General features: G+C 63.2%; 193 protein-coding genes and 1 pseudogene (2 of these 194 cut by a window edge). 107 read left to right on the forward strand and 87 right to left on the reverse strand.

Annotation, left to right across the window (positions count from 1 at the left end; all coding sequences use genetic code 11):
- The 3 genes from IRI77_RS14150 to IRI77_RS14160 all read left to right on the forward strand — a co-directional run.
- Positions 1–1,099, forward strand: the end of a protein-coding gene (locus IRI77_RS14150) for an InlB B-repeat-containing protein (RefSeq protein ID WP_194452691.1). It extends 1,586 nt beyond the left edge of the window; 1,099 of the gene's 2,685 nt are visible here — the last part of the coding sequence; its start codon lies off the left edge, out of view; the stop codon is at positions 1,097–1,099.
- Between the two features lie 18 nt (positions 1,100–1,117).
- Entirely contained in the window at positions 1,118–3,847 is a 2,730-nt protein-coding gene (locus IRI77_RS14155; protein ID WP_194452692.1) for a hypothetical protein, read from the forward strand.
- A gap of 76 nt (positions 3,848–3,923) precedes the next feature.
- The gene (locus tag IRI77_RS14160) at positions 3,924–5,828 is read left to right on the forward strand and encodes an FAD-dependent oxidoreductase (protein ID WP_194452693.1); all 1,905 of its coding nucleotides are present in this window, start codon (positions 3,924–3,926) and stop codon (positions 5,826–5,828) included.
- 3 nt (positions 5,829–5,831) lie between these two features.
- Here IRI77_RS14160 and IRI77_RS14165 read toward each other — a convergent pair whose 3' ends face one another.
- Positions 5,832–7,130 carry a hypothetical protein gene (locus tag IRI77_RS14165; protein ID WP_194452694.1) on the reverse strand — a complete coding sequence of 433 codons (1,299 nt, stop codon included), beginning with the start codon at positions 7,128–7,130 and terminating at the stop codon, positions 5,832–5,834.
- Positions 7,131–7,213: 83 nt separating this feature from the next.
- Here IRI77_RS14165 and IRI77_RS14170 point away from each other — a divergent pair, with 83 nt between their 5' ends.
- From IRI77_RS14170 to IRI77_RS14180, 3 genes are read left to right on the forward strand one after another with little or no spacing between them, the layout of a single operon-like run.
- A complete protein-coding gene (locus IRI77_RS14170; protein WP_194452695.1) occupies positions 7,214–10,678 on the forward strand; it encodes a carboxypeptidase-like regulatory domain-containing protein in 3,465 nt (1,154 codons plus the stop codon).
- Positions 10,679–10,700: 22 nt separating this feature from the next.
- Complete coding sequence (locus IRI77_RS14175) at positions 10,701–12,359, forward strand: FAD-dependent oxidoreductase (protein WP_194452696.1); 1,659 nt, start codon at positions 10,701–10,703, stop codon at positions 12,357–12,359.
- Between the two features lie 18 nt (positions 12,360–12,377).
- On the forward strand, positions 12,378–14,465 hold the full coding sequence (locus tag IRI77_RS14180) for an FAD-dependent oxidoreductase (protein ID WP_194452697.1): 2,088 nt from the start codon (positions 12,378–12,380) through the stop codon (positions 14,463–14,465).
- Between the two features lie 68 nt (positions 14,466–14,533).
- Here the strand turns inward: IRI77_RS14180 and IRI77_RS14185 are convergent, their stop codons facing one another.
- The 4 genes from IRI77_RS14185 to IRI77_RS14200 form a co-directional block, all read right to left on the reverse strand.
- Complete coding sequence (locus IRI77_RS14185; RefSeq protein ID WP_194452698.1) at positions 14,534–17,104, reverse strand: ABC transporter permease; 2,571 nt, start codon at positions 17,102–17,104, stop codon at positions 14,534–14,536.
- Between the two features lie 11 nt (positions 17,105–17,115).
- Entirely contained in the window at positions 17,116–17,442 is a 327-nt protein-coding gene (locus tag IRI77_RS14190) for a PadR family transcriptional regulator (RefSeq protein ID WP_194452699.1), read from the reverse strand.
- Positions 17,443–17,535: 93 nt separating this feature from the next.
- Positions 17,536–17,949: a Co2+/Mg2+ efflux protein ApaG gene (apaG, locus tag IRI77_RS14195; protein WP_194452700.1), complete on the reverse strand. Its 414-nt coding sequence runs from the start codon at positions 17,947–17,949 to the stop codon at positions 17,536–17,538.
- Positions 17,950–17,989: 40 nt separating this feature from the next.
- Positions 17,990–19,660: an ArnT family glycosyltransferase gene (locus IRI77_RS14200; RefSeq protein ID WP_194452701.1), complete on the reverse strand. Its 1,671-nt coding sequence runs from the start codon at positions 19,658–19,660 to the stop codon at positions 17,990–17,992.
- A gap of 341 nt (positions 19,661–20,001) precedes the next feature.
- Here IRI77_RS14200 and IRI77_RS14205 point away from each other — a divergent pair, with 341 nt between their 5' ends.
- Genes IRI77_RS14205 through IRI77_RS14230 form a run of 6 tightly spaced genes read left to right on the forward strand, consistent with a single transcriptional unit; the run spans position 20,002 to position 25,902 of the window.
- On the forward strand, positions 20,002–20,865 hold the full coding sequence (locus IRI77_RS14205) for a glycosyltransferase (RefSeq protein WP_194452702.1): 864 nt from the start codon (positions 20,002–20,004) through the stop codon (positions 20,863–20,865).
- A gap of 22 nt (positions 20,866–20,887) precedes the next feature.
- Positions 20,888–21,847 carry a glycosyltransferase gene (locus IRI77_RS14210; RefSeq protein ID WP_267239384.1) on the forward strand — a complete coding sequence of 320 codons (960 nt, stop codon included), beginning with the start codon at positions 20,888–20,890 and terminating at the stop codon, positions 21,845–21,847.
- Positions 21,844–23,040: a glycosyltransferase family 4 protein gene (locus tag IRI77_RS14215; protein ID WP_194452704.1), complete on the forward strand. Its 1,197-nt coding sequence runs from the start codon at positions 21,844–21,846 to the stop codon at positions 23,038–23,040. The genes IRI77_RS14210 and IRI77_RS14215 overlap by 4 nt, the downstream gene beginning before the upstream one ends.
- Complete coding sequence (locus IRI77_RS14220) at positions 23,040–24,251, forward strand: glycosyltransferase (RefSeq protein ID WP_194452705.1); 1,212 nt, start codon at positions 23,040–23,042, stop codon at positions 24,249–24,251. The genes IRI77_RS14215 and IRI77_RS14220 overlap by 1 nt, the downstream gene beginning before the upstream one ends.
- An 11-nt stretch (positions 24,252–24,262) precedes the next feature.
- Positions 24,263–25,201 (forward strand): FkbM family methyltransferase, encoded by a 939-nt coding sequence (locus tag IRI77_RS14225; protein ID WP_194452706.1) that lies wholly within the window; start codon positions 24,263–24,265, stop codon positions 25,199–25,201.
- Positions 25,198–25,902 (forward strand): glycosyltransferase family 2 protein, encoded by a 705-nt coding sequence (locus IRI77_RS14230; RefSeq protein WP_194452707.1) that lies wholly within the window; start codon positions 25,198–25,200, stop codon positions 25,900–25,902. The genes IRI77_RS14225 and IRI77_RS14230 overlap by 4 nt, the downstream gene beginning before the upstream one ends.
- Here IRI77_RS14230 and IRI77_RS14235 read toward each other — a convergent pair.
- The 13 genes from IRI77_RS14235 to IRI77_RS14295 all read right to left on the reverse strand — a co-directional run bounded on the left by IRI77_RS14235 (position 25,899) and on the right by IRI77_RS14295 (position 37,565).
- Positions 25,899–26,072 (reverse strand): hypothetical protein, encoded by a 174-nt coding sequence (locus tag IRI77_RS14235; RefSeq protein ID WP_194452708.1) that lies wholly within the window; start codon positions 26,070–26,072, stop codon positions 25,899–25,901. The two genes, IRI77_RS14230 and IRI77_RS14235, sit on opposite strands and share 4 nt — an antisense overlap.
- Positions 26,073–26,122: 50 nt before the next feature.
- Positions 26,123–26,662: an A24 family peptidase gene (locus IRI77_RS14240; protein WP_194452709.1), complete on the reverse strand. Its 540-nt coding sequence runs from the start codon at positions 26,660–26,662 to the stop codon at positions 26,123–26,125.
- Between the two features lie 66 nt (positions 26,663–26,728).
- Positions 26,729–26,974: a DUF6755 family protein gene (locus tag IRI77_RS14245; protein ID WP_194452710.1), complete on the reverse strand. Its 246-nt coding sequence runs from the start codon at positions 26,972–26,974 to the stop codon at positions 26,729–26,731.
- A gap of 4 nt (positions 26,975–26,978) precedes the next feature.
- A complete protein-coding gene (locus IRI77_RS14250) occupies positions 26,979–27,497 on the reverse strand; it encodes a QcrA and Rieske domain-containing protein (protein WP_194452711.1) in 519 nt (172 codons plus the stop codon).
- Positions 27,494–28,072, reverse strand: a complete 579-nt coding sequence (locus tag IRI77_RS14255) for a 4Fe-4S dicluster domain-containing protein (RefSeq protein ID WP_194452712.1) — start codon at positions 28,070–28,072, stop codon at positions 27,494–27,496. Before IRI77_RS14255 ends, IRI77_RS14250 begins: the two co-directional genes overlap by 4 nt.
- 3 nt (positions 28,073–28,075) lie before the next feature.
- On the reverse strand, positions 28,076–30,268 hold the full coding sequence (locus IRI77_RS14260; protein WP_194452713.1) for a molybdopterin oxidoreductase family protein: 2,193 nt from the start codon (positions 30,266–30,268) through the stop codon (positions 28,076–28,078).
- On the reverse strand, positions 30,243–32,495 hold the full coding sequence (locus tag IRI77_RS14265) for an MFS transporter (RefSeq protein WP_228486741.1): 2,253 nt from the start codon (positions 32,493–32,495) through the stop codon (positions 30,243–30,245). Before IRI77_RS14265 ends, IRI77_RS14260 begins: the two co-directional genes overlap by 26 nt.
- 128 nt (positions 32,496–32,623) lie before the next feature.
- Positions 32,624–33,334, reverse strand: a complete 711-nt coding sequence (gene ric / locus IRI77_RS14270; RefSeq protein ID WP_194452715.1) for an iron-sulfur cluster repair di-iron protein — start codon at positions 33,332–33,334, stop codon at positions 32,624–32,626.
- A gap of 136 nt (positions 33,335–33,470) precedes the next feature.
- Positions 33,471–33,881 (reverse strand): cupin domain-containing protein, encoded by a 411-nt coding sequence (locus IRI77_RS14275; RefSeq protein ID WP_194452716.1) that lies wholly within the window; start codon positions 33,879–33,881, stop codon positions 33,471–33,473.
- 6 nt (positions 33,882–33,887) lie between these two features.
- Complete coding sequence (locus IRI77_RS14280; protein ID WP_194452717.1) at positions 33,888–34,757, reverse strand: M28 family peptidase; 870 nt, start codon at positions 34,755–34,757, stop codon at positions 33,888–33,890.
- A gap of 59 nt (positions 34,758–34,816) precedes the next feature.
- Complete coding sequence (locus IRI77_RS14285) at positions 34,817–35,524, reverse strand: class I SAM-dependent methyltransferase (protein ID WP_194452718.1); 708 nt, start codon at positions 35,522–35,524, stop codon at positions 34,817–34,819.
- The gene (locus IRI77_RS14290) at positions 35,521–36,435 is read right to left on the reverse strand and encodes a class I SAM-dependent methyltransferase (protein WP_194452719.1); all 915 of its coding nucleotides are present in this window, start codon (positions 36,433–36,435) and stop codon (positions 35,521–35,523) included. Before IRI77_RS14290 ends, IRI77_RS14285 begins: the two co-directional genes overlap by 4 nt.
- 56 nt (positions 36,436–36,491) lie before the next feature.
- Positions 36,492–37,565: a glycosyltransferase family 2 protein gene (locus IRI77_RS14295; protein WP_194452720.1), complete on the reverse strand. Its 1,074-nt coding sequence runs from the start codon at positions 37,563–37,565 to the stop codon at positions 36,492–36,494.
- 34 nt (positions 37,566–37,599) lie between these two features.
- Between IRI77_RS14295 and IRI77_RS14300 the strand changes: the two genes are divergently transcribed.
- From IRI77_RS14300 to IRI77_RS14315, 4 genes are all read left to right on the forward strand, one after another.
- Positions 37,600–38,511: a helix-turn-helix domain-containing protein gene (locus IRI77_RS14300; protein WP_228486742.1), complete on the forward strand. Its 912-nt coding sequence runs from the start codon at positions 37,600–37,602 to the stop codon at positions 38,509–38,511.
- A 34-nt stretch (positions 38,512–38,545) separates the two neighbouring features.
- A complete protein-coding gene (locus IRI77_RS14305) occupies positions 38,546–39,838 on the forward strand; it encodes a hypothetical protein (protein WP_194452722.1) in 1,293 nt (430 codons plus the stop codon).
- A gap of 125 nt (positions 39,839–39,963) precedes the next feature.
- Positions 39,964–43,293, forward strand: a complete 3,330-nt coding sequence (locus IRI77_RS14310) for a TonB-dependent receptor (protein ID WP_228486743.1) — start codon at positions 39,964–39,966, stop codon at positions 43,291–43,293.
- Between the two features lie 2 nt (positions 43,294–43,295).
- Positions 43,296–44,666, forward strand: coding sequence for a sulfatase-like hydrolase/transferase (locus tag IRI77_RS14315; RefSeq protein ID WP_194452724.1), 1,371 nt, complete (start codon positions 43,296–43,298; stop codon positions 44,664–44,666).
- 13 nt (positions 44,667–44,679) lie between these two features.
- Here the strand turns inward: IRI77_RS14315 and pgsA are convergent, their stop codons facing one another.
- The 3 genes from pgsA to hfq form a co-directional block, all read right to left on the reverse strand.
- On the reverse strand, positions 44,680–45,336 hold the full coding sequence (gene pgsA, locus IRI77_RS14320) for a CDP-diacylglycerol--glycerol-3-phosphate 3-phosphatidyltransferase (RefSeq protein ID WP_194452725.1): 657 nt from the start codon (positions 45,334–45,336) through the stop codon (positions 44,680–44,682).
- Between the two features lie 255 nt (positions 45,337–45,591).
- Complete coding sequence (gene hflX, locus IRI77_RS14325; RefSeq protein WP_228486744.1) at positions 45,592–46,917, reverse strand: GTPase HflX; 1,326 nt, start codon at positions 46,915–46,917, stop codon at positions 45,592–45,594.
- 8 nt (positions 46,918–46,925) lie between these two features.
- Entirely contained in the window at positions 46,926–47,255 is a 330-nt protein-coding gene (gene hfq / locus IRI77_RS14330) for an RNA chaperone Hfq (protein WP_194452726.1), read from the reverse strand.
- A 304-nt stretch (positions 47,256–47,559) separates the two neighbouring features.
- Here hfq and IRI77_RS14335 point away from each other — a divergent pair, with 304 nt between their 5' ends.
- Genes IRI77_RS14335 through IRI77_RS14345 form a run of 3 tightly spaced genes read left to right on the forward strand, consistent with a single transcriptional unit; the run spans position 47,560 to position 50,682 of the window.
- Positions 47,560–48,456, forward strand: a complete 897-nt coding sequence (locus IRI77_RS14335; protein WP_228486745.1) for a cation diffusion facilitator family transporter — start codon at positions 47,560–47,562, stop codon at positions 48,454–48,456.
- On the forward strand, positions 48,443–50,146 hold the full coding sequence (polX, locus tag IRI77_RS14340) for a DNA polymerase/3'-5' exonuclease PolX (RefSeq protein ID WP_194452728.1): 1,704 nt from the start codon (positions 48,443–48,445) through the stop codon (positions 50,144–50,146). The genes IRI77_RS14335 and polX overlap by 14 nt, the downstream gene beginning before the upstream one ends.
- Before the next feature lie 11 nt (positions 50,147–50,157).
- A complete protein-coding gene (locus IRI77_RS14345) occupies positions 50,158–50,682 on the forward strand; it encodes an NUDIX hydrolase (protein WP_194452729.1) in 525 nt (174 codons plus the stop codon).
- Between the two features lie 53 nt (positions 50,683–50,735).
- Here IRI77_RS14345 and rdgB read toward each other — a convergent pair whose 3' ends face one another.
- The 3 genes from rdgB to IRI77_RS14360 all read right to left on the reverse strand — a co-directional run bounded on the left by rdgB (position 50,736) and on the right by IRI77_RS14360 (position 54,163).
- The gene (rdgB, locus tag IRI77_RS14350) at positions 50,736–51,323 is read right to left on the reverse strand and encodes an RdgB/HAM1 family non-canonical purine NTP pyrophosphatase (protein ID WP_194452730.1); all 588 of its coding nucleotides are present in this window, start codon (positions 51,321–51,323) and stop codon (positions 50,736–50,738) included.
- Entirely contained in the window at positions 51,320–52,039 is a 720-nt protein-coding gene (rph, locus tag IRI77_RS14355; protein ID WP_194452731.1) for a ribonuclease PH, read from the reverse strand. The genes rdgB and rph overlap by 4 nt, the downstream gene beginning before the upstream one ends.
- 192 nt (positions 52,040–52,231) lie before the next feature.
- Positions 52,232–54,163 (reverse strand): hypothetical protein, encoded by a 1,932-nt coding sequence (locus IRI77_RS14360; RefSeq protein ID WP_194452732.1) that lies wholly within the window; start codon positions 54,161–54,163, stop codon positions 52,232–52,234.
- Between IRI77_RS14360 and IRI77_RS14365 the strand changes: the two genes are divergently transcribed.
- The 12 genes from IRI77_RS14365 to IRI77_RS14420 all read left to right on the forward strand — a co-directional run bounded on the left by IRI77_RS14365 (position 54,162) and on the right by IRI77_RS14420 (position 67,665).
- Complete coding sequence (locus IRI77_RS14365; RefSeq protein WP_194452733.1) at positions 54,162–54,584, forward strand: hypothetical protein; 423 nt, start codon at positions 54,162–54,164, stop codon at positions 54,582–54,584. The two genes, IRI77_RS14360 and IRI77_RS14365, sit on opposite strands and share 2 nt — an antisense overlap.
- Complete coding sequence (locus tag IRI77_RS14370; protein WP_194452734.1) at positions 54,563–56,734, forward strand: transglutaminase TgpA family protein; 2,172 nt, start codon at positions 54,563–54,565, stop codon at positions 56,732–56,734. The genes IRI77_RS14365 and IRI77_RS14370 overlap by 22 nt, the downstream gene beginning before the upstream one ends.
- Positions 56,735–56,742: 8 nt before the next feature.
- Positions 56,743–57,699 carry a 3-keto-disaccharide hydrolase gene (locus tag IRI77_RS14375; protein WP_194452735.1) on the forward strand — a complete coding sequence of 319 codons (957 nt, stop codon included), beginning with the start codon at positions 56,743–56,745 and terminating at the stop codon, positions 57,697–57,699.
- A gap of 124 nt (positions 57,700–57,823) precedes the next feature.
- Positions 57,824–58,825 (forward strand): 4-hydroxy-3-methylbut-2-enyl diphosphate reductase, encoded by a 1,002-nt coding sequence (locus tag IRI77_RS14380; RefSeq protein WP_194452736.1) that lies wholly within the window; start codon positions 57,824–57,826, stop codon positions 58,823–58,825.
- Positions 58,822–60,765 carry a squalene--hopene cyclase gene (gene shc, locus IRI77_RS14385; protein WP_194452737.1) on the forward strand — a complete coding sequence of 648 codons (1,944 nt, stop codon included), beginning with the start codon at positions 58,822–58,824 and terminating at the stop codon, positions 60,763–60,765. Before IRI77_RS14380 ends, shc begins: the two co-directional genes overlap by 4 nt.
- Before the next feature lie 82 nt (positions 60,766–60,847).
- Complete coding sequence (gene hpnA, locus IRI77_RS14390) at positions 60,848–61,822, forward strand: hopanoid-associated sugar epimerase (protein ID WP_194452738.1); 975 nt, start codon at positions 60,848–60,850, stop codon at positions 61,820–61,822.
- Positions 61,809–62,525 carry a phosphorylase family protein gene (locus IRI77_RS14395; protein WP_194452739.1) on the forward strand — a complete coding sequence of 239 codons (717 nt, stop codon included), beginning with the start codon at positions 61,809–61,811 and terminating at the stop codon, positions 62,523–62,525. The genes hpnA and IRI77_RS14395 overlap by 14 nt, the downstream gene beginning before the upstream one ends.
- Entirely contained in the window at positions 62,506–63,606 is a 1,101-nt protein-coding gene (locus IRI77_RS14400; RefSeq protein WP_228486746.1) for an alcohol dehydrogenase catalytic domain-containing protein, read from the forward strand. The genes IRI77_RS14395 and IRI77_RS14400 overlap by 20 nt, the downstream gene beginning before the upstream one ends.
- Positions 63,607–64,647 carry a zinc-binding dehydrogenase gene (locus IRI77_RS14405; protein WP_194452740.1) on the forward strand — a complete coding sequence of 347 codons (1,041 nt, stop codon included), beginning with the start codon at positions 63,607–63,609 and terminating at the stop codon, positions 64,645–64,647.
- A 58-nt stretch (positions 64,648–64,705) separates the two neighbouring features.
- On the forward strand, positions 64,706–65,581 hold the full coding sequence (gene hpnC / locus IRI77_RS14410) for a squalene synthase HpnC (protein WP_194452741.1): 876 nt from the start codon (positions 64,706–64,708) through the stop codon (positions 65,579–65,581).
- Positions 65,578–66,423, forward strand: coding sequence for a phytoene/squalene synthase family protein (locus tag IRI77_RS14415; protein WP_194452742.1), 846 nt, complete (start codon positions 65,578–65,580; stop codon positions 66,421–66,423). The genes hpnC and IRI77_RS14415 overlap by 4 nt, the downstream gene beginning before the upstream one ends.
- Before the next feature lie 45 nt (positions 66,424–66,468).
- Positions 66,469–67,665 carry an MFS transporter gene (locus IRI77_RS14420; RefSeq protein WP_194452743.1) on the forward strand — a complete coding sequence of 399 codons (1,197 nt, stop codon included), beginning with the start codon at positions 66,469–66,471 and terminating at the stop codon, positions 67,663–67,665.
- Here IRI77_RS14420 and IRI77_RS14425 read toward each other — a convergent pair.
- The 5 genes from IRI77_RS14425 to IRI77_RS14445 all read right to left on the reverse strand — a co-directional run bounded on the left by IRI77_RS14425 (position 67,598) and on the right by IRI77_RS14445 (position 75,838).
- Positions 67,598–69,478 carry a hypothetical protein gene (locus IRI77_RS14425; protein ID WP_194452744.1) on the reverse strand — a complete coding sequence of 627 codons (1,881 nt, stop codon included), beginning with the start codon at positions 69,476–69,478 and terminating at the stop codon, positions 67,598–67,600. The genes IRI77_RS14420 and IRI77_RS14425 overlap by 68 nt on opposite strands.
- Positions 69,367–69,801, reverse strand: coding sequence for a hypothetical protein (locus IRI77_RS14430; RefSeq protein WP_194452745.1), 435 nt, complete (start codon positions 69,799–69,801; stop codon positions 69,367–69,369). Before IRI77_RS14430 ends, IRI77_RS14425 begins: the two co-directional genes overlap by 112 nt.
- Before the next feature lie 53 nt (positions 69,802–69,854).
- Positions 69,855–71,048 (reverse strand): Gfo/Idh/MocA family protein, encoded by a 1,194-nt coding sequence (locus IRI77_RS14435; protein WP_194452746.1) that lies wholly within the window; start codon positions 71,046–71,048, stop codon positions 69,855–69,857.
- A 66-nt stretch (positions 71,049–71,114) separates the two neighbouring features.
- Positions 71,115–74,408, reverse strand: coding sequence for a DUF5107 domain-containing protein (locus IRI77_RS14440; RefSeq protein WP_194452747.1), 3,294 nt, complete (start codon positions 74,406–74,408; stop codon positions 71,115–71,117).
- A 59-nt stretch (positions 74,409–74,467) separates the two neighbouring features.
- On the reverse strand, positions 74,468–75,838 hold the full coding sequence (locus IRI77_RS14445) for a sulfatase family protein (RefSeq protein ID WP_194452748.1): 1,371 nt from the start codon (positions 75,836–75,838) through the stop codon (positions 74,468–74,470).
- Between the two features lie 65 nt (positions 75,839–75,903).
- On the opposite strand from IRI77_RS14445, the gene IRI77_RS14450 reads away from it, so the two are divergent.
- Both IRI77_RS14450 and IRI77_RS14455 read left to right on the forward strand, forming a co-directional pair.
- On the forward strand, positions 75,904–77,151 hold the full coding sequence (locus IRI77_RS14450) for an aminotransferase class V-fold PLP-dependent enzyme (protein WP_194452749.1): 1,248 nt from the start codon (positions 75,904–75,906) through the stop codon (positions 77,149–77,151).
- A 72-nt stretch (positions 77,152–77,223) separates the two neighbouring features.
- The gene (locus IRI77_RS14455; protein WP_194452750.1) at positions 77,224–78,684 is read left to right on the forward strand and encodes a M28 family peptidase; all 1,461 of its coding nucleotides are present in this window, start codon (positions 77,224–77,226) and stop codon (positions 78,682–78,684) included.
- A gap of 3 nt (positions 78,685–78,687) precedes the next feature.
- Here the strand turns inward: IRI77_RS14455 and IRI77_RS14460 are convergent, their stop codons facing one another.
- The gene (locus IRI77_RS14460) at positions 78,688–80,775 is read right to left on the reverse strand and encodes a S9 family peptidase (protein WP_194452751.1); all 2,088 of its coding nucleotides are present in this window, start codon (positions 80,773–80,775) and stop codon (positions 78,688–78,690) included.
- 136 nt (positions 80,776–80,911) lie between these two features.
- Between IRI77_RS14460 and IRI77_RS14465 the strand changes: the two genes are divergently transcribed.
- The 4 genes from IRI77_RS14465 to IRI77_RS14480 all read left to right on the forward strand — a co-directional run bounded on the left by IRI77_RS14465 (position 80,912) and on the right by IRI77_RS14480 (position 85,283).
- Positions 80,912–83,062, forward strand: coding sequence for an anthranilate synthase component I (locus tag IRI77_RS14465; protein WP_194452752.1), 2,151 nt, complete (start codon positions 80,912–80,914; stop codon positions 83,060–83,062).
- A gap of 2 nt (positions 83,063–83,064) precedes the next feature.
- Positions 83,065–83,424 (forward strand): hypothetical protein, encoded by a 360-nt coding sequence (locus tag IRI77_RS14470; protein WP_194452753.1) that lies wholly within the window; start codon positions 83,065–83,067, stop codon positions 83,422–83,424.
- Positions 83,425–83,588: 164 nt separating this feature from the next.
- A complete protein-coding gene (gene hpnE / locus IRI77_RS14475; protein ID WP_194452754.1) occupies positions 83,589–84,899 on the forward strand; it encodes a hydroxysqualene dehydroxylase HpnE in 1,311 nt (436 codons plus the stop codon).
- Positions 84,900–84,908: 9 nt separating this feature from the next.
- Positions 84,909–85,283 (forward strand): carboxypeptidase-like regulatory domain-containing protein, encoded by a 375-nt coding sequence (locus IRI77_RS14480; RefSeq protein WP_194452755.1) that lies wholly within the window; start codon positions 84,909–84,911, stop codon positions 85,281–85,283.
- On the opposite strand, the gene IRI77_RS14485 is transcribed toward IRI77_RS14480, so the two are convergent.
- Genes IRI77_RS14485 through IRI77_RS14495 form a run of 3 tightly spaced genes read right to left on the reverse strand, consistent with a single transcriptional unit; the run spans position 85,280 to position 89,566 of the window.
- A complete protein-coding gene (locus IRI77_RS14485; protein ID WP_194452756.1) occupies positions 85,280–85,909 on the reverse strand; it encodes a cyclase family protein in 630 nt (209 codons plus the stop codon). The two genes, IRI77_RS14480 and IRI77_RS14485, sit on opposite strands and share 4 nt — an antisense overlap.
- 5 nt (positions 85,910–85,914) lie before the next feature.
- On the reverse strand, positions 85,915–86,679 hold the full coding sequence (locus IRI77_RS14490; protein WP_194452757.1) for a 3-keto-disaccharide hydrolase: 765 nt from the start codon (positions 86,677–86,679) through the stop codon (positions 85,915–85,917).
- Between the two features lie 7 nt (positions 86,680–86,686).
- Entirely contained in the window at positions 86,687–89,566 is a 2,880-nt protein-coding gene (locus IRI77_RS14495; protein WP_194452758.1) for a hypothetical protein, read from the reverse strand.
- A gap of 183 nt (positions 89,567–89,749) precedes the next feature.
- On the opposite strand from IRI77_RS14495, the gene IRI77_RS14500 reads away from it, so the two are divergent.
- Positions 89,750–91,120 (forward strand): hypothetical protein, encoded by a 1,371-nt coding sequence (locus IRI77_RS14500; RefSeq protein ID WP_194452759.1) that lies wholly within the window; start codon positions 89,750–89,752, stop codon positions 91,118–91,120.
- An 8-nt stretch (positions 91,121–91,128) separates the two neighbouring features.
- Here IRI77_RS14500 and IRI77_RS14505 read toward each other — a convergent pair whose 3' ends face one another.
- Positions 91,129–92,049: an alpha/beta hydrolase gene (locus IRI77_RS14505; protein ID WP_194452760.1), complete on the reverse strand. Its 921-nt coding sequence runs from the start codon at positions 92,047–92,049 to the stop codon at positions 91,129–91,131.
- A gap of 83 nt (positions 92,050–92,132) precedes the next feature.
- On the opposite strand from IRI77_RS14505, the gene IRI77_RS14510 reads away from it, so the two are divergent.
- From IRI77_RS14510 to IRI77_RS14540, 7 genes are all read left to right on the forward strand, one after another.
- Positions 92,133–92,816, forward strand: a complete 684-nt coding sequence (locus tag IRI77_RS14510; RefSeq protein WP_194452761.1) for a DNA alkylation repair protein — start codon at positions 92,133–92,135, stop codon at positions 92,814–92,816.
- Positions 92,817–92,820: 4 nt separating this feature from the next.
- The gene (locus IRI77_RS14515; protein ID WP_194452762.1) at positions 92,821–93,348 is read left to right on the forward strand and encodes a DinB family protein; all 528 of its coding nucleotides are present in this window, start codon (positions 92,821–92,823) and stop codon (positions 93,346–93,348) included.
- A gap of 38 nt (positions 93,349–93,386) precedes the next feature.
- Positions 93,387–93,812: a hypothetical protein gene (locus IRI77_RS14520; protein WP_194452763.1), complete on the forward strand. Its 426-nt coding sequence runs from the start codon at positions 93,387–93,389 to the stop codon at positions 93,810–93,812.
- Positions 93,813–93,971: 159 nt separating this feature from the next.
- On the forward strand, positions 93,972–94,352 hold the full coding sequence (locus IRI77_RS14525) for a YciI family protein (protein ID WP_194452764.1): 381 nt from the start codon (positions 93,972–93,974) through the stop codon (positions 94,350–94,352).
- Between the two features lie 22 nt (positions 94,353–94,374).
- Positions 94,375–94,794 (forward strand): DUF1801 domain-containing protein, encoded by a 420-nt coding sequence (locus tag IRI77_RS14530; RefSeq protein ID WP_194452765.1) that lies wholly within the window; start codon positions 94,375–94,377, stop codon positions 94,792–94,794.
- Between the two features lie 13 nt (positions 94,795–94,807).
- Positions 94,808–95,227 (forward strand): DoxX family protein, encoded by a 420-nt coding sequence (locus IRI77_RS14535; protein ID WP_194452766.1) that lies wholly within the window; start codon positions 94,808–94,810, stop codon positions 95,225–95,227.
- A gap of 50 nt (positions 95,228–95,277) precedes the next feature.
- Positions 95,278–96,681: a sulfatase family protein gene (locus IRI77_RS14540; RefSeq protein WP_194452767.1), complete on the forward strand. Its 1,404-nt coding sequence runs from the start codon at positions 95,278–95,280 to the stop codon at positions 96,679–96,681.
- An 86-nt stretch (positions 96,682–96,767) separates the two neighbouring features.
- Here the strand turns inward: IRI77_RS14540 and IRI77_RS14545 are convergent, their stop codons facing one another.
- The 8 genes from IRI77_RS14545 to IRI77_RS14580 all read right to left on the reverse strand — a co-directional run bounded on the left by IRI77_RS14545 (position 96,768) and on the right by IRI77_RS14580 (position 107,920).
- A complete protein-coding gene (locus tag IRI77_RS14545) occupies positions 96,768–97,664 on the reverse strand; it encodes a glycosyltransferase family 2 protein (RefSeq protein WP_194452768.1) in 897 nt (298 codons plus the stop codon).
- Positions 97,646–99,526 (reverse strand): Gfo/Idh/MocA family protein, encoded by a 1,881-nt coding sequence (locus IRI77_RS14550; protein WP_194452769.1) that lies wholly within the window; start codon positions 99,524–99,526, stop codon positions 97,646–97,648. Before IRI77_RS14550 ends, IRI77_RS14545 begins: the two co-directional genes overlap by 19 nt.
- A 120-nt stretch (positions 99,527–99,646) precedes the next feature.
- Positions 99,647–100,966 (reverse strand): Gfo/Idh/MocA family protein, encoded by a 1,320-nt coding sequence (locus IRI77_RS14555; protein WP_194452770.1) that lies wholly within the window; start codon positions 100,964–100,966, stop codon positions 99,647–99,649.
- A gap of 84 nt (positions 100,967–101,050) precedes the next feature.
- The gene (locus tag IRI77_RS14560) at positions 101,051–102,397 is read right to left on the reverse strand and encodes an FAD-binding protein (RefSeq protein WP_228486747.1); all 1,347 of its coding nucleotides are present in this window, start codon (positions 102,395–102,397) and stop codon (positions 101,051–101,053) included.
- Between the two features lie 89 nt (positions 102,398–102,486).
- Positions 102,487–103,131: a hypothetical protein gene (locus IRI77_RS14565; RefSeq protein ID WP_194452771.1), complete on the reverse strand. Its 645-nt coding sequence runs from the start codon at positions 103,129–103,131 to the stop codon at positions 102,487–102,489.
- Between the two features lie 100 nt (positions 103,132–103,231).
- The gene (locus IRI77_RS14570; protein WP_194452772.1) at positions 103,232–104,545 is read right to left on the reverse strand and encodes a DUF5621 domain-containing protein; all 1,314 of its coding nucleotides are present in this window, start codon (positions 104,543–104,545) and stop codon (positions 103,232–103,234) included.
- A 107-nt stretch (positions 104,546–104,652) separates the two neighbouring features.
- The gene (locus IRI77_RS14575; RefSeq protein WP_194452773.1) at positions 104,653–105,831 is read right to left on the reverse strand and encodes an ROK family transcriptional regulator; all 1,179 of its coding nucleotides are present in this window, start codon (positions 105,829–105,831) and stop codon (positions 104,653–104,655) included.
- Between the two features lie 316 nt (positions 105,832–106,147).
- Positions 106,148–107,920: an alpha-L-fucosidase gene (locus tag IRI77_RS14580; RefSeq protein WP_194452774.1), complete on the reverse strand. Its 1,773-nt coding sequence runs from the start codon at positions 107,918–107,920 to the stop codon at positions 106,148–106,150.
- Between the two features lie 101 nt (positions 107,921–108,021).
- Here IRI77_RS14580 and IRI77_RS14585 point away from each other — a divergent pair, with 101 nt between their 5' ends.
- The 7 genes from IRI77_RS14585 to rpoD all read left to right on the forward strand — a co-directional run bounded on the left by IRI77_RS14585 (position 108,022) and on the right by rpoD (position 116,991).
- Entirely contained in the window at positions 108,022–108,891 is an 870-nt protein-coding gene (locus IRI77_RS14585; RefSeq protein ID WP_194452775.1) for a hypothetical protein, read from the forward strand.
- A 137-nt stretch (positions 108,892–109,028) separates the two neighbouring features.
- Positions 109,029–110,489 (forward strand): glycosyltransferase family 39 protein, encoded by a 1,461-nt coding sequence (locus tag IRI77_RS14590; RefSeq protein ID WP_194452776.1) that lies wholly within the window; start codon positions 109,029–109,031, stop codon positions 110,487–110,489.
- A 63-nt stretch (positions 110,490–110,552) separates the two neighbouring features.
- Positions 110,553–111,623, forward strand: coding sequence for an NAD-dependent epimerase/dehydratase family protein (locus tag IRI77_RS14595; RefSeq protein WP_194452777.1), 1,071 nt, complete (start codon positions 110,553–110,555; stop codon positions 111,621–111,623).
- On the forward strand, positions 111,620–112,687 hold the full coding sequence (locus tag IRI77_RS14600) for an NAD-dependent epimerase/dehydratase family protein (protein ID WP_194452778.1): 1,068 nt from the start codon (positions 111,620–111,622) through the stop codon (positions 112,685–112,687). Before IRI77_RS14595 ends, IRI77_RS14600 begins: the two co-directional genes overlap by 4 nt.
- Positions 112,684–113,451 (forward strand): glycosyltransferase family 2 protein, encoded by a 768-nt coding sequence (locus IRI77_RS14605; protein WP_194452779.1) that lies wholly within the window; start codon positions 112,684–112,686, stop codon positions 113,449–113,451. The genes IRI77_RS14600 and IRI77_RS14605 overlap by 4 nt, the downstream gene beginning before the upstream one ends.
- 25 nt (positions 113,452–113,476) lie before the next feature.
- Positions 113,477–115,225: a DNA primase gene (gene dnaG / locus IRI77_RS14610; RefSeq protein WP_194452780.1), complete on the forward strand. Its 1,749-nt coding sequence runs from the start codon at positions 113,477–113,479 to the stop codon at positions 115,223–115,225.
- 80 nt (positions 115,226–115,305) lie between these two features.
- A complete protein-coding gene (gene rpoD, locus IRI77_RS14615; RefSeq protein WP_194452781.1) occupies positions 115,306–116,991 on the forward strand; it encodes an RNA polymerase sigma factor RpoD in 1,686 nt (561 codons plus the stop codon).
- Between the two features lie 3 nt (positions 116,992–116,994).
- Here the strand turns inward: rpoD and IRI77_RS14620 are convergent, their stop codons facing one another.
- A complete protein-coding gene (locus tag IRI77_RS14620) occupies positions 116,995–117,588 on the reverse strand; it encodes a nucleotidyl transferase family protein (protein ID WP_194452782.1) in 594 nt (197 codons plus the stop codon).
- 17 nt (positions 117,589–117,605) lie between these two features.
- Here IRI77_RS14620 and IRI77_RS14625 point away from each other — a divergent pair, with 17 nt between their 5' ends.
- Both IRI77_RS14625 and IRI77_RS14630 read left to right on the forward strand, forming a co-directional pair.
- Entirely contained in the window at positions 117,606–118,712 is a 1,107-nt protein-coding gene (locus IRI77_RS14625) for a mandelate racemase/muconate lactonizing enzyme family protein (RefSeq protein ID WP_194452783.1), read from the forward strand.
- Positions 118,713–119,136: 424 nt separating this feature from the next.
- The gene (locus IRI77_RS14630) at positions 119,137–119,595 is read left to right on the forward strand and encodes a hypothetical protein (RefSeq protein WP_194452784.1); all 459 of its coding nucleotides are present in this window, start codon (positions 119,137–119,139) and stop codon (positions 119,593–119,595) included.
- Here the strand turns inward: IRI77_RS14630 and IRI77_RS14635 are convergent.
- Positions 119,579–121,099 carry a tetratricopeptide repeat protein gene (locus IRI77_RS14635; protein WP_194452785.1) on the reverse strand — a complete coding sequence of 507 codons (1,521 nt, stop codon included), beginning with the start codon at positions 121,097–121,099 and terminating at the stop codon, positions 119,579–119,581. The genes IRI77_RS14630 and IRI77_RS14635 overlap by 17 nt on opposite strands.
- A gap of 26 nt (positions 121,100–121,125) precedes the next feature.
- On the opposite strand from IRI77_RS14635, the gene nth reads away from it, so the two are divergent.
- From nth to IRI77_RS14660, 5 genes are all read left to right on the forward strand, one after another.
- Positions 121,126–121,797, forward strand: coding sequence for an endonuclease III (gene nth / locus IRI77_RS14640; protein WP_194452786.1), 672 nt, complete (start codon positions 121,126–121,128; stop codon positions 121,795–121,797).
- Positions 121,798–122,328, forward strand: coding sequence for a hypothetical protein (locus tag IRI77_RS14645; RefSeq protein WP_194452787.1), 531 nt, complete (start codon positions 121,798–121,800; stop codon positions 122,326–122,328).
- A 10-nt stretch (positions 122,329–122,338) separates the two neighbouring features.
- Entirely contained in the window at positions 122,339–124,528 is a 2,190-nt protein-coding gene (locus IRI77_RS14650) for a hypothetical protein (protein WP_194452788.1), read from the forward strand.
- 6 nt (positions 124,529–124,534) lie between these two features.
- Positions 124,535–125,482: an N-acetylglucosamine kinase gene (locus tag IRI77_RS14655; RefSeq protein ID WP_194452789.1), complete on the forward strand. Its 948-nt coding sequence runs from the start codon at positions 124,535–124,537 to the stop codon at positions 125,480–125,482.
- Positions 125,483–125,567: 85 nt separating this feature from the next.
- Positions 125,568–126,854, forward strand: coding sequence for an aminotransferase class V-fold PLP-dependent enzyme (locus IRI77_RS14660; RefSeq protein WP_194452790.1), 1,287 nt, complete (start codon positions 125,568–125,570; stop codon positions 126,852–126,854).
- Between the two features lie 70 nt (positions 126,855–126,924).
- Here the strand turns inward: IRI77_RS14660 and IRI77_RS14665 are convergent, their stop codons facing one another.
- Positions 126,925–127,311, reverse strand: a complete 387-nt coding sequence (locus IRI77_RS14665; RefSeq protein WP_194452791.1) for a GxxExxY protein — start codon at positions 127,309–127,311, stop codon at positions 126,925–126,927.
- 529 nt (positions 127,312–127,840) lie between these two features.
- Here IRI77_RS14665 and IRI77_RS14670 point away from each other — a divergent pair.
- From IRI77_RS14670 to IRI77_RS14680, 3 genes are all read left to right on the forward strand, one after another.
- On the forward strand, positions 127,841–129,010 hold the full coding sequence (locus IRI77_RS14670; protein WP_194452792.1) for a phosphoglycerate kinase: 1,170 nt from the start codon (positions 127,841–127,843) through the stop codon (positions 129,008–129,010).
- Positions 129,011–129,076: 66 nt separating this feature from the next.
- Entirely contained in the window at positions 129,077–129,754 is a 678-nt protein-coding gene (locus IRI77_RS14675; protein ID WP_194452793.1) for a diacylglycerol/lipid kinase family protein, read from the forward strand.
- Between the two features lie 39 nt (positions 129,755–129,793).
- Entirely contained in the window at positions 129,794–130,213 is a 420-nt protein-coding gene (locus IRI77_RS14680) for an acyl-CoA thioesterase (RefSeq protein WP_194452794.1), read from the forward strand.
- Between the two features lie 1,042 nt (positions 130,214–131,255).
- Here the strand turns inward: IRI77_RS14680 and IRI77_RS14685 are convergent.
- Positions 131,256–132,437 (reverse strand): IS481 family transposase, encoded by a 1,182-nt coding sequence (locus IRI77_RS14685; protein WP_228486229.1) that lies wholly within the window; start codon positions 132,435–132,437, stop codon positions 131,256–131,258.
- A 112-nt stretch (positions 132,438–132,549) separates the two neighbouring features.
- Positions 132,550–133,395: a hypothetical protein gene (locus tag IRI77_RS14690; RefSeq protein WP_194452795.1), complete on the reverse strand. Its 846-nt coding sequence runs from the start codon at positions 133,393–133,395 to the stop codon at positions 132,550–132,552.
- Between the two features lie 329 nt (positions 133,396–133,724).
- On the opposite strand from IRI77_RS14690, the gene IRI77_RS14695 reads away from it, so the two are divergent.
- Positions 133,725–134,192 carry an energy transducer TonB gene (locus tag IRI77_RS14695; RefSeq protein WP_194452796.1) on the forward strand — a complete coding sequence of 156 codons (468 nt, stop codon included), beginning with the start codon at positions 133,725–133,727 and terminating at the stop codon, positions 134,190–134,192.
- Between the two features lie 193 nt (positions 134,193–134,385).
- Here the strand turns inward: IRI77_RS14695 and IRI77_RS14700 are convergent, their stop codons facing one another.
- On the reverse strand, positions 134,386–134,616 hold the full coding sequence (locus IRI77_RS14700) for a type II toxin-antitoxin system VapB family antitoxin (RefSeq protein WP_194452797.1): 231 nt from the start codon (positions 134,614–134,616) through the stop codon (positions 134,386–134,388).
- A gap of 253 nt (positions 134,617–134,869) precedes the next feature.
- The gene (locus IRI77_RS14705) at positions 134,870–135,724 is read right to left on the reverse strand and encodes a patatin-like phospholipase family protein (RefSeq protein WP_194453665.1); all 855 of its coding nucleotides are present in this window, start codon (positions 135,722–135,724) and stop codon (positions 134,870–134,872) included.
- A 210-nt stretch (positions 135,725–135,934) separates the two neighbouring features.
- Between IRI77_RS14705 and IRI77_RS14710 the strand changes: the two genes are divergently transcribed.
- Complete coding sequence (locus IRI77_RS14710) at positions 135,935–137,557, forward strand: HEAT repeat domain-containing protein (RefSeq protein ID WP_194452798.1); 1,623 nt, start codon at positions 135,935–135,937, stop codon at positions 137,555–137,557.
- A 308-nt stretch (positions 137,558–137,865) separates the two neighbouring features.
- Entirely contained in the window at positions 137,866–138,564 is a 699-nt protein-coding gene (locus IRI77_RS14715) for a hypothetical protein (RefSeq protein WP_194452799.1), read from the forward strand.
- A gap of 815 nt (positions 138,565–139,379) precedes the next feature.
- Here IRI77_RS14715 and IRI77_RS38640 read toward each other — a convergent pair.
- Positions 139,380–139,727, reverse strand: coding sequence for an Imm27 family immunity protein (locus IRI77_RS38640; protein ID WP_194452800.1), 348 nt, complete (start codon positions 139,725–139,727; stop codon positions 139,380–139,382).
- A 308-nt stretch (positions 139,728–140,035) separates the two neighbouring features.
- Between IRI77_RS38640 and ligD the strand changes: the two genes are divergently transcribed.
- Positions 140,036–142,564, forward strand: coding sequence for a DNA ligase D (ligD, locus tag IRI77_RS14725; RefSeq protein WP_194452801.1), 2,529 nt, complete (start codon positions 140,036–140,038; stop codon positions 142,562–142,564).
- Between the two features lie 147 nt (positions 142,565–142,711).
- Here the strand turns inward: ligD and ku are convergent, their stop codons facing one another.
- Entirely contained in the window at positions 142,712–143,548 is an 837-nt protein-coding gene (ku, locus tag IRI77_RS14730) for a non-homologous end joining protein Ku (protein ID WP_194452802.1), read from the reverse strand.
- A 506-nt stretch (positions 143,549–144,054) separates the two neighbouring features.
- On the opposite strand from ku, the gene IRI77_RS14735 reads away from it, so the two are divergent.
- The 4 genes from IRI77_RS14735 (at position 144,055) to IRI77_RS14745 (ending at position 146,998) form a co-directional block, all read left to right on the forward strand.
- On the forward strand, positions 144,055–145,428 hold the full coding sequence (locus IRI77_RS14735) for an AAA family ATPase (protein ID WP_194452803.1): 1,374 nt from the start codon (positions 144,055–144,057) through the stop codon (positions 145,426–145,428).
- Between the two features lie 120 nt (positions 145,429–145,548).
- Complete coding sequence (locus IRI77_RS38355) at positions 145,549–145,680, forward strand: hypothetical protein (RefSeq protein ID WP_267239385.1); 132 nt, start codon at positions 145,549–145,551, stop codon at positions 145,678–145,680.
- 206 nt (positions 145,681–145,886) lie between these two features.
- On the forward strand, positions 145,887–146,522 hold the full coding sequence (locus IRI77_RS14740) for a hypothetical protein (protein WP_194452804.1): 636 nt from the start codon (positions 145,887–145,889) through the stop codon (positions 146,520–146,522).
- Between the two features lie 5 nt (positions 146,523–146,527).
- On the forward strand, positions 146,528–146,998 hold the full coding sequence (locus IRI77_RS14745) for a hypothetical protein (protein ID WP_194452805.1): 471 nt from the start codon (positions 146,528–146,530) through the stop codon (positions 146,996–146,998).
- A gap of 3 nt (positions 146,999–147,001) precedes the next feature.
- On the opposite strand, the gene IRI77_RS14750 is transcribed toward IRI77_RS14745, so the two are convergent.
- From IRI77_RS14750 to IRI77_RS14765, 4 genes are all read right to left on the reverse strand, one after another.
- A complete protein-coding gene (locus IRI77_RS14750) occupies positions 147,002–148,012 on the reverse strand; it encodes an ATP-grasp domain-containing protein (RefSeq protein WP_194452806.1) in 1,011 nt (336 codons plus the stop codon).
- Entirely contained in the window at positions 148,013–148,285 is a 273-nt protein-coding gene (locus IRI77_RS14755) for a hypothetical protein (protein ID WP_194452807.1), read from the reverse strand. It lies immediately after the preceding gene.
- A 100-nt stretch (positions 148,286–148,385) separates the two neighbouring features.
- Entirely contained in the window at positions 148,386–148,817 is a 432-nt protein-coding gene (locus tag IRI77_RS14760) for a hypothetical protein (RefSeq protein ID WP_194452808.1), read from the reverse strand.
- A 207-nt stretch (positions 148,818–149,024) separates the two neighbouring features.
- Positions 149,025–149,609 (reverse strand): TetR/AcrR family transcriptional regulator, encoded by a 585-nt coding sequence (locus tag IRI77_RS14765; protein WP_194452809.1) that lies wholly within the window; start codon positions 149,607–149,609, stop codon positions 149,025–149,027.
- A 108-nt stretch (positions 149,610–149,717) separates the two neighbouring features.
- On the opposite strand from IRI77_RS14765, the gene IRI77_RS14770 reads away from it, so the two are divergent.
- The 5 genes from IRI77_RS14770 to IRI77_RS14790 all read left to right on the forward strand — a co-directional run bounded on the left by IRI77_RS14770 (position 149,718) and on the right by IRI77_RS14790 (position 153,070).
- Positions 149,718–150,623 carry an SDR family oxidoreductase gene (locus IRI77_RS14770; protein WP_194452810.1) on the forward strand — a complete coding sequence of 302 codons (906 nt, stop codon included), beginning with the start codon at positions 149,718–149,720 and terminating at the stop codon, positions 150,621–150,623.
- 17 nt (positions 150,624–150,640) lie between these two features.
- Positions 150,641–151,414 (forward strand): SDR family NAD(P)-dependent oxidoreductase, encoded by a 774-nt coding sequence (locus tag IRI77_RS14775; RefSeq protein WP_194452811.1) that lies wholly within the window; start codon positions 150,641–150,643, stop codon positions 151,412–151,414.
- A gap of 2 nt (positions 151,415–151,416) precedes the next feature.
- Positions 151,417–151,662, forward strand: a complete 246-nt coding sequence (locus IRI77_RS14780; RefSeq protein ID WP_194452812.1) for a hypothetical protein — start codon at positions 151,417–151,419, stop codon at positions 151,660–151,662.
- 266 nt (positions 151,663–151,928) lie between these two features.
- A complete protein-coding gene (locus IRI77_RS38645) occupies positions 151,929–152,399 on the forward strand; it encodes a LuxR C-terminal-related transcriptional regulator (RefSeq protein ID WP_194452813.1) in 471 nt (156 codons plus the stop codon).
- Between the two features lie 119 nt (positions 152,400–152,518).
- Positions 152,519–153,070 carry a DUF4199 domain-containing protein gene (locus IRI77_RS14790; RefSeq protein WP_194452814.1) on the forward strand — a complete coding sequence of 184 codons (552 nt, stop codon included), beginning with the start codon at positions 152,519–152,521 and terminating at the stop codon, positions 153,068–153,070.
- Between the two features lie 69 nt (positions 153,071–153,139).
- Here IRI77_RS14790 and IRI77_RS14795 read toward each other — a convergent pair whose 3' ends face one another.
- Positions 153,140–154,063 carry an AraC family transcriptional regulator gene (locus IRI77_RS14795; RefSeq protein ID WP_194452815.1) on the reverse strand — a complete coding sequence of 308 codons (924 nt, stop codon included), beginning with the start codon at positions 154,061–154,063 and terminating at the stop codon, positions 153,140–153,142.
- Positions 154,064–154,215: 152 nt separating this feature from the next.
- On the opposite strand from IRI77_RS14795, the gene IRI77_RS14800 reads away from it, so the two are divergent.
- From IRI77_RS14800 to IRI77_RS14815, 4 genes are all read left to right on the forward strand, one after another.
- Positions 154,216–154,971, forward strand: coding sequence for an SDR family oxidoreductase (locus IRI77_RS14800; protein WP_194452816.1), 756 nt, complete (start codon positions 154,216–154,218; stop codon positions 154,969–154,971).
- 41 nt (positions 154,972–155,012) lie between these two features.
- Positions 155,013–155,282 (forward strand): hypothetical protein, encoded by a 270-nt coding sequence (locus tag IRI77_RS14805; RefSeq protein WP_194452817.1) that lies wholly within the window; start codon positions 155,013–155,015, stop codon positions 155,280–155,282.
- Between the two features lie 193 nt (positions 155,283–155,475).
- The gene (locus tag IRI77_RS14810; RefSeq protein WP_194452818.1) at positions 155,476–161,454 is read left to right on the forward strand and encodes a DUF7948 domain-containing protein; all 5,979 of its coding nucleotides are present in this window, start codon (positions 155,476–155,478) and stop codon (positions 161,452–161,454) included.
- 36 nt (positions 161,455–161,490) lie between these two features.
- Positions 161,491–161,727 (forward strand): RHS repeat domain-containing protein, encoded by a 237-nt coding sequence (locus IRI77_RS14815; protein WP_194452819.1) that lies wholly within the window; start codon positions 161,491–161,493, stop codon positions 161,725–161,727.
- Positions 161,728–161,820: 93 nt separating this feature from the next.
- On the opposite strand, the gene IRI77_RS14820 is transcribed toward IRI77_RS14815, so the two are convergent.
- Both IRI77_RS14820 and IRI77_RS14825 read right to left on the reverse strand, forming a co-directional pair.
- Complete coding sequence (locus IRI77_RS14820) at positions 161,821–164,145, reverse strand: serine/threonine-protein kinase (protein WP_194452820.1); 2,325 nt, start codon at positions 164,143–164,145, stop codon at positions 161,821–161,823.
- Positions 164,146–164,149: 4 nt separating this feature from the next.
- Positions 164,150–164,746, reverse strand: coding sequence for an ECF-type sigma factor (locus IRI77_RS14825; protein ID WP_228486748.1), 597 nt, complete (start codon positions 164,744–164,746; stop codon positions 164,150–164,152).
- A 308-nt stretch (positions 164,747–165,054) separates the two neighbouring features.
- Here IRI77_RS14825 and IRI77_RS14830 point away from each other — a divergent pair, with 308 nt between their 5' ends.
- Both IRI77_RS14830 and IRI77_RS14835 read left to right on the forward strand, forming a co-directional pair.
- Positions 165,055–166,482: an alpha/beta hydrolase family protein gene (locus IRI77_RS14830; protein ID WP_194452822.1), complete on the forward strand. Its 1,428-nt coding sequence runs from the start codon at positions 165,055–165,057 to the stop codon at positions 166,480–166,482.
- A gap of 78 nt (positions 166,483–166,560) precedes the next feature.
- On the forward strand, positions 166,561–167,574 hold the full coding sequence (locus IRI77_RS14835) for a LacI family DNA-binding transcriptional regulator (RefSeq protein WP_194452823.1): 1,014 nt from the start codon (positions 166,561–166,563) through the stop codon (positions 167,572–167,574).
- 77 nt (positions 167,575–167,651) lie between these two features.
- Here the strand turns inward: IRI77_RS14835 and IRI77_RS14840 are convergent, their stop codons facing one another.
- Genes IRI77_RS14840 through IRI77_RS14855 form a run of 4 tightly spaced genes read right to left on the reverse strand, consistent with a single transcriptional unit; the run spans position 167,652 to position 173,804 of the window.
- A complete protein-coding gene (locus tag IRI77_RS14840; protein ID WP_194452824.1) occupies positions 167,652–168,464 on the reverse strand; it encodes a type I phosphomannose isomerase catalytic subunit in 813 nt (270 codons plus the stop codon).
- Positions 168,461–169,552, reverse strand: a complete 1,092-nt coding sequence (locus IRI77_RS14845; RefSeq protein ID WP_194452825.1) for a mannose-1-phosphate guanylyltransferase — start codon at positions 169,550–169,552, stop codon at positions 168,461–168,463. Before IRI77_RS14845 ends, IRI77_RS14840 begins: the two co-directional genes overlap by 4 nt.
- 28 nt (positions 169,553–169,580) lie before the next feature.
- Positions 169,581–172,760 (reverse strand): fucose pyrophosphorylase domain-containing protein, encoded by a 3,180-nt coding sequence (locus IRI77_RS14850; protein WP_194452826.1) that lies wholly within the window; start codon positions 172,758–172,760, stop codon positions 169,581–169,583.
- Positions 172,761–172,790: 30 nt separating this feature from the next.
- The gene (locus IRI77_RS14855) at positions 172,791–173,804 is read right to left on the reverse strand and encodes an NAD-dependent epimerase/dehydratase family protein (protein WP_194452827.1); all 1,014 of its coding nucleotides are present in this window, start codon (positions 173,802–173,804) and stop codon (positions 172,791–172,793) included.
- 306 nt (positions 173,805–174,110) lie between these two features.
- On the opposite strand from IRI77_RS14855, the gene IRI77_RS14860 reads away from it, so the two are divergent.
- From IRI77_RS14860 to IRI77_RS14870, 3 genes are read left to right on the forward strand one after another with little or no spacing between them, the layout of a single operon-like run.
- Positions 174,111–175,127 (forward strand): zinc-dependent alcohol dehydrogenase, encoded by a 1,017-nt coding sequence (locus IRI77_RS14860; RefSeq protein WP_194452828.1) that lies wholly within the window; start codon positions 174,111–174,113, stop codon positions 175,125–175,127.
- Between the two features lie 14 nt (positions 175,128–175,141).
- Positions 175,142–175,912 (forward strand): SDR family oxidoreductase, encoded by a 771-nt coding sequence (locus tag IRI77_RS14865; protein ID WP_323745360.1) that lies wholly within the window; start codon positions 175,142–175,144, stop codon positions 175,910–175,912.
- 6 nt (positions 175,913–175,918) lie between these two features.
- Entirely contained in the window at positions 175,919–177,430 is a 1,512-nt protein-coding gene (locus IRI77_RS14870; protein WP_228486749.1) for an alpha-L-fucosidase, read from the forward strand.
- 57 nt (positions 177,431–177,487) lie between these two features.
- On the opposite strand, the gene IRI77_RS14875 is transcribed toward IRI77_RS14870, so the two are convergent.
- A complete protein-coding gene (locus tag IRI77_RS14875; RefSeq protein ID WP_194452829.1) occupies positions 177,488–177,889 on the reverse strand; it encodes a nuclear transport factor 2 family protein in 402 nt (133 codons plus the stop codon).
- Between the two features lie 320 nt (positions 177,890–178,209).
- Between IRI77_RS14875 and IRI77_RS14880 the strand changes: the two genes are divergently transcribed.
- On the forward strand, positions 178,210–178,956 hold the full coding sequence (locus IRI77_RS14880) for a DNA alkylation repair protein (RefSeq protein ID WP_194452830.1): 747 nt from the start codon (positions 178,210–178,212) through the stop codon (positions 178,954–178,956).
- On the opposite strand, the gene IRI77_RS14885 is transcribed toward IRI77_RS14880, so the two are convergent.
- Positions 178,953–180,344: an amidase gene (locus tag IRI77_RS14885; RefSeq protein WP_194452831.1), complete on the reverse strand. Its 1,392-nt coding sequence runs from the start codon at positions 180,342–180,344 to the stop codon at positions 178,953–178,955. The two genes, IRI77_RS14880 and IRI77_RS14885, sit on opposite strands and share 4 nt — an antisense overlap.
- Positions 180,341–180,532, reverse strand: a complete 192-nt coding sequence (locus tag IRI77_RS14890; RefSeq protein ID WP_194452832.1) for a hypothetical protein — start codon at positions 180,530–180,532, stop codon at positions 180,341–180,343. The genes IRI77_RS14885 and IRI77_RS14890 overlap by 4 nt, the downstream gene beginning before the upstream one ends.
- A gap of 29 nt (positions 180,533–180,561) precedes the next feature.
- Between IRI77_RS14890 and IRI77_RS14895 the strand changes: the two genes are divergently transcribed.
- From IRI77_RS14895 to IRI77_RS14910, 4 genes are all read left to right on the forward strand, one after another.
- Positions 180,562–181,722, forward strand: a complete 1,161-nt coding sequence (locus tag IRI77_RS14895; protein ID WP_194452833.1) for an acyl-CoA dehydrogenase — start codon at positions 180,562–180,564, stop codon at positions 181,720–181,722.
- A 42-nt stretch (positions 181,723–181,764) separates the two neighbouring features.
- The gene (locus tag IRI77_RS14900) at positions 181,765–182,550 is read left to right on the forward strand and encodes a hypothetical protein (protein ID WP_194452834.1); all 786 of its coding nucleotides are present in this window, start codon (positions 181,765–181,767) and stop codon (positions 182,548–182,550) included.
- 196 nt (positions 182,551–182,746) lie between these two features.
- Positions 182,747–183,721, forward strand: coding sequence for a radical SAM protein (locus tag IRI77_RS14905; RefSeq protein WP_228486834.1), 975 nt, complete (start codon positions 182,747–182,749; stop codon positions 183,719–183,721).
- Positions 183,718–184,113: a thiol-disulfide oxidoreductase DCC family protein gene (locus tag IRI77_RS14910; protein ID WP_194452835.1), complete on the forward strand. Its 396-nt coding sequence runs from the start codon at positions 183,718–183,720 to the stop codon at positions 184,111–184,113. Before IRI77_RS14905 ends, IRI77_RS14910 begins: the two co-directional genes overlap by 4 nt.
- Here IRI77_RS14910 and IRI77_RS14915 read toward each other — a convergent pair.
- From IRI77_RS14915 to queG, 5 genes and pseudogenes are all read right to left on the reverse strand, one after another.
- The gene (locus tag IRI77_RS14915) at positions 184,110–185,066 is read right to left on the reverse strand and encodes a phosphoesterase (RefSeq protein WP_194452836.1); all 957 of its coding nucleotides are present in this window, start codon (positions 185,064–185,066) and stop codon (positions 184,110–184,112) included. The two genes, IRI77_RS14910 and IRI77_RS14915, sit on opposite strands and share 4 nt — an antisense overlap.
- Positions 185,067–185,176: 110 nt before the next feature.
- Positions 185,177–187,114 carry a fused MFS/spermidine synthase gene (locus IRI77_RS14920; RefSeq protein ID WP_194452837.1) on the reverse strand — a complete coding sequence of 646 codons (1,938 nt, stop codon included), beginning with the start codon at positions 187,112–187,114 and terminating at the stop codon, positions 185,177–185,179.
- Between the two features lie 70 nt (positions 187,115–187,184).
- Positions 187,185–187,514 (reverse strand): annotated as a pseudogene (gene mscL, locus IRI77_RS14925) (large conductance mechanosensitive channel protein MscL); the annotation flags it as partial.
- 30 nt (positions 187,515–187,544) lie between these two features.
- On the reverse strand, positions 187,545–188,738 hold the full coding sequence (locus IRI77_RS14930; protein ID WP_194452839.1) for a tetratricopeptide repeat protein: 1,194 nt from the start codon (positions 188,736–188,738) through the stop codon (positions 187,545–187,547).
- Positions 188,735–189,760, reverse strand: a complete 1,026-nt coding sequence (gene queG / locus IRI77_RS14935; protein WP_194452840.1) for a tRNA epoxyqueuosine(34) reductase QueG — start codon at positions 189,758–189,760, stop codon at positions 188,735–188,737. The genes IRI77_RS14930 and queG overlap by 4 nt, the downstream gene beginning before the upstream one ends.
- A 271-nt stretch (positions 189,761–190,031) precedes the next feature.
- Here queG and IRI77_RS14940 point away from each other — a divergent pair, with 271 nt between their 5' ends.
- Positions 190,032–192,125 (forward strand): radical SAM protein, encoded by a 2,094-nt coding sequence (locus tag IRI77_RS14940; protein WP_194452841.1) that lies wholly within the window; start codon positions 190,032–190,034, stop codon positions 192,123–192,125.
- Positions 192,126–192,183: 58 nt separating this feature from the next.
- On the opposite strand, the gene IRI77_RS14945 is transcribed toward IRI77_RS14940, so the two are convergent.
- From IRI77_RS14945 to IRI77_RS14975, 7 genes are all read right to left on the reverse strand, one after another.
- Positions 192,184–193,167, reverse strand: a complete 984-nt coding sequence (locus tag IRI77_RS14945; RefSeq protein WP_194452842.1) for a Gfo/Idh/MocA family protein — start codon at positions 193,165–193,167, stop codon at positions 192,184–192,186.
- Between the two features lie 8 nt (positions 193,168–193,175).
- Positions 193,176–193,721, reverse strand: coding sequence for a DinB family protein (locus tag IRI77_RS14950; RefSeq protein ID WP_194452843.1), 546 nt, complete (start codon positions 193,719–193,721; stop codon positions 193,176–193,178).
- 45 nt (positions 193,722–193,766) lie between these two features.
- Positions 193,767–196,466 carry an ABC transporter permease gene (locus IRI77_RS14955; RefSeq protein WP_194452844.1) on the reverse strand — a complete coding sequence of 900 codons (2,700 nt, stop codon included), beginning with the start codon at positions 196,464–196,466 and terminating at the stop codon, positions 193,767–193,769.
- A gap of 9 nt (positions 196,467–196,475) precedes the next feature.
- Positions 196,476–199,193, reverse strand: coding sequence for an ABC transporter permease (locus IRI77_RS14960; RefSeq protein ID WP_194452845.1), 2,718 nt, complete (start codon positions 199,191–199,193; stop codon positions 196,476–196,478).
- 30 nt (positions 199,194–199,223) lie between these two features.
- Positions 199,224–199,559 carry a PadR family transcriptional regulator gene (locus tag IRI77_RS14965; protein WP_194452846.1) on the reverse strand — a complete coding sequence of 112 codons (336 nt, stop codon included), beginning with the start codon at positions 199,557–199,559 and terminating at the stop codon, positions 199,224–199,226.
- A gap of 226 nt (positions 199,560–199,785) precedes the next feature.
- Positions 199,786–199,935 carry a lmo0937 family membrane protein gene (locus IRI77_RS14970; RefSeq protein WP_194452847.1) on the reverse strand — a complete coding sequence of 50 codons (150 nt, stop codon included), beginning with the start codon at positions 199,933–199,935 and terminating at the stop codon, positions 199,786–199,788.
- Positions 199,936–200,105: 170 nt separating this feature from the next.
- Positions 200,106–200,525 (reverse strand): hypothetical protein, encoded by a 420-nt coding sequence (locus IRI77_RS14975; RefSeq protein ID WP_194452848.1) that lies wholly within the window; start codon positions 200,523–200,525, stop codon positions 200,106–200,108.
- A gap of 515 nt (positions 200,526–201,040) precedes the next feature.
- Here IRI77_RS14975 and IRI77_RS14980 point away from each other — a divergent pair.
- Positions 201,041–201,565: a BON domain-containing protein gene (locus tag IRI77_RS14980; RefSeq protein WP_194452849.1), complete on the forward strand. Its 525-nt coding sequence runs from the start codon at positions 201,041–201,043 to the stop codon at positions 201,563–201,565.
- Between the two features lie 119 nt (positions 201,566–201,684).
- Complete coding sequence (locus IRI77_RS14985; protein WP_194452850.1) at positions 201,685–201,945, forward strand: GlsB/YeaQ/YmgE family stress response membrane protein; 261 nt, start codon at positions 201,685–201,687, stop codon at positions 201,943–201,945.
- 24 nt (positions 201,946–201,969) lie between these two features.
- On the opposite strand, the gene IRI77_RS14990 is transcribed toward IRI77_RS14985, so the two are convergent.
- The 7 genes from IRI77_RS14990 to IRI77_RS15020 all read right to left on the reverse strand — a co-directional run bounded on the left by IRI77_RS14990 (position 201,970) and on the right by IRI77_RS15020 (position 211,789).
- Entirely contained in the window at positions 201,970–203,184 is a 1,215-nt protein-coding gene (locus tag IRI77_RS14990) for an alkaline phosphatase family protein (RefSeq protein WP_194452851.1), read from the reverse strand.
- Positions 203,185–203,233: 49 nt separating this feature from the next.
- A complete protein-coding gene (locus tag IRI77_RS14995) occupies positions 203,234–204,346 on the reverse strand; it encodes a hypothetical protein (RefSeq protein ID WP_194452852.1) in 1,113 nt (370 codons plus the stop codon).
- A gap of 31 nt (positions 204,347–204,377) precedes the next feature.
- Positions 204,378–204,611, reverse strand: coding sequence for a hypothetical protein (locus IRI77_RS15000; protein ID WP_194452853.1), 234 nt, complete (start codon positions 204,609–204,611; stop codon positions 204,378–204,380).
- Between the two features lie 72 nt (positions 204,612–204,683).
- A complete protein-coding gene (locus IRI77_RS15005; RefSeq protein ID WP_194452854.1) occupies positions 204,684–207,704 on the reverse strand; it encodes a WD40 repeat domain-containing protein in 3,021 nt (1,006 codons plus the stop codon).
- Positions 207,698–208,888: an SIR2 family NAD-dependent protein deacylase gene (locus tag IRI77_RS15010; protein ID WP_194452855.1), complete on the reverse strand. Its 1,191-nt coding sequence runs from the start codon at positions 208,886–208,888 to the stop codon at positions 207,698–207,700. Before IRI77_RS15010 ends, IRI77_RS15005 begins: the two co-directional genes overlap by 7 nt.
- 180 nt (positions 208,889–209,068) lie before the next feature.
- The gene (locus IRI77_RS15015; RefSeq protein ID WP_194452856.1) at positions 209,069–210,760 is read right to left on the reverse strand and encodes an OmpA family protein; all 1,692 of its coding nucleotides are present in this window, start codon (positions 210,758–210,760) and stop codon (positions 209,069–209,071) included.
- Between the two features lie 321 nt (positions 210,761–211,081).
- Positions 211,082–211,789, reverse strand: a complete 708-nt coding sequence (locus tag IRI77_RS15020; RefSeq protein WP_194452857.1) for a hypothetical protein — start codon at positions 211,787–211,789, stop codon at positions 211,082–211,084.
- Between the two features lie 1,033 nt (positions 211,790–212,822).
- Between IRI77_RS15020 and IRI77_RS15030 the strand changes: the two genes are divergently transcribed.
- The 3 genes from IRI77_RS15030 to IRI77_RS15040 all read left to right on the forward strand — a co-directional run bounded on the left by IRI77_RS15030 (position 212,823) and on the right by IRI77_RS15040 (position 216,212).
- Positions 212,823–214,673 (forward strand): tetratricopeptide repeat protein, encoded by a 1,851-nt coding sequence (locus tag IRI77_RS15030; protein WP_194452859.1) that lies wholly within the window; start codon positions 212,823–212,825, stop codon positions 214,671–214,673.
- A 168-nt stretch (positions 214,674–214,841) separates the two neighbouring features.
- Positions 214,842–215,366, forward strand: coding sequence for a hypothetical protein (locus IRI77_RS15035; protein WP_194452860.1), 525 nt, complete (start codon positions 214,842–214,844; stop codon positions 215,364–215,366).
- Between the two features lie 12 nt (positions 215,367–215,378).
- Entirely contained in the window at positions 215,379–216,212 is an 834-nt protein-coding gene (locus tag IRI77_RS15040) for a PEP-CTERM sorting domain-containing protein (protein WP_194452861.1), read from the forward strand.
- A 41-nt stretch (positions 216,213–216,253) separates the two neighbouring features.
- On the opposite strand, the gene IRI77_RS15045 is transcribed toward IRI77_RS15040, so the two are convergent.
- Positions 216,254–216,712: a globin domain-containing protein gene (locus IRI77_RS15045; RefSeq protein WP_194452862.1), complete on the reverse strand. Its 459-nt coding sequence runs from the start codon at positions 216,710–216,712 to the stop codon at positions 216,254–216,256.
- A 644-nt stretch (positions 216,713–217,356) separates the two neighbouring features.
- Between IRI77_RS15045 and IRI77_RS15050 the strand changes: the two genes are divergently transcribed.
- Positions 217,357–220,047, forward strand: a complete 2,691-nt coding sequence (locus IRI77_RS15050) for an ABC transporter permease (RefSeq protein WP_194452863.1) — start codon at positions 217,357–217,359, stop codon at positions 220,045–220,047.
- 190 nt (positions 220,048–220,237) lie between these two features.
- Here IRI77_RS15050 and IRI77_RS15055 read toward each other — a convergent pair whose 3' ends face one another.
- Positions 220,238–220,948 (reverse strand): hypothetical protein, encoded by a 711-nt coding sequence (locus IRI77_RS15055; protein ID WP_194452864.1) that lies wholly within the window; start codon positions 220,946–220,948, stop codon positions 220,238–220,240.
- 171 nt (positions 220,949–221,119) lie between these two features.
- Positions 221,120–221,440: a hypothetical protein gene (locus IRI77_RS15060; RefSeq protein ID WP_194452865.1), complete on the reverse strand. Its 321-nt coding sequence runs from the start codon at positions 221,438–221,440 to the stop codon at positions 221,120–221,122.
- 73 nt (positions 221,441–221,513) lie between these two features.
- On the opposite strand from IRI77_RS15060, the gene IRI77_RS15065 reads away from it, so the two are divergent.
- The 11 genes from IRI77_RS15065 to IRI77_RS15115 form a co-directional block, all read left to right on the forward strand.
- Positions 221,514–222,941 carry a M23 family metallopeptidase gene (locus IRI77_RS15065; protein WP_194452866.1) on the forward strand — a complete coding sequence of 476 codons (1,428 nt, stop codon included), beginning with the start codon at positions 221,514–221,516 and terminating at the stop codon, positions 222,939–222,941.
- Positions 222,942–223,086: 145 nt separating this feature from the next.
- Positions 223,087–223,536, forward strand: a complete 450-nt coding sequence (locus IRI77_RS15070; protein ID WP_194452867.1) for a cytochrome c maturation protein CcmE — start codon at positions 223,087–223,089, stop codon at positions 223,534–223,536.
- A 27-nt stretch (positions 223,537–223,563) separates the two neighbouring features.
- Positions 223,564–225,579, forward strand: coding sequence for a heme lyase CcmF/NrfE family subunit (locus IRI77_RS15075; RefSeq protein WP_194452868.1), 2,016 nt, complete (start codon positions 223,564–223,566; stop codon positions 225,577–225,579).
- Positions 225,551–226,042, forward strand: coding sequence for a cytochrome c-type biogenesis protein (locus IRI77_RS15080; protein ID WP_194452869.1), 492 nt, complete (start codon positions 225,551–225,553; stop codon positions 226,040–226,042). The genes IRI77_RS15075 and IRI77_RS15080 overlap by 29 nt, the downstream gene beginning before the upstream one ends.
- A gap of 15 nt (positions 226,043–226,057) precedes the next feature.
- On the forward strand, positions 226,058–226,540 hold the full coding sequence (locus IRI77_RS15085) for a hypothetical protein (protein WP_194452870.1): 483 nt from the start codon (positions 226,058–226,060) through the stop codon (positions 226,538–226,540).
- Entirely contained in the window at positions 226,537–227,559 is a 1,023-nt protein-coding gene (locus IRI77_RS15090; protein ID WP_194452871.1) for a carboxypeptidase-like regulatory domain-containing protein, read from the forward strand. Before IRI77_RS15085 ends, IRI77_RS15090 begins: the two co-directional genes overlap by 4 nt.
- Complete coding sequence (gene ccmA / locus IRI77_RS15095; RefSeq protein ID WP_194452872.1) at positions 227,556–228,254, forward strand: heme ABC exporter ATP-binding protein CcmA; 699 nt, start codon at positions 227,556–227,558, stop codon at positions 228,252–228,254. The genes IRI77_RS15090 and ccmA overlap by 4 nt, the downstream gene beginning before the upstream one ends.
- Complete coding sequence (locus IRI77_RS15100) at positions 228,254–228,934, forward strand: heme exporter protein CcmB (protein WP_194452873.1); 681 nt, start codon at positions 228,254–228,256, stop codon at positions 228,932–228,934. The genes ccmA and IRI77_RS15100 overlap by 1 nt, the downstream gene beginning before the upstream one ends.
- 10 nt (positions 228,935–228,944) lie before the next feature.
- The gene (locus IRI77_RS15105; RefSeq protein ID WP_194452874.1) at positions 228,945–229,622 is read left to right on the forward strand and encodes a cytochrome c biogenesis protein; all 678 of its coding nucleotides are present in this window, start codon (positions 228,945–228,947) and stop codon (positions 229,620–229,622) included.
- A 14-nt stretch (positions 229,623–229,636) separates the two neighbouring features.
- Positions 229,637–229,801 carry a hypothetical protein gene (locus IRI77_RS15110; protein ID WP_194452875.1) on the forward strand — a complete coding sequence of 55 codons (165 nt, stop codon included), beginning with the start codon at positions 229,637–229,639 and terminating at the stop codon, positions 229,799–229,801.
- A gap of 4 nt (positions 229,802–229,805) precedes the next feature.
- Positions 229,806–230,686: the 5' portion of an enolase C-terminal domain-like protein gene (locus tag IRI77_RS15115; protein ID WP_194452876.1), read on the forward strand. It continues 454 nt past the right edge of the window; the window shows 881 of its 1,335 coding nt (coding positions 1–881); its start codon is at positions 229,806–229,808; its stop codon lies beyond the right edge, outside the window.

Genomic DNA, 230,686 nt, shown 5'->3' on the forward strand with positions numbered 1-230,686 from the left:
TGGCACGGTGACGTTGACTCCGCCTTCCACGGACCACTACTACGATCCGGCAACGAGCGTCCAGATCACGGCCAGCCTGAATCCGCTGTACAGCTTCGCGGGCTTCTCTGGGGACGTGAGCACGAGCTACTACGATCAGTCGGTGTATATGTCGGGGCCGAAGCGGGTGACAGCGACGTTTGTGAAGGCGGGAGATGTTTCTTCCACTGTGGGTGTATCGCCGGCCTCGGGCACCGGCTCTGTTGTGGAATTCTCGGCAACGTATGAAGGCTCGCAGGGCGCGGACAGCCTGAAGTGGGTGCAATTGCTGCTGGCCGCGGCGCCGGACGGGGGCGGGCAGCCGTTCTGCTTCGTCCACTATGACGTGCAAGGCAATGCGTTCTGGCTGTACTCCGATGTGTACGGATTCTTCCGCGGCCCGGTGTCACCGGGCAGTTCCTCGACGGAACTGCAGGGCTCCGCGTGCGCGTTTGACCGGGCCCTCCACCCCTATCCGATCGCAAACGGGCCGAGGTTGACCGTGCCGATGAAACTGTTCTTCAAGACAGCCGGACCGAAGAATGTGTATATGCGAGCGCTGGACATGGCGGGAGTGGACACGGGCTGGGTCCAGCGAGGCACCTGGATCCAAGAGGTCCTGCCTGCTCCGCTTCTGAACCTCAATGCAAGCACCGGAGGAGCGGCGACACCGTTCTTCCAACTGGGCATGACGGACCAGTTCAACTCGGAATGGAGATCCGCGCCGCTGGGGTGGGTGCAGTTTCTGATTGCGGCCGACTCCACGGGTGGAGGGCAACCCTTCTGCTTTGTTCACTACGACCGGGCCGGCGATGGGCTGTGGATGTACTCTTCCGACGTTGGGTTCTTCCTGGGGCCGGTGAAACCACGGACATCTTCGACTCTGCTGGACAGTTCCGCGTGCTCTCTGGATACGGTCCAATCGGGCCCGTCCGGTTCTTCCTGGATGGGTTTCCAACTCGATCTGCAGCTTTCACTGAAGCAGCCGATGCAGGGGCTGAAGAAGCTGTACATGCGATCGATGGATGGGCTGCAACTGGATTCGGGGTGGCAGTTTGTAGGGACGCACCAGGTGCCGTAGAGGGAAGGTTTTCCATATATGCGTGCTAACCAATTCTTCAGAATTGCAGGGTGGTTCGGGATTGCCCTGGTGGCGTTGGGGTTGCCGGCAGCGGCACAGACACAAGGCGTGAGTTGTTCGGTGGCGAGTTCCGACACTCCTTATCTGGCGACCAGCAATTATGCCGCGCTCGCGGGGGACGTTGTGATCACCTGCACGGGGGGGACTCCGATCGCAGCCGGGCGTCCCGTACCGAACGTGGTGGTCCAAGTTGCCCTGAATGCGAATTACACGGGGCGGACTGTGGGTGGGGTTACCGAATCGCTGCTGCTGATTGACGACCCGGCTCCGGCGAACCAGATAGCCTGCGCGACGGATGCGGCGCTGTGCGGGTGGACCGCCGGGAGTCCGGGACCGAATGTCTTTGCGAGCACATTGCAGTCGCCGACCACGCTGGCGTTCCAGAACGTGCCGTTGGATCCGCCGGGCCACGGCGGGTTGCGGCGATTCCGAATCACGAACATCCGCGTGGATGCGGCGCACTGGCCAGCACCGCGTCCGGTCTATGCGTTTGGGGTCATTATGGCGCAGGTCTCGATGACTGGAGTGACTATGGTCATCGATACGGCCAGAATCGGCAATGCCTTTACGGACATCCAAGCGTCGGTCATGGGGGCGAACGGAGAAACACCGGCCGATGCGGCGGCGGGCACTGTGCTGCCGAACTGCACGGCTACCGCGAACCAGAGGATTTCGACGCTGCGGTTTGCGCAGGTGAGCCCACGGCAATTCCGGCCGCGCAGCCAGGCGCCGCTCTCCAACGTCGACACGTCTCCGGTGCCTTTAGCACAGAACGTTCCCGGCACGGTCTTCTTTTCGGAGAGCGGTTTCTACAATCCGGGATTTCCGGTTGGGAACCAGTTGAACCGGGCGGGACTGGCCGATAGCGGGACGAGACTGCAGGCCGCTCTCTCGGGTATCCCTGCCGGGGCGACTGTTTATGTGGCTACCGTGCCTGTGACGTTCACGAATGGGGTTCCGGCGCAGAACGCCAATACGGAGATTCAGGCTCGGCTGATCTCCTCAGCCACGGGCGCATTCAACCCGGTGGCGGTGAGTACCGCGTTGGATGGGATTCCCGTGGCAGCGCTGAATATCGTGAATGGCAACGCGGTGGCGGTTTGGGAGATTCTAGCGAATCCGGCCAATGCGGCGGTGAATGCGGACTTCCCTGTTTGGATCTCGTATCCGGCGGGGACTCAACCCGGTGCGGTGGCGGTGCGGGCGCAGCCGGGTCCGTCCTCAGCGGTGAACACGGCCAGTGACACGGCGCCGATTCCCCGGTATGTGGACGATACGACGGCGAAGGGGCTGTTCGCGATCCGGCCGACCTGTGCAGCCGGACCGTACTTTGTCACGACCAACCTGGCGGGCCAGGGCTTCAGCGTCGACGGGGTGGAGTACAAGACCCCTCAGGGGTTCAACTGGACCCCGGGCACCAGCCATACGTTGAGTGCTATTCCCGCGGCCCAGAACCTGACTTCGTATCGCTATGCCGCCCGGAACTGGAGCGACGGGGGCGCGCCCACGCATACGATCGTGGTGCCTGGCGCGGGCACCACGTATACGGCGCATTTCCAGCAGCAGTTCAAGCTGGACCTGAGCGCCTCTCCCGCCGATTGGGGTGCGGTGCAGACGGTGCCGGTGGCGGCTGACGGGTACTTCGATTCCGGGTCGGATGTGCAGATCAAGGGGATCGCGAACACCGGATATGTCTTTGCTGATTTCCAGGGCGCGTTGAGCGGCAGCGTGAATCCGCAGACACTGCATGTGACGGGCGCAGGCAAAGTGGTGGCCGAGTTCGCGACGCTGGTGCCGTCGACGAGCGCATTGAGCGTGACGCCGGCTAGCGGATCTGACCTGCAAGGTCTGTTTCAGTCTGTGTATCGCGGTGCGCGCGGAGCACAGTCGCTGCTGTGGGTGGAGTTCCTGATAGCCGCGGCTCCGGATGGCGGCGGGCAGCCCTTCTGTTTCGTCCACTATGACGTGCGGGGGCAGGCATTCTGGCTTTACTCCGATGCGTATGGATTCTTCGTGGGCCCGGTGAAGGCCGGCGTAAACTCCAGCGATTTGACGGGGTCGGACTGCACGTTGAGCACGGCGCTGTCGAGCGTGGATGTCAGCGGAGACCGGCTGCAGTTCAATGCACAGGTGCTGTTTAAGGTGACCGGAGACAGAAGTCTATATCTGCGCGCGATGGACGACGGCAACTTCGATACGGGCTGGGTGCCGCGGGGCATTTTCAATCAGCATGCGTTGCCAGTGTCGTATCCAGGTTTGACCCAGCAGTCGGGGACCGGTTCGGTTGAGACATTCCGGATGACAGAGACGGATCCGGTAGGCTTTGGCGGGTTGAAGAAAGGCTGGGAGCAGTTGCTGGTGGCAGTGGATCAGACAGGGGGCGGGCAGCCGTTCTGCTTCGTCCACTATGACCGGGCCGCGAGCCAGTTCTGGATGTACTCCTCCGACGTGGGCTTCTTCCTGGGGCCGGTGGCTCCTGGCACGGCGTCGAACGCACTGGATAGTTCAGCGTGTACGGTGGATACGGCTGCCTCGCGGGTGACGGAGCGGCCCGATGGGGTGGACCTGGAGATCAAGGTGACGATGAAGCCGGCGATGAGCGGCTTGAAACTGCTGCACACGCGGATCCAGGATGTGACAGGCCGCCTGTCCTCCTGGGGCTTCCGGGGCACGCACCAGGTTCCGTAGGGTGACCTGAGAGGCGCTATCGGAGCGGGAGTGGTTCTCCTATCGAACGATTTGATAGGATACCCATTCCTTCCCCATGCCTCTTAAGATTACTCGCAGGGCAGTATTCCCTCTTGCCGCAGCCACGGCCTTGCTGCAGGCCCAATCGCGCCAGAGCGCGGATGTCGTGATTTATGGGGCTACGCCCGGAGGCATCGGCGCCGCCGTGGCAGCTGCCCGGTTGGGACGCTCCGTCATCCTGAGCGAGTATGCCGACCATATCGGCGGGATCGTCTCCAATGGATTGACCAACGCCGATATCGGCAAGCGGCAGGCGGTAGGCGGTCTGTTCTACGAGTTCACGCGCCGCGTGTTGGAGGCTTACACCGCCCAGGACAAGGCAAATCCGGCGCTGCAGAACGTGAAGCTGTGCAAGGACGGGTACTGGTATGAGGCCAGCCTGGCGGAGAAGATCTTCCACGAGATGATCGGTGCCGAGGGCGGGCGGATCCGGCTGCTGCTGAGCCATGAGCTGAAGCGGACGACCGTTCGTTCGAACCGGTTGACCTCGATCTTCCTGGAAGACCGGGCGAAGCCGGGCTCGCTGGTGGAGCTGACGGCGGGCGCCTTCATCGACGCGACGTATGAGGGTGACCTGGCGGCGATGGCCGGGGTTCCGTTCAAGACCGGACGGGAGAGCCGGGCGGAGTACAACGAGCCGCACGCCGGGCGGATCTACATGAAGTTCCACGACAGCACGCTGCTGCCGGGGTCGACGGGTGAGGCGGACGAGGCGACGCAGGCGTACTGTTTCCGGATGCATGTGACGAACGTGCCGGAGAAGCGGATCCCGATCGAGAAGCCGGCGAGCTACAACCGGGAGGAGTACGCGCTGACGCTGGAGGATATCCGGGCGGGCCGCATTACGAAGTTCCGCGAGGTGATCCAGGTCTACGCGATGCCGAACGGGCGGTTCGAGCTGAACAGCGACCATGTGCATCCGGACACTGGCATTCCGCGCGAGTCGCTGGATCTGGCGGAGGAGTGCTGGCCATGGCCGACGGCGACTCCGGCACAGCGGCAGAAGATCTACCAGCGGTATCTGGACCACAACACCGGCATGATCTGGCTGCTGCAGAACGATCCGGAGGTGCCGGAGGCGCTGCGAAAGGACGCGAGCCAGTACGGCTGGCACCGCGATGAGTGGGTGAACAACGGGAACAGGCCGCGTCAGGTGTATGTGCGGCAGGGGCGGCGGATTCTGGGCGAGTACGTGCTGACGGAGAACGACGGGACAGTGGATCCGGCGGTGAAGCGGACGAAGGTGCAGCCCACGTCGATCGCGGTGATCGAGTGGGCGTTCGACCCGCATGGGCACCACCGCTATGATCCGGCGCATCCGGGCGTGCGCGAGGGCTATTTCTTTGTGGACCACGAGCCATTCCAGGTGCCGTACGGGGTGGTGGTGCCGCGCAAGATTGATGGCCTGCTGGTGCCGGTGGCGTGCTCGTGCAGCCATGTGGCTTATAATGCGCTGCGGATGGAGCCGGTGTTCATCGTGCTGGGTGAGGCTTGCGGGGTGGCTGCGCACCTGTCGATTGAGCACAAGGTACCGCCGCGGCGGATTCCGACACGGCGGCTGCAGACGATTCTGGCGGAGCGGCGCGGGGTGCTGACGTTCTATGAAGACCTGCCGTTTACCGATCCGGACTTCCCTGCCCTGCAATGGCTGGGGGCGCGGGGGTTGAATCCGGGGTACCGGGCGGAGAAGGCGCAGAAGTTGAGCCGGGGCGAGGCAGCGGACCGGCTGACACGGATCCTGTCGTTTGAGGGAAAGAAGACGGCTGGACCGACGGAAGGGGCGGAACTGCCGTTGACGGCCGAAGTGCTGGCGGGTTGGTTGAAGGCGGCCGGTTATGCAGCGGGTAGTGAACCCAACGGGCCTCTGGATGTGGCCGGATTCGCGCGGATGGTGTACGGGGCGCTGCGGCCCAAGGTCTAGCGGCTAGTTCGCGGGCAGGTAGCGGTGGGTGACGTAGCTGGAGGTCCTGACGCGGTTGTTCTTGCCCTCGACTCGAATCAGCACCTGGAAGTAGGGGCCCTTTTTGCCGCGCGGGCCGTTGGGCGGGTCCTGGTCGATGCGGCGCTGAAGGTCAGTGAGGCGATCCGTGTCGATGGAGTAGTTGGCCGCGCCCTGAGTCGCCCAGGTTTCAATTCCGGATAAGTACAGGATGCGGGTGTTCGGCTGACGGCCGGGCCAGAGGCTGACGACGGCGTAGCTGGTGTTGACGCCGACGGTCCCGGTAGGCCGGTAGAACGGCAGTTCGCCGGGCAGGGGGTTCAGGACAGCGAAGCCGCTGCCGGGGCCATCGTTGCCGGGATCGAACGGGAACACGTTGGGCCGTTGCAACTGCTGTAGAAGGGTCTGGAAGCGCGCGGAGGAGACGACGACCAGGTTCTTGTTTTCGATATCCGAAAGTCCCAGATAGTTCGAGTTGGCGACGGTGGTCTGGACGCCTCTGTCTTGCAGCCAATTCGCCACGTGGTGGGTCCCGATGGCGTCGCCAATGCCGGTGTAGACGTCTTCCTGGGGGCGGAACGTGTAGCCCAGAACGTCGCCGAGGTGTTTGACGCGGCGGGTATCCTCGAAGATCGTATTCACCGCGGTGTCGCGCACGAAGAAGCCGCTGCCGCCGGCGAAGAAGAGGGGTACGCCGAAACTGACGACGGTCTCAGCCTTGGAGTCGATGACTGCGCCCCACAGGGCAGCGGAGGCGGGTTTGCGCGGCCAGCGGTCGCGGTTGAGCCAGAGGGCGACGAGGGTCACGAGTAACGCGCCCAGCGCCATGCCCGTGAGCAGGGCCGGCCAGTAACGTCCCCCTCCAAGCTGTTGAACTGGCAGGTCTTCCGCTTGCGGTAACACGGCCGGCTCGACACCCAGAGCAGCGTTTTTCGCCGGGACAAACCGCGCCGTATAGCCGCCGCGGGGTAACTCGATGCGGAGGACAGAATCGCGGCCCTCGTGCTCGTAGTAGTCGGCCAGGCGCTTACGGAGGAGACTGGCCTGGACACGGACGATGGCGTCGTTGCGGGGGTCGTAATCGGGCGGGCGATTGAATACCTGGAGGCCCAGAATGTACTCTTTGAGCCCATCTTCGCGCCCGGCAAGGGTTTCGTGGACGGCGTGAGACAGCAGGGCGCACAACTGCTTGGACTCACGCAGAAACCGGCTCTGGAGGATCCGGTCGAGTTCCGCGAGGGCTACCGAGTGCCATGCAGGGGCTTCGGAAGTGCCTGACGTCATTGGCCCATAACCGTTAATTGACCTGAAATTAGCCTAAGTGGAACAGCCCGTCCACGTAGACTTGGCCCCGAGGAGCTGAATCTATGTTTCGATCAACCCACCTGGTTCTGGCTACCATCTTACTATCCACGTCGCTATCCGCCCAGACAGCCCTGGGCACCATCACGGGTACGATCTCGGATCCGCAAGGATCGGGCGTACCCAATGTCACGGTCACAGCGACAGCTTTAGCTACGAACCTTAAGTACTCGGGCACCAGTTCGTCCGATGGCACTTATTCCATTTCCCAACTGCCCGTGGGACGTTTTGAGCTGACAGCCACGGCCCCCGGCTTCAAGACGTTCAACCAGACCAACATCACGATTGAAGTCTCGCAGCGTCTGCGTGTGGACATCGGCCTCGAGGTTGGCGCGCTGACGGAGAGCGTCAACATTACCGCGGAGATCCCCAGAGTCCAGACGGAGGATTCCAGCCTGGGCGCTACCGTGGAGCGCAAGCGGATTGAAGAGCTGCCGTTGAACGGCCGCCATGTATTCAACCTGGTCAAGATTGTGGCCGGCGTGCAGCCGCGCACGGCCTCGACCGACGGGTTCGCCGAGGTCAACAACCAGACGTTCTCGCAGATCCGCATTAACGGCGGCCCGGCGTATGGCAACCAATTCTTATTGGATGGCAGCGTCAACTCGGCGCCGGTGCATAACGAGATTGCGGTTGTCCCCATGTCGGACTCGGTGGAAGAGTTCCGCGTGGAGACGAATGCTTTGAAGGCGGAGTACGGCCAGACCTCGGGCGGCGTGATCAACGTCGTGACGAAGATGGGCGGCAACGAGTTTCACGGCTCGGCTTACGAGTTCCTGCGCAATGACGCATTCGACGCGCGCAACGCGTTCTCGACGCAGCCGGATCCGCGCACGGGGCGGATCAAGCAGGTGCTGCGCTACAACCAGTACGGCGGCACGGTAGGCGGCCCGGTTCGGATTCCGAAGCTGTACGACGGGCGCAATCGCACGTTCTTCTTCGCAGGGTATGAGCAGTGGAGATGGCGCTCGACCGGTGCTCCCCGGCTCGGCACGGTGGCCAAGCCCGAATGGCGCGATGGCGACTTCTCGAACCTGCGCAACGGGTCCGGCGCGCTGATTGCGCTGTTCGATCCCGCCACGACGCGCGCGAATCCGAATGGCTCCGGCTATGTCCGCGATCCGCTGCCGGGCAACATTGTGCCGGCGAACCGCATCGATCCGTTGTCCAAGCGCGTGCTGGCCTACATGCCGGCGGCGAACGCGACGGCGACCGATCCTTACACCGCCGCCAACAACTACATTGCACTGATCCCATCGAGCTCGGATCAGGGTGTCACGACCGGCCGCGTCGACCATCGGCTGTCCGACAAGGACATGCTGTTCTTCCGCTACTCGGGTACGCGCAACACGCTGCGCAACCGCGGCTATGGCCTGGAAGAGGCCGATTCCGTGGCCCGCGACGACCAGCGCGACAACCACAACGCGATCTTCAGCTATACGCGCGTCGTGTCTCCTTCGATCGTGAACGACTTCCGCCTCGCCGGTTCGCGCCAGTGGCTGCCGTTCAAGCATCCCAGCTTTGACCAGGGCTGGCCCGCCAAGCTGGGCTACCCCTCGCAGATTCCGCAGGATCAGTTCCCGCCGGTGCAGATCTCGGGCCTGATGACCATTGGGCAGCCGAGCTTCTCGGCCGGCCTGCGTGCCCAGCAATACGTGCAGATTGTCGACAGCGTCACGATCGTACACGGCAAGCACAACTTCAAGACAGGCTTCGATCTGCGCTGGTCGCGGCTGAGCTTCATCAACCGCTCGAACCCCTCGGGCCGCTTCGACTTCAGCGCTTCGCTGACGGGCAATCCGCTGGTTCCGGCCAACACCGGGTTCGGCATGGCTTCCTATCTGTTGGGCGAAGTCGGCGGCGGCCAGATCGGCTTCCGTCCCTTCTTCCAGTACCGTTCGCTGCCGCTGGGCGTCTATTTCCAGGACGACTGGAAGATCACCCGCCGGCTGACGCTGAACCTGGGCCTGCGCTACGACATCAGCGGCGGGCCGACGGAATTGCACGACCGGCATTCCAGCTTTGATCCGTTCGTGATGAACCCCGAGACCAAGATGCCGGGCATCATGACTTACAGCGGCATCAACGGTGTTCCGTCCAGCTATGTGGACCTGGACAAGAACAACTTCGGTCCGCGCATCGGTTTTGCATGGGATCCGAAGGGTGATGGCAAGACCGCCATTCGCGGCGGCTATGGCATCATTTACACGATCTCCGAGATCGGCCATACGCAGGGCGATAACTCCAACGCGCTGGGCTTCTCAGTGGATACGCCGTTCACCAGTTCGGGCAGCGTCCCGGTGAAGGCATTCCAGTTCAGCCAGGGTCCGTCGACGATCCTCCAGCCGGCCGGCGCGCAGGGCGGCCCTTCTGCCTTCCGCGGCTTCAACGGCCAGTATCAGGACCGGCACGGGCTGACGCCGTATGTGCAGTCGTTCAATTTCACCGTGCAGCGTTCGCTGTGGGCGGGCTGGACGGCCAGCGCCGTCTATGCCGGCAGCCGCGGCGTGAAGCTGTTCGGCGGCAACTACAACCTGAACCAGCTGGATCCGAAGTACTTTGCGATGGGTCTCGACCTGCAGACGACGGTGCAGAACCCGTTCTTCGGGCAGATCACTTCGGGCGCGCTGTCCGGCGCCACGGTGCAGAAGCAGGTTCTGCTGCGGGCGTTCCCGGACTACCAGTCGGTGACAACATTCGCCGCGAACAACGCCAGCTCCACCTATCACTCGCTGCAGGTGCTGGTCGAGAAGCGCTTCTCTTCCGGTATTTCGGCGTTGGCCAGCTACACAAAGAGCAAGTTGATGTCGGATACGATCAGCATCGGCGGCGGCGGCAACGGCACGTCCGCGGCCGACTTCCGTATCGGCGCCTACAACCGCCGGCTGGACCGCGCCATCGACCAGGATGACGTTTCGCAGCGCCTCGTCACCAGCGGCGTCGTGGAACTGCCTTTCGGCCGCGGCAAGAAGTTCGGCACCGGCATGAACCGTGTGGTGGATGCAGCCCTGGGCGGCTGGCAGCTCAACGGCATCGCCACCATCCAGACCGGCAATCCGCTGGTCGTGCGCGGGAGCAACAACTTCACGGGCATCAACTATCCGGACCTGGTGGCGGATCCCTCGCTGCCCGGCGGTACGCAGTCGGCCAACAAGTGGTTCAATACCGACGCGTTCCGCAACCCGGCCAACTTCGTGATCGGCAATGCGCCCCGCACACTGCCCAGCACCCGCACGCCGGGCCTGCTGGACGTGAGCTTCTCGGTCTTCAAGACCTACCAGTTCATGGAGCGCTACCGTCTGGAGACCCGCTGGGAGATGTTCAACGCCCTGAATGCCGTGAACCTGAACGGCCCGGATACGAACTTCTCACCCAACGCCGCGGGCGTGAACACCAATGCCAACTTCGGCCGCATCTTCAGTTCGCTGGAAGCGCGCCGCATGCAGCTTGGCATGCGCCTGACGTTCTAATAACCTGAGCGAGGATCCATCCATGAGAATGTTCCTTGTTCTCCTGCTGGCAGCGGCTTCGGCCGCTGCCCAGCAGCAATACGACCTTGTCGTTTATGGCGGCACCGCCGCCGGATTTGCCACCGCCGTCTCCGGCGCCCGCCAGGGCCTGAAGACTGCGCTGCTGGAACCCAGAAACCATATCGGCGGCATGATCAGCGGAGGCCTGTCGGGCACCGACGTCGGCCGCCGCGAAGTGATCGGCGGACTGTCGCTCGAGTTCTACTACCGCGCGGGCCAGCGCTACCAGATGGACCGGCACCTGCAGGAACTGTCCTGGATGCCGGAGCCGGGCGTGGCCGAGTCCCTGATGCGAGAGATGCTCAAGGAAGCGGGCGTCACGCTGCTGGAGCACCACCGGCTGCGAGAGAAAGACGGCGTGAAGCGCGAAGGCTCCCGTGTCACTGAGATCGTGACGGAGAACGGCGCCCGGTTCCGGGCCAAGGTCTTCGCCGATGCCACCTATGAGGGCGACCTGATGGCGCAGTCGAAGGTCACCTACACCTACGGCCGCGAAGGCATCAGTCAATATGGCGAGTCGCTGGCCGGCGTACGCGCGGTGACCGAGAGCCACCAGTTCGCGGTCGACATTCCGGCGCGCGACGAGCAGGGCAAGCTGCTGCCCGAAGTCTCGGCCGAACCTCGTGGAGAGCCGGGCACGGCCGACAAGCGGATCCAGGCTTACAACTTCCGCGTGATCGCCACGAACGTGCCGGAGAACCGGCTGCCCTGGCCCAAGCCCGACGGCTATGATCCAAAGCGCTATGAGTTGCTGGCGCGCTACCTGACGGCGATGACGAAGTACATGGGCCGGCCGGTGAATTTCAACGAAGTCGGCTTGTTCCGCATCATCCCCAACGGCAAGCTGGACCTCAACAATCGGGGCGGCTTCTCCACCGACTACATCGGCAAGAACTACGGCTACCCCGAGGGCACTTACGCCGAGCGCGCGAAGATCTGGAAGGAGCACGAGGATTACCAGAAGGGCTTCTATTACTTCCTGGCGAACGATCCGCGCGTCCCGAAGGAGCTGCAGGACGAGGTCCGCAGCTATGGATTGCCGAAGGATGAGTTCCAGGACACCGGCCATTGGCCGAACCAGCTCTACGTGCGCGAAGCGCGCCGCATGGTGGGCGAGTTCGTGTCCACGCAGAAGGATCTGCAGACCGAGCGGACCAAGCCCGATGCCATCGGCATGGGCAGCTATAACTCCGACTCGCACAACCTGCAGCGGTTCGTGAACGCCAAGGGCTTTGTGGAGAACGAGGGCGACGTGCAGGTGCCCGTGCAGCCCTACCAGATCCCTTACAGGGTGCTGGTGCCCAAGAAGAGTGAAGTGACGAACCTGCTGGTCCCGGTGTGCTTCTCGGCCAGCCATATTGCGTACTCCAGCATGCGCATGGAGCCGCAGTACATGATCCTGGGCCATGCGGCGGGCATTGCCGCGGCGCTGGCCATCCGCGGCGGATCCACGCTGCAGGACATCAATGTGCCCGAGTTGCAGAAGAAGTTGAAGGACGAAGGCGCGGTATTCGAAGCGGGCATCGAGTTCCAGAATCAAGGCCTGGCCACGATCAGGAAACGCTATGCCCCGGCTCCCAGAAAAGGGCCCGTGCCGTGGGACCGCCGGGCGGCGAAGTAGTACCTCAAGGAAGAACCTATGAAGAAAACACTACTCCGCCGAGGGTTCGCGGCTTTGCTGGCTCCGTTGCTGGCACTCACTGCTATTTCCTGCAGCGGCACGGGTCCGGAAACCGACATCCTCATCTACGGCGCAACATCCGGCGGGCTGGCCGCGGCCATCCAGGCGCGGCGCATGGGCAAGACGGTGGTCGTTCTCGATCCCGGCACTCATATCGGCGGGCTAACCACAGGCGGCCTGAGTTGGACCGACATCGGCAACAAGATCGTCGTGGGCGGCATTGCCCGCGAGTTCTACCAACGCATCAAGAAGAAGTACGAGGATCCGAAGGTGTGGACGTCGGAGACGAGGGACGAGTACTTCGAGCGCCGCAAGGGCCCGAACGCCAAGAACGAAGATGCGATGTGGACGTTCGAACCCAAGGTGGCCCGCGCGCTGTACTCAGAGATGCTGGCCGAGGCGGGCGTCAAGGTGATCCAGAAAGCGCGGCTCGATCTCAGCCCCGGCAAGGGAGTGGTGAAGGAGAACGGGCGCATCAAGGCGATCGTGCTGGAAGGTGGTACGCGTTATGAAGCCAAGATGTTCATCGATGCGACCTATGAAGGCGACCTGATGGGCATGGCCGGCGTGTCGTACGCGATCGGCCGCGAGAACAACTCCGACTACAAGGAGACCTGGAACGGTTCGCAGCCCAATCACTTCCACTACCACCAGTTCCCGGAAGGCGCGAACGTGGATCCGTATGTCGTCAAGGGCAAGCCGGAAAGCGGCCTGCTGCCGATTATCGATCCTACCGGTCCGGGCGAAGAGGGCAAGGGAGACAAGCGGATCCAGGCCTACTGCTACCGCATGTGCCTGACGAACGATCCAAAGAACCGGCTGCCCATCGAGAAGCCGGCGGGCTACGACGAAAAGGATCACGAACTGCTGCTACGGTTTGCCGAGACGGGCAAGTATCACGAGCCGTCCAGCAAGTACGACCCGATCCCCAACATGAAGACCGACACCAACAACCACGGTGCGGTCTCCACCGACTACATGGGCGCGGACTGGAGCTACCCCGAGGCCGGCTACGCCGAGCGCGAGAAGATCAACAAGCGGCACGAGGTCTATCAGAAGGGTTATATGTGGACCCTGCAGAACAGCCCGCGCGTGCCGGCGAAGCTGCGTGAGTACTACAAGCAGTGGGGCCTGCCGAAGGACGAGTTCACCGAGAACGGCGGCTGGCCGACGCAGCTCTACATTCGAGAAGCGCGGCGCATGATCGGTGCGCTGGTAATGACGGAGCACCACGTGATGGCCCGCGAGATCGTGGAAGACTCCGTCGGCATGGGCGCCTACGGCATGGATTCGCACAACGTCCAGCGCTACGTCACCAAGGCCGGTTTCGTGCGGAATGAAGGCAACGTTCAGGTGGGCGGCTTCCCTCCTTACCCGGTGGGCTACCGTGCCATCACCCCGAAGAAGGACCAGGCCTCGAACCTGCTGGTGCCCGTGGCCCTGTCGGCGACCCACATCGCCTACGGTTCCATCCGCATGGAGCCGGTCTTCATGGTGCTGGGCCAATCGGCCGCCACGGCCGCCGCACTGGCCATCGACGCCAACCAGGCGGTGCAAGACGTTCCTTATCCGAAACTGCGAGAGCGGTTGCTGGCGGATAAGCAGGTGCTGGAAGCTCCGGCAGCGCTCAGCAAGGGCGACATCGATCCCCGGCAGCTCGAAGGCACGGTGATCGACAGCCAGTTCGCTGAACTGACTCCGGCCTGGAAAGGCAGCCGTGCACACAAACCCACGCTGGGCCCTTCCTACTTCGACGACATGGATGCGCGCGACGGCAAGGCGCGGGCGCAGTTCACGGTGAAGATGGAGAAGGCCGGGCGCTACCGGGTGAAGCTGCTGTATCCGCCCTTCGCCAAGCAGGCGACGAATGTGCCGGTGCAGATCTCCGGCGGCGGCAAGACCTACCAGGCCACGGTGAACCAGCGGCAACCCGCCGACTGGCTGGGGACCTACGACCTGCCGGCCGAGTTCACCGTGACGGTGACCAACCAGGGCACCAACGGAGCCGTGGCGGTGGACGGACTGCAGATTGCTCCGGCCCAGTAAGCGGTTCGCATCTGAACGAAATGCCCCGGGGATTGCGCCCCGGGGCTTTTTTTGTGCGAGGGCGCCGCTCAGTCGCAACGCAGGGCGGTCGTCGGATTCACGCGCAGAGCCCGTCGCGCGGGGATCAAGGCGGCCAGCACCACCGTAGCGATGAACAACGCGGTGGCGGCGACGTAAGCGACGGGGTCCAGCGGGCTGATCCCGAACAACTGCCGCCGCAGCAGGTCAGACAAGGCCGCCGCGCCCCCCACGCCGACGATGAGCCCCGCCGCCACCGGTCGCGAGAACTGCATCAGCACCAGTGACAGGATGTGGCCCGGCCGCGCGCCCAGCGCCATGCGGATCCCGATCTCCTTCATCTTGCGCGAGACGGCATACGCCACCAGGCCGACAATGCCGAGACAGGCCAGCAACAGTGCGCTGGCGCCCAGCACGGCCGCCGCCGCGGTCCCCCGTTCGATGCCTTCCATCTTCTGCTGGAAGGCGCCCTTCAAGGTCTGAACTCGCGGATGGACCCGCGGATCAATAGACCGCGCGATGGACGACACGGCAGGCACAATCGACTCCAGCGAGCCGGACATGCGCACCACGACGGCCATCTTCGTCAGATCGTCCTTGCCGGGCAACATGTACGCATCCACGGAGTCAGGATCCTCCAACGCGTCCATCCGCGCATCCCGGGTGATGCCGATGACGGTGTACGGCACCTGCGCGCCCGTCGGGTCCTCTCCGGAAAGAAAGTGCTTCCCGAGCGGGTTCTCGTTGGGCCACGACTTGCGGGCCAGGCTCTCACTGATGAGAATTCCAGCCGTATCGGAAGAGGTCAGGGTCCGGCCCGCGCGGATCGGAATCTTCATCGTCTCCAGGAATCCGGGATCGACGCGGTTCCAGTGCACATCCAGGTGCCGGCCATCGATGGTGACGCCCACCACCATCACGTTGCTGCCGGCCAGTGGCGGTGTCGCCGTGGCGGAAACCGAAGCCACGCCGGGCAGTTCGCGCATCCGGTCCTTCAACGCGTCGACATACGCACGCGACTGTTCCGGGGTGTAGCCGTGCGAGCCCAGGCCCGGCATGACCGCGATGGCCTTCTCGTACTCAAAGCCCGGACTCGCCGATAGCGCGTGGTCCAGGGCGCGGATCAGCAGGCCCGCCACGATGAGCAGGACGCAACTGGCAGCCACCTGTGCCCCGATCAGCAGTTGCTTGGAGAAGGTCGACCGGTGCCGCTGCCGGGCCACCTGGATGGCGGGCGCGAGTCCGAAGAGGATGGCCGAGACGAAGCCGATCCCGGTCGCGAAAGCGGTCACGGGCCAGTCCGGAGTCGGGTCGAGCCAATCCGGAGCTCCAGTCCAGACCATCATCAGCTTCAGCACCAGGCAGCCCAAAGCCAGGCCCGCGGCCGAGCCCAGCAGCCCCAGCACCACGCTCTCTGTGAACAACTGACGGATCAGCCTGCCGGTTCCGGCGCCGATGGCCGTACGAATCGAAATCTCCCGCTCCCGCGAAACGCCGCGCGCCAACAGCAGCCCGCCCAGGTTGCTGCACGCCGCCGCGAGAATGAGGAAGACCAGCGACCCGATCAGCACCGCCAGCGGATACAGCTTGTCCGGCTGTTCCGTGCCCGTGCCGCTGCGGTCGCCGATCATCAGGCTTTTCGCGTAGCCGCCCGGCTGGCTGGCCAGCGATTCCTTCTCCCAGATCTCCGCCGGATGCTGCTGCCGGAAGTCCGCGATGATGTAGCGAAGTTCCTGCTCAACGCCCTGGGGCGTGACGCCCGGCTGCATGCGGCCCCAGGTCCGCACCCCGGCGCCTTCTTTCAGATCCGTCAGCAGGTGGCTGCCTGTGACGATCTGGGGCTGCTGGACCAGCGGAGCCCACAGATCCGGTTTGTCCATGCTGAGGCCACTGAACTCCTCCGCGGCGACGCCGACGATCGACAGCAGCCGGCCGTTCAGGCGAATGGTCCGGCCGACGACGGCCGGGTCGGAGCCGAACTGACCGCGCCAGAAGCCGTGGCTCAGTACGGCCACCAGCGGCGCGTCCGGAGCTTCGTCCCGCGCCTCGTCCAGCAGACGGCCGAATTTCGGCGCCGCGCCCAGCTCACTGAAGAAGTTCGTCGTGACGAAGTGTACCGAGGCCGGGCCTTCCTTGCCTTCCATCGTCAAGCGCGCCGTGTTCAGGGCCAGCACCGCGGACAGCGTTTTGGTATGGCTGCGGACAAACGCCATCTCCTGGTAAGGAAGGGCGTAGGCGTAACGCTCCGGCGCGCTGCGTTTGAAGCGCAGCAGCGTGTCCGGGTCCCGCACCGGCAGCGGCTTCAGCACAATGAGGTTGAAGAAACCGAAGGCCGCGACGTTCACCCCGATGCCCAGGGCGAGCATGAGGACAGCCGCCAGCGTGAACCCGGGCGCATTGCGCAACACCCGTACGGCGTAGCGGAGATCCTGCCCCAGCCGGTCGATCCACATCCAGCCCCACGCCTCGCGGGCATCTTCGCGCAGCCGCAGCGTATCGCCGAAGTTGCGGCGGCCCCCGCGCTCGGCCATTTCCCGGTGGAACTCCATGTCGCCGGCGAGCTCCTCGTCCAGGCGGCGGCGGTTCAGCAGATATTGGATACGGCGGAAGATGTCGCTCATGGCTCCCTCTCTCAGGCGGTCTTCAGTACGGACTGGATTGCCTCGGCCACGCGGCTGTAGTCCGCCAGTTCCGTTTCGAGCTGCTGCCGGCCCGCCGGGGTCAGGCTGTAGAAGCGGACTTTTCGATTGGTCTCGGAAAGCCCCCATTCCGAGGTCGCCCAGCCCTTCAGCAGGATCTTCTGCAGCGCGGGATAGAGCGAGCCCTCCTCCACATGCAGCACTTCGGCGGAAAGCATGTAGATCTTCTGTGCGATGGCGTAGCCGTGCACAGGGCCGGAGTGCAGCACACGCAGAATCAGCAGGACCAGTGCGCCGGCAGGCATTTCTTTCTTAGGCATAGATACTATAGGGGTATCATATCGATGCCTGAACGAGAGGGCAAGCCTCAACTGTGTTTCGAGGAATTCGTTACAAGAGTCGACGGCGGGGGGTTAGTGGACGGTATAGGGGGCGCGCAGGGCAAACGGTGCGATTACGATATCGAACTGGTCGCCGGTGGTGCGGGTGATCTGGTAGGTGCCGTGCATTTTGCCGGTTGGCGTCTTCAGTGGGCACCAGGACGAGTATTTGAACGATTCGCCGGGCGCCAGCACCGGCTGTTTGCCGACCACGCCCGGCCCGATGACGGATTCGGTGTGCTCCATCGCATCGGTGATGATCCAGTGCCGGCTGACGAGTTGAACGGTTTCCGCACTCTCATTGGTGATGCGGACGGTGTATTGAAAGACCCATTTGCCCTGCATGGGCTGGGAGTGCTCCGGCGTGTGCCGCGCGATGACTTCCACACGGATGCCGCTGGTAACCGCTTCAGACACAGGGGAAAGGACGGAAGGTGGTTCGGGCATGGAGTACTCATCAGGATAGCAGCCGTTCCGCGATTCCTCTCTACTTCTGAGGAGATGCAGCCCCCTCCTGAGTGGAAAGGTTCCGTCCGAGCCCGAAAAGGAACATGTCGATTTTGGGATCGCCGACGGGCCTTGGTCCTTGCCTTCCAACGACTTCGAAGATCGCCAGGCTGCTATCCCGCACGGGGATGCGCCGAAACCGGCCGGGATGGTGCTGGACGGTGCGATCCATCAGGATCTCGTGAAACGCGGACTTGCTGTTGAGCGGCTGGAGCACCACCAGATCGACTGGAACGGCATCCAGGGCCCGTAAGACAGCGTCCTCGTCAGTAGCTTTGGGTACATAGACATACGAACTCCATGAGGTGACGGCCAGCAGCTTGGACGCCCGCACGACGTACCGGCTGGGCCTGTGCGTATCGCTGTCGGCGATGAGAGCGGCCAACGCGCCTTCCACGGCTCCATCGCTGGAGACGAGGATCGTGCGGTATGTTTCGGAGGAACTGGCGCTGATCCAGGCGGCCGCTTCACCGGCGGGGGACCCGGCATGGCGCGGAGCGGCCGTCAGGTTGTAGCCGCTGGCACAGGCCACGAGCAGCACGAGACACGCCGACGCATGGCGAAAGGTGAAACAGGTCCGTCCAACCCAGGCAAAGCAAAGGAGAGGCGGCACGACAGGTATCAGCATGCGCGGTTCCCAGGCCGCACTGACCAGGACGAAGCGAAATATCAGGAAACCGAATAGAACACCGAGCACAGCTTGCGCATCGGCATCACCCAGCCGGGCGGCGCGCCACGCACCCAGCATTGCCACGATCACGAGGGGGCCGAGCCACTTGAAGAGGATAGGCACGGCCAGCAGGGAACGGCGTGCGCGGTAGAAGAATTCCGCAGTTTCGATCGCAACATCGTACTTGGCCGCGTTGGCTTTAACGGTTCTCGTGGGCAGATTGACTCCGAGCAGTCCTGCGAATTTGTGGCCACTCGCTTCATGACGAGCGCCCGGAGCGAGGGCGTACCAGGGGCCCACCACGGCGGCCACCAGAATCCCGGCCAGATAGAGAGACGGTTTGGCGAACAGGCGATTGCGGCGCGAAAGCAGGATGGCGCAGGGCGGAAGGAAGGCCAGGCCGATCCCGACGGCCTTCGTGAGCAGGGCCAGGGAAGACCAGACGGTGAACCTGACGCCGGCACCGGTGGTAGGCGTCTTCATCCAGGCAGAGAACGCCCAGCACGACTCGAGTACAAGCCACGCCAGGAGAATCTCGGACATGAGCTCAATGGAGGAAGAGATGACCGGCGCGAGGGTCAGGAAGAGCAGCGAGATCAGCCAGGCGGCCCAATCCGGTGCGCTGCGGCGAACGTAGGCGTGGATGCGGGCGGCCAGGCCAGCCGTGGTGAGCGCCAACAGTACGAAGCAGGAGGCGGGGCCAAAGGGCAGGAGCAGCAGCCACACACCGTTCACCAGATAGAAAACCGGCGGCCAATGACCAATCGCGATTTTTGGATAATGCAGATAGTAATTTTCCGCGTAATGCAGCGGATTGCCTGGCAGCCCGGCAGCCAGATAATCCCTCACGAGCAGCGAGGTCAAATAGTGAGAGGCTTCGTCGTAATTGCCGTCCAGGAGTTTCGTGTACGCTCCAGACAGCCACTGAAAGGCCAGCACCACCAGTAGGAACGCGGCGAAGGGCCGTGCTTTCCGAATCAAGTTCACAATGCGACAGTATAGCGATAGCGCGCTCATGCCTCAATAGAGGTTTGACCGCGACGACGCCAGAGCCGGGGTTCAGCGATCAACTGTATGCTTTTGAACATATTGCAAGAGGCGCTTGCCGGACGCACCTGGGGGTCAACAGTGTTGCGAAATCGACCCCTTTGGGTTACCTTAGGACATTCTCTGCGGAAGAGCGGCTTCGGCAACGGAGCACCAACCCGGGCAGTTAGAGCTGGTTTGCCTCACAGCGAGGTCCAGGCGGCAGTGGCCACAAATAGCACGCCGCAAAAATCAGACGGGACTGGAACGGTGGGCCCGGTTTGTGAGGTTTTTCTGTGTTCCGCAGCCGTACGGAGGAGAGTGTGGAGCAGTCCGAGGCGATGCCGGGTTCCGTCCCTGGCGGCTCAATGCCGCCCAGGGTTTGTATTTTGACCCCGGTGAAGGATGCAACTCCGCATCTGGATCGTTACTTTGAGTGCCTGCTGAGACTGGACTATCCACGCGAACGGCTGTCGCTGGGATTACTGGAAAGCGACAGTACGGACGGCACCCTGCTTCAACTCCAATCGAAACTCTCACAACTCCAGCCGCATTTCAAATCCGCTCGCGTGTGGAATCGGAATTTCGGATTTCATCTGCCGGATGGCGTGCCGCGTTGGGCGCCCAGCCAGCAGCTTCCGCGCCGGGCTGCACTGGCCCGCAGCCGCAACTATCTGGCCAGTGTCGCACTCGGCGACGCGGACTGGGCGTTGTGGATTGACGTGGATCTGGTCGACTATCCGCCCGATGTATTGAACAGGCTTCTGGCAACCAGGAAAGACATCGTGCATCCGCACTGCGTGAAAGTGCCCGGCGGGCGGAGCTTCGACTGGAATGCCTGGAAGGATCAGCAGAGCCTGCTGATGCACGATCTGCGCGGACGCGGCGAACTGGTCGAGTTGGATTCCGTTGGCGGGACTATGTTGCTGGTCCGGGCCGATCTTCATCGGGAAGGCCTGATATTTCCGCCGTTCCCCTACGGCCGCCTGCACCCCAAAGCCCGCAGGCGCGGCGGCAGGGCCCTGGGCTGGCTCGCGCGGCTCGCTGGCCGTCTGGTGCCCGGAGAGATCGAAACCGAAGGCTTCGCCATGATGGCTCACGACATGGGTGTTCCTTGCTGGGGCATGCCGCAATTGGAGGTACGACATAAGGACGCCTGACACATCTTATCCGCGGGTCTCGGTGGTGATCCCGGTGTTGAATGGCGAACTGCATTTGGCGGACTGCCTGCGGCACGCCCTTATCGCCGCGGAAGGCCTGGCGGAGATTATCGTCGTGGATGACGGTTCCACCGACAACACACCCGTCATCGCCCGGCAGTTCCCGGTAAAGGTCATCGGATTGCCTACCCGCGGCGGACCGTCCCGAGCCCGGAATATCGGGGTCGATGCCAGTACCGCGGAGATCCTGTTCTTTCTGGACGCTGATGTGAACATCCCGCAGGATTTTATCCGCAAGGCTGTTCAATACCTGGATGAGAATCCCGGCTGGTCCGCCCTGTTTGCGTCGTACCAGCGCGACAGCCTGCCCACGAATTTCTGCTCCCGGTATAAGAATCTGGTGCACCATCACACTCACCAGCAGGCCATGCCTGACGCTGTGACGTTTTGCGGTGGATATGGATTCGTACGGCGGCCGGTCTTTCTAGGGTGCGGCGGCTTTGACGAATCGATGCTGGCCCTGGAGGATATCGACCTGGGCTACCGGATGCACAAGGCCGGCCATCGCATCCGGCTGTGCAAGGATTTGATGGCGAGTCACGCGAAGTATTACACACTGCGCGGCCTGCTGATCTCCGACCTGCACTACCGGGCCATCCCATGGACCGAGCTCATGATCCGGCATCGTATTTTCCGGGCCGACCTGAATACCGGCTACAAGAATGTGCTGAGCGTACCGGTCAGCTACCTGCTGGCGGCCAGCATCCTCAATCCCGTCCTGTTTGCCGCGCTGGCTGCGGTCTTCCTGCTTCTCAACGCTGATCTGCTGCGGCTGGCGGCAAACACCCACGGACTGTGGTTCGCGATACGCACGGCAGTGATGCACTGGCTGATCTATTGCCTGTCCGGGATCGGCCTGCTGCTGGGACTGAGCCGGGCCGCCTCACAGGAACTCCGCTCGAACGTGGTGCGGGCGGCGTGAAGTTCCTGGCTGTGACCTACGGACTGCCTTATCCACTTTCTGAAGGCTGCAAGATCCGGGATCACAGCCTGCTGCGCGCCATCGCCCAGGAAGCGGAAGTCCATCTGCTGAGCTTCTGCAAGGACGACCGGTTCCCCAGCGACCTGGGTCCCCTGCCCTCTTTCTGCCGGTCAGTTGAGACGTATTCGCCACCCGCCGGCAGGCCGGCAACGGCCTTACCGGCACACCTGGCGGCGGGGCGGCCGTTGGCTACCTTTCCGTTCTACTTCCCTGATTTCGCTGATCGCATCTCCGAGCTGGCCCAAAGCCACCAGGTGGACGTTGTTCAACTGGAACACTCGTTTCTGGCTCCCTATCTGACAGCCATTCCGCCGGCCTGCATCAGAATCCAGTCTCTCCACAACATTGGAGAACGGCAGTACGCCAGCATGGCGCGGATGAAACGGACCAGCCCGGCGGCCTGGCTCAAGGCGATGGCGATGCGCAATTGGGAAGCGGCTTGGACCCGCCGTTTCGACGGGGTAATCGCCGTATCGGAGGCTGAGGCGGAATGGGTTCGGCGGCAGGCACCGCAGCCGCCCGTGTGCGTCATTCCGAACGGAGTGGACTGCGGCTCGCTGCAGCCCCTGCCGGAACCCGAGGCGGGCAACGATCTGCTGTTCATCGGCACCCTTGGGTATCCGCCCAATGCCGACGCCGTCCGCTGGCTGGTCGACGCGATCCTGCCGCGAGTCCGCACGCAGGTTCCCGACGTTCGCCTAGTCGTGGTGGGCCGCAATCCCGGCGCGGACCTTCGTTCATTGGCCGAAACCGGAGCTTTCGAACTGCATCCCGACGTGCCCGAGATCCTGCCGTATTACCGCCGCTGCCGGCTGAGCCTGGTACCGCTGCGAGCCGGCGGCGGGACGCGCCTGAAGATCCTCGAGGCCATGGCGTTGCAGAGGCCGGTTGTGTCGACGAGCATCGGCTGTGAGGGGCTGGCGGTCTCGCAGGGAGAACAGTTGATGATAGGAGACACACCGGAGGCGCTCTCGGGGCAGATCGTCTCCGTTCTCACGAACCAGGTGCTGCGGCAAAGTCTCGTCCGGAACGCCCGGCACTTTGTTGAACTGAATCACGACTGGCCCGCCCTTGGCCGGCGCCAGTGTGCCTTCTACAATCAACTGATGGCCAACCACCGGAGTGCAGCGTGATGAAGAAACGCCTCCTGCTCTTCAGCGAGGAATTTGGCCCAGGCGGCGGCGGGTACGGCGTGAGCGCCCACGTGCTGCAGACACTGTCGCGGCACTATGATGTGACCCTGATGTGCTACACACCACCTGACTGTGAAGCCGTCGACCGGTGGTTTGACACTGAATTGACAGAGTGCAAATGGCGATACGAGGGGCCGACTATCGCAGAGCGGTTGTTGGTCCGCTCCATTCCGGACACATCAAGATTCCAGCACGTGAATGTGATGCTGAAGCGGGCGCGCGAGTTATCCGAGGAGTTCGACGTAGCATTCGCATGTTGCTCGTTGGAAGCTGATCTGGGCCGCCCCGCCATCCAATACATCCATTACCCCTACATGGGCCATTCGGACTGGCGGAATCAGGTCCCGGGCAGCGCGCCGTGGCCGAAATTGGCGGCGGCCGTGCTTCGAGGCAGGACACCAAAGTGGGCGGCGCTTTCCCGCTACTCGTTCGATCGAATGCGCCGGAATCTCACGTTGTCTAATTCGAAGTGGACCGCGGGCAAGATCCGTGAACTCTTCGATATGCCGAGCCAGGTGCTGTATCCGCCCGGTACCGGTTCCCTCTCTCCCATTCCCTGGAACCAAAGGCGCAACGGCTTCGTTGCCATTGGGCGGATGGAGGGCTCCAAACGCATGGACTGGATGATCGAAATGATGGCCCTTGTCCGCGCCAAGGTACCCGACGTCGAATTACATATCTGCGCACATCAAGATATGGCAAGGCCCGCCGAGGGTATCGCCCACCGCGTGGCGGAACTGGCGCGGGCAGCAGGCCCGTGGGTGCAGATGCACTACAATCTGCCGCGGGGGGAGTTAGCCGGATTGTTGGCGGTCAATCGATTCGGACTGCATGCCAAGATCGACGAACATTTCGGCATGGCACCCGCCGAGATGGCACGCACCGGTTGCCTCCCGTTTGTCCACGATAGCGGTGGACAAGTGGAGATTGTCGATGGCGATCCGCGTCTTTGTTACAGTTCTACCGAGGATGCGGTGGCGAAGATCGTTACGTTGATCGGTGATGCACGGCTTCAGGACGAGTTGCGTGGCAAGGTAGCAAGAATCGCCGGAAACTTTTCGCCGGAGTCGTTTGCCGCAGGACTGCTGAACCACGTGGAGACTTTTCTGGCACTCGGCCCCGAGGGGCATCTCAAGGAGCATTTACGTTGAACCTGTTGAGCATGGCCGCTAACATTAGTGCATACTTCCAGTGGGATTTGGCCTACCGGTTTCTCAGGCGGATGCCCGCACTCAACCGCCGCGAACTGATTTGGCGCATTCTCGAAACGGAGAATGTCGATTCGGCTTCCTTTCGCATCGACGGAAACATCTGGAACACGCCCGTTACTTATGGGGTCCCATTGGTTCTCTTCCGTTCAGGGGGCTACCAGGGGGAGGAAGTGAGTGCCGTAATCGACTGGATCCGTCACCAGGGCCTGATTCAGGCTGGCCGTGACACCATCATCGATGTTGGCGCCAATATTGGCACCACCAGCCTGCCCATGCTCCGCGGCCTCGGCTGTCGCGTGTTTGCCGTCGAACCGGAGCCCCGTAACCTCTACTACCTGCGGAAGAACCTGGAAGACAATGGATTCTCGAACCAGGTTTCCATCGCGCCGCGCGCAATCCTCCGCGAGCCCGGCACAATCAGGCTGCTGCAACCTACGGACGACCCTGGCGGGTTCTGCGTCAATCGACCGCCGGTCCGGGAGGAATTGGGGCAATCCATATTCAACGGCGGAGTGGACGTGCAGGCGGACCGGCTCGACAATGTCGCTCGCGAGCACGGCGTCGACTTCGCCCGCGTCGCATTCATCTGGTCGGACACACAGGGCTGTGAAGAGGATGTCATGGATACTGGCGCGGAGTTCTGGTCGCGCGGCGTGCCGTTTTATACGGAGATCGAGCCCCTGTCGCTGCGCCGCCAGGGTGTGCTGACCACCATCGCAGGGGTGGCGGCCCGCCATTTCGATCGCTATATCGAAGCGAAAGACATCGTGAGCAAACGTGGAGCCGCGCCTGTCCGCCCGATCTCGGAGTTTGCCGCTTACCTGAAAGGGCTGCCTGAAATCACAACGGATGTCCTCTTCCTACCGCCCAGCTGCAAGCTCAAGAATTGAGCGCGGCGGCCCGCATGCTGCTGAGCATCCTCATCCCGACCCTGGCATCCCGGGCAGCCCTCTACCAGAGGCTCACCTCGGAACTGCGGCGCCAAATCGAATCGGCGGGGCTGCAGTCCGAGGTGGAGATCCTGGGGCTGTGCGACGACGGAGCCGTGCCCGTGGGGGCCAAGCGCAATACGCTGCTGCGGCAAGCCCAGGGTCAGTATGTTGTCTTCACCGATGACGACGATCAGGTAAGCGCCGGCTACGTCTCCCTCATTGCACAGGCGTTGCGGGCGAATCCCGGCATCGACTGCCTGGGGATCCGCGTCCTCATCTACTTTCGCGGCGCGCATCCGTCCGAGGCGACCCACTCTATCCAGTACACCGACTTGTCGTCCAAGGCCGGCCGCTATTTCCGGCCGCCTTATATCCTCAATCCCATCCGGCGCGATATCGCGATTCGCTACCCCTTCGCGGAGGTCCGGTACTCAGAGGATTTCGATTGGGCCATGCGCATGGTGCGCGACCGCGCGTTGCAGCGGGAAGTGATGATCGAACCGGTGCTCTACCACTACTACTCGCGCCGCCGCTGGCTGTATCAGTGGCTGCTCGACCAGTCAGAGCCGTTGCGTCACGCCCTGGGCCTGCGCATGGACAAACGCCTGACCTTCTGGCGCCGCATCAAGGGATCGGACAGCCAGACGCCATCCGCCTAGTTGAGCCCGTGTTTCCAGAGGCGGGCCAGCAACAGCAGCATCCCCAGAACAATGAAGACCTCGGCGGCCGTGAGGGTCCACCCGTCCAGCGGCCAGGCTTGAGAGCCAACCAGGCACAGCAAACCCAGCATCAAACCGCCCCCGCCGAAATAAGTGAGCCGATCGCGCATGACGCTCCCCGGATGCCCCTCATTATAGTGCCGCCGGAGAGCTCGAATGCTTAGGATTTAGGCGTAGCCCACAGCACGAGTAATGTGGCCAGCGCGATGGTGACCGCCCTGGGCATCCCCATGGAGGTTTCGCTGCCGGCCTCGAGCTCCTCGGTCTCCTGATAGGGCGCCTTGCCCCGAAACAGCGCCGTGATCATGCGTCCGATGTTCCGCAGCGTCCTGGCGCCGCGCCTCTTGAACAATACCGCGATGAGAGCCACGGCTCCGCCGAGGATGGCATCCATGATGAAAATGATGAACAGGTTGCCGGCCCCAGCCAATGCCCCCACCGCCGCCATCAACTTCACATCGCCACCGCCCAGCCACCGCAGGACAAACAGAGGCACGAACATCAGCACGGCCAGGCCCAACCCGCCCGCTGAGAACTTCAGGCCCGTCCAGCCGGCCAGGTAAGGATGCAGGGCAAGACCAATGAGGACGCCGCCCAGTGACAGCCAGTTGGGAATGTTCCGGCTTCGGATGTCGCAGGCGGCCGCGATGAGCACGACGGCGGCCAGGACGTATTGGACCGGAATTGCCAGGAGAGTCATGGAGTGCGGCGACCTTACCTCGGATCCCCATTCTCGCAAAGCGCGCCGGTCCGGTGCTCGATCGCCTTACGACTGGTCGCGCGTCTGCCGGTCCAGCCGGTTCACATAGCGCAGCAGCAGGGCGCTGCCCGCAAACAGTAATCCGGACAACACAGCCCCCGGCACGGCCGCCTCATGATGGCCGGCCAGGTAAGTTTCGACAGAGGCCATCAGCATCCAGATCTGCACCACCAGGATCACGACAATCAGCGCCAGCGCGCCGTTGATCCCCTTCAGACTTCTGCGCCGCAGGGGCGATTCGCCGTCCGTCATGGCGCTAGGACTCCTCTCCGGTGGTCATTCCAATCGCCACCAGTTCGCTGCCGCGCCGCTCCAGTTCCACCCTGGGCAAAGGCCTGGGTGGAGGACCCTGCAACACGCGCCCGTCCTCGATGGAGAAGTAGCCTTCGTGGCACGGGCACTCCAGCCGGTTGTGCTTCGCCGAGTACAGCACCGCGCACGACAGGTGGGTGCACTTCTGGCTGTAGGCCACGAACTTCTGCTCGCCGACGCGCACCAGCAGGCAGTTGTCCTGCGGCGTCGGATACTGGAAGACCTTGGCACTGCCCACGGCCAGCCCGTCGGCGCCATTCACGACCAGCGCCGGAAAGGCCGCCTGCCGCCGGCTGAGCAGGTTCTTCGCCACCAGCCACAGTTGGCCGGCGAACATGGCGAAGCTCGTCAATGTGAGGAACCGCGTGAACTGCCTGCGCTCGACAAAGCTCGACTCGCCGGACCGGACCGAGAACTCCTCGCTCCACAACCGCTGCTTCGGGCACTCCTTCTGCTGGCTCATTCCTCTCCTTCCCAGATGGCATCCGCCACATCCACACTCATCACCGGCTCCGACGCCGGCAGCATGTAATGAACCTTCGTCCGCACCACCTGCCCGCCAAAGTGAAACTCGTTGGACGCACGCTCGCGCCGCTTCTGCGCGGCCTGCTCCGCCGGCACGTACATCAGCGCCTGGCTGGGGCAGACCGTGGCGCACATGGGCCGCTTGCCGATGCTGGTGCGGTCGTAGCACATGTCGCACTTCATCATCAGTTCCATCTCGGCGAACACATTCGGCACGCCGAAGGGACAGGCCAGCACGCAGTTGGAGCAGCCGATGCAGCGCGGCTTCAACGCCGTCCTCACGATGCCGTCCTCGCCCTTCTTGATCGCGTCCGCCGGACACACCTGCGCGCACGTGGGATCCTCGCAATGCATGCAGACCATGGGCGCCGTGGCGATCGTGTTGGGCCTATCGATGAAGTCCAGGTGGATCATCGAGACGCCGCGGTGCGTGCCGCACTCCGCACAGGCGCTCACGCAGGACTGGCAGCCGATGCAGCGCGACGGGTCGACGTAGAACTCATAGCCGAACATGGCTCACTGGCCTCCCTGCGGACCCGCTGCCTTCTCGATGCGGCAGGCAGAGACCTTGAACTCTGGGATCTTGCTGCGCGGATCCAGCGTCCGGTGCGTCAATCGGTTCGCACTCTTGCGGCCGGGCCAGTGGTAGGGGATGAAGACCGTATCGGGCCGGATGGTGCGCACCACCATGGCCTGCACCGTGATGGAACTCCGGCGGGTGGTCACCGTCACCCAGTCGTCGTTCAGGATCCCATGCCGCTCGGCGAGCTTGGGATGAACCTCCACTTTGGGATTCGGGTACTGATCGACCAGCGCTCCAATGCGGCGGGTCTGTGCTCCGGAAAGGTACTGGCTGACGACGCGGCCGGTCGTCAGGAAGGTGGGGAAGTCATCGGCCACGGGATCGCCGCTGGGCCGGACCTCCGCCACCAGGAACCGCGCCCGTCCATCGGGATGCAGGAACTTGCCGCCCTCAAAGAACCGAGGCGTGCCCGGATGATCCAGCGTGGGGCACGGCCAGAAGATGCCCATCTCCTTCTCGATGCGCTCGTAGGTGATGCCGTAGTAATCCGCATGGCCGCCGCGCGAGGCCTCGCGCAGCTCATCGAAAATCTCCCGCGTCGACTCGAACGGGAAGTACTGCCCCTTGCCCAGGCGGCGCGCCAGATCCACCACAATGGCGCTGTCGCCGCGCGCCTGTCCCGGCGGATCCACGGCTTTGTTGATCTTGATGACGCGGCCTTCGCCGCTGCCCACGACGCCCTCTTCCTCCTCCTGCAGGCTGCCCGCGAGCACGACGTCGGCGTGATGCGCGGTCTCGGAGAGGAAGAAATCCACGACGCAGAAGAACTCGAGCTTCTCCAGGGCAGCTCGTGTGTACTCGCTGTCCGGCAGCGACACCAGCGGGTTGAAGCACATCGAAAACAGCGCCTTGATCTCGCCGCGGTGGATCGCTTCCATGATCTCCACCGCGCTGTAGCCCGCCTGCGGGATCTCCTCCGGAGTGATGCCCCAGACCTTCGCTACGTGCTCGCGCGCCGCCGGATCCGCGATGTGCCGCTGGCCCGGCAACTGGTCGCACTTCTGCCCGTGCTCACGGCCGCCCTGCCCGTTGCCCTGCCCCGTGATCATGTTCGGACCGGCGCCTTCCCGTCCGATATTGCCGGTCGCCAGGCAAAGATTGACCAGCGCCAGGCAGTTCTCCACGCCATGCGAGTGATGCTCGATGCCGCGGGCATGCAGGGCCATGGCCCGCTCCGCCATGCCGAACCACTGGGCCGCCTTCTCGATGTCTTCCGGACGCACTCCCGTCACGTCGGCGGCCCGGCGCGGATCCCAGGCCTTCACATACTCGGCCACCTGGTCGAACCCGTTCGTGTGGTTCTCGATGAACTCCAGGTCCGCCAGGCCATCGCGCACAATCACGTGGAGCATGGCCGAGAACAACGCCGTGTCCGTGCCGGGCCGCACAGGCAGATACAGATCCGCATTGCGTGTAATGGGTGTCATGCGCGGGTCGGCGACAATCAGCCGGCCACCGTTGTCGCGCATGCGCCACAGATAGTCGGTCGTGATGGGGAAGCACTCGCCGACGTTCGCACCGGCCACCAGCACCACCTGGGCCTTCGGGATGTCTTCCCACGGGTTCGGATTGCGGTCGACGCCCAACGCCAGTTTGTAGGCCGTACCGGCCGATACCATGCACAAGCGGCCGTTGTAGTCGATGTGCCGTGTGCCCAGCGCCACGCGCGCGAATTTCCCCAACAGGTAAGATTTCTCGGTGATGAGCGAGGCTCCGCCGTAGACGGCCACCGAGTCCTTGCCGTACTTCGCCTGGATCTCCTGCAGCCGCCGCGCCGTCAGGCTCATCGCCTCTTCCCAGCCGGCCTCTCGAAATCCGCTGTCGGTGCGGATCAGTGGAGCCAGCAACCGGTCCGGGTGCGCGCTTTGCATGTAGCGCCGTACACCTTTGGGACACAGCATGCCGCGATTGAACGGAAACTCCTCCCAGGGCTCAAACCCGGTCACCTGGTTGTCGCGCACCTTCAACTGAATGCCGCACTGCTGCCCGCAAAAGCAGCAATGCGTCTTCACCAGTTTCTCCGGACCCTTCAGCGATTCCCCTTGCCAGCCGCCGGGCGGAACGTACTTCAGGTGCGGTCCGTACTGCTCGGTCAGTGCCTCAACGGATTGCGGAGGCTTGGCCATGCGCGTTCTCCTTCACTCTCATCTGCACCGTCGCCAGGGTCTTGCGCTTGCACGGCGGGCAGACCGCCTGCCAGTGCGACGAGCCGTCCTTCGACGTATAGTCGAACCCCAGTTGCGGCAGCACCGTCTTCAAGTCCTCAATGTGCATTTTCGAAGCGAATCGCTGCCCGCAACGGAGGCAGTGCGACCCCTCATCCTCGTCTCCGGCCTGCTGGTAGACCTTCACGCCCAACTGCGCCGGGCGCTGGAAGATGTGGAAGAACTTCCCGAACGGCAGGTACAGCAGCGCGCCGATCACGCTGATGGCGTGGATCACGGCCAGGAAGCCGTAGAACGCGCCGCGGAACCAGAGCGTGGAGACCGTCAGCGCCAGGCCCGTGACGGAGATCGCGAAGAGCAGAGCCAGGGGCAGGAAGTCCGCGGCCATTGTCTCCAGCGCGAGCGCGCCTTCGTCCTTCATCCGCCGCCCCAGCGAGAGCGCGATTCCGCCCAGCACCAGGACCGCCGAGAAATCGAGCCCATGAAACAGGACCCAGGCCATCAGCGAACGCGCGGGCATCGTGCCCACCGGGAAGCCGAACAGCCAAGTGATGTAGGTCATCTGATCGTCGGGATGCGATGTAAAATTGACCCAGCCGAACACCAGGGGAAACGTGATGGCGGCCGCGGATAAGCAGCCCCAGAACAGCATCTGGTGCATCCACCAGCGCGTCCGGCTGCGCTTTGCGATGAACTTCTGCGCGATCAGGTGGGTGCCCGCGGTCTGCGTGACCAGGGCCAAAGTCTTCAGCCAACCGCGCGACCGCGCCAGTTCCAGGCTCCGCTGCCAGTAGCGCTTCGTGGGCGGCTTCTGCAGCCATACCGCGTAGTGGAAGGTCACGCCGAACGTGGCGAAAATGACGGCAAACGTGTAAACCACCAGGGCCGCGTCGAAGTTCTGGAGATTCCTGGAGCCGATGACAATCGAGGCAACCAGTAGCCCCGTCACCGCCACGGCCCACGCTCCGGCACGCAGTTGATCGGCTCGCCGCGCAAAGTCCGGCTGCAGGTTCAGTTCCAGCGCCTGCTGGCGGGGAATGAAGACCCGCAGGTTCAGGAACCACAGCAGTAGCGAGGTCGCGGCCAACAGCACGAAGCCGGGCCAAACGACGCCCACCGAGTCGCGAAAGCGGCCCAGCAGGAGAGGAGGAAAGAATCCGCCCAGTCCGCCCATGGCGCCCACCAGGCCGGTTACCGTGGCGGTGTTTCCTGGGAAATATTGCGGCACCAGCTTGAAGACCGCTCCGTTGCCTAACCCCAGCAGCGCCGCGCAGCCCAGCGCGCCTACGGTGAACGGCACCATCGACGGCCACGCCAATAGCAGCGCGAATGGCACGATGCCGAGGAAGACGCCCCACAGCACGCGGGCGCCGCCCAACCGGTCTGCCAATGCACCGCCCACCGGACGCAGCAACGTCGCCAGCACCACGAAGCCAGCCGCCCGGAATCCCGCATTCGCCGGAGCCAGCCCGAAGTCGTCCTTCAACAGCGACGGCAGATAGATGGAGAACGCCACAAAGCCGCCGAAGGTGAGGAAGTAGAACAGCGACAGAACCCAGGCCAGCGGCTCCTTCGTGAGGATCTGGACCATCGGCCCCAGTCCCTTTATGTTCGGCACGAACGCAGGCGCATTCCGAGCCAGCATCCAGAAGGCCACCGACCACACCACCAGCAGGGCCGAGATTCCATAGATGAAGTTGGCGCGGCCGATCATCGCGGCCAGCACGGGTCCCAGGAAGACCACCGCCGACTGGCCCATGTTGCCCATCCCATATAGCCCCAGCGCCGTGCCCTGCCGTTCCGCCGCAAACCACTTGGAGACGAACCCGACGCCCACTGAGAAGGACGATCCAGCCACACCAACAAAGAAGCCCGAGGCCAGCAGCCCGTTATATGTGGACACATTGGCCAGCACCGCGCCCGCTCCGGCGGAGGCGAGGAACAGCACCGTAAACACCACCCGGCCGCCAAAACGGTCTGTCAGCATGCCCAGAGGAATGCGCCCGAGGGAGCCTAGCAACACCGGCACGGCCACGATCAGCGACGTCTGTGTCGCCGTCAGGTGAAACTGCTGCCGGTATGCCGGCGCGAACGAACTGACGATACCCCACACGGCGAAGCACAGGAAAAACGAGATTGTGCCCAGCCACAACTGAAGCTTTTGCGAACTGCTCTCCGAATCGCTCAAGCAATCCTCCCTCTCACGCTGCATCTTGGCATGCGCCATCGGGCCGGGTCGGTGACAAAAGTCACCCCGCGATTAAACCTATACCAATTCGTCCAGAAAAGAAACCAGACTCACGGATTGGCTTCAGCTCAGCGCCGTTCCAAGGCAATGGCACGCGGAAATAGAATGTTGTTTTCCAGATGAATATGCACGTGGAGGTCAGCTTCCAACGCCTGCAGACCGTCGAACAGCATCCGTACCGTGGTGCACGCGTAGGAGGGTAATTCGTAGTTGTTGGTCAAGGTCCGCAGTTCCACCAGGGCCTCGCCGGCGCCCTCATGCTCGCGCTCCATCATCGCGATGGGGTTGCCGATGGAGCCAAACGGAACCGGCGGCATGGGCTGGCCCTGCGCTTCCGCGTCGGCATACCTGGCGATGAACGGGAAGAGGATCTGCTCTTCCTTGTTGATGTGTGCTTCCAGTTCGCTACGCAGTCCGTCATACACCGTCGCCATGCGCGACAGCGTCTGCGGATCGCGCCCGCCATGAACCCGCAACACTTTCTCCATGCGCGCGCCGACGGCCGGCAGTTCCTGCCTCAGATACTCGTGATGGGTGGCGATGATGTGCCGCGCCAGCTCACCCAGGGGCGCGTTCTGCCAGTCGCGGTCGCCGCCGCCTACATGGAGCGACTGCTCGATCTCCTGCATCACGGCCGCGGGATCCAGTCCCTTGGCCGAGCAGGCAGCCCCAATCGCCTGTTTGCCGCCGCAGCAGTAGTCCAGGCCGTAGCGTTCCAGGGTCCTCACCGCCACCAGGGAGGTTGCGGCGATGTCAGCTAAAGTCGTCGTGGTAGTCATTGAATTCCTCAGAATCTCTTTCTGAAGCAATCATGACTATAAAATCCAGGTAAGTCGGTGACGCAAGTCACACGCGCCGAATTCGACGAAAAAACTTACCGGATCCTGACAGTGCGGCCCTGAGAGAGCGGGACTCCTACGCCTTCCACTTGTAATAGAAGAAGGTCATCGGTACCTTCCCCGTATTCACAATGCCGTGGACTTTGTTCCCCGCGCAGTACATCATCGATCCGGCCGCCACCTTCGTCACCTTGCCGCCGACGGTGATTTCCCCGGTCCCTTCCGTCACCAGCACGAACTCCTCTTCCGGATGCTCATGCGGAGGATGCGGCTGCATGCCGGCCTTCAGTTGCAGGCTGCCCGAGGTCATCGACTTCAACTGGTCCGTCGGACCCTCGAAGTAGATGCGGTGGTCGCCAAACGGCTCCTTCACCAGCTTCGCCTGGGCGGGGTTCAGCGCGGCATCCGGCAGCTTCCCTGCGCCTTGCGCGGCGGCAAAGGGGGCCAGGAAGGCAGCGGCTTTGAAGAGGTCACGGCGTTTGGGCATCGGGAATCAGGGCTCCAGTCTTTTCAGGGTTTCCAGCACGACGCTCCCCACCGTTTGCAGGCTGGAGGCGCTCAACTTATCCATCGTGTCCTGGTTCGTGTGCCACCAGGAATTGTCCGGACCATACTCGAAATCGATCAGGTCGAGGGCACGCACGCCTTTGCGCAGGAACGGCATGTGATCGTCTTCAATCGCCCCTTCCACACCGTCGAAATGCTTGGCCTGGCCCATCTGCGAGGCCACCTGCCAGACGATGCTGCGCAGAACTTCAGAAGAGTACTGCTCACGCACCAGATGCAGATCGCGGTCGCCGACCATGTCCACGTTGATCAACGCGGCCATCTTGCCCAGCGTGCCGTCCGCGGCCCACTTGTCGGCCAGGTGCCGCGAGCCATACACCGAATCCGTGGCGGTCCAGTCCTTCACCGCCTCCTCACCGTCGAAGAACACCAGGTAGACATCGTTCCTCAGCGGGACGCTCTTGAGGGCAACGGCCATCTCCAACAGCAGGCCAGCGGAGGATCCGCCGTCGTTCGCCCCGGCAAAGGGAAAGGAAAAACGCTTGGTATCGTAATGCCCGCTCACGGCGACGATCTTGCCGCTCTGCCCGGTCCGTTTGGCGATGATATTCTTCATCACGATGGGTCCCGCGGGCGTCTTGGCTGTGAAGACGTCTTCCACCACCGTCCAGCCGGCTGCCTTCAATTGGGCGGTGATATAGTCCTGAGCCTTCTTGATCGCCGGAGTACCCGAGGGACGCGGGCCCAATGCCACGAGAGCCTTGGTCTGGTCGTAGGCGCGTTGACCTGAGAATTCCGCCGCCATCAGCGGCAGGGCAAGAATCAGACAGGCCAGCACTCGGTGGGAACGTTGCATCCAGATATCAGTGTAGCGGGGGCAGGCCAAGGCGCGAAACCTGTACGCGCCAACCATAATCAGGCACGTGAGAAACGGCCCGCAGGCTTCACCGCCACGCACCGGTAGCCCAGCGTGAAGTTCTTCTCTTTGTCCAAACCCTCAAACAGCGGCAGCACCAGCGCCAACGGCAGGAAGAACACGGCCGGAATCAACTTGAGCGGACCCGGAAAGAACTGCAGCCCGCTCAACAAACGCCGCGCCACCAGCCGGAAATATCCACCCGCCGGTTCCAGCGTCTGTACCTCCAGACCGGCCTCCGCGAACAGATACGCCAATCCGTGCTTCGTATACCGGAAGAAGTCGTGCGGCGACTGGTGCACTTCCCACTCATGCGGAGCCACGATCAACAGCAGCCCGCCGGGCTTCAGCACCCGCGCTATCTCGCGCAGCGCCTGCTTCGGCTCTTTCAGGTGCTCCAGCGTGACGATGTTCAGCGAGCCGTCAAACGTGTCATCCCGGAACGGCAGCCGATTCAGGTCAGCGATCGCGTCCAACTCGCCATAGTCCCAGGCCGTGTCGCCAACGCCGAGGTCGACACCCGTATACCGATGCTGCCGGAAATAGCTGGAGTACTGCCCTTCCCCCGCGCCCGCATCCAGCACCCGCGATCCGGCCGGCAGACGCGCGGCCAGCTCGTTCACCGCGTCCTCGATCATGGCTTCGAAGGAGTAGATGTACCGCCGAAGCCCGCCTGGCAACACGCGCCGGGCCGTCTCGTACCTCATGCCTTGCGCTTCGCCTCGATCATGATGCTGGCGCCGCAGCGGCAGGCCGCCTCCAGCATGGTGAGAGGGATCGAAGCCAGCACTAGCGCGAAGTAAGCCATGTCCTTCAGCAGCTTCACCCGTGGAGTATCCTGCACTCCGCGAATCCGCCTGGACATCGGGTCCAGCCCCAGCGCCAGCGTGGTTGCCAGGCCCGCCGGGTTATCGCGCAACGAGAAGTGTTTGCGCCGCACCACTTCAAACCCGCAGTAGTCCAGCAGGTTGATCAGGTCCTGCTCCTTGAAATCGATCAGGTGGCGCGGGATGTCCAGGCCGTTCCAGTTCTCGCCGAACAACAGGAACTGCCAGCTCGCCGCATTCGGCACCTGCACCACCAGGCGGCCATCCGGCTGCAACAGGCGGTGCGCCGCGTTCAGATAAGCCGACGGATCGTACAGGTGCTCCAGTACGTGGAACATCGTAATCGTCCGGAACGAGCCCGGCCGGAACGGAGCCCTCGGCAGCGCGCCGCAGGCCACCGGAACACCATTGCTCGACCACGCCACGGACGCCGCATTCACTGAGAAGTCCAGACCGACGATCTGGTTCTGCGGAAGGTTCAGTTCCCGCAGGAACAGCCCGCCGCCGCAGCCAACATCCAGGACAGGAGCAGTGCCCTCGCACGACTCCAGGGCCTTGCGCACGAACCGCACGTGATCCCGCAGGACGAACCGGCGCCAGAACTCCGCCAGCCGGTCGGCCGTGTCGCCGCCCGGGTCATACCAGTAGTTCTCCGGGTAGTATTGGTGGATCTCATCGGGTTCCGGCCACGGATATAGCCGGATCAGCTTGCACTCGCGGCACTCCACAACCAGGAACACCTTGTCCGTGGTGTTGTAGAGCTTGTCGGTGCCGTGACACAGCGTGCGCATCTGGGCCGACCCGCAGGCGGGGCAGGAGTCGAACTCGGTGGTCGCCGACAGATCGCCTACGGCTGGTTCGGCGCTGCCACCTTCTGGCTCAACTCTTTCAGCGAAATGCGGTGGCTTAGGATCAACTGGTGCACCTGGCTCGGGCTCAGCCGGTGCAGCGGTTTCAACGCGCGGCGCTTCCTCAGGGTCGACGGCAGCATTTGGAGTGCTTGCCAGTCCCCCTTCAGTAACGCCAAAAAGGCTTTCAGTTTGCTCGACGGGCTCTGGAACCGGCTGATTTCCCCCCGTTTCCGGAGGGCTGCCCACAGTCCGGCGAGAAGCCTTGCGAGATAGTACGCGCCGTTTCGCCACAGAAGACTACCAGGAAATAGTTTAACGGCTAATAGCAGCCGGTTGCGCTCGATCAGTGTAATTCGCAGGGGGTTGAGTTGGCCCAAGGTTGCCCCGCGATGATGCCGCACCCGCGCGTACGGCGTATAAATCGAGCGATAGCCACAGATACGGGCGCGCAGCCCGAGTTCCGCATCATCTCCGTACGCAAAAAGATCTTCATCAAAGGCGCCGATGGTGTTGAGCATCGACTTGCGGTACATGCAGGCGCACCCGTCCGGCCAAAGTACCTCTTCCACCTGGTCGTACTGGCCCTGGTCGAGTTCTCCGGTCCCCCGGCCCCGGTTCTGTCCGTCCGGATAGATCAGGTGACCCACTTTATCGATAATGCGGGGATCCTCGTGAACCAGGATCTTGGAAGCAGCCATCCCGACGCCCGGATCCGCAAAGACGGAGAGAAGGGCCACCAGCCATCCTGGATCCGCCTCCGCGTCGTTGTTCAGCAAAGCGACAAACTCGCCCCGGGCGGCGGCAATGCCCTGGTTGTTGGCGCCGCAGAAGCCGCGGTTCTCCCGGTTCTCGATTAGCGTGAGGGGGTATGGAGCGCTGCGTGTGAACGCCTGGATGTACTGGACGGAATCGTCCGTCGAGCCGTTGTCCACCACGATGACTTCAAAGGGAACGCCCTGGTCGCGGGCGAGACTGGCGAGACATTCCGCCAGCAGCGCGCGGCGGTTCCAGTTGACGATAACGACGGAGACAAACCCTGCGGGAAGTTGCTCCAAGCCTTGGAATGACAACGTGTTGTATCATACCATTCAGGCATCCTATTCCATGCCGAGCTTGGGCCAAAAGCTCCGTCAGGAGCGCGAAAAACGCGGGTTGACCATTGAGCAATTGTCCGCTCAAACGCGCATCAATGTACAGTATTTTCAGTACATTGAGGCCGATGACATCGCGTCCCTGCCAGGTGGATTCTTCTACCGCAGCTTCGTCCGCCAGTACGCCCGCCTGATGGAACTGCCGGAGTCGGATTACCAGGGCGAACTCGATCGCAGCCTGGCCGACGAATCGGCCCAATCCGCGGGCCGCACTACGGCTCTGCCCGACAAGGCGATTGAAGTTCCACCCATCCCGACCGGCCGTTTCGATACCGCCCTCGAAATGCGGCGCTGGGTCTGGCGGCTGGGCATTCTGGCCCTGGTCATGGCGCTTTGCTCCGGGGTCTATACTTTCTGGCAGCGCTGGCGGGTACAGCACGAAGAAGAGCGGATAGCCGCCGCAAGAACTGAGACGGTGGCCCCTAAGCCTGTCGAGAAGCAGCAGCCGGCCGCGGTCCAACCCGCTCCGCCAGTAACTGCGCCGGAACCGCAACAGGCACCCGTGGAGCCGCCGCCGGCGCCCATCCAGGCATCCATCATTCCCGCCGCCCCCGAGGCGCCAGCCAGCGGCGCAGTGAGGTTGATCATCCGCGCAACGGAAATGACCTGGGTCGCGGTCTGGCAGGGGGACAAGCAGCTCTTTGCCGATGTGATCCGCGCCGGAGAAACCCGCGGCTTCGGTTCGCCCAACCAGTTGAGGATCCGCCTGGGCAATGCAGGCGGCGTCCAGATGGAGTGGAACGGCAAGCCAGTCGATCAGGTGGGCCCCAAAGGACAAGTGCGGACGGTTGAGTTCCGCACGGATGGCTACACCGTGATTCAGCCTCCGCCTCCGGCCGCGCCCAAACCCGACGGGCAGGTTTAGGCTGCTGAGCGCCGGATTCGCTTAGAATCACTTCATGAGATTTCCCCCGGCTCCTGGTGCAGACCCTGCCGCACCCGCGACAGCCGGTCCTTCCGAAACCACCAGCACGCTGCAGGCGGCGGTGGAGCGGATTCTCGCCAGTCAGGCCTTCGAGCGCACCCATCGCCTCTCCCTCCTGCTGCGTTACCTCACTGATCACAGCACCAGCGGCGACACCGCCGGACTGAAGGAACCCATCATCGGCCAACGCGTCTTCGGCCGGCCTGCCGACTACATTGCCTCGGACGACAACATCGTCCGCTCCAATGTGCGCCAGCTCCGCATGAAGCTGGAGGAGTACTACGCGTCTGAGGGCGAGAAGGATCCGTGGCGCATCACCGTGCCCAAGGGCTCCTATCTCCTCAAACTGGAACCCGCCGTCCAGGCCGCGCCGCCCGTCCGCCTGGTCCGCCCGTGGCGGCTGCCCGACCTCATTACCGTGCCCGCGGTTCTGTTCGCCGTCGTCGCCCTCGTGTGGTGGGTGCGCTCCCTGGGCCCGCAACCGAAAGACTGCCTTTTGAGTCTCTTACGGCCCGGGCCTGGCCAGCGCCTGCTGGTCGTCGGCTCCGATGCGAATGTCCAGCTCTATGTCCGGCTGGCCAAACGCCGGGTCACCCTGCAGGAGTACATCGATGGCCGCTACCGGCAGGCGGGCAATCTGCCGCCCGGCATCGATCAAGCGATGTTTTCCTCCCTGCTGGCCAGCCGCTCTGTGACGGAAACCATCTTCCTGAACATCCTGCCCGAGTTCGCCCGAGCCCTGCCCACCACCTCGCTCTCCGTCCTCGCAGCCGATTCCATCACTCCGCGCGACTTCGATCACGACAACGCCGTGCTCATCTCCGGCCCTTTCGGCAATCCGTGGGTGCAGATGTTCGACCGCGACCTGAACTTCCAGATCGAGGCGAACGAAGAGGTGACCTCCGCCTGGGTTCACAACCGGAAACCCATCGCCGGCGAGCAGGAGTTTTACCGCAACTACACCGACGCCAGCAAGACCATCGTCTGCTACGCCCGCCTGGCCTATCTGCCTGGTCCCCGGCCGGGCTCCCACATCATCCTCACCGGAGGTCCCCACCACGCCTCCACCCAGGCTGCCGGCCAATTCCTGACGAGGGAAGACTCCCTTGAGTCCATCCGCCGCCAACTCCACATCCACCGCTCCGAGCCCGTGCCGTGGTTCGAGGCTGTCGTCGAGAGCCGCACCCTGAGCCTGGACCCTATCTCGATGCGGATTGTGGCCATTCGACGGGTGGAATCCGCCAACGCCGCCGAATCACTGCGTTAACGGTCGCGTTTTGCCAGGGAAATCACTGGCAAAACACTGAATTTTCAATTCCTTAGACCGCATAGTGAGGACGGGCTTGCGCGGGCCTGCCGCGCCGCCACTACGAATGCTCGTCCGGAGTCACCATGCAACACCCCCCGTCTGCCTCGCGGCTCAGTCCAGCCGTCACGCTGTTTCGATGGCCAGCCGCTCTTCTCTTTGCTCTTTCTTTGCTCCTGATTCCGCTTCCCCGGTTGCTGGGCCAGACCTCTACTGGTGAGATTTCGGTCAACATCTCAGACGCCTCTGGAGCGCTGGTGCCCGGCGCAACCGTGACGGTCACCGGTTCTGAGACCGGCAACCTGCTGCGTACCTTAACCACCAACGAACGTGGAACGGCCACCATTCCTTTGCTGCCTCCGGGCAGCTACGACATCGCCGTGAACATGCAGGGGTTCAAATCGGCCGTGCGGAAGGCCGTCACGGTCAGCGCCGGTTCCATCCTCAGCCTGCCCATCCAGCTCGAAACCGGCAGTTCGTCGGAGTCGATCACCGTCAGCGGCGAGGCGCCGCTGCTCGAAGAGAAATCCGCCACCCTGGGCCAGGTCGTCAGTGAGCAGCAGATCCAGACCCTGCCGCTGAATGGACGCAACTACCTCAGCCTGGCCAACTTGACCCCGGGGGCGATTCCCTCTTCCGGTTCCCGCGACCAGACCTTCTCGGCCTATGGCAACACCGGGCTGCAGAACGCGTTTCTGCTCGACGGCGCGCGCAACGAGAACTACCTGCGCGGCCTCGACAATCGCGCCCGCGACATGATCCGGCCTCCGCTGGATGCCCTGGCCGAGTTCACCGTCCAAACCAGCAACACCTCGGCCGAGTTTGGGGCCGCCGCGGGCGGCGTGGTCAGCGCGGTCACCAAGACCGGCACCAACACCATCCACGGTTCGGCCTACGAGTTCCTGCGCAACGATAACCTCGACGCCATCAACTACTTCGCCCTGGCCGGCTCGAAACCGCTGCTGGTGCGCAATCAGTACGGCGGCTCGCTGGGCGGGCCCATTATCAAGGACAAGCTCTGGGCCTTCGGCGCGTACGAAGGAGTCCACAATCGCAGTGAGGGCGCGGCCACCTCAACGATCCCCACGCCCGCCCAGCGCTCGGGCAGCTACGGCTCAACGGCGGTCTACGACCCGGCCACGACGCGTGTCAATCCGGCCGGCTCGGGTTACATTCGCGACCTGTTCCCTAACAACACCATCCCCGGTAATCGCATCAACGCGCTGGGCCAGCGCATGATGAACCTCTATCCCGTTTCCAACGTCGACGGTTCGCCCAGCCTCTTCAAGTCGCTGGCTCCGCAACGCCAGGATTCCAAGAATGCCGTCGCGCGGGGCGACTACCAGGCCTCCAGCCGCGACTCCATCTTCGCCCGTTATTCCATCGCGCGCAGTTCGCTGCTGGCCGCCTCTCCCCTGGCCCAGCCGGCTCAATCCGCCGCCGATCGCAATATCGACTCCACCAGCGCGGGCGTGGGCTATACCCGCACCATCAGCCCGACCCTGGTCAACGAGTTCCGGTTCACCTGGACCACCATCAACATGCACCAGGATTCGACGCTCGCCCGCGACGAGATCATCCCGGGGTCGCTCGATCCGCGCGTCACCTCCGGCATCCCGGTTTTCAATGTCTCCGGGTATGCCAGCCTGGGCAGCCAGCCCGGCTGCTGCGGCAACAGCCCGCTACAGAAGACCTCGGGCGTCTGGGATTGGTCGGACAACATCTCCAAGTCCTTTGGCGCCCATGTCTTTAAGTTCGGCACCGAGTTCATGCTCATCCGCCCTTCGACGTTCGCAACCAGCAACGGGCGCAGCAGTTTCGGCTTCAGCGGGGTCTTCACGCAGAACCCGCAAGCCCGCTCCGGCACCGGCAGCCCCGTGGCCGACCTGCTGCTGGGCAGCGCCAACTCGCTGACAACAGGCACCATCGCCGAAGCGATCGAGCGCGGCTGGTTCGGCTCCGGCTACTTCCAGGATCAGTGGACCGTCAGCCGCCAGCTCACCCTGAACTTCGGCATCCGCTATGAGTACTCGTCGCCTTACATCGAAACGCAGAACCGCATGGCGAACTTCGTGCTCGACCTGGGCGACCCGCTCTACGGCCAGCTCATCCAGGCCGGCAACGCCGCCCGGCCACGAGCGCTCAGCGACCGCGACCTGAACAACTGGGCGCCCCGCATCGGCTTCGCCTGGCGCAGCAACCGGGTGAAGGATCTGGTGGTTCGAGGCTCCTACGGCATCTTCTACGGCCAGGACCAGGGCACGGGCGTCACCAACCGAATGACCAGCAACCCGCCGTCGTTCGGCTACGGCGCGCAGACCATCAGCAGCGATCAGCTCTTTCCTTCCAGTGGTTTCGTACTGGTGGATGGGGCCACCATCCCCCGCCCCACCCCCATCAAGCCAGCCGACTTCGTCCTGAATCCCACGGCAACGGCGACGCTGGTGAGCTGGCCCGAGCGGCCCAAGACGCCCTACGTCCAGCAGTGGAGCCTCAGCCTGCAGAAGCAGTTGCCGATGAATCTGTTGGCCGAGGTCAACTATGTGGGCAACCACGGCGTTCAACTGTTCGGCATCGGTGAGGGCAACCAGCCGCTGACGTTGGGCTCGACCACCGTCGTCTCACGGCGGCCGCTGGCGCAGTACACACGCGTCTCGGTGAAGGCCCTGGGCAACTGGAACATGAGCAGCTACAACGGCATCTCGGCCAAGCTGGAGCGCCGCTTTGGAGCCGGCCTGAGCCTGCTGACCACGTTTACCTATGGCCATGCCCTGGACTACCAGAACGCGGCATTGGACCTCTGTGATGGCTGCGGCAGCGGCGGCACGATCCAGGACAACTACAATCGCAAGGCCAACTACGCATCGTCAGATAACGATGTGACGATGCGTTATGTCTTTGCCGGCAGTTTCGAGACGCCGTTCGGCAAAGGGAAGCCGTTCCTGTCGCAGAACAAGGCCGCCGCCGCGGCTCTGGGCGGTTGGCGCGTCGCAGCGATTTTCCAGACCCAGACAGGCTTAGCCTTGACGCCCGGACTTTCGTTTGACAGCGCCAACGCCGGCACCACCTCGCGGCCCAACCGGACATGCGACGGCAACATCAGCGGCGGAACCGCTCAACGCTGGTTCGACACCTCCTGCTTCAGCGTCCCCACCTCGTATGTCTTTGGAAACTCGGGCCGCAACGTACTGCGCGCGCCGGGTGTCCAGACCGTCGACCTCAGCCTGCAGCGCGACTTCCGGCTGAGACCCGACCATCCGCAGATCCTGCAATTCCGGGCGGAAGGCTTCAATTCTCTAAACCATCCGCAGCTCGGCGCACCCGGCCTGACCGTGGGCAATGCGACCTATGGGGTCATCACCGGAACCGCCTCCGACAACCGCCAAATCCAGCTTGGACTGAGGTTTACATTCTAGTGATGCCGGATCAACTATCCCGCCGGGCGCTGCTGGGCAGTGCCGTGACCGCCCTGGAGGTGTCGGCCCAGCGGCCGGCGCCCGCGGGCAAACCAAACATCATCGTCATGATGTTCGACGATCTTGGCGTCCGCGACTTCGGTTTTCTGGGCGCCAGGGACCTGCAGACGCCCAACATCGACAAACTGGCCGCGGGCGGAACCACCTTCACAAACTGGTACTCCTGCGCGCCGGTGTGCGCGCCGGCCAGGGGCGCCCTGATGACGGGGCGGTATCCGCTGCGGAACGGAGTCTCCGGCAACGGCCGGCCGTTGCCGCCCAGCGAGAAGACCATTGCCACCGTGCTTAAAAGCGGTGGATACAATACGGGACTGTGCGGCAAGTGGCATCTGGGCAGCACGCCGGAGACGGTGCCGAACGCGCATGGCTTCGATTCGTTCTATGGCTTCCTGGAGGGCTGTGTCGACTACTATTCGCATCGCTTCTACTGGGGCGAGCCCAAGCGGGCAAACTTCCACGATCTGTGGCGCAACCGCCAGGAGATCTTCGAGGACGGCCGCTATCTCACTGAACGGATAGGGGAAGAGGCGGTCGGCTTCATCCGCCAGCGGCGGCAGCAGCCGTTCTTTCTGTACACCGCATTCAATGCCGTGCACTACCCGATGCACGCGCCGCAGAAGTACCTCGACCGCTTCCCGAACCTGCCGCCGGAGCGCAGGATGTATGCCGCCATGCTGTCGGCTGCGGACGACCAGATCGGCGCCATGGTGTCAGCCCTGGAGAGCACCGGCCAGCGCGAGCGGACTTTACTATTCCTGGTTGGAGATAACGGAGCCACGACGGAACGCCGGGCGGGCCTGGGCCAGAATCTCGCGTCGGCCGGCCACAATCTGCCGTTCCGGGGCTACAAATTCAGTACCTTCGACGGCGGTATGCACGTGCCGGCGCTGATGAACTGGCCGGGGCATATTCCGGCGGGCAAACAACTGAGCCAACTGGCGTTGACCGCGGACATCCTGCCCACCATCTGCCATGCGGCGGGGGTGGATCCGCCCGCCGACCGAAAGCTGGACGGCAAGAACCTGTGGCCCATCCTGACGGCCGGAGCGGCCTCCCAGCATGAGTTCATTGCCTGGGCGGAGGGTCCGCAGCTCGCCATCCGGAAAGGAAAGTGGAAGCTGGTGCTGAACGGCGTCACGCACGACGGCACGCCCGAAGGCCAGAAGCCGCTGGAGGGTGAGGACGCCGTCTTCCTATCAAACCTGGAGGTGGATCCGGGGGAAAGCCGCAACCTGCGCCGGGAGAATCCGGTGGTGGTGGACGAGCTCCAGACCGTCCTGATGCGGTGGCGGAAGGAAGTGGAGACGCAGTAAGCGTCCTGGGCGATTAGCGGCTGCGTTCGCGAGAGACCGCAGCCGCCTTCATGGCGACCTTCTGGCGGTCTTTTTCCAGCCGTAGCAGCTCCGAACGGCGGCGTTCCTTGATGCTTTCGTCAATGAGGTGCCAGAACTTGCGCGCGTAGTCGGCCGCGGAGGCGAGGGCGAAGATCATGGTGCCCCACAGGCAGAAGTTCGCCGGTCCGAGAAGCCAGCGATGATCCTCAGCGGCTAGGGTCAAGGAGATAGCTACCACCTGGGTGACCATCTTCGTCTTGCCCAGATCGCTGGCCTGGATTGTATAGCCTTCACTGGCGGCAATGCTGCGCAGCCCGGAGACGGCAAACTCACGGCCGATGATGAGCACGGCCATCCAGCCAGGTACGCGATGCACCTGGACCAACGAGATCAAGGCAGCTGAAATCAACAGCTTATCGGCGATGGGGTCGAGCAGCATGCCCACCGTGGTGATCTGGTTCCAACGGCGCGCCAGGTAGCCGTCGAGCAGGTCTGTGAACGCTGCAGCCAGAAAGATGAGCAGGGCAACGATGTCGTTGGTGAGGTTGTAGCCGAAGATCTGGTAGACGGAATCGTCCTGAACCAGCACAGCCACCAACATGGGCACGAAGAAGATCCGCAGCAGCGTGAGTGCGTTAGGGATATTCATCAGCCTTCACCCAAGATAAACCAATCCGTGGCAGACACCAACAGATTGGATGGCTTTCTCCTGGCGCGCGTTCCAGGATCACGACCGGCAGCACCGCAAGAATAAGCAAGGGAGCTTAGAGTCCACAAACGAATGAAGGAGGCGCTGCGGCCTGTGGAAATCGACGAGCTCGCAAATCGAGTGTTTACAACTACTTCACAGGAGTTCCAAGCGAAATCCACAACGTTTTCCACAGGCCTTGGAAAACGGCGAGAATCAGACGAAAGGTGCTGTGTCTCGTACAGTTTGAGCCACCTTGTATTGAGCAACGCGCCTTAGGACGGAGGCCGAAACTTCGGCTTCCACCTCACAATAGTCGGCCAGATAGCGCTCCGAGGTGACTCTGGCAAACTCGTGGAGCAGGTGAACGACGCCCAAATCCGTGACGGGGATGTGGAAGGTGGCGAACTCGATGGGGTCCTCGGGCAGCATCCGGTCGATCAGTTCGAGAAGATCGTCGACGCCGTCGCCGTTGTGGGCGGAGACTGAGACGCAGGGGGCGCCGCCGGCCTCGCCGGAGAGACGCCGCAGCAGGGTGGCCGGGCTTTCGCTGGTACCGCCCAGCAGGTCAGCCTTGTTCAGCACGAGAATCTGGGGGGTGTTCTCCGCCCCGATCTCATTCAAAACGCGGCGTACGTGAGAAGAATGCCCGGCGGCGGCAGCGGAAGACGCGTCGACGACGTGCAGCAGGATGGCTGCCTCGGTGACCTCTTCCAGCGTGGCGCGAAAAGCCTGTACAAGCGTAGTAGGAAGCTGCCGGATGAAGCCGACCGTATCGCTGAGCAGGATGCGGCGGCGGCTGGGCAACTGGACCTGCCGCACCGTGGGGTCGAGCGTGGCGAACATGCGTGCGTCGGCCAGCACCCCGGCGCCGGTCAAGCGATTGAAAAGCGTGGACTTCCCCGCGTTCGTGTAGCCCACGAGGGCGAGCGTCTGCAGCGGCACGGCCTGGCGCAGGCGGCGCTGGATGCCGCGCGAGCCGCGCACAGACTCGAGGTCGTGCTGGATCCGCTTGATGCGGTGATGGATGCGGCGGCGATCGGTCTCGAGCTTCGTTTCGCCGGGACCGCGGGTACCAATGCCGGCACCGAGCCGGGACATGGCTATGCCCTTGCCGGTGAGGCGCGGCAGCAGGTAGTTGAGCTGGGCGAGTTCCACCTGCAACTGCCCTTCCCGGGTCCGGGCACGATGAGCAAAGATGTCCAGAATCAACTGGGTACGGTCCACTACCCGGCAATCCAGAGACCGTTCCAGATTGCGCTGCTGGGTGCCGCCCAATTCGTGGTCGACGATGACCACATCGACGTCCATCGCCTTGACCACGGAGCGCAGTTCGTCGAGTTTGCCAGAGCCGATGAGGGTGGCTTGATCAAACGTGGCGCGGCTCTGCAGGATCTTTTCGATGATCTGCGCCCCGGCACTTTCGGCCAGGGTCGCGAGTTCTTGAAGAGACTCTTCCGGTTCAGGAGCGTCCGGCTCTCTTTTGCGTCCGGTTAACTCCACGGCCACCAGAATGGCCCGCTCTCGGTTTTGGTCAGGCAACGAGTGTGTCAGCCCTCCGAACCGTCATTGGCTGGGGCCGCGGGAACGCCGGGCGCACCAGTGGATTGAGACGGATGACCGGACAGGGTGTGAGCCGGCTTCGAGATCACGACGGTGGAAATGGCGTGCTTGAAGATCAGCTGTTCCTGATTGTTGGTTTCCAGGATGACCGAATACTTATCGAAGCTTTTGATACGGCCTGAGAGCTTAACACCGCTCATGAGGTAGATGGTCAGGAAGGTCTTTTCCTTCCTGGCATTGTTCAGGAATGCTTCCTGTATGTTTTGAGCCTGCTTCTCAGCGCCGGGCCGCTTGGGGCCCAATGGGGCCTTTCTCATTTCGTCCATATTGTTTTGCCCCTCCCTTCTCTGCCTGCAAATTGCGTGACCGTTCCGAGGATCTACGCTGGGCCTGGGGACTGCACCCATCAAGGCACAAATCACCCATGCCACTTGGCCCATCGCACTGGCCGGATCGAGGTTCCGCCGTTCGATTGGGCTGCCCATGAGTGTAATCCCGATTGCAAGGATCGGGCAAGTGCCTCATGCCGAAAGGGGTTTCGGCTCCGGGCCGATTGGTCATGGAACCCGTCCGGCGAAAGGGCCCACCGGAGACCGCCCGGGTTGCGGTACATTCTGGTTGGTGGCGCAAGCGGAAGATCTCGGCAAGAAGGTATCGATTCTCAGCATGGGGGTCAGCGGCGGCCTCGCCGTGGCCAAACTGCTGGCCGGCTGGCTGGGCGGCTCGAATTCCGTTCTGGCGGATGGCGTCGAGAGCGCAGGCGATGTGCTCGCTTCGGGATTCATCCTGCTGGGCCTGAGTGTCGCCGCCCGGCCGCCCGACGACAACCATCCCTATGGACATGGGCGCTTTGAGACTCTCACCGGCCTGGGTGTCGGGCTAGCGCTGGCCGCGGTGGGTGCGCTGATCACCTGGCATTCGCTGCAAAACATTGGCGCCGCGCACACTCCGCCCAAGTTCTACGCAGTCTGGCCGCTAATTGCCAGCGTGATTCTGAAGGCCACGCTTTCCACCTACAAGTTCAAAGTGGGACGCAGCATCGGCAGTTCCGCGATCGTGGCCGACGCCTGGAACGACACCGTCGACATCCTGTCCGGCACAGTGGCACTGATTGCCCTCTCCCTGACGCTATACGATCCGGTACGCTTTCTGGCGGCGGACCACTACGGCGGCGCGGCAGTGGGTTTGATCGTCATTGTACTGGGCCTGCAGGTGGTGCGGGAGACCTCGCTCACCCTGATGGACACCATGCCGGACGACGGCCGGATGAACGATATCCGCAAATCGGCGATCTCGGTGAAGGGAGCGTTGGACGTGGAGAAGTGCTACGCGCGCAAAACCGGACTGCGGTACCACGTGGACCTCCACCTGGAAGTGGATCCCGATTTGAGCGTGCGGCGCGGCCACTCGATTGCGGAGGAGGTTCGTAACAAGGTGAAGGCCGATCTGCCCTGGGTGGCGGACGTGCTCGTTCACGTGGAACCCTATGGGGAAAGGGACTGGCATGGAGAATCTTGAGATTGCACGGATGTTGGCCGAGACCGGCGACCTGATGGAGATCGGCGGGGAAGACGGGTTTCGCATTCGCAGCTACAGGAACGCGGCCAGCGTGATTGAGGGCTACCCGGAGAGAATTGCGGACATCCTGAATGATCCGGCGCGCAAGGTGACGGACATCCAGGGGATCGGCAAGGGGATCGCGGAGGCGCTGAAGGAGATCGTGACGCGCGGTTCGTTCGCGCGGCGCGACGAGATGCTGGAGAAGTATCCTCCGACGGCGCTGGAGATGCTCCGGATCCAGGGACTGGGGCCGAAGACGGTGCGCACGCTGTGGGAACACTTCCGGGTGAGTACGCTGGAAGACCTGGAGCGGCTCTGCCGCGAGCACAAACTGCAGGATCTGCCGCGCATGGGCGCGAAGCTGGAAGACAAGATCCTGAAAGGGATCAGCCAGTACCGCCAGAGCGCCGGCCGCTTCCTGTTGAACTACGCGTCGGCCGCGGCCGAGGAACTGGGTGAGTATCTGGGTGCGACGCCGGCGGGCAGTTTCCGGCGCGGCCGGGAGACCGTAGGCGACCTGGACCTGCTGGTCACCGGGGAGAATGCGGAAGCGGCGCTGGCAAAGTTCGTCCAGCATCCCAGGGTGCACGACGTGCTGGGCCAGGGTACGACGAAGGCGTCGGCGTTGTTCGGCCTGGAAGGGCTGCAGGTGGACGTGCGGGCCGTCCCGGCGGAGAGCTACGGCGCGGCGCTGCAGTATTTCACGGGCAACAAGGAACACAATGTCGCGCTGCGGCAACGGGCCCAGAAGATGGGCCTGACGCTGAACGAGTACGGGCTGTTCAAGGTGAGCGACGAGACGCGGGTGGCCGGCGCGACCGAAGAAGAGATCTACGAGGCGCTGGGATTGGCCTGGATCCCGCCCGAGATGCGGGAGAACCAGGGCGAGATCGAGGCGGCCGAAAAGCGGCAGTTGCCCGAGTTGATCGAACTGGAAGACCTGCGGGGCGACCTGCACATGCATACCCGCGAGAGTGACGGCCGGGCCACCATGGAAGAGATGGCCGAGGCAGCCAAGGCGATGGGTTATGAGTACATTGCCATCACGGACCATTCCAAGGCGCTGGCGATGGCCAACGGGTTGGACGAGGCCCGCGCGGTGCAGTTCGCGGCCCAGGTGCGCGAGTTCAATAAAGAGGATCGCGGCATCCGCATCTTCTCCGGGTTGGAGTGCGACATCCTGCGCGACGGCCGGATGGATTTGAGCGAGGACGCGCTAGCCGAGTTGGACTGGGTGGTGGCGAGCGTCCATGGCTACATGAACATCGAAACCCCAGAGATGACCGACCGGCTGCTGCGCTGCATGGAGAGCCCGTCCGTGAAGGTCCTGGGGCATCCCACGGGCCGGGTCCTGCTGCACCGCGAGGCCTACACCTACGACTTTGATCGTGTGGCGGGCGAGGCGGCGAAGCGGGGCGTGTGGATGGAGGTCAACGCGAGTCCGGAGCGGCTGGACCTGTCGGCCAACCTGCTGCGGCGCGCCAAGGCATTGGGCGTGAAGTTCACCATCTCGACGGACGCCCACCACCCGAAGCATCTGGCGAATATGAAGTACGGCGTGAAGATGGCGCGGCGCGGCTGGCTGACGAAGGACGACGTCATGAACACCCGCGGCGTTGCGAAGTTCGCCGCCGCAGTGCGGAAATAGAACGTATGCCCATGAAACTGATTTCATCTGAGAAGCTGCTGGACACTCCGATTTTCCGCGTCACGATGGACCACGCCCTGGATCCGGATGGATTCGAGATCAAGCGGGCCATTGTGCAGCATGACGGCTCGGCCGTGATCATGCCGGTGGACGAGAAGGGGCGGGTGCTGCTGGTGCGGCAATACCGGCTGCCGGCCCGGAAGTATTTGTGGGAGCTCTCGGCCGGCCGGCTGGATCCGGGTGAGACGCCGCTGCAGGCCGCCAAGAGGGAACTGATTGAAGAGACCGGCTACCGCGCCAAGAAGTGGACGAAGCTGACGAAGTTCTACCCCAGCCCGGGTTTTGTGGCCGAAGCAATGACGATTTACGTCGCCCAGGAGTTGAAGGCGGGCGCGGCGACGCCGATGGACGACGAGCGCATCGAGTGCGGCTGGTTCACCTGGAAGCAGATGGGCGAGATGATCGAGAAGGGCGAGATCTGCGACGCGAAGACTCTCATCGGCTGGAGTCTGTGGAAGCTGCGCGGCAAGAAGTGATTTGCAGGAGCGCAGGCCGCGGGTGCTGAGCAGCCCCGCAGCCCGCGCTCAGATTACATCTTCGAAATAAAGGCGAGCATGGCCTTCAGGGCCTGGCCGCGGTGGCTGACCGACATTTTCTTCTCTTCGCTCGCCTCTCCGAAAGTGGAGTTGAAGGGCGGGTAAAAGAAGTGGGGGTCGTAGCCGAAGCCGTTCGGGCCGGCCGGTTCGTCCAGGATGATGCCTTCGACTTCACCCTTGAACATGCCCACGAGCTCGCCCTTGCGCGCCAGAGCGATGACGCAGACAAAGCGGGCGATGCGGTCGTCCTGATCGCGCAGATTCTCGATCAGCAGGCGATTATTGGCCTCGTCGGTGCCTTCGGGGCTGTAGCGGGCGGAGAGCACGCCGGGCGCGCAGTCGAGGGCGTCCACTTCCAGGCCGGAGTCGTCGGCAAAGACGAGATCGTCCGTGTGCTTGGAGTAGTGGAGCGCCTTCTTGATGGCGTTCTCGTCAAACGATTCCCCGTCTTCGACGGCGGGTGGAACCGACTTCATGTTCTCGAGCAGTTGGATGTCGATCTCCGGGTAGCCGAAGTGGGCGGCGGCCATGTGGAATTCACGGACCTTCCCGGAGTTAGTAGTTGCGCAGCGAATGATCATTTTCCTTGTATGGCGGCCTTCTGCAGCTCGAAGAGCTCGGCCAGGCCTTTGCGGGCCAGGGCGATCATCTCGAGCAGGCGGTCGTCCTTGAAACTCAGTTTTTCCGCGGTGGCCTGGAGTTCGACGAACTCGCCGGCGCCGGTCATGACGACGTTCATGTCGACCTCGGCGGCGGAGTCCTCTTCGTAGCAGAGGTCGAGCAGGCTGGCGCCTTTCACGACCCCGACGCTGGTGGCGGCGATGAGATCCTTGAGCGGGTTGCGCTTGAGGACGCCGAATTCCAGCAGCTTTTTCACGGCGAGGGCCAGGGCGACATAGCCGCCGGTGATGGCCGCGGTACGCGTACCGCCGTCGGCCTGGATGACGTCGCAATCGATGACGACGGTGCGCTCGCCCAGGGCTTCCATGTCGACCACGGAGCGCAGGGAGCGGCCGATGAGCCGCTGGATCTCGTGGGTCCGGCCGGACTGTTTGCCTTTGGTGATCTCGCGCGGGGTACGCTCCGCCGTGGCGCGCGGCAGCATGGCGTATTCCGCTGTGACCCAACCGCGGCCGGAGTTGCGGAGGAACGAGGGCAGGCTGTCCTCGACACTCGCGGCGCACAGCACACGGGTATGGCCGACCTCAATGAGAGCCGAACCTTCGGCGGTCATCAGGTAGTTCGTCTGAATCTTGACGGGCCGGAGTTGGTCCGGCTGCCGCTTATCACTGCGCATAGTTGGGTCCTTCCGCTAAGAACGTGCTAGGGAAAAGTACATTACGAGACAAACCAGGACAAGAATCGACCCTATGAGGATAAGGCAGCCCACGGCGCCCGGGTTCTTCGGTCCGGCTGGTGTTTTCTTCCCGCCCGCCGGCTTAATCTTCGCCATACGGACTCTATGGTACCTAAGGGGGCGGTCCCGGGCCTACTTTAACGCGACGGCCGCCGCGCGGAAGAACTCGGCCAGCGCCTTGAGCGATGCCGCCTCGAGGTCTTTCAGCGTGATAGCGACCACCAGGCGGGCACGCTGCTCCAGCGCCATCTGGGTGGCCAGGAACTGGGCGCGGTGATAGTCGGCGGTATAGCCAGCCTCAGGAATCTTTTCAGCTTTTTCGCTGAGCAGGACGGTGGACAGGCAGCGCCCGTGGCCGATGATCATCTCGTGGAAGGAGTGGTTCATGGCCGGCCCTTCGTAGACGTCGACGGGGATCTTTAGACGGGCTCGGAAGAGATCGGCGGCCGCTTTATCGAGCACCTTGCGCAGGGCGATGCCGGACGCCGAATAGCGGGTATCGCCGAAGAACGTCAGTTCGCCGTACTCGATGGTGCGGGCGGCGGAGAGCTGCCGCAACAGCGCGGCGTAGGCGGAGGGTGCATCGCGATCGGCCAGTTCGACGCCGCAGGGCAACCGGTCGTAGTGCAGGGTGATGCCGCCGCGCCATTTGATCTGGCGGGGCGATTCCTTGAGTTGCTTCCACTCGGGCGTCTTCTCGATGCCGCCCTGGAACAGGCCGTTCTGGTAGAGCGGGTTGGTAATGGATTTGTAGAGTTCGACGCTGGGCTGGGTGACGAAGTTCATCTTGCGCAGCCAGGCCAGCCCGAAGACCACGTAGTGGATGGTCTGCATGTAGAAGGACAGGGGCTTGTCCTTCGGAATCGTGAGAATGGCCAGCGGATAGCCGGCACGCTTGAGCAGCGCCATCTTCTGGCGCTCGAAGGCGGGCTCCCCCTGGCGCTCCACCACGAGGAAGACGCGGTCCTGCCGGGCGTCCTTCGGCGGCTGGTAGTCGGCCATTCGGGCGGGCTCGCCGATGATGATCTTGATGCCGAGTTCCTCGCTCTTGCCGAGGCTCTCCTCGAAGTTCTGCTTGGTCCACAGGGCGGCGGCGGCCAGGGATTTGGAGAGGAGGAGGGTGACTTTGTCGCGGCCTTCGGTTCCCTGCTGCTGCAGGAAGGACGACAACGACCAGGCCGTGTGGATCTGCTGCTCGTCGAGCTGGGTGCCGGCGATCCATTGCTGCAGATCGACACCGGCGAGTCCGAGTGGATAGAGGCTGCCGCGCGTGAGAGGCGCGCTGTGGCGGCCGGCGGTGCTGTTGCCGTTATCGAGCTGGAGTTCCACCTTGCGGTAGCCGCGCGGGCCGGCGAACTGGTCGAGCAGCGAGCCGGGCAGCGTCATGTAGACGAAGTTCGGACGGGAGTCCAGCTTGTACTTTTCGTAGAGCTTGGCCAGTTTTTCGAGGTTGACCACGGGCTCGTAGGAAGTCATGCCCATGGCCATGCCCACGATGAGGGAGGACTGGAGGGCATCTTTGAGCGAGCCCTTGGATCGCTTGGTGATATCGGCCAGGATCGCCTTCAACTTGGCGGGGTCGGTCGAGTCGAGGACGTAGCACTTGGGGCCCTTGGCCAGCAGGCCGGCCGCGTTGTACATCGACTTGTCCTCGGCCGAGCCGCCCATGCCGGCCCAGATCAGGAACTTCAGCGGCTTGCCGTGCGTCTGTTTGATGGCGGCGCGAATGGCGTCGAGTTCGGCCTGGACGGTGCCGGGCCATTCAGGGTGCTGGGCGGCGAGCCAGGCCAGGTGAAGAACGCCGAGGCTGTTCTTGGTGACCTTGCCGTCAGGGGTGGTTTCCATGCCGATGCGGACAAACGGGCTGCGGGCGGCATCCAGGACGTCGAAGCCTTTGCGGCGGGCTTTGGCGTCGATGGCCTGCAATTTGGAGAGAATCCGGTCTTCGGCGAAGCGTGCGGCGTGGACGGCGGAGGAAGGAAGATCGTGGAAGAGGGCAAGATTCACGTTCTGGTTGTAGCACAGTCTCACGTGGACAGAAGCGTAATGATATGGTTTGGACATGAGAGTTCCGGCAGGGTTATGGCTGTGCGCGGCGGCGCTGATCCTGGGCGCCTGCACGAGCCTGCCGCATAAGCCGCTGATTCCCGTGCCTCCCTTGCAACTGGGCTCGGACTGGAAGCGGATGGGTGTGGAAACGCCGGCCGTGACCGGCGTGCCCGCGAGTTTGCAGCCGCTCAAGCCGCTGCAATGGGTGAGGACCAGCTACCGGCAGTTGGATCGCAGGGTGCAGGTGCAGGTATTCGGCATGCCCACGGAGGCTTCGGCGTTCGAGGCGCGCCAGAAGTGGCGCAGCGAGGAACGCTCCACGGCGTTCCACAAGAGCAACCTATTTGTCGTCTGTTCGTCTGAGACGGAGGCGATGGCGAATTTGCTGGAGTTCACCAAACTGGTGGAGAACGAATGGCTGCGAGGCGGACGGTAGGATTCGAAGAGAGCGCGATCCGGCGGTTTTTCGAAGCATCCCTGCTGGGCATGCTGTTGAGCGGATACTGCGCGCTGCTGCTGGGCCAGGGCCTGAACGGCGGAGCTGTCGACGCGCCTAGCGCCGCGCTGGCCGGCATGGCACTGGTGCTGCGCGTCTTCCTGGTGGCCGGCTGGTGGAAGGTGAACGTGGCCTCACGCTGGGTGACGGCGGTCACCCTGCTCTACATCGGTTTTTATCCGGTCGACTACCTGTACATCTCCCGCGACTTCCTGCGCGCCACGGTCCACATGGTGTTCTTTGTGGCCATCGTGAAGGTATTGACGGCCACCCGGCCGCGCGACTTCTTTTTCCTGAAGATCATCGCGTTTCTGGAACTGCTGGCAGCCTCCATCCTGTCCACGAATCTCACGTTCTTCGTCTTTCTCACGTTGTTCCTGCTGTGTACGGTGGCGACCTTCGCCAGCACGGAGATCCTGAAAGCGCGCGAGGGCCGGAAGCTGGTCACCCTGGGGATTGGCGCCTTCGGGAAAAGGCTCGGCTGGATTACCGGCCTGACCACGACGGGCATCCTGTTCGTCACCATGGCGCTGTTCTTCGTGCTGCCGCGTACCGCGCGGGCGGCGTTGGAACGGCTGCTGCCGGGGCGGCAAAGCGTATCGGGCTTCGCCAGCGAGGTGACGCTGGGGCAGGTGGGTGAGATCCGCCGGCAGAGTACGGTGGTGATGCATGTCCGGTTTGAAGACGGTTACAACCCGCCCAGCCTGAAGTGGCGCGGCAGCGCCTTGTCGGAGTTCAACAACTGGAAGTGGTACAACACGCGCAGTGCCGGACGCGAATTGCGTCCGGAGATGGGTTTGCTCAAGCTGGCGGACGACGAGCACCTGCAGCAGAGCTACAAGCGGGTGACCTACGAGGTGGTGCTGAACTCGCCCGGCGGGGATTCCATCTTTGTGGCGGGTACGCCGGAGTACTTGCGTGTGCCGTCCAAACTGGTACTGGAGATGCCAAACGGCAGCTTCCGCGTTCCGTTCATCGACCCGGACGGCTTCCGGTATGTGGTGCACGCGTCTTTTGGCTGGCAGCCGCTGAACACCCGGATGGCGGGCGGGCCGCGGTTGTCGGCGGCTGCCCATGCGGCGCTGGAACGATTGCCGGAGAACGACCGGAATTTCCACCTCCGCCTGCCGCCCCTCGACAAGCGGGTGACGGCGTTGGCCCAAGCGATCACCGCGGGCGCCAAAACGGATGCGGAGCGGGCGCGGGCGATCGAACAGTACCTGAGGAACAACTTTCGCTACTCGCTGACGCCGCTGGAACACGAAGTGGAGGATCCGCTGGCGACCTTCCTGTTCGAGCGCCGGCAGGGGCATTGCGAGTACTTCGCCTCGGCCATGGCTGTGATGCTGCGCGCCGTCTGGGTGCCGTCCCGGGTGGCCACGGGCTTCCAGAGCGGCAGCTACAACCCCCTGAGCGGATGGAGTGTGATCCGCGCCTCCGATGCCCACAGTTGGGTGGAGGCCTTCATCCCCGGCCAAGGCTGGACGACCTTTGATCCGACTCCTTCCGACCCGAACCTGGCGGCCGGCGGCCCGCTTTCGCAGCTCGCGCTGTGGTCCGACGCCGTTGAGATGTTCTGGCAGGAGTGGGTGCTGGGTTACGATCTGGACCGGCAGTTGACGCTGGCGTTGCGCATGGAACAGTCGCGGCACCGGCTGAGTCTCGACTGGCTATCGCCCTTTTGGCACAGCCTCTCCAAAGCGACACAAGGGGCCACATCTGTTAACCCGCGCGCCTACGCCGGCGTGTTCATCGCGATTGTGTGCCTGGTGATGCTGGCGGTCTGCTGGCCGCGCATCCGGGCGTGGCGCATCCGCTGGGTGGGCCGCAATCGCCTGCTGCGCGGGGAGGCCGATTCGCACGACGCCGCTCTGATCTACCTGGAGATGCTGAAGCAACTGAAGCGGCGGGGGGTGGAGAAACCGCCGTCGTGGACGCCCTCGGAGTTCGCCCGCAGCGTCAGGAGCGAGGGGCTGGCGGAGATCGTGAAAGAGTTCACGGCCGTCTACAATGCGCTGCGGTTCGGTGGACGCAAGGACGACGCGGCCCGCCTGGCTACCTTGCTGGAGCAAATCGAACATCTGCCATAATTCGTTCGATGACCCGCTCACTTCTGCTCATCCTCCTCACTATGCTGGGACTCTCGGCTCAGGACACGAATTTCGACGGCCGCTGGAACATCCACGTCAAGACTCCGCGCGGCCGGATGTGGTGGCTGGAGGTCCAGGGTTCGGCATCCGGCAAGCTGCACGGCTCTTTTGTCGGCGCACCCGGCGGACAGGTGGACGTCATCCAGGACATGAAGATCGAGAAGGGTGAGCTGAGCTTCCGCTTCGAGAATCATGCCTCCAGCCGGGACGCGAAGAGCCCCATTGTGAAGCAGGTCTACCGGGCCAAACTGGCGGGCGGGCAACTAAATGGCACGCGGGAGGAAGAGGTTTCCGGCAAGGCGTCGCCGGTTCTCACATGGACGGGTGTGCGCGCTCCGGTGATCAATGAGCACGACGACGGCCGCTGGAAGGCCGGGCGGACGGTGGCGCTGTTTGACGGCAAGAGCCTGGCGGGCTGGCGGCAACTGCTGGCTTCCGAACCCGGCTGGTATGTCGAAGGCGGCGTGCTGAAGAACAAGGACAAGGCGTCGGATCTGCTGAGCGATGCCAAGTTCTGGAATTTCGAGGTCAAGCTCGAATACCGCTACGCGAAGGGATCGAATAGCGGCATGGCGCTGCGGGGCCGCTATGAGATCCAGATCTTCGACAACTTTGGGGCGGCTCCGGATTGGCACGGCAATGGGGCGCTGTACAGCCGCATCGCACCCAGCACGAACGCCAGTAAGGCGCCGGGTGAGTGGCAGACGCTGACGGCTCGCCTTGTCGGCCGGGAGCTGACTGTCGTTCTGAACGGGGTCAAGGTGATCGATCGAAAGGACGTAGTTGGCCCCACGGCCATGTGCATGGACGCTGACGAGGACAAACCGGGCCCGCTAATGTTACAGGGCGATCACGGTCCGGTTGAATTCCGGAAAGTGGAAGTGACTGAGTTGCAACTACGTTGAACACGCGCCGCTCGGGATAGTTGCGGCCTGGCCGGTCCAAACGAGAGGCAAAGAGGAGACGAAACGGAGGGGCATCCGACCGGGGGGTGCCTGATCGGTTGCTATAATGAGCTAAGTCTCTTTTATGCAGAACAACGGAAGCGCTGGGAAGAAGGTTATCCTTCTGCGTCCACGGGGATTTTGCGCCGGTGTCGTTCGAGCGATCGATGTCGTAAAAATCGCCTTGGACGTGTATGGAGCGCCGATCTACGTACGCAAGGAGATCGTGCATAACCGCCATGTGGTGGAAGAGTTGAAGGGTTTGGGCGCCATCTTCGTGGACGACCTCCACGAAGTGCCGGCCGGTAACCGCTTGATCTTCAGCGCGCATGGGGTGTCCCCCGCGGTTCGTAGCGAGGCGAAGGAACGGCAATTGGAAGTGATCGACGCCACCTGCCCGCTAGTGACCAAGGTCCATCTGGAAGCCGTGAAGTTCGCCCGCCAGGGTTACGGAATTCTCCTGATCGGGCACAAGGAACACGAAGAGATCGAAGGCACCTACGGCGAGGCGCCGAAGAATACCTTCATCATCCAGACCGAGGCGGACGCTGAGGCAGTCCAAGTCCCCAATCCCGACCGGGTTTGTTTCCTCACGCAGACGACGCTGAGCCTGGACGAAACACGCGGAATCATCGAGATCCTGCGGCGGCGCTTCCCCAAGGTGGAAGGCCCCAAGTCGCAGGATATCTGTTACGCCACTGAAAACCGCCAGATGGCGGTGAAGGCGGTGGCCCCGCTTTGCCAGTTGCTGCTGGTGGTGGGTTCGCAGAACAGTTCCAACTCGAAACGGTTGGTGGAAGTCTGCGGGAAAACGGGCGTCCCGGCCTACCTGATCGACGATAAGTCGTTCCTGAAAGAGGAATGGCTGCAAGGTGTGAACACGGTTTCCGTGACTGCTGGTGCGTCAGCGCCTGAGAATCTGGTTCAGGATCTGATCCAGTACCTCATGGACCGCGGCTTCGGCACGATGGAAGAGATGGACATCGTCGACGAGGATGTACGCTTCCAACTGCCGCATGAACTGCAGGGGGGAATGGTCAAACTGACCACGATCACCACTTCCACGGCGGCGCCGGCCACGATATGAGCCCAGGATTGCAGGTAGAGGACGCATTACTCACCGCCTCGGCGAAAGCCGCGCGGAGCGCCTCTGAATACCTGCTCTCCCGACAGGATCCAGCCGGCTACTGGTGGGGCGACCTCACGGCCGACTCCACACTGGAGTCGGACTGGCTGCTGCTGCTGCTCTGGCTGCATCCTCCGAAGAACGGGCAGTGGGTGCCTCCGGACCGTGCAAAAGTCGACCGCGCGGTCGCGTCGATCCTCGCCCGGCAGAACGCAGACGGCGGATTCGCGATTTTCGCCAAGGGCCCCTCGGAATGCAGCGCCAGCGTGAAGGCGTATTTCGCACTGAAGCTGGCGGGACTAGGGGTGGACGACACCCGGATGTCGCGCCTGCGGGAGCGAATCCTGAGCCTGGGCGGAATCCAGGCCGCCAACAGCTACGTCAAGATCAACATGGCGCTGTTCGGATTGTTCCCGCGCCAGCATGTACCCAGCGTTCCGCCGGAGATCATGCTGCTGCCGGCCAATCTGCTGTACGAAATGTCCTCCTGGACCAGGGCTATTGTCGTGCCCCTGTCCATTGTGCAGGCCAACACGCTGGGCAAGCCGCGGCCGGTGCCGGACGGGTTCGACCTGAGCGAGTTGTTCAAACCGGGTGCGGACATCACCTTCCACAAGGCCGACTCGTTCTTCTCCTGGAAGAACGGCTTCCTGATGGCGGACAAACTGGTGAAGGTTTGGGAGCGTCAAGCTCCGGGCAGCATCCGGGCGAAGGCGATTGGTAAGGCGAAGGACTGGATTTTAGAACGTTTCCGTCACTCGGAGGGCCTCGCCGCCATCTATCCAAGCATGCAGTACGCCATCATGGCGTTGGACTCGCTTGGATACACAGCAGATTCGCCGGAACGGGTTGAGGCGCAGAAGCAGTTTGACGCCCTGTTGGTGGACGACGGCAAACGATTCTTCTTCCAGCCCTGTTTTTCACCGGTTTGGGATACGGCCATCGCCGCTTACTCCTTGGGAGTAGGGGGTTTTGCGCCGGACGACCGGATGAAGCAGTGCGGCGACTGGCTGTTGTCGAAGGAAGTCCGCCAGAAGGGCGACTGGAGCGTCAAGCGGCCGGACACGCAGCCGTCCGGCTGGTATTTCGAGTTCGCGAACGAGTTTTACCCCGACATCGACGATACTGCCATGGTTTTGCTGGCCCTCTGGCACACGAGATCGAGCCGGCAAGGTGAGTTTGATGCGGCGGCGGGCCGGGCCATTGACTGGCTGCTGGCGATGCAGAGCAAGGACGGCGGGTGGGCCGCGTTCGATGTCGATAACGACACACACAGCCTGAGCGAAGTACCCTTCGCCGACCACAACGCGATGCTGGATCCGACCTGCCCGGATATCACCGGGCGGGTACTGGAAGCGCTGTGTTTGTGGGGCGTGAGCCAGGATTCGCCGGCGGTGCGCCGCGGCGTGCAGTATCTGCGGAAATCGCAGGAACCAGACGGCAGTTGGTATGGCCGCTGGGGTGTCGACTACATTTACGGTACGTTCCTGGCCCTGCGTGGGCTGCGGGCGGCTGGCTACGACGAGCGCGAGGCGGAAGTCTTGCGCGCCGGTGAGTGGCTTCGTTCCGTTCAAAATGCCGACGGCGGCTGGGGTGAGAGCTGTGAGAGCTACGCCCGGAACACGTTTGTGGGGGCGGAGAGTACCGCTTCCCAAACGGCGTGGGCCGTGCTCGGCTTGCTGGCGGGCGGTGATACGACAAGCGAGAGTGTTCACCTGGGCATCGATTTCCTGGTTCGGAACCAGCGCCCGGACGGAGGGTGGGACGAGGATCTGGCGACGGGAACGGGTTTTCCGCGGGTCTTCTACCTCACCTATCATCTTTACCGTCATTCGTTCCCGGCTCTGGCGTTAGCGGAATATATGAAAATAAAAGGCGGAAGAGGCGCCGGACACCCATGAAGGTGACTGCGTCCCGGCCGCGCGGCGGCGCAAGGAAGGCGCCGCGGTAGCCAATGGGGTCTGATCTTAGCGAGGCGAAAGCTTGAAGCCGGCGTTAGTGACTGGCGCTTCGGGGTTTCTCGGCTGGCACGTGGCAAACGGGCTGGTCGAGCGAGGCATTCCCGTGCGTGCGATGGCTCGTAAACCGGAGAATCTGCGGGGGTTGGACGTCGAAATCGTGCCGGGTGACCTGCGCGACGCGGATTCGCTGCGCAGGGCTGTCAACGGCTGCAGCCTGGTGTTCCATGTGGCTGCGGATTACCGGTTGTGGGTAAAGAATCCGCAGGAGATGTACGACTCCAACGTATCCGGGACGAGGAATCTGCTGGGCGCGGCCCGGAAAGCGGGCGTCGAGCGCGTCGTCTACACCAGTACGGTGGGCTGCATTGGCTTTGTTCCGGGCGGGTTGGGCAACGAGACAACACCCGTGACCCTGGAAGACATGACCGGGCACTACAAGCGGTCGAAATTCCTGGCTGAACAGGAAGCCCTGCGGTTCGCGCAGGAAGGCTTCCCGGTGGTCATTGTGAATCCCACCGCGCCCGTTGGCGATCACGACGTGAAACCGACGCCGACCGGGCAGACGATTGTGGATTTCCTGGCCGGACGAATCCCCGCGTTTGTGGATACGGGTTTGAACATCGTCGACGCGCGGGAGACTGCCGAAGGACATTGGCTGGCGTGCGAACGAGGCAAGTCCGGAGAACGGTACATCCTTGGCAGCGAGAACCTGACGCTGGAGCAGATCCTGGGCAAGCTGGCGGCCATCAGCGGCAAGACCGCGCCCAAGACGAGAATTCCGTGGGTGGTTGCCCTGGTGGCCGGCGCGTTTTCAACGGCTTGGGCGAATATCAGCGGGGTGGCTCCGCGCGTTCCACTGGACGCTGTCCGGATGGCCCGAAAGAGAATGTGGGTGAGTTGCGCCAAGGCAGAGCGGGAGTTGGGGTTCCGTCCCTCGGGCGCCGATCTGGCTCTGCGCAAGGCTGTGACCTGGTTTGAGGCAAATGGCTACTGTTGACGGCAATCCAATTGTGGCGATCGCCGCCGAAGCCCGCGAGTTTGAAGGGCTGCTCAGGCACGCGTCCTCGTTGTCGGAACTCGACTGGCCGGTGCAGTTTGCCAGGCGAGCCGAGATCGGCGGTGCGTCGTGGATCCTCTCGGCCAATGGCCCAGGTCCCAGGCTGGCCGGAGAAGCGGCGGAACTGGCCGCCCGGCAGTGCGAGCCTCGGGCGTTCATCAGTACAGGATTCTGCGGGGCTTTGGACCCCGCGTTGGATGCGTGCCAGGTTTTTGTCGCCTCCAGCGTGGACGCCAGGGACCAGGGCCGCCAGTTCGATTCGAATCCGACGAATGTGGATGCGCCGCATGCACAGGGCCGACTGCTGTCGGTGGACCGGGTGGCGGTGACAGCCGCCGAGAAAGCCGCCTTATGGGCGGAAGGATCTTCCGTTGTCGAGATGGAAGCCGCCGCTGTTGCAGATCGGGCGGAAAGATCGGAAACTCCGTTTTATTGCATCCGCGTCGTAAGTGATACAGCCCGCGATGAGATGCCACTCGATTTCAACTTGTACCGCGACCCGGATGGTCGCTTTTCGCGCGGACGCATCGTGGCCGCCGCACTAATGCGGCCCGCCTGTTTCGCCGGGCTGATCCGCCTGGACGCCCACTGCCGCCGCGCTTCCACGAATTTGGGGGATTTCCTTGCCGACTGCCGATTCTAAAGTGAACGGTTCTCCCAACGGCACGATGATGGCCGCCGTTTATACCGGCCAGGGCCACATTAGTGTGGAGCCCGTACCCGTGCCTCAGATCGGACCTGGAGAGATTCTGGTTCGAGTGGAGGCCTGTGGCATCTGCCACACGGATTTGAAGAAGGTGGAGCATGACCTGCTGCCGCCGCCGCGGATCTACGGGCATGAGTCCGCTGGTGTAGTTGTACAGGTGGGTGAAGGTGTTACCAAGTACCGTACAGGCGATCGCGTAATCGCTTTCCACCACATTCCTTGTAAGAAATGTTTTTATTGCTCGAAGAAACTGTACGCACAGTGCGAAACTTACAAGAGGGTCGGCATTACGGCCGGGTTTGAGCCTGCCGGCGGCGGATTCTCCCAGTACATCCGGGTGATGGATTGGATTGTTCGCGACGGGGTCGAATTGATCCCTGAGGGTGTGTCGTTCGAGGTCGCAAGTTTCGTTGAGCCCGTGAATACCTGCCTGAAGGCGGTCGTGGAGATGAATCCGCAACCCGGGGATGTGGTGCTGGTTCAGGGCCAGGGGCCGATTGGGCTATTGTTTACCATGCTGGTGAAGCGGACTGGGGCCACCGTACTGGCAACGGACGCGATTCCAGAACGTCTGGCGCTGTCCCGCAAGTTCGGGGCGTCTGAATCGTGGGATCCGCGCACGGAGGATGTTGCGCGGTTATGTAAGGCATTGACGGAGGGTCGCGGCGTGGACCAGGTATTCGTCGCCGCCTCGGCCAAAGGGATTGTCGATCAGGCGATAGCCTCATCGCGTCCTGGAGGCAAAATCTTGCTGTTTGCGCAGACCAGTGACACGGAAAGAATCGAACTCTCCGGCGCTGACATCTGCAAGTTGGAGCGGACGCTGTTAGGGTGTTACAGCGCTTCGGTCGATCTTCAGGCCGAGTCCGCACGATTGGTATTTAGCGGGGATTTGCCAGTGGAAGATTTGGTTTCTCACAGACTTCCGCTCTCTGAGATCCGGGAAGGCATTGTCCTGGCGTTGCATCCGGACGGCAAATCGTTGAAAATAATGGTTCAGCCACAGAGGTTGTCTTAAGTGAACAAGCAGATGATGGCCGCCGTGCTCTACGGGCGTGAACAGGTGCGCGTAGAACAGGTGTCCGTGCCTCAAATTGAAAAAGGCGACGTGCTCGTGCGCGTGCGGGCCGCACTCACGTGCGGTACCGACGTGAAGGTTTTCCGTCGCGGGTATCACGCAAAAATGATCGTCCCGCCGGCCCTGTTCGGACATGAGTTGGCGGGCGACATCGTCGCCGTAGGCGAGCATGTGGAAGGCTTCCACGCGGGTCAGCGCGTCGTGGCAGCTAACTCAGCGCCCTGCCTGAACTGTTTCTATTGCCGCAAAGGTCTGGAGAATCTCTGCGAGGACCTGTTGTTCAACAACGGGGCCTACGCGGAGTTCATTCGTATTCCCGCCCGTATCGTCCAGCGGAACCTCTACGAGATTCCCGGTCATCTGGGTTACCCCGATGCCGCACTGATCGAGCCGCTGGCTTGCGTCTTAAAGGGACTGGAAGAGACCCATGTGCGCCCCGGCGACAACGTCGTGGTGATTGGACAGGGTCCGATCGGACTGATGTTCGTCCGCCTCGCAAAAGTCTACGGCGCCAGGGTGATTGCCCTGGGCCGCCGCACTTCCCAACTCGATCGCGCCCTCCGCATGGGCGCGCACGATGCCCTGCTCAATACCGACGCCGAGGATGTCATGCGCCAGGTGCGCGGGCTCACCGGCGGCTATGGCGCCGATGTCGTCATCGAAGCGGTGGGCAACCCGGAAACCTGGGAACTCGCCGTCCGCCTGCTGCGCCGTGGAGGCACCGCCCAGTTCTTCGGCGGCTGTCCCAGCGATACGCGCATTATGCTCGAGACGCAGGTCCTGCACTATAGCGAAATCAAGTGCGTGGCCAGTTTCCACCACACGCCTTCCTACATCCGCAAAGCTCTCGACATCGTCAGCCGCGGCGACATCACCGCCCGTGATTTCGTCAACCGGGAAGAGCCGCTCACCAACCTGCTCGAAGTGATGCGCCACCTGATGAGCCACAACGGCCACATGAAGACGGCGATCATTCCCTAAGGCTGTTGCGATCAGCGTGCAACTGCAACCCGTAGAGTTTCTGAAATCGCAGGAAGCCATGACAAAAGCCTGGTCCACCGACCAGGCTTTGTCGTATACACACTGGCTGGCGACCCACCACTACGAGAACTTCAACGTGGTGAGCTTCCTGCTGCCCAAGCACCTGCACCAGGATTTCTACAACGTGTACTCGTTCTGCCGCTGGTCAGACGACCTGGGCGATGAGATTGGCGACACACAGGAGAGCCTGCGCCTGCTCAATTGGTGGCGCGGCGAGTTGCGCGGCCTGTACGAAGGCGTCAAACCTACCCATCCTGTATTCGTCGCGCTTGCTTTGACCATCGAGCGGCACGAACTACCCATCGACCCGTTCGACAATCTACTTACAGCGTTCATCCAGGACCAGACAGTCACCCGCTACGACGACTGGGCCGGGGTCATGGACTACTGCGTCAACTCCGCGAATCCCGTGGGCCGCCTGGTGCTGATGTTGTGCGGTTATCGGGACGAAGAGCGGTTCCGCCTCTCGGATGCCACCTGCTCCGCCCTGCAGCTAGCCAACTTCTGGCAGGACGTCACGGTGGACCTCAAGAAGGATCGCGTCTACCTGCCGCTGGACCTGTTCCGCAAGCACGGCTACACAGAGGAGGAGTTGTTCGCGCACAGGAACACCCCGGCCTTCCGCAAAGTGATGGTGGAAGCGGTGGACTACGCGCAGCAGCTGTTTGAGACCGGCCTGCCGCTGGTGGGCAAGCTGGACCGCCGCCTGGCGCTGGACATCGACCTCTTCAGCCGCGGCGGGATGAAGGTACTGGACAAGATCCGGGCGCAAGACTACGACGTATTGAAAGGACGGCCCGTGGTTTCGAAGCCAGAGCGGGTGGTGCTGCTGCTGCGCAGCCTGCTGCGCGCGGCCGTGTCGAAAGCCGCATGAGCCGTCTGGCCGCGTCCTATGCCCATTGCGTCGCAGTCGCTCGCGCACGGGCCAAGAACTTCTACTACTCGTTCCTCGTCCTGCCGGAAGAGAAGCGGCTCGCCATGTGCGCCATTTACGCCTTCATGCGCGAATGCGACGACCTCAGTGATGAAGCCGGAGCGAGCCTGTCGAACATCGCCGGCTGGCGCGCGCAGATGGTGCAGACGCTCACCGGTCCGCCCGCCGATCATCCTGTCTGGCCCGCTTTTCAGGATGTGGTCCGCAAGTATCGCGTCCCTGCCCAGTATTTCCACGAGATGATCGACGGCGTCTCCAGCGACCTGGAGCCGCGCAAGGTGGAGACATTCGACGAGCTCTACCGCTACTGCTACCTCGTGGCCTCGGTGGTGGGTTTGACCACGATTCACATTTTCGGGTTCGACGATCCGCGCGCGCTGGCGCTGGCGGAGAAGTGCGGCATCGCGTTCCAGCTTACGAACATCATCCGCGACGTCCGCGAGGACGCGGTCAACCAGCGGGTGTACCTGCCGTCCGAGGACCTGGCGCGCTTCGGGGTGACGCCCGAAGCACTGGCTGGCCCCGTGACGACTCCGGAGATCCGCCAACTGCTGGAGTTCGAAGGGGCACGGGCGCAGCGCTACTACGCGGAGTCAAGGCCGTTGATCGCGATGATGCGGGAAGACAGCCAGCCGGCGCTGTGGGCGCTCATCGAGATCTACTCGCAACTGCTGAACCGCATCCAGCAGCGCGGCTACGACGTGATGCCTGGCAAGATCCGACTGTCGACCTCAGAGAAAATGACGGTGCTGGCCCGCGCCTGGCTGCGCCGCTTGTTCTAGCCTGAACCCGGAATGCCGCTGGCTGCGTTCCAATAGGATATGTCCATGCGCCGCCTGGCGGACTGGCTGGGGATTAATCGCGCCGCTCTTGGCGTGCTCGTCGTCGTGGGCGGGCTCGGTCTCTCAGAGGAGATCTGGCGGAACTTCCTTTCCATCTACCTCAACGTGAAGACCGGCGACCTGGCGAAGGCCGTCGGCTACATGGGCATCTACTCCTTCCTGGAGAATCTCGTGGAGGGGCTGGGCTACTTCCTGGGCGGGACCTTCGCGCACCGCCTGGGTCCGCGCGTGGCGCTGGCGATCTCCGCCGTGCCGATGACGGTGGGGTTCACTTTGCTGCTGTCGCTGCACCAGCCATGGGCCATCGTGATCGGAGCGCTGCTGTTGACCAGTTGGGATCCGCTGTCGGTCCCCGCAACGTTCGAGGTGGTGGGCAGCGAAGTCGCGGCCAACCGCCGGAACATCGCCTTCTCCGTGCAGAGCATCCAGAAGCGGATCCCTAAGATTATCGGTCCGCTGATCGGTGGCGTGGTCTTTGCGATCGGGTACTGGGCGAATCTCTGGCTGGCGGTGGGCGTACTGGCCGCATCGGTGATCGCACAGATCACCCTGCTGGGCCGCATGAAGCCGATGCCGGAGCCCGATCCCATGCCGGCCCGCCAGGTGCTCGCCTCCATCCCGCCGGACCTGAAGCGCCTGCTGACGGCCGAGATCTTTCTTCGCTGGGGCGACTGGTTCGTACGAGATTTCGCCGCCCTGTATGTGGTGGCGGTGTTGGGCCGCACTCCGGCCGAGTACGGCCTGCTGGCCTCGCTGACCGCCTTCACCTCACTACTTACCTACATTCCTGTCGGCAAGCTGGCCGACCGCTCTTCCAGCATGAAGCCGTTCATTGGAATCACGTTTGTCCTGTTCACGCTGTTCCCGTTCTCGTTGACGCTGCTGCCGAAGACCGGGCTGCCGATCATGACAGCACTCTGCATTACGTTCGTCCTGAACGGTTTGCGCGAGATTGGAGAACCGGCCCGGAAGGCAGCCATCACGGCTGGAATGCCGCCGCGCATCCGGGCACGCGCCGTGGGTCTCTACTGGGGGCTGCGATCGCTTTTCTTCTGCCCTGCCCCACTGGCGGCGGTCTGGCTGTGGAGACACGTCGGCCCCGAATGGACCTTTCTCACCGGAGGCGCGATTGGCCTCTGCGGGACGGCCTGGTTCCTACTGCGAGTGCGGCTAGCAAAATAGCGCCCAGCGCAAAAAGGGCCGGGCCGCGGTAGACGGCCCTGGGCCGGTAGTTCAATTCGACCTGGGATGTGCCAGCCTCGACGACGATGCCCTGCAGGCCCGCGTATGCGGCCAGGATGCCGGCGGCCCTGCCGTTGACGGACGCGATCCAGTTGGGATCGTTCTCCTGTGAGACCACCAGGAGCGAGCGGCAGGGCGAGTCGGCCTGGATGAGCCAGCGCGATGAGATCCGCTCGACGATGCGGGCTGAGCCGCCTTCACAGGAGCCCAGTGGCACCGGCGCTGCGGTCACAGCTACCTTTTTGACGTCGAGACCTCCAAACTTCAGCAGATTCCAGAGTTCAGCTGAGTCTCGCGCCTGCGCCGTCTCGTGTACCAACCGGACCATCGGCACCGCGCGTGGGTTCTCGAAGACCTGCCAACCCGCCGCGCCTGTGAACACCGGCTCGCCGAGCCCTCTGGGCGTCGTTCTGCTGATGAAGTAGCGAGCCGAGAGCAGGTCAATGAAGCGTTCCGCTCCAAAGAGAGTAAAGACATCCGAGGTGATGCCGCAATAGCCGCGCGTCTGCTCGATGCCTTCCCAATCGCCGAGATTGAAGGGGACTTCGGCGGGATCGGCATGAACCCGGCCTGCGCCTCCGCGGCTCTTCACAAACTGCGCCGCGTCGTGAATACCGCTCAACGAAGGGAGGAGAGTCCATTGCTCGCGATGTTTGAAATGCTGATTCGCATGGCCGCTGAGTTCCATGATGAGCACGAAAGCGAGCAGCCCCTGGAAGAGTCCCTGGCCGATGAGACGCCGCCGCCGCAAAGCACCGAGTGCGCTGAGAGCCAGGCAGCCCATGGCCAGCCACGAGAGACGCTCATACGCGCTGCTCTGCTCCGGCCGGATGCCCTGAGCGAGGGCCACGAAGAGCAGGATGAACCCGCCCAGCGCACAGACACTCTTCGCGAGCCTGCCGAGGTGGGCGCGGTGAAAACGCAGGGCGTCCCAGCCGATGGCCGTCAATGCCGACAGGGCCAGGGTATTCACGACCACGGCGGCGGCCGGCATGCGGGCCTTCTCGACGAACGGAAGCAGGGCGTACGCCAGTCCGTGGACAAGGCTGAATCCCCCCAACGCAAAGACGAAGCCGCCCACGGCCATCACGGCCAGGATCCGGACGTTCTGCCGTTTCCATCGCCGCCACACGGCCCACAGGGCCAAGGTCAGAGCCGTCACGCCGACATACGGGCTGACGTGTGCGAACGAGTCGCGCAAGACCAGCCCGAGGACAGACTGCGGCGTCAGCGAATGATTCTCGTGAACGAGATACGGGACCTTCTGCGCCCACTCCACGGGGTTCTCACTGCCGACCCAGCGCAGGGCCCGGCGGCCATACTCCATGGCGGGTAAAATCTGCGGAGCCCCAATCAGGCCGCTGAATACCGCGCAGCACACCACGGCGGCCAGGCCGCGCCGCCATCCCGTGCGCGAACGGAAGCACTCAGAGAACCAAAGGCCGCCTAGCACGAGGGTCATGAAGACCGGCACCTGATGATGGCCGCCCAGCCAGCCGAGTCCGAGCATCGCGCCCGACCAGGCTGCATTGCGGAAGAGATGCCCGGTGCGTGTGTAGCGGAAGTAGAACAGCAGCGTCAGGGGAGCCGGCAAAGCCGAGTTCAGCATCTGCACCCAGTCGGTTGAACCCGCGTAGCCGCCTAGCGTCCAGACTGCGGCTCCTGCCAACGAAGCGGGCAGGCTGCAGCGCAGTTCGCGGCAGAGGAGGTAACCGGCCAGGGCAGCCAGAAGTGGATGAAGACGAACTGCCAATGCAGGGTCTTCAGAGCGAACAGCCCGTCCTTCAAAGGCACCAGCGCGGCCAGCACGGTGACCGGATGCAGAACGCCCGGCTGGCTCTGGCCGATCAGGGACTGCCCGGCCCAATGGTAAGGATCCCACAGCGGCACGTGCCCGGAGTGCCACTCGCGCGCCTGGACGGCCATCCAGGGCAGCACCTGATTCACCATGTCCGGCGAATCGGCAAACGTGTACTGCGATGAAAGGATGAGTTTCCAGTACACGAGCACCAGGGCGCCGGCACACACTACCGCCGCCAGCAGGAAGGTGGCCCAGGTCTGCCGCCGCAGATCCATTCAGTTGATGCCGTCCCAATGAGGAATGCCCAGGGCGGAGCGGCGGCCAGAAGCTACCAGCGAAGTTTGAGATCGTGCGTCCACTTCTCTTCGGATTTCATCATCTCATCCCACGTCACTTCGCGGTTCTTGTAGGCGGCTGTGCGGCCGAGAATGGCGGTCAGGTTGCTCCTGATCGATTCCTCGTAGTTGTAGATCGGCTGGCCCGCTTTGACGGCGGCAATGAACAGCTTGACGTTCTCGACGGCTCCGCCTTTGAATGTGTCGTCCTTCTCCGCGCCCATCCAATTGTTCTTGCCGGCGATGCGCAGCATGCCGCCGTAGTGCGTATCCGCACAGCCGTCAATGCCGACGATGCGCACGCAGAGGTCGCTGTAGCCGCCATTCAACTGATGCGAACTGAAGTCGGCCTGCACGCCATTGGGATAGAAGAACTGGACGAGGAAATGATCCCAGGCGTCGCCCGCGTCATACGCCGTGCCCGACCAGTCGGTCCGCCCGCCGCTGCCATAAGCCTTCACGGGGTGCCCTTGCAGGAACCAGTTGGCGACGTCGATCACGTGGATGTTCTGCTCCACGATGATGTCGCCGCCCAGCACCTTGTCCATGTAGAAATTGGACATGCGGCGCTGGCCCGGTTCCATGCCCGGCGTGCCCTTGTCCTTCGACGGGCGGCTGGCATAGTAGTAGACCTGCGCAAAGGCCGGCTTGCCAATGTCGCCGCGGAAGATGCGAGTGGCGGCTTCTTTGTACACCTCTCGCACGCGCGTCTGGAAATCGACATAGAACGTCAGCTTCTTCTGGCGGGCCCTGTCGCCGCTGGCCAGCACGCTCTTGCAGCCGGGCACATCGACAGCCATGGGTTTCGCCATGTAGACGTGTTTGCCCGCGTCGACGCCCCACTTCGCCTGCTCGGCGTGGAAGTAAGTGGGCGTCTCGATGACAATCGCATCGAGCTTGGACTCCGCCAACTGCTTGCCGGAATCCGGCCCGTAGTACGACCGCGAATTCTCAACCTTGAACTTCGCCTGAGTCGACTCCAGGTTCGCTTTCACCACGTCGGCCAGCGCGACCACGCGAGCCCCTGTGTACTCCACAAAGAACGGAGCGATCCAGTTGCCGCGGCCGCCGCAGCCGATCAGGCCCACTTCCACGGTGGAATTCGCCTGGTAGCCGAAGGCTGTCTCCGGTTTGAGGATCATCAGGCCCGCGCCGGCCGCCTTCAGGAAATCTCGTCTCTCACTCATGAGCGCCTCCCGGAATTGATTGCGCATCACACTGGAGCCCGCCATCCGGGTCCCAGCGCTTCGCGGTTATTCTGTCATGCCTTCCAGGCGGGCGCGAGCCTCCAGCAGGTAGCCGTTCAGCTCAACTGCTTTCTGGAACTCCGCCTTCGCCTTGACCTTATCGCCGAGCCCCAGATGTCCGAGTCCGGCCACGTAGTGCGCCTGCGCCGATCGCAACCGCGGCGACCGCTGCTCTCCGAACTTGGCAAAGAACTCATTGCCTGGGGTGCGCTGCATGGCACGGTTGGCCGCATCCACCAGGGACTGGAACAGCACCTTGGCGCGGGCGGTCTCGCCGAGTTTCTGCAGCGAGAGGGCCTGGTAGTAGACCAGGGCAGCGCCGCCATCCACGGTCGGACGCGGATTCTCGTCGTTGCCCATCAGTTCGGCGGCCGATTCACGCCAGGCCTTCTGCGCCTCTGCTGGCTTGCCGAGCGCGGCCAGGGCCGCACCGGCGTTGTACAACGTCTCAGGGGCGCGTCCACCGCGATAGGCGCGCGTCACTTCGATGTTCTCCGGATACTTGATCGCGTTCTGGTAGTCTTCCAGCGCACCGGCGTAGTTCTTCGCCTTCATCTTCTGATGGCCGCGTAGGACCAGGGCATCGGTCCAGGTGTCCTGCACATTGAAGCGGGCTCCGCCTTCCCAAAGATGGAAGTGCCGCTGACGCATCACCGCCACGGCGTCGTCGTACTTGCCGGCCAGCACCTGCAGGGTCACCAGGCGGGAGGTTGTGTCGTCGCGCTTCTCCACCGTCTGCCGGTGTGATTCCAGCATCTGCAGCCGCTTGGCGACCGGGCTCTGCGAGAACTCGTACAGGCGGTCGAGCTCAAACAGATAAAGGGAGTCGCTGCCGTTGAGCGAGATCGCCTTCTCCAGGCCACTAATGGCCTGCGGCACGCCGTTGGCTTCCCGGGCATATGCCACGGATAGATTCCGCCAGGCGATCGCCATCGACGGATCCAGTTCGACAGTCTTCTTCCACTGCGCCACCGCCTCGGCCGGTTGACGATCGAACAGCAGGTTGCCGAGATAGTAGCGCGGCCTCGGGTCCTGCGGGTTCGCATTGATCGCCGCGTAAAGGGCGTCCATCGCTTCCACCTGGAACGGGAACACGTAGTCGTAGGGCAGCGCCGAACCCTTTTTGTAGTGGACCAGCGCCGTATCCTTCTGGCCTTGCCGCTCGGTCAGCATACCGCGGTAGTAATGCACCATCGGCGACTTCGAGGGCATGCGATCCAGCAGCATCTCTGCCTCGCGATAGAGTCCGCCGTTGATGCACGACACCACCAGCTCCAACCCTTCAGACGGCTGCTGCTGGCTCACCGTGAAGAGCTCGCTGAGGTCGGAGAAGCCGCGCATGTCGATGGGATCGATCGCCCGCAGGGTCTTGCGCACTTCGCCCGATTCCCCGCCCCGGCCCTGGTGCAGCAGGATCAACGCCTTCAGCCAGAGCGCCGGAGTGTTCGTCGCGTTCATCACCAGCGAACGATCCAGGTAGGCTATGGCTTCATCCAGCTTGTCCTGGCGGCCCTTGATCTGGGCCACATGGAAGTAAGCGGCCGAGCGCCAGGCGGAATCCCACGCCGCGCGCTGCAGCCAGTCCTCCGCTTCTTTGAGGCGGCCCTGGGACTCCAGCGCGACACCGAGGTAATAGAGGGCGTCCGCATCCTTGGCCCGGGTGTAGTTCTGCTGGACGCGGCCCGCCGCGATGCGCAAGTGCTTTTCAGCCTCGGCAAACTGGCCGCGCTTGATGCACAGAATGCCCAGTGCGGTGCGGTTCCGGATGTCGCTGGGATCGCGCTTGATGGCTTCCAGGTAGTACGGATCCGGCTCGAGCGCCGGGCTGTGGAACTGTTCCAGCCGCAGGCCTGCGAGATACAGTTCCTCGGTCGACTTCGTCTTCTCCGGCGTATCCGGCGGATGCACCGGCTCGGGCATCGGCAGCTTCTTGCGCTCCACGGGCTGATAGGAGACCAAGTCCCGCCCATTCGCGCGCAGCACGATCCGCAGCTCGGTCTCTTTCACGCCGGCAGGCAGCGGGAACTCCTGGATCAGCGGATTCGCCGGATCCAGGTCCTTCACCGCCGACCACAGCTCCTTCTCGCCCGCCATCACCAAGGCCTTGGCCTGCGGGAACTTCTGTGTCGTGTAGAAGCCGGCCTTCACCTGCCCGTTCTTCACTTCCAGGTTCACAGCCGCTTCGCGCGTCGCATTCTTCGCCCCACCGATGTTGCGGAACGGATACCAGTACTGCTTCAGCGTCTTGGTTTCGTACGGCTTCAGCCAGCTGTAGTCGGGCTGGTTGTCGCTCCAGCCGCCGACCATCAGTTCAAGATACGGCCCATCCGTGTCGCTGAGGATCTTGTCCCACAACCGGCCGCCCGGACCGGTGCCCCAGGTGAAGAACTTCTTGCCCGGCACCTGGTAGTGATCGGCCAAATGCATGGTGCCGGCCTGCTTGCCGTAGTCGTAGCCGGCCAGCCAGTCGTCGTCCTCATTCCAGGCGAACATCGAGATGGCGCTGGGATGGTTCTTCCACATGCTGACGTCGACGCCCTTGGTGAAGTCCACTCCGGCGTAGACGCCATCGGCGATGGGCCAGCGCGAGAACTCCCGCTTGGCATGTTGCGTGGCAAACTGGGTCGCGGGCGGGAAGATCACCTGATAGTCGTCGTTCGTATGTACGGCGACGTTCGCGAAGTAGAGCAGCGAGTTCTGGACCGGCGCCGTATTCAGCGCGGTGACCTGAGCCTCCAGCACGCTCGAGCCAGGCCGCAGCGTCAGGCCGACAGCCCAGCGCATGCGGTCGCGCAATTCCAACTCACCGACATACACGGTCTTGGAGCCGTCCGCGTTCTCCTTGGTCTTGTAGAGCACCGGCATGAAGCTCGAGGCCCGGTGATGATGCGGGATGTTCCATTCCACGCCGCCGCTGATCCAAGCGCCCAACATGCCGATGAGCGCCGGCTTGATCACCGACTGCTTGTAGAAGAAGTTGTAGCCGTTGGTCTTGTCCACGGCCTCGAAGATGCGCCCGCCCAACTCAGGCAGCACGCAGACCTTCACATACTCGTTCTCCAGGCAGACCTCGGTGTAGCTCTTGTCCTGTTTCACATCCGTCAGGCTGTCGTACATCGGGTAGGGATATACGAGGCCCTTGGCGCCCTGATACGTACGGCCCGTATAGAAGAATGGGTTCACGTCCGGCGGTCCAGCCACATAGGTGGGGATGTTCACCTTGAGCTCAGTGACCGTCACCTGTGCCAGGGCGGACGAGCACAACAGGAGAATGACTGCGGCACAACGAATCAGCGACATCAGATAAAAGTCCTCGGTAGCAGTATATAGAGTTACAGATAAAAAGGTCGCGTCTGCGCTTACATGCCGGCGGGCAACTGCCCCGAGTCCAATGCATCCGACCACGCCTTGCGCCTGGTCCGCAGCGACTCCAGCATCGCGCGATGGGCCGCGTCCGCCGACAGATTGTGCTCCTCCAGCGGGTCCACGTTCAGGTCGTACAACTCCTCGAACACCGGCGACTCCTGCGGATAGCGCGTATACTTCCAGCGCTCCGTCCGTATGCCGTCGGTTGGCGGGATCCAGCCGGCGGCCCGGAACTGATGCTCATAGAACCACTCCCGACGCCAGGCCGGAGACTGCCCCGCCAGCCAGGGCCGCAGCGACCGGCCCTGCATTTCGCCCGGTATCTTCACTCCGGCCAGATCCAGAATGGTGGGCGCCAGGTCCACATTGAGCGACATTGCGTCGACGCGCCGGCCCGCGGCGATCCCGGGCCCCTGCACAATCAGCGGCACTCGAATCGACTCTTCGTGCATGAACCACTTACCGGCCAAGCCGTGCTCGCCCAGGTAGAAACCGTTGTCGCCCGTGTAGACCACAATCGTGTTCTCACGCAGGCCCAGCCTCTCCAGTTCGCCCAGGATCGTACCGACGGAACGATCCACTCCGCTGATCAAGCGGTAGTAACCCTTCACCGACTGCTGGAACAGCTCCGGCGTCGAGAACCGCACACCCCAACGGCGCCGCCCTTCCGAGCGTTGCACCGACAGCGGCAGCTTCGTGATCGACTCCGAATCCATGGTCTTCGGCACCGGCATGCGCTGGTTCGTATACAGCGCTGCATCCGCCGGATCGTAGAGGAACTGGCGCGGATCCTCATCCTGCACATGAGGCGCCTTGAAGCTCACGGAGAGGCAAAACGGCTCGTTCTGGTTGCAGGACTGCAGGAACTCCCGGGCTTGGCCCGTCATGATGGTGGTCAAGTGCGGACCGGGCTCGCCCTCTGGAAAGTACTTGCCCTGCCCCAGGAAACCGGCCCAGTAATCGAACGCCTCCCTGGGCGCGGGCGCTTTGTCCAAACCCCATTTGCCGATGAAGCCGGTCCTGTACCCCGCGTGACGCAAAGCCACTGGATAGATGCGATTCAGCTGCTCGGCGGTGAACTGCTTATTGAAGTCGGCCACGCCGTGACACCGCGCATACTGCCCCGTGAAGATGCTGGCGCGGGACGTGACACAGATCGCCGTCGTCACAAACTGCTTGCCGAAGGTCACGCCGCCCCTCGACAGACCATCGATATTCGGGGTCTGCACGATGCGATTGCCCATGCAGCCCAGCGAGTCCCAACGCTGGTCGTCGGTCAGCAGAAAGAGGATGTTCGGCCGCTTCCGGCCCTGCAGGGCAAGCATGGATGGTGCGGCGAGGAAGGCTCTGCGGGATGTCGTCACGCCAGCCATCTTATGCGAATCGGAGCGCTCGGGCAGCCGGTTCCACCGCGCTACACTGAAATTCCATGAACAGGCGTCACCTCCTGGCCAGTTCCCTGTTTGGCCTCACTGCGCTCCCTGCCGCCGATTCCGGCCTGAAACCGCTGCCCGACGCCGCGTTGCGCTCCTCCGACCCGGAGCAATACTGGCTGCGCATCCGGAACGAACAGTTCTACCTGCCGGAGTGGCGCACCTTCCTCAATAACGGCAGCCTCGGCGTCGCACCACGGCCCGTTATCCAGGCAGTGGAAGAGTTCCTGGAGCGCGGCGCCGGCCTCATCAGCGACGAGTATCCGCGTTGGGGCTACGAAACCCTCGACCCCGAGCGCACCGAGATGGCCGAGTTCCTGGGCTGCAAGAAGGACGAACTCGCTTTCGTCCACAATGCGACGGAAGGCCTCAGCACGATCGCCGCCGGACTCGATCTCAAGGCTGGCGACGAAGTGGTGATGACCGACCTCGAGCACCCCAGCGGCAAGGCCGGTTGGGCCGTCCGCGCCCAACGCCACGGGGTCGTGGTCCGCGAAGTACCCATCCCCCTGCCGCCCAAAAGCTCCGCGCAGCTCGCGGATGTGATGATCTCGGCCATCGGACCGCGCACGAAGGTCCTGTTCTTCAGCGGGATCCTCAGCCCCACGGGCACCATCATGCCCGTGCGTCAGATCTGCGACGCCGCGCGCGCGAAAGGCGTACTTACCGTCGTCGACGGCGCCCACATGAATGGCCAGATCCCGGTGAAGCTCTCCGAACTCGGCTGCGACTTCTACGCCGGCAGTCCCCACAAGTGGATGTTCGCGCCCGCGGGCAGCGGCATCCTCTATATCCGCGAAGAGAACCTCGACCGCCTGTGGCCCACCATTGTCACCGGCGATTGGGACAACAAAAGCAGCAAGGCCGCGCGGTTCATGAAGGTCGGCACCAACAACAGGGGCATCGTTGTCGGCATGATGGCCGGGCTCCGCTTCCTCAAGCAACTGGGCCCGGAGAACGTGTACGCCCGCATCCACGACCTCGCCATTCTCAACTACAAGATGGCGGCGGCGCGCCCGTATCTCGAAATCTACAGCAGCGCCGATCCGTCGCTTTACGGATCCCTGGTGACCATCGGCTTCCGCGGGGCCAAGCTCGACGACCTCTTCCGCAAGGCTCGCGAACGCAAGATCTGGATCTATGGCGCCGAGCGCATGCGGATTTCGACGCACATCCACACCCGGCCGCAGGACCTGGAAGCCTACTACGCATTGGTCGACGAAGTGGTCGGCCGCAAAGCCTGAGAGAGCCTGGCGGGTGCTATCGAAAGTCGCGCCAGGAGATTCAGGCCCGGATGCTACATTGAAGGGGTTCCCATGCGATACCTGCTCGTCCTGGCCCTCACGGCCTCCTTATTCGCGGCCCAGCCGCTGAGCCCCGCCGAAGAAGCCCTGCTCGCCCCCATCACCGCGAACGTCCTCAAGGGACACATCTCTTTTCTTGCTTCCGACGCGCTGGAGGGCCGCGACACGCCGTCGAAGGGCCTTGATGTCGCCGCCGAATACATCGCCTCGCAGTTCCGCCGCTACGGGCTCGAGCCGGCCGGTGACGAGGGGTATTTCCAGACCGCAGCTTATGTGAACGTCACACAACCGGCGGAAGGGCTGGAAGTTACGCTCACGTCCGGCGGGAAGACCTGGAAGTCCGATAAGGAACACGTGATGATCTCCAGTTCCGGCGCGACCCAGGTGCAGGGCGCCACGGTGGTGAAAGTCACCATCACGGACGAGAATACGCCGCTGCCGGAGCGCTCCGCCGTCGAAGGCAAGGCGGTGATCCTCATCGCGCCGCAGCCCCGTTCTCGCGCCATGGTTCGCAAGCGCGAAAGTATCCTGGAACTGGGGCCCGCCATCGTCGTCACCGGCGGCTTCACCGGCTTTGGCCGGACACGCCTGCGCGAAGCATCCGAGACGACGGGGCAGCGCCCGCCCATGATCACTACCAGCGATCCCGACTTCAATACGTTCGTCGCCTCGATAGACGCCGGCGCTACCCTCGACGCCGCCGTCCCCGCCCCGGTTCTGCAGCCGGTCAAACTCAAGAACATCATCGCCACCCTGCCGGGCAGCGATCCGGCGCTGAAAGACACCTACATCCTGCTCACCGCCCACTACGACCACATCGGTATCAGCCCGCGCGGAGAAGGTGATCGTCTCAACAACGGAGCCAACGACGACGCCAGCGGGGTGGCCACGGTGCTCGCCCTGGCCGAATCGTTCGCCCGGTCAGCAGCGCGGCCGAAGCGCACGCTGGTCTTCATGACCTACTTCGGTGAGGAAAAGGGACTGTTCGGCTCCCGCTACTACGGCAGCCACCCCGTCTTCCCGCTGGCCAAGACCATCGCCAACCTGAACTTTGAACACATGGGCCGCACCGACGACACCGAGGGTGACCGCACCGGCAAAATCACGGCCTCCGGCTTCGACTACACCTCGTTGGGCGAAGCTCTCAAGGAAGCAGGCAAAGCCACGGGCATCGAAGCCTGGAAACACGACACCAACAGCGACGAGTTCTTCGGCCGCAGCGACAACCAGTCCCTGGCCGACTCGGGCGTCCCCGCCATCACCGTCGCCGTTTCGTGGATCTTCCCCGACTACCATCGCCCTGGCGATCATTGGGAAAAGATCAACTATCCAAACATGGAGAAAGAAGTGCGCACCTGCGCGCTAGTGGCCGAGCGCATCGCCAACTCCTCCGAACCGGTGAAGTGGAACGAGTCGAACTCGAAGACGGCCAAGTATGTGGAAGCTTCGAAGAAACTCCACGCCACAAATTGAAGGCTACCGGGTGGCCGCTGGTGCGCCGCGCTCGTTCCTGGAATAGCGCTCGAAGAACTCCACCATTCTGAGCATGTGGTCCATGCGACGGCCCGGATTGCCTGACCGTGTCAGTTCGTGGCCTTCTCCCGGATAGCGGATGTACTCCACCGGCTTGCCCTGCTGCTCCAGCGCCCGGAACAGCATCTGGCTCTGCGTCGGACCTGTGCGGTAATCCGTGCTGGCATGCAGGATCAACAACGGAGTCTGGATCTTGCTCACATACGTCAGCGGCGACTCCGAGTCCAGAATCTTCCTGGCCTCCGGCTGCCAAGGGAAGCCGCCGAAGGCGCCCTGCACCAGCACGTAGGCATTCCCCTCCCCATAAAACGTCGACAGCTCATAGACCCCACGTTGCGCGGCCGCGGCCTTGAACCGGTTGTCATGGCCCACGATCCAGGCGGTCAAATACCCCGCATACGAACCACCCGTCAGAAACAGGCGATCCTTGTCCACCAACTGATTTGTCTTTACCGTCTCATCGAGAGCAGCCAGTACCTCGCCCGCCGGACCCGCGCCCCAGTTCCTGAAGTTGGCTTTGAGGAACGCCGCCCCATACCCACTGGAACCTCGCGGATTCGCATACACCACGCCGTAGCCCCATGCGCAAAACGTCTGGAACTCGTGCCACATCGAGAACTCACCCGGCCCCCACATCGCCGACGGCCCGCCGTGCATGTCGAGGACCCACGGATACTGTTTACCCTGCTCCGCGCCCTCCGGATTCATGACCCAATACTGCACCCTGCGCCCATCCGGCCGGGTCAGCCACTTCTCCACCGGCTTCACAACAATCTTGCCGGCCAGCCAACTCTCATGTAAGTCCGTCAGCCGCCTGGCCTTGCCGCCCGGCTCCCTGAGATAGAGCTCGTTCGGGTTCTCCGCGCTCGTCAGGGCGTAGACGATCTTGCCCCCGCCGCATGCGAAGAGCTGCACCCCGTTGGGGGACTCGATGAGCATCTGCAGATGCCCGTCCCGAATCCGCAGGAGCGGAAAACCGCCGTGCCATCCACTGGTAAACAGAATGGAGCCATCCGAGTTGTAGGTGATGCCCTGTGGCGTGGCGTCCCACTGCTCATTCAACAGCTTCAGCTCCTGGCCTTCCAGGTTCGTCAGCGCCAGCTTCGGCTGCGAGTAAACAAGGTCGGCGGGATCGGAAACCGTCACCAGCAACTGCCGTCCATCCGGCGTAAACCGGGCCAGTTGCCAGTTGTGTTTCTCGTCGTCCAGAATCGCGTGGTCGCCGTTACCCGCCGCGTCCATAAGCCGTACTGCGCCCCGACGCAGGCGGTCCGGATGCTGCTTGGCTTCCGCAAACGAGCCGTACGCAATCAGCCGCCCGTCTGGAGACCACTGCGGATTGTTGTGCGGCAGGAATCCCTTTGTGATCTGCGTAACTTTGTTCTGCGCCGCCAGATCGACCACAAACAGTTGCGAAATGGTCATCTCGGGCGCCAAGCCCTGTTCGCCCAGGAAATTCATCCGGCTGATGACAGTCGGATTGTCCTTCTGCCCGTTCTTGTAGAGCCAGGCCCGGATCTGCGCCAGATCGCCATCCGGACGCGCCGCCTCCAGTTGCTCCTTTGTATACGCTTCGTACTCACGCCCCGGCCGTTCCAGGGAGTAGGGGGGGACGCCATCGAGCTTCGAGAGCGGAATCGCGCTGCTTACCAGCAGGGCCTGTCCGTCCGGACGCCAAACTACACTTCCGGCACCCTGCTCCAGGCTGGTCACTGGCTGCGGCTCGCCGGGCGCATCCATCCTCAATAGAAAGACTTGCGGCTTCGGCTTGCTCTTCGTGTCTCCGCCCGCCGCATTGTCAGTCCGCAGGAATGCCAGCCACTTCCCATCGGAACTCAACTGCGGCGAAGAATCATTCCGGTTCCCGAACGTCAGTTGGATCGGTTGCGCGGCCGGGTCGTTGAGGTCGACCCGCCAGAGGTGAGTCCGGTATCCGTACTCGACCTCACCTTCCTTGCCTGCATCGGCAAACATCGAGCGAACACCATACACGGCGAACGCCCCGTTGGACGCCACATCCACCGCTGCCACCTGCCGGATCCTGAGAAGATCGGCGGCCGAAATACGTGTTTTTGCCGCCGGTTGGCCAGTCAAAGGCACGAGTCCCAGGAGTAGGAGGCAGAGGAGTCGCATCTCTGCAATGTTAACCTAGAAGAACAGCCCTCCCATGCGAACGCTTCGTTACACCTCTAAGAGCGGGATTGACGTGTCCCGTACGGTGTCACGGCTTCCGTTCAAGCGCGGCCTCGACCATCTGCTGCGCGAACTGGATCACCACCGTGGCATCTATCTGTCCTCGGGTTATGAATACCCGGAGCGTTATGCCCGATGGGACATCGCCAGCCTCTGCCCGCCCCTCGAAATCACCGGCCGCGGCCGTGAGATCCAATTCCGTCCGCTGAACACACGCGGCCAGATGCTGGCCGAGATGCTGTATGCCGCCCTCAAGGATCATCCGCACTGGGAGTCGTTTGGCCTGTCCGCCGGCCTGCTGCAGGGCCGCCTCAAGCCGCTGCCTGCCCTCTTTCCGGAAGAGGAGCGCAGCAAGCAGCCCTCCTGCTTCTCAGTCCTGCGCGCCCTGGTGGATGAATTCCGCAATCCCAAGGACACCCGGCTTTCGCTGGTCGGTGCTTTTGGCTACGACCTGCTGTTTCAGTTCGATCCCATCGAATTGAAGCTGCCGCGCAACGGCCACAAGGACCTGCACCTCTACTTCTGCGACGACATCTGCTTCATGGACCGCAAGCGCGAAGTCATTGAGCGCTATCAGTACGACTTCGACTTCGAATCCATCTCGACGCTCGGCCTTTCGCGCACCGCCGAAGAGATCCCGCCCGTCGCCGCCAGCGCTCCACTGGAGATCATCTCCGACCATGCACCCGAAGAGTACGCCGCCAAGGTCGAAACCGTACGCGGCGGCATGAAGCAGGGCGACTTTTATGAGGTCGTTCTTCGCCAGACATTCTCCGCCGGCTTTGAAGGCAGCCCGTCTGAATTATTCCAACGCATTCAGACCACCAGCCCCAGCCCCTACGAATTCCTGCTCCAGTTCGGAGACGAGCAACTCATCGGCGCCAGCCCCGAGATGTTCGTCCGCGTGGAAGGCCGCCGGGTGGAGACCTGCCCTATCTCCGGCACGGCCCGCCGCACGGGCGATCCGCTGCGCGACCACGATCTGATCCGCGATCTGCTCAACTCACCCAAGGAAGAGTCAGAGCTGACGATGTGTACCGACGTCGACCGCAACGACAAGTCGCGCGTCTGCGAGCCGGGCTCAGTCAAAGTCATCGGCCGCCGCCTGATCGAGCGCTACGCCGGCCTGTTTCACACAGTCGATCACGTCGAAGGCACGCTGGCCGAAGGGTTCGATTCGCTCGACGCCTTCCTATCTCACATGTGGGCAGTCACCATGATCGGCGCACCCAAGAAGGCGGCCGCCCAGGCCATTGAGAATCTGGAAAAGAATGCGCGCGGCTGGTATGGCGGCGCGGTGGGTATGTTGTCGTTGAACGGCGACATGAACACCGGCATCCTCATCCGTACCGTTCACCTTAAGAACGGCCTGGCCCGCTATCCCGTAGGCGCCACCCTTCTCTACGACTCCATCCCCGAAGCCGAAGAGCAGGAGACCCGGCTGAAGGCCACGGGCTTCTTCCGCTCCCTGCAGGTGAAGCCCAAAGCCGCTGCCGCCAGCGTGGAAACGGAAAACTACGGCCGCGGCATCAAGCTGCTCCTGGTCGATAACGACGACTGTTTTATCCAGACCCTGGCCAACTACGCGCGCCAGACCGGAGCCGAGGTGGTCACCTACCGCAGCGGCTTCCCGCTCTCGCTGATCGCCGAGATCAAACCGGACATTGTCATGATCTCCCCCGGGCCTGGCCGCCCGAACGACTTCAACGTGCCGCAGACCGCCCGCCACGCCGCCGCGCTCGGTATCCCCGTATTCGGGGTCTGCCTGGGCCTGCAGGGTATTGTGGAAGCCTGGGGCGGCGAACTGGGCGTGCTGCCTTACCCCATGCACGGCAAACCGTCGTGGGTGGAGCACCGCAATCTCGGTGTCTTCGAAGGACTTCCGCCGAAGGTCAAAGTCGGCCGCTACCACTCGCTCTACGCACTGCGCGACAAACTGCCTGCGTGCCTGGAGATCACCGCCGAAAGCGAAGACGGCATCATCATGGGCGTTCGCCATCGCGACCTGCCCGTGGAAGCGGTACAGTTTCATCCCGAGAGCCTGCTCTCCACAGACGGTGAGCATGGCCTGCAGATGATCCGGAACATGGTCAAAATTTACGGGCGCGCCAAAGTAGCCCACTGACGATGTACCGGCAGTTGTTGATCGGAATTATTGTGGGATGCACGGCCGCGGCCGTGACCTGTGCGCTTTATATGGATCTGTGCAGCCTGATTTTCCGCTGCGGCTGCGATCATATGTGGGGTGCCCGGGATGCCCATTGCAATGTGCACAGCCTCACCGGCAAACACTGTCCCTGGTGCAGCATCGGACAGGCCGGCCACGGCATCTTATTTGGTGTGGTCGTTGTGGCTCAGCTGGTGCTGGGCATCTTTCCACGACGCTGGAGTTGGGGCAAACGGCTGGCAACCGCGCTGGCTGCATTCCCCGTACTAGGCTGCGTGGAGGGCGTAACTCTAGGTTGGATCACTGGGTACTGGAACTAGGGTGCCATTGCGCCCTAAGGCAGAAGACTGAATACTGGAAAAACCATGGACCTATCCGACGCCATCTACATTCTCTTCCTCTTCATTTGCGCCTGGTTGGCCATGAACTGGGATTCCAACGGTGGCGGTGGTAAGCGCTCCCGCCTCCCCGTCATGTCCTGAAGATGCCAAATGTTCTCGTGCTCGGCGGCGGTCTCGCCGGGCTTTCTGCTGCCGCGGCCCTCGGCCAATCCGGCCATCAGGTCACGGTCCTCGAAGCACGCCATTTCCTGGGTGGTCGCGCTACGTCCTATCCTCTGCCCGCCGACGAATCCGGCGAGGTGATCGACAACTGCCAGCACATTCTGCTGCGCTGCTGCGTCAACCTGCTCGATTTCTATCAGCGGCTCGGCGTCGAGCAGAGCATTCACTTCCATAAGGAATTCTTCTTCATCGAGCCCGGCGGGCGCACCTCCACGATGAAGGCCGGCATCCTGCCCAAGCCGCTGCACTTCACCGGCTCGTTCGCAACCCTTCACTTCCTGTCGCTTTCCGACAAAATCGCCGTCGGCCGTGCCCTGCTCGCCATCCAGAGCGAGTGGCATACCCGCAAGGATCTTGACGCCATCACCATGCTCGACTGGCTCAAGGAAAAGCACCAGCCCGCCCAGGCCATTGAGCGTTTCTGGCGCCAGATCCTCGTCAGTTCCATCAACGAGGAACTCGACCGCATGGCCGCTTCCCATGGCTTCCAGGTCTTCTATCTCGGCTTTCTCGCCTCGTCCAACTCGTATCAGATGGGCGTCCCCGCCGTTCCGCTGGGTGAACTCTACTCGCAGGAGGCCTGGAAACGCATCCCTGGGGTCAACATCCGGTTCCGCACCCCAGTCACCCGTATCGAATTCGAGGATGGCCTCGTCAAGGCGGCCTACTCCGGCGACGAGCGCTTCACGGCCGATCACTACATCTCCGCCCTGCCTTTTGAGCGTCTGGCCCTGCTGGCAACTCCGCTCAGCATCGATTACTCGCCGTTCGAGCATTCGCCCATCACCGGCATTCACCTGTGGTTCGACCGCCCGGTGACCGATCTGCCGCACGCCACCCTGCTCGATCGCACGCTCCAGTGGGCGTTCAACAAGCAGGATGGGCGCTATATCCAGTTGGTCGTGAGCGCCTCGCGCACTCTCACTGATTTACCGCGAAACGAAGTGATCGATCTGGCCGTCCGAGAATTAAAGGAGTTCTTCCCTGCCGCGCAGAACGCGAAGCTTGTGAAAGCACACGTCGTGAAAGAGATTCGCGCCACCTTCTCCGCCAAACCCGGCCTGGAACTGCTGCGGCCCGAAGCCCGCACCAATGTCCCCAATCTCGTCCTGGCCGGTGACTGGACCCGCTCCGGCTGGCCGGCCACCATGGAAGGGGCCGTTCGTAGCGGCTACAAAGCGGCCGATGTCGTTTATCCGGCCGGAAGAGCCCTTCTGCCCGACATCGCTTAGAATTAGAATATGCGATCGCGTTTTCTCGCTCTGATGGCCCTGCTGGTCTTCGCCTTCCCTGTGTTGGCGGACCCACCCATGACTTCGCTGAAGATCGAGGTCAAGACTTATACCGAGAAGCCCATCGATCGCGCCAGCGTGATCGTGAAGTTCTCGCCCGGACGGAACTACGTCAAGCTGGGTAAGCGGACGCACACTGCGTGGCAGATGAAGACCAACCAGGAAGGTGTGGCGAAGATCCCGCCGCTGCCCCAGGGCAACATCCTCATCCAGGTTATCGCCAAGGGCTACCAGACGTTCGGCCAGACCTTCGAAGTCAATGAAGCTGAGCGCACCATCGAAGTGAAGCTGAACGCCCCACAGCCGCAGGTCAGCGCCCACTAGGGCAATCGTCGAATCAAAGCACGGGCCGGCGATCCGTCCGAGCCCGGAATCAGCAAAGGCAGACACACCAGTTCGTACGAACCAGGCTCGATGTGTGTCAGCACCAGTCCCTCGATGACGTAGATCCCGGCGCCCAGCAGCGCCACATGGGTCTCCCGCAGGTCATTCTGGAAGCCGCCCACCGACAGGTAATCCACGCCCACCATCCTCACTCGGGCAGCGGCCAGCTTCAGCGCCGCCTCTTCCGACACGTATACGAACTCTTCCACAAACCCCGTCTGCGTCAAGTACTCTCGTGAGTTCCGCGTCTTGAAAATCACCCGAGCGCCCGGCGGCAGATCATCCGGAACGTGCCGCGCCCGCACGGCCTGCGGGTCGTCCACTTCAATCACCACGGCCGGCCCCATCAGTTGATCCAGCGGCATGTGCTCCATGCTCACGCCATCGGCAAGAAAGTGGCGCGGCGCATCGACGTGCGTCCCGCTGTGAGCCGTCATGCCGAGCACGGTCAGATTGAACGGATCGCCCCGATCCAGGGACATGGTTTGTTCGACGCGGACAGGCGTATCGCCGGGCCACACGACCATGTCGCTCCGGATAGGCGTGGAGATGTCGATCCAACTCATGCGGTTTAGCGTTCCGGGATCTCGCCCAGCGGACGCCAGTAGATGTTGCGGAAGGCCACCGGACCATGGTCGCCCTGCAGCATCAGCGGATTCGTAGCCGCTTCCGGAATCTCCATATGCGCCCGCGTGCCTTCCGGCACTTCCACATCCCGCTGCACTTCCACGCCGTTGAACATCACCAGCAGGAACCGTGCATTCTCCGTCTTCTTGCCGGAAGCATCGAACCGCGGAGCGCGGAACCAGATGTGATACCGCTGCCAGTTGCCGGGCGCCAGCATGGCATTCACCTTTGGAGCGGAGCCGCCCACAGGCCGGTTATTGATCCAGCGGTGATAGACGGCCGCGCAGTCGCCAGTGGTCAGATCCTGCGATCCGAAGCTATCCAGAATCTGGATTTCATACAGCCCATGCAGGTACACACCGGAGTTCGCACCCTTGGGGATCATCCACTCGATGTAGAGTTCGATGTCGCCGAACTTCTGGTCGGTGACGAAGTTCTGCGTGCGGCCATTCTTCCCGTTCACCATACGGTCGCCCGCGCTACCGACGAAGGACAGCGCCTTCGGCGAGTACATACGGTCGAAGCGGATCCCGCGCGCCGCCACCCACTCGTGTGGCTTGGTGGGATCCATGGCGTGCCACCCTTCGAGGTTCGTCCCGTTCAACAGGGGCTTCCATCCCTCCTGGGTGAGGTAGGGTGCGTCCTGGGCCCACAGCCCGAGCGTCGCAACGAGGACGCCGGCGAAGAGAAGAAGACTGCGTCTGAACATGGGGACATTATTTCACGGCGCCGCCGGGAGGGGGAGCGCTTTCATTCGGCGGGGGCGCAGCCGGTGGAGGCGGTGGCGGGGGCACCTCGATCTGCACCGTCGCCACAAAATAGGGCCGGGCCTGCGCCGGGTCCGGATAGAACCAGCCGGAGCCCTCGTTGTTCAGAATCTCGAAGTAATACTGCAGGTCCCAATGCGGGTCGGTGTCCTCGGCCGTGAGTGAAAACAGCGCGTGCTGCGGCGGCGCATCCATCGCCTTCCAGACGGCCAACTGATTCAGCGGCCGGTAGTGCAGACGCACCGTCTTCACGTTGTTGAATGGGTATACCCGCAGCAGCAGTTGGATGGGCTTGCCGGCAAAAATCAACTTGGGCGCATTGTGCTCGATTGTGGGCTTGGCCACCGGATTCGGCCACCGCTGCGGGATGGGCGGCGGGGCCGCGTTCTGGAGGATCAGTCCGCCATACTTCCAGGCCCCCTCCGGCATCGCCACATCCAATACGCCGGCCTGTGCCCTGACGACCTTCTCGTCCGCGGAACCGTCAGGTTTGATCAGCAGCGCCTTAAACTCCTCGCCCTTCACTTTGACCCGAAAGATCTGTCCGCCCGTCCCCTCAATCGAGTCCCCCAAGAGCAGATTCGCGGGTAGATTCCTGGGATCGCGGGCAACAGCCCGCACCTCCGCGTACGGCACCAGCGGCAGGGCGTTGGCCGTCAGACCCCCGGCTTGTACCCACCCGTAGCCTCGCTGCTCATCAAAAACCGTCTCCGGCGACACCGCTGCGAAGCCTGCCAGAACGTTGCTCTGCTCCACCGACCGGTTCTGCCGGTAGCTGTTCTCGCGCGCATCCTTCACGGGCCCACCGAAGTCGAACCCATAATCCGCCCGCCCGTACTTCTTCCAAAGTTCCACCCGCTCTTTCAGCGTCTGCACATCGTTTTGCGGGTAGGCAAGCTTATCCTTCCAATGGCCCACATCCTCGGGGCCGAAGGCCATCTCGCCGGGATAGAGTCCATCAGTGAGTTTCACCAATTGCAGCCACACCAGCAGCGCACCGGACACCTCCCTTTGCGCCGCATAGAGCGCAGTCTCGTCATTCGTATGCTCAAACCACACCAGATGATCGGCCGCCATCTGCTTGCGCCCGTGATAGCGCGCCAGCAGCGTGAGGACGTCCAGATCCGGCTTCGTACCAGACCATTCCTTATGACCGTCCCCCAGTACAGCCTGCGCCCGTGCAACCGCCTGCTCCGTAGCCAGCGCGTACGAGTGGAAATGGTCCGCCGTCTGCACCGCCGTATGCTTGGCGGACCCGCGTCCCTCCAACCGGTTTCGTGCGTTCTCCTCGAACGACGCGACATAGCTCCAGTCGCTGGGCCGCACATCGGCATACGAATCAATCAGGCCGCCGGGGTTGATCTCCGGCCAGATGTACATATTCGGATCGGCGAGATGCACCGCCACGATCTCGTTCAACACCTTGCTGGCGTTCCGCGTGGCCTCAAAGACATCCTTCCCGGCCGCTCCGAAGCGCCGCTGGAACTCGTCCATCCACACCCGCTCAGACTCTTCGGGGTTGTAGCTGAGCCGCCCCCACAACAGGTAGAACAGCCAGTAGCGCTCCCACTCCCACTTCCAGAACACCCGGCCCTGCTGCGCCTCAGTGAAGACACCCCACTGGCCCGGACGATTGCCGAAGCCCTTCTGCGCCAGAGGCGGATCGATCTCGAAGCCGGCCGCGCCACTCATGGGAAACGTGGCAACCGCGCGCTTTACATACTCCGGATCGCCCCACATCAACAGCCGGTGTGAACCCAATCCCCACAACTCCCAGTAGAACTGCCACAGCCGCGGCCGCTCGGAAACCGGCGGCTTCTCCAGGAAGTTCAGGAACGAGTAGTTGGGCCATGTCTCCGCCGGCGGATAGGGCCGCCCCAGATCCTCCGCCCAATACTTCGACGACAGCCGCAGCGGCACCTTCGCGTTCAGCGCGGCCTCCATCAGCCCGGACTGCATGAGCCAGCCGCGCAGGTCCAATTGCACCAGCCGCCCTGTGTCCCGCAGGGCCTTGAACACATAGTCGCGATAGAACGCCACCTGCCGGTCCGCCGGAATCCCAGACTCGCCATTCGTCCGCATCTGCACACTGCGGATCCCCGGGCATGCCTGCAGCACCATCTTCAACGCCGCGTACGAATACGGCCCGATGTTCTCCGGCGTCAGGCCCTCCACACTCGGCGTCATGCCGCGCTGGATATCGTGCTCCCAGACACCCAACGTGAAATCGATGCCGTACTCATTCGCGGTCTGGGCAATGAACTTGAGCGTCTCCAGGTTCTTCGCCCGCTGCTCCGCCGTCACCCCCTTCGCACGCACCTGCGGGAACTCCGGCACCTCCACCCAGAACGGATACGGCGGGGCCAGGTAATCTGTCTGGTGCGCAAAGACGAGATTGAACCGGTTGTAGCGGTTCCGCGCCAGCATCTCGAAGAACGCGCGCCAGTGCTCGTGGTCGTAATACCAGCCGCGCTCCAATTCTTCGTTGTGCAGAAACCAGCGAATCCCGCGCATCTGGTTCGGCGGATCGACCTTCGCCGGAGCCAGGTGCCCCAACCGCCGGATCTGCTCCGCCGCCTCCAGCAGCCCGTACATCAGCCCTCGCTGGCTGCCGCCCCGGATGATGTTCCCGGTGATGGAGAAGCCGTCCCCGGACAGCACCATTGAAAACTCAGTGAGAATCTGATTCCGTTCCGGAGCCAAGCCCCGCGCCTCGAGGGCCTTCCGGTACTCCGCCATGCCAAAGTCGAGCGGCCCCGCCGCCCACAGCCCTCCGCAGGCGGCCAGCAGGGCAATCGCGGTCTTGAAGAACCAGGAGGTGAGATGCACGGCGGCCTCCATTATAACGGCGGATCCGAGCCCTCAGGCGGCCGGCACGAGGAGTGGAATTTCCGGATACTTCGCCAAAACATCCGTAAATTCGCCGTGAAGCAGCGCGGCAAATTGCTCGAATTCGGGAACCGGCACAACGCGCTCAGTGTCTCAATGCACAACGGTCAACATGGAGACGCCATGCCTTTAAGTCTTTCCGTTGTGGCAGGTCCGCGCCCGGTCGAGGACTTGGCGGAACGGGATCTGCCCTGGCTCCCGTTCGCCGCCTGCCTGCTGGCCGGACTCGCCGCCGCAGCCCTCACCGCGCCCAGGCCGCAACCCGTCTCCGATCCAGCGGGCTGGACCATCTGGAAGGCACTCTTCGCCGTGGCGATCGCGGCGGGCGCCACCGCCCTCGTAGCAAGGCTCACCCTCCCCTACTTCACCGCCTGTTCCGATGAGCAGGCCTCTGCCCTCGCTTGGAGATCCGCGGCCATCGGCGCATGGTTCGCCCCCATCGCGGCGATCGCCGCGCAGAACTCGCTGCTGGCGCTGCCGGTGGCATTTTTCTGCGGCCTGGCTGCGGGCCGCCTGTTGCGCGGCTCCGCGCGGCTCATCGCGGAACCGGGAGCCGCCGGGGATGACGAACCAGCCATCCTGTTCACCGCGCGCTATCCCAGCCAACTCACCCGTGAACTGGCTTACGCCGTCGCGGCGGCGGCCATCCTGGAATTCTCCGCGGCCTGCTCCGTTGGAGGCTACTTTCTGGCTGCCGCGATTCTGACAGGTACCGCAGCTTCGCTAATCGCTGCCTCGGCGCCGGATACGCAGGCCCCCCAGGAAGACAGCCGCCCGTGGCTTCGCTTCCTGCTCCAGGCGAGCCTGGCCCTGGTGCTGGCCTGTTTCGCGCTGATCCCTCTGCCGGCTTTCCGCGCAGTCAGAAGCCATAACGTGGCAGCCCGCGGGCCTGATGCGGCAGGCGGCCCATCCAATGCGGATCTCATCTCCGGAGCGATCCTTCTGGCCGACAGCCGGAATGCCGCCAAACTCAGCATCCCTATCCCGCACGGCCGCGTGGGATCAGCCCGGCCTCGGGCAACCCCACCCTCGGTACTCGCCTTCTCCGGCCTCTACTGGATCCTCTCACCGCCTCATCGGCGCCCCTCCGCCAGTGCCAAGGTCTTTCACGACTCACCGGTCAGCTACAGCTTCACCGCCGGCCATCACGGGTTCCTCACCATGCAGGCCCACCAGCAGCTGCCCTCTGCCGTCGACCCGCGTTGCTGCTCGGCCCTGGAGGTCACCATCGAAACCACTGACCCCATGCCGCAGTCTGTTGCCTTGGACGTCGTGCTGACAACCTCAGAGGTCCACCAGGCTCCTCGTCAGTCCCTCGGCGTGCAAAGAGTCGCCGGACCGGGCGAATCCGTCCTGCGCTTTCCCATCCCGGTGCATCCCACCATCGACAGCTTCGACCGCATCATCATCGATTTCCGTCTTGGCGGCCAGCGGTTCAATCGGAGCGCCAACGTCGCCATCCGAAGCTTCGCCTTCGTTCCGAAGGGGCAGTGAACCGCCCCTCAGTTCTGCGGCATCGGTTGCGGCAGCATTGGATGCGGCTGTCCCATCGGGAAGCCCGGCGTGTGCGCCAGGATCCCCAGGAACACATCGATCTGGTCATCCCAGAAATCCCACGAATGCACGCGCGGCGAGATCTCCCTGTATTCATATGGAATCTTCTTGGAGGCCAGCAGGTCCACGAAATCCCGGTTCTGTTTGATCAGGAAATCCTGCCCGCCACAGGCGATATACAGCAGCGGCATCTGGCCGGCCGGAACCTTATCCAGCAGCTCAAACGGATCCCGTTCCTTCCGGGCTTCTGATTCGGCGGCGCCGAACAGCGCGTTCATCTCCTCGGTCCGCTTCCGAGCCTCCGCCGTAGCCGTCGCCGGAACCGCCATGGGCGCGCTGTGCGAGATCGCCAGGGCTCCGCTAAACGCACCAATCGCTGCGAAGCGCCCGGAGTGCTTCAAGCCCAGGAACATCGCTCCGTATCCGCCCATCGACAACCCCGCCACCGCCCGCGCGCGGCGCAGCGGAATGCTGCGATAGTTGCTGTCGATGTAAGGGATCAGGTCTTTGACGATCATGTCCTCATACTTCGCCGCTGGATCGGCCGCGCTGTTCACATACCAGTTGCGGCCCACGTCCGGCATCACCACGATGATCCCGAAACGGCTCGCATAGGCGGAAACATTGGTCATGAACGTCCAGGCCGTATGGTCGTCACCCAGGCCGTGCAGCAGGTAAAGCACCGGGTACCGGCGCGTCGACTGCTGATAGTCCATCGGCAGGATCACGTTGCACAGGCGATCGGCATTGAGCGACTCGCTGTGGTACTTCATCGTCAGGACGTTGCGCGCCACCACGCCCTTGCTGACTTCGGCGGCCTGCACAATGCCAAGCACGGCAATCAGGGTGAATAGAATTCGGGAAATCATGCTGAGGCGGAGTATATCGCAGAGCGCCACCAGCGACCCGGACTGTTATCCTGTCCGGTGATCGGATATCGAGGAGAGCCACCATGACCCTGCAGGAAGCAATGCAGACGCTCGAGTCGCTGGGCACCGAACAGGCCCGCAAGATCTACCGCCGCCACGGCGCAGTCGAACCTATGTTCGGAGTCTCGTTCGCCAATTTCGGCAAACTCCAGAAAAAGATCAAACAGGACCATGCCCTGGCCGGTCAGCTCTGGGCCACAGGGAACTTCGACGCCCGCGTCTTGGCCACTATGATCGCCGATCCGCAAGCCATGACTCCGGCCGAACTGGACCGCTGGGTCAAGGACCTCGAGGGATACTCGCTCACAGACTTGTTCGGGAAGTTCGCCGCCCAAACCCCGCATGCCCGCAAAATGCGCGAGAAGTGGATGAAGTCGAAGGAGGAGTTCACCGCGCAAGCCGGCTGGCTGCTACTCTCCTACGCCATTTCCGGCGGCGAAGATCTCTCGGACGAGTACCTGAAGGAGACCCTGGCCTTCATCGAGAAGAACATCCACAAATCGATGAACCGCGTGCGCCACTCCATGAACGGGGTCATGATCAACATCGGGATTCACCGCGAACCCCTCCGCCCTCTGGTGCTCGTCACCGCGGCCCGCATCGGCAAAGTTGTGGTCGATCACGGCGAAACTTCGTGCGAAACGCCGGATGCCGCGTCTTATATCGCAAAGACCTTGGCGCACTATGCCAGGAAGAAGGGAGCATGAACTCATGACATCCAGACGCGGCTTCTCACTCGCCCTGCTGGCCGCCCCGGCAGCCGCGCAATCAGACAGCGCAACCTCCGAATACCTCGGGGAATTCGGCTATACCGCCCAACACACAATCGATCTGGCCAAGGCGTTCCCGGCCGGGAAGTTCGGCTGGAGACCGGCGCCGGGAGTCCGTTCCACCGGAGAAGTCTTCGTTCACCTGGCTGCGGGCAACCTGATGCTGCTCGGCAAAGCCGCGGCGCCCGGCTCCTGGCCCGACGTGAAGGAGATTCAGGGCTGGGAGAAGACCAAAGCCGCCAAGGACCAGACGGTCGACCTGCTGGTGCGTTCCAAATCAGCGGTGGAGAAGGCCTACGCCGAATCCGGCGCCGCCGGCTTGTCCACGAAGGTGGACTTCTTCGGCAAACCGGCCACGGCCAATGCGATCTACCTCCGCATCCTGGCCCATACCAACGAACACCTAGGGCAGATGATCGCCTACGCCCGGATATCCGGCGTGACCCCGCCGTGGAGTAAATCCGAATAGTCTTGATTGAATCAATTCGGCTATCGTAAGATAGAAACATGACCAAGTCAGTCATGTTCGCCATTGCGGCGCTCAGCGCCCTTCCCTGCTTCGCCTTCGACCAGCCCAGGATCGTAGTTCTCGACCGTGCCCGCGACTTCGCTCCTCACATCCGGACCGCGGCCGAAAACCTGAAGCTGAACATCGAATTCCACGATACGCACACTAACCCGCACTTCACAGTAAATCTGGGCCCGAAGTTCGAGACGGCTGCAGCCCAGATCATGCACCGCAAAGTGACCGGCCGGGCCGAAGACGCCAGATTGGAACTCCGCGAGGCGTCAACTCGTAAGGTCCTGACATCACACGAATTCCGGATGGGCACGGATGAATCGTCGCGCCGCACTGCCGCTAAGGAGTTCGTGCGAAAGCTCAGCAAACACTTGGACCTTGCCCAGCCGGCCGCCTCCGAAGTCCGGGAATAGTCTCCTCAACCCCCGCGAACGTCCCCGCACGCCGCTCCTGGCGTGCGGGACTCCCTCCTCCGAAATATTCCTCTCTCCTCTGTCGATCTCTCATTCATTCACTCGACGTCAAGTTAGAGCGCGGCTTCGGCCGCGATTGGAATGAAACGGAGAACGGCAATGCGATTCATGCTGATGATCAAGGCTACCCAGGAGTCAGAGGCGGGCCTGCCGCCCAGCCCGGAATTAATGGCTGCCGTCGGGCAACTGACACTGGAGGGGATGAAATCCGGAATCATCATCTCCGTTGGCGGCTTGGGACCCAGTTCCCAGGGCACGCGCATCCGGGCGTCCAAAGGCACTCTCAGCGTGGTCGATGGCCCCTTCGCGGAAACCAAGGAATTGATCGCGGGCTTCGCGGTGATCGAAGCCCCGACCAGGGAGGCCGCCGTCGAGCAGGGCCGGCTCATGATGGACCTCCACGTGAAAACACTCGGACCCGGCTATGAGGGCGAGTGCGAGGTTCGTTCGATGTCTGAACCGCCGCCGTGCAGCCGCTGACCAACCCCCTTCGGAGCCAGCCATGGACAAATCAACTAAATCGAAATCCGCGGTCACTTCAGGATCCTCCGCCAAGCCCGGCAGCGTCGAGCAATGGGTAGCGCGGCTCAGCCCCGAACAGCAGGCCATCTTCGCCGAGGTTCGGGACACGGTAGCCCAGCAGGCGCCCGCAGCGGCCGTGCTCATCAAGTGGGGTCACCCCATCTGGGATTCCGGCGGCCCCTTCATCCTCTTCAAGCCTGCCACCCATCACGTCACCCTGGGGTTCTGGCATGGCACCGCCCTGCCCGATCCGGAAGGTCTGCTGGAAGGCGAAGGCGGCAGCGTGCGCCACATCAAGCTGCGCGTCCCAGGCGACCTGCGGAAGTTCCCGGTCGATCAATGGATCCAGAAGGTTCTTGCCCTGAACGCCGAAGTCGGGGATGCCAGCAAACGGAAGTAATCAGGAGATCAACATGAACACCAATTCAACCGCGCAGATTGCCTCCAGGAAACGTCTCTGGACCGGCAGGGTCATCACGGCCTTGCCCGCCCTGTTCCTGCTCGCCGATGGGGTAGCTAAACTCTTCAAACCCGTGCCGGTAGTGCAAGGCACCTTGCAGTTGGGCTTCACGGAGGCCGTCATTGTACCCCTGGGCCTTCTCCTGACAGCCTGTACGATCCTGTATCTCATTCCGCGCACCGCCGTCCTCGGAGCCGTGCTCCTCACTGGCTACCTGGGTGGAGCCGTCGCCACTCACCTGCGCGCTAATCCTTCCTGGTTCACGCTTCTCTTTCCGGTGATGATGGGCTCACTCGTCTGGTGCGGACTCTGGTTGCGGAACGGCCGGCTGCGCGCCATGATGCCTGTCGTTGGGGATCCGCGCGCAGTCTGATGCCGCCGCCCCGGCCGCTTCCGCCGGAGTGTGCGGGTTAACCTGTTAGCATGCCGAGCCGCCGCTCCGTCCTGGCCGCGCCGTTCCTCCTCCTGCCTTCCCGCGCCGCCGCCAGCCGCACTAACGTCGTGATCTTCATGTCGGACGACCACGGCGCCTGGGCCAACGGCTGCTATGGCTGCGCGGATATCCAGACACCCAACATCGACCGCCTGGCCGCCACCGGAACTCGCTTCACCGGCGCCTACGCCTGCACTCCGGTCTGCTCGCCCAGCCGCATGACGTACATGACCGGCCTGATCCCGTCCCAACACGGCGTCCAGGACTACCTGCAGCCCAGCGACAGCTTCGGCCCCACGGCCACCCGGTTCCTGGACGGCCACCCCACCTGGAGCGAAGCGCTCGCGGCGCAGGGCTACACGCTCGGCATGTGCGGCAAGTGGCACATGGGCGACGACGACAAGGCCCAGCGCGGATTCTCCTATTGGCACACCGTGCCCGGCGGCGGAGGCACTTACCGCGACCCCGAGTTCGTCACCAACGGCACACGCCGCAAATTGACAGGCTACAAGACCAATCTCGTCACCGACGGAGCGCTCGAGTTCCTGGACACAGTCAGGAACAAGCCATTCGTCCTGCACCTGCCGTTCTACGCCCCGCACACGCCGTACGACTACCAGCCAGAGGAGTTCCGCGAGCCCTACCGGAGTTCCAACTTCTCATGCTTTCCGGATGCGCCCAAACACCCCTGGCAGAATCCGGAACTTGCCCAGCACCACGGCCAGCGTGCCAGCAAACTCGGCTACTCCGCCCTGATCACCGGCATGGACCACAACATCGGCCGCGTCCTGCAGCGCCTGGATCAGATGGGTGTTCGCGAGAACACCCTGGTTATCTTCACGGCCGACCAGGGCTGGAGCGCCGGCCACCACGGCGTCTGGGGCAAAGGCAACGGCACCTGGCCCTTCAATATGTACGAGGAAGCCCTGCGGGTCCCACTCATCTGGACCCACCCCGGCCGCATCTCCGCCGACCGTGTCATCCCGTCGCTCGTCTCCAGCTACGACTTCTTCCCTACGATCCTCGACTACCTCGAGGTCCCGGCGCCGAAAGGTGGCCGCCGGCCCGGCCGCAGCTACACGCGCCTCCTGCGCGGCGAAGCTCAAAACTGGCGCAATCGCCTCTACTTTGAGTACGCCAACGTGCGCGGCCTGCGGACGCAGACCTTGAAGTACATTGAACGCACCGCTGAGTTCCCCAGCGAATTGTACGATCTCGAAGCCGACCCCGGCGAAACGAAAAGCGTCCTCCGCGACGCGGCTTATGCTCGAACCGCGGCCACCCTTCGCACCGAACTGGCAGGGTTCTTCCGCTCTTCCGGAGCGCCCCCCATCCAGGACTGGCGGACCACGGTCCGCCACCAGTTGCACACTTATCCTCCGCCACGGCAGTGAGCTGGAAAGGCGCTTGGCACGGAGTGCTCGGGAGCTCCCGCCGCACGTTCCCGTCAGTTCGTCATTCCAGGACGCGCCAGGCTCTGTCAATTCCGAAGATTCGTCGGCGACATCGGCCGCGGATCGCGGTACGGCAACCGCAGGCTCTCCCAGAAAAATCCGGCTGTGTTCGCCAACTGCCACGCTGCCACCAACCCGGCTGCCAGGACAGGATTGGGCGATTCCCGCACCGGCCGCACCAGCCAGTCGTGGACCCGCCAGCGGAACGAAACATCCCGCCTCAGCCGGCCCAGCCGGCCCCTGTGGAACTGCGCCGCCCCACGGCCATATTGGAAGTGCTGCCGGCAGAAGGTCCGGAAGGTGAGCGCGTGGAAGTGGTCCACCACAGCATCCTCCGCCGTCACAATCCGCCCGCCGCCGGCCAGCCACCGTTCACAGAACTCGCGATCCTCGCTGGCCACCCGGAATCTCACGTCCAATCCGCCGCAAGCCAGAAACCGCTCGCGCGCCACCACCAGATTATCGGTCGCGAAGAACCGCGCATTCTCCGGATCCGGATTGAAATACCTGTACGCCGCATCCAGAATCGACTGGCTGGCCTGGGAGTACGCATTCGTTTTCAACGCATTGATCGTGACCCCGCCAACCAGCGCGCCAGGATGAGTCCCCAGGACGCGCTTCATCGCCGCCAGCCACCCGGGCCGTGGACGGCAGTCATCATCCGTGAACGCCAACCATTCGCCGCAGGCTGCTTGCGCACCCAGATTGCGGCCCGCCGCTGGGCCCGAATTGACCTGCCTGACCAACCGCACATTCCTCCCCGATCTCTGCACCGCCCGCTCATCCAGTGGCGTCGGGCTGCCGTCGTCCACCACCACGACTTCGAAGGCCTCCGGGGGATACACCTGCGCCGCCAGTGCATCCAGGCACTGCGCCAGCGAATCCGGCCGGTTCCACGTCGTGATTACGACGCTGAAGTCCACAAGGCCCTCTCTTGCTGTTTGACGTGGTCAGCGCGATTGAACTCGTAGAACGCCAGCCGCCGCATCGAGTCGCCCGCACCCCACAAATACCCGGCCATCTGACCGATCCCGTCCAGGATCAGCCCGAAGGTCAGCATCGGCAGCATCTTCCAGAACAAGCCGCGGCTCCGGCCTGGCTTGTACATCTCACGAGCGCATCGCCACAACCGCACGGCCGGAATCAGGGGCGAAGCTGCGGCATAGAACCACTTCCGCTTCCAGCTCCACGACATCGCGCGCGAACCGCCGAACAGGCGTCCGCAAAGCAACTGCACCGGAATCCACACGCTCAACTTCGAGTAGTTGATGTGCCGCGCGCGCGCCGCCGGCTCCACTCTCAGCGGGATCCCATTGGCGCTGAGTTCGTAATGCAGCACCGTCTCCGCCTCCAGCAGCGCCTCCATCCGTCCGCCCAGTTCCAGCAGGATGTCGCGCTTGTAGCAACTGTTGTGCCCCGGCAGAAAGTCGGGCGAACACGGCGCCATTGGCTCCATCCAGGGCCCGTAGCCGATCAGGAAATCGCACCAGCTCACGAGCGTATCGGGATTGCCGTTCCGCATCACCGGTCCGACCACTGCATACGGACCTTCGTGCGCCGCCACCAGGGCCGCCGCCCAGTCGGGCTCGGGGAAGCAATGATCCTCGGTGAACACCACCAGCCGGCCGCGCGCTGCCCGCACCCCTGCCGCATTGGCGTGCGCGATCGAGCGGACTTCGCCCAGTCCGATCCGCTGCACCGACGCGAAGGCCTCCGTCTCGCCGGCGGGCCCACGCAAAGCGGCCTCACTCGGCCCCACCAGGATCAGCTCGAGCTTGCTCGCCATGGTTTGCCGGCGCAGGTAGGAGAGCGTCGTCCGAATGGCTTCATAGTCCCGCGTCGTCGAGCACACCAGCGAGAGTGGATATTCCACAGGCCGCGCGTCCCAGCGCGGAGCCAGCGGCAGTTCCATGGCCGCGTCCAGCATCGAGTCCAACGCCGCCACGCCTTCGGCTAACGTCGCCCCGGTCCAAGGCTGGCCTGCGAGTGCCGTCTCGAAGGCCTGCCACTGCCCAGTGTAGGATTCCTTCATGCGTCTATATGGAAAGACGCGCGCCGAGCCCGTTTTGCCGATCACCTCAATGTCAAATCTGTCGGTGGAAGCGAGGGAAAGGACGGCGGAAACCACGGCGCCGCGCGACGACCGTCCGTGGATAGCCACCGTCTGATCGTCGATCCATTCAGAGCGCCCCGTGGCCTGGATGCCCTCAATCTCCGAACCCAACAGCCACTGCCACAGATCCGCCACATGGATCCCGAGGTCGAGCATCGCGCCCCCGCCCTGCTCGCGCCTCCGCAACCACGCCCGCGGACTGAGAGCCGAGCCCGAGGTCCAAACCACATTCACCGCTTCGATGTCGCCGAATTCGCCGCTGGCCAACCGGCGCTTCAGTTGGATCAGTTCGGGATGATGGCGCTGATTCAATGCCGGCACGCACAACAGCTTCGACGCGGCGGCCCAATCCAGAATCCGGTGCGCCTCTTCGCGTGTGGCCGCGGGGGGCTTCTCCAGCAGGACCGCGCGCCCTGCGCGCAAGGCCCACTCAACGGCGTTGGCATGCGCTACCGGCGGCGACGCGATGATGACCGCATCGCAATCCACTTCGCCCAGCATTCGTTCAATCTCGGTGAATTTCCGGGAACAGGCGATCGCGGCCAGGTTTCGCTCATTCGGATCCGCCGCGGCCACCAACCGGATGCCGCCTGCCCGCCGCAACGCAGGCAAATGCAGATTCTGGGCAGCCCAGCCACAGCCCACCAGCGCGACACGCGTTTCCTTCAACACGCCACCATTCTCGCATTCGGCGGCAGCAAGGCAGCAGCTTGAAGACAGTTCCGGCCCGGTGGCGCTTGCAACGGAACCGCCATCGGGCCGGAGTATTTCCCTCAGGAATTCGACTCGAACCTAGACCACTAACTTCCAGGGTGCGCGATACTTCTCCACCAACGCCGGCTTCACCGCATCCTGTTTCACCGTCCACTCCTTTTCATCCCAATCGAGCCACGTCTTGTGGCGCATCGAGAGATTGGCCAGGATGCAGGTAGCGGAGGAGCGGACACAAGTCTCGATGTCGCTGGTAGGCCGTTTCCGCGACTTGATGCACTCCATGAAGTTGCGCCAGTGCGGTACATTCATCTGGCTCATCTCTTTGTCTTTTTCCCAGGTCTGCGGCTCCATCTTTGACGGGTTGTTCGGAATCAGCCAGCAGCCCGAACGGTTCACCATCAGGCTCGCCTCGGTCCCATGAATCGTTGTCGCCGCGCCCTGCGTCGTCCCGAACATCGGCAGCGGGTTGCAGGTCCGGCTCTCGTACGAGCTCAGGAATTTGGGATAGCGGAAAGTAGCCAGCATTGTGTCCGGCGTCTGGACATTGTCCTTCACATAGAACTTCTCGCCCATGGCCGATACAGACAAAGGCATCACTTCGTCAAAACACTGGTGCAGCGGATCGATCAGGTGCACACCCCAATCCGTCATCGCGCCGCCGGCATAGTCCCAGAAGTAGCGGAAGGTCGGGAAGGTGGTGGTCTTCACACCCCAGCGATTGGGATTGAACGGCACCTTGGGCGCCGGTCCGAGCCACATATCCCAATTCAGGTCGGCCGGCGGCGTGGTGTCACCCGGATCCCCGAATCCGGCTTCCTTTGTAAGCCCCGTCTGGAATGCGTGGCAGAACGTGATCTCGCCGAGAATGCCGCTCTTCACCAGTTCGGCCGCCTTCTTGAAGTAGCCGCCCGAGCGTTGCATCGTACCCGCCTGCACCACACGGTCGTACTTTCGCGCGGCCTGCACCATCTTCTTGCCTTCGTTGATGTAAGTGCAGGCGGGCTTCTCGACGTATACGTCCTTGCCGGCTTTGCAGCCTTCCACTGTCATGTAGGCGTGCCAATGGTCGGGCGTCGAGACGCAGATCGCGTCGATCGATTTATCGGCGATAATATCCCGGAAATCGGTCACGGCCTTCACCTGCACGCCTTTCTTGGCGGCGGCGGAAACGGCCCGCTCCAGGTGCGGACCATAGATGTCGCACACTGCGACGGGCTGTGCTTCCGGAACCTGCATCGCGTAGGAGAGGTTGCCCGAGCCCATGGCCCCGAGGCCGATAAATCCCACCGCAATGCGGTCGTTGGCGCCCCGGACCCGGCCGGTGAACAGCGAGGTAGTGAATGCGGCGCTGGCGCCGGTGAGAATGCTTCTACGAGGAATGGATGGTGTGTCTGGCATGGGCAACTCCCGAATGAATGAATCGATCCCGCCCTATGATCATACGGCGATCCGCGGCGGCCGGAGTGGGCCCCATTCAAGCCGCTACCGGTTGAACAGGTTGGTATCCAGGAAATCGTTGCGAAACTTCCCCGCCGGGTCATACTTCGCCGCCAGCGCAAGAAACTGCGGCAGCTTCTCATACCGCGAACGCAGCTGCGCCGGCGCGATGGTGAACAGCTTGCCCCAGTGCGGCCGGTACTGAAAGGCCGAGAGCTCCTTCTCGATCACCGGCAGAACGCTCCGCACCGCCGGCCAGTCCGGCTTCCAGGTGAAATGGATCGCCACGCTGGGCTGTTTGTAGCTGGCGCTCATCCACAAATCGTCCGCGGCAATCGTGCGGATCTCCGAGATCAGCAGATGCGGCGTAATCTGGTCGCGCAGCCGTTCGACGGCCAGGATGGCATCGACCGCATTCTTTCGAGGCACGAAGAACTCCGACTGCAACTCCTTCCCGGCGCTGGGTGTGAAGCCCATGCGGAAGTGCGGCAGCCGCTCGTACCAGGGACCCGCCACACCCAGCTGTTCCGTACAATTCACCGCCGAGAGCTCGGCAATGGGGTGCAGGTTCTTTGTGGCGCGCTTCGCGCCAAACAACTCGGCGGGCGCAGCGAAAGGCGGCCCGTCGCCCACCTTGCTCTTGATCCAGACCTCGTTGATCCGCTGCTTCTGCCAGTCGGTGAACAGGCTCACGCTGTACCCGCTGGCCTGGATCGCATCGAAGTGGTCCCTCATCTGCGACAGCGGCAGATTCTCGTAGACCCACTGCCGTACAGAAAACTTGGGCTGGATGTCGAGCGTGATCCGCGTGATCACCCCCAAAGCCCCGAGCCCCACCACCGCACCCCGGAACGTGTCGCCATCGGCCTTCCGCGAGAGCGTCACCACGTCGCCCGCCGCCGTAACCAACTCCAACGCCGCGACCGCCGTAGCCAGATTCCCGTTCTTCTCCCCTGACCCGTGCGTGCCCGTACTGCACGCCCCCGCAATCGAGATATGCGGCAGCGATGCCAGGTTGTGCAGCGCAAAGCCCTTGCTGTCGAGATACGGACCCAGTTGCCCGTACGTGATGCCCGCGTCGACAGTCACGGTGTGGGCCGCGGCATCGATCGCGACCACCTCGTGCATCGGCTTCAGCGACAGCAGGTTGAACTTGCTGTCGGCGATGGAGTTGAAGCAGTGCCTGGTGCCGAGTACCTTCACCTTCTTCTGCGCTCGCAGGCAGGTCTTGATCTGATCGACGGAGAAAGCTTCCTGCAGCCGGTCCGTGCTGTAAGTGAGATTTCCGGCCCAATTGGCCAGCTTCTCGTGAGCCATCCAGGCGGACATGGGTGTGGTAACCGGAGCGGCCCCCGCGGCCGAGAGCAGTTTGAGGAAAGTTCTCTTATCCACGGTCGCTCAGGATATCAGATAAAACTGGTATGGATTCAAGCGAAGGCAGACGAAGGGGAAAATCAGCTGCGCGTTCAGGACAGTCGCGCTCAGTTGCCCTGAGGTCCGGCAACCGTGACTTCCTTCCGCGACACCTTCCCAGCTTTATCGCGCATCTCCATAACTACAACCGTCCCGTTCGCCGCCTGAGTGCAGCGGCAAGTCACCGGACTAAGATTGGCCAGCGAGTCGCTGACGATCTCGTCTTTGACGCGGTCATCCGTCTCACGCAGTAGCATCAGCCGGGTCACTGGCAGCGAATCCTCGTCTTTCGGATAGGTCCGGCAGATCAGATTTCGGCTGACCCGTTGCTCCCACTCGGGCACAACGGGATCACTGATGGGAGTCAGCGCAGTCCAAATGAACAGGCAGGCCAACCCCAGCCCCAACACCATAGGCATGTGAATCAGCATCATCAATGCTGATCTCACGCGGAAGGATAGGATCCAACCGAAGGTGAGCAGACACACGGGCACTGCAAAGAGGACCACCTGGTCGTGGCCGATAACCATGCCTGCGCAGGCCACAGCCAGATAGAGGCCTACCAGCAACACGATGGCGGCCGCGCCGGCCGGACCGGGCTTCGATCTGACAGAACCAAGCCGCCACGCGAGCACAATGGTCCCGGCAATTACAGCAAAAAGCCCGGCTCGAACAAACCAGAAAATCGCCTGCGCCACCCAAGGTTTCAACATTTCTATCGAGTATAGCTGCGCCAATCTGATTCAGGCATTGCGCGGCATAAACCCTCCGCCGCCCGGACGGCCGACCGCATTTCTCGGGAGAATCCGCCGCTCAGCACAGCATCCGCACCACCGCCGTCACATTCGGCGGCGTCGGCACCGCCACCGCGCCCACCCCGGGCCCGCACACCGTCCACACCGCTGGCGACCCCATGCCGCCCTTGCGCTCCACCAGGTACACGCTCGACAGCAGCTCGAACGAATCTGGATCGGTCTGGTACAACTGCTGCAGCTTCTGCGCCCACCGGTCCGTGGCCAGGAAACTGGTCGTCGCCTTCCCCAACGGATTCGGCACCGTATTCGTGAAGAAGTAGTTGTAGATCTCCGGGTAGGCCATCTGGAAGCACTCCCGGTGATGCTCGTTCACAAAGAACTTCGAATCCGCGGCGACGTATCCCTGGACATTCGCCTTGACTGACCTGTCCATCAGCCCGCCCATTAGGGAGTTCTTGAAACCCTTCCCGAGCTTCGCGTACTCCGACCGCTTCAGCATCATCGCCGCGTAATTCCGGCAGCAGTCGATCTGGGAAAAAACCGGCTCGTGGATCTTGAACTGCGATCCGCACACGGTCAGGAATCTGTACGCCAGGTGGCGCACCACCCGGGTCACCTCCGGCAGTTTGGAACTCTTCATCAGCACAGGCGTATTGTGCACACCCGGAAACGGCAGCATCGCCAGGTTGGTGATCATGCAGTTCTGGATCACCAACCGGCTGAGGTCCTGCGGCTTGAAGTCCCCGCGCATGTCATCCAGCGCCAGGATACCGACGTAGTTCTTCACGTTATCCGGCACATAGTACGTATCCTGCAGCCGCGCCCCGGCATCCAGGCCGGCCACCGGATCGACAGCGAAGATATTGATGTCGAACCCGGGCCCCAGGAATTCCTTAATCCAGTTGGCCATGCGCAAACACGTCACCGCGCCCCGGCTCCAGCCAATCATGTTGATGGTGCCCTGCAGGTTCGGAAACACATCGCCAAGCACGGCAATGGCGTGCCGGATGTTGTCGTCCCAACCATGGCCGGTAATGGCCGCATTCGTCTTGCCCGTACTCGAAGTCAATGCCTGCAACGCCCCGTGCCCGGTCGGCGAAAAGGTCCCCTGGCCCTTGGACACATCCGACAGAGTCTGCATCGGAGTCTTCGACCAGGACGGCGATTTCCCCTTGGCTGTTTTGTCTTTGGTGAATGGATCGAACGTGCCCGGCATGGGATTGGCGGTGGTGCCTTTGGATCCGACGCCGTCCGTGATCAGAAAGTCCCGGTACTCCACGCCGTTCAGCATGGCTCCGAAGTCAGCGACCAGTTCGCCCCGTTTCGAGCGGTCAAAATTGGTGCCGCAATTCAGGATCGTGAAAACACTCATGCCCAGCCCCCTCCCGGTTTGGGATTCCAGATCGCTCAAATATAGCAGGAGAGAACTGCGTTTTCATTCATCTCGCAGGCAAACGGCGCCTGCGGAATACCCGCCGCCTACCAGCCGATTCTAGGCTTGGCGAACGCGTTGTTCAACGCCAGCGAAATCGCGCCCTGCAGATACAGATCCTCCGGCGAGAGATTGGCTGGACGCACCCGGATCGCAATCTTCGAGGGCGCGAATTTGTTCTCGATCATCGGCCCGACCAGATCCCAGGCCGCCGTAATCTCACCGGTAATCACGATCAGTTCAGGATTCAGCGCGAGCACGATGTTCGAAATCCCGATCGATAGATACCGCGCCGTCTCCTCCAACGCCCTCATCGCGTCGCCCGACCCATTCCGGGCCTCGGCCAGTAGCGTAGCCATGCTGGTGGCCTCGAACGGCGCCGACCCCCGGTAGCGCTGCCACGCCGCCTGGTCGCATACGAACAACTCCCAGCACCCCTGGCGCCCGCAACGGCAATTGGGTCCATTCGGGTCGACGATCATGTGACCGAACTCCGCCGCGAACCGCCCATCGTATCCCCGATAGACCTCCCGGCCCAGAATCAGCCCTGCCCCGACGCCGATCGCGCCGATCTCCAGGAACACAAAATTCTGCAGTCCCGCGATCTCCTCCGCGCTCAGCCACAGATCCGCCAGCGCTCCGAGATTGCAGTCGTTGTCGGCCGTGACCGGCACCCCCACCACGTCCTGAATCGCCGTCGCCAGCGGGAAGCCGGCATACTCCGGCAGCGCCGGCAGCCACAAAACCTCACCCGTCTCAGCATTGATGAGACCGGGAACGCTTACACCCACGTGCTGGAAGAATCCGGACGCCCCATGAATCGACTTCGCCGCCAGCATCCGCACGAACTTCTGCGGCGTGGAAGGCGTGGGAAAGGTGATGACTTTCTGCGCATGCCCGCTCAATCCGGCGTACGCCAGCGATGTGGACCCGGCCCGGATACTGATTCCCAACACGCGGAATCCATCGTCGTTGAGGGACAGATGGATCGGCACGCGGCCGCGCTTGCTGGGCTCGGCCTGCTTTTCCTTCACCATGCCCATGAGCACGAGTTCATCGACGATTTCGCTGATGTTGCTGCGGGAGATGCCCGTCTGCGCCGACAGATCGGCCCTCGAGATGGGCTGATGCAGCCGGATCAGGTTCAGAATGATGCGCCGGTTTACGTCACGCACCGTGGAAGGCGTGGCGGTCTGCACGAGCAATGCGGGGCTGGCGGGTTTCACGCGGGATTCCTTAACTCAACAATCAAATAGATTGTACTGTCTAGAAACTATAAGCAATCGAGCGGAGGTTTTGTGCGCCGGGTCCGCACAGCCGCCGGCCGGACCTTCGTGCGCCACACTGCGCACAACGATCCTCCGGCTCCTGCGGGATGACGGCAATTCGGCGTCATGCGCCGTGGCAAGACTTATCAATTCCAACAATAGGACCCCGTTCGAACTAGTTACAGCTGTATCAGATTACTATCGCACGGCGCTACAGGGAGGACGTTCTTTCGATCCGCCAACCGCCGGCATTCAGCCGCCCGGATCACCGGTCTCACTCCACCATGCGATGGCCGGCCGGGCTGAGTTCCAGGGCCTGGAAGAAAATCAGGTTGTGCCCGGTGTCAGCGGCAGGCTGGAGTTTCACTGTCAGCGGACCGGTCTTCGGCAGGCGCACCCGCCCCAGGTCGATGGTCTTGTACTCATAGCCCTCCCCTGTACCGGAAACCGTGCCGCGCACCGTCTGCCCTCCAATGTTCACCACGAAACCGGCTCCATTCGATTCCGCGCGCGCGGAGTAGCGGATCCGGACCTCATACTCGCCAGCCTGGCTCACCAGCAGTTGCCATGTGGCGGAATCCGCCGGCCCGGTCCATTTGGCGATGTGGAACTTCCCGCTGCGGTTGAACCTCTTCACCGCCTTGCCGGAAGTGACAGCAGCGAGATAGTCGAGATCGAATCCGACATCGCTACCCTGCACCACGATCAACGGCTCCGCGCGCGGAGCCCCGTCCAGTTCCAGCGCAATCACGGTATCGTTCTGATCCAGGGGCTCGGCCGGCAGCTTGACCAGCGGAACCCCGCCTTCCCGGCTGAGCGCCAGCTTCTGCGAGGGCGCGGCCAGCGGATACGCGGCCTTTACCGTATTCGTCAGTCCCTGGACACGCAGAATTCCGTCGGCCGGCCAGCTGAATACGTGCAGGAAGACCTTGTTACCCTTCACCGTGCTCCGGCCCCAGGGCTGCGCGGTCAGCGGGCTGGCGACGGTGCCGTAGATGCTCTCGCCGTTGATCTGCATCCACGCCCCCACCGCCTTGAGCGTGGCCACACTGGGCGACGGGATCGTACCATCGGCCATCGGTCCTATATTCAGAAGGTAATTCCCGCCCTTGCCGACGATCTCCACCATGCGATGGATCACTTCACCTGGAGTCTTCCACTGCTGGTCGAACTTGCTGTAGCCCCAAGTGGTGTTCATCGTCTGGGGCGTCTCCCAGTCCTCCTGCAGCCCGCCGTTCGGCATGCCGTTGTCGTTCATGTTCTGGTAGTCGCCCATCAGGTCGGCGCCATAGTCGCCCACCCGCCCATTGATCAGGCAGTTCGGCTGCAACTCGTGGACTATGTCGATGAACTGCTGTGTGTGCTGCGGAGTGTCCATGCCGCGGTCGAACCACACCAGGTGGATCGGGCCGTAGCGCGAGAGCAGCTCTCGCAGTTGCGGCTTCGACTTCTCGTCCAGATAGCGCTCGAAATTCTTCTTGGTCCGGTCGTAGTCCCAGTTGTTGCCGAACCCGTCTGGATGATCCCAATCTTCCCGGTGCGAATAGTAGACGCCAAACCGGATCCCCGCCTTCTGGCAGGCGGCGGAAAGCTCCTGCACCGGATCGCGATCGAACTTTGCCCAGTCCAGCAGGTTGTATTTGGAAACCGTCGAGCGGTACATGGCGAACCCGTCGTGGTGCTTGGCGGTCAGCACCAGATACTTCATGCCCGTAGCCTTGGCCAGCGCGACCCATGCCTCCGCGTCAAACTTCACGGGCTTCATGCCGCGCGCCGTTTCCCGGTAGTCGGCTACGGGAATGTTGAAGCGCTGCATGATCCACTCGGCCTCCGTCCCCACCGGCACCTTTTGGCCCTTATACTCCCCGGCGAAGGCGGAGTAAGGACCCCAGTGGATGAACATTCCAAATTTGTCGTGCCGGAACCATTCCATGCGCTGATCTTGAGTCGGCGCGGGCTTCGATTGCGCGGCGGCGGAGGCGGCGAGGCAGAGCAGGAGCGCCACGCCGCGTCCGGTGCGGGCTGGACCGGATTGTCGTTTGGTCATTCGCGCACAGTATATCCGGCTCCGGGGCATGGCATGGCCGGTGACGGGCCACCTCGACACCGGACCGCGTATTGCTTAGCATGAGTGGATCGGAGGTGATCATGACATTCTGTACAGGTTGCGGGACGCCGGTGGAAGGAAACTTCTGCCAGAAGTGCGGGCAGGCCGTGGCTCAACCGGCTCAACCACCCGCCGGCTTCGGACAACCAGCCGCCCCGCCGCCACCGGCCGGCTTTGGACAGCAACCGGCGCCGCCGCCAGCTGGATTCGGTCAGCAAACTCCACCTCCCGCCGCGGGTGCGAAGAAAGGCATGGGGCCTCTCGGCTGGGTGCTCATCGGGCTGGGCGCGTTCTGCCTGCTGATCGGTGTCGTGGTCGTCGGCGCCGGATTCTTCTTCGCGCACAAAGTCAAGGAAGCGGGCATCGACTCGGAACTGGCACAAAAGAACCCCGCGCTGGCCGCAGCCAAGGTCATGGCTGCCCTCAACCCCGACGTCGAAGTCGTCCGTGTGGATGACGAGAAGGGCACGCTCACCATCCGCGAGAAGAAGTCCGGCAAGACCATTACCATGAATGCGGACGACGTCAAGAACGGCAAGATCACCTTCTCCGACGACAGCACCGGCGAGAAGGTCTCCATCGGCTCCGGAACCGATGTCCGGTTGCCGTCGTGGATCCCTGAATATCCCGGCTCCAAACCCGAGGGCACGATGGCGGCTAGCGGCAATCACGGCGAAGGCGGCATGGCCCACTTCACCACCAGCGACTCTGTCACCAAGGTTCTCGGCTTCTATCAGGACGAATTGAAGGGCGCCGGCTTCAAAATCACCTCCAACGTCAGCGGAGACTCCGGCGACTCGAAAGGCGGCCTGATCACCGCTGAAAACACGAGCACGAAACATACTGTCCTGGTAACTGTGGGTTCCAGCGACAAGGGCACCGAAGTTGCTCTCACTTACGGCAGCAGGTAGGCCCTCCTTCCAGCCGGGTTGCGGGGCGCCCCCGCCCGGCTTTATCTTGGTGCGCGGTGCCTGAGGCGTCCCAAGACCGGATACGGCAACTGATCCTGGAAGGTCCGGCGGAACCGGGCGTCTGGGCTGCGCGTTCCATGCTCGGCCTGATCCTGCTGATTACCTCTTTCTTAGGCGTCTGGCAGGCGAAGACCAAACCGTTCTGGTTCGACGAGATTCTAACCATTGAGGTCAGCAGCCTGCCCTCACCGGAACTGCGCTGGCAGGCCCTGTACGCTGGCTGCGATGGCATGCCGCCCGGCTACTACTGGATCAATGCCATGGCCGCCCGCCTGCCCTTCGATGACCACATTCGATGGCGCGGCCCCGAACTGCTGGGCTGGCTTCTGGCCTTGACCGGGGTCTATCACTTCACCGCCGCTGTGTGCGGCCGCAGCGCGGGTCTGGCCGCGGTGCTGCTGCTCGCCCTCACCCCCGTGTCCTCCTACGCCTGGGAGGCGAGGCCCTACGCGCTGCTGCTGGGCGTTCTCGCCTGGGCGGCGGCATCCTGGCAGAGGGCGGAACGCCACTGGGGCTGGATCGCCGCGCTGGCCGCGCTGCTCGCCACCGCCACCAACCTGCACTACCTGGCGCCCTTGTCTGTGGTCTGCTTCGCCTTGGCGGAGACGGCCGTCAGCCTCGCGGAACGCAGGCTGCGTTGGCGCATCTGGGCGGCTTTCGCGGCCGCGGCCATCCCCACGCTGCTCGCCTTGCCCCTGCTCATCAAAATGAAGGCGGACTTCGGAGCCCGCTTCTGGGCCCGCCCGGAGCTGGGTGGACTGCCCTACTACTACGGCAATCTGCTGGGATTCCCGCTGGCCGTTGTCCTGGTCCTTCTACCGTTCGGGCTCCCTTACCTGCTCCGTTCGATTCTGAAGGAGAACCCGGCGTCACCCCGCCGGCACGCGCTCTTTCTGACCATGTGCCTGCTGCTGCTTCCGGTCTTGAGCCTCCTCTTCACCCTGGCCACGCACGGCGGCTTCAACGAGCGCTACACCATGCCCATGGTGATCGGCTACGCGGCGGCCATCCCGCTGCTGCTGGCATGGAGGCCCGGCGGTCTGGCGAGAGGCTTCACCCTCAGTCTGCTCCTGGCGTTCCTCGTCCTGTCTGGTCGGGAGGCGTCAAGACTGGCGGCGGAACCGCCCGCCCAACTGGCGGGAGAATCGGGAACAGCCCTGACCGCCCTGCGCTCGGCTCCGGAAGGACTCCTGCTGATCAACAACCCGCTCGATTTCCTGGCAGGCTGGTACTACGCCAATCCGGCGCAGCGGGCGCGGCTCGCCTACATCGGCGACACGGAAGCGGCCTACCGTCTCGGCCGCACGGACGGGGCAGTCCGTCTGTTGCTGGCCTTGCGTCAGTTCTACCCCGTGCCGGTCAGGACTTTTGAGGAGTTCCTGCCGGACCACCGGGAGTTCACCATGTTCTCCAGCGGACCGCCCCACCTGCAGTGGCAACCTTCTCGATTGAAAGAACTTGGCTGGAAGATCGAACTCTTCGCCTCACCGGTTCCCGGCCGCCTTGACCGCGTGCGGGCCCCGCAGCCAGGTTCGTAGCATGATGGAAGAGACGAGTTACGCCGATGGAAGGGGTGCCCGCGATTTGAGGAAGCATTTGGTATGAGTCAACCGTGCGTACTGGTGACAGGCTCCTGCGGCCTGATTGGATCGGAAGTGGCCGTGTATTTCGCCCGGCAGGGCTTTCACGTGGCCGGCATCGACAGCAACCACCGCGCCGTCTTCTTCGGCCCGGAAGGGGACACCAGTTGGGTGCTGGACCGCCTGCGGAGGGAGATCCCGGGCTACCGCCACGAGGCCCTCGACATCCGCGACCGCGACCGGCTCCTCGCCTTCATGGGCGAACTCCGCCCCGATCTCATCATCCACACCGCCGCCCAGCCCTCGCACGACCGCGCCGCCGCCATCCCCTTCCTCGATTTTGAAGTCAACGCCCTCGGCACCCTCCACCTGCTCGAGGCCGCCCGTCAGCACTGCCCGGAGTCGCCCTTCATCCATATGTCCACAAATAAGGTATATGGAGACCGGCCGAACACCATCGCCTTGCAGGAACTGGAAACCCGCTGGGACTACGCCGATCCCGCCTACGAGCACGGCATTGCCGAGGACTTCTCCATCGACCAGAGCAAACACTCCATCTTCGGAGCCTCCAAGGTCGCCGGCGACGTCATGGTCCAGGAGTACGGACGCTACTTCGGCATGCCTACCTGCTGCCTGCGCGGCGGCTGCCTCACCGGCCCAAACCACAGCGGCGTCGAACTCCACGGCTTTCTCAGCTACCTCGTGAAGTGCAATTTGGAGGAGCGCGAATACCGCGTCTTCGGCTACAAGGGCAAGCAGGTCCGCGACAACATCCACTCCGAGGATGTCGCCCGGTTTATGTTCGAATTCTGGAAGGCGCCGCGCGTGGCCGAGGTTTATAATCTCGGCGGCGGCAAGGACAACGCCTGCTCCGTCATGGAAGCCTTCCAGCTCGCTGGGAACGTCACCGGCAAACCCATGCACTGGCGCTATGTGGACGAGAATCGCATCGGTGACCACATCTGCTACTACAGCGACCTGCGGAAGATGCGGGCTCACTATCCGGCCTGGAGCATCACCAAACCGCTGCCCGCCATCTTCGAGGAGATCGCAGGAAGCTGGCAGGAGAGACTGAAAACCGCGGCACTATGAAGATCCTGATCACCGGCATCTGCGGCTTTGTCGGCAGTACCCTCGCTCGCACGCTGCTGGCCTGCGTCGAAGGATTCCAGATCATCGGCATCGACAACTTAATGCGGCCGGGCGCCGAAACGAACCGCCAGTCGCTCAAGAGCCTGGGTATCGAATTTGTCCATGGCGACATCCGTTCAGCCAGCGATCTCGCCGGCTTGCCCGCGGCCGACTGGATCATTGATGCCGCCGCTAATCCCAGCGTTCTGGCCGGTGTGGCGGGCGGCGGCAGCAGCCGCCAGTTGTTCGAACACAATCTGGCCGGCCTCGGCAACGTATTGGAGTACGCCAAGGTGCACCGCGCCGGACTGCTGCTGCTCAGCACCAGCCGCGTCTACTCCATCCCCGCCCTGGCCACCCTGCCCTTGAAGGTGGAAGGAGATGGCTTCGTTCTCGACGATACCCGGCCCCTCCCCGCGGGCGTCACCGCGGAAGGCATCGACACCGCCTTCGCCACCACCGCGCCCATCTCGCTCTATGGCGCGACCAAACTCGCCTCGGAAATCATGGCCCTCGAATACGGCGCCGCCTTCGACTTCCCAGTCTGGATCACACGCTGCGGCGTTCTCGCCGGGGCCGGCCAGTTCGGCACGCCAGACCAGGGCATCTTCGCTTACTGGATCAACGCCCACCTCCGCCGCCGCCCCCTGCGCTACATCGGCTTCGAAGGACTCGGCCGCCAGGTGCGCGACGCGTTCCACCCCTCTGACCTCGCGGCGCTCCTCCTGGCGCAGATGCGCTCTACCCGCGACGGCGGCCAACGCATCTACACGGCCGGCGGCGGACCGCGCAACGCATGGTCTCTTGCTCGTCTGAACAGCTGGTGCGACGGCCGTTTCGGAACCCACACACCCGCGGCCGACCCGCGCCCCCGTCCCTATGACATACCGTGGGTCGTGATGAGCAATGCGGATGTCCAGCGTGATTTTGCGTGGAGTCCGGCGCTGGGTCTCGATGCCATTGCCGCGGAGATCGCCGCGCATGCCGGGCAACACCCGCAGTGGCTGGAACTGAGCGGACTATGAAGACGCCCGCGCCCGAAAAGCGGAGCCCGCTGAAACTGCTGTCCGTAGTCATCCCGGCGCACAACGAGGAGGGCTGCGTCGCCCTCACGGTGGAACACCTGCACGTTGAATTGCGCGGCAACGGCATTCCCCACGAAATCGTGGTCGTCGACGACGGCTCAACCGACACCACGTGGGCCGTCCTGCAAGGATTGGTGCCGCGCATCGCCGAATTGCGTCCCGTTCAGAACAAAGGCGAACACGGCTTCGGGCGCGCCATCACCTTCGGCTTCGATCACATTCAGGGCGATGCGGTGGTGGTCATGATGGCCGACGAATCCGACGATGCCCGCGACGTCGTCCGCTATTGGAGCCTGCTCGGCGAAGGCTGGGACGCCGTGTTCGGCTCGCGCTTCGTCAAGGGCGGAGCGGTCATCGACTACCCCTGGCTCAAGCTGTCCATCAACCGCATGGCCAACTTCTTCATCCGGATTCTCTTCAACATCCCGCTCAACGACACCACCAACGCCTTCAAGGCCTACCGCCGCGAAGTCATCGAAGGCTGCCGGCCCTTCCTGTCGCCGCACTTCAATCTCACCGTGGAACTGCCGCTGAAGACCATCGTGCGTGGCTACTCGTGGACCGTCATGCCCATCTCCTGGCGCAACCGGCGCTTTGGCGAGTCCAAGCTTAAGATCAAGGAGATGGGCAGCCGTTACCTGTTCATCGCCCTCTACTGCTGGCTGGAAAAGTACTTCAGCCGCGGAGACTACCGCGCGCGATAATGGAAATACTGTCTAGTCTCGTACCGTGAACAAAGAACTCGTCGATCAGGTGAAGTCGGCAGTAGACATCGTTCAGGTGGTGCGCGAGTACGTACCCAGCCTGAAGCGCAGCGGCGCGGGCACGCGTTACATCGGACTTTGCCCCTTCCATACGGAGAAGACCCCCTCGTTCTCCGTCCACGGCACCCACCAGTTCTACAAGTGCTTCGGCTGCGGAGCCGGTGGCGACGTCTTCAAGTTCGTCCAGGAGATGGAACGGCTTACCTTCTGGGAGTCGCTGAAATACCTGGCCGAACGCAACGGCATCCCCCTGCCCAAACGGTCCGACCTGGCCGACGAAGAGGCGAAGAAGCGCGGCGCGGTCTACGAGATGAACGAGATCGCCGTCAAGGTCTACCAGGACCTGCTCTTCTCGCCTGCAGGGCAGGAGGCGCGCGCCTATCTGAAGCACCGCGGCCTTTCCCAGGCCATCGCCGAAGAGTTCAATCTCGGTCTCTCTGAGCGCGGCGGCCAGATGCTGGTGAAGATCTTCGAGAAACAGGGCTTCACGCACACTGAGATGGAATCCAGCGGCCTCATCCGGGTACGCAATGAAGGTACCGGCCACTATGACGTCTTCCGCGGCCGGCTCATGTTCCCCATCCACTCCGAGACCGGCAAGGTCATCGGCTTCGGCGCCCGTGCCCTGGCCGAAGGCGACGAGCCCAAATACCTCAATTCGGGCGACTCGGATGTCTACCAGAAGCGCAGCGTTCTCTACAACCTCAACCGCGCGCGCAAGCCCATCCAGGAAGCCGGCTTCAGCATTCTGGTAGAAGGGTATATGGATGTGATCGGAGTGTATGCGGCCGGAGTGCGCAATGTCGTCGCCTCCTGTGGCACCGCGCTCACCAACTTCCAGGTGCGCAGCCTTCGCCGCCATGCCGGCGAAGTGGTGCTGAACTTCGACCCCGACAACGCCGGAGCCAACGCGGCCGAGAAATCCATCCCGATCCTCCTCGAAGAGGGCGTCCGCCTCCGCGTGCTCTCCCTCACCGGCGGACTCGATCCTGACGAATACATCAAGGCCAACGGCGCCGCAGCCTACGGGGACGCCCTGCGCGGCGCGCGCGGCTACTTCCATTGGCTGGCCGACCGCGCCCGCACCCGCCTCGATCTCCACACGCCCGAGGGCCGCGTCGCCGCCTTCCAGTTCCTGCTGCCCGCCATCCAGAAGATGCCGGACAAGCTCGACCGCCTCGCTGTCGCCAACGATGTGGCGGAGTACCTCAAAATGGAACCCGGCATCGTACTCGATGAATTCCGGAAGGCTGCGGCGGAAAAGCGCGGCCGTGTGACCAGGCGAGAAGAGAACACCCCCGACGCCAACGAGGTCCTCCTGCTCCATGCCCTGCTGGGCAACCCGGAGGCCCGCGACGAGATCGTGCCCGTCCTGCGCGGCCTCTCCGTCGTAACAAAGTTCCGTTCGGCTCGTATATTCGAAGTGATTCTTCAACTGGTGGCGGAAGGCGTGAGTCCTTCCTACTCGTCGGTGGAGGCCCGCCTGGGCGAGCCCGACAAGGCTCTATTGGTGTCGCTGGTGTTTGCCGATGATACCCTGAGCCAGAACTTCACTACGGAGCAGGCCGTGGCCTGCGTGCGGCAACTGGCCTTCGGAGAACGCGATGTCCATCTGGCCGAACTGCGGCAGCGCATCAAAGATGCCGAGAGATCGGGCAATATGGAGGAAGCCCTGCATTTGATGGAAGAGCTCAACGCCTTGAAACGATCGTGACGCGGACCGCACAACTCATCGGACGCGCTGTTGTACTATGAGTGAGACGTATAGGCAAGGGGATTACTGGCGAGGTTTCCGTGGCAACGGAAGAACGATATAGCCGCTTTCAAAAACTCATCAGCATGGGCAAGGAAAAAGGCTACGTTCTCTATGACGACGTTTCCGAAGTCCTTCCCGAGGATCTGAACACCGGTCCAGAGCTCGATGACCTGCTGGCTGGGCTCGACGAGGCCGGCGTCGACCTGCTGGAAGAGCCGAAGCTCGACCTGGACAAGAAGGGCGAAGACGCCGATGAGTTCGCGGAAGCGGACCTCATCCAGGAAAGCTCTGAGAAGACCAATGACCCTGTTCGCATGTACTTGCGCGAAATGGGCACCGTTTCGCTGCTCACCCGCGAGGGCGAGATCGAACTGGCCCGCCGCATCGAACACGGCCAGAAGATGGTCGTGCGCGCTCTGTCCCGCTCGCCCCTGGTCGTCCGGGAAGTGCTCGAAATCGCCCGCGAGGTCGAAGAGGGCAAGCTCAGTCTGCGCGATGTTCTCTCCTTACCCGATCTACTGACAACCGATGAAGAGTTGGAGAAGTTCCGCGTCGATTTTCTGGCGGCTGTGGAAGAAATCGCCAAACAGCTTCGCAAAGCCCAACAGACCAAACTGAAGTTGATTGCGACACCCCGCGGAACGAAGCCAAAGCAATACCGTGCCACCCGCTGGGCGCTCGCTCGATCTTTGGTCAAAATCTCACGCGACATCCGCAAACTGCAGTTCAGCTCGACAATTTATCGCCATCTCTCCAGCCGCCTGCGCAGCGCCGTCGAACAGTTCCGGCCCCTGGAGAAGGAAATCGCCCGGCTGCAGCGGGCCATCGAGGACGCGCAGCGCGTCGATCCGAACCTGGTCAAGGATCACCGCAAGGATCTGAAGACCGCCAGCCAGAAGATCCAGGATCTGGAAGAGGACTTCGGCGCCTCGGCTACTGACCTGCGCCGCACCCTCAGCATGGACGAGCACGGCGAGCAGGAAGCCGATGCCGCCAAGAAGCAGCTCATCGAAGCCAACCTCCGGCTCGTCGTTTCCATCGCCAAGCGCTACACCAACCGCGGTTTGCAGTTCCTGGACCTCATCCAGGAAGGCAACATCGGCCTCATGAAGGCCGTCGACAAATTCGACTACCAGCGCGGCTACAAGTTCTCGACCTACGCTACCTGGTGGGTCCGTCAGGCCATCACGCGCGCCATCGCCGACCAGGCCCGCACTATCCGTATCCCGGTGCACATGATCGAGACCATCAACAAGATGGTCCGCACGCAGCGCCAGCTTCAACAGGAGCTCGGCCGCGAACCTACCACCGAGGAACTGGCCAAGCGGCTCGATCTCTCCGTACCCAAGGTGCGCAAGGTCCTCCGAATTGCACAGGAGCCGATCTCACTCGAAACGCCGGTGGGTGAGGAAGAAGAGTCCCATCTGGGCGACTTCATCATCGACAAGCGCGTCGTGTCGCCATCGGAAGCCGTGATCAACCTCAATCTCCGCGAGCAGACGGCCGAGGTTCTGAAAACCCTCAGCCCGCGCGAGGAGAAGATCATCAAGATGCGCTTCGGCCTGCAGGACGGCAGCGAGCACACCCTCGAAGAGGTGGGCCAGCACTTCGCCGTCACGCGCGAACGCATTCGCCAGATCGAAGCCAAAGCCCTGCGCAAGCTGCGGCACCCCAGCCGGAGTCACCGGCTCCGCGCGTTCCTGGAACACGGCCCTCAGGACTAAGGGCTAGTAAGCGCCGCGGACAGAGTCACGGATCTCGGCGGGCACCAGGCTCGCCCACTCCTGCCCGGCAGCAATGCGCGTACGCACCTCCGACGAAGACACCTCGTGCCACCCGTCGCCCAGGTGCAACGCGTGAACCCGCGCCGCCAGCCCGGCCGGCGGCACATACTCGCCCTGCCGCGGAGCCACCAGCAGCTCATACTCCCGCAATTGCCGCTCGATCGAGTCGTTCGCGCCGTAGTCCCAGCCCACGATCCGCTCCGCCGCATCCCGGCCGCAGACCAGCAGCACCCGGCTCGCGGCCAGCGCCTGCCGGACTTCCCTGGCCATGTCGATAAACAGGCCACCCTCGCTCCACGCGACACCCAAGCCCGGATGCCGGGCCGCCAGCTCCACCAGCCATTCCGCCCGCCGTCCCAGCGGCGCCCCCTCCGGAGCCTTGTGGGGAAACGCTCGCGGCAGCACCAGCACGGCCTCATCCGCCCAATTGAGTGAAGCTTCAGCCATCGCCAGATGAGCCAAAGTGGGAGGATTCCAGGCGCCGGGCAGCAGGGCCACCGTCTCTCTCTTCAGCCCGCCGCCCCACAGGAATTCCATGCCATCATCGTAGCGAGATGAAGATCCTCCAAGTTGAAGCCATCGCCATATCGATTCCGTTGCCCAAGCCCGTAGCCGACGCCGTGCGCCTCATCACGCACCGCGATCACCTGATTGTCACCATTCGCACCGAGGATGGACTCTCCGGCACCGGCTTCACCCTGGGCTACGACGGCTCAAAGGCGATGGTCGAACTGGTGAACCAGATCTACCGCCCGCTGCTGATCGGCGCGAACGCACTCGACACCGAGTACCTGTGGGGCGAGATGTACCGGCAGTCGATCCAGGCCGGACGCCGCGGAGCCGCCCTCCGCACCATCAGCGCCATCGACATCGCCCTGTGGGACCTGCGCGGCAAAGCCGCCAAACTCCCGGTCATGGAGCTGCTTGGCGTCCACTCCCGCAAGCTGCGCTGCTATGCCACCGGCGGCTACTACCGCGAAGGCCAGACACTGGACGACCTCGTCCGTGAAACCTCAGCAGTGGTCGAGCAGGGCTTCACCGCCCTGAAGCTCAAGGTCGGCGGCCAGTCCTCCCGCGAGGACGCCAAACGGATCGGCGCCGTCCGCCGGGCCCTCGGCGACGACATCGACATCCTGCTCGACGCCAACGGCGGCTGGAAGAGCGCGCCGGAAGCCATCGCCGCCATGGACCGTCTCGAAGAGTACGAACCCTTCTGGATCGAGGAACCGGTGCGCGCCGACAACCTCACCGCCATGGCGAAGATCGCCGAGGCGATCCGCACGCCCGTCGCCACCGGCGAACTCGAAGCCACCCGCTGGGCTTTCGCCCAGTTGGTCGAGACCCGCGCCGCCGAGATCCTCCAGCCCGACGTCACCGTGGTCGGTGGAGTCAGTGAATGGCTCAAAGTCGCCCACATGGCCGCCGCCCTGGACATCCCCATCGCCCCACACTACAACTGGGATTTCCACAGCCAGCTCTGCGCCACCATCCCGAACGCGATCTTCGTCGAGTACTTCCTGGCCGCCTCCGGGGTCAAGATGTTCGACAGCGTCCTGGCCAATCCCATGATGCCCGTGGACGGCTACATGACGCCCCGGCAGCTCCCCGGCTTCGGCATCGAATTGATACCACAGGAGATCGAACGATATCGCCTAGCGTAGGGGCAACCAGCGGGCTTCGGGCCGCATCTATCAAATGACCTGACCAAGCGATACAAGTAAAAGGTCTAAAGTATAAAGAACCCACATGTTCACCTGGATCTGTCCACAATGCGGCCGGGAAGTCCCTCCCTCCTATTCAGAATGCCCCACCTGCGCGGAGCGCCGGCAGGCCGCGGCTGGAGGCCAAGCTCCCGTCGCAGCGCCGCCGCAACCCCAGCAGCCTCAATACGCACCCCAGGCTGCCCCGCCTCCGCCACCGCCGCAGTACGCTCCTCCGACGCAGCAGTACCCCGCGCCTCAGCAACCTCCGCAATACGCGCCGCCGCCACAACCGCAGTACGCGCCTCCTCCTCAGCAGCAGTATGCGCCGCCCGCACCGCCCCCTGGTCAACAGGTCTACACCATCAATGAGCCGAAGAAAGGCATGCCGGCCTGGCTGGTCGGCGTCCTGACAATCGCGGTTCTCGGCGGCGCCCTGTTCGGACTCTACCGGTTCGTCGGCGGCCGCGGTTCCACCTCGAACGCGGACGCGACCGCGACGAAATTGCCGGCGGCGGGCGCATCCAAGAACCCTTACTCCAAGTACGTGGAAGTGGTGGGCGTTCGCCTTTTCGAGAACGATGCCAAGAAGCCGGTCGTCCGCTTCACCGTGGTCAACCACTCACCGGCCGAAATCACGGGCCTGGAACTCCAGGTCGTCCTGAAACCGGTGGATTCCAAGCCCGAAACCGAACCCGTCTCCGAGATCGACGCCAAGGTGGGCAGCGTCCCGGCCAACGGAACCAAAGAGTTTGAGGCCCTTCTCAACACGAAGATGAAGATCTACGAGCTGCCGGACTGGCAGTTCCTGAAGACCGACTTCGTCGTTACGGCGCCGAACTGATCTCCGGCCGTTGAAGCAATTCCGCCTGGCGCCGCGTCCAGGCACAGCCGCTGGGCATCGTGCGAACGACGCCCAGCCGGCGCAGATTCCAGTGGGCATCGAACAGGCACGGGTCCTTCTCGAGGGCCCGTGCGAAATCCCCTTTCGCCGCATCCGCCTGCCCCAGCAGCAGCAGCGCCATTCCGCGATTGTGGATGGCCATGGCTGAGTTGGGATCCAGGGCCAAGGCCCGCCCAAATTCACCCAGCGCTACCTCGGGCTTGTTCGCCCGCAAGTAGCTGAGCCCCAGGTCCGTCGCCACCGCCGCATCCTCCGGAGCCAACCGCTTCGCCTCCTCCATCAACTCCACCGCCTGGGCCGGCTGCACCACCCGAGCCAGTTGCCGTTTGGGCCGGATCTTGGAAGGCGCGTGGCGCGCAGCCTCCATCCACAGCGCTTCCGGCGACATCCACACCCGGGTCTGGGCAAAGCTCAGCACCAGCAGCAGCGCCGCGTAGCCATACAGCAGCTTCTGGTTCGCCTTCTGCAGCAGCATCCCGAACAGCGCGGCAAAGCAGAACAGTGGCAGGTACATGCGGCGGTCGACGGCCAGATCCTCGGCGGGAAAGATGGACGAACTCGGCAGCAGCAGCAGCAGTCCGCCCAGCACCCAGAACCCCGGCTGCGCCGCGCGAACCGTCCGCCACGCCAGAATCGCTACCACCACAATCACGCCCCAAGCCAGCGCCGCCGCGAGGGGAGGCACCCGCACCTCCGCGTCCACTGTGAACCCAATCGGCACCAGCAGCAGTTGCAGGTAGCGCAGGATCGCCACACCCTGGTAGCTGAAGTAGTCGAACGACGTCAGCCCGGCTTGCGTCCCCGCACCCGACCCGGCAATCATGGACGTTGCGTAGATCGTCCTCAACCCCGCGGCCAACGCAGCCGCGCACATCGCGGCAATAGGACCCACGGCCGCCTTGCTCCGCCGGGTCGACCATTCCAGCAGCGCCAGGAACAGCGGAAACGCGGCGACCTCTTCCTTGGCCAGCAGCCCACAAACAAACAGCCCAAACGCCCACCACCGCCGCCCCTTCAACCAGCACGACAGCGACAGCAGGCAGAACAGGGCCGCCAGCAGCGTAGCCCGCGAGAAGACGTAAGCCACCGCCTCCGTCTGCAGCGGATGGAACGCAAACACCGCCGAGGCCAGCCAGGCCGCCCTAAGCGGCAGCAGCTCCAGCAGCAGCCCCGAGGCCAGCCACACGCAGGCCAGGTGCAGCACCAGGCTGACCAGGTGGAAGGTCCACGGAGCGTCGGAAATTTGCAGGTTTACCCAGAACGAGAGAAATGTTAGCGGACGCGTTTGTGTTGCTGTGAAAACGTGATTCCAACCGTGGGCGGAATTCAGTGCGGGATCATTTAGCAGCGAGAAATCGTCGAACTGAAACGGGGCTCCTAACGCGCCGCAAAACGCTAGCAGGGCAGCCGCTACGAGGAGAATCCGGAAACGCAATGCTACCATGTTAGAGCAATTCCAACTGCACTCTCATGAGCAAAGTTTCACGGCCTCGCACCGCGGCCGAGCGCAAGGAACGCCTCTATCGCATTCTGGATGCGTTGTCACTCCGCTACCCGAACGTGACCTGCGCTTTGAATCACGCCGATGCCTGGCAACTGCTGGTCGCCACCATTCTTTCCGCGCAGTGCACCGATGCCCGCGTGAACATGGTCACTCCGGAACTGTTCAGGAAGTTTCCCACGATGCAGGACCTGGCCGTGGCCGATGTGCGTGAAGTCTCCGAGGTCATCCGCTCCACCGGGTTCTTCAACAACAAGGCCAAAAGCATCGTTGGCGCGGCGCGCACCATCATCCAGGACTTTGGCGGCGAGATTCCCCGTACCATCGAGCAACTGCTCACCGTCCCGGGCGCGGCTCGCAAAACCTCGAACGTTGTCCTCGGAACCGCATTCGGGATTCCCAGCGGCGTGGTGGTCGACACGCACGTTGGCCGCATCGCCTTGCGGCTCGACCTGACGAAGGAGACCAATCCGGTAAAGGTGGAACAGGATCTCATGAAGATTCTGCCGCAGAACCGCTGGATCCTCTTCTCGCACCAGTTGATCCACTTTGGACGCGAGCTGTGTGTGGCGCGCAAGCCGCGCTGCGGCGAGTGCCCCATCGAAGGGCTGTGTTACGCGAAAGACAAGGCAGTGCTGTAAATGCTAGGCCGTATTCTGATCCTCTCCCTGCCGCTTCTGCTGGCCGGCTGCGTGAAATATCCCGAACCGTACCGTCCGCCCGTGCAGCGCAAACCGATGGAGGTGGGCGGCGATCTCAAGCTCAGCCACTACATTGGCATGAGCATGCCGAACGCGGCGGACCACTTCATCTCGGGCGTTGTGCCGGATCTGCACGACGGCGCGTGGCGCTGGGTGACGAAGAGCCCGACATTCCAGTTTCAAGTCCCCACAACCAAGTCTCTGAGGTTGAAGGCGGACCTCACCGTGCCGGATATCACGTTCGAGCAGACCGGCCCGGTCAAGATCACAATCAGCGTGGGCTCGCATCTTTTGGAGACGCTCGAATTCCCGAAACCAGGGCAGCGGATCTTTGAGAAGGCCGTGCCGGAAGAGTGGCTGACCGCGACACGCACTAACCTCGTCCGGCTGGAGATCGACAAACTGTGGACCTCGCCGGCGGATGGAGTCCAGCGCGGCTTCATCATCACAAGCATCGGGTTCGTGCAGTAGGACACGGCGGATGCCCAAGGCGTTTTCCATCCTGTTTGGAGCGCTGTTCACCCTCGCCACGGCCTACGGCCTGGGCCGGTTGCTGCTGCAACGGCTGAAGCCGAACCTGACGCGCGAAGAGCAGCATCTGTTCGGCTTCGTGGCCGGAGTGCCGGTGCTGAGCCTCATCATCTTCCTGCTGGCCTGCGTCCACCTCATCTACGACGCGACCTTCCTGGTGCTGGGCCTCGCCGTATTCGCCGCGGTTTGGAAGACGCGCGCTTACCAGACCACGGGCGATCGCCTCCCTGCCCTGCCCCGTTTGTGGCAATGGACATTCTGGCCGCTCTACACGGTGTTTGCCGTGATTGCCGTCATCTACGCCATGGCGCCCGAGTGGAGCCCGGACGGCAGTTCCTATCACCTCGGCATCGTCGGCCACTTCTACCGGGCACACGGCTTCAAGCTCATCTCGTCGAACATGTATGCCTTCCTCTCGCAGGGCTTGGAGATGTTGTTCCTCTCCGCCTGGGCGTTTGGACGGCATTCGGCCGCCGCCCTGGTGCACGGCGCGTTCCTGCTGGTGCTGCCGCTGCTGCTGCTGCGCTACGGACAGCGGCAGGGGATTCCCGGCGCCGGCGCGGCGGCCGGGCTGTTCGTGCTGATCAGTCCCGTCGTGATGATCGACGGCGCCAGCGCCTACAACGATGTCGCCGTGGCCTGCCTGCTGTTCGCGGTCTTCTACCTGTGCGAGATCGACGCTCCTCCTGCGCTCACAGGATTGCTGGCAGGGTTCTGCTACGCGCTGAAGTACACGGCCTTCCTGGCTGTCGTCTACGTCGTCCTGCGCTACGCGTTCCAGCGCCGCTGGCGCCACATCCTCATCGCCTGCATCCCGGCCGCCTGCATGGTGCTGCCGTGGGTGCTGCGCAACTGGATCTGGACCGGCAACCCGTTCTCGCCTCTGCTGAACGCCTACTTCCCAAACCCCTTCGTCCATGCCAGCTTCGAAGCCGAGTACGCACAATCGATGCGCTGGTATGTCGGACTGGAGACCTGGCAGCAGATCCCGCTCGAGTTGACGCTGCGCGGGCGGATCCTGGGCGGCTTCCTGGGTCCGCTGTTCCTGCTCACTCCGCTGACGCTACTCGGCTTGCGTTCGAAACCCGGGCGGCGGGCGCTGCTGTGCGCCGTGCTGTTCTCCCTGACCTATGCCGCCAACATCGGCACGCGCTTCCTGATTCCCGCGCTGCCGTTCTGGTCCCTGGCGCTCGCCGCGGGGCTGCCCTCCGTGACACTGCCCGTGCTGGTGCTGGCGCATGCGTTCCTCAGCTTTCCAGGCCAGCCCGACCGCTACTGCGATCCTTACGGCTGGCGCATCGACAAGATCCCGTACAAGCAGGCGCTGCGCGGGAAGAAGGTGGAGGCGTGGCTCGCCGAAAAGTGGCCGGCCTACCGGCTGGCGCGGATGGTGGAGGGCGCGACGCCGGAGGGCGCGGTCGTCTACTCCATGTCGCCCATCGCGGAGAGCTACACAACACGGGAGATCCGGGCCAGCTTCCAGAGCGGGCCGAATGAGCAACTGCGGGACTACCTGCTGACGCCGCTGGTGGCCGAGTTCCAGCCGGAGCAGCAGCTCGAGTTCCGGTTCCCGGCACAGTCCCTCACTGGCCTGCGCGTGGTGCAGACGGCGTCACCGGAACCAGGCGCTCCGGGTTCGCGGGACGTGTGGAGCATCACGGAGTTCCGCGTCCTCTCCCAAGGGCGGGAACTGCCCCGTGACGACGACTGGCGCCTGCAGGCGCGCCCCTCCGCTTGGGACGTCCAGAAGGCGTTCGACAACTCACCGGTCACCCGCTGGCGGTCATGGGCGGGGATCCGGCCGGGCATGTTTGTGGAAGTGTCCTTCGGCCATGCCCGCACAGTCGACACCGTCAGGCTGGACGTGACGCGAGACCAGTACGCGGTCCGGCTGAAGCTGGAGGGCCGCGACGCCTCCGGCCTCTGGCGCGAGCTGACGCACGAGCCCAAAGCAAGCGGCCTGGCTCCGCCGCTGGGCATGCGCCGGATGGCCATCGACGAATTGAAGCGGGACGGGGTCTCCTACCTGCTGCTGAGCGATGACGACTACCGGGCCGACGACTTCCGGGAGCATGCCGATCTGTGGGGCATCCGCCAGACGGCCATGGTGGACAACGTGCGACTGTATAAGCTGGAGTGACACAGAGTGGCTGAGTACTATCTGGGGGTTGACGGCGGCCAGTCGTCCACCACCGCGCTGATCGGCGACGAAACGGGGCGGGTCCTGGGCATGGGCCGGGGCGGACCCTGCAACCATGTCAGCGCCGCCGAAGCCCGAGCCAAGTTCATGGGCGCGATTGGCGGCTGTGTCAGCCAGGCCCGGGAAGCAGCGGGCCTGCCCGCCGACACCCACTTCCGCGCCGCCTGCCTGGGCTTTTCCGGCGGGCCGGCGGACAAAGATTCACTGATTGCCGAGATGTTCACCATTGCCAGCCGGGTGGTGACGAACGACGCCGTCATCGCGCTGGCCGGAGCCCATGCGGGCCGCCCGGGGATCATCACCATCGGCGGAACCGGCTCCATCGGCTATGGCCGCAACGGTACGGGCAAGTTCGCCCGGGTGGGCGGCTGGGGCTACATCTACGGCGACGAGGGCGGCGGCTTCGACATCACGCGCCAGGGCCTGCGGGCCGCGCTGCGTATGGAGGAGGGCTGGGGCCCGGAGACCGTGCTGCGCGCGTTGCTGCTGGAGGCCTCGGGCGCCACGAACGCCAACGAGCTGATGCACAAGTTCTACACGCCAGAGTTCCCCAGGCCCAAGATCGCGGCGATGTCGCAGATTGTGGTCCGCGCGGCGGCCCAGGGCGATGAAGTGGCGGCGGACATCCTCAGCGAGGCGGCCCAGCAACTGGCCGGCATCACCCGGGCCACGCGGCTGCAGTTGTTCACGCGCGAAGAGGTGGTGCCGGTGGCGCCCATCGGCGGCGTCTTCAAGAGCGACACCCTGATGGCCGAGTTCCGGAGACGCGTGGAGCTGACCAACGACATGCAAGTGGTGGCGCCCACCTTCGGGCCGGCCGCCGGCGCCCTGCTGGAGGCCTACCAGCAGGCCGGGCTGCGGGTGGAATTGACCGGCGTGCCGGCCGAGAAGTAGTTCATTTCCCAATTAGTTCGGGATCTTAAGGCTCAAAGCGCCTATTCCGGTTGACCTGCCGGCCCAGCCGCCGTTATTGTGTCTCATGGACCGACGACGTTTCGTCTCCTCTACCGTAGGGGTGCTCGCAGCTTTGCAGCATGATTCTGTGGCGCGCGCCCAGTCCGCGGTAGGGGCTGTTTCCGGCCGGCCGGCCGATTCCGTGGCCAGGGATGAAGATTTCTGGCTCAATATCCGTCACGCGTTCACCGTCGATCGCAACCTGATCAATCTCAACAACGGCGGCGTTTCGCCGTCCCCGAGAATGGTCATGGACACTGAAAAACGCTACCTCGAAGTAGAGAACATGAGCCCGTCCTACTACATGTGGAACGTGCTCGACCCGGGGATCGAGACGGTGCGGCGCCGGCTGGCGCGCACGTTTGGATGCGACCCGGAAGAGATCGCCATTACCCGCAACGCGAGCGAGTCGCTGGAGATCGTGCAGCTCGGCATGGAGCTGAAGGCCGGCGACGAGGTCCTGACCACGAACCAGGACTATCCGCGCATGATCACGACCTGGAAGCAGCGCGAGCGCCGCGACGGCATCGTGCTGAAGCAGATCACCTTCCCGGTGCCTCCGCCCAGCCTGGACTACCTGGCCAAGCGGATCGAGGAGAACATCACCTCGAAGACCAAGGTCATCCACATCTGCCACATCACGAACCGGACCGGCCAGATCTTCCCCGTGAAGAAGATCTGCCAGATGGCCCGGGCGCGTGGGATTGAAGTGGTGGTGGACGGCGCGCATGCCTTTGCCCAGTTCCCGTTCAAGCACGAGGACCTGGACTGCGACTACTACGGCACGTCGCTGCACAAGTGGGTACTGGCGCCGATTGGGACGGGCATGCTGTATGTCCGCAAATCCAAGATTTCAAAGATCTGGCCGATGATGGCCGCGCCCGAGAACATGGCGGAGAACATCCGCAAGTTCGAGGAGATCGGCACGCATCCGGCGTCGCAGCGCAACGCGATTACAGAAGCCCTGACGTTCCACGAGAGCATTGGGGCGGAGCGCAAGGCGGAACGGCTGCGCTACCTGCGCCGCCGCTGGTCGAACAAGCTGCGCGCGCTGCCCGGGGTGAAGATCCTGAACAGCGACGATCCGGAGCAGTCGTGCGGGATCGGGTTCATCCAGGTGGACGGCTTCGACGCGCCGGCGCTGGCCAAGTACCTGATGGACAAGTACCGCATCTGGACTGTGGCCATCGTGACACCCGGTGAGTATCACGGGTTGCGGATCACGCCCAATGTTTACACGACGCTGGAGGAGATCGACACCTTTGCGGAGGTAATGGAGAAGGTCATCCGCAAGGGCTCGATTCCGGCCTGAGGCTCATCCTGGAAGCCGGGCGGCGGACGGTTCTCCGCCCGGCCCTGGGCGCACCCTATTCTGGAGCCAGTCAGAGGTCGAAGACCACGCGCTTCCAGGCCACTTTCGATCGCTGGAAGTTCAGGAGCAGGGCGACGTGCAGGCCGGAGGCTTTCAGGTAGTTGATGCACTGGGCCAGATGTTCGTTCGCGAACTGCTCCACGCACTTCAGTTCCACGATCACCTTGTCCTGAACGATGAGATCGGCCACATACTCGCCAACGTAGTGCCCTTTGTAGCGGACTGGCAGGGAGACCTGGGATCTGGCGTGCAGACCACGGAACTCCAGTTCGCGGAGCAGCGCCCGTTCGTAGACCTTCTCCAGGAACCCGGCCCCCAGAACATTGGCGACCTCGAAGGCAGCCCCAATCACTTCTTCCGTAATCTCAGATTCCGATCCGTGTGTATCTGTGTCCATCAGCGGCCCAATCAAAGAGTTCCGCAAGCGAGCACAACCTCTCACCAATCGGAGCGCTAATCTTAGCCACAGATGAACACGGATGAACACAGATCCACACGAGTTGTAGCCGAGAGTAGTGAATACTGGAGATGCCTGGAAACTTTGAAGGAAGCCCCAATCCCGGCCCTTCTCAACTCAGCCTCCCCATCCGTGTGTATCTGCGTCCATCTGTGGCCCAATCAAAGAGTTCCGCAAGGGAGCAAAGGCAGGGGCTGGGCAACCTCGAAGACTTTCCCGAGCCCGGTCCTTCTGAACTCAGCCTTCCATCTGTGTGTATCTGTGTCCATCTGTGGCCCAATCAAAGAGTTCCGCAAGGGAGCAAAGGCAGGGGCTGGGCAACCTCGAAGACTGCCCCAATCCCGGTCCTTCTCAACTCAGCCTCCCATCCGTGTGAATCTGTGTCCATCTGTGGCCCAATCTCCGAGTTCCCTTGCCCGGCGTCCCCCCATTTCCGGATGTTACGATCTCTATTGAGGTCTTCATTCCTATGGCTAAACTCTCCATCCGCGATCTCGATCTGAAGGGCAAGCGCATCTTCATGCGCGTCGACTTCAATGTCCCGCTGGCCCCTGGCGGCCAGGAGATCACGTCCGACAAGCGCATCAAAGCGGCTCTCCCCACCATCAAGTACGCTCTCGAACAGGGCGCCGGCCTCGTGCTGGCCTCGCACCTGGGCCGTCCCAAGGGCAAACCGAATCCAGAGATGAGCCTGAAGCCGGTGGCGCTCAAACTGGCCGAACTGCTGGGCAAGCCCGTGGCGTTCGCCCCCGACTGCATTGGCGCCGAAGTGGAAGCGATGCTGCCCGCTCCAGGCGAGATCCTGCTGCTCGAGAATCTGCGCTATCACGCGGAAGAAGAGAAGAACGATCCGGCGTTCGCGCAGCAACTGGCGAAGCTGGGCGATGTGTATGTGAACGACGCCTTCGGCACCGCGCACCGCGCGCATGCGTCGACGGAAGGCATCATCGCGTTCCTGAAGCCGGCCGCGGCCGGCCTGCTGATGGAGAAGGAACTCGAGTACCTCTTCAAGTGCACGCAGAACCCGGAGCACCCCTGCGTGGGCATCCTGGGCGGCGCGAAGGTCTCCGATAAGATCGAAGTAATCCAGAACCTGCTGAAGTTCGTCGACCGCCTGCTGATTGGCGGCGCGATGGCCTACACGTTCATGAAGGCGCAGGGCAAGGCGACGGGCAAGAGCCTGGTGGAAGAGGACAAGGTGGAGCTCGCGAAGGAGCTGCTGGCCACTTCCGGCGACAAGCTGCTGCTGCCGGTGGATCACGTGGTGTCGGCTGAGTTTGCCGAGAACGCCCCGAACGAAGTGGTGACGGAGATTCCGGAAGGCATGATGGGCCTGGACATCGGACCGGCGACGGTAGCCGAGTTTGCGGCGGTGTTGAAGTCGGCGAAGACGATCATCTGGAACGGCCCGATGGGCGTGTTCGAGAAGAAGCCGTTCGACAAGGGCACCTTCGCGGTGGCGACGGCCGTGGCCGAATCGGGAGCGCTCTCCGTAGTGGGCGGCGGTGATTCGGAGAAGGCCGTGAAGTCGGCCGGTTTGTCCGACAAGATCAGCCACATTTCGACGGGCGGCGGCGCCTCGCTGGAGTTCCTGTCGGGCCTGGTATTGCCGGGTGTGGCGGCCCTGACCGACAAATAGTCCTCCGACTCTGGTATCAAAGATGGGACGGCCTGGCAGCGTGCTGCCGCGCCGTCCCCTTTTTTTATGCCACTCATCGTGACTGGCGGCGACGGCGCGCTGTTCCATCAACTCCAGAAGCTGCGGGCGCCTTTTCCGGAGATCGTCATTGAAGCCAAGGGCCGGGGCAATGCCCTGGCGCGGGACCTGCGCGGCCTGCCGGCTCCGGCAGCCGTGGACCTGATGGCGGTGGAGGTGATCCCCGAACGGGGCGCTCCCTACCTGCGGCTGTGCGGGTCGTCGGTGTCGTTCGGCTACCCGACGCTAGTGACACGGTTGGCGGAGCACTTCCGTCCATTGCGGCGGCTGAGCTACGCGGCGGCGTCCGTGTTGGCCTGGCCGAGCGTGCAGGAGTTCCGGATCGCATACCATGGCGGGCCGCTGGAGACTCGCCGGCTGACGGGCATCCTGCTGAACAACACGAAGCATGTGGGCGGGTTTGTGGGCTTCCCGGAGGCGTCGTGCCAGGACGGGCTGGCCGACGTGATGGAGATGACCGCCCCCTATCCGTCGCAGATGCTGCACAACGTGACGTCGATGCTGAAGCTGCCGGTGTGGCGGCCATCGCGATTCCTGCAGGTGGAGGAGGCGGAGATCCACGCGGTGGCGGCGCAGCAGTTGATGCTGGACGGCGAGCTGATTCCGGGAGTCGCGGGCGTCCGGCTGCGGATGCTGCCGGCGGCGCTGGTGTGCCGGACGGTGTAGGTGGGTCGCGCGGGCCCGGTTTGGGCCCACAATAGGTTCATGTCGACCCGTGCCCCTTTCGCCTGGCGCAGCCGGATCCGGTTCGTTGATACGGATGCGAGCTGCCGGATTCACTACTCGGCGTTGTTCCGCCATCTGGAGACGGCGGAGGACGAATTCATGCGGTCGCTCGGGTTTGCGTACTCCGAGCGGGCGCCCGCGCATCTGTCGTATCCGCGGGTCCATGTGGAGGCGGACTATCTGGCGGCGCTGCGCTATGACGACCCCATCTACATCACGGTGGGGGTGTCGAAGCTGGGGACGTCGTCGTACACGCTGGAGTTCAACGTGTACCTGGAAGAGACGTCGGAGGTAGCGGCCAGCGGGATCGTCACGGTGGTGTGCATGTCGACGAAGACGCAGAAGGCGTGTCCCTTGCCCGAGGATTTGCGGGAGGCGTTGAGCGGGCAGCGGACGTGAGGGAGACGGGCTGGTGGACAAGTGGGTTTGTTCAGCCAGAATCTTTTGAGCGGACTCTTGCGCAGCGATGACCTCTGGTGGATTCTCCTCAGGTCGGGTTTCGGCGTTTGAGTCGGGTGACGTTGGGATTGGGGCGGGCCTCCGGCAATGCCGGAGGGAAGGCTGGGGGAGTTGGTGGGGTTGTTGGGACTGTAGTGTCACGAGTTGCGGCGGCGGTGTCACGAGTTGATGCTGTCGTGTCATGCATTGCGACGGATTGGCGAAGTGGGTTTGTTCGGCCAAATTCCTTTGAGCAGACTCTTGCGGAACGATGACCCCTGGCGGGTTGGCCTCCGGGTGCGTTTCGGGATTTGGGTCGGGTGACGTTGGGATTGCGGCGGGCCTCCGGCAATGCCGGAGGGAATGCTGGGGGAGCGGGCCGGGTTGTTGGGATGGCTGGCTGGCGCAGTGGGTTTGTTCGGCCAGGTGAATTTGCGATTTGGCTTCTGGGTTTGGATCGGGTGATGTTGGGATTGCGGCGGGCCCCCAGCTGCGCTGGGGGTAATGCTGGGGGAGCGGGCCGGGTTGTTGGGATGGCTGGCTGGCGAAGTGGGTTTGTTCGGCCAAATGAACTTGTGATTGGGCTGCTGGGTTTGGTTCAGGTGACGTTGGGGTTGCGGCGGGCCTCCGGCAATGCCGGAGGGAATGCTGGGGGAGCGGGCCGGGTTGTTGGGATGGCTGGCTGGCGCAGTGGGTTTGTTCGGCCAGGTGAATTTGCGATTTGGCTTCTGGGTTTGGATCGGGTGATGTTGGGATTGCGGCGGGCCCCCAGCTGCGCTGGGGGTAATGCTGTGTACGGCCGCGGACATGGGTGACAATCTGGTCTACCGACATGGGTAACAGTCGTCGCGGGGGCTTGTCTGATCGCCTTTCGCGATTCTAGCCGGATTCGTACGCCTGTGGAAATGTGGGAATCGCGTAGCGATTTCCAAGCGCGGTGGGAAGCGAGGGAATCCTGTTTTTGGATTTCCTCGCTTTCCACGGTGCGTCATTTCCATGGGCCTTACTCAGCGGCCGGCACCGCCGCGGATTCGTCGTCCTGTTGCTCCAGCGCCTTCGGCTTCTTCCTCATAAACCGATTACGCTCTATGTCCAGCCAGCCGAGCAACAGCATGCCGTAGAACACTTCGAAATAGCGATCGTCAACCTGCCGCAGTCCAAGCAACTGACGCGCAAAGATCTCGCTGATGAAAATCCTCTGATCCTTGTAGTAGAGATCTCCGTGATTCTGGATCCGTCGTAGCACGAGCCCTGCCGGGTACTCCACCTCCGGGATCCGACGTGGCATCGGGCGCAACGACGGCTGATAGTGTTTTGCCGGCGTATCGTAGTCCAGGGCTTCATGGGGCCGCTGCTCGTTGTAGATCCTTTGAAAGTCGTGAAATCGCTTCTGCTGCTGGCGCGGGTTGGCCGCCGGCGGATTCAGCGTGTCCTGTTTCAACGTCCGATGCATGCGCTCGTGGCGGCCGTTTTCCTGCGGTGAGGCCGGTGCTGTGCGCTCCGGCAGAATGCCCAGCCGAACCCAGCGCATCGACAACCGACTGAGTCCGCCAGGCGCCCGCGTCGAAAACGGCGTGCCATTGTCCGTACGAATCACCTCCGGCAGACCGTACTCTCGAAACGCCGCCTCGAAGATCGCAGCCGCATGCTTTCCATCCGTCTTCGGCGTAATTTGGCAGCGCAGCAAGTACCTGCTGTGGGCGTCCGTGATGGTCAATGGATCGCAACGCACGCCATCACCTGTACGGAACCAACCCTTGAAGTCCGCGCACCACGTCCGATTGGGTCCATCCACGGACGCAAAGGGCTGCCCGAAGGGCGGCGTCCGCAAGCGTCGCTTTCGTGTGACACTCAGACCCGCTCTTTTCAGGATCATGGCGATGGTGCTGGGCGCCGGCCAGTGCTTCCTCTCCGGCTCCGCCTCGGCCAACTTCCTCAATAGCTTGCGCGGGCCCCAGTTCCACTTCCGCCGCTCAGCCAGGATGCGCTCTATGACTTCCTGACTGACTTCCTGCGGGCTGGTATGAGGCGCCCGGCTGCGGTCCTGCAAACCGGCCACGCCTTCCTCCTCTCGACGCTTGATCCACTTGTGGACCGTCTTTCTCGATACGCCATAGGCTTCCGCCAGTGCGGTCACGGTCTCGCCTTCGTCGTACTCCTGCAATAGTTGAACCCGTTGGTCCATTGCTCTGGTCTCCTTCCACGGCATCGACACTCATCGTGCCGTACCGATAAGGCGGATCAGATCTCTTGCGCCGCTGATCTGTGTTACCGATGTCGCCGGTCCAATTCGTTACCTATGTCCGCGGACCGTACCCCTGGGGGAGCGGGCCGGGTTGTTGGGGCTGTAGTGTCACGAGCTGGGGCGGCGGTGTCACGAGTTGAGGCTGTGGTGTCACACATTGCGACGGATTGGCGCAGTGGGTTTGTTCGGCCAAAATCGGATTGGGTTGGACGGCGGGTGGCTCCGGCGCGGGCGTTTCGGCGCGGGATTCGGCTTCGATTGGATTGATTAGGGCCAATTCGGATTCGAGCCGGTCGGGGTCGGCGGAGAGCGCTCGTTCGACTTTGCTCAGGTGGGCCTGGATCCAGCCGGCGTAGCGGTTGAGGGCTGCAATGTAGCCGGACTGGCGGAGGACCCAGGCGGCGGCTTGGGTTTCGTCGCCTTTGGCATATTCGAGGCCGGCGTTGAACAGCCCCTGCTCCCGCTTCTCGTGGAGGATTCGATGGCCGTCGAGCATCCACCAGTCGTAGTGGTGGGCTCGGCGGGCTGGGTCGGAGAGGCAGCGAGTTTTCTCTTCGGCGCGGGCTTTGAAGTGTGCCTCGATGTGCGGCGGCATGCGGTGGACGCGGGCGAAGAACCGGGTGCGGCAGGCGTTTTCGGCTACGGCCGATTTGCCGACGGCGGTGCGTGGGCCGGTGGACTGCCTCGCGTTGGCGCGGTTGGCCGCGAGGCGCTTTTCCGAAATGCTGGCGAGGGGGCGGGTGGTGCGAGAGCGGCTGGACTGCGTGGCCGGCTGGCTGTCCGCGCAGGATGCCACGGCGGCGGATATGGTGCTGGACGCGCACTCCGTGGGGACAGGCACGGAGGACGGAGAGCTCCCGGCGGCGCGGGTGGCTTCCGTGGTGTCGGCGTTGTTCATCGAAATATTCCTCTATATCCAGCGTAGACAGGGGCTACCAAGCATTTTCGAGCATGAGGTCTGTATGTCTTTGAATTGATAAAGCGAGAAATATTTCGGAGTTCTGTGATGAAGAAAACTCAATGTGTCAAATCGGCCTGGTTTGCGTGATACCGGAACTGTGATGGGGGAGGCTCGCAGGCGTTGGAGATGCTGGTAGTGCAGGGCTGCCACATTCCGAATGCACTCGCGCTTTCCTACCGGTTGGGGCTGTCCAAGCTGACCAAGGAACGCACGCCGCTTGGTATCCTTCGGGAGTGAATGTGGGATCTGCCGGCAGAATCGCAACTGTGCTGATTCTGCTGGCGCTGCTTCAAAGACCGGCTACAGGTGAGAGTGAAACGTGCATACCGGACTTGACTGCGGCATTGAGCTACCCCGCGTTGGTTTTGAAGAGCCGCATTCAAGGAACCGTCGAGACCACAGTCCTCATCGATTCGGCGTCAATGCTCGTCGAGATTCAGTCCCATGGGTATCCCCTACTCACACACCAGGTTGAATCAGCGATCCGGGCTGCTCCGTTCGCCAAAACGTGCGGTGGTGAACACTTTTCGATAAGGGTTCAATTTGTCATTGACTCGGACGTCGAACCCGACTCGAAGATCCTGATCAAGCGGACTTCGGACTCAACCTACGATGTGATCGCACCCGCTGAGGTGGTGAACGTCACGACCTCCGATCCCGCTTGGATTTTCACTCGGCGAGGCCGGTTCCTGCACCACATGCGCGGATTGGTGGCAAAACTAAGATTTTGGTAGGCGGAATTCGAGACCAAAGTAGAGGAATCCAGCTTGGTTGCTGGAGTAGGTAACCACACGTTCCGGCCTTTTCGATAGCTTCGAGCCACCGCTGGTTGCTTGGCTCGTTCCGATGGATGGCGACTTACGCGGGATGGTCGCCACCCATCCGTTAATCGTGTTTTGGCCCGTAGCCCAGAATCCGATGTTCCTCTTATTTGCTGAGAACACGTCCGAGTTCGGCGGGCGGAACCAACGGCCAGATGTTTCGCTCCATGTAGTCCCGGATGTTTCTGGGGCCAACAGACCTGTCCTCGCTGGGCTGCAAGCGAGCGCGGCGTTCCAGCAGGGCGTTCCGGGTGGCTGCGGTCGTGGATTCACGAGCCAAACCGGCCACTTCAGCGGCCAGCCGTTCCACGTCGGCGTTCCTGGTGTTGAGTCCCATGGCAGAGAGCTATCCAGGTTCCACCTTGGCCTGATCACAGAACGAGGGGCTTGCCGCCAGTGGGCTGAGCTATTGCGCATGATGCTCAGGGCCGGTGGCTAAGCGCGCACCACCAACCGGTTGTGCCGAGAGCCTGGACGCCGCGGTTGGGCGCGTGGTCTCATCAGCCGCACGCTGGGTGACTGGGGGCACTGTCGGGGTTATCCGCTCCCTTACGGTCGCGGCTCAAAACGGTCGCGGCTCTGTTTGAGGGTTACCACCAACCGGTTGTGCCGCGGGCCTGGACCACCCGGCGGCCTTGCGCGCGGCCGGCTCGGGTGGCCGGCTCACAGATCGCGGGATTCATGGGCGTGCCGCCCGACGCGATCGCTTCTGTTGCTTCTTCGTCCGGTTGGATCACCACAACCTCCGCACCCGTTGCCCGGAGGTCGGCGACGCCATCTTCCAGCGGCACCAGTTTCATAGCCCCCGGTGGCGGGTTCAGCGCCAGGACCAGCACCTTGGCGTAGCCTGCCGAGAGATCGGCATTGTCGCTGGAATGGAAGCCACCGTCGATGTAGGGCGCCCCTTCGAACCAGACCGGCGGGCAGCCGAAGAAGGCCGTGGTGGCCATCAGGGCGTCGACCAGGTCGATTCCGCTCTCGCGGTCAAAGGCGCGGCGTAAACCGGTTTCGGCGTTCAGCGCGGTGAAGAGCACGCGCCGCTCCGGCCAGTTCTGCATCGGCAACTGCGAGGCGACCAACGCCCGGCGGTCCGGTCCGCCGTTGGCCAGGGCGAGTGCTCCGATGCGCTTGAGGATGTCGGTGCGCTCGCCGCCGAGTGCTTTCGCGTGGGCGATTTCCCGTTGGAGGCGGCTCCAGTCGACGTTTGTCGCGGGCCGGGCCACTCGCGAGGCGACGGTCACTTGCTGTTCGAAGATTTCCTCGAGCGGCGCGTTGGAGACCAATTGCAGGGCTACGCGGCCTCCGGAGGAGGTGCCGATGATTACGTCTGCATCGCGGACATCGACGCCAGCGTCAGCCATGCCGATGATGAGTCCGGTGGACCAGGAACTCGCGGCAAATCCGCCGCCGCCCAGGACTAGGGCTTTTTGTTGATTGATCAGTATAGGATCTCCATGGGTTCAGGATAGCGGGTGGGGGTGGGGATGATGGAGGAAGGGTGGGGGGGCGGGAGCAATGGGGAAGTCCTCGTCGTATCGATTGGCCCACGACGATTAATCTAGTCCGAACCATGGCTTACCAATTTGGGGGGGCGCCTGAGGGGTCAATCTTCCAGGCTGTATTCTGGGAGCGGTGACGGAGCACTTGAAGAACTCGTGAAGAACTACAGCTTGAGACGAGTGTCCCCGTCCACCGAAGCGCTTCTTGCCAGGCTGAACGGTTGGTGGAGGAGCCCTGCCAAGTGGATTGGATGGGGAGACGTACCTGGTGTACTCGAGCAGATCGGCAATTCGAAGGAGCCGCTCGCCATCCCGTTCATCATGTCGTTTGGCATTGTCGGTAACGAGAGGATTCGCGCCCAGGCGCTATCGGCAATTCATCGGTTGTTTTCTTCGCTTCCGATTGAATTTCTGCCGCTGTTGGACGAAGCATTGAGGCCGGCCTGGATTCCTGAGTACAGCTGGCACGGCATGACGGCCGAACAGATCCCAGCCTTGCCCAAATCCAGTGACGCCGAACTGCTCTACCTCAACCTGATGAGTTGCCACCAGAGCGGATACGTGCGCGCGGCGGCTTTGCAGACCCTCTCCGCCGAATCCACGGCGACGAGTATTCCTTTCATCCTTTCGCGGCTGGTTGACTGGGTGCGCGAAGTCCGCTTAGCGGCGGAAATCGCGCTTCGCAACAAGCTCAATCCAATTTATGGCGACGAGTTTGTGCGGTGTCTCGGCCTTATCGGGCGCCTCGCCAGGAACAGCCGATATCGGCCAGAGTTCACAGTGTGGGTCGAAGATCTCCTGCGGAGTCGCGAATGTGCGGAGAGCCTTCGCCGTGGACTTAGTGCTGAATCCAAAGATGTGCGGCGACGCTGTTACCGGATTGCAGTAAGCAGCCCGTCGTTCCCTTTCCGGGACGCAATCCTCCACGCGATTGCCGACGACGACGTGGTTGTCCGAAGGTGGGCGTTCGAACTTGCGACCAGCCGACCGGGTGAGGACCACGATGCATTCAGAAGGAAGGCCGCAGAAGATCCCTATGGGCCTATCAGGCGAATGGCCCTTGAGGCTTATTTGGATCGAGAGACGATTGAACCGGGGGAGCTGGAACGCTATCTCTATGACCGTTCGGCAACGAATCGCCATTTGTGTCAAAGGGCCTTTTCGGAACGGCTCGGGCTGCAACCGGCAGAGTTCTATCGTGCTGCAATTCGCGATCATGCCGCAAAGCAGCCCGCAATCTGTATTCAAGGTCTAGCCGAGACAGGGAACCCCGGTGACGCGATCCTGGTGGCCGGGGCTCTTCAACGCAGTTCCTCCCGAGTGCGCCGCGTGGCGGTGCAAGCGTTAGGGGCGTTGGGAGTGGGGGGCCACGAACAGGGCCTGTGCCAACTTGTCTCGTCCGATGTTCTGTCTGTTGCCAGAGTTTCTGCCTCCACGCTCCTGGAGAAGCGAGCAGTCCCGGCGGAGGCGGTCTGGGCCGCAGCGCTCGAAAATCCCGATGCCAAGGTTCACCGAGGCGTGTTGCGGCTGCTTCGTTCTACTGGGAAGTGGCAGCAACTCGGTTACTATCTCCGCGCCGCCGATTCAAACGACTCTGATTTTCTGGATTGCGCCATCGAGTTGATGAACTTGTGGGTGGAAAAATTCAATGAAACATTCACTCCGGTGAGCGAGGGCGAGGCTCTGCAGCTACTTAAAATGCTTGAATGTGTGCGATTGGGATTGCCCGTCGATCTGGCACGCCAAGTGGAGTTTATTCTTCAGAGGGTGTCCCAGTAGCCGCATGGTGTTTGCATGAGGCGGTTCCTACCGGGTTGAAGCGCGATTGCGAACGAAGCAAAGGAAAGGCTAACCGCGATCTGATCAGATCGTTCCAGAAACTCGCCCTTGTCCCTGGATGTAGGCAGGATGCCGCACTTGTGCCCGTAGTTGTGGCCGGCGCTGTGCGGCTTGGCGAGAACTTCATCTCACATCGGTGAACCGTCTTTCCGGGGAGACTTCTTCGACCGCCGATGGCCGCCACGCGTCCATCGGAGGCGCACATCTTAATTGGCGCACGGAGTAGACTTATTCCGATTGGAGTTTTCATGCGCAAGTATCTTACATTCCGGATGGTCTGGAGAGTCAATGCGCTGCTGATTTTCATTGCCGGAACCGGCGCCTGCACAACTCTCTGTTTCTCCGCCTGGACTCTCCTCTTTGGGAGCCAGGCGGCGTATCGCGCAAATGGTGCGGTTCAAGTCGAGGGAAGCGGCGAGGAGCGTTGGTGGTTCGGGCGATTTGAAACAGTCGCAGGATCCGGCTACGTGGTCGCGCCCGTCTCGTCGATGCAGCCGTACAAGGTTGGCTCGATTGGCAAGCAAGACTCAGCAGTCCGAAACTACCTCTTCGTCCAGCTCGCCGATAAATCTTCCCGCTGGCTGATGCCTCACAACAAGGGTTTGATTGTGAGCATGGAGCGTTACGGAGCGGATGGACTCATCCCGGGCTTCGAAAGCGAGAAGCGGCCGATCAAATGGCTGGTCTTTCAGGTCGTGCCGGCCGACACGAACGGCGACAAGAGCGTAACGAGCGAGGATCGACTCGTTTTCGGCGTCGCTAACGCGGATGGGTCCCACTATGTGGAGGTCGTGAAAGATATCGACGGGGTTTTGGGGTCGACCTGGGTTGCCGGCGACCGGTTGGTCCTGTTCTACGCCAGAGGGGGAAAGAACATGGTCAGCGAGATCGATTTCGCGGGCCGGTCTGTTGTGAGTACGAAGGAACTGCCGAAGATCGGTACGTAAGGACGTGAACCGCAACGAGACGGCGCACACGCTCGAGGGCCTCGAACCTTGCCCTCGCTTGATATGGCCCCAGGAACAATTGAGGTCGCTCGGGTTTCCAATCGTATGTGTTCTTGACCTCCCGATGGTTCCCGCTGGTCTTCGCTCTGCTGCAGACGGCCCGGTATTTTGGGTTGATCGGGTATGACTACTGGGCGGCGGCGCAGAATGAGCGAAGGTCCGACGTGGCGGCGTTCGTCCGAATGGATCTGGCCCGGCCGATGTTTGAACCTTACGGTTTCTGCGGCGCATGGACAAGTTACTCCTTCGGTCAGTCGGCGGCACTAGGCACCGACTACCCCGCCTTCATGGCCGCGATGCTGCTTCAGGCTTCAATCAGCCGAAAGGCTACTTGTATTGATACCCTGGCCACGCCACGCGGGCAAATCCTGACAAGCCTGTTTGTGCTGCCTATCTGGTTCCTCGTCGGGCTCAGTGCCCGCCGAATTGCCTTGCGCAGATGGCGGCGACCCGTCGCACGTCCAATTGCCCGGGCCATTCTGCGTCTTGGATGGGTGCTTCTGCCGCTTGGCTCACTCCTACTTCTGATGAGCGTCACAAGCCTATTCTTCTCCGGAGCCGAGCTCTCTATTCGCCTGGCGGGCCTGGCGTTCTGGATGGTGTATTGGGGTAGTCTGGCCGCAGAGAGTCTCGGTGTTTGGCCCTTTGAATGGGTGGACAGGATGACTGAGAGGCTCCGTCAGAGCGGGGCACCTCGCGAGGCGCGTGCGGATGGCGGCCGGTAGCGCGGTGAACCGCGAACCTTCTCAATGACCTCAGCCGGCGCAGCTTCCCGGTGCGCCGGGGTATGGTTGCCGCACCTCTTCGAGTGAGAGCCTCGTCAGTTTGGGCGGGCCGCCACCGTGCAGGTGACTCTCCGGATAGGTGAGTTCCCATGACGGGCGACAATTAAAACTCCCGGCCGTGCGGAATAGTTGACGCCAGACATCCCAGTAGCTTTCGTCAGTCCGGTGCTGGTACAGAATTCTCCAACCTCCCTCGCGAGACGAGACCAGTTGGAGATACCTGGAGATGCGGCGCTGGATTTCCTCGCAGATTTCGTCCGCGACTATTTCTCCTCCACTGAGGACCCACCTGCCTATTAACTCGGGATTGTCAGCCATGGCGGGCTTTGGCCCTGCTTCCTCCTCACTTTACAGTTTCGGGAGGGCGGACGGGGTGGGACTGAAGTCCCGCGCAAGATGAATCTCGCCCCACACTCAGACTGGCCTCGGGGGCAATCGCGATTGCGTGGCAAACAGTTGCTCGTGTTAGTTCACGGGGGCCCGGCCGGATGGAATGGCGATTGCAGGTGATATGCGAAGGAACCGTTTCCTCCAGGTTTGCCACGCCTGAGGGAAGACCCTTGGATGGCTCATGACCGCAGCCATTGCAGGAGTTCACGGAGGGAAGTGCGGGCACGGGGAATGATATGGCGCTCGAGCACTACCGCAGCAAACGCGATTTCAAGAAGACGCCCGAGCCCACGCCCGGACGGATCCGGGCGAAGGGCAAGAAGCTGTCGTATCTCATCCAGAAGCACGACGCCACGCGGCTGCACTACGACTTCCGGCTGGAACTGGACGGCGTCCTTTTGAGCTGGGCGGTCACCAAAGGGCCGAGCCTCGATCCCGCCGACAAGAGGCTGGCGGTTCGCACGGAGGATCATCCCCTCTCCTATGGCCAGTTCGAGGGGACCATTCCTGGAGGCCAGTATGGGGGCGGCACCGTGATGTTGTGGGACGACGGCCACTGGGAGCCCAAGGGGGATCCGCATGCGGGGCTGAAGAAGGGCCACCTTTCTTTCCTGCTTCATGGGCAGCGCCTGAAGGGCGGCTGGGGGCTCATCCGCATGCGCGGGGACGGCAAGCGGGAGAACTGGCTCCTGGTGAAGGAGAAGGACGATGAGGCGCGTCCCGATGAAACGAATGAGGAGTTCCTTGGCGGGCTCGATTCCAGCGTCAAAACAGGACGATCCATGGAGCAGATCGCGGGCCCGCGGGCTCCGGCCCCGCACGGCAAAGTGAGGGCGATCCAGAGGAAGGCTCAGCAGGTGCTCGGATCCGACAGGCCTCTGGAGCGCCTCATGGAGCTTCACCCGGCCGTCCAATTGGCCACGCTCGTCGAGGAACCGCCCCAGGGCGACGAATGGCTGCATGAGATCAAGTTCGACGGCTACCGTTTGCTCGGTTTTGCCGCCGGAGGCGCCGCTGCGCTGCGGACACGGAACGGCCACGACTGGACCGTGCGTTTTCCTTCGCTGGCCGCGGCCTTGAAGAAGCTGAAGGTGAAAGACGCGGTCCTCGATATGGAGGCGGTGGTTGTCGATGGGCGCGGCAAGAGCAGTTTCCAGGCCCTGCAGACTGCGCTGGGCGACGGAGGCAGGCCGGAAGAGATTGACGCTTATGTTTTCGACCTGCTCCATCTCGATGGCCAGGATCTGACCGGGCTGCCGCTGACCGAGCGAAAGAAGAAGCTGGAAACCCTGCTGAAGAGATCGAAACAGAAGAGCCTGCACTACAGCGCGCATATTGACGGTGACGGCGGCGCGGTGTTCGCCCAGGTTTGCGAGACCGGGCTGGAGGGGATCATCTCGAAGCGCGCCACTGCGTCGTATGTCGCGGGGCGACAGAAGAGCTGGTTGAAGATCAAATGCTCGCTGCGGCAGGAGTTCATCATTCTTGGCTTCAGCGACGCGCGCACAGGCGGCCGCGCTCTGGGCGCCCTGTACCTGGGATATCGGAAGCAGGGCGCCCTGCACTATGCAGGCAAGGTGGGGACGGGTTTTTCCCTGGCCTCCGCCCGTGCCTTGAGGCAGCGTTTCGACGCAATGGCGACCAGGAAGCCGACGCTATCCAGAGGTGAGACCACCGGACTGGGCGAAGGGGAATGGAAGACTGTCCACTGGATCCGGCCTTCACTACTTTGCGAGGTCGCCTTTGCCGAATGGACCCAGGACGGGCATATCCGGCATCCCTCGTTCCTGGGGCTGAGGGAGGACAAGGAGGCTCGCGATGTCAAACAGGAGACGCCCGTGAAGAGTTCGGCAGCCCCAGCGCCCAGGAAGAAGAAGGCCGCGGCTGAAGGCCTGGTCCTGGCCGGCGTCACTATCACTCATCCCGACCGGATCCTGTCCGCCGACGGTCAGGTGACCAAGGGCGAACTCGCGGAGTATTATGCCGCGATCGCGCCGCTAATGCTGCCGCAAGTGGCGGGCCGGCCGCTGAGCCTGCTGCGCTGCCCCTCCGGGATCGACGCGGAGTGCTTCTTCCAGCGCAATCCGGGCAAGGGTTTTGGCCCGGACGTGAAGCCATTCGCCTTCCGGCACAAGGGCAAGGAATACGAGTATCTCTACATCGAGGATGAAAAGGGCCTGCTGGAGGTCGTGCAGATGGGCACCATCGAGTTGCATCCGTGGGGCGCGCCGGTGGATGCGATTGACTATCCCGACCGGATGATTTTCGATCTGGACCCCGCTCCGGAGGTACCGTTCGAGGCGGTCAAGCTGGCCGCGCAGGACTTGCGGCAGCAGCTTCAACTGCTGGGACTGGAATCTTCCCTGAAGTGCACCGGCGGCAAAGGACTGCATATTACGGTGCCCCTGGACGGCACCGAGAAGTGGCCGGCGGTGAAGGCCTTCGCGGCCTGGGTGGCCCAGCAGATGGTGGAGGCCACACCGGAGGCCTATGTCGCCACCATGAGCAAGGCCAAACGGAAGGGCAAGATCTTTATCGATCACTTCCGCAACGACTACACGGCCACAGCTATTGCCGACTATGCGGTCCGAGCGCGGCCGGGGGCTCCGGTGGCGCTGCCGCTGGAGTGGAAAGAGCTGAAGGATTTGCAGTCCGCCAGCCAGTTCACGATGAAGGAGGTTCTGGCGCGCATCAAAAACAAACGGCGCGTACCGCCGGTACGCCCCCCGGCGCAGTCGCTGCCCAAGCTGGCAGCAGCCAGGTAGGACAGCATTTGGCTCCGTCCAGCCGCAGAATTTGGACAAGCCTTTTTGCGGGAGGGAGCGCGCGGGGCTGGAATGCCGGGAAGAACTACCCGTGCAGACTACCGGAAGTGGTAAAAAGTGTCGGGCTTTGGCGGCGTTGGCGCGACGTTACCCGGCCTTGCGCCGCCCGGATGCCTTATGGGCTGCCGGCTTGGCATGACCTTTGGCCGCCACTTTCCCCGCCCCTGATTTCAGGCTGCGCCTGAGGGCATCCATCAGATCGATCACGGGCGCCTTGCGAGGCTGCCGGATGCTGGTGATCTTCCTGCCTTTCTGCTTTTCCAACAGAAGGCGTTCTACATTTGCCCGGTAGCCGTCGGTGAACTCCTGCGACTGGAAGGGCGCCTTCATCTGTTTGATCAGGCCCTTCGCCAGCTCCAGTTCCCGGGCGGTGTATTTCGATTTGGGCGTCTCGCTTCTGTTGGTTTGGTGAAGCTCATCCGGGTAGAACAGGGTGTGGAGGATGAGGCCCCCTTCGGAGGGCCGGATGAGCACAACGTGTTCGCGGTTGTGCATGGCCAGCTTGGCGACCGCGTCCTGGTTTGTCTCTTCCAGGGCGGCCGTGAATAGCGCGTAGGGCTTTGCCGCCTTGCCTTCGCCGGTGACGTAGTAGGAGCTCTCGAAGAAGATCGGGTCCACCTCATCCTTGCTTACAAACTGCAGGATTTCCATGGTGGTCGCCGTTGGGGGCGCTATCTTCTTCAATTCCTCATCCTCCACGACGATGTAGTTGCCGTTGTCCAGCTCGTAGCCTTTGACAACGTCCGTGCGTTCGATGCGCTTATCTTCCTCGGCGCAGAACCAGACTTCTTTCACGCGCGAGAGGTCTTTCCTGTGGAGCATATGAAAACGCACCCTCTCGGCCCGGGCAGCCGAGGTGAGCCGTACCGGAAACGATACGAGGCCAAAGCTGATGTAACCCTTCCAGACTGTCGATGCCGCCATCCAGTTCCCCTTCTTTCTGTCTTGGACACGCCGTTCTGGAACTTGCATTGCAGTTCATGGTCCAAAGGACGCGCTCCCTCTTTGACCGCGAGCGACTTGCTGGCGGGTGGGCGAATCGGGACGCCGCATGGCGAGGATGGATGAAGGCCGTCGAAGGGGGGCGTTACCTACCGGGGAGGGTAGTTGCGGGCGCTGTGACCGGAGTTCCTCCGATGAGACGGAGAGAGGAAACGGAGGGGGGATGAGCGCGGCTGTTGGCGCGGCCGGCTCTAGTAAAGTTCCCTGGGGAACCTACCGAATACGGTAGAGAAGAGATGTCTTTCAAGGGTCAGTGTTTGAGTTGCGGAGCACGTTACTCCGAAGAATGCCGGTTCTGTGAGAATTGCGGCGCGGCGGTGTTCCGGCCGGAGCAATCGGCTGAGATACGGAGGTTGCAGGAAGCCTATGACTACCTTGTGCGGATTGCGTCAACGATTGATGCGAGGCTTCCGGAACTGCCAGGAGGCGTGACCTGCAAAGAAGATCTCCGACGCTATGCCATCCGCCTGGCTGGTGTGATTTTCGGGGCGGATCATTCAGTGAGTTGTGCGGAATGCGCAGCCTGGAACGAGCTCTTCGGAGGCACTTTCACCGCGCCAGCGCTGGCTGAATTCCTGTGGGCCAAGAAATCGAAGTTCGAGGAAGTGGTGGACCTGACGCCCGCCCTGCTTCGCTTCGCGATGTTTGCCGAGCGCAAGGACGCGGGCGCATTGTCCACCAGGATTATCGACGCGATTGTTGAATACTGCGAAGCGGCCGCGGCGGTGGACGGCGCCATCACGCTGGCCGAGCGGACGCTGATCGCTGAGATCAAGGCGCGCCTGACGGTGAGTGTGGCGCAGGAGCCCGCTGATGAAGCGGAAGAGGAAGACGACTCGCCTGAGGAAGAGGAAGAAGAGGAAGAGGAGGAGGAAGAAGAAGAGGACGAGCCGCCTCCTCCGGCGAAGCGCTCCGGATCACGCCAGAGCCCGAGAGCACGAAACAAAGAAGTGGAGGCGGACGAGGAACCGGATACGCTGGAGGCCGCTACGGCGGAGCTCGAGGCGATGATCGGGTTGGGGAGTGTCAAGCGCGAGGTGATGTCGCTGACGAACTTCATCCGAGTCGGCCAACTGCGCAAGCGGCATGGGATGCAGGCGATGAAGATGTCGCTGCACCTGGTATTTACCGGACACCCGGGTACGGGGAAGACGCAAGTCGCGCGACTGCTGGGACGGATCTACCGATGCCTGGGCGTTCTCAAGAAGGGTCATATCGTGGAAGTGGACCGGTCGAAACTGGTGGCGGGGTATCTGGGCCAGACGGCGATTGCCACGAATAAAGCAGTGGAGTCGGCACTGGACGGAGTGCTCTTCATTGATGAGGCATACACGCTGAAGGCGGAAGATCGCGACTGGTTTGGACAAGAGGCCATCGATACCGTACTGAAGGGCATGGAGGATAACCGGGATCGCCTGGTGGTGGTGGCGGCGGGGTATCCAGAGCCGATGCAAAGGTTTCTTGGCAGCAACCCGGGGCTGAAATCGCGGTTCACTAAACTGATTCATTTCCCGGACTATGAACCCGACGAACTTGTGCAGATTTTCCTGAAGTGTACACGTGATTCAGGATACGAAGTGAAAGATGAGGGATTAGAGCTGGTTCGTGATGCTCTGGCGGAGAAGTGGGCGAACCGGCAAGCGGATTTTGGAAACGGGCGAATGGTGCGAAATCTATTCGAACTAGTCCAGCAACGGCATGCGGATCGCGTGGCCCGAATGCGGCGTCCGACACAGCGTCATCTTTCGACAATCGAGGCGGACGATGTCCCAAGTCTCGAAGAGATGGAGGCGATGCTGTGACGATTGATCTTCTGTGCGTGGGCTGTAATCAATTGCGGCCTGACTCCCGATACTGAAACAGTGCGACATCCTTCTCCGTTCTCCTTCTTACCGTCCTCCAGGCGCACGACGGTATGGGACATGGTCGTGATCATCCTGAAGCGCATGCTTGCCATTGTGGTGGTGAGAGTGATGCTGGGAGGCGCCGCGATTCTCATTATGCTGCTTGCGGTAGCGGCTGCCAAAATCTTCTTTTTCCAGGGTAATTCATGAAACCAGGCATTGGATTCTTAGGAATATGCGGTGTTGCTTTCGCCTCGACCGGCGGGGTGCTCGCATTGACGGGCGGAGGGCTCGCCCTATCAGGCAGCCGCGACCCGGCGGCCATCTTTCTGATGTGTTCGGCTTTGGTTGGGTCACCGGGCATCTTTTTCTGGTGTGTGGGGCGGGCGCGGAATCGCAGGATGACTGCCGTCTGCATGACACAGCAGGCGATGAACCAGGGCGTAGATTCCGTCATCGCGCTGGCGAATGTGGTGGGGTTCTCGGTGCCCGAGACCGCGTGGTGTGTCAACAAAGCTATTTCGGAGGGGATGCTCCCTGGCAAGACCTTGGACTTGGCCTCTGCCGCGGTGGTGGAGGTGCGTCCTCCGGCTCTGCCAGTACCGGCAACGGTGGTCTCCGCTCCAGTGCGTGTACAGCCGCCGCCAGCGGCGAGGGCCGCAGCTTCTGGAACGGGTCTTGAGTTTCTCGACGATGACCCCTGCGACTCCGTCGACGATTTCGGAAACGGGGCGGCGGTGGAGGACTCGGAGGACGCGGAGGAGGATTGCGAAGAAGCCGCCCCAACGGGTTCCATCCAGGAGCGGCTATCCGAGTACAGCGAGCTTGTTCACCGGCGCACTTGCGCGCATTGCGGATATTACGGCCGTATGGGTATCAATAAGACCATCAGCCGGGCAGGGACGCGGTTTTCCGGCAAAGCGGTTAACCAGATCATGGGGCAATCCGGCCTGAGCCGGTGGATGACGAAGGACCTACGGCAGCAAAAGGATCAGTGGGAAGCGATCTGTCCGAGCTGCGAAGGCAAGAACTATTTCGAGGCATACCGATGATAGCGATGAAAAGGCCCACCTCTGGGATTCTGATGGGCGTGCTGCTCTCGAGCGCGTGGTTCTTCACGATGACCGGGCTGGCCGTGGCTCTTCATCCAGAGCGCAAAGCCGCTGAGGAGACGGCGGCCAAACCCGAAACACCCGCAGCCGTGGTGGAGCCCAGGCTCGAACATGCGGCGCCAACGGCGGAAGCGCAGGCTGCTGCCTCGCCGGGCGGGTCGTGGGACATCCCGGAATGCAAGCTTGAGGGGTGTGATGCCGCGGCACTCGCCACGGAGCGGGACCAATTGACGGCTGCCTACGGCAAGCTGGACGCGGGCCTCACCAGTGAGGACCGGGCGGAACTGGTGAGAAGCCACTCGGAATGGAAGGACGAACTGGCGGCGTGCACTGACAAGGATTGTGTTTCGAAGCTCTATCGCAAGCGACTGGACCTGATTAACGCTCGGGAGGCTCCTGAAGCTCCGAAGCAGTAGCTGTCAGCAGGGCCGGCCTTGCGTCTGAATGAGCGCGGCAGCGATTGCCGCGCTGATGGGCAAGGCCGCGTCCAGTTCGGTCCAGAGCCAGTTGCCGGATACGTTCGATTCCAGGAAGCGGATCTCATCGTTCTCATCGACGGTGAGATCGCAACTGGCGTAACGCAATCCGAGCGACGCGACCAGCGTTACCAACGAAGCCTGGATGGCGGGAGGCAGGGGGAAGGGCTCGGCGCGAAAGTTCGTTTCGCGGCGGAAGTCCACCGGCGCGCCGCTGCGGACGCGCATGGCCGCGGAGAAGACGCTGTTGTCGACCACCGTGGCTCGAATATCGAATTTCTTGTGGACTCGTTCCTGGAGGAGAGACGGCGTGGTGTCGACACTGTCCCGATGACCGGACGGCAAGGGCCGAAACTCGACCGCGTAGGGAGCGGAGAAGTTTTCAGTGGTGAGTTCATGGGCGTGGACGAACTCTCCGCTGACCTTGGCGAGCGCGGCATTCGAGATCGGCTTGATGATGCAGTCGTGGTTGTGGGCCGCGTGGAATTCCAGAAGCTTCGAGTAGTCTGAGCTGACGATGCAAGGGGGGACGCTCAAGCCCGCGGCGATGGCCTGCTGGGCTTGGAGGATGCGGCAATCGGCGCGCGCCTCGACCCAGGGATCGTTGATCCACAGTGATGAGTCCAACATGCGCAAAGGCGCCAGGAACGCGGCCAGTTCTTCGGATCTGGAGAAATAGGCGAGGGGGTTGGCATCAGACGGCGTCAGGCCATCGATGGCGAAGCGGCAGAGCACTCCTGTGATGTCGGCTGACGACAGTGTTTCGCCGGATGGGAACTCGTACACGGCGCGAGTTCCCGTCCCGGTTTCAATATGTACGTTCGCTGGAAGACAGTGATCGACGGTGGGATCGACCCTGACGACCCGGACACCTTTTTCGCTCAACCGGTAGACGACGCTGTCCGCATGAAGATCGCTCTCGAGCGCGACGAGCAAGACCGCTGAGGAGTCCATTTAGCGACCGGCGCGCTTGTCGGTTTTGCCCGGCACAATGGTGGACGACTTGTATTTCCCGCTCGGGGTGTAGCCGGCGGGAATGGTGTGACCGGGGGTATAGCAGGAGGTTGGCGGGCTGCTGCTGCGGGCGAGATGCAGCGGCAAGCCGTCGACACCGACATTCAACTGCCTCTCGCTGCTGTACTCTTCGTGGTCACTGTTCGTCGGACCAGTTTGAGATATGGGATAGGGCTGAAGAAAGAACGCGATGAGTGGTTGTTGGTTTTCCATACTGGATGAATTCATTTCTGTGTTGCCTTTCGAAGTAGCTTGCGGCTCAGCTTCCAGACAACACCGTCAACAGTACCATCGTCCGCATTCCAGACGAAGATTAGGGCCGTTTTGTCCTTTGTTTCCTGCGATGACGGGCCGGTTCGGGCACCCACCAACGGAGGGGTATGGGGCGAGGTGAAATGTCGCTCACAACGTCGCTGCCACCCCAGACATAGCGACCGGTGCGTCCCGAGAGTTTCCAGCCTTTCGGTGGATTGCCCAGTGGTGCAGCGTAGATTATTTCGCGTCCAAACAAGCGTGCGCGCATCACCCGCAGTAGCGGCTCGCCCTGGGGGCTGCCCTGCAGGAGCCCAGCCGGGTCGTCTACCAGGACGAACGCCCGGCTGTGGCTGACGGCCGTGATGATCCTGCCTGCAAGAGGGAGTTCGATTTCCTCAGCCGGACTGACCAGGAGACCTATGCCCTCCAGTGGATTGTCGATGGACTGGTCCCAGGCCAGATAGACCCTGTAGCGCTTCGGCTTCCTCATCGGATTTCTGGATTCCCTTGCCGGCCGTTCTGGCCGCGGACAGACAGTGATCGGACGAAAGCCGCGAGGCCATTAGGTGGCGAAGGGCCCATGGAGCGGATGCGCTATCGCCTCAGGCTTCGCGGGATCAGATCAGTAGGAGGCTTGCGACGGCGGGGTTTATATCGCGTGCGGAAAGAATCCTGCCCTACAAGAGGCTGGATGCGATTATTTGGTCGGCCGCGAGCCGGTGATCAGGATGTCCACCAGCCTTTGGGCACTCTGCTGCCAGTCGGGACTGGCGGCGACGTTGGCCACTCCGATCAGGGCCCGCAGCAGGTCGAGGGGGTCGAGGTCTTCCCGGATGTCGCCACTGGCGATCGCGCGCTGGACCAGGGCCCGGATCGCGTCCCAGATCTGAACGTGCGAAGACTCGAAGACCTTGGAAGCGCCGCCTAGCAGCGTGTTCAAGACCGGCGCGATGAGCTTCTTCGCCGCGATGTACTCCACAAACAACTTCATCCAGGCCCGCAAGGCCTCAATCGGCGGCATCGACTCGGCGAATTTGCGCTCGGCCGCGGCGAGCTTCGCCACTTCCGTCCGATAGACCGCTTCGATCAACGCCTCGCGCGTCGGGAAGTGGCGGTACAACGTGCCGGCACCCACTTCGGACTGCTTGGCGATCTCGTCCAGGCTCGCTTCCGCGCCAAACCGCGTGAACGCCTCCTTGGCTACCTGCAGAATGCGGTCGCGATTCCGCTCCGCATCGGCGCGCGGTTTTCTGGAGGCGGGTTGAACACGCTTGGTGGCCACTGGAATTTACTTGCAACCGGAGACTGTCTCCGGTAATCTACGAATGCGGAGACAATCTCCGTTTTAGCAGATTGCCGTAGCCTGGTCAATCCAGAAAGGGCCATAAGCATGCGTGTTTTTGTTACGGGCGCCACGGGCTTCGTGGGCTTCGCTGTTACACAGGAATTGCTGGGCGCGGGCCAGGAGGTGCTGGGCCTTGCCCGTTCGGAAGAGGGCGCGAATGCCCTGACCGCCATCGGCGCGCAGGTTCATCGCGGCGACCTCGAAGACCTCGAAAGCCTGCGGAGTGGGGCCGCGCTGGCGGACGGCGTGATCCACTGCGCCTTCAATCACGACTTCTCGAAGTTCGCGGCCAATTGCGAGCTGGACCGGCAGGCCATTGAGGCCCTGGGTTCCGCGCTCGCCAGTTCGGAGCGGCCGTTGGTCGTGACGGGCGGGATCGGGTTGATTGCGCCCGGACGTTCGGCCACGGAAGAAGACCGGCCGCCCGCCGAGGGCAGCCGAGGGTATCCGCGGATGTCGGAACAGACGGCGGACCTGCTGGCTGGCGGCGGCGTGCGCACGGCGGTGATGAGATTGCCGCAGGTCCACGATCCCGTCAAGCAGGGCTTTGTCACGTATCTCGTCGCCGTGGCGCGCGAAAAGGGCGTCTCCGCGTATGTCGGCGAGGGACACAACCGCTGGGCGGCCGTGCACCGGTTGGACGCGGCGCGGCTGTACCGCTTGGCCTTGGAGAAGGCGGCGGCCGGCCACGACAGCGCGGTCGCGCGGTATCACGCGGTCGGCGAGGAGGGGGTGCCGGCGAAAGAGATCGCGGAAGCCATTGGGCGAGGTTTGCAGATTCCGGTTGTCTCTGTCGCCCCGGAGCAGGCGGTGGAGCACTTTGGGTTTCTCGGCAACTTCGCGGGTCTCGACATGCCGGCGACTAGCGACCTGACCCAGCAGCGCCTGGGCTGGCAGCCGGAGGGGCCGGGGTTGATTGCCGACCTGGACGAGATGTTCCGAACGGCGTGAAGGAAAGGGAGAGCAGAATGCCCGACAGACCAGGAAACGATAAGGAAGTCGCGCTGATCACCGGAGCCAACCAGGGCATCGGTCTTCAGATCGCGAAAGAGCTCGCGGCGCGTGGCCTCACGGTGCTGGTGGGGTCGAGGAATCTGGAACGCGGCCTGGCGGCGGCGGAAACGATCGACGGAGACGCCCACGCGGTTCAGCTCGACGTGACGGATGCAGCTTCCATCGCGGCCGCCGCGAGCCGCATCCGGAACGAGTTTGGCCGCCTCGACGTGCTCATCAACAACGCCGCCATCTCCAGTACGAGTATGCGGCCCGACATGACGATGGAGGAGTATACCCGGACGACGCGGCCGAGCGTTGTGTCCCTGGACGAAGTGCGCGCGGTGTGGGAGACCAATGTGTTCGGGGTGCTGGCGGTGTACCAGGCGATGCTGCCGCTGCTGCGCGAGGCTCCGCATGCGCGGATTGTCAATGTGTCCAGCGGCTTGGGCTCGCTGACGGCGAACTCGGATCCGAACTCCCCTTTCCGCCCGATCTTTGGCCCGGTTTACCCCGCATCCAAGACGGCTCTCAATGCGATGACGGTGGCCATGGCGATTGAGCTGGAGTCGACGGGGATCCGGGTGAACGCCGTGACTCCGGGGTACACCAAGACGAACCTGAACAACTATACGGGGACGGAGACGGTGGAGGAAGGGGCGGCCGAAGCGGTGCGGGTCGCGCTGCTGGGTCCGGACGGGCCGACGGGTACGTTTACGCATGCGAAGTTGGGGAGGCTTCCCTGGTGAGGATGATGAATCAGGAACTGACTTGTGGCGGCGCCAAGGCCATGGCGGAGCGGGAACTCGCGGCCTTCTTCCAGGCGGTGACGGAGCTGTATGGGCCGGAACAGGCGGAGGCCTCGGCGGAGGACTGGCTGGGCGAGCTGATGGCCCGGTGCGGGCTTCCGGCTTCGGTCCGGGAGTGGAGGGAGGTCAGCATCGCGGCGGCGGCGCGGCTGGCGGGCCGGTTGGGGCCGGGTTTGCAGGGGGCGTGAGCTTCGTGGTTGGACAGGGGAACGGCCTCGCCCGCTGGTTGGGTGGGGCCTTTTCATTGCTCCCCCGCCCCTTGCAGTCGCGGCACGGCCTGGCGGACTGGCGGGGGTGGGGGACTCTGTGGAGGGCGAGGGGCTTGGGGGCGCGCTAATAAATTGATGTGGCCGTTCGGTGGGCTATCCGCACCCTGAGGGTCGAGGCTCCATGTGTCTGCGACGGGCTGGGGGCTCGCGGGCAGGGAGGGTTATACTCGTTCCACAGCCCTCGCATGAAGCGCCACGTCCTCCTCTTTGGTCTCGTCGGCGGCGTGCTCATCGCCACCCTCCAGTACACCGAATACCGCTTCGTGGTCATTGAGCACTCCGTTGAGCTGTACACCACACTGGTGGCCATCCTCTTCGCCGCTTTCGGGATCTGGCTCGGCCTGCGGATTACGCGGCGGCGGGAGATTGTCCGCGAGACCGTGGTGGTGAAGGAGGTGCTTGTGCCCATGGAGGCACCTGCTGCTGAACCCTTCGCTCCCGATACGGCCCAGCAGCAGGCCCTGGGCCTGACGGCCCGCGAGTTGGAGATCCTCAACCTGATCGCGCGCGGGCTGAGCAATCGCGAGATCGCCGGGCAGCTCTTCGTCTCCGAAAGCACCGTGAAGACGCACTGTGCCCGCACCTTCGACAAACTGGGGGCCGCCCGACGCACGCAGGCCGTGCAGCGCGGCAAGGAACTGGGCCTGCTACCGTAACGGCGTCATCCGAAAGGACTATTTCGGCTTCATGCTGTAGAATCATCCGAAAGGATGACGACAGCCGGCCCCGTTACACGGCATCGTGACTCCATCGCCATTCGCACCAGGAGCCTCACATGAAGAAAACCGTCCTCACCTTCGGCCTCATCGCCGGCCTGATCATCTCCGTCCTGATGGGCGGGTCGCTGCTGCTCGCCGACAAGATCGGCACCGGCCACAGCATGGTCCTCGGCTACACCATGATGGTGGCGTCGTTCCTGCTGATCTACTTCGGGGTCCGCAGCTACCGCGACAACGAACTCGCCGGCCGGATCTCCTTTGGCCGCGCCTTCGCCTGCGGCATCCTGATCACCCTGATCACCACCGTCTGCTATGTGGTCATGTGGGAGATCCTCTACTTCAACTTCATGCCGCACTTCATGGACAGCTACTGGGCCGCGCAGATCAAGAAGGTCCAGGCGTCCGGACTCGCCCCGGCCACCGTGGCCGCGCAGGTGGCGGAGATCCAGCACTCCCAGCAGCTCTATCAGAACCCCCTCGTGAATATGGCCTATACCTTCATGGAGCCGTTGCCCGTGGGCCTGCTGATTACCCTGATCTCGGCGGCTGTACTACGGCGCAAGGGCCCGGCCACACCCGGCTCGGCGGCCCAGGCAGTGACCGCGTAGAGCAGGAGGCAAGGCGCCAGCTTGGACGTTGCCTTATGTGGACTGCCCTGGTTTGGAGCAGGGCCAGGCTCAGTCCGGCTGTGTGAGGCCCGCCCGGAACTCCCGGGGCGGGACACCCAGGCGGGCGCGGAATGTCGTGCTGAGGTGGGCGTGGCTGGAAAAGCCGGTGTCCAGGGCGATCCTCGTGATGTCGAGGGTGGTGTTCCGGAGGAGCCAGCGGGCCCGGCGCACGCGCATTTCGATGACAAACTGGGCGGGGGTCGTTCCAAAGGAGGCGCGGAAGGCCGACAGAAACGGCTGGGGCCGCATGCCTGCCATGGACGCCAGGCCGTCCAGCGTCAGGGCCTGAGCCAGGTTCGCTTGCACATAGTCGCCGAGCCGGCGCACTGTCTCCGCCGGTAGCGTTGAGGTGGGCTTCCGGCGGTTGGCGGGCTCCGCGTGTCCGGAATACTGCAGGAAGAAATGCGTGTAGAGGGTCTGGCTGAGACATTGGGCCGAGAGTTGAGCCAAGTCCTGGGAACTGGCCACGAGAGCCCGCAGGCGTTCGACGGCAGTCTGCAGGAAGCGATCGTAGTGACCCGCTAGCGGCCGCACCGGGGGCGGAGCCGCGGGGGCTCCGGTGAACCGGGCCAGATGTTCACCATCAAAGAACAGCTCCGCATAGTGGACGGTGCGCCCGTGCGCGAGACTGGCGTAGCGGGCCTGGCCGGGCACCACCCAGACCTCGCCAGGCATTGGCGGTTCCCAGGCTTTGCCGGCTCCCTGCAGCTCCGTTTCCAATCGATGGATGGGCCCGTCCAAGTGCACGATCGCCGTGTGGCGGCTGTCGGTGATGGTCCAGGTGGTCAGCCGGGAGATGTCCTGCGACTTGACGAAGAACTCGACGCCCGGCCAGCGGCCCGTGCAGAGCGTGAGCGGCCTGCCGTCAGGGAGAGCACCGCCGGGCGCCGGGTTGGATTTTGAAAGGATGCGGGGCATTTTGGAAGCCGCCATCTGACTTTTCTGGGAGGATAGCACGGACAAATGGCCGTGGATGTGCGGTCCACGCGGCCCGTCGTGGTAGACAACCAGGCGACGGGCAAGTGCGGGCACCGGCCTGACGAGTTGAGATTGCGTACCCAGAGAGGGAGCCAAGGAGGGATGAGATGAGCGAACACAGCTTGAAGGGGAAAGCGGTACTGGTGGGCGGCGGGGCCAAGAATCTCGGCGGCCTGATCAGCCGGACGCTGGCCGGGGCCGGCGCGCGGATCTGTGTCCACTACAACAGTGCGGCGACCCAGGTGGACGCCGACGCGACGGTCGCGGTGATTCGCGGCGCGGGCGGTGAAGCCTTCGCGATTCAAGGCGATTTCACGAAGACGGCGGACGTGGTGGCGGTATTTGCCGCGGCGAAGCAGCAGTTTGGTGGCCTGGACATCGCCATCAATACGGTGGGGAAGGTGCTGAAGAAGCCGTTCACGGAGACCACCGAAGCAGAGTACGACTCGATGGCGGCGATCAACTCAAAGGCGGCCTACTTCTTCATCCAGGAGGCGGGCAAGCAGCTCAACGACCACGGGAAGATCGTGACCATCGTGACGTCGCTGCTAGCGGCGTATACGGGGCTCTACTCGACGTATGGAGGGCTGAAGGCGCCGGTGGAACATTACACGCGGGCGGCCTCAAAGGAGTTTGGCGCGCGCGGCATTTCGGTGACAGCGGTGGGCCCCGGTCCGATGGACACGCCTTTCTTCTATGGGCAGGAGACGGCCGAGGCAGTCGCGTATCACAAGTCCGCGTCCGCGCTGGGCGGGTTGACGAAGATCGAAGACATCGTGCCGCTGGTGCAGTTCCTGGTGACGGACGGCTGGTGGATCACGGGCCAAACGATCTTCGCCAACGGCGGTTATACTACGCGTTAAAGCCGATTGCCGAAGGTCCGGCATCAGGATACCCAACCACCATGCGCACTCTCCTCATTATCGGCGGGGGCTTTCTCCTCCTGGCCATCTGTCTCCTGGTGGCCAGGGTGGTGGGGGGCAGTTCGGGCCTGGCGAAAGGTGTGTGGGTGTATGTTCCGCTGTGGCTGGCGTGTGCGGCGGCCAACATGTGGATGGGTGTGGCCAAGGCGGGCTATTCCGTGCGCGAGGAGCTGCCGATCTTTCTGCTGATCTTCGCGATTCCGGCGGCGGCGGCTCTATTGGTGGTTTACAGGGTGGGGCCGAGCCGCTGACAGGACTGGGTGAGTTGGATTGAGGATCGGACTGGCCGCCTGAGAGAAGTATTCGTGATCGGGGATGGCGGGATGTGCCGACCGATCGCGCCTCCATTGGCTGGGGGTATCTCTCGGGATGCTGTTAAGGTCAGTTGGGGCGATTTGTGTCTTTGTTTGTACAGTGGGGGCGCAGACGCCTACGCCAGAGGCTGTGGTACAGGCCCGGCGCCAGACCATTAGCTGGGAACAGAATCTGGGCCAGTTCCCGGCGGAGGTGCGGTTTGTCAGCCGCGGCGGAGGGGCCCGGGTCGCTCTTACCGATCGCGGCGCACGCTTGCGGCTGCCCGGCACTGAGGGGCGGGCGGCCACCGTTTCCATGGATCTGCTGGGGGTCTCCGGCCCGATAGCCGCTGTGCCCGCTGAGCCGCAGTTGGGCCGCTCCCATTACGTCTCGGGCCAGGACCCGTCGCGCTGGATCACCGGCGCACGGCATTTCGGCCGGGTGCGCTATGCGCGGGTCTATCCGGGCATCGACCTGGAGTTTCACGGCGCACAGCGGGAGCTGGAGTTCGACTTCCTGGTGGCTCCGCTGGCCAATCCCGGGCGGATCGAGTACCGCTTCGGCGGCGCATCCTCGGTCAAGCTGCTGCCGGAGGGCGACCTGGTGATCGCGGCCGGCGGCGCGGAGATCCGCCAGCGCAAGCCGCACATCTTTCAGGACGTAGACGGGGAACGCCGGGAGATTGCGGGTGCCTTCGACCTGCGCGGCGAGGGCCGGGTGGGGTTCCACGTGGGGGCCTACGACCGGACGCGGCCGCTGGTGATCGATCCGGTGGTGTTCAGCCTGGTCTATGACAGCTTTGGCTCCGTCAGCCGGGGGGTCTCCGTCGACGCCGCAGGCAATAGCATCTTCGCGGGGGAGGCCGGCGAAGGCTTTCCGGATCCGGTGAACGCCGGGGTCTACGCGGGCGGGCGGCACGACGCCTTTGTGTTGAAGCTCTCGCCCACGGGCGCGCTGATCTTCGCCACCTATCTGGGCGGCAAGGGCGACGACCAGGGCGAGGCTCTGGCCGTTGATGCCGCGGGCAATATCTATCTGGGCGGCCAGACGACTTCGACGGACTTCCCGGTGACGGCCACGGCGTCGCAGAAGACGCTGGCCGGGGGCATCGATGCCTTTGTCGCCAGGCTGGATCCGACCGGCAAAGTCATCTACTCCTCCCTGTATGGCGGCAGCGGCGACGACTATCCGTTCACCATGACGGCCGACACACAGCAGAACGTGTACATCGCGGGCATGACCACGTCCGGCAACCTCAAGACGCTATCGGCGCAGGGCAACGCGATCCAGGCGACCTACGCCGCCGGCGGCACCGACGCGTTCGTGGCGAAGTTCAACACGGTCACGGGCGCGCTGGTCTACGCCACTTATCTCGGCGGCGATTACATCGACGAAGTGTACCGCCTGGTGGCGGCGCCCGACGGCAGCCTGTATGCGGGCGGCGACACGGGCTCACGGACCTTCCCCGGACCGGCCGGAACCACGCTGCAGAACTTCAACTCGTCGTACAACGCCTTTGTCGCGAAGATCAATCCGGCGGGCAGCGCGCTGACCTATTGCTCACTATTTGGCGGCAGCGACTACGACTCGGTCCGCGACATGGCGCTGGCCGCGGATGGAACGCTCTACATCGCGGGCGGCACGGCATCGACGGATCTGCCCGTGTCGGCGACGGCCTTGCAGAAGAAGTACGGCGGGAATTGGGAGGATGGGTTCCTGGCTGTGCTGGATCCGGCCGGGAAGGTCACGGCCATGACCTACCTGGGTGGACCAGGAATCGACTCAGCCATGAATGTCGGGCTGAACGCCGACGGCACGCTGCTGGTGACCGCCAGCACGAGCGACCCGACGGGGATCGGGAAGAGCAGCGCTCCGGGCAAGCCCTATGCGCACCGGGCGGCCGATGAGCCGGTTTACCAGTATCTGCAGTACACCGTCGATGGGCGGCTGACGAAGGTCACGAACGTGGACGACTTCAAGCTGGCGCCGGGTACGAACCTCGAAAACTGCCAGCGGAACGCAGGCAGCGGGTACACGTGCTGCGCCGGTTACTTCATCCCGTCGTATGGCAACAGCTCCACCGGCCCTTACCAGTCGGCCTTGTTGTGCACGGCGGACAAAGCGCCGCAGGCTCCTTTGACGACGACCGGCGGCTCGGATGGTTCGTCACCCTCGGCCGGTGATCCGGTGTCGACGGCGACGGGTGAGATGTACAGCTCCACGGTGGACCTCAACCTGGGCGGCATCGTGCCGATCCGGCTGATCCGGTACTACGCGTCGGCTCTTTCCACCTCCGGGGCCAGCAGCGCGCTGGGCGTGAACTGGATGCACAACTACGACGTTAAGCTGACGGTTTCGGGGACGGATGCCTCCATCCTGCAACTCGGCGGCAAGGTGGTGAAGTTCACGAACTCGGGGGGCGAGTGGAAGGCCACGGCTCCGCGCATCGCTTATCAGTTGCAGGCGACGGCCAGCGGGTACCGGTTCCTGAACCCGGCGGAGAAGCTGATCTACGGCTTCGATTCCACGGGCGCACTGATCCGGGTGGAGAACCGCAATGGGGTGGGGATCGACATTACGCCTTCACCGAATGGGCCGCTGATGGTGACGGACAATCTGGGACGGTCGCTGCAGTTCACCTACGCCGACGGGTTGCTTTCGCAGGTGACCGATTCGGCCGGCCGGACGGTTCGGTACTCTTACGACGCGCGCCGGCTCTCGGTCTACACCGATGCGATGGCGCAGCCAACGACCTATGGATACTCGGCCGCCGGGCTGCTGGTGTCCTCGACGCTGCCGGCCGGCAACGTGCCGGTCACGCAGGCCTACGACGACAAAGGCCGGGTCACCAACCAGACCGATGCGCTGGGGAACGCCACTGCCTTCGCCTACGATGCGAGTGGCGGAGTGACCATCACGGACGCCGGACAGAGCGCCACGGCCATGGCGCACGGGCCTGTCGGCGGTGCGACGAAGGTGACCGGCGCCGACGGCAACACCGCCTCGGCGGAGTATGACAGTGCAGGCAGGCGGACGAAATCGGTCGACCTGGCGGGCGACTCCTCGAGTGCGGCCTTTGACCAGTCCTCCGGGCTGCCGACCTCGCTGACCAACGCCGCCGGTGGAGCAACGGCCTATACGTACTTGACGCAGACGCAGGACGGGTTCACCTATTCCCTGCCCTCCAAGGTCACGTTCACCGACGGCAGCACGATCAGCATGAGCTACGACAGCCACGGGAACATTACGGGGCTCACCGGGACGAACGGCAAGACGACGCAGATGTCGTACGATGCCCGCGGCCTGCTGGCGAGTGCCACCAATGCTACCGGCGGTGTCACTGCCTATGCTTATAACGACGACGGGACACTGGCGTCCTGGCGGTCGCCGGCCGGGAACACCAACACCTTCGCGTATGACGGCGCCAAGCGGCGGACGAAGACAACCCTGCCTGACGGTTCGTCAATCCAGGTGGTCTTCGACGATCTCGACCGGGTCGTGCGGCGGGTGAACGCGCGCGGAGACGCAACGGCCAGAACCTACACGGCCAATGGCATGGTTGCTTCGGTGACGGACCCGTTGGGCGCCACCGCCACGATCGGTTATGACGCGAACGATCGCAGAACGTCCACCACCAACCGGGCGGGCGCGACGACGCTGGTGGAGTATGACGCACTGGGGCGAGCCACCAAGTCGACAGGGCCGACGGGTCTGCAGGTCACGCAGACGTACGATGCGCAGGGGAACGTGGTCGCGATGGGCGATGCGTCGGGCATTCTGGTCCGGCGCGCGTTTGACAAGGCAGGCCGTCCGCAGCAGTTGACCGACGCGTTGGGGCGGGCGTGGAAGTTCGGGTGGGATGCCCGGCGATCGCTAACGTCGGTGACCAATCCTTCCGGATCCTCGCTGAAGATGGCTTATGACAGCCGGGGCCGCATCGTGGATTGGGTCGAACCCGCCGGGCAGGCCCGGCACTATGTGTACGACGCCACGGGAATGCTGAAGTCGCTGTCCCTGTCGGGCGGGATCAATCTCGGCTTTACCCGCGATGACGCCGGCCGGCTGACGGGGATCACCGATGCCAGGGGGAAGACATGGAGCTTCCAATTCGACGCCGCCGGCCGCCTGGCTTCGCGGATGGACCCGGTGGGCAACAGCGTCAAATCGACTTACGACAACCGGGAACGTCCCGTCCATCTGGAGAGCGCGCTGGGTTCAGCCGACACGACGTTCGACGCGGCGGATCTTCCGGTGCGCCGCAAGTACTCCGACGGCACCGACCTGCAGTTCACCTACGACAAGAACAGCAGGTTGACCGCGGCCAATTCGATGGCGCTGGCATACGATGCGGAAGGCCGCATCACGGCTTCCAACGGAATCGCGGTGACGCGCGACGCGTCGGGGCGCATCGCCACCATTACTTATGCCGCGGGCAAGACCGTGCAGTATGCCTATGACGCACGGGGCCTGCTCTCGACGGTCACTGACTGGCTGGGCGGCATCACCAGCTTCTACTACGACGAGGCCATGCAGCTCTCGGCGATTACCAGGCCAAACGGCGTGGTGACCACCTATTCGTACAACGGGGACGCGCATCTCAACGGAATCGTGGAGGCCAAGGGCGCCACGTTGGCTTCCACCTCGCTGCAACTCGATGCCGGGGGCCGGGTGATCAGTGCGGATCGCAACCTGCCCGCCACGCCGGTGCTGCAGGACACGGCGGAGGTGTTCGCGTACGACGACGCCAGCCAGGTAACCAGCAATACTTATGACAGCCTGGGCCGAGTCACGACGGACGCGACGCGAGCGTATTCGTGGGATCTGGCTTCCCGGCTCAAGGGCTGGACGGCGGGGGATGCTTCCGCCACTTACAGCTATGATGCCTTTGGCGCGATGATCACGCGGCAGACACCGGCCGTCTCGCAGTCGTTCGTCATCAACTACGCGCTCGACATGCCCTCGATCGCGACGGTCAAGCAGGGCGACAGCGATGGGACGTATTACATCCAGTGGCCTGATGGCCGGTTGCTCTATAGCGTCAGCGCGTCGAACGGAAGCCGCAGCTTCTTCCACTTCGACGAGAGCGGGAATACGACGATGCTCACGGGCGACGACGGAACGGTGACCGACAGCTACGCGGTGACGCCTTATGGCGAGGTCACCTCGCAATCGGGCACCACCCCGAATCCGTTTATCTTCCAGGGTGAGTTCGGCGTGCGGCGCGAAGCCGGGAATCTCTACTACATGCGAGCGCGCTTCTACGACGCAGCAACGGCGCGGTTTATCTCACGAGACCCGGTGTTGGAGACGCGGCGGCCGCTTAGCCTGAACCCTTATCAGTACGCGGAATTGAATCCGCTGACACAGATCGATCCGATGGGGTTGAGTTCGAGATCCAACGGGGTGCCGGCCGGCGCGCCGGAGAATCCGCAGGTGCGCGCGTTCGGCTTTGCCCTGGGCCTCAGCGATTTCGCCTTCACACCAAGACTCAGCCTGCAGGATGCGAAGGGGAGCCTGCGCAGCATCATCATGGGCGCCGATGCGCTGGTGACCTACGCGCGCATCCAATACGCCGTCTACTCGGCGATTCCGTTCATCGGACCACCGTCGTCGTTTGTCAGCGCAATTCTTTCCAGCGTGACAGGCTACAACATCTCGCCAGGCGCTGTTGACAAGCTGGTCGCGGTCGACGACATCTCGTCCGTGGGTAGCTCGCTGGCGATCGCCAACCTTCTGGGCCGTGACTCGTCGAGCATCCTGAACGGATTCGCCGACAAGACCGCGGGCTTGCTCGGTCAGCAGTACTCGGACTTCTTTGGCCACCTGGCCGACTACGTGATCGACAACGACCGTGCTTCGCTGGGCGGCGCGGCCAGTTCCGGCCTGCGCAATCTACTCGGGGGAACCGCGGGGTCCCTGCTTTCCTCGTGGGCCAACGGGTTGATCGGCAACGATGGGACTACGCTGATCGGAAATGACGGGGCCACACTGATCGGGAACGACGGAGCGACCCTGATTGGGAATGATGGAGCGACGCTTATCGGCAACGACGGAGCGACGTTGATCGGAAATGATGGAGCCACCGTCGTCAGCAACGACGGCGCGTCTTTGATGGGCCGTCAGCAGTAGCAGGGCCTGACAGGAACTGAGAGCTGGAGAATCACAATGCTTCGAACTATTGGTTTACTCGCGATCCTCGCCGTTGCACTGGCGGCCGCGCCAATCAAGTATTCGTACGACGCGGCCGGCCGTCTGACGAAGGCCGATTACGGCGACGGGCGGGTCATCACGTACACATATGATGCCGCTGGGAATCTGCTACGGCGGGACACCGCCACGCAGGCCAAGCCGCAGAGCGAGGCGAAGCCACCGGCCGGGAGTAAGGAGAAAGCTACCCGCTGACTGACCTGACTGGAGCCGCGTGTGTGGGCGGAGGCCGTCCGGCGCTCCTCCGCCCGTGCTCCGGCGGAGGCGGCACAAGTGACGAGGGTGGCGCTATTGCCTCATCGGCTGCAGTTCGTTCATGGCGGCATTCAGCAACCGCTGATTCTCGGCGTCCGACGGATCCAGCGCCTGCAGCACCTGGTATTCCCGGAGGGCCTGTTCGCCCATGGCCCGGCCCTCTGCCCGGTGCCCACCGGCCCACAGGGCTTTGCTGAGAAGCCGGTGCGTTTCCACCAGGTCGCGCTTCGCTTCGATGTTGCGCGGATCCGCCGCCGCCAACCCGCTGTGAATGCGCAGCGCGGCCCGATGGCTGTCGATGGCAGGTTCCCACTGCAGATTCAGCGACTGGGCCGCACCGTAGTTATTCCAGGCATCCCCCAGATTTCGCTGGAGGCCCGCCTCCTTTGGCGCGGATTCCGCCACCTGGCGGAAGATCTCCAGGCTGCGGCGCTGCAGGTCTAACGCCTCGACCGCCAGGGAACGGTCGCCCGAGGAGGCTGCTAATGCCTGCAGCGCATAGCCAACATAGGTCATGGAAGAGCCTAGCCGCATGCGGAGCCCCAGCGACTCCGGAGCTGCCGCGGTGAGCTTCTGCTGGAGGACCAGCGCCTGCCGGTAAATCTTCAGCGCCTCGAGATGCAGTTGGCGGTCGTTCTGAATGGAAGCCCTGACGGCCACGGCATTGCCCAACTGACGCAGGCACTGTGCGACCTCTTCGGTGAGCTTCGAATTGGCCGGATCCTGATTCAGGAGTCCCTGGGCCACCACAGAGGCGCGCCGGATCGAGGTTTCCGCATCCGCGGTGCGGCCCAACCGGATGAGCCCCGGGCCTTGCGCCTGCAGTGTGTGAACGAGATCCAGGGAGGCTGCGCGGTCGCCTGGCGCGTCACGCAGGCAACCCTCCAGAATCTGTTGTGATTTCCGGTAACTCTCGATGGCTCCCGAGGAGTCGCCGACATTCTGGCCATAGGGCTGGCCCTGGATGTTCCCCAGCTTCCAGTAGGCTTCGGCGAGCTCGCGCTGTAGAGTTTCGTCGCCTGCGCGGTCGGCCGCCAGACTATCGAGATACTCTCGGGCCCGCTTCACCAGAAGCTCCCGGGCGGCGGTGGAGCCCGGCACGTCTTTCACGGAATCGTAGAACTCAAAGAGGAGCGAGTTTGCCAGGCTCCGCACTTCGTTGAAGCGGCGTTCCGCCCGGCGCGCCTGAATCGAGGTGGTGATGATGCCGGCAACCAGCGCGGTGAGCGCCACGGCGACGGCTGCGGCCGCGAGGCGATTCCGGCTGATGAGCCGCAACGTCCGGTAGACACGCCCCCCGCTGCGGGCGGCGACAGGCTGGCCGCCCCGCCAGGCGTTCACATCGCGCAGCAATTCGGCGGCGGATTCGTAGCGGAGTTCCACATCGGGCGCCAGGGCGCGTCGGAAGATGGCCTGCCAATCGCGGCCCAGGCCTGCCGCATGGACCGGCCAATGCCGCTCTACGGCCTGGGCCAACTGCTCCGGAGTGTGTGCCTCACAGTGAAAGGGCTTGGCGCCCGTGAGGAGCTCGAACAACAGGACGCCGAGGGCAAAGACGTCAGCCGAAGTGGTGACGTTCCGGCCCCGGAGTTGTTCCGGACTGGCGTAGCCGGGCGTCATGGCTGCATGCGCAACCGTGAACTCCTGGGGTCCGACTAGCGTGGCAATGCCGAAATCCAGCAGTTTGGGCACTCCGTCGCCATCCACCAGGATGTTGGCTGGTTTCAGGTCGCGGTGCACCACCAGGCTGCGATGCGCGTATTGCACGGCCGAACAGACTTGGCCGAAGAGTTCCAGCTTGCGGCTGAGCGGCAACTGATTCCGCCGGGCGTACTCGTCTAGGGGGATGCCATTGACGTGCTCCATCACGAGATAGGGCAGCCCGTCAGCGGTGTTCCCGCCATCGATGAGACGGGCGATATTCGGGTGCTCCATCTGGGCCAGGATCTGACGCTCAGACCGGAAACGGCGCAGAGCCTCCTCACTGTCCAAACCATGCTGGATGAGCTTGATGGCCACCCGCTTCTCGTAGGCGTCGTCATCCCGGACGGCCAGGTAGACGGTGCCCATGCCGCCCTGGCCTAGAGTTTTCACCACGCGGTAGGCGCCCAGCCGCAAGCCGGCCTGGGCATCCGGGTCGTGGCGCGCGACCAGCTTGGCCTGTGCGTCGAGGGCCGAGCCCTGCCAGAGGGTGCGCGCCGCCGCGGCCTCATCCGCTCTCAACAGGGCTTCTACGCGAGCGCAGAGTTCGCTGTCGCCGTGACACTCCGCAGCCAGCGCGGCGCCGCGCTGCTCCACGGGCAAGTCCAGCAGCCGGTCGAAGATCTCAGCGGTCCTGTCGGGCTGGTGCGGAGCCACGATGCTAACCGGCCCCCATGGCCTGTTCCAGCCAGGCCCTGGCGAAGCGCCAGTCGCGCTCCACTGTGCGGAGCGAGACGTCGGTACCGCCGGCGCGGAGCACCTCCACGGCTTCCTCGTTGTTGAGGCCACCGAAGAAACGCAATTCCACCACCTGCGCCTGGCGTGGGTACTCAGCGGCCAGGCGATCGAGTGCCTCGTCCAGGACGACCAAATCAGGGTCCTGCGCCACCATGAGGTTCTGCGCTTCGTCGAGGGGCAGGACCTTGCCGAAGCCACGCTTCGCGGCGCGGAATTTCCGGGCATGGTCGACCAGGATCCGGCGCATCATCTGTGCGGCCACGGCGATGAACTGGGCGCGGTTCTTCCACTCATACTGTGGCGTGCGGCACAACTGCAAATAGACTTCGTGAACGAGGGCTGTCGCCTGGAGGGTGTGATTGGGGCGCTCGGAGGCAAGGAACCGGGCAGCGAGGCGCCGTAACTCGGTGTACACTACCGCCGTCACGTCCGCCGCATCGGGCTTGCCGTTCTCCTGCCAACGTTCCAGCCATTCGGTGAGTTTGCCTGGCTGAATGTCCGATCGATCTGCTTCCGACAACCTAAGACGTCGCGCTCCAGTTTCCAACCGAGTGTACCATCCGGACTTCCAAGTCTTGCTTGCAGCGGGTACCATAACAGATCGTGGGGCAGAGGGGCGGGTTGGCCAGGTAACTGGCGGGGCAGGCATGGGGGCGGAAGTGGGTTCATGCAGGGAACGGGGCCAAACAGGCTCCGGTCGCTGGTCGTAAGTCGCCATCCTGGAAGGGTTACAGGCGAGGTTGAGTATCTTGCCCAATCGTATAAGCCCGCGGCTCCAATCAGTCGATAGAAGAACGTGAAGTAAGACGAAAGGCAGCCACCGCGGCGATGGAGTTGAGCAAGAATCCGGTTTGGGAGGCGTTTGCCTGGCGTGTGCTGCCCCATGCACTGCACGGCGGCTCAGACTTCGGCGAGTGCCTGGCCACCCTGGAACGGATTGGGGAAGGCTCCGCCGACGACTGGCACCGAGAGTGGACCGCCACGGCCGACCGGGTGGCCGCCATCGCCCAGGTGAGCGACCAGCGCGGGCACTTCATCAGCGCCCGGGAAGCCTACTTCCGCGCCTCGAACTACTACCACGCCTCTTACTTTCCCCTGTTCGGCGCTCCGGTGGATCCCCGCCTGACGCGCGCCTTCACTGCCGAAGTGGCGGCGTTCCAGCGGGCCGCGGCCCTGAGCCAACCGGCGATCGAACCCATCGAGATCCCGTTTGAAGGGCGCACGCTGCCCGGCTACTTTGTCCGCGCCTCCAGCGACCCCGGCAGCCGGCCGACGATCGTCCAGGTGAACGGCTACGACTCCAACATCCAGGAGATGTATTTCGCGCATGGCCCGGCAGCCGTGAGCCGCGGGTACAACTGCCTGCTGTTCGACGGGCCGGGCCAGGGGCGCAACCTGATCCGGGACGGTCTGGTGCTGCGCCCCGATTGGGAAAATGTGGTCCGCGCGGTGATCGACTACGCGGTGACGCGGCCTGAAGTGGATCCCTGGCGGATCGTGCTGGCGGGTTGGGGTCTAGGGGGCTTCCTGGCTCCGAGGGCTGCAGCGTTCGAAAAGCGGATTGCCGCCCTGATCGCCGATCCGGGCCAGTGGGACCAAAGTGATACGGTGAAGGCGATCCCTGTCCCGCCGGAGCTCCTGAGGCAGAAGGACAGCGTGCCGCCGCCGCAGTTCGAGCAGTTTGAGCAGTGGCTGCGTTCACCGGCGGCCGACCCCATGTTCCGCTGGCGGACACTGCAGCGCGGCATGTGGACGCACGGGGTGAATTCCCTGTTTGAGCTGGTGAAGCAGATCGTGCGCTTCGAGATCAGTCCGGTGGCCGAACACATCAGTTGCCCCACGCTGTTGACGGCCGTGGATGGCGATACGCTCAGCCGCGGCGCGCAGAAGCTCTTCGACGCCCTGCGCTGCCCCAAACTGCTGCTCCGTTTCACTGCAACGGAGGGGAGTGGAGGCCACTGCGAGCCACTGGCCCGGAGCCTTTACGAGCAGCGGGTGTTCGACTGGCTGGACGAGACGCTAAAGAGCGGAGGCTGCCTGCCGCTGCATCTGCACCTGGGGCGCGATGCGGCCGCCGCGGCCAAACCGCCCCAAACGGGCGTCAATGGAAGCACTGAGGTTTCGCCGCCTCCGGCACACGCTCCAAGCAGCGCAACAGACACCCGCCCGACGATCCGGTTTGAGGATGAGGGCGTGTTTAAGCGAAGCGACTTGGGCCTGCCGCCACGCTGGGGCGGCGGGGACCGGTCCAGCTGAGCCGCTCGACCGGCGAGCGCTGGAAGATCTTCCATCAGTTGCCGCGCCCAGGTGTCGCGGCGATGGGATAATCCCTGTATGGCAGTTCGACTCAAGGACATCGCACGCGACCTCGGGGTGAGCGTCGTGACCGTGTCCAAGGTGCTCCGCAACCACTCCGATATCAGTGACGAGACGAGGGATCGCGTCCTGAAACGGATGAAGGAGCTGAACTACCGTCCCAATCTGGCCGCCCGAGCCCTGGTGACCGGCCGCAGCTTTTCCGTCGGGCTCGTCGTGCCGGACCTGGTGCATCCGTTCTTTGCGGAAGTTGCCAAGGGCCTGTCGAAGATCCTGCGCAAGAAAGGCTACAGCCTGCTGATCGCCAGTTCGGAAGAAGATCCGGAACTCGAGCAGCAGGAGTTGGACATGATGCTGGCGCGGCGGGTGGATGCCCTGGTGGTCGCCTCGGCCCAGTGGACGGTGGAGAGCTTCCGGCGCATTGAAGAGCAGAAGACTCCGTACGTCCTGATCGACCGGCAGTTCGCCGGGCTGGCGGCGAATTTCGTAGGGGTAGACGATGAGGCGGTCGGCGCGCTGGCGACTTCCCACCTGATTGAGCAGGGATGCAGCAGGATTGCGCACATCCGTGGTCCGGAGCTGAGCACGGGCCTGGGGCGTCTGGAAGGCTACAGGCGGGCGCTCGCGAAGCACGGCCTGGCGCCGTTGCCAGGCTATGTGGTGATGGGACGCTCCGTCGACAACCTGAGCGACACCAGCGGCCACGAAGCGATGCTGCGGCTGCTGGAGCTGCAACCGCGCCCTGACGGAGTGTTCTGCTACAACGATCCGACGGCCATGGGCGCCATGAAGGCGATACTGGACGGCGGACTGCGGGTGCCGGAAGATGTGGCCGTGATCGGCGCGGGCAATGTGAACTACGCGGGGCTGCTGCGGGTGCCGCTTTCGAGCATCGACCAGCACAGCGACAGCATTGGAGAGCGAGCCGGGAAGCTGGCGCTGAGCCTGGTGGAGTCGAAGACGGCCGTCAGGCCGCGGACTGTGCTGCTGGACCCGGGGCTGGTGGTCCGGGCTTCCAGCGCCCGGGCGTAGGCGGAAATTTCCCCAGAGGGTGGCCAGGGTCCCCTGTCCCGGGATTTTCCAGGACGAGCGGACCGGCCAATTCACAACTACGGGACGAAGGCGCGCAGCAGCCGCATACCGTCCGTGCTCTCCAACTCGAACGGATCCGTGCCGGGCGGCAGGTAGAAGCCGTCGCCGGCCTTCACCTCGTTCCGGTCGAGCTGCCCAGTGCCTTCCAGGACGATCAGCGCCTGCCAGCGGGAGGGATCGGGGGTGTACAACTTCGCAGCTCCGACAATGAGCGCGTCGACGGCAAAGTACTCGCACTCAGCCAGGCGCAATTCTCCGGGCGCCAATTCGACGGGTGGCCGGATTCCAGGGTGCGGGTCCAGGGACGACACATCCATAGCCTTGTCCAGATGCAGTTCGCGCGGGCGGCCATAGTCGTACAGACGGTAAGTGACATCGGACTGCTGTTGCACTTCGCAGACAACCACACCCGCGCCGATGGCGTGGATGGTCCCGGCCGGGACGTAGACCGTGTCACCCGGCTTCACCGGTACCCAATTGAGCAGCGACTCAATCTCGCCGCTAAGTGAGGCTGCGCGCAGGTGTTCGGGCGTGATCTGCTTCGTGAGTCCGCAGGCCAGGGCCGCGCCTGGCTCCGCGCGCAGGACATGCCACATCTCTGTCTTGCCGCGGCTGTGCTCGTGCTTCGCGGCGTACTCGTCATTTGGATGGACCTGCACCGACAGCCGCTCTGAGGTGAAGATCAGTTTCATCAGCAGGGGCAGGGGTTCGCCCTCGGTCCCGAACCAGACCTCGCCGATTTTGCGGCCGCCGGATTCGTACCAGGGGGCCAGGTCCGGCGTCCCCCAGACTTTTTCGAGGAACGTCTTCGACATGGGCACTGGTTTCATAGGTATTCCGCTCCAAAGCGCTCTCCGAGCAGCGCGTGCAGTTTCTTGATGTCCTCGGCCCGGTCCTTGCGGCAGACCATCGTGGCGTCGGGTGTATGGATCACGATGAGATCCTCGCACCCGACCATGGCCAGCAGGTGGCCGGGGTCGCTGGAAGCCAGCAGATTGCCTGAGGCGTCCAGGGTGATGCTCTTCGCCCCGATTGCGTTGGCGTGCTCGTCCTGCTCGCAGGTCTCGGCGAAGCTGGGCCAACTGCCGACATCCAGCCATTTCAGGGGCATGGGCACGGCGGCCACCTGCACGGTGGTGTCGCGGGAGGCAGGTTCCATCACGGCATAGTCGATGCTGATCTTTTTGAGGGTGGGATAGACGCGCTCCACCGTGGCGGCGCGTTCAGGTCCGTCCCAGGCTGCCGCGATCTCCATCAGCGACGCGTGGATCTGCGGCTCGTAGCGGCGGATGCAGTCGAGCAGCGTGTCGGCGCGCCAGACAAACATGCCGCTGTTCCAGAGGTAGCGCTCCGGGCCGGCGGCCAGGAAGTTCTGGGCCGTCTCCAAGTCGGGCTTTTCCTGGAAGCGCACCACGCGGCGCGCCGCGCCACTCAAGGGTTCCCCGAGTTGCAGGTAGCCGTAGCCGGTGGCCGCCGACACCGGGGCGATGCCGAAGGTGGCGAGCGTGGTCGGGTTCGCTTCGACGAGGTCGAATGCCTCGCCGACGATGCGCCGGAACTCGTCCTGCGGTTCGATGAGGTGATCGGCCGTGAAGACGGCGATGACCGCGTCTGGATCGCGCTGCGCGATGACGGCGGCGCTGTAGCCAACCGCGTTGAGCGTATCGCGGCCCGCGGGTTCGCCCAGGAACTGATCGTCGCTCCAGCCTGGCAGGCCTTCGAGGATCATGGCGCGCTGCTTTTCGGCGGCGCAGATGTAGCGGTGGTCCTGGACCACCAGCCCTTCCAGCCGGTCCGCCGCCACCTGTAGCAGGCTCCGGCCTCCGATAAATGGAATCAGTTGTTTGGGTTGCCGCGCCCGGCTCATGGGCCAGAGGCGCACGCCGGATCCCCCGGCGAGTATCATCGCGTATCGCATGAAAGGTTAAGAAGTCCCTAAGAAAATGCTAGCAGGTGGTGACTTCCAGCCCGGCGTGGTTGATTTCGAAGTCGAAGAACCGGGAACGGTCGTTCAACGGCTCTCGTTCGAGGATGTCGCGGACCTGGGCGGCGTCGGCCGGCGATTTGCAGACCATCAGCAGGAAGCCGCCGCTGCCGGCGCCGGAAATCCGCATGCCATGGACGTAGGGCCGTACTTTGTTGAGCAGGGCTTCGATGGGGCCGTTGGTGACGGTGCCGCAGAGGCGTTTCTGCAGCTCCCAGGCGGTGTTGACGTAGCCGCCGAAAGCGGGGGCATCCTTGCGGGAGAGGGCATCGGCGATCTGGCGTGCGACAAGGTGCTCCTCGGCCAGGGCCTGCATAATCGACCGGTCGCGATCGAGATACCCGCCGACGATCTGCTCCAGGATGTTCTTGGCGATGCGGGTCATGCCCGTGTAGTAGAGCAGGGTCGAGCCGCCGTTCATTTTGGGATCGAGGAGATCGCTGGGCACGTAGTGGATGTGCGCGGCCGGAATCAGCCCGGGCAAGGTACTGGTGATCTTCGCTCCGCCGACACCGCCGCCGGCCTGGTCCTGCCAGCCGCCGCCGGTGGTGAGGGCCTGCTCCAGGCGCAGGACATCGTGAAACAGCCGGCGTTGATCCAAAGCGCGGCCCATCAGGCGATTGACCACCGCCAGGATCACAGCCCCGAGAATGCTGGAGGTGCCCAGTCCACTGCCTTTCGGAATGCCGACGAGCGTGGTCATCTCAAGCCCGCCGCCGAACTCCGCGAGCATTTGGCGCAGTGTGAAGTCAGCCGGCCAGTCGCCCGCTGTGTGCGAGAATCCAGAGATCGCCAAGGCGGCTTTGGAGAGGGCAAAGCGGTCGCCTGGCTTGCGGTAATCGGTCAGTTCGTCGAGTTCGGTGATCTCCAGGCGGCGCCCGCCGTCGATGGAATTGAGGCGGATGACCGGCTCTTCGATCAGGCGGCAGTAGCAATGGATGGGCGGCTGGCCGTTCAGGTTCACGGCCACGTTCGCGACGTCGCCACCGTATTCGAGCGTATAGGGAGGCGTATCCGTCCAGCCTCCGCCCAGCTCGATGCGGGCCGGACCGCGGCCCCAGATGGTCTCGTCGGGCCGCAGGGCGTTCTTCGGACGGCCGCCGGACCGCAGGGAGCTCTGGAGGATCAATTCATGCATCTGCCGGAAGGAGGCGGTCTTCAAGCGGCCGCACCAGTCGCCGACCGCACAGCCATCGGCCAGGGAGAAGCCGGAGGCCCGCATCCACTCCGCCACTTCAGGAGTGAGCAGGCGGCTGAGGCCGGGGAGGACCGTGTCGACACACTGCTCGGCTGCAGTGGCAATGGTCTCGACCGCCGTGCCGAGGGTGTGGAGAATGCGGCCCGGAGCCAGATGCTCCAGGCGGGGCTTCCCTGCTCCGCAGCGCCGCTCATAGGCCAGCGTGAGTACTTCGTTGGCCAGGCCGGCTGGATCCTTGTCGCGGCGCAGGGTCGCCGCCAGATCAGCGGCCGAGAAGCGGCTCTTCGTGCGGAAGAGATGGCCCAGGGAGGCTCGAACCTGTGCGGCCCGCAATTCCGCCCGGCGCGCATGGAAGGCGTCCTGATCGGCTAGCAGCGCGACTTCTTCCGCGCTATAGCGATCGGCCGCCGCGAAGGCGCTCAACTGCTCGTCATTGGCCTTCTCGACATGGAAGATCCACAACCAGCGCTGGAAGTCGTGCTCGGCTTCGGCCGGGAACACGCGCGCATTCCAGAGGCTGCGTTCGCTCGCCGGAATGGCCGGGTCCCAAACGTCTTCGGGCGTCAGACCTGCTGATTCCAGCCACTTCAGCACGGGCCGCCCGCAAAACAGGCCGCCTTTGGCCGCGGGCTTCTTGAATTCGTCGTCGACGCCATAGCAGCGGATGAACCAGACACTGTCGCCACTCCGCGTGGTGCCGCGGAGAACGTCGATACACGCCCCGCGCGGCAGCGTCAAAGGAGCCGTGACATTCAGGCCCGCGGCAACGTTGCGGCCTTCCAGGACAAAGGGAGCCCGCACGTCGCAGCTCTCCACCCAGGCCTCGGCGCCGCTGAGCGATCCAGCGGAATTCACGTGTGAATTCAGCGCCAGGCACGTGACGCCGGGCGGGATGACGCGGTCTTCCGTTCCGAGCGCGATGCCGCTGCTGATGATTTCGCGGGTCGAGCCGAAGTGCAGGAAAGCGCAGCCGGGCAGAAGCTGGATGTGGAAGGGAATTTCGCGCAGTGCGGGATAGAGAGAGGTAAGCTGCTCGTCCGTCCAGGTAGATCCGCTGGAGCGCGCCGAGTGCAGGTAGTGCGCCAACGTTGTTTCCGAACCCATCGCGCAGCAGATCTCGCGGTAGAGGTCGACGCCGCGCTCGAGCATGGCGCCACGCACTTCAGGGGTCCAGGCCAATTGGCCCGCGGCGTCCAATTCGACGGGAAAGGTACGCAGCAATGCAGCCGAGGCCGCCGCGTCGAAGTTCATGACGCCCACATCGAGGATCGCCTGGTCCGACTCGTTCAGCAGTCCCATCGCCCGCTGTTCGGCGAGGGAAGGCTTCTGCAGGTAGAGCCTGATATCGCTGTCCTCGCCTGTGTAGAAGACGCCGTGCAGCGCGGCCTCTTCCGCCGCCGCATAGCATCCGAGCGCAGTGAGACCCGGCTTCGCGAACTCCACACCGGAGCCGTCGAAGAGGATCAGAGCATCGCCGGAGGTGACCAGCAACTGTCCCTCACCGGGCCGTCCCGCAGGCATGTCGAGGAAGGCCGGAGTCAGGCGGTCGAACAGAGTCTCGCCGTGTGCGCTCTCACTCTCGCCCGGTACAGGCACGAAAATCTTGCCGCAGGGGCCATAGGCGGGCAGACGGCGCGAATCACCGCCGGCATGTACGATGAGGATCCGCAGGCGCCGCAAAATGCGTTCGGCGCCCCCATTCAGCAGGGCGCCGGGTTCCAATGTGCGGGCTTCGCGATTGAGGACTTCCAGCAGGCACTGCAGGGTACTTCCGCCGCTGCCGATCCGGCGGCCATCCAGATCGGCCACCACCAGCGTCGTTTTGACGCGGGACAGATGGCCGCTCTGGCGGCGCAGCTCCAATTGCGATTCGTAGGCGCTTGCCTGCCGCTCGTTTGACGCGGTAAGGATCAGGTAATCCCAGGCTTCCGGCATCCTGGTCATCAGGAGAACTCCAAGCGGAGGAAACGTCAGTTACGCGAGATTCACGACCGAGGCCCGGACGTCACCCGCGGCGCGTGCCACGTACTGGTCGTAGATCCAGGCGTAGGTCTTTTCGAGACCGGTCCGCAGCGGGATGCTCGGCTCCCAGCCCAGGTACTTCTGAATCAGCGTGTTCTCACTGTTCCGGCCGTTCACACCTTTCGGCGCGCCGAGGTCGTAGGTCCGGTTCAACTTGATGCCGGCGATGTCCTCCACCAGGTCCACCAGTTGGTTGATGCTGACCATCTCACTGGACCCAAGGTTGATGGGTTCCAGGATGTTGGAGTTCATGATCTTCTGCACGCCCAGGACGCAGTCGTCGATGTACATGAAGCTGCGCGTCTGGTGGCCCGTACCCCAGATAGTGATCTCATGCTTACCGGTCAGCTTGGCTTCGATGACCTTGCGGCAAATCGCGGCCGGCGCCTTCTCACGGCCTCCGTCCCAGGTCCCGTTGGGCCCGTAGACGTTGTGGAAACGCGCCACGCGGGTGTAGAGACCGAAGTCTTCCGAGAAGTGACGGCACATCCGCTCGCTGAACAGCTTCTCCCAACCGTAGCCGTCTTCGGCCAGAGCGGGGTAGGCATCTTCTTCCTTCAGCCCAGGATTGTCAGGGTCGCGCTGCTTGTCGCCGTTGTAGACGCACGCGGAGGAAGAGTAGAAGAACTTGGCCACACCAGACTTCCGGGCCGCCTGCAGCATGTGCGTGTTGATCAGCACCGAAAGCATGCATAGAGCCTTGTTGTTCTCGATGAAGCCCATGCCGCCCATGTTGGCCGCCAGGTTGAAGATCTGGTAGGCGCCCTGCGCCGCGGTCTCGCAATTGTCCTTGAGGTTCAAGTCCAGCGAGAGGTTTTCGACATCGTCAGAGATCTGATACCACTGCTCGAACGGCTTGATGTCCACGGCCCGGATCTTCTTGAATCCCTGGTTCCGCAGGTCCGCCACCAGACTCCCGCCAATGAAGCCGCCGCCACCCGCCACAACAACAAGTTGGTCTTTCATGTCCTTCTCCAATGAGAGCTTACCCGTCACGGAATCGCCCGCCGCCAGCGCTGTTTCACCTGCTGCCCATGGGCCTCTTTTCGAGGAGCTCCGGGCCCACTACCCAGACTGGCTTAGTAAACGTTATAGTAACATCAGCTGCCAGCGCTGTCAAAGCGCATTTGCTTGACTTTTCGATGACAATCGGCAACCATCCTAAGTTATCGGTAACTTTACCTATCGTTCGAAGGAATTCACGCCACCAGGAAGCTGCTCAACTGATAGAATGCCGTTTACTGTAACGCTAATCCAACAGGAACCAGCACGATGAAAGCCGCCTTCTATCACGGCCACGAACAGATCACGATCGGGGACTCCACGCCGCGAGCGCCCGGGCCCGGCGAAGCCCAGATCCGCGTCTCCCATTGCGGAATCTGCGGCACCGATCTCCACATCTTCCACGGCAAGATGGACCACCGCGTCCAAATGCCGCAGATCATCGGACACGAGATGTCCGGCACGCTCACCGCCGTCGGCGAAGGCGTCACCGGATGGGCGGCGGGCGATCGCGTCACCGTCCGGCCCCTGGATAGCTGCGGCGCGTGCCCGGCGTGCCTGGCCGGCCACAACCACATCTGCATGAATCTGAAGTTCATTGGGATTGATACTCCTGGCGCCATGCAGGGCCTGTGGACCGTGCCGGCCCACACGCTCCACCGGCTGCCGGAAAACCTCGGCTTCGAACAAGGCGCCCTCATCGAACCCCTCGCCGTGGCCTGCCACGACGTCCGCCTGGGCGAGGTGAAGCCCGGCGAGTACGCAGTGGTGCAGGGCGGCGGCCCCATCGGCATGCTGATCGCGCTGGTGGCGCGCGCGGCCGGCGCCCGCGTCCTCATCTCCGAGATCAACCCCTTCCGCCTGGCACTGGCCCGGGAACTCGCCCTGGAAGCCGTCAATCCCACCGAACTCGATCTGGTCGAGCATGTGAACAGCCAGACCGGCGGCGCGGGCGCCGACGTCGTCTTTGAAGTCACAGGCGTCCCGGCAGCGGCCGAGATGATGACGAAACTGCCCCGCACGCGCGGCCGCATCGTCATGGTCGCCATCTACTCCCAGCCCGCGCCGGTCACCCTGTTCCAGTTCTTCTGGCGAGAGCTCCGGCTGATCGGGGCCCGCGTCTACGAACCGCAGGATTTCGAGCAGGCCATCGCGCTCGCCGCCTCCGGCAGCCTGCCGCTCGACCGCATCATCACCAGCGTGCTCCCCCTCGAAGGCCTGGAATCGGGCTTCCGGGAGATGGAGCGCGGCGGCGCCGTCATGAAAGTTCTGATCCAGTGTTCCTAACTGAGTAAACAGCCATGTCCATCTTCGATCTCTTCAAACTCGACGGAAAAACCGCCCTTGTCACAGGCTGCAAACGCGGCATCGGACTCGCCATGGCGCAGGCCCTGGCCGAAGCTGGAGCCGACATCATCGGCGTCAGCAAGACCCTGGAGCCCTCGGGTTCCGCCGTGGAGAAGGCGGTCACCGCCCTGGGCCGCCAGTTCTCGGCCTATACCTGCGACTTCTCCAACCGCGCCGCGGTCCAGGCGTTCGCCGACCGGGTGAACGCGGAACACCCCGTGATCGACATCCTCATCAATAACGCCGGGACCATTCTGCGCAAGCCCGCGGCCGAGCATCCGGACGAATACTGGGACGAAGTCATCAACACCAACCTGAATGCCCAGTGGACGCTGGCCCGAGAGATCGGCAAGCACATGGTGGAGCGCGGCTCCGGCAAGATCATCTTCACCGCCTCGCTGCTCACGTTCCAGGGTGGCATTACCGTACCCGGCTACGCCGCCAGCAAGGGGGCCGTCGGCCAGTTAACAAAGGCCCTGGCGAACGAATGGGCGGGCAAGGGCGTGAATGTGAATGCCATCGCGCCGGGCTATGTAGCCACCGACAACACCACCGCGCTGCGGGCCGATCCCGTGCGCAATCCGGCCATCCTGGCCCGGATCCCGGCCGGCCGCTGGGGTCAGCCGGAAGATTTCATGGGCGCCACCGTGTTTCTCGCGTCCAATGCGTCCAACTATGTCAGCGGCGAGATCCTCGTCGTCGACGGCGGCTGGATGGGAAGGTAGACCGCTATGAATCGACTCGCCATTCTCCTGCTCTCCTGCGCCCTGTTTACCGCGGCAGGGCAAGCGCAAACCTACGAACAGAAGATCGACGCCGCCATGAAGCGGGTGGACTCGGTCATCGCCAAAGGCCCCTATCAGGCCAATTGGGCATCGCTGGAGAAGTTCCAGGTGCCCGCCTGGTATGCCGATGCCAAGTTCGGCATCTTCATTCACTGGGGGGTCTACTCCGTGCCGGGCTTCGGCAACGAGTGGTATCCGCGCGAGATGTACCTGCAGGATGGCAAGAGCAAGATCTTCCAGCAGCACGTCCAGAAATACGGCCCGCAGTCGAAGTTCGGCTACAAGGACTTCATCCCGATGTTCAAGGCGGAGAAGTATGATCCGCAGGCGTGGGCCACGCTCTTCAAGAAGTCGGGCGCGCGCTTCGTCATGCCCGTGGCCGAGCACCACGACGGATTCCAGATGTATGGCAGCGACCTCTCCGATTGGAATGCGGCCAAGATGGGCCCCAAGCGCGACGTCGTCGGCGACCTGGCCAAGGAAGTCCGCAAGCAGGGCATGCACTTCACCGCCTCGTCGCACCGCGCCGAGCATTGGTGGTTCTTCGACGGCGGCATGAAGTTCGATTCCGACGTGAAAGACCCCAAGAATCTTGGCCTTTACGGCCCCGCCCAGCCCAAGCGCCTGCCCGGCGCCAAGCAGGACAACCAACCCAGCGAAGCGCATATGAAGGATTGGCTGGCGCGCACCACGGAACTGGTCGACAAATACCAGCCTGAAGTGATCTGGTTCGACTGGTGGATTGAAGAGCCCGCCTGGCAGCCCTACCTGCAGAAGTTCGCGGCGTTCTATTACAACCGAGGGGTGGAGTGGAAGAAGGGCGTCGCCATCAACTACAAGAACAAGTCCTTCCCAGACAAGGCCGCCGTCCTCGACATCGAGCGCGGCAAGCTCGACGCCACGCGCCCGTACGTCTGGCAGACCGATACATCCATCGGCCTGAAGTCGTGGGGCTACATCGACGGCGAGGAGTTCCGCACACCGGATTCGCTGGTCGACGACATCGTGGACATTGTCAGCAAGAACGGACTGCTGCTGCTGAACATCGGACCGCGTCCCGACGGCACCATCCCCGACGAGGCGAAGAATATCCTGCTCTCCATCGGCAAGTGGCTCGACACCAATGGCGAAGCGATCTACGGCACGCGCCCGTACAAGGTGTTCGGCGAGGGCCCGACGCAGGTGCTTACCGGCGGCTTCACTGACCGCAAGCAGAAGCCGTTCACCGGTGAGGACATCCGCTTCACCACCAAGGGCAGCACGCTCTACGCCATCGCGCTCGAATGGCCGGGCAAGACGATGACCGTGAAAACGATCGGCGCCGACCAGAAGATCAAGTCGGTCTCGCTGCTCGGCTCCAATGCCAAGCTGAAGTGGTCCCAGACGCCGCAGGGATTGAAGGTCGAAATGCCGGACCAGAAACCCGGCGACTTCGCCTTCGCCCTCAAAATCCAGTAGCCCTCCCAGCGTGCCGGGACGTCGTCCGAGGTGTCCCGGCCGCTCCTCCGCCCGCAGCTACGGCCGGTGCGCCTCGGCGTATGCCGCGGTATCGAAGTGTGTCGACCACGCCGAAACCTTCCCGTCCTTCACGCGGAACACCATCGCCCACCGGCTGGCGACCTGCTTTCCGGTGGCCCGGATGCGCGCCTCCTCAAACCCCAGCACCACCACATCCGCTTCGCTGGTGAAATACTGGCCGGGCTCGAAGCGCAGCATCTCCTCGGTCTCGTGCAGCTTGCGGAAAAACTCAGCGGCGCCCTCCGGCCCCTTGTACTCGCCGGCCAGCGCATAGCCCGCGCCCGGCACACACCAACTGCAATCCGGCGTGAGCCGCTCCAGGATGAATCCGATGTCGCCCCTTCCAAAGGCTGCAAAAAGCGACTGAACCAACTCGACTGATGTCGTGGCAGACGTCATGTCCAATTCCTTTCAGCACTCGATACGAGGTCTACCAGGAATTGGATCTGCCAGCCAGGAGATTAATGCGGCCTATTTGCGCAAGGGCACGGCGTTTTTGCGGATGAACTCCTCCTGAGACGCGGCCGGACCCTGTGTGACATTCAGCCGGTTGACCGCCACCTTGCGGTCGATCACTGAGCTGATATCCATGACCCGGTTCACCAATTGCCGGCCGTGGCTGACACCGGGTAGGTGCATCCTCCCCATGCCCTCAGCCGCAGCCAACGAGTGGAAAAACCATTTTCCCGGCGATTGATTTTTAGTATCTTAAGATCGCCATGTCCGCAAAGAACAGCAAGTCCGGCGAGGTGGCCACGCTGGCCGCGGAGATCCGTGCCTACTGTGCCGCCAACGCCAACCCCGCTCTCGCTACCAAATATGCCCGCTATTTCAAGGAGGGCTATGACGCCTGGGGCCTTCTCGACAAGAACCACCCCTATTGGAACGAGAAAGAGGCCGCCTGGCGGGAAGCCCACGCCGGCCTGGGGCTCAAAGGCTTCCTGCTGCTGGGCGAGGAGCTCTTCACCAACGGAAAGTACGAAGAGGGCGCGCTGGCCATTCGCTTTCTGAAGTCATTCACGGCGCAGCTCGATGCCCGCGCCATGCCCGGCATCGCGCGCTGGTTTGCGGCTGGCATCCGCAATTGGGCGCACGTCGATGTCCTCTGTGCGGAAGTGCTGTCCCCGGCACTGGCCTCCGGCCGCCTGGGCCTGCAGGACTTCGACACGTGGCGGGCCTCCACGGCGCGCTTTCAGCGCAGGGCCGTGCCCGTGGCCATGCTCTCTCTTCTGAAAACCCCGGCCCCCACAGCCGAGTTGCTGATGTTCATCCGCCCGCTCATGCTCGACCCGGAGCGGGTCGTGCAGCAGGGGCTCGGCTGGTTCCTGCGCGAGACCTGGAAGCGCGAGCCGATGCCCGTCGAAGCGCTGCTACTCGAGTTCAAGCAACAGGCCCCGCGCGTCATCTACCAGTACGCGACGGAAAAGATGACGCCTGCCCGCAAAGCCGCCTTCCGCCGCGGTTAGCCTTGCCAGGTCCGCTTATAGTGGGGAGCACGGTCTTCCAGCGCAGCCGCGATCCGCAACAGGCTCTGTTCGCCCCAGGCTCGGCCCACCAGTTGGCAGCCCACCGGCAACCCGGCGTTGGAGAACCCGGCCGGCAGCGCCACCACCGGCAGGCCTAGCGCGTTGAAGCCGCGCACCAGCTTCGTGCTGGCGAGCCGCGTGTCTTCCATGGCGCCGGCGATCTCGATCTCGGTCTGGCCAATCTTGGGGGCGAAGATCGCGGTGCTCGGCACCAGCAGGCAATCTACGCTCTTGAGGATGTTCTGATAGACCCCGAGCATGCGCTTGCGCAGCCGCTGGGCCTGCAGGTAGTCGGTGGCCGGCAGCACGCGGCCCATGTCGATCAGGGTCCGCACGTCCTCGCCGTAGGAGGCCCTTTGCTTGCGAATGTAAGGCTCGTGGACCGACGCAGCTTCCGCCAGCAGCGTCACCTGCGCCACCGTATTCAACTGGCGTCCATCCGGCACCCGTACATCCACCAGTTCCGCGCCCAGATCCTGCGCTGTATACGCCATGAAATGCACGGCGTTGTCCACCTGCGGGTCGAGCTTCTCGTAGAAGAAGTTCAGCGGCATGCCGATCTTGACACCCTTCAGCGAGATCTCGCCCACCGGCGGCAGATAGTCCGGCACCGGCCGGTCGACCGTCGTGCTGTCGCGCTTGTCATAGCCCGCCATCGCCTGCAACGCCACCGCCACGTCGCGCACAGTCCGGCCCAGCGGACCCATGTGGTCCAGCGTGAAGCCCAGGGGCAGCGCTCCAAATTTCGAAACCCGTCCGAACGTCGCTTTGATGCCCGCGATGCCGCAATAGGACGCCGGGACACGAATCGACCCGCCCGTATCGCTGCCAGTCGCCAGCAATGCCATACCTGTCGCCACTGCCACCGCCGAGCCGCCCGACGATCCGCCGGGAATGCACTCCGGATTCCAGGGGTTCCGGATCGCGCCGAAGTGAGGATTCGTCGAGGTGATGCCGTAGGCGTGTTCGTGCAGGCCGGTCTTGCCCAGCATGACGGCTCCGGCTTCGCGCCAACGCTCCACTACGGCGGCATCGAAGTTCGGGATGTAGCTGGAGAACACCTTTGAGCCGGAGGTGGTCCGCACGCCGTTCGTGCAAAGCAGATCCTTGTGCGCGATCGGAATCCCGTGCAGCGGACCGCGGTCCATTCCCTGGGCGAGTTCTTCGTCCGCCTTGCGCGCCTCGGCCAGCGCCGTATTCGCCGTTACCGTGATGAAGGCGTTCAGCGTGGGATTCAGCTTCTCGATCTGCGCCAGGCACTGTACCGTCAGTTCGACGGAGCTGATCTTGCGCGCCCGTAGCGCCGCCGCCGCTTCCAGGGCCGTCATTCCGCGTCTCCCTCAGCCACTTCCAGAACCTGGAAAACCTGCGCCGGATCTTCCGTCCAATCGATCATTCCGCGCAGGCCGAGCATCGTCTTTCCCAGCTCTTCCAGGCGCGCCACGGACTGCTCCGATAGCTCCAGTTTTTGCGCCGCCGCCAGCGCTTTCCAGTCGGGACCCAGACTGATAGACATGGTCTAATGATTGCATGTTGAACCAGGGGATGACGACTGAGCCTGCGGTTCGCCCGCTCACTGTGTTGAGCGAGGACGACCAGCTTTTCCGCGACACCATACGCCAATTCGCCCGCAAGGAACTCGCACCCAAGGTCCGCGAGATGGACGATGCCGGCCTCTTCGACAAGCGCCTGCTCGCCCAATTCTTCGAACTCGGCCTGATGGGCATTGAGATCCCCGAGGAGTACGGCGGCCAGGGCGGCACGTTTCTCCAGGCGCTCATCGCCATTGAAGAGATCGCCGCCGTCGATCCCAGCGCAGGTGTGATTGTCGATGTCCAGAACACGCTGGTGAACAACGCCGTCGTGCGCTGGTCCACGCCGGAACAGAAGCGCCGCTGGCTGCCCCGGTTGGCGACGGACACCACTGCCTCGTACGCCCTCTCAGAAGCGGGAGCTGGTTCCGACGCCTTCGCCCTCACCACGCGCGCCGTCCTGGACGGCGACGATTACGTGATCACCGGACGCAAGCTCTGGATCACCAATGCCTACGAAGCCGGTCTTTACCTTGTCTTCGCCACGGTCAATCCCGAAGTGGGCTACAAGGGCATTACGTGCTTCGTCGTGGAACGCGGCATGCCCGGCTTCACCGTCGGCCGCAAAGAGGACAAGCTCGGCATTCGCGCCTCGTCCACCTGCGAACTGATCCTCGACTCCGTGCGCGTCCCCCGCGCCAATATTCTGGGTGAGATCGGCAAGGGCTACAAGATCGCCATCGAGACACTGAACGAGGGCCGCATCGGCATCGGAGCCCAGATGACCGGCCTCGCGCAGGGCGCGCTCACCCACTCCATCGCTTATGCCAGGCAGCGCAAGCAGTTCGGCAAGGCGATCGCCGAGTTCCAGGCGATTCAACTGGACCTGGCGCGCATGGCCACCGACGTCGAAACCTCGCGCCTGCTCGTCTATAACGCCGCCCGCCTGCGCGACTCCGGCCGGCCCTTCCTCCAGGAGGCGGCCATGGCCAAGTACTGGTCGTCCCAGGTGGCCGAAACGGTGGCGTCGCGTGCCGTCGAGATCTTCGGGGGCGTCGGCTTCACCAAGGATTACCCTGTGGAAAAGCTCTACCGGGACGCGAAGATCGGCCGTATCTATGAGGGCACCAGCAACATGCAGATGCTCACCATCGCCAAACAACTTCTCTCGTAACCCGCGCTCCGCTGCCGCCATCATTAAGGAGAGGGATTTCAGATGCGCTACCTAATGCTCGGTTTGCTGCTCACCGTGCCCGGCTGGGCCATTGACCAGAACAAGGAACCCTCCGAACAGGAAGTCCAGGAGATCATCAGCCGCTTCGCCGCCAAGGAAGCGGAGTTCCAGCAGGCCCGCGAGCGCTACACCTATCACCAGAAGTACCGCTTCGACGAACTCGGCTCGGGCGGCCGCTCGGCCGGCAAGCTGGAGATGGAGGCCGACATCGTCTTCACCGCCGACGGCAAGCGGACGGAACGGGTGACCTATGCCCCGATGAACACCCTGCAGATGGTGCAGTTCACGCCCGAGGACGAGCAGGACATCCGCAACGTCCAGCCTTTCGTACTGACCACCAAGGACTTGCCAAACTACAGCATCCGCTACCTGGGCCGCGAAAACGTGGATGAGATCACCTGTTTCAGCTTCGCCGTGAAACCGCGCAAGATGATCGAAGGCCAGCGCTACTTCGCCGGCCTCATCTGGGTGGACGACCGGGACATGCAGATCGTCAAAACCTACGGCCGCGGCACCGGCGTCGGTAAGCGCCTGACGAACCAGCGCTTCCCCAAGTTCGAAACTTACCGCGAGCAGATCGATGGCAAGTACTGGTTCCCCACCTACACCGTGTCGAACGATACCCTTAATTTCGAGTCCGGACCCGTGCCCATCAAGATGGTCCTAACTTATAAGGACTACAAGCAGTTCAAGGCCGAGTCCACCATCACGTTCGGCGACGTGGTGGACGAGAAAAAGGACGAGAAGAAAGCACCGCCGAAGCAGTAACGCGGCGTCTCAACCGGCGGGTGGTGCATCTCAGCCCTCGATTTGCGCCATTCGCCCAGCCTTCTGAACGGCTCGCTGTGGAATCCTACGACATTTTCGACGCATCGTGGATAATAGGCAGTAGAAAATGTCGGACCACGGCTTCCGGGCCCGCCGAGACTGGGCAGCTCTTAAACGCAGATTGCGCGAATTGAAGATGATCGCATGGGGCGCCGTCCATAAGGACCACCCCATCATGGCGCACATCATCCCGATTCGGCGCTGTAACCTCTCGTGCACCTACTGCAACGAATACGACGACTTCTCCAAGCCCGTTGACACCGAGGTGATGCTGCAACGCGTCGACGACCTCGGCCGCCTGGGCACCAGCATCATTACGATCAGCGGTGGAGAACCGTTGCTCCATCCCGAGCTCGACCAGATCATCCGCCGCATCCGCAATACCGGTGCGGTCACCGGGCTCATCACCAACGGCTACCTGCTCACGGCCGAGCGCATCCAGCGCCTCAACAACGCCGGGCTCGACCATATGCAGATCTCCATCGACAACGTCATGCCGGACGATGTGTCGAAGAAGAGCCTGAAGGTCCTCGATAAGAAGCTCCAGCTTCTGGCCCAGCACGCCATCTTCCACGTGAACATCAACTCCGTGGTCGGAGGCGGCATCAAGAACCCCGACGAAGCCCTGGTCATTGCCAAGCGCGCCATCCAGCTCGGCTTCTCGTCCACCATCGGCATCATCCACGATGGCGGCGGCCAGTTGAAGCCGCTGTCGCCCAAGGAACGCGAGATCTACCTCGCCGTGAAGGCCCTGGAAAAGCGCAACTTCTCGCAGTTGAGCTTCTTCCAGGAAAAGATCGCCAACGGGCAACCCAATGATTGGCGCTGCCGGGCCGGCGCCCGCTACATCTACGTCTGCGAAGACGGGCTCGTCCACTACTGCAGCCAGCAGCGCGGTTATCCCGCCAAGCCGCTCAGGGACTACACAGTCACCGACATCCGCCGCGAGTACAACACGGAAAAGGCCTGCTCGCCGCACTGTACGGTCAGTTGCGTCCACTACGTGTCTTACTTCGACTCCTGGCGTTCGCCCCAGACCCTGCCGGATACACGGCCTTTCGAGCAGCAGCCTGAGCAGCCTCTCGTACGCATCCAGTCAGCCAGCCGATGAACGTCCCCGAGACGTTTCCGGACTGCCGCGTCAGCACGGTCCGGAACGTTCTCCTGTGGGATGGCGAGTGCGGGTTTTGCGCGAGTTCAGTCGAGTGGCTCCATCGGCATAGCCAGCGTCCAGTAGCGGCACAACCAGTGCAATCGCTGCTTTCCGAACTACCCGAAACCGTCCGCGCGACCGCTCGCCAGCAGGTACTGTGGATCGGCGCCGGCGGAGAGATCCTGGGCGGCAGCCGGGCCGTTACCGCCGTGCTGCGCGCCTCCGGTCATCCGGCGGAAGCCGCCATTCTGCAGGCCTTTCAGCCGCTCACGCGGTGGGCCTATCGCCTCATCGCCCGCCACCGCGCCCGGCTTGGCGCGGCTGCCTGCAATCTGCCACCAGGCGCTTAACTGCGCAGTTCCAGCACGATCTCCCGGGCCACCCGCCGCGCCTCTTCCACCTGCGACGGTTCAAAGCTGATGGCGCCGACCCGCGGGTGCCCGCCGCCGCCGTAGCGCTCGCAAATCGTCGCCAGGTTGTGCGTCGGCTCCGCCGGAGCCCAGGGATTCGAACCCACGCTCACTTTTGTGCGGAAACTCGCCAGACTCACCGAAACAGTGTAGGTCGCCTGCGGAAACAGCGAATAGGGGACGAACTTGTTGTAGCCTTCCATGTCGTAGTCGGCCACGTCGAAGTAGATCACGCCGTCCGTGCAGTGGCCCAGCCGCCCAATCACGTCGATCGAGCGCACATGCCGTTCGTGCAGTGGCTGGAAAGTGGCGCAGATCTCCGGATCGGCCATAATCTCGGCCAGCTTCTTCGTCTGCATCATGCGGATGATGCGCTGCACCAGTTCAGACCCTTTCGAGGCCTCGATCACCAGCGTCAGCTTCATCGCCGGCTCGGCCATGGCCACGGCTTCGCCCGCGCTCTTATAGCAAGCCCCGTCGATGATGCCGGCCCAATGCACCAGTTCAGCGAGGTCCACCGCCTCATACCCGTAGGTCGTTCGCGCCACGTGAGCAATAAACTCAGTGCACGACCGGTAGGTCGGGTCGAAGTAAAACCGCCGCTGGTCTTTCTTCCCCTCGTAGTCCAACTGGTCGCTGTGCGAGAGAAACGCGCTCTGGTGGTGGTCGAACCACCAGCTCAGCCGGTCGTTATTGGAATACTTGAAGTCCACGATGGCGTTTTCGTCGCCATCGAACAAGGAATCCTCAAAGAGTTGAGAAGCCTTGTGCGCCATGCCCGTGTACGCAAACTCCGCTCCCGGATAAAAGCGCTCTCCCGTGAAACGACTGAAGAAAGCCGCCGAAGCCGCGCCGTCAAAACAATGATCGTGATATAGAACTCGAAGCTTCATGAATCCGCCTGTCGGACCCTCCCCAATCATGAATGTCCGATGAGAGGAAAGAGAAACCTTTCAGATTGCCTGAAAAGGTGGGGCCAATGCAAGTCGGGACCCCGGGCCGTCTACTTCAACACGGCCAGAACCGAGCTCCAATCGTCGGTCCAGACCGGAAAACCGTGCCCGGATTCGCCCGCTCGCGCCGGACCGTGCACCACCATCCAAACCGCGCCAAAGACGCCCGCCTCGGGCTGCGCCGAATTCGCCACCCGGCTGCAGTTGAGCCCCGCATCCGCCGCCAGCGCGCGCACCTCCGGCTCCAGGTCCAGGAACTGATTCGAGACGTGCAGCGCCAGCACGCCGTCTGGTTTCAAGTGCCGGCGGTACACCGTAAATGCCTCACGAGTCAATAGATGCGCCGGAATCGAGTCGCCCGAAAAAGCATCCACCAGCAGCAGGTCGAACCCCTGTGGGCTCTCCTCGGCCAGCGTCAACCGGGCATCGCCCTCCACCACTTCCACCGCGGCCTCGGTCCGGCGCAGGTAAGTGAAATCGCGCTTCGCGATCTCGATGACCAGCGGATTGATCTCGTAGAACCGGAACCGGTCCCCTGGACGGCCATACGCCGCCAAGGTGCCCGCGCCCAGCCCGATGACGCCCACATGCCGGGGTCCGCCGCTGCGCGACAACTCAAGCCCGGCTCCACTCATCCGGCCATAGTACGTCGTCGGCTCCATCTCACGGTCCACGCCCTGAAACTGCGTGCCGTGCGTCACCAGCCCGTTGAGCATCTTCCGCATGGGAGGACGTCCGGCCCGGGCGGGCTCGTCCAGGATCCGCAAACTGCCGTAGAAATTACGCCCCGCCTCCACCAGCCCGGAGTAGTACCCCGTGACCAGCGCCAGCGCCGGAGTCGCCGCCAGGACCGCCGCGATCGCAGCACCCTGCCGGACAAACCGCGAAAGCCGCCGCATCCGCCAGAAACACAGGGCGCCCGCCGCCGCCATCAGCAGCGGCAGTTCGAAGTACCCACGCAGCAGCATGGGCGAAGCGAAGCCGATCGCCAGCGAGCCCAATGCCCCGCCTGCCGCGACATGTGTCCAGTAGCTGGTGATCCGCTCCCGCTCCGGCTTCACTGCCGCCAGCTCGCCGTGGCAGAACAGGCACAGGACGAACAATCCGCCGGCGTAGAGCGCCACTTTAAGGGCCAGCGCGGCTTGCAGGTCCAGGTACAACATCGCGCCCGCCATCATCAGCAGGCCCGTCAGCCCCATCACACTGCCAAACGAAGGCTTGTACCACTCCCGCTCGAAGACGGCCACGAAACTCATCAGGTACACCAGCAGCGGCACAACCCACAACAACGGCGCCGGAGCCACAATCTGGCACAGGTGCGTCGAGGTCGCCATCAGGAAGGCAGAAGCCAGAGCTGGCCAGGCCAGCCAGCGCGCGCGCATGCGCCACGAAGTTCCGCTGATCAGGCCAACAGGCGGATTGGATGCACCGGAGCGGTAGACCACCGCCGCCGCCAGCATCAGCAGCACGGCCTCAGCGGCAAACGCCCAGCCCCACCACCGTTCCAGTTCCCTAACTCCGAATCGCGCCTCCCAAAACAGAGGAAAGCTCAGCAGCGCCACGGCACAGGCCGCATTCGACCAGGCGGATAGCCTGTACGACCGGCCGTCGGGATTGAGCGTGGCGTGCCAGTGCTGCAAAAGTGGACTGGTTGCCGACAGCAGCAGGTATCGCAGCCCCACCGTGGTGGTCAACGCGTAAATCAGGTGCAGGGATCCACTGCCCGTGGACAACTCGGCCCGCGGCGCCGCCAGGCACCCCAGAACCACGGCTCCGTGGAAAATGGCTTGATGTTTCGGCCGCAGCCAGCGCGTGATCGCGTGCGCGTACAGATAGCCCGCCAGCAGAGCGAACTGGAAGAACAACAGGCAGGCGCTCCAGACCGCGGCCGACCCTCCAAACAACGGAAGCATCTGCTTGCCGGCCAACGGCTGGATGAGAAACAAAAGGAACGCGCTGAGAATGACCGCCGGAGCAAACAGAGACATCTAGTCCTATCGTACCGATCCGGCGGCCACCCTGGTAAAGCGCTTACTTGGGCAGATTGTCGCCGCTCAGCCGCGTGAACCGGTTGATCTGCTTGATCACGATGAAAATCACAAAGGCGACGATGATGAACTGGATGACGATGTTCAGGAAGTTTCCATAGGAGAAAGCCGCCCCCGCCTTCTTCGCTTCCGCCAGGTTGGCGTAGGTCTTTCCATCCAGCGCGATGTAGCGCGAGGCAAGGTCACCCTGTACCCCGCCCAGCACCAATCCAATCAGCGGATTGATGATGTCCTCCACGAGCGACGCCGTGATTTTGGCGAACGCTCCGCCGATCACGACACCGATAGCCAGGTCCAGTACGTTGCCCTTCAGGGCAAACTCTTTAAACTCTGCGAGCATTCCCATGGCCTGAAAGTGTAACACGGCCTGTCAACCGGACATTGCCCTCTTTTCGTTTGTAGTGAACACCTTATCCAGATACTTCCGTGCAGATTTCGCCTCGTCAGAGGCCGGCCAATATTGGATCGCCGACCGGTACGCCGCCCTCGCTTCCGCTCTCCTCCCTTTCAGGTCAAGACACTGCCCCAGACGCAGCCACGCCGTCACACCCGAGTTCGGATCCAGCGCCTGCGCCCGCCGGGTCGCCTTCCGCAAATGGACAATCGCCGCGTCCGGGTCGTCATACCAGAACAGCAGGTTCCCGCGCGCAAACTCGATCCGCTCCACCGGCAGCGACTGGAAGCCGGGCGCATTCGACTTCTTCAGCTCCTCCACCCGGTCCAGCGCACTCCAGGCGTTGTCCTTATCGCCGAGATCCGCATACATCTGCGACAACTCGAACAGAACCAGAAAGTTCCGGGGGAACTCCGAGCGCAGCTTCTCGCAGATCTGCACCGCATCGCCCGGCCGCCGCTCCCTCCGGGCCGCAATGCCCAACAGGATCTCGGCATCCACCCGGTTGTACTTGCCCTTCTCCGCCACAATCTGCACCGTCCGGATGCCCTGCTGCCGGTCGCCATGGAAACCAGCCAGAAAGCCCAGCACCTTATACGCAAAGGGCAGCGATCCCACGACGTAGTCGTGCATGCCCTGCATCATCAGGGCATCTATATTGGTGGGATCGAGTTCGTACACACGGTTGTGCAGTTTCCGGCCCGCCGTCATGTCCCGCAGCGAATCCAGCCACTCTTTCTTGACCAGATAGTTGTAGGTACCGCGTAGCCCCAGCGCAACCCCTTGCGCATAAAGGGCATTGGTGTCATCGGGATTCTCCGCCAGCAACGCCTGCGACAGCCGCGAACACTCGTTCAGCGCATTCTCAAAGAGCGTCTCCTCCGCCGGAGTGGGCTCCATCTTGGGCCGTCGCAGGAACGGGTTCCCGCCCGTCACCATCTCAGTCTCCAGGGCTCCGGCCCGGAACATCAGGCTGAACAGCACGGCCTGGGCCAGGTGATTCCGCCGGTTCGGATCCAGCGGAGCCGCCTCCACCGCCTTCTGAAAGGTCGCGATCGCCTCGGGGTACTCCAGGTTGTAGAAATGGTCGTAGCCCTTCTGGACAAGTGGGTCCATTTCAGGCCACAGCGCTGCCTGCGCCACCAGCAGCAGGGCGAGTCCGCCGGTCACGTCTCCTCCTCCAGCCGCGCCAGCGCCCATTCCGCATGAGTCCGGACGCTTTCGTCCTCGATCTCCGCAAGCCGCTGCAAATGCTCGCGATAGCGAGGATCACGGGCATTCCCCATGGCGGTCGCCACGTTCCTCAGCAACCCGGAATACTTCGTCCGCCACAGCGGCGTCTTGCGGAATCGGGCCCGGAACTCCTCCGGCGACAAGGCCGCCAATTCGGCCGGATCCGGGTCCGCATTCGCTGGCTGAAATGCCGCCTCCCCGGTTACCGGAGCCCGCCGGTTCCACGGACACACCTCCTGGCAGATGTCACACCCGAAGACGTGTCCGCCGGACGCCGCGCGGTGTTCCTCCGGCAGCACTCCGCGCTGCTCAATTGTCCAGGTGGAGATGCACTGCCGCCCGTCCAGCCGCCAACCGCCCTCTCCGTCCGGCACCAGGGCCTGCGTCGGACAGGCGTCGATGCAGCGCCGGCAGCTGCCGCACCGGTCCGGCGGCGGCATATCCGGCGTAAGTTTAAGGGAAATCAGCACTTCCCCCAGGAAGAACCACGACCCCGCCGGCTGGTTGATGAGGCAGGTATTGCGGCCGATCCAGCCCAGGCCGGCCTCCCGCGCCAGCGACCGCTCCAGTACCGGAGCCGTATCCACGCAGATCCTGTACTCGAATGAGCCCCAAGCACTTAGGAGTTCATCCACCATCCCCTGCAGCGCCCGCCGCAGCACGTCGTGGTAATCCTCCGGTCCCCACGCATAGCGGGATATGGCGCTACCCGAGGGCCCATTCGTGTTGTAGAGCCGCCCCACGCACAGCACGGACCGCGCCGACGGCAGCAACGACCGCGGATCCGCCCGCAACGCAGCGCGGTGATCGGTCAGGTACTCCATAGGGCCCGCCATTCCGTCACTAACCCATTGTTGATAAACGGGATAGTCCGCTACGGCCCCAGCCTGAGCCACGCCGCAAAGCGCGAATCCGGCCCGTTGGGCGGCGGCGGCGAATGCGGCCCGGTCCGGAGTCATGGGAATCAGCGGTATCTCCTCTGGAATCATGCTACTATGCCGCGGTGTCAGACACACCACCGGCGGGTGAATCCGAACCTTGCCGTTTAACCCCCATAATCCCCATCCAAGCGTCAAACGGCACAGTTCGATGGAGAGCCGTAGGCTCTATGAAGGATCCTGCATACAATTCTATTGAGCAAAGCCGCGTGAACTGTCCGCGGAAGTCAAAGTTTTTAGTAGTGCAGAGCGCTTAGCGTCCTCCAAACGATATTAGGAGTCCATCCAAAAAATGCATAAGCCGATCAAGTACGTGGAGAAGGCAGCAACCTTGGCGGCCAAGGCTGCCTGGCAGGTTTTCGATTCCCTGAACCAGATCAGCCCGAACCCCGGCTTCACGCCGAAGTGGTCCGAGAAGCCGCTGTTGAAGTCCTACGAAAAGATGAAGCCCAAGATGGGCTGGCCCCGTACCACCGATTCGCTTTGCCCCAAGTGCATTCCTGAAGTTCGTCAGGAGATCATCGACGGCAAGAAGGATGTCAGCATCCTGGTGAATCAGCGTCCTGGCGAGATCAAGGCCCAGATCATCGAACGCGATGGGAAGATCCTGATGGTCAAGGATTGCCCCATCCACGGTCACTTCGAAGACGTGATGGCGATCGATCCGGCGTTCTTCAAGCACCTCGAAGACGTCTTCCCGGGCCGCGACATCCGCGCCCACAACGATGCCGACCTGCACAAGCACGGCTCGTCCACCATCACCCACGGCCGCGGTTCGGTCCTCACCATCGACCTCACCAACCGCTGCAACATGATGTGCGACCCCTGCTTCATGGACGCCAACCAGGTTGGCTTCGTCCATGAGCTGAGCTGGGAAGACATCAAGACGATGCTCGACAACGCCCTGAAGATCAAGCCCCGGCGCCAGATGTCGGTGCAGTTCTCCGGCGGCGAGCCGACGCTGTCGCCTTACTTCCTGGATGCGGTCCGCTACTGCAAGAAGGTTGGCTACAACTCAGTTCAGGCCGCCACCAACGGCATCGAGTTCGCCAAGTCGAAGGAATTCGCGGCGCAGGCGGCCGAGGCCGGCCTCCGCTACGCTTACCTCCAGTTCGACGGCGTCGGCAACGCCGCCAACTCGCACCGCGCCGTCGGCAACCTGTTTGACGTGAAGCTGCGTGCCATCGAGAACCTCCACTCGGCCGGCGTCGACATCGTCCCCGTCATCACCATCATTAACGGCATCAATAACGAGCAGGTGGGCCGCGTCGTCCAGTTCGCCCTGGACAACCCGAAGAAGATCTCCTTCCTCAGCTTCCAGCCCGTTTCCTTCACCGGCCGCGATGAAGCCGTCACGGAAGACCGCCGCGCCGCCCAGCGCTACACGCTGTCGCACCTGGCGCACGACGTGAAGAACCAGACCGGCATCGGCGAGCCGACCCGCGACTGGTACCCGATCTCGTTCATGTCCACGTTCTCCGATTGGGCCGACCTGATCCATGGCCCCCAGGCCGAATGGGGCCAGCTGAGCTGCGGCTGCCACCCGAACTGCGGCATCGGCATGGCCGTCATGGTCGACAAGGAAACCAAGGAATCGGTCCCGGTGACCAAGTTCCTGAACGGCGACCGCCTCTCCAAGGACATCGCCCGCGTCAACGACGCCGCCCGCGGCCGGAAGCTCTCCGTCGTCGGCATGGCGCTCGCCCTGATGCGCAACTACGATCCCTTCCAGTCGCCCACCCACTTCAAGCTGTCCGACCTGCTGAAGAAGTTCGACAAGACCTTCGGCGCCACCGGCCGCAACTACGGCAGCGTGAAGGGTGACCGCACCCTCACCGACATCGAGCGCCGCCGCCGCGACCGCTGGAACTTCCTCTTCATCGCCGGCATGTGGTTCCAGGATCTGTTCAACTACGACTTCCGCCGTACCGAACAGTGCATCATCCCCTACGCCACGCAGGAAGGCGAAATCAGCTTCTGCGCGTATAACACCGGCGTGGGCTGGCGCAACATCGTCGAGAAGATGCACATGACCGCCACGCTCACCAAGTGGTACGACGAGCACGGCCGTCACGAAATCTTCGCCGGCGGCAAGAACGTCAAGCTCAACACCACAGATCACCGCCTGGTGCTGCGCGAAGAGCTCGTCACGAACGAAGTTCAGCACGACCTCGACAACCTGGGCATCGCCAAGACGGCGCGCGAAGAGAAGATCCGTTCCCGCGACCAGAAGCTGCGCCTGGCGCAGGAAGCCGAGAACGCCAAGATGATGGAGCTTTACAAGAAGCACGTCCTCAAGGAACCCGAGTCGAACCTGGTTCAGATCGGCGGCATCCAGCCGGCCGCTCCGAAGGCGGAAGAGACCACCGGCGCCCTCGGCGACTAAGCCTCCAGTTCAAGTAGACAAAATGGCCGGTCCTTCGGGGCCGGCCGTTTTCTTTTGGCTAACCCAGTGTGACCCAGCGGCCGGAGCTCGACGACTCCACAATCGCGTCGATCACCGCCATGTTGCCCAGCGAGTTCTCTAGCGGCACCGGCACCGGTCCTTCGCCCAGCACGGCGCGGCTGAAGGCATCGCCTTGCAGCGTGTACTGGTCGCAGATGTCGAACAACTCTTCCCGGCCGTCCACCCAGATGCGGCACTGCGCATCCGGCGGAGCGTTGAACGGGATCTCGATCTCGATCCGCCCCCTGGTCCCGAACGCCAGCACCCGCTGGCCCGGCACCATCTGGGTCGAACACAGGAACGTCGCCTGGCCGGACGGGAAGTCCAGCACCGCCGATGCCAGCCTGTCGGTCTGGAAATCCGGATCGAGCTCCAGGGTCCCCGACACTCGCCGCGGCTCTTCCCCGAACAGGAAGCGTGACGAGAAGATGCCATAGCACCCGATGTCCATCAGCCCGCCGCCGCCCCAACCCGCAACATTGCGCACGTTCTTCGGATCGCGATTCGTATAGCTGAACCAAGACACCACCCCGCGCAGGTCGCCAATTTCTCCGGATTGGATCACTTCACGGGCGCGCAGCCATTGCGGATGCGTGCGGATCATGAACGCCTCGCCGGCCACCCGACCCGTCCGGTCGCGCACCGCAATCATCTCGCGGACCTCCGCCGTGGACAGGCCCAAAGGCTTCTCGCACAGCACATGCTTGCCTGCCTCCATGGCCTTGATCGACCACGGCACGTGCAGGTGATTCGGCAGCGGATTGTAGATGACGTCGATGTCAGGATCGGCCAACAGCTCTTCATAGGAGCCATAGGCCTTCGCGATCCCCAGCCCCGGCGCCGCCTGCCTGGCCTTGTCCAGGTCGCGCGAGGCGATGGCGGCAATCTCACAGAGGCTGCACTTCTGCATGGCGGGGATCACCTTCTTCACAGCGATCCCGGCCACGCCGAGCACGCCCCAGCGCAGTTTATTCGAAGACATGACTGATTCTAGTTCCCGCGGCTGGCTGGAGGCACGACCCCATTCAGGCGCGCGTACACAGCCATCTGGCCGTAGTGGTCGAAGCTGTGCCAGGTGAGGATCGAGGCAGCCGAACCGCGCGGCATCTTGCCATCCCCGAAAGGCGACGGGATCATCTCCAACTGATTCTTGTCGTTTACCGTGGCGAGGCCCTTATGGCCGTAGGCGAATCCGTCCTTCACGAACTTCACGATCTCGGCCTTGGTCTTCAGCGTCGCGGGCCCGTTCTCGGCCTTGCCCATGTCGATGGGATTCGCCTCGCCCAGCATCTTCGCCGCCACGGCGTAGATCACGGCGGCGACGTGCGTGGCCTGCTGGCCGAAGGTGCGCGCGCCCTTGAACTCGCCCTTCGCCGGGACGAAGTTGAGCTGCGCTTCGGACATGGCTTCCACCAGCGGCACGAGTTCGCGCTCGATCGACGAGAACTGGCCGTCGTACAGCTTGTTCACGGAAGGCGCGGTCTGCGCGGAGAGGGTTCCACACAGCGCGAGCAGAAGACAGGCGAGTGGTTTCATAGTCAGGGACTCCAGTAAAAAAGACTCGCTCTATTCTAGCGCCGCTCAGTCGTGCCTAAGAGCCTGGACAGGGTTCAGCCGCGTGGCCCGCCGGGCAGGCAGATAACTGGCAGCGAAGGAGATGGCGACCAGCACGGCCAGGCTGACCGCATACACACGCCAGTCGGAGGCCTTCACGCCAAACAACAACTTCTTCGCAACCGGCGCCAGCCATAGGGCCAGAAGTAGACCAGCCGCAAAGCCAGACAGGACCGTGAGGCCCGATTGCCGCAGCACCCAATTCCGTATGTGCGATGCCGTAGCGCCCAGCGCCATGCGAATCCCGATCTCGCCGCTGCGGCGCGTCACTGAGTAGGCAAGCACTCCATACAAGCCCATCCCGGCCAGCCCCAGGGCCAGCGCCCCGAACAGCGTGGATAGCGCCGCCAGCAGCCGCTCCGTCACCATGGCATCGCGCATCCGCATCGGGTAGGTCTGCAGCGTATAGGAGAACCGGTTGCCCGATGACGCAAACGCGGCCCGCACCGTGGAGAGTAGTTGCTCCATCTCGCCGGCCCCCCGCACGGCAAACGTGACGTAAGGTAACGCGCGGGCCTGTGACAGCGGCCTGTACATCGTCGGTGGAGGCGCCTGGCGCAGCTCGCGATAAGTGGCGTCGCGGGCGATCCCCACCACCTGCACCTTATGCGTGACAAACCCGGTCTTGCTGGGCGTCAGGCCTTCCTCGAAGTAGCGCCCAATCGGATTGCCCCCACCGAAGACCTGGCGGACGAAACTCTCGTTCACCACCGCCACCTGTGTCGAGGACTTGCGATCGTTCGGCTCAATATCCCGGCCGGCCAGCAGCGGCGTACCCAGCGCGCGAAAGAATCCAGGCGAGACGGCGTTGTAGTAAATCTCGTGCTCGCGCCGTCCTCCTTTGCCGTCGTCGCCAACGACGAGGGAACTCCACATGCCGGAGCCCATCGGGGTCAGGACCGAAGCACTGGTCTCCTCGACACCCGGAGCGCCTCGCAACTGCCGCCGCACATCCTCCACAGCCTCCGCCCGCTGATCCTGCTCCATCGTGAGAGTGCTCAGGTCCACCTTGGCCAGCACCACATGGTTCGGATCGAACCCGAGGCTCGCTTTGCCCAGCTTCTGCCAGGAAGAGAGGAACAACCCGCAGCCCACCAGGACCACTACGGATAGTGCCACCTGCAACGACACAAGACAGGCCCGCAGGCGGCCCTTGCCGTCTCCAGCCGTGCCCGCGATGCGAGGCAGCAGCGCATTGCGCGACGCGCGCCACGCCGGAGCCATCCCAAACAACAGTCCGCAGAAGACGCCCACCACCGTCGTGAACAGCAGCACCCTCCCATCGGGCGCCAGATCGAGCGACATTTGAGCCGTGGATCGTCCTGAGATCGCCACCAGTGCCTGCGCCGCCGGCTGGGCAATGGCGAGTCCAACCGCAGCACCGGCTAGGGCCAGCAGCAAGCTCTCCGTCAGCGACTGGCGCAGCAGCCGGCTCCGCGACGCGCCCAAGGCCATGCGGACCGTATACTCCCGCGCACGGACGGTGGCGCGTGCCAGCAGCAGGTTCGCGACATTCGCGCAGGCGATCAGCAGGACCAGGGCCACAAACCCGTTCAACAGCAGCACCGCGCTGCGCATCGAGTCGGAGACCGCCGAAAGTCCGCGCGCCGCCGCTGTCACGCGTAGACGGGATGACAGGAAATCCTGAACCCTCTTGGGCGGCCAGTTGGGCGGCACCGTAGCCTCGAAGAGGCCTGGCGCCAGCGCCTTCAGCCGCTCATTCGCACGCGCCTGCGTCCACTCCGGCTTCAACCGGGCCACGATGCTCACCATCCAGTTCGAGCGCGCGTCCAGCAGCTTGGGATCGGACGTGCGGTAGGTCTCCGTGGCCAGCGGCACGATGACGTCGAAGCGCAAGCCGACATAGATGCCATAGAAGGACGCAGGCGCGATGCCCACCACCTTGTACGGCTTGCCGTCGAGGGAGATGTTGCGGCCAACAATGGAAGGATCCATGCCATAAGCGCGCTGCCAGTAGTCATAGCCAAGCACGGCCACCGGTCCATCCCAGCCGCCGCCGCGGCGATCGTCGGCGGCGGTGAACAGCCGGCCGGCCACGGGTTCGACACCCAGCGTTTCGAAGACGCGGCCGCTCGCGATCGCCGCGTTGATCATCCGAGTCTCGCCACGCTCGCCGGCGTTAAAACTCTGCGCGGCGTACGCAAAGGCGCCACTGGCAATGTCCTGGCCCTTGTCGAACTCCTCCCAGAGGGGGTTCGTGAAAGAGTCGCCCCAATTCGCCTCGCCGGGCCGCCCGAGTTCCAGGCTCACCAGGCGCGCCGGGTCGCGCACCGGCAACTGTTTCAACAGCAGGGCGTTCGTGAGGGTGAAGAAGGCCGTATTGGCACCGATGCCGAGCCCGAGTGACAGCACGACGACACCCGTCAGCACGGGCGAATGGCGCATCATCCGCAACGCATAGCGCAGGTCCTGCAACAGCGCGTCCAGCCACTGCGCGACATCGGCGTCGCGAGTCCGCTCCCGCACCAGCAACGTGTTGCCGAACATCTGTTCGGCCCGCCGCCGCGCCTCGTCTGGAGGGAGTCCTTCTTCCACAAACTGATCGGCCCGCATGGCGATGTGCGCCTGCAGTTCCTCGTCGAGTTCTGTATTCATATCGCCGCCGCGAGTGCGGAAGACGTTGCGAAGTCTGCTCCAGAGTGGCATCGATAACTCCTATTCCTGACGCAGCGCCTGCACCGGATCGAGGCGCGTTGCCCGGCGCGCGGGCAGATAAGCCGCCAGCGCCGAGATCGCCAACAGAATGGCGAGACCCGCTGTGTACACCAGTGGATCGCCGGGCTGGATGCCGTACAACATCGATCGGACCAGGGCGGTGCTCCAGGCTGCCAACCCCAGCCCTCCGGCCGCTCCGGCAGCCACCGTGGCCAGGCTCCGGCGCACAACCCAGCGGCGGATGTGGCCGGGCGTGGCGCCCATTGCGACCCGGATCCCAATCTCGCCCCGGCGCTGCGCGACCGAGAAGGAGAGTACGCCATAAAGACCGATGGCGGCCAGCAGGAGTGCGAGCCCGCCAAAGACGCTGGAGAAAGCGGCCACCAGACGCTCTGGCCGCGTGGCGTCGCGCGCCTGCGAATCGAAGGTGCGCAGGGTGTAGGACGCTCGCGGATTGGCCTCCGCGACGGCGGCCCGAATCATCTGCGCGGCGGCGGACAGGTCCATCCGGGTGCGCAGCTCGTAACTCAGTCCGGCGCTGCCCTGGGGCTCCTGGGCAATCCCCATATACACCGTCGGCGGCACAGCGCCGCGGATGGTGCGGTACTTCGCATCCCTCGCCACGCCCACAACCTCAACTACCTTCTCCACTGCTGGCGCGCTAAATGAGGCTCGAAACTCTTTGCGGAATCTTAGGCCCAGCGCCGCAGCGGGGCTGTAAGCCCGGCCGCCGGGTAATCCAGCCAGCGCACGGCGGGCGAACGTCTCATTGACCACTGCCACCAGCGCCGAGTTCGAGTGATCCCCAGTCGAGATGTCCCGGCCGGCCAGCAGCGGCGTCCCCAGCGTGTGGAAGTAGCCAGGCGTGATGCCGTTGTAGTGAACATGGATACTCACAGGCTGGCCCGCTCCCGATTCCACCCGCATGGTCGCTTGCCAAGTATTGCCGGCCAGCGGTGTTACCAGCGAGGCGCCGGCCGCTTCGACACCCGGCAGCGCCCGGAATCGGGCCAGCAGCTCCTGGTGAAACGCTGCCCGGGCCGCGTCGGCTATCCCGGAGCGGGACAGATCCACATCGACAAGCAGCACATCCGCCGGCTGGAAGCCCAGGTCGGTATGAGTGAGATTGCGTAGGGTGGAGAGGAACAGCCCCGCTCCGATGACCAGTACCAGCGAAAGCGCAACCTGGAAGGCGACGAGCGCCGCGCGCAGTCCGCCGCGCCGGTCGCCCGACGCACCGGATGCCGCGCGCAAGCCGGTCTGCGGCTCCACCCGGGCGCTATGCCAGGCAGGCGCGGCTCCGAACAGCAGCCCGCAAAGCAGCGCCACGCAGGTGGTGAAGGCCAGCACTGCAGGATCAGGATGAAGATCGAGGAACAACTCTTCGCGGCGCGTGGCGGCCGCGCGCAGCAGGAGTCTCGCCACCGGAGGCGCGATCACCAGGCCCAGGGCGCCGCCCGCGAACGCAAGCAGCAGGCTCTCCGTGAGCAGCTGCCGGGCGATGCGAGCTCGCGAGGCGCCCAAGGCGAACCGTACCGAAATCTCCCGCCCGCGAGCAGCCGAACGCGCCAGCAGCAGGTTGGCCACATTCGCGCAAGCAATCAGCAGAACCAGGATCACCACGGCGTTCAATATGAGCACAGGCTTGCGCAGCTCCGTGCCCGCATAATTCAGGCCGCGCGCCATGCTGACCAGCGAGAACTGGCGGCCGAGATAGTTCCTAAGGATCTGCGGCTTCCACTCGGGGTGGTGAGTGCGTTCCATGACTCCAGTCCCCAGGGCCTGAAGCCGTGACTGTGCCTGTGCCAGCGGCACCCCCTCTTTCAACCGCCCGGCGACCACCAGCCACCAGTAAGCGCCATGCTTCAGCATGCTCTCCGGCCCACGCAGGTAGGGTTCGGACGCCAGGGGAACGAGTACGTCGAACCTCTCGCCAACTTCGATACCCGTAAAGCCCGCCGGAGCGACGCCTACGATCCGGAAGGGCTTGCCATCCAGGCGCAGCGTCCGCCCCAGCGCTGAGGCATCTCCGCCAAAGGCGCGCTGCCAGTAGTCGTAGCCCAGCAAGGCAATCGCTGCATCGGAGCCGCTCCCTGGGTGGTCCGCGGCCTCATCAAAGGCTCGTCCCAGCGCCGGCTGCAGGCCAAGTGTCCGGAACACGGCTCCACTGGCATACGCGCCTCGCACGGGACTGACTGCCCCGCCCTCGCTGGTATCGAAGCTCTCCGTGGACCAGGCAAACGCTGAGCTGAAGAGATCCTGGTGGTCGCGGAAATCCTCCCAGATGGGGTTGGTGGCCGTGTCGTTCTCATCCAGTTGCAGCGCGTAGAGTTGCTGGGGCCGTGCGACCGGCAGCGTCCGCAGCAGCATCGCGTTCGTGATGGTAAATAGGGCCGTGTTCGCCCCAATCCCCAGCGCGAGCGAGAGGACAACGACGGCCGTGAGCCCGGGCGATTTGGCGGACGACCGCGCCGCAAACCGCAGATCCTGCAGGCAGGTGTCGAGCCACTGAAGGATGTCGGCATCGCGTGCACGCTCACGCTGCAGCGCGGGGTTCCCGAACTCGCGCCGGGCTGCCTCAAGGGCTTCCTTCTCGGACAGCCCGGCCCCCCGCCGCTCTTCGGCGCGCATAGCGATGTGAAACTCCATCTCCTCATCGAGCTCGTCCACATGGCGTTCGCCGCGGACGAGATTGACAAGTTTGCTCCACCAGGGCACAGCGGTTCTCCTTTCGCACCGGCTCCGCGATCAGGCGTACTGCAGGAACCGGGCAACGGCCGAGGTAAGCCGGGCCCAGTTCTCTTCTTCCTGTTTCAACCGCTCCAGGCCGGCCGGGGTGATCTCGTAGTAGCGGGCACGCCGCTTGTTCTCCGTCGTACCCCACTCGGCCGAGATGAGGGAGTCCTGTGCCATGCGATGCAGGGCCGGATACAGCGAACCCTCCTCCACGCGCAGCTCTTCCCTGGATATCTGTTGGATCTGGAGCGTAATGCCGTAGCCATGCATGCGGCCCCGGCTGGCGAGAACTTTCAGGACCAGCAGGTCCAGCGTGCCTTGCAGGCGGTCGTTGTCATGTCGTCCCAATGCAACTCTCCTAGCTGTCTAGTATAGACGTCTAGGAGAATCTGTTGTCTCGAGAAAAATGTCAACTTTTGTGGATGGGGGAGGAAAGTGAAGGGTGAAAGGTCGAGGGCGCCCGTGGGAAGGCGCCCTCCGCGTGACGGACTAGCACTTTTAGATGCAGCTAGCCGTGACGCGTTTCCGGCCCGTGCCCCTCGCGGTAGCCGCGCAAGGGGCATGGGCTGAACCGTCAGATGGCGCTTCTGCGCCCTGAAATCAGGTTGAAGACGATCGCGACCAAAGCCACGACCAACAATAAATGGATGAGGCTCCCGCCAATGCTCATACTGAATCCGAGGAGCCAGAGCACCAACATCACAGCGACAATCGTCCAGAGCATAAGTTTCTCCCGCGCCCATCCCTGGGCACCTTTAGTTCGAACGTCGACCGCCGTGTTGCGCCGGATCCGATTCAAGCGCTTTGTGGACAGTCAGGAGGAGCGATGTTTCAATTCCGCCCCGATGCATCCCGCAAGCTGGAGCAACCACTGAACTCCGCCGGGCATCGCCCTCAGGCGGCAGACCCTCGCTTAAAAGAGCGCCCGATCAGGAAGCCAACGACGCCTGCGATGATCAACGACTGACCAGGATTCTTGCGGACGATCGCCCGGACGCCGGTCATCATCGAGTCGACGTCGTGCTCACGAACGTAGCCGGCCGTCGCGCTGAGCCTGTCCGCCGTCGAATGGGCGAAGCCGCTGACCGCGTCGACTCCAGGCAGGTGTTCGGCTGTTCCGTGGAGCGAGGAGGCTGCCTTGTCCAGCCCGTCGGCCGCGGAAGTCATGTTCTCGTCGATCTTCTCCGCTGCCCTACGGCCCAGTTCCGATGCTTTGGCTTTCAGCTGTGCCGCGCCATCGGAGATCCTGTCGCCCAGCGCCGAGGATTCGTCCGCAATTTTGTCTGTAAAAGAGGTGGAAGAACTGTTTGCCATGTGTTGCTCCTGCCATGGAGTTGGGCACGCCGAGCGCCAAACGAAAACGGCACCCCAACGTGCAGACAGTGTGAGGCCAGGTTGTACCAACCACCCTGCCTGGCAGATCCCGCGGAGCACCGGGGGGGCCATGCGCGGTTCAGTGTGGCGCCCAGCTTCCAGACGGGCGACCGACGCCCGGGCGTCGATTGACCCTATTCAGCCAACCTGGCCGCTGCTTTCGATCCTATGGAGGTCCAGCCGGGGCACTCCTATTTGGCCATGCACGTGCTCTAACAACACACACATGACTCGGCCGCGAAATGCGACAACCTTATGCACGTCCCATTGGACCTGGATGGTTCCCGGCCTGTCGGAATGGTTTCCGGCCGGCCAGGCGGTGAACGGCGTGGGCATCGAAGGAACGAATCCTGACCGGACGCGTCGCCCGCGAACCCTTCACGTTGGAGGTGCAGCGGATTGCCTGCTCATTTCCAACTGCCTGATGCAATACCAAATGAAACTGGAGAACACCAATGAACAAGTTCAGCCATCGAATGCTCCTGCTGGTGCTGCTGGCAGCCCCTGCCATTACTTCGGCGCAAACCGCTGACGCCCAGAAACGCCTGCTCAAAGAGGTTCGTCACGAGTTGGTGATGCTGCCTTATTACGGGGTGTTCGACAACCTTGTCTACAAGATCGACGGGTTCAAAGTGACGCTGATGGGACAGGTCACGCGCCCGACGCTCAAGGCCGATGCGGAGCGGGCGGTCAAACAGATAGAGGGCGTGGAGGCAGTCGACAATCAGATCGAGGTGCTGCCTCTCTCCCCGAACGACGACCGGGTGCGGCGGGCCGTCTACCGGGCCATCTTCTCGAATCCCGGGCTCGACCGGTACACTTTGTCGGCGGTTCCTTCCATCCACATCATCGTGGCGAACGGCAATGTGACGCTCGAAGGAGTAGTCAACAATGAAGGCGACAAGACGGTTGCCAACCTCTCCGCGAACGGCGTATCGGGCGTGTTCTCGGTAAAGAACAATCTCGTCATCGAGAAGTAGGCCGGCCTGTTGGCCAGGATGAGCCGGGTTGATCTGGGTAACGCCGGGTGGCCCGGCGGCTGACTGGGCATGCTACCTTTCAGAGTGCCGTAGAAACACGGGAAATTGAGGAGGCCTACATGTTGAGTTTCATCTGGATGTGTCTCATCGGCCTGGTTGCCGGTGCGCTCGCCAAACTGATCATGCCCGGCAGGGATCCTGGCGGCATATTCATCACGATGCTGTTGGGGATCGCCGGCTCGATCGTGGCCGGGTTTCTCGGACGAACCCTCGGCTGGTATCGCGAGGGGGATAGCGCCGGCCTGATTATGTCCGTGGTTGGCGCGATCCTGCTGTTGTGGGTTTACCGGATGTTCCGCAAGGGTTCAACCGCCGGCTGAGGACTTCCCCCATCAGTGTGCTCTTTACCTGGGGCCGGGTGTGAACTCGAGCCCCAGCAGGGACGCCAGGCGGCCGGCGATGTCTTTCTGTGAGATCTCGGGAAGACGGGCCGCCTGGATGCCAGGCTGCCAAGCGGCATAGACCGCCCGGTAGCGAGTGGGCCAGTGGCCGTGGTTGCCGGCTTCGTGTGGCTTGGAATGGACCTCCGTGGCTTCGCCCGCGGCAAAGAAGACGCCCGGCGCGGATTCAAAGGCAGCCACCGCTTTTGCCTGACCCGGCGCATAAACGGCAAATTCTTCCTTCGGAATCTCCCGCCCCAAGCCATATTTACCTGTGGACTTCAGTTCCCTCAACAGATCAGCGGCGGCCGGCGTCGAAGCGATCACGTAGCCGCCCATGGCGCGCACGCCTTCCACTCCGCGCGCTTTGGCGGCGACGCTGAGGTTGATCTCCTCTTCCACCTTTTCAAAGCCGTGATCGGAGACGAGGACGAAGGTGTAGCCCTTGGGCAGCGCGCTCAGCAATTGTCCGATGTACTCGTCGATGTTCTCCAGCGTGGCGTTGGCCTCACGGGTAAACGGGCCGGTCTGGTGCGCTTCGGAATCGAGGTCGACGAGATGCAGCAGGATGAGATCGGGCTGCACTGTCTTCAGGAGGTAGAGGGCAGCCATGGTGCGGTTGCGGTCTTCCATCCACTCGCGCGGGAAGGCGGGGTAGACAGCGGCGATGCTCTTCACCAGGTCGGCCGGCACACACTTGGACTCAATGGAGCGCACGTCCATGTCGCCGCCGCGACGGCGCTGGAAGTACTCCGGCAGGTTCCAGGTGACGGGCGCATCGACGGTAACCGGCCAGGTGATGGTGGCGCTGGTGCGGCCGGCTGCTTTGACGGCATCGAGCAATGTGCGCGCGTGGAGGAGCGAGGCGCTCCAGTAGTATTCGCCGCCCTCGGACTTGGGCCGGCGATTGCCGAGAATGCCATGGATGTCCGGACCGACGCCGCTGATGAGCGTAGTGTGGGATGGCCATGTCACGGTGGGCGCCTGACCGACCACGCCGCGAGACCACTGGCCTTCCTTCAGCACACGGCGGAGATTGGGGATCCGCAGGCCGAGGCGATCGGCATCGTCGAGATACCGCTGGTCGAGGCCGTCCACCGAGACTACCAGCACGCGCCTGGGCTGGGCCGCGGCAGGCAGAGCCGCGAAAAATAGAGGTACAAGTAGGAGTAATCGCATAGCGCGCTCATTTGAATGTGCCACGAATGGCCGCCCCCCTGCCCCTGATTCAGGGCTGGAGCCTCACCATTGCTTCAGGGAACATCACCCGTTCACCGCGCCACGCATATGACCGCAGGCCGTCGATGGCGGTCCAGGTGGTGTGATAGCGGTCATAGATCTCGGGGTCAGCCGGATCACCCCAACTGCCGTCGGGGTTCTGGTGGGCAAGCAGATATCGAGTGCCGGCCGCCAAATCTGGATCGGCTTCAGTGAGCCCGAAGGATTTCAAGGTATCCATGTACTCGCCCAGTAACTCGGTGTCCCGGCCGGAGATGGCGTTACGGATATGTGTCCTCAGGTACTCGTATTCCCTCGGAAACCACTCCGAGCGCAGGCGGTAGAGGCCATAGCCGTTCATGGCGTAGACGAAGTGCGTGACCGCGTAAGCGGTATGTTCATAGAGGATCCGACTGGCGCGTCCAGGCGGTGGATACGGGTGCATCCGCGGCAGCCACTGGAGGACGTCCGCGAGGCTCGCTCCGAACCGGAGGCCATAGACTTCAGCGGAATATGAGGCAATGATCGCGTCGCACCAGACCCCATAGCGGTCGCGCAGTTCCAGCTCTGCTCCGCATTGACGGCAGGTCAGGCTGCCTCGCGCGCTTCGCGTGCCGCACTTCCGGCAGACCTTGGGGATATCGCTGGGCGGGGGCTCTTTCCGCGGATCGAATCGGAACATCTCCTCGGGGGTGATGCGGAGCGCCGCTTGCTCCAACCCCCTGCGTAAGGACTCGTCCGGAACGCCCAGGCACTCCGCCGCGTGGCTGCCGGCGACCAGTTGATACACCTCGTCCGCTCCGGCGCCGGGCGGTACCCGGGAATGATCCGCCCGCCAACGCAAGGCTCGTTCATGGCCGAAGCGCCAGGTGAGGTCTCTCAGTTCAGGGTCGGCTGAAGTTTGAGAGATGCTGCAGAAGCACCACAGAAGGTCGAAGCCGTTTTCCTCGAAGCTCTTCCCGTCGGAAGCGACGCCTTCAATAAACGCCAGACCGCGCTTTACAGCCAGCGATACCCGAACATCCGGCGGATTCAGTGGAGACCGAGTTCCGGCCGATGCCCACAGAAGCAGCAGGGCGGCCGCGGCCGTCGAGAGGATCGCGACGGTCAACCGCCCTACCATGACTCGTCAATCCGGGCAGCTGGCCGGATGGCTATTTGGACTTGGACGCAGCAGAGTCGGTATGGGCACCCTTCTTACCCTTTTCCGGGGAATCGACAGGAGGCTTCGTCTTCTCGGCGGCCTTCTCAGCGCCCTTCTTGCCGCCCTTGCCCTTCTCCATGGAATCCTTCTTGGTTATTGTTCCTGTCTGAGGCAAAGCATAACCAACAATCGAGCCCGCCAGGACCGCCATCCCGACTGTCATGGCCATTACGAGTTTCTTCATTGACTTGCTCCAACACGCTATTCAGACCTGAAATACTGCTGATCGAGTATACAGCAGAGTTTCGCGGGAGGCTTACTTTGCTGGGACGGGGAGATCCGCGGGGCATGGAGAGACGTTGAGGTACTGCTTGCACTCGTCCGTGGTGAGGGAGCGCCGGATGTAGTGTCGCGCGAGATCCAGCAGGTCATCGTAGGTGGCCGCGTAGGTTCGGATGAACCCGTCGGCGCCGCTGGAGGCGATGATCCGGCCGTCCGGCCGATAGGCTACGCGGTTGGCGCCGCCGGCATGCGCGGAGTAGCGGAGGAGTTCCGTGCTGGTGGCCATGTTCCAGACCCGGACCGTGCCGTCCTGGCCGCTGGTCGCCATCTCTTCGAGCTTCGGGCGGCAGGCGACGCCATAGACCGGGCCGGTGTGGCCACGCATCGTGAGGGAGCCGGACTTGCGCTCCACGTCCGCCACTCCCGAGGCATCGGCGACGGCGACCCAATTGCCGGAGGTCCCGCCAAAGGAGATGTCCAGCAGGGCGCCCGGCTTGGGACCGATATCCCGATCCGCCATGCCGGAACGGATGGCCGTCAGCAGAAGGTGATGGTCCATGCCGGCGCTGGCGATGAAGCTGCCGTCGGGCGAGAAGCGGACGGCGACCGCACGGTCCTTGTGGGTGGCGATGAGTTGCGGGGTGTTCTTCTGAATGGGCAGATCGACCCGGTAGATATTGCCGTCGGAGAGCGCCACGGCCAAGGACTTGCCGTCAGGGGCGAAGTCCACCGCCCAGACGCTTTTGGAGAAGCTGTGCCCATCGTAGTTCTTGCCGGAAGCCGTCCAGAGATTGAGGAGGCCATCCAGGCTGACGCTGGCGATGTTCTTCCCATTCGGGCTGATGGCGACGCCCCACACCTGTTTGGAAGGGGGCACATTCTTCCAGTCGCCAATGACAACGCCCTTGGCGACGTCGACGATTTTGACGGAACCGTCACCGGAGCCGGCGATCAGGCGTCCGCCGTCGGGCGAGAAGGCGATGCCGTAGAGCGCCTGCGACGAGGCGCGGATGTGTTTGAGCGGAGTGTCGAGGTCCCAGACGCGGATCTCGCCGGTCCGGCTGACCGTGACGGGCGCGCCGGACTGGTCCCAACCCACCGCGAGCGCCGCCCCGGCGGAACCAGGCAAGCGGGTGACGAGATCGAGATTGGTGCGATCCAGCAGGGCGGCGGTGCCGTCGTCCAAGCCCACCAGAAGCTGGGTAGCCCCGGCGTTCCAGCGCACGCGGGTGACGGCGGAACTGCCGACGCGGACGGAGCGTTGCGGCGAGAGCGGGTAGGCGCTGGCCGTTGCGGCCGTCACTGCCACCGAGCCGGCCTGGCTCCCCTTCGCGAGCAAGCCATTCATGACATCGGAGTCGAAGGGCAAGGCGGCGGCGCCAGAGTAGGGGGCGGTCTTGCCGTCGGGGGCCACCAGGGTGCGGACCGAGCCGCGGCTCACGACGACGAAGCCTTGCGGCTCGATGGCGATGTCAGTGGCGTCGGCTACGCGTGCCAGCTTCACAGACTTCTTGTCCGGGCTCCAGGCGATCACATCGCCCTTCTCGGTCAAGGCAGCCAGCGTGCCGCCACTGACCGCGGCACTGACAATCGGCCCAAGGTTGGCCACCACCGTGGGGCGCGGGGTGGCGAGGACATCGCCCAGGATGCGCGAGACGTCGGTGTGATCGGCCGCGCCGTTGGAGACCTGTACGGCGGCAAGGGTCAGGAGCGCGGCGCGCTCAGAGTCCACCAGGGAGAGGAGAGTCGCGGTGTCGAGGATCGGCTTCACTTCGACGGTGCGCGTGAGGGTTGAGTTGGATTCGGTGAGGGCGGAGTTTGACCGGAACAGCAGGAGCGCGGCGATAAAGGCGAAGACCACCAGGACGGAGGCGAGTTTGAGAAGGAGCCCGCTGCGGCTGCGGGCCCGTTGGATTTCGGCCGCACATTCGGCTCGATAGCGCTCGGCCCAGGCGGTGAGGAACGGCGCGTACATGTCGTGGTAGAGCTCAAACCAGACAGCGCCGCCGGGAGCGGGGGTACGCCGGAGGATGCGGACATTGCTGAGGGCGGAGAGCGCGGTGTCGAGCTTCTGCTTGTCCAGTTTGAGGTGCTCCGCCAGGCTGTTCAGCTCATAGGCCATCTTGGCGCCCTGGCGGGTGATGAGGAAGCCGAAGGCGCTGGAGATGACTTCCTTTGCCTGTTTGGGCAGAGGGTCCAGGTTCACCTTGCAGTAGTCGCGCAGCGCGTTGGAGGCTCCGCCCGGCTCGTATTGGCGCGGGAAACCGCTTTCCTCAGTGGGTGGACTTTCCTCCCACAAGTGGCGGCAGGCGATCTGGAGGTAAGGCGGGGAGACGAACTCGCGGGAACGGTAGGCAGTGCCGGGCATACCGGGGGTTGCGGCGCGCAGCAGGTCTTCAATGAGTTCGGGCAGCAGCGCGGATTTACCCACGCCGGCGGAGCGTGTGGTGGCCTCGATGATCTCTTTCGCCTGACGGCGATTGGGCGCCTTGAGGCGATAGTAGTTGCCGAAGAGGTCGGGGGCCTTGTTATCGAAGGCGCTGAGCTCGCCGAGGAACTCCTCGCGCATGGCGAAGATGACGCGGGCCTCGACGGTCTCCGAGTTGATGAGTTCGCAGAGGCCGGCCACGAACTGGTCGAACTCGGGCGTGTCGCGATGGTTCTGGAAGACCTCCTCGAACTGATCGAGGATGAAGAGAGTGCCGCTCAGTTGCTGGTGCGCAGTGGGCAACATGCCGAGCAGAGAAGCGCCCTCCGGGCACTGGAAGCCCTGTGCCGCCCAGGCCTTGCGGAGCGCTTCGCGCAGGCAGGAGAGCGGGTCGCCGGTGCTCCAGGCGGAGTGGGAGCAGATGCAGTAGCGGCGCTCGAGTTCGGGCGCGACCTTGGCGTTGAGGAAGGAGGTCTTCCCGACGCCGGAGCCGGAGAAGAGCAAGGTGGTGCGGCGCGAGAAGATGCGGGCGAGGATGACGGTGAGGTCGTCGTCGCGGCCGAAGAGCACCTCGCGGTCGTCGCGGGTATAAGAGGAGAGGCCTCGAAAGGGATTGGGGCCTACCATAGCGATGGGGTATCGGACCAGGCCGCGGGCTCCGCCCGACGCTTGATCTCGGCGGCGAACTTCACGAGATCGGCGACGCAGACGTTGATGGTGGGCTGGGACAGGTATTGGGACTCGAAGTCGTTCACCCAACTGACGACGGCGTAGTCCCGGACATCCTTGGTGAGGGCGCGCTGGTCGATGATGGTGCGGTACATGGCGCGCACGTTCCAATCGGAGAAGCTGTAGCCGAGGAAGAGGAAGCCGGTATTGGCCTGGCCCTCGTTCTGCATGAGGCGGGTGACGGCGGCGGGGATGACGCCATCGCCGGATTCACCCTGGCGCTTGAGGAAGGCGATGTAGTCTTCGTCGGAGAGGATGATGCTGTCGTCGGTAGTGCCGGCCGGGGGGAAGAGGCAGCCGTGCATCTTATAGATGACGGCCACGGGCTTGCGCGACGAGACCGGCGGCAGTGTGAAAAGGGCGGGCTGCTTGCCTTTCAGGCCCTGCTGGAGATCCTCGAAGTCCTCATTGGAGAAGCCGAACCAGGCCTGGAGGCTGGCGCTGGGGCGGACGGTGACGTGGTGTTGTTTGCGGCCGACCGTCAGCACGACATAGGGGACCTTGGCGGCATCGAAGGCCAGTTCGATGAGCTGGTCGTAGTTGGTGGTGATGACGAGGTAGTCGCGTTTGGTATTGCGCAGGTGGTGGCGGGCCGCGCGGGCGATGAGGTCCTGGGACGGCAGCGGATGGGTCTTGCCGGCGAAGAGCGATTCGAGATCCTTGCGGTGGGGATCGCGGCCGCGCACGAACTCGTGGTAGCTGGAGACGGGGAGCAGCGAGTAGGGCCAGGAGCCGTGGTAGCTGACATTGGCGGCGAGGGCGTTGGCGAGTTCGCGAGCCGAGGGCGGGTAGGGTTTCTGCCCGGCGATCTCCATCCAGTCGGGTTCGTGGTCCTCATAGTTCTGGAGATCGAAGGCCTGCCGGATGCCCTGTTTCAGGTGCTCGAGGCCGGCGCCGGAGAGACCCCAGCGGGTGGCGAGTTCGTCGATTTCCGAATCGGCAGGATAGTTCGGCACCGGCACGGTGGACGGTGGAGCCCCGGCGATGGAGGCACCGGCGCCGAGGAACGGGATGAGCGCCTGGTTCCCGGCCAGCACGTCCGCACCGAGAGACGCATACGGAATGGAGGGGAGGACAGGCATCCAGTTAGTGCCTCACATTCTACAGCAGAAACCCGGGAGCTCCACCATAGTTTTGCGCGGGCGAAGAGGCGGCGATGGCGGGGGCCGAGTCTCCAGACGGCTCTCGCCGCGGCGCTGCCTGCGCGCCGCGGCGAGAGAGGAGTTCCAGCAGCTTCGTTCCCGATCGTGGGCAGCGGCGGTCTATTGCCGGACGAACTCGACGCGGCGGTTCTGAGAGCGGCCCTGTGGGGTGTCGTTGGTCTCGAGCGGCTTGGTCGAGCCCATTCCGGCGGTGGTGAGACGCGCGGCATCGATGCCGAACTGCGCGGAGAGCACGGTTTTGACGGCTTCGGCGCGACGGCGGGAGAGCTCGAGGTTCTGGCCCGCGTTGCCGACGGAATCGGTATGGCCCTCGATGCAGAGCCTCAGATTTGGGTTTGTTTCGAGCCCCTTGGCTATGGTCTGGATGACCGCGGCGGATTCGGGTTTCAGCCGGTCGCTGCCGGTATCGAAGAGGATGCCGTGGGTGACGTAGCGGCCGGAGGCACTGATCATCTGGCTGAAGTCCGGCGCGGATTCGGCGAAGCGGATCATGCGGTAGCCGATGGACTGGCCGGGAAACGTGGTGCTATTTCCGAAGTCGACCCTGGTGACGGGTGGCAGGTCGATCTGGTTGAAGTCGAGCTGTTTCTCTCCATTCACGAAGATCCGCATGCGGCCGTTTTGGACCCAGAGGGCGAAGCGGACCACATTGTTCCAACTCATGGGCAGGCGCTTGCGGCCCAGTTCCTGATAGGGGGCACGCATAGAGGCGACGAGGTCCATCTGGGTCGCTTCCGCGTAGGTAACGAACTGGAAGACCTCTTTGGCATTGGAAAAGAGGCTGAGCACGATGATGGCGCGTTTCACTCCGTCGAATTTGAGATCGGCTTCGTAGGTGAAGTTCTTGGGGAGCGACGTGAGATTGGGCGTGAGGGTACCGTTGGCGGTGACGAGCAATTGACGGACGGCGCCGGCGGCCTGCAGGTCGGGTGCGGCTCCGCGGACCTTGAAGTGGGGGGGCGCGTCGCCGGGGCTCATATCCGTGAAGTCGTCGTAGAAGAGGGTCTTCTCGCCAGGCACGAAGGCCGGGGCGAGGGACTTGAACTCCGGCTGCGCGGTTTCACCTGGCGCGGCGGCCGGCTGCGGCGGGGTGGATTGCGGAGGTCCCGGCTGGGCCGGTAGCGGTGCGGGCGCCGCGCTGGCGGTGGTGACGGGCTGCGCGGCCACCGGAGGCGCCGGCGCGTTGACGGGCGTGGGCTGGGCGGCGGCCAAAGTCGAGAGCGGCGCACCGCTACGCGCATTGGCTTCGATCAGGAGGCGGCTGCCCGGGGCGAAGCGAATGTTTGGGGCGTCGGCAGCGATCTGCACCATGGCGATGGAGGCTCCGGCACCGATGACGGAACCGATGGCCGCGCCTTTGCCGCCTCCGGCGATGCCACCGATCATGGCGCCGAGACCGGTTCCACCGGCGGCTTTGGCGACATTGCCGGAGGCGCGGCGTACGATGCGGCCTTCCTCATCGACGTCCTGCCGGCCTTTGGAGTTGATGGCGGATTTGAATTGAGAGCTGATGGGGATGGTGGAGCCGGCGTGGCGGAGCGTGTCGAACGTGAACGAGAAGACCGACTTGCCCCCCAGCTTGGCGCCGGAGCGGGATTCGGTGATCCGCCCTTCCAGGACGTCGCCCTGGAGTTGCGGCGGCGAGATGACACGGCCGGAGATCAGATCCCCTTTCCGGCTGGTGTCGGTGCCGATCTGGTTCATGAGTTCGACCTGAATATCCAGAGATTGGGCCTGGATGAAGCCGGTGACGAGCAACATCGAGGCGAGCCAAGGGAATGGAAGTTTCATCGCGATCCTCCTCCGAAGATGCGGCCTTGCTGGGCACTACAGAGAGCTATATCACAAATTGCCTATAAGGGCCCGTTTATCTCATTTCTACTTGAGAACCTGTGGATGAACTGAGTTGGAGTGGGATTCGGCTTCGTTTCGCCGTTGCACGGGGGCCGCTGGAGCCGGTGGCCGCGGTACGGGGACGCCCCGGGTTGGAGATAGGGGTGTGGTTTTCAAAGAGCTTGGCCGGATGGGTGCCGGCTGGGGGCGCGACTGGCGGCAGAGGTCGTCAGCGGCTTTGTTTCGTCGATGCGCGGCGAGGTTGCCTAGACGCGGTGCTCAGCGCTTGGAAACGTTGTAGAAGTCGGCCGGCAGTCCTTCTGCGCCGGCGAGGTTGGCTTCGTTTCGCGGAACGCGGATGGGCTGGAGGTCGGCGAGCGGGTCCTGGTTGTCGGGGTGGTTCGTGTCGATGCCGGTGGTGAGGTGTTCGAGCGCGCGGCGCGGGCGGCCAAAGCCTTCGTAGAAGAAGAGTTCGTCGGTGTTGCTGGTCAGGCGGGTGACTTCGGCCAGGGGGACATTCTCGCGGACGGCTTTGACGACATCGGGGTGTTGCTGGTTGAGGGCGGCACGCTCGGTTTGGAGTTTGCTGAGTTCCTTGATGGCGCGATAGAGGCCGCGTTCGAGGTCGCGGCGGTAGCGGGCATAGCGGTCGAGCTGGCCGTCGTGGGTGTTGGTTTCCGCCAATGGGTCCGTTTCGGCAAGGATCAAACATTCGAAGGATTCGATGCGGCGGAGGTTCCAGGTGTGGGTGAGGATGCGGTGGAAGATCTCTTCTTCGAGGCAGTTCGCGGGCCGGGTGTCGAGGCGCAGGGACGCTTCGAGTGCTGTGAAACTGGCGCGGTCTTCGGGCGTGATGGTGAGGTGCTGGGCGGTGAAGCCGTGGCGGCGGGCGTTCTGGGATGACCGGGTCTTGCCTTCGATGGAGACGGGTCCGGTGGACTGTTTCGCGTTGGCCTGGTTGGCGGTGATCTGAGCTGCGGTAGCCATGATGTCAAACTCCTTGTTCCATAAAAAATGCCGGCACAATGGCCGGCGCGATTCCAGGGTAAGGGGGGTGTCAAGGGGAAAGGGGCTGATTTGGGGAGGGCCATGTTGAAAAGAAACGGAAAAAAGAGTTCCGGATGCGGTGATGAAGCAAACCTCAATGTGGGAATTGGGGGAGAAGTGGGGTCGAGGCGACGGGCTTGGCGCGGACGAGGGCTTTCACGGGAAGATCGGGACTGGTCTTCGCGGGGCGCTTCCGGGCGCTTTGTGGGGAGATGCCCGGTGGGAAGGCGCCGCTGAGCACGGCCGATGCTGTGACTTGAAAATCGGGGACAGGTGCACCCGCCCCACCAGGGTTTCCGCCCTTCTGATTGCAGACTGTCAGGTACCGTTTGTGGGATATGGCGAGGGGTTGGAACTTCTGGGTGGTCTGGGGCCAACTTTTTGGGCTCGGTGCCTCGCGGCCGGCCGATCGGCGGAGGGGAACCGGCGCCATTCGGCCAGTTCCAGGGTGATTTGCCCCAATTGGAAACAGTATTTTGGTGATTCGCGGTGGGACAGGTCAGGCTGTAGTGCACGCTGTAGTGCGCCCCTCCCGCTCCGGCACAGCGATAAAATGTACGCGATTGCTCATCAGGCAATACGCCAGAATCCGCACCCCGGCCCACTCCAGATTCTCGACAATCAATCGCAGATACAGCTTCCGATCGGCAATCGTGAAAAACACATCCTCGCGGTTAGTCCCCCGCTGGGTGATATGGTAGGGAAGCCCTGGGACTACCACTCTCGCATTTCGTGGCATCACTCATAAGGTCCGTTACTCTCCGAAAAACTCTCAAAGGGACACCCCGGGCTGACAGAATTCGATGGCACGCGTTCAGGCTGTCCCGGGCGCTCCATGGAGCAGCTCGATTGAGCGGGGTTGGAGGGCTGTAGCCCTATGACAGTGAACGGCTTAGATCGGGTGGCGGGATGGGGGGGGCACGGGTTCTCCGATTCTTCCTGACGCGAATGATAGAATGAGGCGTTCCTTCTCATGTCTGCCGCCCGAGTCTCCCAGTATTTGGAAAAGGTCCTGGCAACCTCCCTGTTCCGGCGCGCCGATCGGCAAAGCCGGTTTCTGCGCCATATAGTGGAACAAAGCGCGCTTGGCGACGAACAATCCCTCAAAGAATACGCCATCGGAATAGCCGTCTACGGCCGTCCCGCCGACTACGATCCGCGTGCGGATCCCATCGTCCGGGTGGAGGCCTCGCGGTTGCGCGCCCGCTTGCGCGAATATTACGAGTCGGAAGGAACGGCAGACGCGATTCGTTTCGAGATTCCCAAAGGAACCTACGGTGTCCGCGTGATCGAGGAGGAAACCGCCCCGGCGGTTCGCGAACCGGCCTCCGCCCCATTTAGCGTTCCCGCGGCGCGCGCGCCCCTCTGGATCGCCGCTGCGGCGACCGGTTTAGTGGTAATGGTTGCGTGCGTTTTGGCGTTCGTCTGGCAACAGCGACGGCAGGCCGGCGCGATTCGCTCGCTAGTGGTCCTACCATTCGCCGACCTTTCTGAAAATAGAGATCTGGAATACCTGGGCGCGGGCCTTTCGGAACAGATCATCGACCAACTGGTTCGCATACCTGGATTGCGTGTGCTGGGCCAGTCTTCGCAGTCGCCCCGCCAGTCTCTCCCGGCCGATCCTGAAAAGGTGGCGCGCGAGTTGGGTGCTTCCGCCGTGCTGGAAGGCAGTGTGCGAAGCGATGGACCCCGGATTCGGATTACCGCCCGGCTGCGCGACGCGGCCGACGGACAAGCGCTTTGGTCGGATGTGTTCGAGGGCGACCGGCACGCTTTGTTCCTGCTGCAGGACCGGATTGCGGCCGCACTCTCGCAACGGCTGCAGGTGCAACTAGCCGTTGAAAGGGAAGACCCTAGCCTGCGCCGCGCTCCCCAGCGGATGCTCGCCTATGAGCATACCCTGCGCGCCAGCGAAGTCTTTACCCGAGGCGAAGGCGCCAAAATGCCCGATATGCTGGCGGAAGCTGAAGCCGCCGTCCAGGCGGACCCTACGTATGCCGATGGCCGCGCCATGCTGGCCCAGGCTTACGCCACGACTGGCCATCGCGATCGCGCCGAGGCCGAGGCGCACGAGGCAATCCGTCTGGACCCCGGATCCGGCCGCGGATACGGCGCGCTGCTGCGTGTCTACCGCGACTACGACTTGAACTGGAGGGCCGCTCAAGCCACTTGCGGGCGAGCTCTCAGGGAACTCCCCAACTCCGCGCCGCTGCTACGCTCCTGCTCGATCATCGAATCGATGGTGGGCGACTACCATGTCGCGCTCCGTATGGCGCGCCGCTCGGTGGATCTGGATCCGCTTTCGCCCGACCACCACAGTGATCTGGGCCTTCTGCTGCATCGTGTGGGGTACTTTCAGGAGGCGGCTGTGGAACTGCAGCGGGCCTGTGATCTGGCGCCGCGGGCGGTACGTTACAGGCGTTACCTGGCTCTCATGGTGTACCAGAAGGGGGATCCGGCCGGCGCCCTCAAGGTTGTCGAAGAGGGCCGCAAACTGGGCGGCGGACCGCTGGAATGGAACCCCGTCGCCGGTTACCTGCTGGGGAGGACGGGCCGGAAGGCGGAAGCCATCGCGCTGCGCGATGAGCTCGATGGCCTGCTGAGACAACCGGCCACGGCGGCGGCCCTGATCGAACTGGGCCTGGGAAATTATGACGCGGCGCTGACGCGTTTCGAACGGGCGCCGGCGGATGACCGCGGTTCAGTGGCGGTGATGCTGTGTCATTACCATTGCCGTGTCCTGGCCGGCAATCCGCGGTATGGGAAGCTGAGGACCAGCTTGGGGCTGCCCCCCATTCAACCCCTTCTGCAGCCCGGCGAGTAGCTCGTAACCTCTAAGTAACCGGCTGAAGGCAAAGGGGAAATGCACGTATCCAGGTAGTTACCGGAAACTTGCTTCCACAATCCAGCCTGCGCGCTGCATGATTGACACTCGGGCCTTTCCCCGCGATTCGGCGGACGCCTAATGTCACCAAGGAGGGAATCTCCACCCATGCAAAATACCACCCAAAGACTCAAATTCGGCCTCGGCCTCGCCCTTGCACTCGGGCTTGCGGGCACCGCCCACGCGCAGTACTCTTCCCCGGTTCGCGAAGTTACCAATCCGGTAAACACCCTGGTAGCGGCACGATGCTCCCTGAATTGGACCTCTGGACAGACAGGGAACAGAAGCTGCGGACAGCAGATCGGAGAAATCGATAAGCGAGTCATCCTCAACACGGTTACAGTGCAATGCGAAGGCGCCAGCGGCGCCAAGTTCGTCAAAGCGCGCCTGGACTTTTCGATACCGCCCGAAGGCTCCGATCAAACCGGCCTCTACTTTCCTCTTACCAAGAGCGACGAGGCACCGTCGGACGATCTTCCCGCCGCCGCGAGCACGGTAGTGACCGGCCTGATGCTGGACCTGAAGCCGCCATTCTCAGCTACCAAGCCGTATCTGACGTTCGTCGCCTATAAGGAAGGTAGCGGGGCCGGCCGCTGCAATGCGATCTTCTATGGCAATGTGCAGCCGAAGTAAGCGTAGCTCACCATGAAGACACTGATTCTGCTGCTGGGCGGGGCACTCACCACCTGGGCCGGCCCCCTTCTCTACACCATCGGGGCCGATGCCAACGGAGTCCCGAACCAACTCACGATGCTGGACGTGGCGGCGCAAACAGTCACGCCGCTGGCGACTCTGGGAATCGGCAATACCAGCTTTGCCGGAGGGCTGGTGTTTGTCACGGTCAACGGACCCCTGCTATCGTTTATCGGCGTGGAGTCGGACAGCCTGGGGGACGCCAGTCTGCGCGGCTTCTATTCGGACGGTACATTCGGCAGCCCGCAGACCCCGATCGGCGCCGGCCAGTTTGGCGGCATCGTGTACGACGGGACTACCAGCATCGTGCGCAACGATCTTCTGGGTGCGTCCACCCTGGAATCCGTGCCGCCGGCCAGCCTGGTGAGTCTCGGCTTCGGATTCAACGGCGGCGCGACGGACTCACCGGGGGGACTCTATCTACTGGGGAACGATTCCTTCGGGGTCTCCTCGCTCTACTGGTTCGACCCGAGTACCCAGACCGCCATCGCGCAACCGATCGCACTGGGCAGCGGGTTCTATGGCGGACTTGCGTGGGATTCGGGTAGCTCCCGCCTCTACGCGATCCAAAATGATGGAAGGGGGGGCTCGGCGCTGTGGAGCTTTCTGGCCTCCGACAGTTCTCCCACATTCGAATACGAATTGGGTGGCCCTTACGGTTTCGCCGCTCTCACAGCAGGCCCAGCCTCCCCGGCGGCGCCTGGCCCGAGTGAGGTACCGGAGCCGTCCTCCCTGTTGCTTTGTGCCACCGCATTGGCAGCAGCGCTCGTGATCCGCCGCAAGTAAGCAGTACGGTGGGGCCGCCGATGGCTCGGCGGCCCCACAATTCAATCTGCCTCCATCATGCGCGAAACCAGCGTATACAACTGGATCCAGTCTTCCTTCGCCTCTTCGGTGAATTCGTCGCCTAACTCCTGCTCCAGAGTCCAAATCAGCGCCGAGCCCACCACCGCGTAGTGGTCCGCCACCGCCCCGTAGCTTTTGTGTCTGCGTCCCAATTCCCGCAACACCGGCACCAGTTCGTGCAGCCGATCCAGGCTTGCCACCAGGAGCTTTAACGTCTGGAACAGTTTGCCCGCTTGCGGCCCCATCGCGGCAGGAAACATCGGCCGCACCTGTGGGGCCAGTTCGAACAGACGCGCGTAGAACTTGGCGCCCGCCTGTTCGGGCGATAGCTTCACCTTGGCGAACGTGCCGCGGAGCACCTCGATTTCGCGGGCCGGCCGCTCGACCAGGTGGCTCCGTGGAGGATCTAGACCATGCGCAACAGGGGCCTCTCGCCTCATCGGGTGCCCATCTTCCTCGTCTCTTTGATCTTCCTGTGTCACCGGGCACCCGCAGGTCGTTGAATGGTGCTGAGGGCCGTTGGAATTGCGACGGGCCTCCGGCAATGCCGGAGGGAATGCTGGGGGAGCAGTTTGCGGTGTTGGGACTTCGCCTTGAGCAGCTTCCGTTGGCAGGGGGCGGTCTACCCGCATCCCGTTTGGGTTGCGCCGGGCCGGCGGCGGCGCTCACCCACTGTCCAATTCGAGACAGAGATGAGCATCCTCATCCGGAGTTAACGCCGCCGTGAGGAAGGTGGTCTTCGCTTCGCCTTCGATGGGGCGGAATCCTGAACGGGCTGAATCCGTGGGCGTTGCCCATCGTGGGGCAGGCATCCTCGAGCGTCTGCTGTCAGATCTGATGGCCCTTGGTGTTGCTTCTGTGCGGGTATGTCGAGAGCCGAGCTCTTCTGCTCTTGATCTTCACATCTTGACAATCAAGAGGAAGCGCGATACGGTGAGGTTGCCGGGCTCTGGTTCCCCTTATGGCCTCACCGCACACTCACATCCTTCCGGAGAAGCTGGACTTGCCCACTTTCCCGACTTACAGCTTGGCGTCCCTGGCTGTGTTTCCGAATGCTCGCATACGTAAGGCGGGGGAATAACTCATGTCCCTTTGGCGGCAGTTGACTCGCGGGTTGCGGGCTTTGGGGCGACGGCGGGCGGTGGAGCAGGAGATTGAGGCCGAGGTGGAGCATTTCCTCGACGAGGCTACGCAGGAGCATGTGCGGCGCGGGTTGTCCCTGGAAGACGCACGGCGGGCGGCTTCCGTTGAGATGGGCAGCCGGACGGCCGTGGTGGAAGAGGTGCGTGAGTACGGGTGGGAGAACCGGATCGAAATGCTGGCTGGCGATGTGCGGTATGCACTGCGGCGGCTGCGGGGCAATCCGGGTTTCACTGTTGTTAGCGTGCTGATGCTGGCGCTCGGGATTGGGGCTAGCGCGACGATCTTCAGCGTGATCGACGGCGTGCTGCTGAAACCGTTGCCCTATCCGGAGGCGGAGCGGCTGGTGGCGTTGCGGCACACGGCTCCGGGGCTCAACATCCCGGATATGAATCTGGCGGTCTCACTGTTCCTGACCTATCGCGAGGAGAATCGCGCGTTTCAGGATCTGGGTATGTATGCGGCGACCTCGTGGACGGTGACCGGGCTGGGCACACCGGAAGAGGTGCCCGGGCTGGTGGTGACACAGGGGTTTCTGTCCACGCTGGAGGCCCGTCCGGCAATGGGTCGCGGCTTCACGCGAGAAGACGAAGACCCGGCGCACGAACAGACCGTGATGCTTTCGGACGGGTACTGGCAATCAAGGTTTGGCGGAGACAGGGCCGTGTTAGGGCGGCGCATTGTGTTGGATGGTAAGGCGCACGAGGTGATCGGCGTGCTGGCCCCGTCGTTCCAGTTTCTGGATCGCAAAGTGTCGATGCTGGCGCCGCTGCGATTCCGGCGCTCCGAGGTCCAGCTGATCAGCTTCTGTTGCCAGGGGATCGCGCGGATGAAGCCGGGGATCACTGTGGAGCAGGCGAATGCGGACGTCTCGCGCATGCTGCCGATGGCCGCCAGGAAGTTCGTGGTGAACCCGGGTTTCAGTTCGAATGCCTTTGCGGAGGCGCGCTTCGCGCCGCGGCTGCGGTCGCTGAAGGAATACCTGGTGGGCGACCTCGGGAGCACGCTGTGGGTGTTGATGGGGACGGTGGGGCTGGTGCTGGTGATCGCGTGCGCGAACGTGGCGAACCTGATGCTGGTGCGGGCAGAAGGGCGGCGGCCGGAACTGGCGGTGCGCGTGGCGTTGGGGGCTCCGCGGGCCCGGATTGCGCGGGAGTTGCTGCTGGAGAGTGTGCTGCTGGGGGTGGGCGGGGGCGTGGCTGGTTGGGGTTTTGCCGCGGCGGCGCTGCGGGCGCTGCTGGCCCTGGAATGGGTGCATGTGCCGCGAGTCCAGGAGATCGGCATGGACCCGCGGGTGCTGCTGTTCACGGTGTGCGTGTCGCTGGTGGCGAGTGTGGTGTTCGGGCTGATTCCGGTCTTCAAGTATGTGCGGCCGGAGGGCGTGCATGACCTGCGGGCGGGCAGCCGGTCAGTGACTGGCAACCGGGAGCGGCAGCGGACGCGGAGCGCGCTGGTGGCGGTGCAGGTGGCGTTGGCGCTGGTGCTGCTGGTGGGGTCGGGGCTGATGATCCGCACGTTCCAGGCATTGCTGCACGTGGACCCGGGGTTTTCGGGCGCGGAGCACCTGGAGACGGTGCGGGTGAGCATTCCGGGATCCCTGGTGGAGTCACCGGAGCGGGTGGCGCGCATGGAGGAAGAGATTCTGCGCCGGATGTCGGAAGTGGGCGGAGTGGAGCGCGTGGGCGCAATCGATTCGCTGCCGCTGGAGGGCGGCTCGAACGATCCGGTGTATGCGCAGGACCGGCCTTCGCAGGACGGGCGGATTCCGGTGGTGCGGCGGTTCAAGTATGTTTCGCCGGGGTACTTCGCGGCGGCGGGCAGCCGGATGATTGCGGGGCGCGACCTGACGTGGGCGGAAGTGTACCAGCGGGCTCCGGTGGCGTTGGTGTCCGAGAACCTGGCGCGGGCGTTCTGGAGCGAGCCGCGAGCGGCGCTTGGGAAGAGGATCCGGCCGACGTTGAAGGACGACTGGCGCGAGGTGATTGGGGTGGTGGCGGATGTGCACGACGACGGGATTGAGCAGCCGGCTCCGACTACGGCGTACTGGCCGCTGTTGAGCAGGAACTTCGAGTCCCAGGCTGAGTTTGAGGTGCGGAGCCTGACATATGTGATCAGGACGACGAGAGCGGGGACTCAGGCTTTGCGGGAGGAGATCCAGCAGGCGGTTTCGAAGGTGAATGCGAGTCTGCCGGCGGCGGATGGGAAGACATTGGGGTCAGTGTATGAGCAGTCGCTGGCCCGCAGTTCGCTGGCGCTGCTGCTGCTGGTGATCGCGGGGAGCATGGCGCTGCTGCTGGGCGCGGTGGGGCTGTATGCGGTGATCTCGTACTCTGTGTCGCAACGGACGAAGGAGATTGGCATCCGGCTGGCGCTGGGGGCGGTGCCGCGTGTGGTGGCAGGGCAGTTTGTGCGGCATGGGTTGCGGATGGCAGCTTTCGGGGCGTTGGGCGGGCTGGCGGCGGCACTGGGATTGTCGCGGCTGATGCGGTCGATGCTGTATGCGGTTAGTCCGGCGGATCCGGTGACGTATGGGGTGGCGTTGGTGGTGCTGACGCTCGCGGCGGTGGCGGGGAGTTACCTGCCGGCGCGGAGGGCGGCGCGGGTGGATCCGGTGAAGGCGTTGCGTGCGGAGTAGGAGTGGGGGCAGCCAAGCGGAAGGGCTCTGTCACTGGTGGTGGAGGAGCACGACTGGCTGAGAGGTGTAGTGGTGGGTGCCCGCTTGCTGGCGCGCGCGGCTCTATTCGCGGGTCCGGGCTCGAAGGCGGCGCACCGGCCAGACAGCGGCTGCGTCACTTCGGACGGGACGGGCCCCTTCTCCGAATACCTCACTCTCGACTCACGGCGCCATATGATCGCGTTATTTGACATCCCTGTTCGACATTGATTGTCACGTACCTCTCCCCGGGCTGGTCCCAGGGACTCGCGAGACTGAGGCTCTTCGTACAGACGAGCTTGCCGGTTGCCAGCACCAGGAGAACATGATCACCGGGTGTAGCCACTACGATATCGGCGACCCCGTCCCTGCCGACTTTCGCCACTGCGACCTCGTTGAGGAAGGTGCCGACCAGCTTCACCCACAATGACCCAGAGGTATCGAAGGCCCCTTCTATTCGGACCTGAAGGCGGGGGCCACCGTCTTGATAATGCATGATATGCCGGTGAGAGGAAATGACAAGAAACTCCGACCTGTGCTGGACCCGTACGCTCGAAGCAACCCCATTTGTGATCGAACGAACACCCTTCGGAACGTCGCAGGTTAGATAAGCCAGATATGGCCCGAAAGGGACGGCCTTCCCAACGAGACCATTAAAGAGAGATCGACGTTCGACATTCCGGTGTTGGGGGGCGCCCTGGAAGAGGAAGCTCGCTACCTTGCAGTTGTCGAGCTTCTCGCCATAGGGTCCCACCGGCATGAGAACGACTTCTTCGGCGGCGGAGGGGTCCGCGTCCCGGATCTGCGCGGCCACACTGACTGGTAAAACCATCAGAACACCCAGCAGGATCATGACTGCGGATCTTTGAAATCGTTGCGACATCTCTGAGTCAGCTCCTTGCTGATGTTCGACATATCTTGCTGAACGCCAGATGGACCGAATGAACTGGCCGGAAGGGCAGCCTCACTCAAACCCATTCTATTGAGGTGTGCTAACCCGTGCGCTACTGAGCCTGGCAAATCTGAAAAATGCGTTTGCCCGAAATTCTCCGATTCATAGTACACACTTATCGGTTGTGAAAGGCTCGGCTTGATTGACCGTCACCGACCCCGAAACCTCGCCGTACGGGTATACCCGGCCGTGCGTGCCGTCCGGGCACCCCAACCGGCCCGGCTTCACACCCGTCCACGCATTTTGAATCAGACGGCTTCCAAAATACACGCGCAGGCGGGCATCGCACAGAAACGACGGCCGGGCTGCCGTGCACATCGTGATCTGGGTCATGCGGCTGTGATGCCATATGAAGCCGTCACTGAGCCGGACGGCATCGTCCAGTCCGTGATGGTCGCGGTGGAGACTCGCCGGCTCCCTCATCGCTGGACAGTCCCGGCCCGGAATCCTTGTTCCCAATCTCAAGGTCCTCACCATTCCCGCCGATATCACGAGAGTGAGGATCGTCCTTTTTGCGCTGCTGCTGCCCCTGGCGGCGGAGGCGGCTACGGTTGGCGGGTTGCGCTTGGGCTCCGCGGCGAGCGAGTCATCGTGCGCGATCACGCGTCCGGCGGTTCGGTTTACGGCCGATTCAGAGCAGGCGTTCGTGCAGTTTGTGGCGCGCGGAGTGCGGGCGGGCGACCGGTTGCGGATCGAGTGGGTCACCCCGGGCGGCGCGGTTTCGTCGTCTGTTCCCTATGACACCCTGCCCACCACAGCCAACCTCTGCTTTCTCAGCGCTTTGCCGATTGGCGGATTCGAGCCGGCGACTCAACCGGGCAACTGGACGGTCCGGGTGGTTTTGAATGACGCCGTGGTGCAGCAGAGTCGTTTTGAGGTGCAGGGGAGCGCCACCAACCTGGCGGCGCGCGTGGTGCAGGTGACGGACAAGGAACTGGTGATCGACGCGACCGGCGCGACCTCCGACACCTCCATCAATATCGCCCGCTATTCGCCTTCCGGCGGGTGGCAGTACATCGCTCCACTGCTGGCCGAACACCAGGAGGGCAACCGGATCACGGCGCCGATTCCGAAGCTGGAGGCGGCGGAGTACCTGGTGATCCTGCGGAATCCGGATGGCAGCCAGAGTCCGCCCTCGCGGTTTGTGGTTTCGACGGGGGGCGGATATGCGATGCCCATCCTGGCGAATGAGCACTGGCGGATCTCCCAGCGGCCGTATGGGTCCTATTCCCATTGGGGCCGGAGCATTCACGCCTATGATATTGCCCCGATCGACGCGCGGTTTGTGACCGCCATGCGGGGCGGAATCGTCTCGGCCCACGACCTGGGCTTCGGCCAGACTCCGAACCTGCGGATCTTTGGTAACTACATTACGATTCAACACGATGACGGCGAGTTCTCACACTACGCGCACCTGAAGACGGGGACGTTCCGGGTACGCAGCGGGCAGCGCGTGGATGCGGGCGAGGTGCTGGCCGAGGTGGGGACCAGCGGGTATTCCTTCGGACGGCATGTCCATGTTCATGTGACGAAGTCAGCTTCGATCTCCTCCCAGAGCATTCCGTTCCGGTTCGAGGAGAAGTCCGCTGTTCTCACCAAGGCAATCACTCCGGGCCGGCCGCAGGTGGCCAAGGCGCCCCCAGCGCGCCCGCGCTGGAGCGGAGAGGTGGGGTTCTCGGAGTGGTGGACGCGGATTCTGGCGGTACCGCGCGGGGCCAAAGCGCTGGAGGTCAAACTGGGCTGGGAAGACCGGGGGGCCGACTTCGATTTGTATGTGGTGAGCCCGAGCGGCCAGACCTACCGGCCGGAATCGGAGGCGGTACGGATTGAGACTCCGGAACCGGGACCGTGGAGAGTGTCGGTTCAGGCCGTCCGTGGGGCAGGAAACAGCCTATCTTTTTGGGTGGAACCGTCCACCCGGTAACCCATTGCCAAAATAGGACTTGTTAGTCCGATATAGCCGTTTTGGGGCTGTCTGGAGCGCTGCCCCGCGCGGCTTTTCTTACTTCATATCAACGTATTAGCGGCATTCCTGAACGGATTGCCGTATACTGGGGGCAAGGTGACGCATGAAGACCTACGCTAAGTTTACTCTTCTCGTGGTTGCGATCGTTGGCACGTTGGCCTGGTTGGCGGCCAGTGGGATTAACGAATCGAAGACCTACTACAAAACGATCTCCGAATTGAAGCAACTGCCGGGCGGTGAGGCCACGAAGCGGGTCCGCGTTACCGGAGACGTTGTACCGGGTTCGATCAAGCGCGACGGGGAGCGAGTGCATTTCCAGATCGTGGAGAAGGGCCAGCCGCAGATCCTGAATGTGGTCTACACGGGCAAAGACCCGCTGCCCGATACGTTCCGCGACAATGCCCAGGCGATGGCCGACGGCAAGTTGCAGGCCGATGGCAGTTTCCAGGCCAGTTCCATCGCCGCCAAGTGTCCCTCTAAGTATGAGGCGGCTCCGGGCGGCAAACCGGCCGCGCAGCCGCTCAACGGCGCGAAGCCGCCGTCGATGTCGTAACACTCCGGTATAAGGGAGCAACACTTCATGGAGACTCTCGGCGCATTCGCCATCCTGCTGGCCTTCTGTCTCGCCATCTACGCGTTCTCCGCCTCTTTGGTCGGCTCGATCCGCAAAAAGGCATTTCTGGTCGTGAGTGGCGAGCGCGCCGTGTATGCCGTGTGGGTGCTGATGAGCACGGCGGCCGGCATCCTGGTGTACTCCCTGATGACCAGCGACTTCCGGCTGGCGTATGTCGCCGCGCGGTCGAACCGGGCGATGCCGCTGGTGTATAAGTTCGCGGCCTGGTGGGGCGGGCAGGAAGGCTCGCTGCTGCTGTGGTCGTGGCTGCTCTCCACCTTCTCCGTGATGGTGTTGTGGACGAACCGCCGCAAGTTCCGCGACATGATGCCCTATGTCATCGCGGTGCTGAGTTTCACCCAGATCTTCTTCTGCACCCTGAATGCCTTCATTGAGCCGCCCTTCCAGGTGCTGGCCGTGGGCAAGGGCGTGCAGGCCGTCGCGGACGGCAACGGACTGAACCCGCTGCTGCAGCATCCGGCGATGGCCATCCACCCGCCGATGCTGTACCTGGGCTACGTCGGCTTCATTGTTCCCTTCGCTTTTGCGTTCGCCTCGCTGGTGACGAAACAACCGGGTGAGGCGTGGATCGCCACGACGCGCCGGTGGTCGCTGATCACCTGGGCGTTCCAATCGACAGGCATCCTGCTGGGCGCCGGCTGGGCGTACGCGGTGCTGGGTTGGGGCGGCTACTGGGGTTGGGATCCGGTGGAAAACGCTTCGCTGCTGCCCTGGATCACGGCCACGGCCTTCCTGCATTCAGTAATGATGCAGGAGAAGAAGGGCATGATGAAGGTCTGGAACATGGTGCTGATCTCAGCCACCTTCTTCCTCTGTATCTTCGGCACGTTCCTCACGCGGTCGGGTGTAGTTTCCAGCGTGCACGCCTTCGCACAGAGTTCGTTGGGCTCCTGGTTCCTGGGCTTCCTGTCCATTGCCGTGGGTGTCACGACGTTCATGATCATCAAGCGGCTGGACTATTTGAAGTCCGAGGCGCACCTCGAGAGTGTGTTGAGCCGCGAATCCAGTTTCCTGTTCAACAACCTGATCCTGCTTGCGTCGAGCTTCGCAGTGCTGTGGGGCACGCTGTTCCCGGTGCTGACCGAGGCTGTGATGGGCGAGAAGATCACGGTGGGCGCGCCGTTCTTCAACAAGGTGAACATTCCGATCGGGCTGTTCCTGCTGTTGCTGACGGGCGTGGGTCCGCTGATCGCGTGGCGGCGCAGTTCCTTCGACAGCCTCAAGAGGGCATTCCGCTGGCCGACTGTCTTCTTCCTGGTCACCGTACTGGGGCTGGTAGCGACGGGTGTTCATCACATCTACGCGCTGATCAGCTTCGGGCTGTGCGCCTTCGTCACGGTCACCATCGTGATGGAGTTCTTCAAGGGGTCGCGTGCGATCTCCATCAAGAACCAGATGAACCTGCTGCGGGCAATGGTCGAGTTGACTCACCGGAACACGCGCCGCTACGGCGGGTATCTGGTGCACATGGGCATCGTGATCATGTTCATCGGCTTCACCGGCGCGGCCTTCAATAAGGACACGACGAAGGAAGTGAAGATCGGCGAACACATCCAGCTTGGGAATTACGACCTGCAGGTGAAGCAGGTGCTGGATGGCGACAATCCGAATTACTCGTGGCAGCGGGCTGTCATTGCCGTTACGAAGCACGGTGAATCGCTGGGCGAGCTGACTCCGGAGCGGCGGGTGTATGTGTCGAGCCAGCAGCCGACATCGCAGGTATCGATCCGCCGGCGGCTGAACGAAGACCTCTATTTGAATTTCGCGAGCATGAGCCAGACCGACCCGACGGCGGCGATCATCCAGGTGTACATCTTCCCCCTGGTGAGCTGCATCTGGGTTGGCTTCTACGTGCTGCTCTTTGGCACGCTGATCTGCCTGGTTCCGAGCAAGGTGAAGTACTCCTACGCTCGTACGGAAGTGGTTGGTGTTTATGCAAAACAAGCTCAACCTACGAAATAAGATCGTTCTTGGGTTGGCGTTAAGCGCCGCGCTGGTGCAGGGCACGGTACCCCTGACGAACGAGCGCGTGCGGCGGCTGGGCGATCAGATGCAGTGCAAGTGCGGATGCTATGCCAGCATCACGGGCTGCAACATGATCAACTGCCATTTTTCGGATCCAGTGCGGACCCAGTTGTTGAAGCTGATCGATGAGGGCAAGAGTGACGATGCCATCATCGCCGACATGGTCGCGGCCTACGGCAAGGACATCCTGCTGAAACCGCCGGCCGAGGGGTTCTACCTGCTGAGCTGGTTGATGCCCTTCGTATGGATCAGCGGCGGCCTGGGGGCCATTTATCTCGTTCTGCGCAGTTATCTCAGAAAGCGCCCGGCCGCCGAGGGTCCCGGGCAGATCGTTGTGGAGTCGGCTGACCTGGCCCGCTATCGCGATCGCATTGACAAGGATCTCTCGGACTTGGAATAAAGTGGTCCACGGCTCATGATTTTCGCCGCTTCTATCCTGCTAACAGTGGGTGTTCTCGCTTTCGTATTGTTCGTCCGTCCCCAAGACTTACCCGAACCCGAAGCCGCCTCGCCCATTCAACACCTGGAAGACCGCAAAGCTGTCATCTACGACAACCTGCGCGATCTGAACTTTGAATACCGGCTCGGGAAGCTTTCCGAGGCGGATTACGCCAAAACCAAGCTGACCCTGCAGAACGAACTCGCCGGCGTGCTGGCCGAGATCGACCGTGTGTTGAAGGGTATGAAGCCGGCTGCCGTGGCCGGTAAGCCGGCGAAGGCCGAGGCGGCTGTCCAGGCCGTCAAGGCCGCGGCGCCCGCGAAGGCGGAACCGGTCAAAACCGAGGAAGCACCACCACCGGCCGAACCTCTGGTCTGCCCGCACTGCGGCGCGCGGTTCGACAAGCCGATGAAGTTCTGCGGCGAATGCGGCAAATCGATGTCGGGGGCCGCCGAATGAAATCCGTCCTGTTCTTTCTCACTGCTCTTCCGCTGCTGGCCGCCATCGACGGAACTGTCGTCAACAAGACGACGGGCCAGCCGCAACCCGGCGTGACCGTCAGTCTCACGAAATTAGGCCAGAACGGCATGGAACCGGCGGGATCCGCCAAGTCCGGGGCCGATGGGAAGTTCTCGATCGAGGCTCCGGCCGGGTCAGTGCATCTGCTGCAGGCGACGTACCAGGGTGTCGCGTACAACATGCAGTTGCAGCCGAATGCGCCCACGACGGGCCTGCAGGTGCAGGTGTTCGACGCGCTGCCCAAGCTGAGCGCGATTGACATGTCGCAGCACATGATCCTGGTGGAGTCCGACGGCAAGGAACTGGTGGTCAACGAGACGGTGATCTTCCAGAACGACAGCCAGACGACGTGGTATGACCCGAAGGCGGGCACGCTGCATTTCACGGCGCCGCCGGAAGCCGGCAAGGACGTGAAGGCGCGAGTGATTGCGCCGGGCGGAATGCCGGTGGAGCGGGATCCGAAGCCGATGGGCGGCAAGGGCGAGTACGCTGTCGATTTCCCGGTGAAGCCGGGCGAGACCCGTTTCGACATCAGCTACAAGATGCCGATCAAGGAGCCGATGGTGCTCAGCGGCCGGATCCTGCACGATCCGGGCCCGGTGCGGCTGATCGTCCCCAAGGGGATCACGGTGGAAGGCGACGGCCTCGCTTCGCTGGGGAATGAACCGCGCAGCGGCGCGGCGATCTTTGACGTCAAGGGCAATACCTATGCGGTAAAGATCAGCGGCGCGGGGACGTTGCGGTCTTCGGAACCGGAGCCACAGGCCTCGGGCACGGCCCCGGAAGCGACGGCGCAGGAAGAGGACGGGCCGCGCATCCAGCAGATCATGCCTCCGGGCTATGAGCGCGAATGGAAATGGGCGCTGGGGCTGATTCTGGCCATCCTTGCTTTGAGCTTCGCGGCGCAGTATATGAAGTCGGCACCGGCCGATTCCTCCGGGGGCAAGCCGAAGGCATGAAGGCGCTGGCCGTCGAAGGAGTCTGGAAATTCTACGGCGACTACGCGGCCCTTCGTGAAGTCTCGTTCGATATCGAACCCGGGCAGTGCGTAGCCCTGCTGGGCCGCAACGGCGCGGGCAAGACGACTCTCATCCGGATCCTGGCCGGACTTTCGCGCCCCTCGCGCGGGGTCGTGAAGGTGTTCGACACCGACTTCCAGAACAGGACCACGCGGAACCGCATCGGGATTCTGGGCCACGGCATCGCCATCTACGACGAACTGTCGGCCTATGAGAACCTGCGGCTGTTCGCTTCGCTCTACGGCCTGGAGAAGCCGGATGCCGCGGCCAATCACTGGCTGGAGCGCACGGGCCTCGATCGCGTGAAGGATAGCCTGGTGCGTGAGTTTTCGCGCGGCATGAGGCAGCGGCTGGCGGTGGCGCGCGCGTTCCTGCACGACCCGCAGATGCTGCTGCTGGACGAACCGTTCACCGCGCTGGACGATCGCGCGATTGCGCTGCTGCAGAATCTGCTGCGCGATGCGTTGAAGGAAGGGCGGACAGTGCTGATGTCCACCCACCAGTTGCGCGAGGCGTTGGAACTGGCGACTCACGTGGTGCTGATCAATCGCGGAAAGCTGGCGCACCGCGGGCTGCGCACGCAGGAGATGCTGGACGATCCGGGCTATCTCTACCGCACGTATGGAGAGGCGTGATGCTGTTCCTGCGCCAGGTCTTCACCATCGCCGCCAAGGATCTGCGGAGTGAGCTGCGCACGAAAGAGGCCTTGAACGCCTCGCTGGCTTTCGCACTGGTGATCCTGCTGCTGTTCAGCTTTGCGTTCGATGCGAATCCTGAGATGATGCGCGAGATCTCGGGGGGCCTGCTGTGGCTGGTCTTTGCTTTCGCCGGCGCGCTGATCCTGAATCGAAGTTTCGCACGGGAACTCGTCAACGACTGCCTGGATGCCCTGATCTCCTCGCCCGTACCCGGCGCGGCGCTCTTTCTCGGGAAGGTGCTGGCCAACTACGTGTTGCTGCTGGGCATCGAGGTGGTCTGCCTGCCCATTTTCGGAGTGTTCTACAACGTGCGCTGGGCGCAGCAGCCGCTGTGGCTGGCGCTGGTTCTGGTTCTGGCCACGTGGGGTGTGTGCGTCGTGGGCACCATCTTCTCTGCGCTGACGGTAAACCTGCGACTGAGGGAACTGATGTTGCCCATGCTGGTGTATCCGATGCTGATTCCGTGCCTGATGGCGGCCATGATGCTGACCACTCCGCTGCTGGCCGGCCAGCCGATTCAGGGCGACATGTTTGCCTGGCTGCGTCTGCTGGTCGGCTTCGATATCATCTTTACTTCGCTGGCGGTTGTGCTCATCGACACCGTCCTGATTGGATAGCAGGAGAGCCATGAGAGAAAAGACTCTGTACGGCCTGGGGGCACTGGCTATCGCCTTGCTCACCCACAATATCTGGAAGATGCTGGTCAATCTCCCGGATGAGGCATTTCAAGGGGCGATCTTCCGCATCATCTTCTTCCATGTTCCGGCTGCGTTCACCTGCTTCACGTGCTTCCTGGTTTCCCTCATTGCGGGAATTTCGTACCTGAAGACGAGGGATTTGAAATGGGATGCGCTGGGTGTCTCGACCACCGAGGTGGGCCTGGCCTTCGGCGCCGCGAATCTGCTCACCGGCATGATCTGGGCGCGCATCATCTGGGGCATCTGGTGGACCTGGGACTGGCGTCTCACTTCCATGCTGATCTGCTGGCTGCTGTACGGCGGCTACCTGGTGTTGCGGCGCGCGATCGAGGAGCCCACGGAACGCGCCCGCCTTTCGGCCGTGATGTCCATCCTCAGCTTCTCCGTCGTCCCGTTCGTCTTCTTCTCCATCAAGTGGTTCCGAACGCAGCATCCGCAACCGGTGCTGTATGGAGACGGAAAGATGGACTCGGGCTACCGGTCGATGCTGTATGGCAACTGGGTTCCGATTCTGATGGTCGCCTTTGTGCTCGTCGCCGTCCGCATGATGCAGGAGCGGCGCCAGCGCGAGGTGGATGCGTTGCGCCGGTCGGCGCACGCCTTCTAGGAGATTAGCTCACCATGAACGACGCCGCTGCTCGCAATTTTGAATACCTTGCCTACGGGCTCATAACCGCTTGGCTCGTCCTGGTGGTCTACGTGCTGACTCTCGTCAGCCGCGAAGGCCGAATTCGCCGCCAGATGGAGAGCCTACAGCGAATGCTCGAGGACAAGGAGAAACGTTAACCCAATGAATCGCCGCAGCCTGCTGCAGATGGTAGGCGCGGGGGCCCTGTCCGCCCGCGAGATGGCCGCGCAAGAAACGGTTGCGCGCGCCACGCGGGCCACGCCCTCGCCCAAGATCAAGGACGTCCAGGTGATCGCCACCGCACCGGTTGGCTTGCGCCTGGTTGTCGTAAAGGTCATTACCGACCAGGATGGCCTCTATGGCTATGGCTGCGGGACGTATACCCAGCGGGCAGATCTGGTGGTCAGCGCCGTCGAGCGCTATTTGAAGCCGTTTCTCATCGGCCAGAAGGCTGATCGCATTGACGATCTCTGGCAGGCGATGTACAACTCCAGCTACTGGCGCAATGGCCCGGTGCTGAACAACGCGATCAGCGGTGTCGACCAGGCCTTGTGGGATATCAAGGGGCGCCAGGCGGGGATGCCCGTGTACCAGTTGCTGGGCGGCAAGTGCCGTGAGGCGGTGGACTGTTATGGCCACGCCTCGGGCGCCGACTTCCCGCAACTGGTCGCCAACGCCAGGAAGTTCATTGAACGCGGCTTCCGTCATATCCGTGTCCAGATCGGCGTACCCGGCCAGGCCGGCTATGGCTCCGGCGGCAGCGAAGTGAAGGTGGAGAAGCTCCACGACAAGCCGGTTTTCGAGCCCGAAGACTACATCCGCCGCGCGCTCAAGATGTTCGAGTACTGCCGGAAAGAGCTGGGCGACGAGATCGAACTGCTGCACGACGTGCACGAGCGCATCTCGCCCATCCAGGCCGTGCGTCTCGCCAAGGAAGTGGAGAAGTTCCGCCTGTTCTTCCTGGAAGACGCCCTGTCTCCCGAGGACATCACCTGGTTCCGCCAGATCCGCCAGCAGTGCTCCACGCCTCTGGCCATGGGCGA

Origin of the sequence: Paludibaculum fermentans (assembly GCF_015277775.1) — a bacterium.
GTDB classification, from domain to species: Bacteria; Acidobacteriota; Terriglobia; order Bryobacterales; family Bryobacteraceae; genus Paludibaculum; species Paludibaculum fermentans.

Bases quoted from the DNA above. Each gene is read 5' to 3' on its own strand.
- IRI77_RS14685 (WP_228486229.1), bottom strand. From the start codon at position 132,437: ATGGACCAACGGGTTCAACTATTGCAGGAGTACGACGAAGGCGAGACC.
- IRI77_RS14565 (WP_194452771.1), bottom strand. From the start codon at position 103,131: ATGTTGAAACCTTGGGTGGCGCAGGCGATTTTCTGGTTTGTTCGAGCC.
- IRI77_RS14250 (WP_194452711.1), bottom strand. From the start codon at position 27,497: ATGAGCCAGCAGAAGGAGTGCCCGAAGCAGCGGTTGTGGAGCGAGGAG.
- IRI77_RS14875 (WP_194452829.1), bottom strand. From the start codon at position 177,889: ATGACGTCTGCCACGACATCAGTCGAGTTGGTTCAGTCGCTTTTTGCA.
- IRI77_RS14595 (WP_194452777.1), top strand. From the start codon at position 110,553: ATGAGTCAACCGTGCGTACTGGTGACAGGCTCCTGCGGCCTGATTGGA.
- IRI77_RS14310 (WP_228486743.1), top strand. From the start codon at position 39,964: ATGCAACACCCCCCGTCTGCCTCGCGGCTCAGTCCAGCCGTCACGCTG.
- IRI77_RS38640 (WP_194452800.1), bottom strand. From the start codon at position 139,727: ATGGCTGACAATCCCGAGTTAATAGGCAGGTGGGTCCTCAGTGGAGGA.
- IRI77_RS38645 (WP_194452813.1), top strand. From the start codon at position 151,929: ATGAAGCGCCACGTCCTCCTCTTTGGTCTCGTCGGCGGCGTGCTCATC.
- IRI77_RS14555 (WP_194452770.1), bottom strand. From the start codon at position 100,966: ATGCCAGACACACCATCCATTCCTCGTAGAAGCATTCTCACCGGCGCC.
- IRI77_RS14745 (WP_194452805.1), top strand. From the start codon at position 146,528: ATGAAAAGGCCCACCTCTGGGATTCTGATGGGCGTGCTGCTCTCGAGC.
- IRI77_RS14830 (WP_194452822.1), top strand. From the start codon at position 165,055: ATGGAGTTGAGCAAGAATCCGGTTTGGGAGGCGTTTGCCTGGCGTGTG.
- IRI77_RS14465 (WP_194452752.1), top strand. From the start codon at position 80,912: ATGCGAACGCTTCGTTACACCTCTAAGAGCGGGATTGACGTGTCCCGT.
- IRI77_RS14790 (WP_194452814.1), top strand. From the start codon at position 152,519: ATGAAGAAAACCGTCCTCACCTTCGGCCTCATCGCCGGCCTGATCATC.
- IRI77_RS15015 (WP_194452856.1), bottom strand. From the start codon at position 210,760: ATGAAACTTCCATTCCCTTGGCTCGCCTCGATGTTGCTCGTCACCGGC.
- IRI77_RS14625 (WP_194452783.1), top strand. From the start codon at position 117,606: ATGAAGATCCTCCAAGTTGAAGCCATCGCCATATCGATTCCGTTGCCC.
- IRI77_RS15090 (WP_194452871.1), top strand. From the start codon at position 226,537: ATGAAATCCGTCCTGTTCTTTCTCACTGCTCTTCCGCTGCTGGCCGCC.
- IRI77_RS15060 (WP_194452865.1), bottom strand. From the start codon at position 221,440: ATGAGGGAGCCGGCGAGTCTCCACCGCGACCATCACGGACTGGACGAT.
- IRI77_RS14490 (WP_194452757.1), bottom strand. From the start codon at position 86,679: ATGTTCAGACGCAGTCTTCTTCTCTTCGCCGGCGTCCTCGTTGCGACG.
- rdgB (WP_194452730.1), bottom strand. From the start codon at position 51,323: ATGATCATTCGCTGCGCAACTACTAACTCCGGGAAGGTCCGTGAATTC.
- IRI77_RS14455 (WP_194452750.1), top strand. From the start codon at position 77,224: ATGCGATACCTGCTCGTCCTGGCCCTCACGGCCTCCTTATTCGCGGCC.
- IRI77_RS14780 (WP_194452812.1), top strand. From the start codon at position 151,417: ATGATGAATCAGGAACTGACTTGTGGCGGCGCCAAGGCCATGGCGGAG.
- IRI77_RS14305 (WP_194452722.1), top strand. From the start codon at position 38,546: ATGAGATTTCCCCCGGCTCCTGGTGCAGACCCTGCCGCACCCGCGACA.
- IRI77_RS14580 (WP_194452774.1), bottom strand. From the start codon at position 107,920: ATGACCAAACGACAATCCGGTCCAGCCCGCACCGGACGCGGCGTGGCG.
- IRI77_RS15000 (WP_194452853.1), bottom strand. From the start codon at position 204,611: ATGAAGAAACTCGTAATGGCCATGACAGTCGGGATGGCGGTCCTGGCG.
- IRI77_RS14690 (WP_194452795.1), bottom strand. From the start codon at position 133,395: ATGAACAACGCCGACACCACGGAAGCCACCCGCGCCGCCGGGAGCTCT.
- IRI77_RS14535 (WP_194452766.1), top strand. From the start codon at position 94,808: ATGAACACCAATTCAACCGCGCAGATTGCCTCCAGGAAACGTCTCTGG.
- IRI77_RS14170 (WP_194452695.1), top strand. From the start codon at position 7,214: ATGTTTCGATCAACCCACCTGGTTCTGGCTACCATCTTACTATCCACG.
- IRI77_RS14955 (WP_194452844.1), bottom strand. From the start codon at position 196,466: ATGCCACTCTGGAGCAGACTTCGCAACGTCTTCCGCACTCGCGGCGGC.
- ric (WP_194452715.1), bottom strand. From the start codon at position 33,334: ATGACTACCACGACGACTTTAGCTGACATCGCCGCAACCTCCCTGGTG.
- IRI77_RS14440 (WP_194452747.1), bottom strand. From the start codon at position 74,408: ATGTCGCTGATTCGTTGTGCCGCAGTCATTCTCCTGTTGTGCTCGTCC.
- IRI77_RS14845 (WP_194452825.1), bottom strand. From the start codon at position 169,552: ATGCGATACGCGATGATACTCGCCGGGGGATCCGGCGTGCGCCTCTGG.
- IRI77_RS14605 (WP_194452779.1), top strand. From the start codon at position 112,684: ATGAAGACGCCCGCGCCCGAAAAGCGGAGCCCGCTGAAACTGCTGTCC.
- IRI77_RS14840 (WP_194452824.1), bottom strand. From the start codon at position 168,464: ATGAAACCAGTGCCCATGTCGAAGACGTTCCTCGAAAAAGTCTGGGGG.
- IRI77_RS14920 (WP_194452837.1), bottom strand. From the start codon at position 187,114: ATGTCTCTGTTTGCTCCGGCGGTCATTCTCAGCGCGTTCCTTTTGTTT.
- IRI77_RS14380 (WP_194452736.1), top strand. From the start codon at position 57,824: ATGCAGAACAACGGAAGCGCTGGGAAGAAGGTTATCCTTCTGCGTCCA.
- IRI77_RS14430 (WP_194452745.1), bottom strand. From the start codon at position 69,801: ATGGATCTGCGGCGGCAGACCTGGGCCACCTTCCTGCTGGCGGCGGTA.
- IRI77_RS14760 (WP_194452808.1), bottom strand. From the start codon at position 148,817: ATGAGGAAGCCGAAGCGCTACAGGGTCTATCTGGCCTGGGACCAGTCC.
- IRI77_RS14155 (WP_194452692.1), top strand. From the start codon at position 1,118: ATGCGTGCTAACCAATTCTTCAGAATTGCAGGGTGGTTCGGGATTGCC.
- IRI77_RS14835 (WP_194452823.1), top strand. From the start codon at position 166,561: ATGGCAGTTCGACTCAAGGACATCGCACGCGACCTCGGGGTGAGCGTC.
- IRI77_RS14795 (WP_194452815.1), bottom strand. From the start codon at position 154,063: ATGGCGGCTTCCAAAATGCCCCGCATCCTTTCAAAATCCAACCCGGCG.
- IRI77_RS14505 (WP_194452760.1), bottom strand. From the start codon at position 92,049: ATGATTTCCCGAATTCTATTCACCCTGATTGCCGTGCTTGGCATTGTG.
- IRI77_RS14755 (WP_194452807.1), bottom strand. From the start codon at position 148,285: ATGGAAAACCAACAACCACTCATCGCGTTCTTTCTTCAGCCCTATCCC.
- IRI77_RS14345 (WP_194452729.1), top strand. From the start codon at position 50,158: ATGAAACTGATTTCATCTGAGAAGCTGCTGGACACTCCGATTTTCCGC.
- IRI77_RS14865 (WP_323745360.1), top strand. From the start codon at position 175,142: ATGTCCATCTTCGATCTCTTCAAACTCGACGGAAAAACCGCCCTTGTC.
- IRI77_RS14890 (WP_194452832.1), bottom strand. From the start codon at position 180,532: ATGTCTATCAGTCTGGGTCCCGACTGGAAAGCGCTGGCGGCGGCGCAA.
- IRI77_RS14240 (WP_194452709.1), bottom strand. From the start codon at position 26,662: ATGACTCTCCTGGCAATTCCGGTCCAATACGTCCTGGCCGCCGTCGTG.
- IRI77_RS14515 (WP_194452762.1), top strand. From the start codon at position 92,821: ATGACATCCAGACGCGGCTTCTCACTCGCCCTGCTGGCCGCCCCGGCA.
- IRI77_RS14190 (WP_194452699.1), bottom strand. From the start codon at position 17,442: ATGCCTAAGAAAGAAATGCCTGCCGGCGCACTGGTCCTGCTGATTCTG.
- hfq (WP_194452726.1), bottom strand. From the start codon at position 47,255: ATGAGAAAGGCCCCATTGGGCCCCAAGCGGCCCGGCGCTGAGAAGCAG.
- IRI77_RS14255 (WP_194452712.1), bottom strand. From the start codon at position 28,072: ATGTTCGGCTATGAGTTCTACGTCGACCCGTCGCGCTGCATCGGCTGC.
- IRI77_RS14160 (WP_194452693.1), top strand. From the start codon at position 3,924: ATGCCTCTTAAGATTACTCGCAGGGCAGTATTCCCTCTTGCCGCAGCC.
- IRI77_RS14800 (WP_194452816.1), top strand. From the start codon at position 154,216: ATGAGCGAACACAGCTTGAAGGGGAAAGCGGTACTGGTGGGCGGCGGG.
- IRI77_RS14285 (WP_194452718.1), bottom strand. From the start codon at position 35,524: ATGAGGTACGAGACGGCCCGGCGCGTGTTGCCAGGCGGGCTTCGGCGG.
- IRI77_RS14940 (WP_194452841.1), top strand. From the start codon at position 190,032: ATGCATAAGCCGATCAAGTACGTGGAGAAGGCAGCAACCTTGGCGGCC.
- IRI77_RS14315 (WP_194452724.1), top strand. From the start codon at position 43,296: ATGCCGGATCAACTATCCCGCCGGGCGCTGCTGGGCAGTGCCGTGACC.
- IRI77_RS14180 (WP_194452697.1), top strand. From the start codon at position 12,378: ATGAAGAAAACACTACTCCGCCGAGGGTTCGCGGCTTTGCTGGCTCCG.
- IRI77_RS15085 (WP_194452870.1), top strand. From the start codon at position 226,058: ATGATTTTCGCCGCTTCTATCCTGCTAACAGTGGGTGTTCTCGCTTTC.
- IRI77_RS15005 (WP_194452854.1), bottom strand. From the start codon at position 207,704: ATGGTAGGCCCCAATCCCTTTCGAGGCCTCTCCTCTTATACCCGCGAC.
- IRI77_RS15070 (WP_194452867.1), top strand. From the start codon at position 223,087: ATGAAGACCTACGCTAAGTTTACTCTTCTCGTGGTTGCGATCGTTGGC.
- IRI77_RS14470 (WP_194452753.1), top strand. From the start codon at position 83,065: ATGTACCGGCAGTTGTTGATCGGAATTATTGTGGGATGCACGGCCGCG.
- IRI77_RS14950 (WP_194452843.1), bottom strand. From the start codon at position 193,721: ATGAAACCACTCGCCTGTCTTCTGCTCGCGCTGTGTGGAACCCTCTCC.
- IRI77_RS14995 (WP_194452852.1), bottom strand. From the start codon at position 204,346: ATGGTAGGGCGGTTGACCGTCGCGATCCTCTCGACGGCCGCGGCCGCC.
- IRI77_RS14585 (WP_194452775.1), top strand. From the start codon at position 108,022: ATGACATTCTGTACAGGTTGCGGGACGCCGGTGGAAGGAAACTTCTGC.
- IRI77_RS14905 (WP_228486834.1), top strand. From the start codon at position 182,747: ATGATCGCATGGGGCGCCGTCCATAAGGACCACCCCATCATGGCGCAC.
- IRI77_RS14900 (WP_194452834.1), top strand. From the start codon at position 181,765: ATGCGCTACCTAATGCTCGGTTTGCTGCTCACCGTGCCCGGCTGGGCC.
- hpnE (WP_194452754.1), top strand. From the start codon at position 83,589: ATGCCAAATGTTCTCGTGCTCGGCGGCGGTCTCGCCGGGCTTTCTGCT.
- IRI77_RS38355 (WP_267239385.1), top strand. From the start codon at position 145,549: ATGGTCGTGATCATCCTGAAGCGCATGCTTGCCATTGTGGTGGTGAGA.
- IRI77_RS14815 (WP_194452819.1), top strand. From the start codon at position 161,491: ATGCTTCGAACTATTGGTTTACTCGCGATCCTCGCCGTTGCACTGGCG.
- IRI77_RS14280 (WP_194452717.1), bottom strand. From the start codon at position 34,757: ATGCAACGTTCCCACCGAGTGCTGGCCTGTCTGATTCTTGCCCTGCCG.
- IRI77_RS14260 (WP_194452713.1), bottom strand. From the start codon at position 30,268: ATGGCCAAGCCTCCGCAATCCGTTGAGGCACTGACCGAGCAGTACGGA.
- IRI77_RS14990 (WP_194452851.1), bottom strand. From the start codon at position 203,184: ATGCGATTACTCCTACTTGTACCTCTATTTTTCGCGGCTCTGCCTGCC.
- IRI77_RS15030 (WP_194452859.1), top strand. From the start codon at position 212,823: ATGTCTGCCGCCCGAGTCTCCCAGTATTTGGAAAAGGTCCTGGCAACC.
- IRI77_RS15105 (WP_194452874.1), top strand. From the start codon at position 228,945: ATGAGAGAAAAGACTCTGTACGGCCTGGGGGCACTGGCTATCGCCTTG.
- queG (WP_194452840.1), bottom strand. From the start codon at position 189,760: ATGACTCCGGACCGGGCCGCATTCGCCGCCGCCGCCCAACGGGCCGGA.
- IRI77_RS14290 (WP_194452719.1), bottom strand. From the start codon at position 36,435: ATGCGCACGCTGTGTCACGGCACCGACAAGCTCTACAACACCACGGAC.
- IRI77_RS15040 (WP_194452861.1), top strand. From the start codon at position 215,379: ATGAAGACACTGATTCTGCTGCTGGGCGGGGCACTCACCACCTGGGCC.
- IRI77_RS14855 (WP_194452827.1), bottom strand. From the start codon at position 173,804: ATGAAAGACCAACTTGTTGTTGTGGCGGGTGGCGGCGGCTTCATTGGC.
- IRI77_RS14165 (WP_194452694.1), bottom strand. From the start codon at position 7,130: ATGACGTCAGGCACTTCCGAAGCCCCTGCATGGCACTCGGTAGCCCTC.
- IRI77_RS15045 (WP_194452862.1), bottom strand. From the start codon at position 216,712: ATGAGGCGAGAGGCCCCTGTTGCGCATGGTCTAGATCCTCCACGGAGC.
- IRI77_RS14275 (WP_194452716.1), bottom strand. From the start codon at position 33,881: ATGCCCAAACGCCGTGACCTCTTCAAAGCCGCTGCCTTCCTGGCCCCC.
- IRI77_RS14415 (WP_194452742.1), top strand. From the start codon at position 65,578: ATGAGCCGTCTGGCCGCGTCCTATGCCCATTGCGTCGCAGTCGCTCGC.
- rph (WP_194452731.1), bottom strand. From the start codon at position 52,039: ATGCGCAGTGATAAGCGGCAGCCGGACCAACTCCGGCCCGTCAAGATT.
- IRI77_RS14975 (WP_194452848.1), bottom strand. From the start codon at position 200,525: ATGGCAAACAGTTCTTCCACCTCTTTTACAGACAAAATTGCGGACGAA.
- IRI77_RS14915 (WP_194452836.1), bottom strand. From the start codon at position 185,066: ATGAAGCTTCGAGTTCTATATCACGATCATTGTTTTGACGGCGCGGCT.
- IRI77_RS14645 (WP_194452787.1), top strand. From the start codon at position 121,798: ATGCTAGGCCGTATTCTGATCCTCTCCCTGCCGCTTCTGCTGGCCGGC.
- ligD (WP_194452801.1), top strand. From the start codon at position 140,036: ATGGCGCTCGAGCACTACCGCAGCAAACGCGATTTCAAGAAGACGCCC.
- IRI77_RS14750 (WP_194452806.1), bottom strand. From the start codon at position 148,012: ATGGACTCCTCAGCGGTCTTGCTCGTCGCGCTCGAGAGCGATCTTCAT.
- IRI77_RS14740 (WP_194452804.1), top strand. From the start codon at position 145,887: ATGACACAGCAGGCGATGAACCAGGGCGTAGATTCCGTCATCGCGCTG.
- IRI77_RS14485 (WP_194452756.1), bottom strand. From the start codon at position 85,909: ATGAGTTGGATCGACATCTCCACGCCTATCCGGAGCGACATGGTCGTG.
- IRI77_RS14540 (WP_194452767.1), top strand. From the start codon at position 95,278: ATGCCGAGCCGCCGCTCCGTCCTGGCCGCGCCGTTCCTCCTCCTGCCT.
- IRI77_RS14775 (WP_194452811.1), top strand. From the start codon at position 150,641: ATGCCCGACAGACCAGGAAACGATAAGGAAGTCGCGCTGATCACCGGA.
- IRI77_RS14770 (WP_194452810.1), top strand. From the start codon at position 149,718: ATGCGTGTTTTTGTTACGGGCGCCACGGGCTTCGTGGGCTTCGCTGTT.
- IRI77_RS14850 (WP_194452826.1), bottom strand. From the start codon at position 172,760: ATGACCAGGATGCCGGAAGCCTGGGATTACCTGATCCTTACCGCGTCA.
- IRI77_RS14245 (WP_194452710.1), bottom strand. From the start codon at position 26,974: ATGACGGACGGCGAATCGCCCCTGCGGCGCAGAAGTCTGAAGGGGATC.
- IRI77_RS14185 (WP_194452698.1), bottom strand. From the start codon at position 17,104: ATGAGCGACATCTTCCGCCGTATCCAATATCTGCTGAACCGCCGCCGC.
- ku (WP_194452802.1), bottom strand. From the start codon at position 143,548: ATGGCGGCATCGACAGTCTGGAAGGGTTACATCAGCTTTGGCCTCGTA.
- IRI77_RS14675 (WP_194452793.1), top strand. From the start codon at position 129,077: ATGCCACTCATCGTGACTGGCGGCGACGGCGCGCTGTTCCATCAACTC.
- polX (WP_194452728.1), top strand. From the start codon at position 48,443: ATGGAGAATCTTGAGATTGCACGGATGTTGGCCGAGACCGGCGACCTG.
- IRI77_RS14860 (WP_194452828.1), top strand. From the start codon at position 174,111: ATGAAAGCCGCCTTCTATCACGGCCACGAACAGATCACGATCGGGGAC.
- IRI77_RS14570 (WP_194452772.1), bottom strand. From the start codon at position 104,545: ATGAGTGTTTTCACGATCCTGAATTGCGGCACCAATTTTGACCGCTCG.
- IRI77_RS14510 (WP_194452761.1), top strand. From the start codon at position 92,133: ATGACCCTGCAGGAAGCAATGCAGACGCTCGAGTCGCTGGGCACCGAA.
- IRI77_RS15075 (WP_194452868.1), top strand. From the start codon at position 223,564: ATGGAGACTCTCGGCGCATTCGCCATCCTGCTGGCCTTCTGTCTCGCC.
- IRI77_RS14225 (WP_194452706.1), top strand. From the start codon at position 24,263: ATGGCCGCTAACATTAGTGCATACTTCCAGTGGGATTTGGCCTACCGG.
- IRI77_RS15055 (WP_194452864.1), bottom strand. From the start codon at position 220,948: ATGTCGCAACGATTTCAAAGATCCGCAGTCATGATCCTGCTGGGTGTT.
- IRI77_RS14650 (WP_194452788.1), top strand. From the start codon at position 122,339: ATGCCCAAGGCGTTTTCCATCCTGTTTGGAGCGCTGTTCACCCTCGCC.
- IRI77_RS14945 (WP_194452842.1), bottom strand. From the start codon at position 193,167: ATGTCTTCGAATAAACTGCGCTGGGGCGTGCTCGGCGTGGCCGGGATC.
- IRI77_RS14665 (WP_194452791.1), bottom strand. From the start codon at position 127,311: ATGGACACAGATACACACGGATCGGAATCTGAGATTACGGAAGAAGTG.
- IRI77_RS14450 (WP_194452749.1), top strand. From the start codon at position 75,904: ATGAACAGGCGTCACCTCCTGGCCAGTTCCCTGTTTGGCCTCACTGCG.
- IRI77_RS14365 (WP_194452733.1), top strand. From the start codon at position 54,162: ATGAGAGTTCCGGCAGGGTTATGGCTGTGCGCGGCGGCGCTGATCCTG.
- nth (WP_194452786.1), top strand. From the start codon at position 121,126: ATGAGCAAAGTTTCACGGCCTCGCACCGCGGCCGAGCGCAAGGAACGC.
- IRI77_RS14300 (WP_228486742.1), top strand. From the start codon at position 37,600: ATGCCGAGCTTGGGCCAAAAGCTCCGTCAGGAGCGCGAAAAACGCGGG.
- IRI77_RS14660 (WP_194452790.1), top strand. From the start codon at position 125,568: ATGGACCGACGACGTTTCGTCTCCTCTACCGTAGGGGTGCTCGCAGCT.
- IRI77_RS14880 (WP_194452830.1), top strand. From the start codon at position 178,210: ATGTCCGCAAAGAACAGCAAGTCCGGCGAGGTGGCCACGCTGGCCGCG.
- IRI77_RS15100 (WP_194452873.1), top strand. From the start codon at position 228,254: ATGCTGTTCCTGCGCCAGGTCTTCACCATCGCCGCCAAGGATCTGCGG.
- IRI77_RS14590 (WP_194452776.1), top strand. From the start codon at position 109,029: ATGCTCGGCCTGATCCTGCTGATTACCTCTTTCTTAGGCGTCTGGCAG.
- ccmA (WP_194452872.1), top strand. From the start codon at position 227,556: ATGAAGGCGCTGGCCGTCGAAGGAGTCTGGAAATTCTACGGCGACTAC.
- IRI77_RS14680 (WP_194452794.1), top strand. From the start codon at position 129,794: ATGTCGACCCGTGCCCCTTTCGCCTGGCGCAGCCGGATCCGGTTCGTT.
- shc (WP_194452737.1), top strand. From the start codon at position 58,822: ATGAGCCCAGGATTGCAGGTAGAGGACGCATTACTCACCGCCTCGGCG.
- IRI77_RS14635 (WP_194452785.1), bottom strand. From the start codon at position 121,099: ATGGTAGCATTGCGTTTCCGGATTCTCCTCGTAGCGGCTGCCCTGCTA.
- IRI77_RS14370 (WP_194452734.1), top strand. From the start codon at position 54,563: ATGGCTGCGAGGCGGACGGTAGGATTCGAAGAGAGCGCGATCCGGCGG.
- IRI77_RS15035 (WP_194452860.1), top strand. From the start codon at position 214,842: ATGCAAAATACCACCCAAAGACTCAAATTCGGCCTCGGCCTCGCCCTT.
- IRI77_RS14700 (WP_194452797.1), bottom strand. From the start codon at position 134,616: ATGGGACTCAACACCAGGAACGCCGACGTGGAACGGCTGGCCGCTGAA.
- IRI77_RS15010 (WP_194452855.1), bottom strand. From the start codon at position 208,888: ATGCCTGTCCTCCCCTCCATTCCGTATGCGTCTCTCGGTGCGGACGTG.
- IRI77_RS14620 (WP_194452782.1), bottom strand. From the start codon at position 117,588: ATGGAATTCCTGTGGGGCGGCGGGCTGAAGAGAGAGACGGTGGCCCTG.
- IRI77_RS14420 (WP_194452743.1), top strand. From the start codon at position 66,469: ATGCGCCGCCTGGCGGACTGGCTGGGGATTAATCGCGCCGCTCTTGGC.
- IRI77_RS14530 (WP_194452765.1), top strand. From the start codon at position 94,375: ATGGACAAATCAACTAAATCGAAATCCGCGGTCACTTCAGGATCCTCC.
- IRI77_RS14480 (WP_194452755.1), top strand. From the start codon at position 84,909: ATGCGATCGCGTTTTCTCGCTCTGATGGCCCTGCTGGTCTTCGCCTTC.
- IRI77_RS14870 (WP_228486749.1), top strand. From the start codon at position 175,919: ATGAATCGACTCGCCATTCTCCTGCTCTCCTGCGCCCTGTTTACCGCG.
- IRI77_RS14600 (WP_194452778.1), top strand. From the start codon at position 111,620: ATGAAGATCCTGATCACCGGCATCTGCGGCTTTGTCGGCAGTACCCTC.
- IRI77_RS14715 (WP_194452799.1), top strand. From the start codon at position 137,866: ATGCGCAAGTATCTTACATTCCGGATGGTCTGGAGAGTCAATGCGCTG.
- IRI77_RS14360 (WP_194452732.1), bottom strand. From the start codon at position 54,163: ATGTCCAAACCATATCATTACGCTTCTGTCCACGTGAGACTGTGCTAC.
- IRI77_RS15020 (WP_194452857.1), bottom strand. From the start codon at position 211,789: ATGGCTACCGCAGCTCAGATCACCGCCAACCAGGCCAACGCGAAACAG.
- IRI77_RS14520 (WP_194452763.1), top strand. From the start codon at position 93,387: ATGACCAAGTCAGTCATGTTCGCCATTGCGGCGCTCAGCGCCCTTCCC.
- hpnC (WP_194452741.1), top strand. From the start codon at position 64,706: ATGACAAAAGCCTGGTCCACCGACCAGGCTTTGTCGTATACACACTGG.
- IRI77_RS14805 (WP_194452817.1), top strand. From the start codon at position 155,013: ATGCGCACTCTCCTCATTATCGGCGGGGGCTTTCTCCTCCTGGCCATC.
- IRI77_RS15050 (WP_194452863.1), top strand. From the start codon at position 217,357: ATGTCCCTTTGGCGGCAGTTGACTCGCGGGTTGCGGGCTTTGGGGCGA.
- IRI77_RS14670 (WP_194452792.1), top strand. From the start codon at position 127,841: ATGGCTAAACTCTCCATCCGCGATCTCGATCTGAAGGGCAAGCGCATC.
- IRI77_RS14885 (WP_194452831.1), bottom strand. From the start codon at position 180,344: ATGACGGCCCTGGAAGCGGCGGCGGCGCTACGGGCGCGCAAGATCAGC.
- IRI77_RS14525 (WP_194452764.1), top strand. From the start codon at position 93,972: ATGCGATTCATGCTGATGATCAAGGCTACCCAGGAGTCAGAGGCGGGC.
- IRI77_RS14985 (WP_194452850.1), top strand. From the start codon at position 201,685: ATGTTGAGTTTCATCTGGATGTGTCTCATCGGCCTGGTTGCCGGTGCG.
- IRI77_RS14500 (WP_194452759.1), top strand. From the start codon at position 89,750: ATGCCTTTAAGTCTTTCCGTTGTGGCAGGTCCGCGCCCGGTCGAGGAC.
- IRI77_RS14630 (WP_194452784.1), top strand. From the start codon at position 119,137: ATGCCGGCCTGGCTGGTCGGCGTCCTGACAATCGCGGTTCTCGGCGGC.
- pgsA (WP_194452725.1), bottom strand. From the start codon at position 45,336: ATGAATATCCCTAACGCACTCACGCTGCTGCGGATCTTCTTCGTGCCC.
- IRI77_RS14910 (WP_194452835.1), top strand. From the start codon at position 183,718: ATGAACGTCCCCGAGACGTTTCCGGACTGCCGCGTCAGCACGGTCCGG.
- IRI77_RS14435 (WP_194452746.1), bottom strand. From the start codon at position 71,048: ATGAGTGAGAGACGAGATTTCCTGAAGGCGGCCGGCGCGGGCCTGATG.
- IRI77_RS15080 (WP_194452869.1), top strand. From the start codon at position 225,551: ATGCAAAACAAGCTCAACCTACGAAATAAGATCGTTCTTGGGTTGGCG.
- IRI77_RS14980 (WP_194452849.1), top strand. From the start codon at position 201,041: ATGAACAAGTTCAGCCATCGAATGCTCCTGCTGGTGCTGCTGGCAGCC.
- apaG (WP_194452700.1), bottom strand. From the start codon at position 17,949: ATGCCCGAACCACCTTCCGTCCTTTCCCCTGTGTCTGAAGCGGTTACC.
- IRI77_RS14395 (WP_194452739.1), top strand. From the start codon at position 61,809: ATGGCTACTGTTGACGGCAATCCAATTGTGGCGATCGCCGCCGAAGCC.
- IRI77_RS14895 (WP_194452833.1), top strand. From the start codon at position 180,562: ATGACGACTGAGCCTGCGGTTCGCCCGCTCACTGTGTTGAGCGAGGAC.
- IRI77_RS14235 (WP_194452708.1), bottom strand. From the start codon at position 26,072: ATGCGCGATCGGCTCACTTATTTCGGCGGGGGCGGTTTGATGCTGGGT.
- IRI77_RS14220 (WP_194452705.1), top strand. From the start codon at position 23,040: ATGAAGAAACGCCTCCTGCTCTTCAGCGAGGAATTTGGCCCAGGCGGC.
- IRI77_RS15110 (WP_194452875.1), top strand. From the start codon at position 229,637: ATGAACGACGCCGCTGCTCGCAATTTTGAATACCTTGCCTACGGGCTC.
- IRI77_RS14375 (WP_194452735.1), top strand. From the start codon at position 56,743: ATGACCCGCTCACTTCTGCTCATCCTCCTCACTATGCTGGGACTCTCG.
- IRI77_RS14970 (WP_194452847.1), bottom strand. From the start codon at position 199,935: ATGCTCTGGACGATTGTCGCTGTGATGTTGGTGCTCTGGCTCCTCGGA.
- IRI77_RS14175 (WP_194452696.1), top strand. From the start codon at position 10,701: ATGAGAATGTTCCTTGTTCTCCTGCTGGCAGCGGCTTCGGCCGCTGCC.